Raw genomic sequence first — 225361 nt, 5'->3', positions numbered from 1 at the left:
ACGCGGCCGCGCAGCAGCACGCGGACGTCGCTGCTCTCCCCGTCACCGACCGGGAGTTCGACCTCGATGTCCTGTTCGACGCCCGCCTCGATCAGCTCCTTGCGACTGGTTTCCAGCCAGGAGATGAAGTTCCGCAGCATTTGTTCGACCCGCGAGCGCTCGCGGCGCGAGAACCACGGCGCCCCCGCGTCGACCCGCACCCACGCCTCGTCGAGCGCCGCGCGGATCTGCTCGTCACTGCTCCCGCCCGCGACCGCCTGCGCGAGCCCGTGCACCAAGGTTCCGGTGACGGCGGCCAGTTGCGCCGGATCGCTGCCGCCGTGGCGTTCGATCAGCCACCGCAGCGGGCATTTGACCAGAACCTCCACAGTGGACGGTGAGATCCGGATGAGATCGCCCGGTTTGTGCACGGGTTCGCCGGTGGACGGTTCCAGGAGGCCGTACCAGGTGCCCGGATGCGCTCCGGGCACCCCGGCGGCCGCCAGTTTCGCGAGCTGACGGGCCGCGCGCTGCCGCCTTTCCGGCTCGCACGCCTCATCGCAGACGACTTCACGCAGTTCGCCGACGAGTTCGGCGAGCACCAGCGACCGCTCGGCGGGTTTCATCCGCGAGTCGAGTCCACCGTCGTCCGCGCCGTTCTCCTCCAGGTCGTCGATGAACCGCGAGGGCTGCTCATCCTCGCCCGCGACCGCGCTGACCAGCAATGTCTTCCGAGCCCGGCTCGCGGCGAGATAGAACAGGCGCCGCTCTTCGGCAAGGATCGGCGCGGTGGCGGACACCTTTTCGTCGTCGACGCCGGACATGAGGTCCACCAACCGCTCGACGCCGAGCACGGAACCGCGCAACCGCAGATCCGGCCAGCTGCCCTCCTGCACCCCGGCGACCGACACGACCGTCCATTCGCGACCGGCGGCAGCGTGCGCGGTGAGCAGGGAGACGCCTTCGCTCTTCATGGCCGCGGGCGCCAGCGTGTCACCGGCGATGTTCTGCGCGGACAGGTAATCCGCGAACGAGGCGACACTCGCCCTCGGCAATCTGTCGACATAGCGACCGGCCGCGTCGAAGAGCGCGACGATCGCGTCGAGATCCCGATCCGCCTGCGAGCCCAGTGAACCGCCGCGATCGACGAGCCGCAGGAAACGCTGCTCCAGACCGCTGGCCTGCCACAGCTCCCACAGCACCTGCTCGACGCCGTCGCCCCGCACCACGGCTTGGTGCGCCGCGTGCAGCAGGCCACCGACGCGGCGCATCGGCTGCGCTTCGGCCTCCGCCAGGCCGGTGAGGACGTCGTTGGCGCGCAAGGCTTCCACCAGCAACTCGTCGCTGGATCGCTGCCCACCACCGGCGAGTTCCAGCCTGCGCAGGCCGCGGCGCAGCCGCCGCAGAGCGAGCGGATCGGCGCCGCCCAAGGGGGACGACAGCAGCATCTCGGCGAGGTCGACGTCGAGCAGCTCCGGATCGGCGGCGAGCCGCAGCATCGCCAGCAACGGCCGGACGGCCGGTTGCTTCGCGAGCGGCAGCTCCTCGGTCGCCGAGCCGATGGGCACCCCGGCCGCGCGCAGAGCGCGTTGCAGGACAAGGAAAGTACGGGCGGGCGACCGGACGAGCACCGCCATCTCGGACCACGGCACGCCGTCGACGAGATGCGCGCGGCGCAGCTGATCGGCGATCCAGCTCGCCTCGGCGGCCGGTGTCGGCATCAAGCGGACACGGACGGCGCCACCCTCGGCGTCCGGTGCGTCCACCAGCTTGCGCTGCGGTGCCGAACCGGGCAGCACGGAGCCGAGTTTCGTGATCGCCGTGCGGATCACCGGGGCGTGCCGATGCGCGGTGGTCAGCAGGACCGTGCGCTCGCCGTCTTCGTCCGCGTCGGTGAACAGCCGGGGATCCGCGCCGCGGAAGGAGAACACGGACTGATCCGGATCACCCGCGACGACGAACTCGTCGGCCGCGTGCCCGATGAGCCGGATGAGCTGGGTCTGCAGCGGGTCGAGATGCTGCGCGTCGTCGACGAACAGATGCCGGACCCGGCGTTGCTCACGTTCCCGCAGTTCGGCGTCGTCCTCCAGCGCCAGCAGCGCGGAGGTGACGAGTTCCGCCGCGTCCAGGGCGGGCGCGCTCGCGACACCGAGCGCGTTGCCGCCCGCGCCCTGCAGCAGCGTGACCTCTTCGTACTGGCTCCAGAACCGCCCGGCCGCGACCCACTCGTCGCGGCCGCGCCGCCTGCCGAGTTCGACCAGATCCTCCGGGCCCAGTCCGCGTTCGGCGGCGCGGAGCAGGAGGTCCCGCAGTTCTTCGGCGAAACCGGGCACGTTCAGTGCCGGCCGCAGCTGCTCCGGCCAGTCGAGCGCGCCCTCTTCGAGGTCACCGGCGAGCAGCTCGCGGACGACGACGTCCTGCTCCGCGCCGGCCAGCAGCCGGGGCGGCGGGAGGTCGTCGGCCTGGGCCTCCATCCGCAACAGCGCGTACGCGTACGAGTGCACTGTGCGCACGAGCGGCTCACGGATCGTGCGCGGCAGCGGATCCTCTTCCGGGTCGGTGGTGAGCCGATGGGTGATGTCGGCGCGCAGGACGTCGGCCGCCTTGCGTGAGGTGGTCAGGATGAGCACGCTCTCCGGATCCGCGCCCTCGGCGATGCGCCGTGACGCCGCTGACGCCAGCAACGCCGTCTTGCCCGTGCCGGGACCACCGAGGACCCGGCGGAAGCCGTCGGGGGCGGCCAGCAGGCGGCGGGCGCCGGCATCCCACTGGAAGGACGGCGTGCCGGTGACCGGCGTGCGGACCAGCCGCGCGTCGGTTCCTGCCGCTGTTCGCCGCCCGTTCACGCCCACGATGGAACCACGCCCCGCCGACACAACCGCGCAGCGGCACGGCAAAGTGGTCCCATGGATGACGAACTGCACGAGCGAGTGCGCGAGGTCATCGCGAGCGTGCCCGCCGGCTCGGTCGCGACTTATGGGGATATAGCGTCGGTTTCGGGTGCCCCGTCACCGCGGCTGGTCGGGCGGATCCTCGGCGAGGACGGCCACGACCTGCCTTGGCACCGCATTCTGCGCGCCGACGGGACCCCGGCGCCGCATCTGGTCCACGAGCAGCTGGAACGACTGCGCGAGGAAGGCGTCTTGACCGACGGCCAGCGCGTCGACCTGCGAAAATACCGGTGGCAACGTGATCCCGGCGACGACGGTGGTCCCGACGCTCTGTTTTAGGTTAGCCTCGCCTAATGAGTTTCATCGAGGCGGAGGTGACCGGCGTCCGGCGGCTCACCCCGCATATGAGCAGGGTGACCTTCTCGGCGGCGTCGCTGGTGGACCAGGCGCCCGACCAGTACCTGAAGGTGTTCTTCCCGCAGCCCGGCCAGGCCGAGCCTGTGCTGCCCGCGCCGCTGAACGGCGACGAAGTGCTTTCCTGGTACCGGACCTACCTCGCGATGCCCGACGATGTCCGCCCGTCGATGCGCACCTACACCGTGCGCGCGTGGCGACCGTCGGCGCGGGAGCTCGACATCGACTTCGTGCTGCACGGCGACGAAGGCCCCGCCTCGGCGTGGGCTTCCCGTGCTTCGGAGGGCGACAGGGTCGCGTTCCTGGGGCCGCACGGCCTCTACGACGTGCCCGAGGGCACGAACTGGCAACTGCTGATCGGCGACGAGACCGCGATCCCGGCGATCGGCGCGATCGTCGAGGCGCTGCCCGCCGGGACGCGCGCGCTGGTCTACGTCGAGATCGGCGACCGCGAGGACCGGCAGATCTTCGACACGAAGGGGACCGTCGAGCTGCACTGGGTGGTGCGCGACTCGGGTCCGGTGGGCGAAGCGGTGCTCGAAGCCGTGCGCAAGGCGGACCTGCCGGGCGGGACGTCGTACGCGTGGATTTCGGGCGAGGCGAACATGGTGAAGCTCGCGCGGCGGCATCTCGTGCGGGAGCGCGCGATCGACAAGCGGGCGATCTGCTTCACCGGGTACTGGCGGCAGGGGCTGAGCGAAGAGGCCGCTAGCCGCGAAGCGATGCGGCAGATCGAGAGCGGCGAGGTCCCGGAGGAGGAGGACTGACGGCCCTGGACGGCCTCGCCTGACCTCCTCGCCCCCCGCTGACCTGCGGAAAGAGAGCAAGGGACCTTTGTGCGCCGTGAAGGCCTCCTTCCCTACGCTGAAGGTCAATGCCAGCAACTTAAGCCGCGGCACTAGAGATCCTCGGACTGTCCATAAAGGACGTAGTCCTGGGTAAATGTCCGGTTGGTCCGTATTCTTGAGGTGGCGAAGGCCTCCTTACCTACTCTGAGAGTAGGTAAGGAGGCCTTCATGGCATCCCTTCGGCCGAGCCGACGCTAGATCCGGACCGTTCCCTGAAACGTTCCACGCCAAATCCGGCCGCAGCCTTTCCGAAGACCGCCTGAGCAGGGCGAATACGGCTGAATCGCACCCGTCCTGCTGGCTTAAGTTCCTGGCCTTGCCTACCCTGAAGGTAGTGAAGGAGGCCTTCACGGACCCACCCCAGATCCACAGTCGCCACAGAAGCCTCACGCGCCACAGCACTCGAACCACAACTCAGTGCGGTACCCAGAGCGTCACCCGGGTCCCCCGCCCCGGATGCGAGTCGATCGTCCCCCGTCCGCCGACCTCCGCCAGCCGCGCCATGATCGACTGGCTGATCCCGAAGCCCGGCGGCCGGTCCAGCATGCTGAAGCCGGTCCCCTGATCCCGCGCGATGACCGCGACGCCGCCTTCGCGCTCTTCGACGCGAAGCACGACCTGCTTGGTCCCAGCGTGCTTCACGGTGTTTCGGAGCGCTTCGCGAACGGCGTCGCGGATGGCGGTCCGGCGTGCGTGCGAGAGGCGGTAGTCCTCCTCGGTCTCGGCCGCGACGAGCTGGGTGCGGAGGCCGTCGCGCGCCATTTCGGTGGCGACCTCGGCGAGATCCGCCGCGAGGCCGCGGGCCGACGGCGCTTCCGGGCCGGTGAGTTCGCGCCGCAGTTCGGCGGCCTGCGCCCGCGCCGTCGCGCGCATCTCCGCGAGCCGTCGCACGGCCGCGGAATCGTCGTCGGGCGCCTCCATGCCCATCGCTTCCAACGTCTGCAGCACGGAGTCGTGCATGACCCGCCGAGTCCGCAGCCGCTCGGCGCGCTGCCCGCGGCGCATCCCGATCCCCAGCGCGAACCGGGTCCCGACGCCGAGCAGGATCAGGATCCCCGCCGTGGTCACCATCGCCACGACGAGCGCGACCATGCAGCCCACCGAACGGCTCACCGCGAGCGGGTCGTCGATCGGGAGCCCGCCGATCCAGGTCAGGAACGCCCGGAACGGAAGAGCCGCGATCAGCAGCCCGAAAGCGGCCGGTAACCCGAACGACAACGTCCACAACGCCACCGTCCCGACCAGCCACGTCCACGCGACGTCGACGGCGAACGGCTGGATCTCGGCAGGCGCGGTCGCGGCCACGATCGTCGCGAGCACCACGCCCACCGCGAGGTCGGCGTACATCAGCCGCCCGGACGTCTTGGCCCGGATGCCGCGGCCCCGCACCACCCACCAGACGGCGAAGGCGTTCAGCAGTATCGCCAGGATCGTCGTGCTCAGCACCGGGACGATCCCGGCCGAGCCGTTCGCGACGGCGAAACCGAGGTACACCTTGGGAAACGCGGCGACGCGGTAAAAGATCGGGCCGAGCGCGGAATAGCGGATCGCGCGCATCAGCAGCGAATCCGCGGAATCCTCGCGATAGCGCCAATCGGGCACGGAATCGGGGTCGGGTGCTTCATCGGCCGGGCTGGCGCCCAGCACCGAAGATCCCTTTCGCAACATGGCGCGCACGAAGGTGACCGATTGCGACTCGGACATCCGCCGCCCTCCCGTGCGTCCGGTATGTCGAGCCTGGCAAAGGGGAACATCCCCGTCAAGACGGCCGAACGCGCAGCTCCGCGACGAGAAGTTTCACCAGCGCGCCGAGGCGTTGCCGTTCCGGCTGGACGGTCGATACGCCGGCGGCTTCCAGCGGCGCGGCGGTCACCGGTCCGACGCACGCGCACAACACCGGGCCCCGCAACGCGGCCAGGAGTTCCTCGCGACGCGATCCGGCCAGCGCGAGGAGATTCGTCGCCGCGGGCGCGCTGGTGAACGCCAGTGCGTGCACCCGCCCGGCGAGCACACTTTCGACGAGATCGTGCACCGGTTCGGCGTTCTCCGGCGAAAGCCAGCGATACGGCTGGACCTGGACGACGTCCGCCCCGGACGCCCGCAGCAGCCCGGTGAGTTCGGGCAGCAGGGTGCCGTGCAGTTGAACGGCGACCCGCGCCCCGCGAACCCCGGCGGCACGCAGTCCCTCGAACAGTTCGGCGTTGCTCTCTTCCGGCGCGGAAGATTCCTCACGAAGACCCTCACCGCGCACCGCGCCCGCCGCTTTCGGCCCGCGCACGAAGATCCGCGACGCGCCCAGCCGTTCCAGCAGCGGTTCGCGCAGGCCCCAGCCTTCGGCGGCCGAGAGCCAGCCGCGGAATCCGGCACCGGTGGTGACCGCGGTGAACCCGACCGGCGCGGCCAGCACGGCGTCCGTCGCCGCGCGCAGTTCGGTGTCGTCCGGCAGCGGGACGATGCGGATGGTCGGCGCGTGCAGCACGGTCGCGCCATGCCGTTCGAGGGCGGCGACGAAGTCGTCGGCCCGCCGTTCCGCGGTGATCCCGATCGTGATGCCGTCCAGGTCAGCCATAGCGCGCGCCCATCTTCCCGATCTCCTCCGCCAGCCGCTCGCGCAGCCCCGGCGGTTCGAGCACTTCGAGGTTCCCGCCGAAGCGCAGCAGTTCACCGACGGCCGATTCTCCCGGTTCCACGGGCAGCTCCATCGTCAGCCAACCGTTTTCATCCGGCTCGGCGGCCGCTTCCCGCAGCGCCCGCGCGCCGACCGCGCCCAGATAGAACGGCACCAGTATGCGGGCGAACTCGTTCAGCCGGACGACCGCCACTCGCGAGTACATCCGCTTTTCGAACTGCTCCGACCACTCGTGCCAGTAGCGGGCGAGATCGAAGTCGGACGGCCGTTCGAAGGTCTCGCCGAGATCTTCGAGCTCTTCGATACGCGAGACCCGGTAGGTCCGGTCGTCAGCCTCGCACCGCGCCGCGAGATACCAGTTCCCCGCCTTGAGGATCAGGCCCAGCGGCTCGAGGACGCGCTCGACCTTCCGCTGGCCCCAGCGTTCGTAGGAGACCTTGATCCGCCGCGTCTGCCACACCGCGTCGGCCAGTTCGGACAGTCGCGGCAGGCTCTCGATGCCGCGGTGCCAGCCGGGGACGTCCAGAAAGAACCGTTCGGAGACCTTGCTCGCCCCGGCGCGCAGTTCCGACGGCATGGCGGCGTGCAGTTTGAGCTGCGCCGCGGCGAGGACGGTGCCCAACCCCAGTTCGGCGGCCGCAGCGGGCAGACCGGCGAGCGAAAGCGATTGCGCCTCCTCCTCGGTGAGCCCGGTCAGCCGGGTGCGATAGCCGTCGACCAGCTGATATCCGCCCGTGCGCCCGCGATCGGCGTACACCGGCACGCCCGCCGCGGACAGCGCCTCGACATCGCGGTAGACCGTCCGGACCGACACCTCCAGCTCGGCGGCCAGCTCCTCGGCCGTCATCCGGCCGCGGTTCTGCAGCAGGAGGAGGACCGAAAGGAGTCGGCTCGCGCGCATGAAGCCAGTATTGCCGAAAAACCTGACATGTTCTGACAGGTTTGGCTGTCAGGGTGAGTCCCATGAACACGTTCGCCATGAAGAACTGGGAAGAGAACATCGTCAGCGGCACCGACGGCGGGCCGCGCGTCGCCTACGCGCACGCCACGCTCGCCTACCGCGGACTGATCGAAGGCGAGTCGATCGTCGACTACCTGCTGTACTACGCGGGTGAGGGCTACGACGGCGACGGGACGACCGCGCCGGGCTTCGAACGCGTCGAGGGCAGCGTGGACGGACGCAAGGGCAGCTTCGTGATCAAGCATGACACCGGCTTCGACGCGAAGGGCATCTCGTCGACGTTCACGGTGGTCGAAGGCTCCGGAACGGGTGAACTCGCCGGGATCACCGGCACCGGTACCACCGCGGGCGTCCTCGGTGAGCCGACGATGTCGTACACGTTCGACTACTCGCTTTAAGGAGGACAGGTGCTCGAGGTCGATCGCGAGCAGGTGCTGGCCTACCGGATCGCGGCGCACGGGCTGCACCGCGAGGAGACGGACGCGGCCGCGGCGGCCGTATTCGACCTCGGCCTGCAGGATTCCGTGCGGGACACCGCGTTGCTGGGCCTCACCGCCCGGATCGACGGCGACATCACACCCGCGATCTGGGAAGACGGCCGGTTCGTGCTCGCCTGGACGCACCGCGGCGCACCGCATTTCCATCGGCGCGCCGAACTGGACGCCATCAGAGCCGCGCTCGTGCCGCTCGACGAGAAGGACGCGATGGCCCGGATCCTTTGGCAGCGCAAGCAGGTCGAGGACGCGGGAATGTCCGCGGCGGACGCCCTGTTCACGGCCGCGAGGGCGATCCGGCAAGTCGTCACCGGCCGACAGACCAAGGGCACGGTGAGCGGCGCGGTCACGAAACTGATCCCCGACGGCCTGTCGTACGCCTGCCGCGGTTGCGGGGTCGTCCACATCTACGAGCAGTTGATGCGGGTCGCGTCGCTCCACGCCGGGGTCCGGCTGGAGCCGGGCGCGACCCCGGCGACGCTGGCGCCACTGGAAAAGCGGGGCAGGCTGAGGACTTCGCCGGACGTCGAGGCGGCCACCCGCGTTGTCGGGGGCTACCTGCGGATCAACGGCCCCGCCACTCCCGGCGACGCCGCGGCCTACGTCGGAACGACCCGAACCGGTGTCGGCGCGATGTGGCCGGACAACCTGGTCGAAGTCCGTGTCGACGGCAAGAAGGCGTTCTTGCCGGAAGACAGCGTGCCGTTGCTGGAGAACCCGCCCGAGCCGGACGCGGTCCGCCTGCTGCCGCCGCTGGACCCGTTCGTCCAGGCCCGGGATCGCGCCGTGCTGGTGCCGGACAAGGCCCGGCAGAAGGAAGTCTGGAAGATCCTCGGCAATCCCGGCGCGCTGCTGGCCGACGGCGAGCTCGCCGGGGTCTGGCGGGCCAAGGCGAGCGGGAAGAAGCGGCTCGACTTCACGGTGACCCCGTTCGACGCCGTCCGCCCGGCCGTGCGGAAGGCGGCCGAGGAGGAAGCGGCCCGGGTCGCCGCGGCCCGAGAATTCCCCGACCTCCGCGTCACGTTCTCCTGACCCACGTCCCGCGTTTCGTCCTCTGAATGCGGTAGTTGCGTGCGCAAGTACCGCATTCAGAGGACGAAACGCGGGCGTCACGGGTCGACGGCCAGGCGATACCCCCGTTTCACCACCGTCTGGACGAGCTTCGGTGACCCCAATGAGTTCCGCAGGCGCCCGATGGCGGTCTCGACGGCGTGTTCCTCGCCGCCGTCGGGCAACGCGGAGATCAGTTCCCGCCGGGAGAACACCCGGCCCGGCGACTCCGCCAGCGCCCGCAGCAGCGCCATCGGCGCGGGCGCGATGTCACACCACTGCCCGTCCACCAGTGCCGCCTGCCCGCGCAGTTCGATGCTCCGCCCGCCCGCGGTCAGCCGTGGCGAGCGGGCTTCGAGCGCGTCGGACACCGTCCGCGCCAACGCCCCGATCCGCGACCGCGTCGGCTGGACCGTCGGGATCCCGAGCGCGGCCAACGGCCCGGCGGTGATCGGCCCGACACAGGCCACCACGACCCGCTTTTCCAGCGCCTGAACGATTCCCGAGAGCCGCCCGGTCCGCTTCGCGACCCCCAGCATGGACGCGACGGCCGGCGCGCTGGTGAACGGCAACGCGTCCACCGAGCCGTCGAGCACCGCGTCCAGCAGCCGATCGAGCGGCCCGGGATCGGCCGGCCCGACCCAGCGGTACACCGGCACCTCGATCACCTCGGCACCAGCGTCCCGCAGACTGTCCACAAAGTACGGAAGCGGCTCGCCGTGCAACTGCACCGCGATCCGCTGGCCCCCGACACCGGATTCGAGCAGATGCCGCAGGACCTCGGCGTTGCTCTCCGAACCCGGCGAGTAGTTCTCCGAAAGCCCGGCCGCGCGGATCGCGCCCTTGGCCTTCGGGCCGCGCGCGAGCAGCGCCGACTTCCCGAGCCGGTCCAGCAGCTCATCCCCGAGCCCCCAGCCTTCGGCGGCCTCGATCCAGCCGCGGAAGCCGATCCCGGTCGTCGCGACGACGGCGTCGACCCGGTCCTCCAGCAGCCGCATGGTCGCCGACCGCAGCTCGGTGTCGTCGGAAAGCGGCACGATCCGGATCGCCGGGCCGTACCGCACGGTCGCACCTTTACGCACGAACAGCGCGCCGAGCTCGTCAGCTCGTCGCGCCGCCGTGATACCGATGACGAATCCCGCCAGGGGAAGGACTTCTGTCACGGCGAAGCTTCCACCTCCACGACACCCCCGGCGACCCGGACCCGGTACGCCTCGACCGAGACACCCTCGGCGTCGAGACATTCACCGGTCCGCAGGTCGAACCGTTCCTTGTACACCGGCGAAGCCACGACAGGGACACCCCCGGCGTCGCCGACGATTCCCCGCGAAAGCACCGCGGCGCCGCTGATCGGGTCCAAATTGGACAGTGCGTACCAGCGGTCACCCGGCAGCCGGAAGATCGCCACCTGCACGCCGTCGTCGAGCAGGGCGGCGACGCCGGACGATTCGGGGACCGCGCCCGCCGCGCAGATGGCGGTCCAGGTGCGCTGGATCGAGGTCGTCACTGCTTCACCTCCGGGATGCCCAGCAGCACGGGCACCTTCTGGTCGCGTTCGGTGCGGAAGGAGATCGTCGGGTCCGGCGTGCCCGGCGCGTTGACGAACGAGGTGAACTTCGCCAGCTTCTCCGGGTCCTCCAGCACGCCGCGCCATTCGTCGGCGTAGTCGCCGACGTGTTTGGCCATCGCCGCGTCGAGGTCCTCGCAGATGCCGAGCTTGTCGTCGACGATCACCGCGCGCAGGTGGTCGAGGCCGCCTTCCATCTCCTCGACCCACGGCGCGGTGCGCTGCAGCCGGTCGGCCGTGCGGACGTAGAACATCAGGAACCGGTCGATCGTGCGGATCAGCGTCTCCGTGTCCACTTCGGACACCAGCAGATCCGCGTGCCGCGGGGTCGCGCCGCCGTTCCCGCCGACATAGAGGTTCCAGCCCTTGTCGGTGGCGATGATGCCGAAGTCCTTGCTCCGCGCCTCGGCGCATTCCCGCGCACAGCCCGAAACCGCGGACTTCAGCTTGTGCGGCGAACGCAGGCCGCGGTAGCGCAGTTCCAGCTCGATCGCGAGCCCGACGCTGTCCTGAACGCCGTAGCGGCACCACGTCGAACCGACACAGGATTTGACCGTGCGCAACGACTTCCCATACGCGTGGCCCGACTCGAACCCGGCGTCGACGAGTCGCCGCCAGATCAGCGGAAGCTGGTCGACGGTAGCGCCGAACAGGTCGATCCGCTGTCCGCCGGTGATCTTGGTGTACAGCCCGAAGTCCATCGCCACCTGCGCGATGACCATGAGCTTCTCCGGCGTGATCTCGCCACCGGGGATGCGCGGGACCACCGAGTAGGTGCCGTTGCGCTGCAGGTTCGCCAGGAACTTGTCGTTGGTGTCCTGCAGGGTCGCCTGCTCACCGGCGAGGATGTGCCCGTTGCCCAGCGTGGCCAGGATCGACGCGATCGCCGGTTTGCAGATGGCGCACCCGGTTCCCGTGCCGTACCGGTCGATCATCTCGCTGAACGTGCTGATCCGGGTGGCCCGCAGGATCTGGAACAGCTCCGCGCGCGACTGCGAGAAGTGCTCGCACAGCGCCTTGGACTGCTCGACGCCGCAAGCCGTCAGCAGCTTGCCCAGCAGCGGGACGCAGGAACCGCACGCCGTCCCGGCCCGCGTGCAGCCCTTGATCTTGGCGACCGAATCGCACCCCGCTTCGGTGATCGCGTGGGTGATGGCGCCCTTGGAAACCGCGTTGCAGGAACAGATCTGCGCGGCGTCGGGCAGCGCGTCGACCCCGACCGCCGCCCCGCCACCGGCCGGGGCGAGGATCGCGCCGGGTTCGGCGGGCAGCGGCCTGCCGACCATCGCGCGCAGCGTGTTGAACTCACTCGCGTCGCCGACCAATACCCCGCCGAGCAGCGTCTTCGAGTCGTCCGAGATCACGAGCTTCTTGTAGGTCCCGGCGACCGCGTCGTTGAACGCGACCTCCAGCGCGCCCTCGGTGGCCGCGTGCGCGTCACCGAAGCTGGCGACGTCGACGCCCATGAGCTTGAGCTTCGTCGACATGTCCGGCTCGGGGAACGTGCCTTCGCCACCGGTCAGCCGCGCGGCGACGATCTCCGCCATCGCGTAGCCGGGCGCCACGATGCCGTACACCTTTCCCGCCACGGCGGCGCATTCGCCGATCGCGTACACCGACGGGTCGGAGGTGCGGCAGGATTCGTCCACCAGGATCCCGCCGCGGGCGCCGACCTCCAGGCCGGACGAACGGGCGAGGTCGTCGCGCGGCCGGATCCCGGCGGAGAACACGACCAGGTCGACGTCGAGTTCGGTGCCGTTGCCGAGCCTGGCGATGTACCGCTCGCCGTCCGGTTCGATGGCGTCGGTCGACGTTCCCGTGTGGACGGTCACGTCGAGGTCGGTGATCAGCCGCCGGAGCAGCCCACCGCCGCCCTCGTCGACCTGCAGCGGCATCAGCCGCGGCGCCATCTCGACCACGTGCGGCGAGAGACCCATGTCCCGCAACGCCTTCGCGGCTTCGAGGCCGAGCAGACCACCACCGATGACGACCGCCGAACGACGGCCGCGGCCGGGCCGCTGCGCGGCTTCCCGGATGGCGTCGAGGTCTTCGATCGTCCGGTAGACGAAGCAACCCGGGAGATCGTGACCGGGCACCGGCGGGACGAACGGCCGTGAGCCGGTCGCGAGGACGAGCGCGTCGTACGACTGCTCGTAGCCGGACTCGGTGACGACGACCTTGCGCTCGCGGTCCACCGACACCACCGCGTCACCGAGCCGCAGTTCCACTCGCGGGTCCCCGGCGTAGTCGGCGCCATCCAGCGCGAGCGAAGCCGGGTCCCAAGTGTCCACATAGGACGTCAGGGCGACGCGGTCGTACGCGGGCCTCGCCTCCTCGGCGAGGACCACCACCTGCCATTCACCGGTCTTGTCCTCCGCGCGCACGGCTTCGACGAGCCGGTGCGCGACCATGCCATGTCCCGCGACGACGAGTTTCCGCATCAGACCTCCGCCCCGGCGAGCGCCAGACCTCGGGTGCCCGCCACCTCCGCCTGCTGTTTCCGCAGGTACACCGCCCACGTGACGGCGAAGCACAGTCCGTAGAAGACGAGGAAGGCGATGAACGCCGGTACCCCGCTCTTGGTGTCCGCGAACGACTGCCGGAACGCCAGGTTGATGAACAACCCGCCCAGCGCGCCGATCGCCCCGGCCAAGCCGATCAACGCGCCGGAGAGCTTGCGCGCCTTCAGCAGTTCGAGGGTCTCGTCGGCGCCCTCGCTGATCGCGACCTTCGCCTTGGCGCGGAAGATCGCCGGGATCATCTTGTACGTCGAGCCGTTGCCGACCCCGGTCAGCACGAACAACACGATGAACGCGACGGTGAACAGCGCCAGCGAGTTCGACGTCGAGGCCAGGATCAGCACCACGGTGGCCGCGGCCATCCCGACGAACGTCGCGAAGGTGATCTTGCCGCCGCCGATCCGGTCGGCCAGCCAGCCGCCCGTCGGCCGGGAGAAGGACCCGAGCAGCGGCCCGAGGAACGTCACCGCGGCCGCCTGCAGTGGAGTCCTGCCGAACTGGTTCTGCAGCACCAGGCCGAAGGCGAAGCTGTAACCGATGAACGAACCGAACGTGCCGACGTAGAGCAACGACATCACCCACGTGTGCGGGTCCTTGACGACCTCGCGCATCGCCTTGGTGTCGCCCTTCATCGAGGAGAGGTTGTCCATGAAGAAGTACGCGCAGACCGCCGCCACCACGATCAGCGGGAGATAGATCGCCAGCACCAGCCGCGGCGCGGTCGCGCCGACGGTACCGATGACCAGCAGGCCGATCAGCTGGATCGCCGCCACCCCGAGGTTGCCACCGCCCGCGTTGAGCCCGAGCGCCCAGCCCTTGTGCTTCTCGGGGTAGAACGCGTTGATGTTGGTCATCGACGACGCGAAGTTCCCGCCCCCGACCCCGCCGAGCGCGGCGATCAGGAGGAACGTCCCGAGCGAGGTGCCGGGCTCCATCGCGATCGCGGCCAGGATGGTGGGCGCCAGCAACAGCAGCGCGCTGACGATCGTCCAGTTACGGCCACCGAACCTCGCCACCGCGAAGGTGTAGAGCGGCCGCATGAGCGCGCCGATCAGCGTCGGGGTCGAAACGAGCAAGAACTTGTCGGCGGCCGAGAACCCGTACTGCGGGCCCATGAACAGGACCATGACCGACCACAGTGTCCAGACGGAGAAACCGATGTGCTCGGCCAGCACGGAGAACCAGAGGTTGCGCCGGGCGATCTTCTTTCCGGTCTCCTCCCAGAACTGCTCGTTCTCCGGATCCCAGTGCTCGATCCAGCGCTTGCCGCGGTGAACAGACCCGGCGGTCATGAAGGCCTCCTTGGTGGACGTCTTTCGGATTTCCAGTAGCCGGATCACTGTGCGGCCAGCCAGCTCGCGACCCCGCTGACGGCGTCCTTGCAGCCGCCGCAGCCGGTCGTCGCGCGGGTCGCTCCGGCGAGGGCGGGCACGTCGGTGGCGCCGGCGCGCCAGGCCTCGACGAGCCGTCCCTTGGTCACCGCGTTGCAGCGGCAGATGACCGCCGACGCGGGCAGATCGGCCGGGCTCGACGCCGACGGCGCCCCGGCGGGCAGCGCGCGTCCCAAAAGGACGGCGAGCCGGTCTTCGGGCACCGGGGTGCCCCGGTCGTAGAGCTGCGTGATCGTCGCGGCCGCGTCGGGAAGGCCGAGCAGGATCGCGCCTGCCACGCGGTTTTCGCGGAGGACGAGCTTGCCGTAACGGCAGCCCGCCGGGTCGCTGAAGGTGAGGACTTCGGCGCTCGGATCGTCCGCGCCGGTCATCGTCTCGCCGAGGGCGGTCAGGTCGATGCCGCGTGCCTTGAGCCGGGTCACCGGCTGGGTGCCGCGGTAGCGCGACGCGGATTTCGTCCCGGTGACCAGATCCGCGACGACGGCGGCCTGTTCCCACGCGGGCTGCACGAGACCGCCGAACGCGCCGGGGTGTTTCGCGCAGTCACCGATAGCGTGGATCCGGCCGTCGCTGGTGCGCAGCAGATCGTCGACGACGATGCCGCCCTCGACGGTCAATCCGGCGTCCACGGCGAGTTTTGTCTCCGGCCGGACCCCGGTCGAGACGACGATGAGATCGGCGGGCACGTGCGTGCCGTCGTCGAGTTTGAGCCCGTCGCCACTGACATAGCGCGCGGCACCGACACCGAGCCGGAACCCGACGCCGAGTTCTTCGAGCTTCCTGGTCAGCACCCGCGCGGCTTCCGCGTCGAGCTGCCGTTCCATGATGTGCGGCATCGGATGCACGACGGTGACGAGGTTTCCGCGCCCGGCGAGGCCACGCGCCGCTTCCAGGCCGAGCAGGCCACCGCCGAGGACGGCGACCGGCGCACCCAGTTTGGCGGCGTCGAGAATGCGGGCACAGTCGTCGAGCGTGCGAAACGCGACGACGTCCGGACCCGGTTCTAGTCCTTCGACCGGTGGCATCCACGGATTGGCACCCGTGGCGAGCACGAGCGCGTCGTAATCCACAGTGGACCCGTCGTCGAGGTGCACGCGCCGCGCCTTCCGGTCGATCGACGTCGCGGCGACCCCGCGGCGCAGGTCGGCCCCGGTGCGCGCGGGCCACCCGTCGTCGTGGAGCCGGACGACCTCGGGCCGCATGGTCCCGGCGACCACGGAAGAGAGCAGCACCCGGTTGTAGGCGGTGTGGGTCTCCGCGCCGACGACGGTGAGCCGGACGCGTTCTCCGTCGGGATCGCGGCGGCGGATGTCGTCGGCCAGCCGCGCGCCCGCCATCCCGTATCCGGCGATGACCACCGACCGGGCGCTCACGCGGCCGCCTCGGCCGGGGCGAGCGCGACCGCGCACACCTTGAACTCGGGCATCCGGCTGGTCGGGTCGAGCGCCGGGTTGGTCAGCAGGTTCGCCCGGCCCTCACCGGGGAAGTGGAACGGCAGGAACACCATGTCCGGGCGCAGCGACGCGACGCAGCGGATCCGGGCACGGGTCTCCCCGCGCCGCGACCGCACGACCGCGAGGTCGCCCTCGGCCAGTCCCGCCCGGGCGGCGGTGTCGGGATGAACTTCCACGAAGGCCTCCGCGACGACGTCGTTCAGCTCCTTGACCAGCCGGGTCTGCGCCCCGGACTGGTAGTGCTGCAGGACCCGGCCCGTGGTGGCCTGCAAGGGGAAGTCGGCGTCGGGCACCTCGGCCGGGCCGACGTGGTCCACCGGCACGAACCGCGCGCGGCCGTCCGGGTGGGCGAAGGCGTCGAGGAACATCCGCGGCGTGCCGGGATGCGTTTCCGCCGGAACGGGCCAGTACAGCGCTTCGCCGTCACGAAGCCGGTCGTAGGTGATGCCGGAGTAGTCGGCGACACCGCCCTTGGACGCCTGACGGAGTTCGGTGAAGACGGCCTCGGCGTCGGCAGGAAACCGTCCGTCGGGCTGGCCGAGGCGCTTGGCCAGTTCCGAAAGCACGTAAAGATCGGTCCTCGCCCCGGACGGTGGGTCGATCGCCTTGCGGCGCAGCAGGATCCGGCCTTCGAGGTTGGTCATCGTGCCGTCTTCTTCGGCCCACTGGGTGACCGGGAGGACGACGTCGGCCATCGCCGCGGTCTCCGAGAGCACGAGATCCGAGACGACCAGGAAGTCCAAAGAGGACACCTTGTCCTGGACGCGTCCGGCGCCGGGCGCGGAGACGACGACGTTGCTGCCGAACACCATCAGCGCGCTCGGGCCGTCTTCGGTGCCCAGCGCTTCGAGCAGTTCGACCGCCGAACGGCCCGGCCCCGGCAGTGCTTCCGCGGGCACCCCCCAGACGCCGGCGACGTACTCGCGGGCGGCGGGGTCGTCGATCTTGCGGTACCCGGGCAGCTGGTCGGCCTTCTGGCCGTGTTCGCGGCCGCCCTGGCCGTTACCCTGCCCGGTCAGGCAGCCGAAACCGGAGCCCTCGCGGCCGGGGAGGCCGAGCGCGAGCGCGAGGTTGATCCACGCGTTGACCATCGCCGTGCCGTTGGCGTGCTGTTCGGTGCCACGCGCGGTGAGGATGTAGGCGTTGCGGGCGGCGGCGAGTTTTGCGGCGACCTTGCGCTGGTCGGCGGCCGAGACACCGGTGATCTGCTCGACCCGCTCCGGCCACCAGGCGGCGACGGAACGCCACAGTTCTTCGAAACCGCTCGTGCGCGTATCCACATAGGACTGATTCAGCAGGCCGTCGGCGACCACGGCGTGCAGGATCCCTTGCGCGAGCGCGAGATCGGTACCCGGCGCGGGCGCGAGGTGCAACCCGGCCAATTCGGCGGTCGCGGTCCGGCGCGGGTCGACGACGATCAGATCCGCACCGCGCAGGTGCTGGGTGAACGGCGGCATCGTCTCGGCCGGGTTCGCGCCGATCAGCAGGACGGCGTCGGCGCCGGCGAGGTCGGTGACCGGGAACGGCATCCCGCGGTCGGCGCCGAACGCCTTGATCCCGGCGGCGGCCGCCGACGACATGCAGAACCGGCCGTTGTAGTCGATCTGCGCGGTGCCCAGCGCGATCCGGGCGAACTTTCCCAGCAGGTAGGCCTTTTCGTTGGTGAGCCCGCCGCCGCCGAAGACGGCGACCGAATCGGCTCCCTTGGCCGCGCGGATCTCGGTGAGCCGTCGCGCGACGAGGTCGAGCGCCTGCTCCCAGCTCGCGGGCCGGAGTTCACCCTCGACCCTGATCAGCGGCGTGGTCAGCCGGGAAGGCGAGATGAGCAGCTCTCCCGACGTCCAGCCCTTCTGGCACAGGCCACCGGCGTTGACCGGGAAGTCGCGCGGGGCGACGCGGGCGCCGTCGAGGCTCATCCCGCACTGCAGGGCGCAGTACGGGCAGTGCGTGTCCACCGCGGTCGCGGTGACTTCGGTGGGAGCGGCGAGCGGCACGGGCACCTCCTCAGGCGTCGATTGCGCTTGAAGGTAGGTAGGCCGTGTTACCTGAAAACTCCTGAATGTTTCAGGCGTTTGACATTGCCTGCCGCCGGCGAAGGTCACACCGTGAGGTCACGGCAGCAGGTCCAGGGCTATACACTCGATGTATAGACTCGGCGTATACACACTGCGTATAGTCACGTCATGTCCATCGGGAACACCCTGCTCGGCTTACTGGAAGCCGGCCCCAAGCACGGTTACGACCTCAAACAGCTCTACGACAAACAGTTCCGGCAAGACCGCCAACTGCACTTCGGGCAGGTCTATTCGACGCTGAACCGGCTCCTGAAAAACGGGCTGGTGGAAGAGAACGGCGTCGAAGCGGGCGGCGGACCGGACCGGAAGCGGTACGCGATCACCGACGCCGGGGTCAGCAACGTCGAGGAATGGTTGAAGAGTCCGGAAAACCCCTCCGTCCACCTGCAGAACACGCTCTACACCAAGGTGGTGCTCGCGCTGATGTCCGGCCGCGGCGCCCAGGACCTGCTCGACGTCCAGCGCGGCTCCCACCTCCGCGTGATGCGGGAACTCACCGCGCGCAAGACCACCGGCGACCTCGCCGACCAGCTCATCTGTGATCACGCGCTGTTCCATCTCGAAGCGGATCTGCGGTGGCTGGAACTCACGGCCACCCGTCTCGATGATCTCGCGCGCCAGCTCCAACGCTGAGCCGCACACAATCCGGGGGGCTCTCAGCGGAAACATCGTTGTTACAAGGCCCCTGCCGAGATCGTCACCGTCATGGGACCGTCGGGAGGCGATGAGCGTTCTAATCCTCATCAGCAGTCACGACCCCGCGAATCTACAGAACAGCGCTCACATCGCGGGCCGCGGCGCGGAGCCCGTCGTGCGCCGCTCGCGTCGACCGCGGGTCGAGGGCGTTGGCGGCCAAGCGGAAGAGGATGGCCCGCAGGAGAAGTTGAGACCATTGCGGGAGATGCGCCCAGCGTTCGAGGAGTTCGATGGTGGCGCCACCCCAGGCGAGCGCGTCGACCGCGACGATCGCGGCGCCCCATTCACCGGGCCGGTAGTACGGAACGAAATCGACGATCCCGGGCGCCTTGTCGCCGTCGAACAGCACGCCGGCGAGCAGCTCCCCGTGGACGACCTGGTCCGGCAGCTTGATCGGTCTTCGGGAACCGGCCAAGACCTCGAACCAGCGGCCGCCTTTGGTCTCGTCGAGCGGCATGTCCGCTTCGCCCCAGGCGAGTTTGTCGGCCAATGCCTCGATGTCGGTGCGGCGTCCCAGGAAATCCGGCCGCGGCAACCCCGCCGTCGCGCGATGCAGTTTGACCGCCGCGTGCACGACCTCGTCGTACCGGTGCTCGGCGGTCCCGGACACGAACCGGTTCGCCGACCAGCCGCCGACCACCCATCGGCCGTCGCTGGAGCGGACCGGCTTCGCGACCCGCAGGCCCGGCTCGTCGACCGCTTCCAGCGCCCTGGCCGTCCACAGGGTCCGCGACTTGTCCACGACCGGCTTCAGGACGAGATCGCCGTAGCGCCAGGCGGTGGTGCCGGGCAGCGGCTCCGCGTCACCGTCACGTCCGCCGAACGCCGAACAGACGTGAGCCGGAGGGCTTTCCAGGGTGGCACGCACGGCACGGGACGTTACCTCGTCCTCCGCGCCATGAACGAGAAGACGCGCTGGTCGCTTGAGTAGCGATACTCAAGACAACATCACTCTGACCTGCCATTCTTCGGCCATGGTCCCCCGAACGGCCCAGCGTCGGCTCACCGATGGCCAGCTCGTCGCCCTCCAGCTCGGGTCGCTGTGGCTGCTGGGCACCCTCGGTGCGATCACCGTCGGCTGGCTGGTCGTGCTCGCCGCTTTCCTGCACCTTCCTCGGCTGGCGTTGCCCGTCCCGGTCATGTCGATCGCGACGGCGTATTTGACCGGTTTCGCGGCGCCGAACGTCTCGCCCTTCACGGTGCGGCCGTGGCCGAGGCTGGCGTGGGCGTTCGTGGTCGGGTTCTCCGGTGTTTTCGGCGCGATCTTCGTGGTGGAAGTGGCGGAAGCTTTCGATCCCGTCGAGTGGGTGGCGCTGCCGTTTCTCGGCCTGCCGGCCGCGACCGTCGCGGCCCTGTTCGTGGCTGACCGGCGCGTGCGGACCGGCGCCGCGATCCTCGGCGTGGCACTGGTGACAGGCGGCATCGCCGTCCCCGCCGCGCTCCCCGAAGACACCGCCGCCCGACGGCTGGCCGCGACCGGTGTCCCGCACGAGCGCACCCTCGCGGCCGATCTCGGCGCACAACGTCTTCCCGGCAAGGCGACCGCGGACTCCGGCACACTGATTCTCGAATACGGCCCCCAGCTGTGGGTCTCGCCCGTGTGGACCTTCGTGACCGACGCCGTCGAAAGCTGCGAGACGTCGGTGAAGACGAACTGGCGGCTTGAGAACGCGACGTGCGCTCAGGTCGGCGAAGGCGCGTTCGTGCGCCAGAACGCGGACCGGATCGAGTTCATCCAGCGACGCGGCGCGGTGTCGCTGCACCTCGCGGGCAACCACAACTGGAAGCCGTCGGAACTACAGGGGCTGGCCGCGAAGACGCATCCGCTGACCGACGCCGAGATCATGGCGGCCCTGCCCAAGGCGAGCGGCGGGCACCGGACCGATGTACCCGCTGGATACGCGCGCTTCGTACAGGCGATCTTCCCCACTCGTTTCCCGGTCCACAGGTCGTGATCGGGCACCAGCTTGAGCAACGGAAGATCGAGGACGTTGAGTGTCCCGGATCTTCCGTTGATCAAGGTGCGAGACCGCGCGGCGATGTCACCGCAGGACCCCGGGACAGCAGCAAGGGACCTTTACTCCCGCTTACTTAGCCACGCTAAGCGAGCGATAGCAAAGGTCCCTTGCTTCCTTTTCGCAGGTCAGCAGGGTCGGAGCCTCAGTAGGTCGGCAGGCTCTGGTCGATCTGCCGCGCCCAGGCCAGCACGCCGCCGCCGAGGTGGGTCGCGTCCTTGAACCCGGCCTTGTGCAGTGCCGCCAGCGCCTCCGCCGAGCGCGCACCGGACTTGCAGTGCAGCACGATCGGCTTGTCCTGCGGCAGTTCCGACAGCGCCTCGCCCGAGAGGATCTTGTCCTTCGGGATCAGCGTCGCGCCCTTGATGTTCACGATCTCGTACTCGTGCGGCTCGCGGACGTCGATGAGGGCGAAGTTGTCCCCGTTGTCGAACTTGGCCTTGAGCTCCGCCGGAGTGATCGTGTGTCCCGAAGCGGCCGAAGCTGCTTCGTCGGACACGACACCACAGAACGCTTCGTAATCGATGAGCTCGGTGATCTTCGGGGTCTCCGGATCCTTGCGGATCTTGACCTCGCGGTACTTCATTTCGAGCGCGTCGTAGCTGACGAGCCTGCCCAGCAGCGGCTCACCGATGCCGGTGATCAACTTGATCGCCTCGTTGACCATGATCGAACCGATCGACGCGCACAGCACGCCCAGCACGCCACCCTCGGCGCACGACGGGACCATGCCGGGCGGCGGCGGCTCGGGGTAGAGGTCGCGGTAGTTGAGGCCCTTGCCGTTCGGCGCGTCCTCCCAGAACACGCTCGCCTGGCCCTCGAACCGGTAGATCGAGCCCCACACGTAGGGCTTGCCGGTGAGCACGGCGGCGTCGTTGACCAGGTAACGGGTCGCGAAGTTGTCGGTGCCGTCGAGGATCAGGTCGTATTGCTCGAACAGTTCGAGCGCGTTCGACGACTCGAGCCGGTCGGTGTGCAGGTGCACCTTCACGAAGGGGTTGATCTCGGCGATCGTCTCCTGTGCCGACGCGGCCTTGAGCTTGCCGATGTCGGACTGGCCGTGGATGACCTGGCGGTGCAGATTCGATTCGTCGACCTCGTCGAAGTCGACGATGCCGAGCGTGCCGACACCGGCCGCGGCCAGGTACAGCAGCGCGGGGCTGCCTAGGCCACCGGCGCCGATGACCAGCACCTTGGCGTTCTTCAACCGCTTCTGCCCGGTCACCCCGACGTCCGGGATGATCAGGTGACGGCTGTACCGGGCCACCTCTTCCTTGGTGAGCTCGGCGGCCGGCTCTACGAGCGGCGGCAGCGTGCCTGACATCGGGTCCTCCATCTCGCGTGGATCGCGGGTCGCATCCCAGTATCTACAACACCGGGAAGCGAAAACGACTTCCCTTGTTTCACATCCTGGGAAATTCCAGCAGATGGGAGGGCGGGACCTACGGGGTCGGGTTGGGCCAGGACCCCGGTTTGCAGACCTTGCCGTCGGCGGGCACCTTGCCCCTGTCCCCGCCGGGGAGGTCGTTCAGCTGCGCGACGAAGTTGTTCGAGACGCCGAAGGTCTGCTGCATCATCACCGGCGCGATCCCACCGTCCACCGGGCAACCGACGTGCTTGCCGCCCAGCGCGTGGCCGACCTCGTGGTTGATCGCGTACTGGCGATACCCGGTCATGTCGCCCTGGAACGCCATCGCGCCGCGCACCCACCGGGCGAGGTTGATCACCACGCGTTTGTCGAAGCTCGCCCGGTAGCACGATGTCTCATAGGTGATCTGGAACATGCAGACGTCCGCGCGATGTGTCGTGTTCGGTGTGGTGAGGCTCACGCGGAAGCTGGGGTTCGGGTAACTCGCGTCGACACGCTGGAGCGCCTTCTTCCCGTCCCACGTCCAGCTCTGGGGACTGGACAGGGTGTCGACGACCGCGTTGGCGAAACTGTCGTCGCCCGCGTAACTCGCCGGATCGATGCCGTCCTCGACTTCGACCGTGTAAGTGAAGAGCTGCCCTGTTCCCACCTTGGGCCCGGATCCCGGCACCACGTGATAGGTGCCCTTCCCGGACTCGGTGAAGTTGGCGCCCTTGGGCAGATCCGCGGTCGGGATCTTGAGATCGACCGGTTTGGCCGGATTCTCGGGGAGGACGTCGCCGCCTCCGTCCACACCCGCGCCCGGCTCCCCGCCGTTGCCGGCGGAACCGTCAGCCGCGGCCAGGCTCGTTCCGTCGGAGGCGATGGGCTCGGGCGGGCCGGTGGCGGTGTTGAACACCACCAGCGCGGTGATCACCACCAGGATCGGCAGCGCGTACACCCGCCAGCCGTAGGTCTTGGCGAACTGGCCGATGCCGCCGCTCTTGCCTTTGGCCTTGCGGTCGCCTGCCTTCGCGGCGGGCTCGTGCGGCTTCCAGGACGCGCTGAGCGGCTGGGCACTGGTCCGGCGGGTGCCGGGGCGGTAGCGATCTTCGTCCAGGCGTTGCGACGGTGGCGGTGTCGGCCGGTACTGGCCGGTGCGCGGGACATCGGAGGTCCGGGGCTGGGGGCGCGACGAACGACGGGCGGCTGCGGAGTACTGAGACCGCCGGCCTTCACCCTGTGCGTCTTGCTTCACCCGGTCCACGGCACCAGGGTGCCATAACCGAACTGTGATGTTGTGATCGACCGGCGCATCGCGCGGCGTGTTCCGCCCACCCGAACGGGCTACCAGGTGCCCGATTCGACCGATTCCCACATCCCCAAAACGGCCTTCGCTACGACATTCGGGCGTTCCATCTGCGCCACGTGGCCGGTTCGTGGCAGAACGAGCAACCGGGCGTGCGGAAGTAGCCGAGCGGTGCGCTCGGCGCGCCGGACGGATATCACCCGGTCGTGCTGCCCCCACACGACGAGTGTCGGCGTGGTGACCGTCGGCGCGACGGCCCACAGCGACGCGGGGCCGCGAGCGGACCACGTCCGGAAGATGCCGAACGTGCTGCGGGCCAGCGCGTGCGCCGCCCAGGCGAATTCGGCGCGCGCGCTGTGCTCTTCCTCCAGCTCGTTCAGCCTGCTCTCGGCGAAGCGGGAAGGGTCGGCGAAGCACAGCTTGATGACCTGCATGGCGCGTTCACGCGGGCCGAGCGCGGCCAGCTGACGACGCACCCTCGGACCGACCAGCGGCAGGTACGCGAACGCCATCCGCGGGTCGGACAGCCGTTTCATGCTGGGGCGGAGATCCGGCATCGCGGGCGAGATCAGCGTCAGTGTCTTCACCAGTTCCGGACGACGTGCCGCGACGAGCAGCGCGACCGCGCCGCCCATCGAGTTGCCGAACAGATGCACCGGCCCGGATTCGAGTCCTTCGAGGTGGCCCGCGACGATCTCCGCGTGCGCGTCGAGACTGAAGTCGAAACCGTCAGGCGGCTCCGAATAGCCGAACCCCGGCAAATCGATCGAAGTGCCGCCCGCCTGAGGCGCCAAGAGCGCGGCGAGGTCGGTCCAGTTCGTGGACGAACCGCCGAGTCCGTGGACGTAGACCGCCGTCTCCGGCCCGCCGGGGGTCCGGCGGATGTGCAATTTCACCCCGCCGACACTTATTGTTTCCCCGGGCCAAGGCGACGGTGTGGGGTCCAACGACGGCAATGACCTGCGCGACAGCGGTACGTGGGTCAGTGGCGGGCGATCCCCGGCGGCGCGGGAAACTGAGGAAGACACAGCATCAAGGATGCCCGACCCTTGGCGGTCCGGCTGTACCGGCGAGTAATCTCGAGTTCACTTCACGCGGCGGCGACCCCGCCCGGCGGAGCCCCGCTCGACTGCGCTGAGGCGTTCTCGGCGGAGACGAGTGCCTCGAACTGGAGGAACGATGACAGAAATGGCGCGACTGCAGGCGCGAGGCGTCCGCCTGCCAAGGACGGAACGCCGCGCCCAGCTACTGGCCGCCGCGCAGCGGGTGTTCGCCGCGAACGGCTACCACGCCGCCGCGATGGACGAGATCGCCGAAGAGGCCGGGGTCAGCAAGCCGGTCCTCTACCAGCACTTCCCCGGCAAGCTCGACCTCTACATCGCGCTGCTGGAGAGCCACGTCGACGAACTGGTGCGGCGGGTCAAGGAAGCGCTCGACTCCACGACGGACAACAAGCAGCGTGTCCCGGCGACCGTCGGCGCGTTCTTCGACTTCGTCAACGGTGACGCCGGCGCCTTCCGCATGGTCTTCGAGTCCGACCTGCGCGGCGAGCCCGCCGTGCAGGAGGCGGTGGACCGGGCGACGTCGGCCAGCGTCGACGCGATCACCGAGACGATCACCGCCGACGCCGGCCTCGACGAGGACAAGGCGCGGCTGCTCGCGGTCGGCCTCGTGGGTCTCTCGCAGGTCAGCGCGCGATTCTGGCTGGCGCACCACAAGTCGATGAGCCGCGAAGAGGCCGTCGCCCTCACCGCCAACCTCGCCTGGCGAGGCATCGGCGGTGGCTTCCCGCTGCAGCACTGACCCCCGCGTTCCGTCCTCTACTTGCGTTCCTTGCGCGTGCGACTACCGCAAGTAGAGGACGAAACGCGTGTGCTTACCGGGGCAGGAGCGTCCTTCGCGCTTGAGAGCGCGGCCGTCGACGAACACCCACAAGACGTTCGCGGGCTGGGTGTTGAAGACCAGCTGATTCACCCAGTCCACCTTCGGCGCGAAGTTGACCGACTGGGCGTCGACCAGCTGCAAGTCCGCCTTCTTGCCCGGCGTCAGCGATCCGATCTCCTTGTCCATCCCGAGCGCTTCCGCGCCGCCGAGGGTCGCCATGCGCAGGACGTCCGCCGTCGTCGGGTAAATCGCCGGATCCGTCGTGGTCGCCCGCTGGAGACCGACGGCCGCGCGCATCACGTTGAACATGTCGCTCGTGTCGTTGGTGCCGCCGTCGAGGCCGAGCCCGACCTTCATGTTCCGCTTCTTCATCTCCGGCAGCCGGATCACGCCCGACGCGAGCCGCATGTTCGAAAGCGGGTTGTGCGCCACGCTGACCCCTGCCGCCGCGAGTTCGTCCAGGTCGGCGTCGGTGGTCTGGATGACGTGGTTCGCCACCAGTCCTGGGTGCAGCGCGTCGGCCCGCCGGAGCGCGTCCATCTGGCCCGCGGTCAAGTCGGCCTTCGATTCGAGCAGGTGGACGTTCAGCGAGACACCCAGTTCGCGCGCGAGTCTCTCCGACGCCTCGACACTCGGGAAGTTCCCGGTGGCCGGATGGGTGCCGATCTGCAGCCGGGCCAATGGATTCGGGTCGATGACCTCCCGCTTCACGCGACGGATCTCGTTCTGCAGCGCGGGATCGGTGGTGCCGTTGTAGGAGTAGAGGAACCGCAGCTTCGACTCGCCGAGCGCGCGGAGACCGCCCTTGGCGAAGTCGGTGTTGAACGCGTGCGACCAATCGGTGACCGTGGTGATCCCGGTCGAGACGACGTCGGCGGCCGCGAGTTTGGTGCCCGCGTACGCGTCCGCGTCGGTCACCGCGTCGCTCCCGGCTTCGACGGACTTGCCACCGAGGCCGTTGAGCAGGGCGGCGCCGAGGGCCACGGCGAGGGTGAGGGTGAAGACGGACAGGATGGATCCGCGCTGTTTCCTCGTTCCAACTCCCCAGTCGAAAGCAGCGTTGCGGGATCACGTTACGGACGAGAGCAAGGGACCTTCGCTATCGCTCGCCCCACCGAAAGCGATAGCAAAGGTCCCTTGCTCCCTTTTCAGACCCTCGCGACGCGGCGGACGAGTGCCGCGATGCGGTCCGAGACCTCCTGTGCCCGTTCCTGCGGAAGCATGTGCCCGGCACCCGGGTAGCGCACGAACTCGGCCTCCGGCAGCGCGTCGGCGATGACCTTGGCGTGCCGCGGCGGGCAGAGCCGGTCCCGCTCCCCCGCCAGCACGATCACCGGCGTCCCCGCCAGCGCGGCGAGCGTGACGCGGCAGTCGTGCCGCGAGATCGCGTCTTGGAAGCCGGCGACACTCGCGGGATGCGCGCACAGCAGCTGCTCCGCGACCGAGTCCACGTCCGCCCGGTGCGGCTTTCGCCCGAAGACGAGCAACCGCGCGCCGGGGCGCACCACGGACAGCGGCAACGGCAAGGCGTCCCGGCGGTTTTTCGCGAGCAGCTTCGCGAGCCGCCGTTCGAACCTCGCCGCGCCGCTGCCCGCGATCCCCGGCAAGCCGAGGGTGATCCGGTCCATCTCACCGGACGACGTGGCGACGAACGCGACACCGGCGACGCGCCGGGACACGAGTTCGGGGTGCCGCCGGGAGAGCTCCATGATCGTCATACCGCCCATGGAATGTCCCGCGAGCACGATCGGGCCGTTCGGTACCCGGTCTTCGATCAGTTCGGCGAGATCGTCGGCCAGCGTCGGGATCGTGGCCGTCCCCGGTTTCGCCGGCGCGGAACCGCCGTGTCCGCGCAGGTCGTAGCGCAGGGTCCGGACCGAATCGCCGAGCCGCGAGACCACGCCGTCCCACGTGCGATGGTCCTGCGTCCAGCCGTGTACCAGCACCAGCGTGAGTTCGGAGTCGGCGGGACCGCTCGTCTCGACATGGAGGGCGGTGCCGTCACTGGTCACGAACCGGTGTTCACGCGACGGGTCCCACGAAACGGCGCCGCGCTGCTTGACGCTCCTCATCGTTTCCCCGGCAGCAGGAACGACTTGCGCCAGAAGTACATGCCGGGCTTGCCGACCAGACCGGACTCCTGCAGGAACGGCATGATCTTCTCGCCCGCCCATTGGATGCTTTCGCGCCAGTACGGGTTGTTGAGGGCGGCCTCGACGCCGTCGCGCGGCCGGATACCGACGGCCTTGTAGACGCGCGGGTTGATGAAGGCCCGCGTCACGAAGTACGAGATGAGCGCGATGATGAACTGCTGGTAGACGATTTCCTTCTTCGTCAGCTTCGCCATCCCGCGAGTGACCTCTTCGCGGGCGAAGGTGACGTGCCGGGCTTCCTCGAGTACGTGGATCCGGTTGACCATGCGCACCAGCGGCTGGATCTCCGGGTCGTTCATCTGCTCGCGCTGAAGCCGGTCGAGGACCTCTTCGGCGACCAGGATCGCGCCGTAGCGCGCGGGCCCGTAGCTGATCGACGGCATCAGTTTCGCCAGCCGCCGCAGCCACGGCACCGGCCCGTACGACGGGCAGCCGATCCGCGCCGCCATCCGCGCGAACATCGTCGAGTGACGGCATTCGTCCGCGATCTCGGTCAGCGCGTACTGCGCGTGCGAACTGGTCGGGTCTTCGTCGTAGACCTCCTTGAGCAGCATCTGCATCAGGAGGATTTCGAACCACAGCCCGGTCGTGGCCACGCTCGCGACCTCGTGCTTGCCGAGTTCGATGCGCTGTTCCTCGGAGAGGGAGTCCCACAGCTTCGTGCCGTAGAGCGAGGAACGGTGTGCCGGGATGTAGCGCTTCCCGTCCACGAGCGGAGCGTTCCAGTCGATGTCGACGTCGGGGTCGTAGAACTTGTTTGCGGAGGACTTGAGCAGCCGCTCGGCTGTCTTCTCCCGGTCCGTTTCCTTCAGCGCCCGCGTCATTGCCGACACACACCCCTATCTGTAACTCGTGGTAACAGTTACCTCTGGTAGCATGACTTGGGTGATCGAACGTGTCAAGCGCAACAGCAAGCAGTCGAGCAAGCACCCCACGGCGAATGAAGCCGACACGGGTGACGCCCGCCGCGACCGCTGGCGCAAGCACCGGATCGCGCGCCGCGCCGAGTTCGTCGAGGCCGCCCTCCGGGCACTCGACACGCACGGCCCGGACCTCGGCATGGAGGACGTCGCCGCCGAAGCTGGCGTCACGAAACCCGTGCTGTACAGGCACTTCGACGACAAGGCCGACCTGTATGTGGCACTCGGGCAACGCGGCACGGAGATCCTTTTCCAGCGGTTGATCCCGGCCATCAACGCCGAACTCGCCCCGGTCCCCCGGATCCGGATGGCCCTCGACGCCTTCTTCGGCGTCATCGAGGAGCACCCCAACCTGTACCGCCTGCTCGCGCGCGGCGGCCTGCAGGAGAAGGCGGTCGTCAAATCCGACGTCGTCGCCGAGGACAAGGAACTCATCGCCACCGCGCTGACCGCCCTGCTCGGCGACTACATGCGGATGTTCAACATGGACTCCGGCGCCGCCGAACCGTGGGCGCACGGGATCGTCGGCATGGTGCAGAGCACCGGTGAATGGTGGCTGGACCGGCGCTCGATGGGCCGCGACAGCGTCGTCGAGTACCTGACGCAGATCATCTGGGCCGCGATCGACGGCCTCTCCCGGCAGCAGGGCATCGTCCTCGACCCGAACCTGCCGCTCGAAGAGAACAAGGTCGTCCAGATGCGCAAGAGCCAGGAGAAACAGGTGGAGGGTCAATGAGCGAGCACGACGAAGACGGCTACTCCGGCGAAGCGGTCCTCGTGATCGACGGGACCGAGGTCCCGGCCACGGTCGAACTGCGGGGCTACTTCCAGCCCATCGACGGGTACTACCGCTGGTACGGCCGCGTGGCCACCAACGAGCAGGTGTCCGCGGCCGCCGGCGGCAAGAAGACCGCCGTCGAGATCCGCGCGGGCGAGTACAGCGCGAAGGGCGAACTTTCCGACCCGGACCCGTGGGACCGCTACCGCATCATGGGCACCAGCACGCCGCCGTTCCACGTGCCCACCAGCCTGGAAGAACTCAACGAACTGAACGCCTGAGCCTTTGTAAGTACGTGAAGGCCCCCTTCATTGCGCTAGGCGCAATGAAGGGGGCCTTCACGTACTTAGGGTTCCGGGCGAGGCGGGTCCCGCGTGCCAGGTCAGCCGCGTCGTTGCGCGGGTATCCGCACGACGGCTCCCACGTACTTCGGCCAGCTCGACAGCTTGTTCATCGCCCATTCCAGCGGCCCGCGCCCGACGAACTTCCGCCACAGCACGGCGGCGGTCAGCGCGACCACCGAGAACTCGACGAAGTGCAGCACGCTGAAGATCGAATCGCCGTCACTCGCGTCCCACAGCAGCGCGATGGCCACGAAATGCAGCACGTACGCGCTCAGCACCCGCCCACCCAGATCCGAAAGCGGCCACAGCACGCGTTCGAACTTCGGCATGAGCAGCTGACAGCCGCCGATCACCGCCGCGGCGATCCCGATTGAGATCACCAGGTCGAACGGGGTGTACGAGGTCCCGGTCGGCAACAGTTCCCAGGCCCAGCTGGTGGTCGGGGGCGTGCCGTGGATCCAGGTCTGGTGGAGCCGGAAGAACTCCGAGGGCGTCATCCCCAACTGCGCCGCTGCCGGCTCCAGCGAGCGGTAGACCGCCTGCATTCCGCCGAGCGGCCCGGTCGCGAGCCAGGAGACGAAGTACCCGCCCACCGCGACCGCCGAGCCACCGAAGAACAGGCGGCGGCACACGCTGCGCGAGGTCAGGTCCATCCGCCCGATCGACATCCCGGCGAACACGTACGCCATCAGCGTCAGCGCGGGGAACGTGCCGGTCAGGACGAGCACGGTCGCGGCCTTCAGCAGCCCGGTCGAGGTGATGTCGTCCGCGGTCAGGTCTGGGGCGAAGAACAGCAGGTCACGGGGCAGCAGCTGCGCCCTGATCAGATGCGAGAGCAGCGGGGCGGCGACAGCGACGACGATGGCCGCGATCGCCAGCGTCTTCGCGCCCGCCCTCAGCCACGGGATCGCGAAGAGAAAACAGGCGCCGTAGTAGGCCAGGATCACCATGTAGCCGGTTTCGAGGCTGGTCAGCCATAACCCCAGCACCACCAGCAGCGGCGCGCGCGTCGCCAGTTTGAGCGCGACGCGCGTCCGGGCTCGGCCTTGCTTCGGCCGTCGCCCACCGGACATGAGCGCGATCGAGACACCCGCCAGCACCGCGAACAGCGCCGCCGAATGACCTTCGAAAGGTTTGAACAGCACCCCGACGCCGCCCTTGGCGGGATCGGGGCCGACATGCACCGCGTACATGCCGAGTACGGCCAGGCCGCGGGCGACGTCGATACCGGTCAGCCGCCCCGCGACCCGCTTGCCATGTTCGGGAACCGTGCGCGCGCCGTCCACCAGCGCGCGGTCGATCACAGTGACGCCGTCCACCTCATCTCTCGGCTAGCCCCCTGCCGTCCCCGCATCAGCGTGACGATCAAATCTGAGAGCGAGCTGAGACGCAGTGGTGACGCCGCTGTGACATGCGACTACTACCCGATCGGGTCAGCCACCGACGGCGAAACCGACCTTGCGGACGTCCGACGGCGCGATCTCCACGTAGGCGATCCGGTCGGTGGGCACGATGTACTTGCGGCCCTTTTCGTCGTCGAGGCGGAAGATCCCGTCGCCGGCCCTCAAGGCGTTCGCGACCAGTTCCTCGACCTCGTCGGGCGACTGGCTGCTGGACACCACGAGCTCCCGCGGCGTGTCCTTGATGCCGATCTTGACCTCCACGTGGGACCTCCGCTTGAAAGTTCGAAATCAATGATGGGCCAAGGCTAGCCGAAGAGACCTCAGCCGAGCCCCAGCACCTGCATGCGCTTGGTGTGCCCCTGCTGCAACCGGCGGAAGAGCGCCGCGATTCCCGAAAGATCACCGGAGCCTTCGACGATCAGTTCGGCGAGCCCGTCCCGCTCGGCGACGACGTACTGGGCCTGCGTCAGCGCTTCGCCCAGCAGGCGGCGTCCCCACAACGCGAGTTTGTCCTTCGCCTTGCGGTCGGCCTCGATGCCGGCCGCGACTTCGCGCTCGGCGAAGGCCGAATGCCCGGTGTCGGCGAGCACGGTGAGCACCAGGTCCTTGGTCTCGGGGTCGAGCCAGCTGGCGATCTCGCGATAGAGATCCGCCGCGAGCCCGTCGCCGACGTAGGCCTTCACCAGCGATTCCAGCCACGAACGGGGCTTGGTGGAGGCGTGCCAGGCGTCGATGTGCCCGACGAACGGCCGCATCGCGTCTTCGATCGCGATGCCGTGCCCGGCGAGGTGCTTGGTGAGCAGGTCGTAGTGCCCGATCTCGGCGGCGGCCATGGACGCCAGCGCGGCCCGGCCGGACAGCGTCGGCGCGGTGCGCGCGTCCTCGGCCATGCGGTCGAACGCGGACAATTCCCCGTAGGCGAGTACGCCGAGCAAATCGACTACGCCTTCGCTGATCTGCTTTGCCTCCGTCACGGCGAAGAGGGTATCGCCGAACACACCCCTGAGGTGGGGAAGAGACCGATCCCACCCTCCCCGGCGCGGCGGGGACTATCGCAAAACCGCAGACCAGGTAGACTGGCCGACGAGAAACGACGGATCTTCCGTCCGGACCGGAACGCTGCTGCGGCTGAAGGACAGCCGGTGCGGCCCCGGTCAGCACAAGAATGATGTGCGTGCACGCCATCCTGCGGCATTCCCACGAAGGGCCGCTTCAGCGCCAGTAGCGCGGAGCCGAGCGAAACCTCGTGGTCGAGTGTCGATCCGGTGACCAGGGCAGTGCGCGCTGGTCACGAGAGAGGCGAGCACCCTGACCACGAACAAATCCACCACCGTCGAAAACACCACGACCGAAGTCCCGGAGGCAGTCGCGCTGGAGCACAGCGAGACCGGCCCGGCGGCGCTGGACGTGTCGCACCCGCTGCAGGCGGGCGCCCCGGTGGAACCCGAGTCCCCCTCGTTCGCGTCCTTCGGCGTCAAGCCGGAGATCGTCAAGGCGCTGAGCGAGGCCGGGATCGAGCGTACCTTCGCCATCCAGGCACTGACCCTGCCGCTGGCCATGGCGGGCGACGACCTCATCGGCCAGGCCCGCACCGGTATGGGCAAGACGCTGGGCTTCGGTGTCCCGCTGCTGCACCGCGTCGAGGTCCCCGGCGACGGCACCCCGCAGGTGCTGGTCGTCGTGCCGACCCGTGAGCTGTGCATCCAGGTCGCGAACGACCTCAAGGGCGCCGGCAAGCATCTCGGCATCCGCACCCTGGCCATCTACGGCGGCCGCCCGTACGAGCCGCAGATCGCGGCGCTCCGCAGCGGCGTCGACGTCGTCATCGGCACCCCGGGCCGCCTGCTGGACCTGGCCGAGCAGAAGCACCTGGTGCTGGGCAAGGTCCGCGGTCTGGTACTGGACGAGGCCGACGAGATGCTCGACCTGGGCTTCCTGCCCGACATCGAGCGCATCCTGCGGATGGTCCCGGACAAGCGGCAGACGATGCTGTTCTCGGCGACCATGCCGGGTCCGATCATCACGCTGGCCCGCACGTTCCTCACCCAGCCGACGCATATCCGCGCCGAGGAGAACGACGCGGGCGCGATCCACGAGCGCACCACCCAGTTCGTCTACCGGGCGCACTCGATGGACAAGCCCGAGCTGATCGCCCGCGCGCTGCAGGCCGAGGGTCGCGGCCTGACCATGATCTTCACCCGGACCAAGCGCACCGCGCAGAAGGTCGCCGACGAGCTGGTGGAACGCGGTTTCGCGGCCGCCGCCGTGCACGGTGACCTCGGCCAGGGCGCCCGCGAGCAGGCGCTGCGCGCGTTCCGCGCCGGCAAGGTCGACGTGCTGGTCGCCACCGATGTCGCCGCCCGCGGTATCGACATCGACGACGTCACGCACGTGATCAACTACCAGACGCCGGAGGACGAGAAGACCTACGTCCACCGCATCGGCCGCACCGGCCGCGCCGGGCGCACCGGTGTCGCGATCACCCTCGTCGACTGGGACGAAGAGCCGCGCTGGAAGCTGATCTCCGACACCCTCGGCCTCGACATGCCCGAGCCCGCCGAGACGTACTCGTCGTCCAAGCACCTGTTCGAAGACCTCGGCATCCCCGAGGGCACCACCGGGCGTCTCCCGCTGGGGAAGCGGACCCGCGCGGGCCTTTCGGCCGAGGTCGAAGAGGACCTTGGCGGCAAACGCCGTGGTCCCCGTGGCGCCAAGGGCCGCGGCGCCGACGAGGAAGAGGCACCCCGCAAGCGCGCCCGCACGCCGCGTAAGCGGACCCGCGGCGGAGCCGACGCGGCCGCCGAGATCGAGACGGCGGACGCCGCCGTGGCGGCTTCGCCTTCGGTGGAGAGCGCCGAAGGCGAAGGCTCTTCGGAGGCCCGCACTCGCACACGTCGCCGCAGCCGTGGCGCCGCGAAGCCGAGCCCGGAGGTCAGCGGCCCCGCCGTCGAGAAGGAAGCCGGCGACAGCGCCGAGCGGCCGGCTCGCCGACGCCGCCGTCGCCGTCCGTCGGCGACTTCTGATACACCTGCGTCGACAGACTGAAGCACCTTCAGCGCGGACGTGGGGAGCTAGGGGCACGTGAGCGAACGTCGGGACGCCGCGCCGGACGAAGATCCGGCGCGGCACGTGCCCGCTGAACCCGAACAGACGTCGAACGGCGACGAGCCGGAGACGACGGCCGCGATCGGCACCGAAGACGTGCTGGACGCCGAACCCGTCCCGACGGTGGCCACCGAGCCGCCGCTGGGCGGGAAACGCGCCAGGCGTTCGCCGTGGAACCGCCCGCGCGATCGTGTGTTCGCCGCCGCGATCGTGGTGGCCGTCGCCGTCACCGGCGTCGTCATCGGGGTGAACAGCGACAACGCGGCCACGGTCGCGCAGGTCGCCGCCACCGTGCCGCCCGCTCTCCCACTGGCTCCGGCGGAAGTGCCGGGCTCGTTGACCGAGCTGTGGCGGGCACCGAGTTCGGCGACGCCCGTCCCGATCGGCGAGGCCAACAGCGTCGTCACCGCCGACAAGGGTGAGGTACTCGGCCGGGATCCGTTGACCGGCGCCGTCCGATGGCGCTACGCCCGCGATCTGGAGCTGTGCACCGTCGCGCTCGCCGGGATCAAGGTCGACGCGGTGTACCGCAAGGAAACCGGCTGCAGCGAGGTCACCCAGCTCGACACGGGCACCGGGCGCCGCACCGCGCAGCGCAACGGCGACGCCGAACTCGGCACCCGGCTGGTCGTCGACGGCTCGCATGTCACCACGACCGGCAAGAAGCTGCTCAACACCTGGCGCGACGACCTGGTCAAGAGCATGGAGTACGGCGAGGTCCCGGCCGTCGTCCAGCCGAACAAGCAACCCCGGTCAGGCTGCACCTACGGCACGGTGGCCGCCGCGTCGGGCAAGATCGGCGTGATCGAACGCTGCCCCGGCGACCCGGCCGACCGCTTCACCGTCTACCGCGCGACCAACGACGAGGCCGACGAACCGAAGGTCGACTACAGCACCGTGCTCGCCGGAAAGAACGCGAAAGTCGTCGCGATGTCCGGCGATCTCGCCCTGATCGTGCTGCCGGAACAGAAGCTGCTGGTCATCTACGGCGCCGACGGGGTCCAGAAGTCGGCGTACCCGCTCGACTTGCCCGCCGCGGACATCGCGCAGGACCCGGTGGGCGGGATCATGGCGACCGCGTGGACCGCTCAAGGCGTCTACTGGTTCACCGGCTCGAAGACCATGGCGTTCTCGCGGGACGACCTCACGCCGCGCTGGACGCTGAACAACGCCGTCGGCCCCGGTGTGACCTTCGGGGATCAACTGGTCGTGCCGATCCAGGGTGGCCTCGCCGTCCTCGACGAGATGACCGGCACCACGATCCGCACCGTCGGCGTCGACAGGCGTGGCTACAGCGGCCCCGTGCGGCTCGCTTCGGTCGGGCCGGTGCTGCTGGAGCAGCGCGGCACCACGCTGGCCGCCCTCAAATGACCGGCAGGCGATAGCAAAGGTCCCTTGCTCCCCGCGCCGTCATCCCGGCACCGAGGTCTTGGCGCGGGGTCGGCCGAGTTCTTTCCAGCACCATCGACCGGCCTCGTCAGCGAGCGTGCCCGCGGCGGTGCGGGATCGCCCTTTGACGCTCACCTCGACGACCACCGAGTACTCGGTTTCGGAGACCTTCGCGAGTTCGCCGAGCGTCGCGTTCGCCGCTTCGTCGACCTGATCGATGGCCTGGTCGATGTCCTTGTCCGCGTTCCCGCACTTGAGCGCCCTCAACGCGGTCTTGTCGTGGGCGTTGATACCGGCGACGACCGCCCGCGCGGTCTCTTCCGGGCCGGCAGCTTTGTCGGCCTTGTCGTCACCGAGAAAGAAACCGGGAGCGACGAACCCGGTGATACCCAGCGTGACCAGCATGACGACAGCGACGGCGATGACCACCAGCAGACTCGTCTTGCCGTTCTTCAGTGGCGCGGGCGGCCCGCCGAAGCCCTGTCCGTACTGCTGACTCTGGCCGTAACCGGGGTATTGCTGCTGGGGGTACGCGCCGCTCTGGTCGTGACCGCCCTGCTGATACTGCTGCCCTGGGTGCTGCTGCCCGCCATGGTCGTAGTGGGGCTGGGGTGGGTAAGTCATCAACGGTGCCCTTCGTCCTCACTGCGGCGCCGTGTTCGCCCACGACGTGCTCAGTGAGTCCCAGTTTCACCGTGCCAGGCCTGCTTTTCCGGCCGGTGGCAAGTTCCTGCCGTGCCTGGCGGTCAGTTCCACCAGAACAGGCTCAGCGCGGCCGCCACGCTCACCACGACGCCGAGACCCGCGAAGCCCGCGACGCGGCCATTGCGCGCGTCAGCGGTCCGTTGTGCCAGCACGGCGAGCACTGCCGCGACCGGGTGACCGATCAGCATCAGGAGACCCGGTCCTGGCGCGCCGGTGAAGAGACAGATCGCGGCGATCACCAGGACGCAGCTCGCGAGCACGACCATCCCGGCCGCGAGCGAACCGGTCAGGCCGCGCCAGAAATTTCCGCGCCGGTTCGCCGTGGGCTCATCCGGGCTCGCGGGCAGCGGAGTGGTCGCGAGTTCTTCGGTGTCCGGTGACGACACGTCCTCGCCCGTCCAATCGTCGAGGTCTCAGGAATTCAGGGGCGCCAGCAACTCCCACGGCTGAGCCGCGGGGCCGGCCTCCTGGCCCGCCGCGCAACTGGGCCGGAAGTCGCACCATGCGCAGCGGCGGCCAGGGCGCGCCGGGAACAACACGTCCTCGTCGCCGCCCGCGTTCAGGGTATCCGTCGCCAGCCGCAGATCCCCGGCGGTCTCGTCGGCACGCTGGAGATGCCGTTTGAGGCTCTGCTCGGTGTGTTCGGCGGCCGCGATGGTGCCGGTGGGCACGTGATGCAGCTCGACCTGGTAGCACGGCGTGCGCAACGTCCGGGCGGCCGCGACGGCGTACAGCGCCAAGGCCTGCGAGAAGCGCGCCTCGTACTCGTCCGGCTCACGACGGCCGGTCTTGTAGTCGATGATCACCAGTTCCCGGCCGCGCTGGTCGATACGGTCGGCGCGGCCCTCGATGATGAGACTGGGTCCGCTGCCCGGTTCGAGCGTGACGGGTGCCGAAACCCAGCGCTCCAGCCCGACCGGATCGACGCTGACATCGTTGTGCTCCACGTAATCCGCGACCCAGGCCTTCGCGCGAGCGCGATACCGCGCGGCCTGCTCGGTGTCTTCGAACCCGGCGTCCTTCCAGTGCTCGGCGACGAGCGCCATCGCCCGCTGCGGCACACGTTTGGTCACCGGCAGGTCGAACAACGCCCGCAACGCGTTGTGCACCACCGCGCCGAGCGTGCTGTGCGCCCACGCCCCCGTGCGTGTCGGCGACGGGCGGTCGAGGTACGACATGCGGTAGCGGCGCGGGCAATCTTCGAACGTCGCGAGGCGCGCGGGCGAGACCTTCGTCAGCTTGCGCGGCGCCTCGACGCCGAAGTCGAAACCAATCTGCTCCATCGGATCACCCCGCCCGCAACGCTACGCACCCCCACCGACACTTTTGGGAGGGGATCCCAGGAGGAGAGCAGGGGACCTTTGCTATCGCCGGGTCACGTGCCCGCGATGAAGCCCTTCACCGAGTTCGCCACCAGTTCGACGGCGATCGCGGCCAGCAGCAGACCGGCGATCTTCGCCAGCAGCGTGATCCCGCTCTCCTTGATCAGCCGGATGACCACACCCGAGTACCGCATGCACAGGTACAGCACGAAGTGCACCGTCACGATCGAAAGCGCGAGAGCCACGTACGCGCCGACGTGCCCGTCGGCCTGTCGCACGAAGACGATGGTCGCGGCGATCGCGCCGGGACCGGCGAGCAGCGGCGTCCCGAGCGGCACCAGCGCGACGTTGACGTCGTCGCTCGCCGCTTCGGCCTCGCCGCCGGTCTTGCCGGTCAGCAGCTGCAGCGCGATCAGCAGCAGCAACAGCCCGCCCGCGCCCTGCAGCGCGGGGATGCCGATGCCGAGATACGACAGGATCGCTTGGCCCGCCACGGCGAACAACGAGATCACCAGCAGCGACACCAGCACCGCCTGCCGTGCGGCCTTGGCGCGGAACGCCACGGACTTGCGGCCGGTCAGACTCAGGAACACCGGCACCGTGCCGGGCGGGTCCATGATGACGATCAGCGTGATCGTCGCGCTCATGAACAGGCGCGCGTCGAAGAAGTCCGTGATCGTCACCGGGTCACGACCTCGTACCCGGTCGACCGCGAGACGAGTTCCTCCAGCGCGAGCGGGTCGGTGGTCTCGTCGCCGAGGTCGATGGTCTTGTTCGTGCCGTGATAGTCGCTCGACCCGGTGCGCACGAGTCCCAGCTCCCCCGCCAGCCCGTGCAGCTGGACGCGGGTCTCCTCGTCGTGGTTCGGATGGTCGACCTCGACGCCGGTCAGGCCGCGCCGGGCGAGATCGGTCAGCACGTCGACGGTGATGGTCGCGCCCCGCGAGTAGGCGAAGGGATGCGCGATCACGGTGACACCGCCCGCTTCCGCGATCATGTCGATCGCGTCCTCCACGAGCGTGTCCTGCCGCGCCACGAAATACCCGCTGCCGTTGCCGAGATGGCTTCCGAAGGCTTCGTTCACCGAAGAGACGACGCCGGCGCGCACCAAGGCCTGCGCGAGGTGCGGGCGCCCGGCCGAACCGTCCTCGGGCAGCAGCGACATGACCTCGTCGGGGTCGACCGGCAGGCCGTCGGCAGCCATCCGTTCGGCCATCACGCGCAGCCGCCACCGTCGCTCCGACCGCAGCCGGGTCTGCTCCGCGACGAGCGCGGGCGACTCGGGATCGAAGAGGTACGCGAGCAGATGGACGCTGACGTGCCGCCCGGTCACCGGATCGACGGAGATCGTGGACAGCTCGGCACCGGGCACGAGGGAAAGACCCGGCGGGAGTGCCTCGGCGGCCGGGGCCCAGCCGGCCGTGGTGTCGTGATCGGTGATCGCGACTACGTCGAGGCCCGCCTTCGCGGCGGCGGCGACGAGCCCGGCCGGGCTGTCGGTGCCGTCGGAGGCGGTGGAGTGGGCGTGCAGGTCGATGCGCATCGACTGTATTGTCTATCGCGCTGATCAGGGCCGCGCTGCCAGGGCGAGACTAGGGTGACCTGCGTTGCAGCCGACGACGACGGCGCCCTGCCATCGCGGCCCTCAGGCCTGGCGGCCACAAGGCGCGCGACTCCAAAAGATCAAAAGACCTGGGTCGTTTCAGCCGAGGCCGAGACTCCTTGGTCACCGCTGAGTCGGTCCGGCGGCTAGCCGACCTTCTTCTTGCCGCGGGCGGCGCGCTGGGCCTTGATCATCGAGAAGCGCTCGGCCTGCTTCTGCTTGTCGCCGAACACCAGCTCGGAGATCGTGTCGTAGAACTCTTCCGGCCTCGGCAGGTAGTCGATGCGGTTCAGCGCCTGGATCTGACCGGCCGACTCGACCACCATCGTCCCGTACCCCATCATCCGGCCCCACGCCGAACGTTCGTAGGTGAGGTCGGTGACCTTGGTGATCGGCATCATCAGCACCTTCGTGGTGAAGACGCCGGTGGTCATCACGAACCGCTTGTCGGTGACGACCAGCCGCTCGACCCACCACTCCATCACGATGTACGCGAACCGCAGGACGACCAGCAGCGCGGCGTACCAGAGGATGTTCTGGATCACCCAGGCGGCGGCCGGCAGGAGGTAGGACACCAGGACGCAGATCGCCAGCAGCGCGATCGCCTCGAAGGTGTCCCACAACAGCACAGCCCAGTGACGGCGGATCCTGATGACCCGCCGTTCGGTGTCAAGGAGATACTCGTCTGGATCGCGTGGGGCGAACATACTGGGAGAGTATCCGCTCCTCCGCTAGCTGAAGACGCTGCTGACGAAGGTGATCACTGATTCGGCCGAATCACGCAGGAAGCCGATGATGTTTCCCACGAGGCCCGCGGCCTGACCTGGCTGCGCGATCACGAAGAACAGCACCAACGCGATTCCTGCGAAAGTGAGGAGCTTTTTCGCGTTCACGGCGATCAATCCTGTCTCTTACGGTGACTGACTGCGGATACTGACCATTCATTTTGTACCGCACCTTCCACCGGCGCGGGAGGGAAGTCCCGCGCTTGGGTCAGCCGGCGGTGGGAAGTGTACCGTACGGCTACTCTCCGTGTATAGGACAGTCGTTGTCAGGACGTCCGCGTCTACCATTCGGGAATGAACACCGTTTCGGACAGCACCGTCCGCTGTGTCGGCGGCATCGTCCACGACGAACACGGGCGGATTCTCCTGATCCGGCGAGCGAATGAACCCGGACGTGGACTGTGGTCGGTCCCCGGTGGGCGGGTCGAACCAGGCGAATCGGACGAAGCGGCCGTGATCCGGGAAATGCGAGAAGAGACCGGACTGAACGTGACGCCGGGCACACTCGTCGGCAATGTCCGTCGCGGCCCGTACGACATCCACGACTACGCCTGCTCGGTCACCGGTGGCACTCTCCGTGCCGGCGACGACGCCGACGACGCCCGCTGGATCGATGCCCGCACCTTGATCGAACTCGATGAACACGGCCGGTTGGCCGAACTCCTGTTCGTCACTCTCCGCGACTGGAAGGTGTTGCCGACGGGCAATTTCTCCTCTCCGTGACAAATGCCGTACTCGATTTGGCAAATGACGTGACGATAAAGCAGCGCGAGAGGTGAAAATCAACCTCCCGATGCTTTACCGGCACTTCCGAACAGGCGAAAGGCTAAGCCGGCAGCCAGGTCATCCGCTGTCCGTGCGGCGCCGTCCTGGCGAGCGCGCGCACTTCCGGCGTGTCGCCTTCCCATCGCACGAGCCCGAGGACCGCCGTCCCGCCGTTGGTGTCGGCCAGTTCGGTCCGCCCGGGCAGCAACGGCTCCAAAGCGGCGCCGTAGAACTCCTCGCTGACCCACCACAGCGGCCGGTCCCCCGCCAGCTTCCGCAGCGCGTCGACGAAGTCCGCTCGCCGCTCCCCCAGGTACGCCAGCACGTGGCTGGTCAGCACGACCAGCGGAACATCGGCGGGCAAGGTGGCGGCGGCGGAGGCGAGGTCGTCGACGGCGTCACCTGTGATGAGCTCCGGCCGCTGCTTGCCCTGCGCGGCCGCGGCCGTGCGCAGGAGCCGGATGCGGTCCGGCTGGTCGGCCCAGACGCAGGCTTCGAGCCAGGCCAGTTCGTCTTCGTCGCTCAGGTCCACCGGGGCACGGTCGAGACCGGCGCGGGCGGTGATCGCCAGCTTCTTCGGCATCTTCGGCGTGACGGCTCCTGGGGCGAGGTCGAGCGCGCAGTGCAGGCCGACAGCGGCCTTCGCGGGTCCGGCGGTGAGCTGCTCACCGCCGCACTGGTAGCGATAGGCGTACTTGTCCAGCCCGAGCAGCAGCCCCGCGCTGCAACCGACCTCGAGCAGCGCGATCTTCCCGCCTGCCTCCTTCGCCGCCGTCGTGACGGCGGGGTAGACCAGCGCGGCGCGGCGGACCTCGTTGGTCTGCGTGTAGCGCGAAGAAATGATGGCCCGTGCCTTGTCCGCCCGCTCCAGCAGGAACGAGCGGAACAGCGGCCACGTCTCCGAGTCCACGCCGTCGAAGCCGCCGACGGAGGGGTAGTACCGCGAAAGCGGGTGGATCGGGTCGGCCTGGACGAGCCGGTGCGCGGTCGCCATCAGCAGCGTCCCGCGCGCCTCGCCGCCACGGGCGTCGGTCAGGAGCCCGGCGACGTCGTCGTCATCGGCCGCCTTGGCCGCCAGGTGCTCGTACAGCGGCGAAACCCCGGCCGCCTCGACCGTCGCGAACTTCCGCAGCCTGCGCTTGATCTCATCCAGCCCGATGGGCATCGACTCGCTCCCTCTTCCCGTTCGTGACACCCATTATTCGTGCGGGACGGGGCGGCCGGGCTGTTCACCGCCCCTGGTGTCACCGTAGGACCGCTTCGGCACCATCACCTTGCGACGGAACACACACACGATCGTGCCGTCCTGCTTGTACCCGCGCGTCTCGACGTAGACGACGCCTCGATCGTCCTTCGACTTCGACGGCGTCTTGTCCAGCACCTCGGTCTCGCCGTAGATGGTGTCGCCGTGGAAGGTCGGCTTCACGTGCTTCAGCGACTCGACCTCGAGGTTCGCGATCGCCTTGCCGGACACGTCCGGCACCGACATCCCGAGCAGCAGCGAGTAGATGTAGTTGCCGACCACGACGTTCTTGCCGAACTCGGTGGTCTCCTGCGCGTAGTGCGCGTCGAGGTGCAGCGGGTGGTGGTTCATGGTGATCAGGCAGAACAGGTGGTCGTCGTACTCGGTGACCGTTTTGCCCGGCCAGTGCTTGTAGACCGCGCCGACCTCGAACTCTTCGTAATAGCGACCGAACTGCACCCATTCCTCCTGCACGAGTAACGCGGCGTGAGCCTGGAACGACAGGCCTTCGTGTTGAGGAGTACCCTCGACCATTGGTGTCGGGTCGTCAACGCGACCCACACCACTGCGTAACCGTCCGCCGAGCCGAGGAGGTGAGGAACCCGATGTCCAGTGGCGATAGTCCGCTTCCTAGTAGTCGCAGCGTTCCCACCTTCACGTCTCGCCGGTTCCCCACCTGGCAGGGCTGACGAAACCGGGAACGCTGGCCTAGCCGAGCGGCCCCCCGACCGCTTGGCCCGTCGTCTTCGCGCACAACGCACGACGTCTGCCCAGGAGATCCCATGCCTGCCATTCCCTCGCTCGGCGGCCTTCGCGGCCGGAGCAACGGCCGCGCCAAGAGCGTCCCCGATCGCCCGTTGCCCGTCCCCCTTTCGGCGTACGTCGTCGATTGCGCGGTGTACGTGGAGGGCAAGCGTCTGCCCGGCCGCTGGTCGCACTCCGAGGCGATCAAAGAGGTGCGCAAGCGGCACGCCGGATTCGTCTGGATCGGCCTGCACGAGCCGGACGCCGTCCAGATACAGGGCATCGCGGATACCTTCGGCCTGCACGAACTGGCCGTCGAGGACGCGCTCGAAGCGCACCAGCGACCCAAGCTCGAACGCTACGACGACACGCTGTTCATGGTGCTGAAGACGGTCCGCTACGTCGAACACGAGTCACCCGCGACGGCGAACGAGATCGTCGAGACCGGCGAGCTGATGGCGTTCCTCGGCCGCGACTTCGTGATCACCGTGCGGCACGGGAACCATTCGGGGCTCGCCCGGCTGCGCCGCGAACTCGACCAGGACCCGGAGCGGCTCGACCTCGGCCCGTCCGCGGTGCTGCACGCGATCGCGGACCACGTGGTCGACCACTACCTGGACGTCACCACCGCGATCGAGTCGGACATCGACGAGATGGAGACGCACGTCTTCGCGCCGCGGTCCAAGGTGAGCGCCGAGCAGATCTACTTCATGAAACGCGAGGTGCTGGAGCTGCGGCGCGCGGTCATGCCGCTGGGCACTCCGCTGCAGCGGCTCGCCGAGGGCTACACGCGGCTGATCCCGGACGAGGTCCGCTCGTACTTCCGCGACGTCTCCGACCACTTGACGACCGTGGCGGAGCGGGTCGCGAACTTCGACGAACTGCTGACCACCCTGGTGGACGCGACACTGGCGAAGATCACGCTCCAGCAGAACACCGACATGCGCAAGATCACCGCGTGGGCGGCGATCATCGCGGTCCCCACGGCGCTGGCCGGCATCTACGGAATGAACTTCGACTACATGCCGGAGTTGCATTGGCGCTTCGGCTACCCGGTGGCGATGACGGTCATCTTCGGCGTCTGCATCCTGCTCTACCGAATATTCAGGAAGAACCGCTGGCTCTGAGCACCTTCCCTTCGGTAGTACTGGAGTTCCCCCATGCCAAGGATCCTGACCAACCTCAAGTTCTGGGCTCTCGCCTTCTGCCTCGTATGGCTGGGCATCGTGATCGCGATCATCGCCAAGGACCCCGCGTTCGCGCACGGCACCAAATAGCGCGCCCGGCATTACGCTGGGGCGTATGAAGGCATTGGTCGTCGCGGACGAGGTCGAGGAGCGCTTGTGGACCTCCGCGGTCCTCAACCACCCGGCCGACCTCGTCATCGGCGCCGGCGACCTGCCGTACGACTACCTGGAGTTCCTGTCGAGTGCGCTCGACGTACCGTGCGTGTTCGTCCCGGGCAACCACGATCCCGACCTGTCGGGCTACACCCGTCACGGCGGACTGTCCATGATGGACGGTTTTCCGGCGGAGTGGCCGGGCCCGGCCGGCGGGGTGAACGCGGACGGCCGGGTCGTCGACATCGGCGGGCTCCGGGTCGCCGGGCTCGGCGGTTCGGTCCGCTACAACGAGGGCCCGAACCAATGGACGCAACGCCAGCAGGCGCGGCGTGCGCGGCGGCTCGTGCGCCGTGCGCGGCTGCGTCGTCGGCGGGACGGGCGGGACGTCGACATCCTGCTCACCCACGCGCCGCCGCGGCACTGCGGTGACCGCGAGGATCCACCGCACCGCGGCTTCGACTGTCTCCATCGCACGATCGAGTTGCTGCGGCCGAAATGGTTGCTGCACGGGCACATCCACCCGCACGGCGAACCCGTGCCGGACCGGGTGGTCGGCGAAACCACGGTACGCAACGTGGTCGGGCACCGGATCATGGAGTTCGTATGAAGGACACCGGTTTTCCCCGGGCGGACGCGGAGCACGACTTCCTCCGCGCGCGACGGCGACAGGTCCTGTCACGACTGGCGACCTGGCTACGCCGCGAGCCCGACGACGTCAACATCATGCTGCCGTTCCACGAGGTGGTCGACGCGCTCGGCTATCTCGGCGAGCGGAAGATCGGGCCGCGGGTGATCCGGCTCGATTCGATCGTCGGCAGCGTCGACCGGGGCCGCGATTTCGACCGCCGCTTCCGCCCGACCTCCGGCCGCGTCCGCGAACGCTGGGAACGGCTGGCGCTCGCGTCCAGACGCGGTGAGTCGATCCCGCCGATCGAGGTGTACCGCGTCGGGGAACTGCACTTCATCATCGACGGGCATCACCGCGTTTCGGTGGGACACGCGATGGGACTGTCCACGATAGAGGCGATGGTCACCGAGGTGCGGACCAAAGTGGACCCGAGCGGCATCCGGTACCGCGGCGATCTCATCGTGAAGGACTACCGGCGGCTGTTCCTGGAGCGCGTCCCGCTTTCCGGGCACGCGCGGGCTTCGGTGGTGTTCACCGATCCGTGGGATTACGCGCGGCTCGGTGAGCACGTGGAGGCGTGGGGTTTCCGGCTGATGCAGGACGAAGGTCGCTACTCGGATCGGGCGACGTTGGCGCAACGGTGGTTCGACGAGGAGTACGTGCCGGTAGTGGCGATGCTGCGGCAGGCGGACCTGATCGGCGACCGCACCGATGCCGAGGCGTACCAGTGGGTGGCTTCCGAGCGGTACCGGCTGATCCGGACCCACCGGTGGGACGACGAGGTCATCGAAGCCGTGCGCTCACGATCCCGCTGACGGCCCTGGGTGAGAGCGCGCTTTGACGCACGACGTGAGATGAAAGGCCCCTTCATAGCAAATTTTGCGATGAAGGGGCCTTTCATGTCGTCCCCCTACAGGTGAACCGCGACCGGAGCCTCAGCCCCCTCCGGAGCCTTGGCCGGGGCCCCCGACCGCAGCAGCAGTCCGCAGATCACCGCTCCCGCCACGAAGATCCACCCGCCCCACACGAAAGCGGTCGTGTAACTGTGCACCGCCGCTTCGGCCGCGAGTTGCGGGGAAGGCGTCTTACCGACCAGGAACGACGTCGCCGCGTTTCCGGCGAGTGTGCTCAGCAGCGCGGTCCCGATCGAGCCGCCGACCTGCTGCGCGGTGTTGACCGCGGCCGAGGCGACACCGGCGTCGTGCGTGTCGACACCGAAGGTCGCGACGCTCATCGCGGGCGCCATGGCGAGGCCGATGCCGACGCCCATGATCATCAGCGGGAACAGCACCCCGCTGGCGTACGTGCTGGTGGTGTCGATGGCCGAGAGCCAGAACAGCCCCGCTCCGGCGATCAGCATTCCCAGTGACACCAACGGTTTCGCGCCGAACTTGGGCAGGAGCACGGCGGTCGCCGACGTCGCGCTGGCCATCAGGGTGGCGACCATCGGCAGGAACGCGACCCCGCTCCGCACCGGCGTGAACCCGAGGTTCAGCTGGATGTAGAAGGTGAGGAACAGGAAGATCGAGAACATCCCGATGGCGAGCAGGAACATCGCCAGGTACGAGCCGCCCCGGTCGCGGTCGAGCAGGACGCGCAACGGCAGGAGCGGATGCGCGGCCCGTTGCTGGATCACCACGAACGCGGCGAGCAGCACGACACCGGCGGCGAGGAAACCCCAGACCGAGATCGAGGACCACGAGTCACGTTCGGCGTTCGCGAAGCCGTAGACCAGCGCGAACAGCCCGGCCGACGCGGTGATCGTGCCCGGGATGTCGAGCTTCGGGCGCGGGCCTCCGCTCTCGGCGTTCTTGAGCAGCACGGCCGCACCGGCGAAGGCGATCACCGCGAAGATGATGTTGACGTACATCGACCAGCGCCAGTCGAGGTATTCGGTCAGCACACCGCCGAGCAGCAGGCCGATCGCCGCGCCGCCACCACCGATCGCGCCGAAGACACCGAAGGCCTTACCGCGTTCCTTCGGGTCGGTGAAGGTCGTGGTCAGCAGCGAAAGGGCCGCCGGGGCGAGAAGGGCGCCGAAGACACCCTGCGCGGCGCGCGCGACGAGCAGCATTTCGATACTGGTGGCGGCACCGCCGATCGCCGACACGATGGCGAAGCCGGCGAGGCCGACCAGGAAGGCGCGTTTGCGGCCGAAGAGGTCCGCGAGCCGCCCGCCCAGCAAGAGCAGGCTGCCGAACGCAAGCGCGTAGGCCGTGACGACCCATTGGCGGGCGTCGTTCGAGAAGCCGAGGTCTTGCTGCGCGGACGGGAGCGCGATGTTCACGACGGTGGCGTCGAGCACCACCATCAGCTGGGCGAGACCGATCACCACCAGGATCAGCCATCTCCTGGCGTGGTGCGGGTCGGTGTGCTGCGTGGCCGCGTCCCCCGGCGGCGTGGCGACAGCGGTGGATGACTCAGACATACGGGCGGGTTCCTCACAGATAGTGACGAGAGAAGTTATGTGGAGTAGGTATCTCCCCTTTTCGTCGCCAACGTACCCGAAAAGCGGAGAAGCGTCCTCTACTTTGTTTGTTAAGCTGGACCGATGGCTCGGGACCTCGCTCCCGCCGCACCGGCGCGGCCGTTGCGGCGCGACGCTGAACTCAATCGGCAGCGCATCATCGCGGCGGCACGCGACGTCTTCGGCGAGCGCGGGCTCGAAGCGACGCTCGACGACGTCGCGCATCACGCGGGTGTCGGGGTGGGCACCGTCTATCGGCGTTTCCCGAGTAAGGAACACCTGGTCGAGGCCATGTTCGTCGACCAGTTCGAGACGATCCGCCAGTTCGCCGAAGAAGCGCTTCGCGCCGAAGATCCCTGGGACGGCTTCGTCGGCTTCACCTGGCGCGCGGCCGAACTGCACGCCGGTGACCGCGGGTTACGGCAAGTCATGCTGTCGAACGTCTTCGGCCACGAGCGCGTCGCCGAGGCGAAAGCGCGCATGGTGCCGTTGATCACACAGCTCGTCGAGCGTGCTCAGTCGGCGGGCGCCCTCCGCGCGGACTTCGTGCCGACGGACATCCCCCTGCTGCACCAGATGATCGGCTCGGTCATCGAGTTCACGCACGGTATCCAGCCCGACCTGTGGCGCCGGTGCCTCGCGATGCTGCTGGACGGTCTGCGCGCCGAGCCCGGTCGCGCCACGCCGCTGCCGCATCCGCCGCTGGACGTCGAAGCGCTGGACGAGGCGATGTGCTCCTTCCGGCTGCCCAAGCTCCGCTGACCTCCCCGCGTTTAGTCCTCTGAATGCGGTAGTTGCACGCGCAAGGACCGCATTCAGAGGACTAAATGCGAGCAAGGAGGGGCTATGGGAGCTTCGGGAACACCGCTACGGCGACCTCCCGAGCCGCCGCGCACGTGGCGTCCTCCGGCGCCCCGTCGACACCGACCACCGAGAGCGTCGCCTGTTCGACCCGCTCCGGGGTGCCCGGGATCGGCCGGTGCGTGGTCACCTGGCAGAACGCGCCCGACGTGGTGACCTGGACCTGCCGCCCGCCCAAAGCCTCCGTCGCCCCTGGCGTGGTGTCCGCCCCGACCGACAGCGAGAAGCTGACCTTGCCGCGGATGCAGCTGTGCCCGGACAGCGCCGGAGCGGGTTTGGTCTCCGCGCCGGCGGCCGCGTCGAGTTCGTGCTGGTCGAGCGGCGCGCACGGGGCGACCCGGCCCCACGAGCGCTGGTCGAGGTTCAGCCGGCCGACCCGGCGCGCGCCGATCACCCCGGCCGCGCTGCCGACCGTCGCGTCGGCGATCCGGCAGCGCGCCGCCTGGTCGGCCGGGGCCGTGTTGTCCGAGGTGACGACGATGGACAGCCGGATCCCGTCGGCGAAGGTCAGCAGCCGTGTGCAGGTGGTGTCCTCGTTGAACGTCGACTGCTGGACGCTGACGCCTTCCGGCAGCGACCCGCCATAGTCGTAGGGCTGATTGTTCGGATCCTGCCCGGAAGTGATCGGGCCCGTGGTCACGGTGTAGCGATTGGCGCCTTCGACGAATTCGAGGCGGCAGAACTCGAAAGAGGCCAACGGCGGTTTGACCGCGTTTCCGCCGCCGATCACTTTCCGCTGGTCGACGAGGCTGCAGTAATCGAGCGACGAGTATTCCCCGAGCGCCTCGGAAGCGGTCAGGGCCTCCTCGCCGGCCGTGGTCGACGGCGCCACCGCCGCTGGTTCCGAAGTGGAACAGGCCGCGGCCAGGAACAGGCCGCAGAGTACTGCGCTGAGTCTCTTCGAGGGCACCGGAGCAGTATCGTCAAAAGATCGCGGAACACCAGCCCCTACGGGCGAAGAACACAGGGTCCGCCACGTTTTCCCAGGTGAAGACCTCACCGCGATTTCACGCCCCTAAGGGTGCGTTTCGTCCCGCGGTGGGATGCGGTCCGGCCGTCACGGGACGAGAATGGGTTTCACACAACGTGACGATCGAGAGGGAAGAACCGTGACGAACCCCGTAGCAGCCCGCCTGACCCGACCGCGCCAAGGCCGCATGATCGGCGGCGTCTGCGCCGGTATCGCCAAACGCTTCGGCACCACGCCGGGCAAGGTCCGCCTGCTCGCCGTGCTGTCCTGCCTGCTGCCCGGTCCGCAGTTCATCGTCTATCTCGTGCTCTGGCTCGCCCTTCCCGAGTCCGAGTACTGATCCCGGCCTCAGCCGTTGGGGTCGAACGGGATGCCACTCGGCTTGGCCTTGGCCAGATTGTTCGCGAAGGAACCGTCCTTGATCGCCAGGCTCGCGCTGCCGAAATCGGCGTGGACGAGGGTGTCGCGGATTCCCGGCGGGAACCCGTCCCACGAGACGAGGTCCGGGTACTGCCAGGCGTTGTAGTGGTTCTCCGGCGGTTCGGTCGCGCTCGCGATGCGGAAGCAGTGGGTGCCCGCACCGTCCTTGTGGTAGACGATCTTCGGGTGGGTGCCCGCCCAGGAGACCTTGGAGCGGTCGTAAGTGGAGTAGTTGCCGTGCGCGGAGGTCGAGACGTACCGGGCTTGGCCTTCGCTGACCCAGACGACGACGTGTTCGATGTCGTGCCGGTGCCCGCAGCAGTCGATGCCCGGGACGGCCTGGTCTTTTTCGAAGTAGAGGTCGTAGAGATACGCGCACCAGCCGTGGTCGCACTTCGACCGCGCGTAGGAGTTGGTGTTGTCGAGGTCTGACCGGTCGCGGCACTGACCGTTGAGGGCTCCGGAGTTCTTGAGCCCGGGAGCGAGCGCGCCGGTCGGCGAGATGGCGGGCGTCGGATAGCAGCCGTCGGTGTCGTAATCGAACGCGGGCTGCCAGGTCCGGTCGGCCTCGGTCGCGTTCGACGGCAGTGCCGGTGGGGGTTCGGCCCAGGCGACCGCCGGGGCGAGCGTGGTGAGGAGAACCGCTCCGATGAGACCTCGCAGGAGACGGCGTGGCAGCTTCTTCGTCACGACAAGCGCCTTCCGCTCAAGGTCTCGTGAGTGGTGACGACGGTGAGAACCGTCATCACCACCCACGAGAGGTGAGTTACTCGGTGTAGGTCAGGTTCTTGCCGCTGGCCCCGTCGAAGAGCTTGATCTTGTCCGCGTCGAACCAGAGCTCGATGTTCTGGTTCTCCGCGGCCGAGGACGACGCGGAGAGCCGGGCCACGATCTGCGACTCCGCACCCGGGACGTCCGCGGAGCCGCTGTCGGCGGCGAGATCCGCGAGGTCGGACGACGACGCGACCTCCCCCTCGACCGAGAAGTGCGCGAACTTCTCCGAACCCATCGACTCGAGGACGTCGACGTGGGCGGTGAAGGTCGCCCCGCCCTCCCGGGCGGACTCCTCGATCAGCGCGGCATCCTCGAAATGCTCCGGCCGGATGCCGACGATGACCTCACGCGGCGCGTCGGCGGCCTCGGCCAGCCGTCGCACCCGGTCGGTGAGCGGGATGTCACCCAGCGCGCTGCGCGCGACGCCGTTCTCCAGCGTCGCCGACACGAAGTTCATCGACGGGCTGCCGATGAACCCGGCCACGAACAGGTTCGCCGGGTTGTCGTAGAGGAACTGCGGCGACCCGATCTGCTGGACGTAGCCGGCCCGCAGCACGACGACCCGGTCGCCGAGGGTCATCGCCTCGGTCTGGTCGTGCGTGACGTAGAGCGTCGTCGTGCCCAGCTGCTTCTGGATCTTCGACACCGACGTCCGCATCTGCCCGCGCAGCTTCGCGTCCAGATTGGACAGTGGTTCGTCCATCAGGAACGCCTTGGGGTTACGGACGATCGCGCGTCCCATCGCGACCCGCTGCCGCTGACCACCGGAGAGGTTCGCCGGTTTGCGGTCCAGATGCCCGGTCAGGTCGAGGATCTGTGCGGCTTCTTCGACCTTCGCCCGCACGATCTTGTCGTCGACCTTGGCCAGCCGCAGGGGGAACGCCATGTTCTCCCGCACGCTCATATGCGGATAGAGGGCGTAGGACTGGAACACCATCGCGATGTCACGGTCCTTCGGCGCCCGTTCGTTGACGCGCTCGCCGTCGATCCGCAGCTCGCCGGAGGAGATGTCCTCCAGCCCGGCGACCATGTTCAGCGTGGTCGACTTCCCGCAGCCGGACGGGCCCACCAGGATGATGAACTCACCGTCGGCGATCGTGATGTCCACTTCGGACACCGCGAGGGCGCCGTCCGGGTACTTCTTCGACACCTTCTCGAGAACAATTTCAGCCATGGGTCAGCCCTTCACCGCACCGGACGTCAGCCCCGCCACGATGCGACGCTGGAAGAACAACACGAACAAGATGATCGGGACGGTGATCACCACGGCGGCCGCGGAGATCGTCCCGGTGGGGTCTTCGAACTGCGAGGACCCCGTGAAGAACGACAACGCCGCCGGGACCGTCCGCGAGGACTCGGTCGAGGTCAGCGAGATCGCGAACAGGAAGTCGTTCCAGCAGAAGATGAACACCAGGATCGCGGTGGTGAACACCCCTGGCGCCGCCAAGGGCGCGATCACCTTCCGGAACGCCTGCGCCGGGGTCGCGCCGTCCATCTTCGCCGCCTTCTCCAGCTCCCACGGGATTTCGCGGAAGAACGCGGAAAGCGTGTAGATCGACAGCGGCAGCGCGAACGTGATGTACGGCAGGATCAACCCCGGCCAGGTGTCGAACAGCCCCAGCTCACGTTCGATGTTGAACAACGGCGTCACCAGCGACACCTGCGGGAACATCGCGATCAGCAGCGACATCCCCACCAGCACCTGCTTGCCGGGGAAGTCCAGCCGCGCGATCGCGTACGCCGCCATCGTGCCGAGGACGACCGCGATCACCGTCGCGATGATCGCGATCCCGATCGAGTTCACCAGTGCCCGGATGAACTCCGTGGTCGCGAAGATGTCCGCGTAGTTCTGCCACGTCCATTCCTGCGGGAAGAAATATCCGTCGTCCAAGGTCTCCTTGGTCTTGAACGAAAGCGAGACCACCCAGAGCACCGGGAACAGCGCGAACACCAGGACGACGATGTCGAGGAGGCCCCATTTGACCTTGCGGCCGGGAGTGGCCGCTCCACCGATGGCCATCAGCGTTTACCCCCGTTGTCGCTACCAGGCGCGGCCGTGCCGAACACCTTGATGAAGATGAACGCGATGATCGCCACCGTGAGGAAGATCAGCACCGCCATCGTCGACCCGATCCCGAGGTTCAACCCCTTGACCAGGTTGTTGTAGGTCTGCATCGACACCGACGACGTGTCTTGCGCGCCGTTGGTGAGCACGAAGATGTTGTCGAAGATGCGGAACGCGTCCAGGGTGCGGAACAGCAACGCCACCAGGATCGCCGGCTTCATCACCGGCAGCATCACCTTGGTGAACCGCTGCCACGTCGTCGCGCCGTCCATCGCCGCGGCCTTCAGCAGATCGTCCGGCACCAGCGCCAGCCCCGCCATCAGCAGCAACGCCATGAACGGCGTCGTCTTCCACACCTCGGCCAGCACGATGACCCCCAGCGACGGCCAGTACTGGGTCAACGGCGCGCTGTCGGGGAAGAACAGATTGGCCAGGTAGCCGGTGTCGGGCGTCCAGGCGTAGTACCAGGAGAACGCCGCGGCCACGGTCACGATGCCGTACGGGATCAGGGCGACCGTCCGCACGAGGCCCCGGCCGACCAGCGTCCGATGCATGATCAGCGCGAGGCCCATCCCGAGGACGAGCTCGATCGCGACCGAAACGATGGTCAAGCCCATCGTCGTCCCGAACGCGGTCCACCAGTATTCGTTGGACAGCACCGAGATGTAGTTCTCGAGGCCGACGAACTCCTGCTGCGCCGGGAACCGGAGGTCGTAGCGCTGCAGGGAAAGCCAGATCGAGTAGACGATCGGGTACCCGGTGACGGCGATCATCACGAACGCCGCCGGAGCGCACAGCCAGAGTCCGAGTCTGCGCTCGGCCTTCTTCCCTTCGCTGAGCACGGTTTTGGTCTTCTTGCCCGGCTCGGCTTTGGTCGCCGAACCGGCGGTTTCCTGCACGGTCACGGGATCACTCCCTTCGACTGGAGCGCGTCGGCGAGCTGCTCCCGCAGCTTGTCCGCCGTCTTCTGCGGATCGATTTCAGAAGGCGGGGAAAGCACCTTCGACAACACGGTCGAAGCGTTCTGGTACGCCGGGGTCAGCGGGCGCACCGCGGCGTCCTTGAGCGCGTCCAGGATCGTCTCCCGCATCGGGTACTTCGTGTCCATGCTCGGGTTGTCGTCGCCGACGGCCGCGGTCGGGTCGAGCGGGGCCGTGTCGGTGTAGAGCGATTCGAGCGTCGGCGGGACACCGTCCTTGAGCGCGGAGAACTTCTGGTTCTTCTCGTTGCGCAGGCACAGCGCGACTTCGTAGGCCTCGGCCTTGTGCTTCGAGGCCGAGCTGACCGCCAGGTTGTAGCCACCGATCGTGGTCTTGGCCGGCTTGCCCGCTTCGAACTCCGGATAGGTGGCCCACTTGAAGTGCTGCAGTTCGTTTTTCTTCTCCTTGGCATAGGAGGCGTAGACGAACGGCCAGTTCAGTTCGAAGGCGGCGTTTCCGCGCTGGAACGACTGGCGGACCTCGTCCTCCTTCGAGTTGGTCAGCGACGCGTCGGTGATCCCGGCGGTGGTGATCTTCTTGAGCATCTCCAGCGCCTTGACCGCGCCCGCGTCCATGACGACTGATTTGCCGTCGTCGGAAAGGATCTTGCCGCCCGCCGATTCGACGAGGGTGTTGTAGATGACGACGAGGCCTTCGTACTGCGCGCCGGTGAACACGACGTTCCCCGGTTTGCCCTGTGCCTTGAGCGCCTGGGCCTGCTGGATCATCTCGTCCCAGGTCTTCGGCGGCTTCGGCGTCAGCCTGTCGTCGTACCAAAGCAGCTGAACGTTGGTGTTCTTGGTCGCCGCGTAGAGCTTTCCGTTCCACGTGGCGGTTTCGAGCGGCCCCGGCAGCACACCGGCGGTCGCTTCGGCCTTCGCCTGGCCCGTCCATTCGTCGACCCAGCCCGCCTCGGCGAACTCGGAGACCCAGGTGACGTCCAACCCCAGTACGTCGAGTGAATCATCCCCAGCCGCCAGGCGGCGGACCATCTGCTCCCGCTGGCCGTCGGCCGGCCGCGGCAGCTTGTTGTAGACGACCTCGTAGCGCCCGCCCGAGGCCTTGGTGCAGTCGTCCACAACGGACTGGAAATTGTCTTCGGGCGCGTAATAGACGTTGATCTTGAGCCCGGCTTGCGCCCCGCAGCCCGCCAACAGGCCCGCCGTCAGCGCTGTCGCGCCGAGCAGCGCGCCGGCGCGGCCCGGTGAGCGGCCCCTCCGACTCGCGCTCATCCTCTTCCCCATGAGGGCCTCCCTCACCCGCGCGCACGCCCGGGATGTGGCGGCACTAGGACGCGTTGAAGAAGCCGCGCGCCAGCACCCCGACGTGCTAGTGCTCGGGCGAGCACGCTGGAGTACGTGTCCGCCCGACTGGTGTTGTGCAACCTATTCCGGGCGATCATCGCCCGCAAGCAGTATCGGTAACGATTCAGCGGATCGCACGGCGAACAGCGGAACCCGTACCGCCGAATGTCAGTGGTCCGGTCCTCGCGTCACCCGGTGGACCCCGGCGAACGCAACGCGAGCTGGGCGAGGAGCTCACGGCCCTGTTCGGCCGAACGCGGCTGGCAGAGCACGTCGTAGCGGCCGGCGACCAGCTGGCTCGCCGAGGAGAAGTCGCGGCGGGACATGCCGTAACTGATGGCCGCGAAGACCGTCCACGCCAGAACGCCGAGGACGACCCCGCCGATCATGGGCTGCCAGGCGAAGCCCTGGTTGTCGAACATGCCCAGCAACAGACCGATGATCAGGCCGAACCACGCGCCGGACACCGCGCCCGTGCCGAGCACGCGGCCCCAGCTCAGCTTGCCGAGCACACGCTCGACGAGCATCAGGTCGACCCCGACGATGGTCACGTCGGTGACCCCGAACTCCTTCTCCGCGAGGAAGTCGACGGCGTGCTGCGCTTCGCCGTATGTCGCGTAGGAGCCGATCGGCCAGCCGGAAGGCGGTGTCGGCAGCCTGGGCAATCCACCCGCGGCCCGACCGCCTCCGCCGAAGGGAGCACTCACGTAATCACCTCTCGCCCGTCCCGCTCCATCTTCTCAAGGACGGGCGCGAGGCGCGAACCAGCTGATCGGGCGAGAGAAGACCCCCTCCGGACGGGTGTGACGTCCGAAGGGGGCCGGGCCTTGATACCGGAGCTACTGAGCGGCCTTGACCTCCACGGTCATGGCCTTGGCGTCGTCACCGTCGACGCCCTCGCTGCCTTTCGCTTCGGCCTTGATCCGGTCGGCCGCGAGCCCGCCGGCGGTGAGTTCCTTGGTGACCGCGTCGGCCCGCTGCCGCGACAGCTCGGTCGCCTTGGCGGCGTCGGAGTAGCCCGCGTGCGTGTCGACCGCGACCTTGCCCACGGGCACCGCGGCGGCGGCTTCGGCGACCTTCTTGAGCGTCGCCTTCGCCTCGTCGGTCAGCTCGGCGCTTTGCGGCGCGAACCGCACCGGCGAGGCCTTGAGGACCTCATCGAGTTTGGCCTGCAGTCCCTGCACGGCCGCGTCGGCCGGTTTCCCGTTCTGGCCGTCGCCGTTCTGGCCGTTCTGGCCATCGCCGTTCTTGCCGTCGCCGTTCTGCGCGCCGTCGCCCGGCGTGCCGTTCTGGCCGGACGCCGCGGAACTCACCGCGGACGATGCCGCCGCGGCGCCATTGTCCTTGTTGTCGTCGCCGCATCCGGCGACGGTCAGCATCGCGAAAGCCGCGAGGGCGATTCCACTGATCCTTGTCCGTCGGTTCACTTGCCCTCCTCCGTAAACACGTCCAGCCGGAACGTACGCCGGACGCGAGGACATCGAAAATCGGGAAAGGCGAAGAACAAGACGGCGAAGACCGGGAAATGTCACGCGGGGTATCCCGGTTCGGGGAGATCCCGGTTCAAACCCCACGATCAGTTCGTCACCACGGCGCGAATGACACCGTGGGTGAATGAAAGCGCTCAAGCGTGCTGAACGGACCCCCGGGCATCTTGAATCATTCTTCGCCGGTCCGGGTTACCCCAGGCGTGGCACACCACCTGCGCTCGACTGAAGTACATGAAGGCCCCCTTCCTTGCGCCTGACGCAAGGAAGGGGGCCTTCATGTACTGGGGGATGGGGCTTTCGCGACAGCGACCTAGCTCCGGCTCTTGTACTCCCGCAACAGACCCCGGCTGATAATGGTCTTCTGGATCTCGCTGGTGCCCTCGCCGATGAGCAGGAACGGCGCTTCGCGCATCAGGCGCTCGATCTCGTATTCCTTCGAATAGCCGTAGCCACCGTGGATGCGGAACGAGTCCTGGGTGACCTCGGCGCAGTATTCGCTCGCGATCAGCTTCGCCATGCCCGCTTCGACATCGTTGCGCTCGCCGGAGTCCTTGAGGCGGGCGGCGTTGACCATCATCAAATGCGCGGCTTCGACCTTGGTGGCCATTTCCGCGAGTTTGAACGCCACCGCCTGATGTTCGGCGATCGCCTTGCCGAAGGTCTTGCGCTGCTGGGCGTACTCCACCGCCAGTTCGAACGCGCGGATCGCGATCCCGCAGGCCCGCGCGGCGACGTTGACCCGGCCGACCTCGACACCGTCCATCATGTACGCGAAGCCCTTGCCCGGGGCCTCGCCGAGGACCTTGTCCGCGCCGATCTTGAAGCCGTCGAACACGGCTTCGGTGGTGTCGACGCCCTTGTACCCCATCTTGTCGATCTTGCCGGGGATGGTGAGGCCGGGGGCGACCTCGCCGAAGCCCTCGGGCTTCTCGACCAGGAACGTGGTCAGGTTCTGGTGGGCCTTTTCGGCGCCTTCGTCGGTCTTGACGAGCAGCGCGATCAGGTTGGAGCTGCCGCCGTTGGTCAGCCACATCTTCGAGCCGTCGATGACGTAGCCGTCGTCGGTCTTGCGGGCGCGGGTCTTGATCGCGGCGACGTCGGAACCGAGGTCCGGCTCGGACATCGAGAACGAACCGCGGACCTCACCGGTCGCCATCCGCGGCAGGAAGTGCTGCTTCTGCTCCGGCGTCCCGTGGCGGGAGATCATGTGCGCCACGATGAAGTGCGTGTTGATCACCCCGGAAACGCTCATCCAGCCGCGCGCGATCTCCTCGACCACGAGCGCGTAGGTCAGCAGCGATTCGCCGAGGCCGCCGTATTCCTCCGGGATGGTGAGCCCGAACAGGCCCATCTCCTTCATCCCCTCGACGATGTCGGCGGGATAGGTGTCGGAATGCTCGAGCTCCTGCGCGCGCGGGATGACCTCCTTGTCCACGAACTGGCGGACCGTGGCCAGGATTTCGGACTGCACGTCGGTCAAGCCGGCGGTCTGGGCGAGGCGAGCCATCGCTGCTCCCTAAAATTCGCGCGCACCGGGCTCCCGGCGCTGGGTTACCGGTGAGTATGACGCCTGGCCGGAGACCTCGCTATGAGCGCAGTCACGCGTACGCCATCCGTGACCATGGCACTACCGTGACCGACCGATCACAGTCCGAGGGGGACGAGCGTGGCTCAGCAGCCTTTCGATGGATTCCCACCGCACCAGCAGTACGGCTTCCCGAACCAGCAGAGCCGTGCTTCGGGGATGGCGGCCGCCGCCCTGATCTTCTCCCTGTTCGGGCTGTTCGGACTGGTGTCCGTGATCCCGGGAATCGTCATGGGCCACGTCGCCTTCGCGAAGGCCCGGCGCGGTGAAGCGGGCGGCAAAAGCATGGCGCTGGCCGCGTTCGTCGTCGGCTACCTGATCATCATCCTGTACGCCATCGCGATCCCGGTCTTGCTGAACATCGCCGCGAAACAAGGGGCTTTCCGCTGAACAGGAACCGCCCGCACGCTTTCGTGCGTCTGCTCCCCTGACGGTACGGTCCGGAGCCGACGAGGGGACCCGCATGACGAACCCGCACGACCCGTATGGGCAGCAGCAGCCCTACGGTCTCCAGCCGTATCAGCCTCCGCAGCAGTACTACGCGCAGCCCTACGGCGCTCTGCGGCCGCCGGACCAGGGCATGGCGGTGGCGTCGCTGGTGTGCTCGCTGATCGGGCTGGTCATGTGCTTTCCGGCGATACTGGGGATCGTCTTCGGGCACATCGCGCTGTCCAAGGCCAAGCGCGGCCAAGCGGGCGGCCAGGGCATGGCGCAGGCCGGGTTGGTCGTCGGCTACGTGGTCACCGGGCTGTGGCTGGTCCCGCTCATCCTGTGGTTCGTTTTCGTGGTGCTGGCGATCGGTGCCGCGGGCGTCTCCTGACCCGTTCCCGGATACGGTGGTGTCCCGCACGAACCAGGGGGCAACCGGATGAGCAGTTCCGACTCGCAGGGCACTCCGTCGACGAACGACTCGACGTCGTCCTACACCGACTCGACCACGTTTTCGGACCCGACTTCCGCGTCCGAAACGGTGTCGAACCCGTCGCCCGCGGAACCACAGCAGTTCCAGCCGCCCGCGCCCTTCGAACCGCCTCCGCCGTTCGAGCCGCCCGCACCGTTCGAGGCCAAGCCCGCCGAAGAAGCGCCTCCCGCCGCTTCGGAGGCGTACGCGCAGACCATCGACCCGCTGACCGCCGAACCGGTCCAGCCCGCCTTCGCGGCTCCGGACACTTCGGCGCCGGTGTACGCGCCTGTGCCCCAATACGCGCCGGCGCCTCAGCCGATGGTCTCTTACCCGCCGTACAACCCGTACGCGGCGTCGATGCCACGCCGCTCGCAGGACAACGGGATGGCGATCGCCGGACTGGTGTGCTCGCTCGTCGGGATCTGCTCGTTCGTGACCGTGATCATCGGGCTGATCCTGGGGCACATCGGACTGGCGAAGGCGAACCGCGGCGAAGCGGGCGGGCGCGGCATGGCGCTCGCGGCGGTGATCATCGCCTACGTCGTGATCGCGCTGTACTCGGGCTTCTTCGGCACCTTGATCATCTTGGGCACCAACGGCTACCTGGATTAGCTCGCACCTGCGTGAGGTTCCCCAGGACGAGAGGGCTAAAGGATCGCGCAGCGTCCGTGTCGATGTACGCCGCCAGGTCGAAGATCTGGCGAAGTTCGAAGGGTATGTCGACGTTGATCGTCGAATCGTGGTGCGCGAGCCGGTTCCGGAACTTGCGGACCCGCTCGACCGCGACGGCGACTTGCTTCCGCTTTCCCGACGAGTTCGGGAAAGCGCCATGGAGACAGTCGCGCCAGAGCTCCTCGTACTTGGGACCGAGCAGACCGGACCAGAAACCGAAGCTCAACCTGGCGGTGATCTGGTGCCGGGTTTCCTTCCGCTGGGGGCGTAGCCGTTCCCGCACAGCGGCCACGGCCTCCGCCACATGGTCCCCTCCAGGAGTCGGCATGGCCGACGACCCCGAAAGTGGCGGAAGATGTTCGTGCACTCCACTCGTACAGCCGCAGGGCCGCGACCTTGTCTCCTGACGCCCCCTCCGGATAGGGAGCCATCCGGGGTTCGGACAGCAGGTTCCAGACCATGAACTCTTCGGTCTCGACGGACGGCACCCGAAGATGCGACCGTCAGTGACGAACGCCCCAGTGTCGCCTCTGCATGCAAGCGCCTGGGGCTTCTTCGTGCCTCAGGGACGCGGGGCCGCGTCGTCCGGTTCGCGAGGCGCGGGCGCGACCTGACCATTGGCGTCCGAAGCGTCCGAAGCGTCCGAAGGCGGCGTCTCCCGCTTCGGCGTGTTCGCGTCGAGGAAGCGCAACAGCTCCACCGGGAACGGCAGGACCAGTGTCGAGTTCTTCTCCGCCGAGACCTGCACGACCGTCTCCAGCAGGCGCAACTGCAGCGCCGCCGGGGTGTCGGCCATGGTCGCGGCCGCCTGCGAGAGCTTGTGCGACGCCTGCAGTTCGCCGTCGGCCGAGATGACCCGCGCACGCCGCTCGCGTTCGGCTTCGGCCTGGCGTGACATCGAGCGTTTCATCGACTCCGGCAGCGCGACGTCCTTGATCTCCACCCGGTCGATGTGGATGCCCCAGTCCAGCGCCGGGCTGTCGATCATCAGCTCCAGGCCTTCGTTGAGCCGCTCTCGGTTGGACAGCAGGTCGTCGAGGTCGCTCTTGCCGATGATGGACCGCAGCGACGTCTGCGCGACCTGCCCGACGGCCGAGCGGTAGTCCTGCACGTTCACCGCCGCCAGCACCGGATCGATCACCTTGAAGTACACGACCGCGTCGACCCGCACGGTGACGTTGTCGCGGGTGATGCCGTCCTGCGCGGGGATCGGCATCGTGACTATCTGCATGTTGACCTTCTGCAGTCTGTCCGCGAACGGCACCAGCAGCGCGAGCCCCGGCTGCCGGATGTTCGGGCGCACCCGCCCGAACCGGTACACGAGACCGCGTTCGTACTGTTTCACCACTCGAAGGCTGGCCGCCAGCCACGCACCGCCCGCGACGGCGACCGCACTGAGAATCTCCACCACCATGGCTGCTCCCGGGGTTGTTCTCGCTCTTCACGGTACGCCCGGCAGGTCACGGAGGAAACAGGCTGGACACGCCTGCCAAGGTGAGTCCGTGACCGGTTTCAAGATCCCGCCCAAGTTCCTCGACCGCGCCGCCGATCTCGGCCCCGGAGCCGCCGAATGGCTCGACTCGCTGCCCTTCCTCGCCGAGAAGTACACCCGCAAATGGAGTCTCGACTACGACGGCGAGGCCATGCACGGCTTCGTCGGCGTCGCCCAGCCCGTCCGCCGGGCCGACGGCAGCCCCGCGATCCTCAAACTCGGCTGGCCGCACGAGGAATCCGACGACGAACCGCTCGCACTGTCCACATGGGCCGGTCAGGGCGCAGTGCTGATGTACGACAACGTTCCCGAGGACGGCGTCCTGCTTCTGGAGCGGCTCGACGCCACCCGCTCACTCGAAACCGAGCCGATCCAGGAGTCCGTCGAGACCATCGGCGCGCTCGCGCGGCGGCTGGCCGTCCCGGCCCCCGAAGCACTGCAGCGGTCCCTTCGCGAAGAAGCCGAGGAGCTGGTGACCGAACTCCCGGAGATCTGGACCGGACTCGGCGAGCCGTTCGAACGGAAGTACCTCGACGCGGCGGTCGAGATTTGCGTGCACCTCGGGCCGGACGCCGGTGAGCTGATGGTGAACGAGGATCTGCACTTCGAGAACGTCCTGGCGGGCGAACGCGAGCCGTGGCTGGTGATCGATCCGAAGCCGCTCTCGGGCGACCTCGAATTCGGCGCGATCTCGATCCTCTGGAACCGGGCGAAAGAGTCTACAATGGACGAAAAGTTCCGCTGGTACACCACGGCGGCGGGCCTGGACGCCGAACGCACGCGGGCGTGGACCCTCGTGCGCGCGGTGCAGAACTGGATCTGGCTGCACGAAGATCTCGCCGAGGGCGCGTCGCCCGAGATCCTCGCCGAAGATCCGGCCTACGCCACCGTTCCGGAGATCGCCGCCTGGGCATTGCGGTGATCACACGAATCGTCTCCGGCCCCGGGAGCGGATAACCTTCGGGCATGGCAGCCGTGAACAGGGTATTCGCAGCTCAGTTGGCCGGTTTGCCGGTTTTCGGACCCGATGGCGAATCGATCGGCAAGGTGCGGGACGTGGTGGCGGGCCTGCGCCTCGATCAGCAGCCGCCGCGGATCCTGGGCATCGTGGTCGAGCTGATGACACGGCGCCGCGTGTTCGTGCCGATGTTGCGCGTGACCTCCATCGAGCCCTCCGCCATCACGCTCGCCACCGGGTCGGTCAACATGCGGCGGTTCCATCAGCGGCCCAACGAGGTACTGGTGCTCGGGCAGTTGCTGGACGCGTACGCCACCCTCTCCGGGTCTCAAACCCGGGTCACCGTTGTCGACGCCGCCATGGAGCCGACGCGCACCCGGGACTGGGTGCTCGCGAAACTCGCGATCCGCGAGCGGTCGAGCAGACTCGGCCTCGGCAGGCGGCGCGCGCCGATGCAGGTGCTGCCGTGGGCGGAGGTGTCCGGGCTGGGGCTCACCGATCTGACCGGTCAGACGCAGGGCGCGGCGCAGCTGCTGATGCTGTTCGACACCATGCGCGCGGCGGACGTCGCCGCCACCGTCCGCGATCTGCCGTTGAAGCGGCGGCACGAGGTCGCCGACGCGATGGACGACGAGCACCTCGCCGACGTCATCGAGGAACTCCCCGAGGACGACCAGAAGGAACTGCTGGCCTACCTCGCCGAGGAACGGGCCGCCGACATCCTCGAAGCGATGGACCCGGACGACGCCGCCGATCTGCTGGCCGAACTGGCGCCCGCCGAGCAGAGCCGGTTCCTGGAGCTGATGGAACCCGAGGAGTCCGCGCCGGTGAAACGGCTGCTGGAGTACTCCTCCGACACCGCAGGCGGGCTGATGACGCCTGAGCCGGTGGTGCTGACGCCGGACGCCACGGTCGCGGAGGCGCTCGCGCACATCCGCAACGCGGACCTGCCCGCGGCGCTGGCGAGCATGGTCTTCGTGTGCAGGCCGCCGACGGAGACGCCGACCGGGCGCTTCGTCGGCGTCGTCCACTTCCAGCGGCTGCTGCGCGAACCACCGGCGGAGATGGTGGCGAGCGCCGTCGACATCCAGTTGCCCGCGCTCCGGCCGAAGGCCACGTTGTCCGAGGTCACCCGCTACTTCGCCGCCTACAACCTCACCTGCGGCCCGGTGGTGGACGCCGAGGGGCATCTGCTCGGCGCGGTCACCGTCGACGACGTACTCGACCACCTGCTCCCGGAGGACTGGCGCGAGACCGGCCTGCACGACATCACCGGCGAGACCACCGAAGAGAGCGAGGAGGCCGAACGTGCCTGAACTGACGACCGGGCGACGGCTGGACCAGCCTCGCGGTCAAGGCCGGTTCAGGCTCAACCTGGACCCGGACACCTTCGGCAGGCTCACCGAGCGGGTCGCGCGGTTCCTCGGCACCGGCAAGTACCTGTTCTGGCAGACACTGACCGTCATCGTCTGGATCGTGCTGAACATGGCGGCGGTGTCGCTGCGCTGGGACCCGTACCCGTTCATCCTGCTGAACCTGGCGTTCTCGACACAGGCCGCCTACGCCGCGCCGCTCATCCTGCTGGCACAGAACCGGCAGGACGACCGCGACCGCGTCTCGCTGGAAGAAGACCGGAACCGGGCCGAACAGACCAAGGCGGACACCGAATACCTCGCGCGGGAGCTGGCCTCGCTGCGGATCGCGCTCGGCGAGGTCGCCACCCGCGACTTCCTGCGGGGCGAACTCGACCGCCTCCGGGAGGATCTTGACGCCAAGCCGCGCAAGGCCAAACCCGACCGCACGCCTACCGGTACTTGATCTTTGCGGATCAGCCCCTTCCCGCGATCCCATCGCCAGGGCGCGCGCTGGTCAAACAGGTGACTTCTCGACTCAGGGCGCCCTGCCGCTGTGATCCCGGGGCCTTCGGCCAGGGCGGGTTCGTCCAGCTCCGCCTACCGGTACGTAACATGGACGTGTGACCAGTACGCAGCAACTCCCCAGCGTCGACGACGTCCGCACCGCGCTGAAGGCCGTGTACGACCCGGAGATCAAGAAACCGATCACCGACCTCGGCATGGTCAAGGGCGTGGAGGTGGGCTCGGACGGTGTGGTCACCGTCGGGATCTACCTGACGGTCGCCGGCTGCCCGTTGAAGGCGACACTGACCAAGGACACGACCGACGCCGTCGCGAAGCTCCCCGGCGTCAACGACGTCCGGGTCGAACTCGACGTGATGAACGACGAGCAACGCACGGAACTGCGAAAATCGCTGCGCGGTGACGCCACGGAACCGGTGATCCCGTTCGCGCAGCCGGGTTCGCTGACGCGGGTCTACTGCGTCGCGTCCGGCAAGGGCGGCGTCGGCAAGTCGTCGGTGACGGTGAACCTCGCGGCGGCGATGGCCGAGCGCGGGCTTTCCGTCGGCGTGGTCGACGCGGACATCTACGGCCACTCCGTGCCGCGGATGCTGGGCACGCGGGAGAAGCCGACCAAGGTCGACACCATGATCATGCCGCCGCAGGCGCACGGCGTGAAGGTCATCTCGATCGGCATGTTCACCCCGGGCAACACCCCCGTGGTGTGGCGCGGGCCGATGCTGCACCGCGCGCTGCAGCAGTTTCTCGCCGACGTGTTCTGGGGCGACCTCGACATCCTGCTGCTGGACCTGCCGCCGGGCACCGGCGACATCGCGATCTCGGTGGCGCAGCTGATCCCGAACGCGGAAATCCTGGTCGTCACCACCCCGCAGCAGGCGGCCGCCGAGGTGGCCGAACGCGCGGGCGCGATCGCGTTGCAGACGCGGCAGCGGATCGCGGGCGTCATCGAGAACATGTCGTGGCTCGAGACGCCCGACGGCGGGCGGATGGAGATCTTCGGCTCCGGTGGCGGGCAGTCCGTCGCCGACTCGCTGTCGAAGTCGGTCGGCTCGCCCGTGCCGCTGCTCGGCCAGGTGCCGATGGACCCGCGCGTGGTGACCCATGGCGACGGCGGAACGCCGATCGTGCTGGCGGAGCCGGACGCCCCGGCGTCGCTCGTGCTCAAGGAGACGGCGAAGAAGCTCACTGTCCGGGCACGCGGTCTGGCCGGGATGATGCTGAACGTCACTCCCGCGGGCCGCTGACCCGGCGCCCCTCCGCAGCTGCAATGAAGGGGCCTTTCATAGCAAAATTTGCTATGAAAGGCCCCTTCATTGCGCTTGAGTGAGGGTGAAGAGCCCTCAGGTGGCGTCGGGGTCGACCGGCGGGCGCTCTCCGGGCTTCAGCGGCTCGGGTTGCGCGGCGGTCGCCGGGTAGCCGTTGGGCTTGGCGGCCCCGTTGGCCCCGTTGGCCCCGTTCGCGCCATTGGTGCCGTTGACGTCCTTGAGCCCCAGCGGATCCGGGTCGCCGTCGAACAGGTGCTGGGTGACGACCCGCTTCGGGTCGAAGTTGCGCAGTCCTCGCAGATCCTCCAGCGGCTTGCGCAACTGGTCGAACTCCGGGCCCATCTCCTCGCGCAGTTGCGTCTTGGCCCCGGTCGCGAAATCACGGACCTTGCGGACGCTCTTCGCCAGCCACGCCGCCGCTTCCGGCAGCCGTTCCGGACCGAGGATGAAAAGACCCGCGACGACGATGATGAGGATCTCGCCCCAGCCGACACTCTCGAACACCTGTGTGAACCTCCGCCTCGGCGTCTTCCCCGTTCAGGGTACCCGGCTGGACCGGCTAGTCCGAGGCCAGTTTCACGTCCACCACGAGTGACGACCCATCGCGGACAAGCCGGACAGGGACCACTTCGCCGACATCGCGCGCGCGGACCGCGACGAGCAGTTCCGCCGAGTCGCGGACGAGCCGCCCGCCGACCTCGGTGATGACGTCGCCTTCCTTGATCCCGGCCGCCGCGGCGGGGCCGCCGGGGGCGACGTTGCGGACCTGGGCGCCCATGGTGTTGGACCCCGCGACGGTCGACGAAGCGTTGATGCCGATGTCGGGGTGAACGACCTTTCCGTCCCTGATCAGGGTTTTCGCGATCTTCACCGCGTAGTCGCTGGGGATCGCGAAGCCGATGCCGATGCTGCCGCCCTCGGCACTGGACGAGCGGATCGCCGAGTTGATCCCGACCAGCGCACCGGTCGCGTCGACGAGGGCACCGCCCGAGTTGCCGTGGTTGATCGCGGCGTCGGTCTGGATGGCCTCGTAGATCACCGGCGCGCTGCCGCCGTCGCCACCCGCGGTCACCGGGCGGTTGAGCGCGCTCACGATGCCGGCGGTGACCGAGTTCTGCAGCGCCAGCGGCGAGCCGACGGCGATCACCGAATCGCCGACGGCCAGGTCGGACGACTTCCCGACCTGCAGCGCCGTCAGGTTCTCGACGTTGACCTTGACCACGGCCAGGTCGGTCTTCGGGTCGGCGCCCACGACCTTCGCCTCGACGCGTTTGCCGTCGACGAAGACGGCGGTGATCTTGGTGGCCGAGTCGGCCGTCGCGGCCGAGATGACGTGTTCGTTCGTGAGCACGTAGCCCTGGGTATCGATGACGACGCCGGAGCCCTGCTGACCGGCGTCGGCACCGGGCTTGAACACTTCGAGCGAAACCACTGCGGGCGCCACCCGGTGGGCGATGTCCGCGATCGAGCCCGCGGGACGCTCCTTGGCGGCGTCGGCCTCGGAAATACTGGCCTCACCGGTCAATTCGGTGCCGGTGTCGGCGAACCACCAGCCGATCAGCCCGCCGACGGCGCCGATGACCAGCGCGACGGCCGCGAGCATCGCCAGCGCCTTCATCTGCACACGTCGCCCGAAGAGGACTTCCGGCAGGCTCAGCAGTGCGCCTTGCGGGCGCTTCGCGTCCTTCTCCTCCTCCGAGTCCGCCTGCACGGCGGGACCGGCGAGTACCGCACCCGAGGTGGGGTCACGCCACGGATCCGACGTAGTGGCCCAGAGCGGGTCTTCAGCGCCGTTTCCGGACGCTTCGGAGCCGTTGGTCCCGTGCGGCCGCTCCAGCACGACACCTTCGGCACCCGGTGGGCGACGGAAGGCTTCGGCGAGCGATTCCGGGGTGGGCGGCGCCAGGTTCAGGCCGGGCGTGGCCTGCCCGTTCGTCCCGGGCTGATACAGCTTGTCGAAGGCGCCATCGACGCCGTGCGGCCTGCCGAACGTGGCCGCCTGCACCGGATCGACGGCGGGCCGGGCCAGCGGGCGCGGCGCCAGCCGGTCCCCCGCCGGGTCACCAGGCTGCTGCGGCTTCGCGTTCGGCTGCTCGGTCATCATTCCCCGGGGCTGAGATCTGGTTGGCCGGACGCGAGAGTACGCCAAGCCTCGGCCTTGATTCTGCCGTGACCACGGTGAAGTGCGCGTTGATTCCCCGGATCGGCCAAGAAATGTGACACCTGAGGCAACCGTGTCCCACCTCTGGCAGTCTAACGGGCATGTCGGAGAACCCGGGGGCTCCTTTTCCGCCCCACCACGTCCCTCAACAGGCACAGCAATGGCCGCAGCAGCAGTGGCCACAGCAGCAGGGCTGGCCGCAGCAGCCGCCCAAGAAGAAGGGCCTGTCCACCAAGGTGAAGGTGCTGCTGCTCGTCGCCGCGCTCGTCGTGGTCGGCGGCGGGATCGGCCTGATCTTCGTGATGAAGGCGGCCGCCGGGCCGGAGAAACAGGCCACCAAACTGGAGGCCGGCGACTGCGTCCAGCTGACCGGCGCCGGGAAAGAGGCCGATGCGGTGAAGGCCGCCTGCGACAACCCGCAGACGCCGTACGTCGTGAGCGTGAAGGGCACGGTCAAGGGCGACTGCCCGAAGGGCTTCTACATCCACTCGGTGCCGACCCCGATGCGCGGTGAAGGCGTCGGCCTCTGCCTGGGAATCAATGCCCAGGTCGGACTGTGTTTCAACGACATCGAGACCAAGACCCCGCCGCCGCTGGTGAACTGCTCGGGAGCGCGGCTGAAGATCAGCGAGGTGTTCGACAAGGCGAGCTACGTGACCAGCCCGTGCAAAGAGGGCACCGCAGAGGTGATCTCGTACACGGCATACGGCGCGACACAGAAGTTCAAGAGCGCGACGATCTGCTTCGTCAAACCCTGACGAAGCGGATCAGCGGGCCGACACGGGCACGGGCGCTGTCGAAGTGCTCGGGCTGGGCGCGGGGCTGCGCGGCGGTTCGGATCGGCCGCCGCCCAGCTGCGCGGGCAGCAGACCGGCGTTGACGCCCTGCGGGGGCACGAGTCCGGGACCCGGCTGGTCTTCGGTGCCGTCACCCGACGTCGCGACCAGGGCCAGAGCGCTCAGCACCAAACCCGAAACGACGACGCCGGCGCCCTGCGCGTACTTGCGCCGGGCGAGGCCGAACCGCCCGCCACCGAGGACGTTCGGCGACTGGCCCAGCGGAGCCGTCGAGCCCAACGGCGCGGTGCCTCCCAACACCCCACTGCCGCCCAATACGCCGGTGTCGCGCAGGCCGGCGACCCTGTCGGGCCGCTGGATGGCCACCAGCTGACCGTCCGCGGTCATCGCCAGATTGTCCGGTGCGCTGGGCAGTTCGGTGTTCTGCGGGATGGAGCACAGGCTCGCCAGGAAACCCGCCGACATCGACGGGGCACCCGCCTGTCGCACGGCGGCGACGGCCTGCCGTTGCGCCGCGACCTCGGCCGCACACGACTGACAGCGGGCGATATGCGCCGACGCCCTGTCCTGGGCGCCGAGGGACAGCTCGCCGTCGACGAAGGCGACGATGGCGTCCGGAAGCAGATGCGACTCGGGGAGCCCCCAACCTCGCGGTGCGGTCATACCCCCACCTTCGCAGACTCCGGCGCCGCGGCGCGACGACGCTCCAGAGAAGCGCGCAGCGCCTGGCGGCCACGGTGGATCCGGCTGCGCACGGTGCCGAGCTTGACACCGAGGGTGGCGCCGATCTCCTCGTACGAGAGGCCTTCGACGTCGCACAGCACGACCGCGGCACGGAACTCGGGCGGCAACTCGTCGAGCGCGGCCTGCAGGTCCGGGTCGAGGTGCGTGTCCGAGTAGACCTGCTCGGGGCTCGGGTCGTCACCGACGATGCGGTCGGTGTCCTCGGGGAGGCCTTCCATCCGCACGCGCGAGCGGCGGCGGGCCATGTCGAGGAAGAGGTTCGTGGTGATGCGGTGCAGCCAGCCCTCGAACGTGCCGGGCTTGTAGGACGCGAGGGAGCGGAAGACCCGGATGAAGGTCTCCTGCGTCAGGTCCTCGGCGTCGTGGGCGTTACCGGTCAGGCGGTACGCCAGCCGGTACACGCGGTCGGCGTGTTCACGCACGACCTCGTCCCATGACGGCGGCGTCCATGCGGCCTCGTCCACGGTCACCGGTGTGACCTGGTCCACGTGCTGGTCCTGCATCGTCTCCTGCATCGGGGAAGTAGGCACCTCCATCAGCGTCTCTCCCAACTACTCCACCCAACGCGGGCGATGTGCACGGTGTTCCCGTTGTCGAGGACCAGTCTGTCCGGCCTGCTTATGTTTCTAGTGAGACTGGACTGAGAGGAGGCTGAGAAGTTCGGTAGCAGGGAGTCTTCGCTCTTTTGTCGATAAGCAGCGCTAACCTCCGCGTGTGAATTCCGGGACGCATGCGGGCTCGCCTGCCGAGACCGCCGACGCGGGCCTCATCGTCGACGGGTACCACCCCGACGACGAGGTACTGGCCACCGCGCGGGCGCGGTCGGCCGATCTGGGGTGCGGTCCGCTGAGCGCGGGCGCCGGCGCGACCTTGCGTTTCCTCGCCACGACACTGCGCGCGAAAGCCGTCGTCGAGGTCGGGACCGGGGCAGGGGTGAGCGGGTTGTGCCTGCTCAGGGGCATGGTCGACGACGGGATCCTGACCTCGATCGACATCGAACCGGAGTACCACCGGGCGGCGAGGGCGGCGTTCCGCGAGGCGGGCTACCCGCCGGGGCGGACCCGGCTGATCATGGGCCGCGCGCTCGACGTCCTCCCCCGGCTCACCCCCGGCGGCTACGACCTGGTGTTCGTCGACTCGGCGCCGATCGAGTACCCGAGTTGCTACGAGAAGGCCGTCGCGCTGCTTCGGCCCGGCGGGATATTGGCGTTCCACAACGTCTCGGGGACCAGGGTGACGGATCCCTCACGGCGGGATCCGGACACGCTGGCGCTGCGCGAGGTCGCGCGGGCCTTCCGGGAGGACGAGCGGCTGGTTCCGGCGCTGCTCCCGGTCGGCGGCGGGCTGCTGGTCGCCGCGATCGCGTAGCAAGGGACCTTTGCTATCGCCTCAGGCCCGTTCCGTGAAGGCCTCCTTCCCTACTTTGAGGGTAGGGAAGGAGACCTTCACGGAACGGGGGACCATCACGACCACGGCGGCCACCGCGAGGGCCAGCCAGCAGGCGGTGAGCGCGATCAGCCAGGTCCAGCCCGCGTGCCCGTAGACGCTGGCCCCGGCGGCGCCGCCGACGCTGCTGCCGAGGTAGTACGACAGCGTGTAGAGCCCGCCCACCTGGCCACGGGCGTTCTCGGGCGCCTCCGCGGCGGCCCAGCCGTTGGCGACGGCGTGAGCGGCGAAGAAGGCACCGGTCAGCACGACGAACCCGGCGATGACGAGCGGCAGCGAATCGGGCAACGTCAGCGCCGCTCCGGCGATCGTGAGCAGCAAAGCCCCCGCGAGCGACCCGCGACGTCCGAAGCGGCCGACGAGCTTGCCCGCGGTCGCCGACGAGACCGAGCCCATCGCGTAGGCGAGGAAGACCAGCGACGCGATCGCGGGTGAGAGGTCCAGCGGCTCGCCGGTCATCCGGAAGCCGGCGGCGTTGTAGAGCGCGACGAACGAGCCCATCGCCAGGAGCGCGACGGCGTACTGGACCAGGAGGACCGGCTTCCGGACGGCTGCCCCGAGCCCCGCGAGGACCGCGCGGCCTTGCTCGCGCAGTACCGCTGACCTGCGGCGATCCGCGAAAGTGAGAGCAAAGGTCCCTTGCTCCCCCCGCGGCAGGGCCAGCACCGTGACCACCGTGCAGACCAGCCCGATCACCGCGACGACGATCAGCGCGCCGTGGTAGCCGAAGGGGCCGGCGGTGAACCCCGCCGCGAGCCTGCCGACCATCCCGCCGACGGTGTTCCCGGCGATCATCGCGCCCACCGCCGCCGCGAGCCCGGCCTTGCCGAGCCGTTCCGCGAGGTAGGCCGCGGCGACTCCGGGGAACCCGGCGATGGCGACTCCTTGGAGCGCCCGCAGCACGAGCAGCGCCGGATAGCTGGGCGCCAGCGGCAGCAGAAAACCGAACACGACCGAAGCGACCACCGAGGTGATGATCACCGGACGCCGTCCCACGACCTCCGAAAGCGCCGCGATGGGCAGTACGGCGATCGCGAGCGCGCCGGTCGCGACACTCACCGCGAGCGAAGCGCCACCGGGATCGAGGTGGTACTGCTCGGCCAGCTGCGGCAGCACCGGCTGTGGCGCGTAAAGCAGAGCGAACGAGGAGATCCCAGCCGCGGCGACGGCGATCGTCACGCGGCGTGTGGTTCCGGTTGCGGGCACGGTCTCGAAGCTAAGCCCCGCTAACCAATACGTCTAATACGTTCATCTGCGACAATCGATACCATGCTGAATGAGAGGATGACCGCCCAGCTAGCTCCTCAGCTCGCGCTCCTCACCGCACTCCGCCGTACGACGAACGTCACACGCGCGGCCGAACTCCTCGGCGTCCCGCAGCCCACGGTCAGCCGCCGGATCGCGGCGCTCGGCGACGCGCTCGGCGCCCCGCTGACCGTCCCCGACGGCCGCGGCATCCGGCTCACCCGGGCCGCGGAACTGCTGGCCGACGCCGCCGAACGCGCCCTCGCCGCCGTCGACACCGGAGTCCGCCAAGCCCGCGAAGAGGTCGACCCCGAATCCGGTCACATCGTCCTCGGCTTCCTGCACCTGCTCGGCCGGTCGCTGGTTCCCACGCTGCTCCGCGGCTACCGCGCAGACCACCCCCACGTGCGCTTCACGCTGGTCCAAGGCTCACGACAGGACATGGTCGACAGGCTGACCAGCGGCGAACTCGATCTCGCGCTGCTCGCGCCAGCCCCCGTCGACGACCCGCTCCTCGACACCGCGGTACTCGCCGAGCAGGAGATCTTCCTATCCGTTCCGACGTCGCACCGCCTCGCCGGCCAGCCGAGCGCCGCCATCGAAGACCTCAAGGACGAGGAATTCGTCCTTCTTGAGACCGGCTACGGCCTTCGCACGATCACCGACGACCTGTGCGCCGCGGCCGGCTTCGAACCGAAGATCGCCTTCGAAGGGCAGGAGTCCGACACCGTGCGAGGGCTGGTCGCGGCCGGACTCGGCGTGGCGCTGCTCCCCCGCTTCGAACCCGGCAGCCCGGCGGGCGTCGCGGAAGTCCCGCTGGTGCCACCGGTCGGGCGGACCATCGGGCTGGCGTGGCGCAAGGACGTCGTCCTGCCGCCCGCGGTCGCGCGGTTCCGGGAGCGGGTCCGCGCTCAGCCCCGTTGACGATCGTCAGGGTCGGTCACTGCCGTTCCTCCATCTCGCGGGCGCGATGTTTTCGCTAACTTCGGGTGAATGTACGACGACATCGTGGAGTTGGCGGGTGAGAGCCCGGGCTGGCTCCAGGCGGCGGGAATCGTGTTCACCGAAGCAGGACTGCTCGTCTTCGTGGCGCTTTTCGCCTGGATGTCGTGGAGGGCGCGCACTTCGCCCGTCCGGATCGCCGTGGCGCTGCTGCCGCCCGCCGCGACCGCGATCGCGTACCTGATCAGTGAAGGCGTGAAGAGCGTGCTCCAGGAGGACCGGCCGTGCCGGAACCTCGTCACGCTCGTCCACTGCCCGCCGCTCGACGACTGGTCCTTCCCGAGCAACCACGCCACGATCGCCGCGGCGGCCGCCGTCGGGCTGGCACTCGCCTGGCGGCGACTCGCGGCGTGGGTGCTCCCGGGTGCGGCGTTGATGGGCTTCTCTCGGGTCTTCGTCGGCGCGCACTACCCGCACGACGTTCTCGCCGGACTCGTCCTCGGCGCCGTGACGGCGTGGCTCGTGTTCCGGTACCTGACCGGCCCCGCGACCAGGTTCGCCCGCAGGCTCACCGCCCATGCCGGTGACGCGCCGACCCAGCCCATGCCCAAGGTGGACCTGCGGGGCGACAGCAAAGGTCCCTTGCTCCCGCCCCGCAGGTAACCGCAGGTCAGGCGTAGGAAGCGACCAGTTCGACCAGCGTCCGCGCGGCGAAACCGGTGGCTCCGGGCACGACGTCGGCGTAGGTCTTGTCGGCCCGCGCGGGCCCGGCGATGTCGAGATGCGCCCACGGCACGTCACCGACGAACTCCCGCAGGAACAGCGCCGCGACGATGCCGCCGGGGCCACCCGGCGCCTGCCGGACGTCGCCGAGCGAGCCCTGCACGGTCTCGGCGAGGTCCTCCAGCAGCGGCATCCGCCACCACGCCTCGCCGACCCGCTCGCCCGCCTTCGTGACCCGCTCCGCGAGCGCGTCGTCGGTGGCGAACACGCCGCCGGTGCGGACGCCGAGCGAAACCTTCATCGCCCCGGTCAGCGTCGCCGCGTCGATCACGGCGTCCGGCTTGTGCTTCTCGATGCCGTAGACGAGCGCGTCGGCCAGCACCATGCGGCCCTCGGCGTCGGTGTTGCCCACTTCGGTCGTCTTGCCGCCGTAGTGCCGGACGATGTCGCCCGGCCGGTACGACGAGCCGGACACGTGGTTCTCCGCGGCGGGCACCAGACCGGTCACCTTGACCGGCAGACGCAGCGCGGCGATCGCGCGGACGGCGGCGATGATCGCCGCACCGCCCGCCATGTCGGTACGCATGAGGTGCATGCCGTCGGCCGGTTTGATCGAGAGACCGCCGGTGTCGAAGGTGATGCCCTTGCCGACCAGCAGCAGATGCGTCGTCGCCCCGCGCGGCCGGTATTCCAGCTCGATCAGCCGGGGCGGCGCGGCCGAGCCGCCGCCGACGGCAAGGACGCCGCCGAAGCCCTGCTCCGCCAGCCACTTCTCGTCCCGCACGGAGACGGTCAGGTTCGGAATTCCGCCTGCCACACGGGCGGTGGTGTCGGCGAGCCAGGCAGGCGTCTTGATGTTCGAAGGCGCGTTCGCCAGATCGCGCGCGAAGGAGGCGGCCGCGGCGAGTTCGCGGACCCGCTCCAGCACCTTCTCGTACGCGGGCACGGCGCGCTCGTGGCGAGTGAGCAACCGCACTGTCCGCAGACTCGGCTTCGGCTCCTCGGCCGTCACCGTGAACCGGTAGCCGCCGAGCAGCAGCCCGAACGCCAGCTCCTCGACGTGCTCGGCACCGGCGTCTTCCGGCAATTCGACGGCGAAGGCGCGGAACGCCTTCTCTCCCGCCTTCACGTCTTCGTCCAGCGCCGCCGAGACGGCGCGGACCAGCGCGGCACCGGCCTTGCGGTAGTGGCGCGGTTCGCCGTCGCCGACACCCGCCAGCCAGCGGGTGCCGCCGGTCGGCACGGTCTGCACGTCACCGGCCTTGCCGGTGGGCCGCACGCCCCCGATCTCCTCGAGGCCGGCGTCACCGTCCTCTTCGGACGGCGCCGCGATCAGCGTGGCCAGCGGCGTACCGCGCCGCAGATCGGCCGAGACCTCGAGTTCGAGTAGCTTCCCCGGAACGGGGGGTAGCGGGTTACGCACAGTGAGCGACCTCCGGGCGCAGATGAACCGCGACCCCGGCCTCCGAAGGGAGACCGGGGTGCGGGTGGTTGAACGTAGGTGCGGTCCGGCTCAGCCGGTGACCTCCTGCAAGGCAGCGCCGAGATCCTTCGCTTCTTCCGCGGAGAGTTCGACGACGAGGCGCCCACCACCCTCGAGTGGTACGCGCATCACGAGGCCCCGCCCCTCCTTAGTCACTTCGAGGGGACCATCTCCGGTCCGGGGCTTCATGGCCGCCATAGCGTGCTCCCTCCGTCTCAACCGGCGCGCCCGGGTCGCGCTCGTCAAAGCCAGCCGGGTCTACTGTCCATTGTCCCTCATCAGCGGCCGAGCGCGAACGCGGACCGATCTTTTGCCGCCGTATCGGTGCTGGTATGCGGCTCGCGAGGCTGAAAGACTTCCCCAAGACCGCAGTTTCGCCGACTAGGAGATCCCGTGACCACATCCGACGTTCTGTTGACCGCCGACGCCGATGGCGTGCGCACCTTCACGCTGAACCGGCCGCAGGCGTACAACTCGCTGACCGTCGAACTCAAGGAACTGCTGCTGGCGGGGCTGACCGAAGCCGCGGCCGACGACAGTGTCCGCGCGGTCGTGCTGACCGGTTCGGGGAAGGCGTTCTGCGCCGGGCAGGATCTGAAAGAGCACGTCGGGCTGCTGCAAGCGGGTGACCCGGCGCCGCTACACACGGTCAAGGAGCACTACAACCCGATCGTCAAGACGATCGTGGGGATGCCGAAGCCGGTGATCGCGGCGGTGAACGGCCCCGCCGCGGGCGCGGGCGCGGCCTTCGCCTACGCGAGCGATCTCCGGATCGCGGCGACGTCGGCGAACTTCCTGATGGCGTTCGCGAACGTCGGCCTCGGCCCGGACTCGGGCGCTTCGTGGACGCTGCAGCGGCTGATCGGCCTCGGCCGCGCCGCTGAACTCATGTTGCTGGCGCGCACGGTCGATTCGGCCGAGGCGCTGAAGCTGGGCCTGGTCGGCGAGGTCGTCCCGGACGAGGAACTGGCGGCTCGCGCGCAGAAGGTCGCCGCGAAGCTCGCGGCGGGCCCGACGGTCGCCTACGCGAAGATCAAGAACGTCCTGTCGGTGGCGGCCGAGTCGTCCCTCGAAACCGCGCTGGCCGCCGAGGACGAGGCCCAGACCGCGCTCGGCGCGACGGCCGACCACACCGAGGCCGTCGAGGCGTTCGTGGGCAAGCGCAAGCCGAACTTCCAGGGCAAGTAGCCGGTCCCGACGTGCAATGAAGGACGCTTTCATCGCAAATTTCGCTAGGAAAGCGTCCTTCATAGCGCTCTTGGGACCGGTATCGAGCGCCTAGCATCCTGACGTGATCCCGACGCCGCCCCACCTCCAGGCGAAAGCCGCGGAACACGACCTCGGCGACTGCCTTCGTCGCTACCGCCGTCGACCAGGGGTGATCGGAACCTTCTTCGCCTTCGCGCCACTCGCGGGCGCTCTGGCGCTCGGGATCCGCGAAGGTGACCTGACGGGAGCGCTGGCCATAGTGCTGTTCGTGTGGCCGCCGCTCTTCCTGTGGTGGTGTGTGTCGACGCGGAAGCGTCTCGACGGCGGCCTCTACGTCTTCACCGGCGGTTTCGCGGAGGTCTACGGAACCAAAGTCCCGCACGCGATCACGTGGGCCGAAGTCCGCTCAGTGCGTTACGAAAGCACCGAGTACTGGTTCAACTACGTCGTCCCCTTCGCGTACGCCGCGAAATGCGCCATCGAACTGCGCGACGGTGGCGTGATCGAGTTCGACGGCACCTACCGGACGCTCCAACGGCTGGCCGAAGACCTCCACGCCCGATCCGAGCCGAGCTAACCCTTCGCCCGGAAGCATTCCCTCACGTGGTCGTTGACCATCCCGGTCGCCTGCATCAGCGCGTAACACGTCGTCGGCCCCAGGAAGACGAAGCCGCGCTTCTTGAGTTCCTTCGCCATCGCCTTCGACTCGTCCGTGATCGCCGGGACGTCGGCCATCGTGCGAGGCCGGACAGGCGACTCAGGCGCGAACGACCACAGCAGGTCGTCCAGCGAACCGTCCAGCTGCTCGATCGCGCGCGCGTTGGTGATCGCCGCCAGGATCTTCGCCCGGTTCCGCACGATCGACGCGTCTTCCATGAGCCGGGCGACGTCGTCGTCGGTGAAGGCCGCGACCTTCTTCGGCTTGAACCGCTTGAACGCCTTTCGGAATGACTCCCGCTTCCGCAGGATCGTGATCCACGAGAGCCCGGACTGGAACGACTCCAGGCACAGGCGCTCGTACAACTCCTCGTCACCGTGGAGTTCGACGCCCCATTCGGTGTCGTGGTACTCGACGTAGTCCGGGGCGGAGTTGCCCCACGAACACCGCTTGATCCCGTCCGAACCCAGCAGACCCGCCTCAGCCAACCCGGTACCCCTCCGCGTATTTCGCGAACCTTTGCAGGCTCAGCCGCAATCCCAGCTCGAATCCCGGTTTCGCGACCGGCCAGCCGAGCCGCCCGACGACGCCGAACGGCGGCCGCAGATGCTCCGCCCAGACGAAGGTCGACGAATGCGGCCCCTTCTCGATCACCTGGAACACCCCGGTGCCCTGCACGATCTTGCCGAGGTGCCGCACGACGCAGCGCAGCGGCGGTTCCCAGCTGGTGATCTCCATGGTGTCGGTGAACCCGATCCCCGCGACGCCGGTGAAGGCCGACAGCTTCGAGCCGACACTGCGCCCGTTGCCCTCGACGACCTTGACGTGGGTGCCGAGCATCCACTCGCCCTGGCGTTCCCAATCGGTCAGCGCGAGCCAAGCCGTCCCGGCCGGTACCGCGACGTCGACGGAGACGACGACGTCGGTCACCTGGCGCCCTCGCGTTCGGCCTCCAGCTCCGCCACCCTGGCGCGCAATTCGTCGATCTCGACGCCGAGCCGCCGCATCACCCAGTCCACTTCGGACATCTTGTACCCGCGCAGCACCAGCTGGTAGCGGACAGCGTGGATGTCCTCGGCGGTGATGTCCTCGGCGGGCAGCCTGGTCGGCGAACTGCCGGGCGGCAGCGGGGCCAGTTCCTCACCCCGGCCGAACACCACGGCGGCCAGCAGAAACACCACTGCGGCCACCAGCAGCATGACTAGGAGGTAGATCAGGGCGGTCGTCACGCGACGATCGTGGCACACGAACGCCACGATCGTCTCGCCAGCAAGGCGAGTCGCACGCTGAGCACCACCCAGACGATCATCAGGATCCCGCACGGCACGGACAGGAACAGCCGGGACGCGTCGATGAACCCGGTGGCGAACACCAGCAGTGCCACCGAAAGCAGGTTCAGCCCGACGGCCTCGCCGATCAGCACGCCGGCGGTCCGGACCAGCCGGACGCCGTCCATCCGCCGCGAGAGCCAGCGCATGCAGACGAGCGCGAAAACGCCCAGCACCGGCACGAGGAACACCGAACCGTGGGTGAACTGGGCGATGTACTTGTACCAAGCAGGCGTCGGCGTCGTGAACTGCGACCAGTCACCGAAGGTCCACTTGCGGGCGAAGTCCCAGGCGAGCTGCATCAACGGCACGCCGAGGATCAGTTTCCAGAGCGTGCGGGTGCCGCTGTGCATCCCGAGTTCGGTCTGGTAACCCTGCGCGATCAGGTGCACCGGCCCGAAATCGTCGACGGCGCGCCGCTGCGCTTCCTGTTCGCTCCAGCCGCCCTCGCGGTAGGCGTCGGCGGCGTCGTTGAGCCCGTCGCGCGCTTCGCGCAGCAGATCCCGCTTCGCCGACGCCGGGCCGTCGAGCCGCGCGCGCAGATCACCGAGATAGGCCTCGATCACAGTCATGCCGTAGTTCTCCCGAGACTCCGCGCGGTCAAGCCGCGATCGCCATTTCCGGCCGCCGGTGGCGGCGCGCGGCGACCGTGAGCCGCATGCTGAACAAGATCCACGCCCCCGAAAGGACCGCGCACGGGACGCTGATGATCAGCCGGGCGGGCTCCAGCAGCCCGGTCGCGCCGCTGTACATCGCGAGTGCCAGCAGATTCAGCCCCAAGGCCCCGGCCACGGACAACGAGACCGGCCGCGCCGTCGCCGCACCGTCCGCGCGCCGGGAGAGCAGCCGCGCGATGATCACGCCGCCGATCGCGACCGCCGGGGACAGCGCCGCCAGCGTGTCGGCCGCGCCGATCGCGCGGAGGTACCAGCCGGGCGTCGACCCCGCGTACCGCGACCACTCGTCGGAACTCAGCACCCGCGCGAAGTCCCAGGCGAAGATGAACACCGGGACCCCGACGATCAGCTCCCACAGCACGCGAATGTCGCGACGAAGTCCCAGTTCGGCCTGGTAGGCACGGGCGATCAGGTCGACCGGGCCGAAATCGGCGACGGCCCGTCGTTCGGCTTCCGCCGCTTCGACGCCGCCCTCGCGATACGCCTCGGCAGCGTCGTGCAGACCATCCCTCGCCTCGGTGAGCAGATCGGCCTTGGCCCTCGCCGGCCCGCTCAACCCGCTGGCCAGCTCCGAGAGGTAAGGCTCGATCGCGCTCATGCCGTGCTCCCCCCGAGGACACCACCTATGACCGTGGTGAACTCCTGCCACTCCGCCCGTTCCGCGGCGAGCGCCTTCTGCCCGGGGCGGGTCAGCCTGTACGTACGACGTTTGCGACCGGACACCACGTCCCACTCGCTGGCGAGGAATCCGGCGCGCTCCAACCGGCGGAGCGCCGGATAGACGGTGCCCGTCGGCAGGTCCAGCGCCCCGTCGCTGCGCAGCTGGAGCGCCTCGATGATGGCGTATCCGTGCAGCTTCCGGCCGTCGAGGACGGCGAGGAGCAGCGCGTCGAGGTGCCCGCGCAGACTGTCGGCCTTCATAGATAGACAGTCTACACATTATCGATCATCAGGGTACTGGGGTTCTGCCCGGAAGCGCCTCAGGGAATGTCCCCTAGATCACCCCGATTTCATAGATTTAGTGGCTACATGTAGGCAGCCTACGTATACAGTGCATCGGCATGGACGCACTCCCGATCGCGAGACTCCAGTTCGCGACGACGACCTCGTTCCACTTCCTGTTCGTGCTGCTCACACTGGGGCTCGTGACACTCGTCGCGGTGATGCAGACACGCTCCGCGCTCGGCGGCAAGCCCGAGCTGATGCGGATGACGCGCTTCTGGGGCAGGCTTTACGTGATCAATTACGCGCTGGGAATCGTCACCGGAATCGTGATGGAATTCCAGTTCGGGCTGACCTGGACCGGGTTGTCCACGGTCGCGGGCGACGTCTTCGGCGCGCCGCTGGCCATCGAGACGCTGGTGGCGTTCTTCGCCGAATCGACCTTCCTCGGCCTGTGGATCTTCGGCTGGGGGCGGCTGAACAAATGGGTCCACCTCGCGCTGATCTGGCTGATCACGCTGACCGCCTACGCCTCGGCGTTGTTCATCATGGTGGCCAACTCGTTCCTGCAGAACCCGGTCGGAACCCACGCCGAGAACGGGGTGCTGAAACTCGACGACTTCGGCGCGCTGTTCACCAACCCGGCGCTGGCGATGTCGCTGCCGCATGTGCTGAGCGCGGCGCTGATGACCGGTGGTTTCTTCGTGGTCGGCGTCAGCGCGTACCACTTCATCAAGCACACCAAGGAGATCGAGTTCTTCCGGCGTTCGATGCGGATCGGCGTGCTGACCTCGCTGGCCGGGTCCACGATGGTGATCGGCTTCGGTTTCGCGCAGTTCGCGCCGCTCGGCGAATACCATCCCGACAAGCTCAGGTCACCGGGGCCGCTGGTCGGCGCGCCACTGGGGTTCATGATCCAGATCGGGTTCATCGCCTTCCTCGCCTCGATCCTCGGCACGCTACTGCTGTACCGGAACTGGATCACCAAGGTGCGGCCCCTGCTGTACATGATGGTGCCGGCCATCTCGCTTCCGTTCATCGCCGCCATCTTCGGCTGGCTGGTGCGGGAGATCGGCCGTCAGCCTTGGCTGATTCGCGGACAGCTGACCACCGCCGACGCCGTCGCGGCGATTCCCGCGGGCCAGGTCCTGTTCTCGTTCGTCGCTTTCACGGTGCTGTTCGCGGTACTCGCGATCGCCGACTGGGTGTTGATGTCGCGGGTCGCCAAACGCGGCCCGGAACCCGAAGAAGAGGCGACGGCGCCTCGTGCCGAACTTCCCGTCCTGAGCGGAGTCTGACCCATGGTGATCCTGTGGTGGTGTGTGCTCGGTTTCCTGACCGCGGGCTATTTCGCGCTGGCGGGCTACGACTACGGCGTCGGGATGCTGCTCGGCAGGCTCAGCCGTGACGAGGGCGAACGGCGGCGGGTGCTCGGCGCGTTCGGCCCGTTCTTCCTGGCCAACGAGGTCTGGCTGGTGGCCGCGGTCGGCGTCCTGTTCGGCGCTTTCCCGCAGCTGGAAGGAAAAGTGTTCTCCGGGGCGTACGTTCCGGTCGTCACCCTGCTGCTCGGGCTGGTCACGTTCACCGCGGCGGTGCAGCTGCGCAGCAGGCGGCCGGACGCCGGACGCGGCACGTGGACACTGGCGATCACCGTCGGCGCCTGGGTGACGGCGGTGTCCTGGGGCGTGTTCCTCGGCAACCTCGTTCTCGGGCTCCCGCTCGACGTCGCCGGGCTGCCGACCGGCGGTGTCCTCGCCGCGTTCGAACCGTACGCGCTGCTGTGGGGAGCCGGGTTCGTCGCGCTGTTCGCCTTGCAGGGAGCGGCTTTCCTCGCCGTCCGGGCACCGTCCGAGTTCACCGCCCGCGCGAACCGGACGGCCAAGGCGTTGCTCGCACCCGCGTTCGCGTTCCTGGTCGTGGCGGTCGGCTGGGGCGCCTTCGAGGCCACCGCGTCGTGGACCGTAGTGCCCGCGATCGTGCTGGCGTTCGGCGCGTTGGTGGCCGCGGCCGCGGCACTGCGCGCCGGACGGCACAGGTCGGCACTGGTCGCCACGATGGTCCTGTCGGCGTCGCCAGTGCTGGCCGTCGGGACACTGCGCCTTCCGGACGCCCTGGTGTCCTCTGTGGATGGTGGGTTCTCCTTGAGCTTGACCGAAGCCGCCGCCAGCACCGAAACGCTCGGTCTGCTCTCGTTCGTCCTGCCGCCCGCGCTGGTGGTCATCGCGGCGGTGCAGTGGGTGACCTGGCGGCGGAACGCCGGGCGGGTCGACCAGCGCTCGCTGCTGCACTTCTAGGAGCCTGTGATGCTTCCCCTTCCCGGACTGCGGCGTCATTTCGGCGCGCTGGCCGTCCTCGGCACGCTGACCGCCGCGGCGATCCTCGTCCAGGCGGACGGCCTCGCGACGCTGCTGACCGGCGGCGGGATGACCTGGACGCTCGCGGCCGCCATCGTAGTCCGCGTGCTGCTCGCGGGCGTCCAAGGTGGTCTCGGCGGCCGGTTCGCGGCGACGGTCAAAGCCGGCCTCCGCAAACGGCTTCTCGGTGCGGAAGCGGAAAAGCCCGGTGAGGTCGCGACACTGGTGACGAAGGGGATCGACGCCGGTGACGCGTATCTGACCGGCTATCTGCCGACGCTGGTGCTGTCGGCGCTCGTGCCGGTCGCGGTGCTCGTCCGGCTGTCCGCCGCGGATCTGGCGTCGGCACTGATCATCACCGCGACACTGCCACTGATCCCGGTGTTCGCGATCCTGGTGGGACAGCACACGAAGGCGAAGACGGCCAAGCAGTGGCGGCTGCTTTCCCGGTTGGGCGGGCATTTCCTCGACGTCGTGCGCGGACTCGGCACGCTCAAGGTGTTCGGACGGGCCGAGGCGCAGGCGAAGACGGTGCGGGCGATGGCGGACGCCCATACGGACGCGACGATGCGCACGCTGCGGGTCGCGTTCCTGTCCGCGCTGGTACTGGAACTGGTGGCGACGCTGTCGGTGGCGCTGGTCGCGGTGCCGATCGGCTTCCGGTTGCTGGAGGGCGGAATGGTCGTGCACACGGCGGTACTGGTGTTATTGCTCGCCCCCGAGGCCTACCTGCCGTTGCGGGCGGCCGGGGCGAAATTCCACGCCGGCGCCGAGGGGCTCGCGACCCTGCGTGAGGCACTGACCGTCTCATCGGCGGAGGTCGTCCGTGGTTCGCAGGCCGCCCGCCTCGGCGCGCCGAAGATCGTGCTGGAGAAGGTCAGCGTGACCTACGGCGATCAGGTGGTGCTGTCCGAAGTGGACATGGCGATCGAGGCGGGAGAGCACGTCGCGCTCGTCGGCCCGAGCGGTTCCGGAAAGAGCACGCTGCTGGCGGTGCTGCTGGGGTTCGTCACGCCGACATCCGGTCGGGTCCTCGTCGACGGCGTCGATTTGCGGGAACTGGATCCGGGACCGTGGCGGGCGGGGACGGCGTGGGTACCGCAGCGGCCGACGTTGTTCGCGGGCACCGTCGAGGAGAACATCGCCATGGGCCAGGTGCCGGACGTCCGGGCGGCGGCCCGCGCGGCGGCTTTCGACGAGGTCGTGCGTGGCCTGCCGGACGGTTACCGGACGCGGATCGGGGAGCTGGGCGCGCCGCTTTCGGCGGGCCAGCGGCAACGCCTCGGCCTCGCGCGGGCGCTCGCCCGTACCGAAGCGGGGCTGGTACTGCTCGACGAGCCGACCGCGCGGCTCGACGCGGAGACCGAAACCGCCGTGCTCGGCGCGACCCGTGCACTGCTCGCCGGCCGGACGGCGGTCCTCGTGGCCCACCGGCCCGCGATGGCCGCGCTCGCCGGCCGTGTATTCGAGGTCCGCGGCGGCACCGTGAGAGAACGGGAGCTGGCGTGAACGTGTGGGGAGTGTCCACAAAGGATGTCGTCCGGCTGGTCCGTGCCGGGCTGATCGCCTCCGGCGCCGAACTGGCCGGGCTCGCGTTGATGGCCACCGCCGCGTGGCTGCTGCTGAAGGCGGCCGAGCAGCCGCCGCTGGCTTCGCTGACCGTGGCGATCGTCGCCGTCCGGACGCTCGCGTTGCTGCGCGGCGGCCTGCGGTACGCCGAGCGGCTCGCCGGACACGAAGTCGTCCTGCGTTACCTCGGCGCGTTGCGGACGCGGGTGTACACCTCCTTGCTGCCGCACCGGGTTTCCCGGCACTCCGGCGGCGATCTGGTGACCCGGCTGGTGTCCGATGTGGACGCGGTGCAGGACGCGATCCTGCGCTGCCTCCTGCCCGCCGGGGTCGCCGCGTTCGTCGGCTTGGCCTCGACCACGGTGGCGCTGATCATCAGTCCGGCGGCCGGATTCACCTTGGCGCTCGGCCTCGCCGTCGCGGGCATCGTCCTGCCGTGGCTGTGCGTGCGGATCACCCGCTCAGCGGCGGAAGCGAGCGCTCCGGCGCGGGCCGATCTCGCCGAACGGGCGGTCGAGCTGGTCACCGGACGACGTGAGCTGATCGCGTACGGCGTCCACGAGTCCACTGTGGACGCGGCACACACCGCCGTCGACGCGCTCGCCGCGCGCGACCGGGCGACGGCGAACCGGACCAGCCTGCTGGCCGCGGCCGGGATGCTGGTCCAGCTGCTCACCTGCGTCACGATCGCGCTGGTCGCCGGGGTTTCGACGCCGCTGACGGCGGCACTGGCGCTGGGCGCGCTGACCGTGTTCGAGCTGGTCCTGCCCCTGACCGCGGCGGCCCAACGCTGGGTCGAGGTCCAGACTTCGGCGCAGCGGGTGCGCGCCCTGCTGACCGAACCCGCTCCCGCACGCGGAACCGCGGTGCCCGAACCGGGCCACCTGCGGCTCGAAGGCGTCGGTGTGCGGTTCCCGGGCCGGGCTCCGGCGCTGGAGGGCGTCGACCTCGACCTTCCGCCGGGGAAGCGCGTCGGGATCCTGGGTCCGAGCGGTGCCGGGAAGACGACGGTGCTGAACGTGCTGCTCGGGTTCGTGGCGCCGACGTCCGGGCGGGTCGTCCTGAAGGGAAAGCCGCTCGACGAGTACGACCCCACGTTGCTGCCGTCGGTGGTTTCGGGCGCGCTCGCGGACGCGCACGTCTTCCATACGACGGTCCGTGAGAATCTGCTGCTCGCGAAGCCCGGCGCCACGGACGCCGAGCTGCTCGAAGCCTGCTCCACGGCGGGTTTCGACCTGCCGCTGGACCGCGAGGTCGGCTCGGACGGTGACGCTCTCTCGGGCGGGCAGCGCCAGCGGCTCGTGCTGGCGCGGGCGGTGCTGGCCGCGCCACCGATCCTGGTGCTGGACGAGCCTGTCGAGGGATTGGACCCGGAACACGGCGACGCCGTCCTGGCCGACGTCCTCGCGGCAGCGCGCGGCACCGTCGTTCTTGTGACGCACCGGGAAGCGCACGTCGCGGGCTTCGACGAGGTGTTACGACTCGGCTAAGCCGCGTACATCGCGCATCGGCGGCCGATCGCTGATCGACACCTCGGCGACCTCCGGCAGCCATTCGCCGGATAAGTGCACGAACTGGGTGAGCTGGGCCGGATCGTCGGATTTGATGCCGCAGCGCGCCAGCGCGGTCCCGAGGATTTGCCGCGCCATCACGCCCAGCTGGAGCAGCGAACGGTTGCGATGCTTGCGTACGCCGAGGTTGACCTGTGCGAGCCCTTCGAGGCCGTAGCTCGCTTCGGCGTCGAGGATGAGCCCGATCTCGACGCCGTATCCGGCCGCGAAGGGCACTGATTCGAGGAACTCGCGCGTCGCGGCGTACTCACCGCCGAGAGGCTGGATGAGCCCGGACAGCGACGGGCGCAGCGCCGACAGGACCGGTCGCGCCAGCAACTCGGTGACCCTGCCGCCGCCGCTGCTCTCCAGGCGCAGCGGTCGGCGGTAGAAGCCCTTGACCAGGTGGACGTCGTCCTCGCAGAGCAGCGGGCCGAGCAACGTCGGCACGAACGCCGGATCCGGGTCGACGAGGTCGGAGTCGAGGAACACGACGAGATCCCCGGTCGTCGCGGCCAGCGACCGCCACAGCACCTCGCCCTTGCCCGGCACCGGCGGCAGCTCGGGCAGGACGTCCTCGCGGTGCACCACCCGGGCGCCGGCGCGTTCGGCGAGTTCGGCGGTGGCGTCGGTGGAGCCGGAGTCCATCACGACCAGCTCGTCGACGACCGTGCCCAGCAGAGGCCGGACCGTGCCCACGACCTCGGCGACGGTGTCCTCTTCGTCGAGTGCCGGTAGCACGACCGAAACCGTCCGGTCACCCTTCGCAGCGAGGATGTCGTCGAGCGTCCAATCGGGGTTTTGCCACGTACGCCGCTCGAACCAACTCATGAGTAGTGATCGTGCCATGCTGGAGTCCGACACCCTGTCGATGGAGGAACCTTGCTACCGCTACTCGTCCGATTCGTGCTGGGCCCGCTGGTCAGGGCCCTGTACCGCCCCGACATCCGCGGCGTGGAGAACATCCCCGCCGAGGGCCCGGTGCTGCTGGCACCCAATCACCGGGCGGCGCTGGACACCGGCGTGATCACTTTCACGGCGATGCGGCAGGTCAAGTTCCTCGGCAAGGCGGAGTACTTCACCGGCCGCGGGCTCAAGGGCAAACTGATGGCGGGTTTCCTGGGCGGCCTCGGTTACGTCCCGGTCGAACGCGGCAACGCGCAGGCCGGTCTCGCCGCGCTGGAGGCGGCGCGGAAGGTGCTCGACGCGGGCGGCGCGTTCGCGATCTACCCCGAAGGCACCCGCTCGCTGGACGGACGGCTGCACCGCGGCCACACGGGCGTCGCGGCGCTGGCGCTGGCGACCGGCGCGAAGGTCGTCCCCGTCGCGCTCTCCGGCACCGAGCACCTGCAGCCCGCGGGGAAGCGGATCCCGCGCCGGGCGAAGATCACCGTCACCTACGGCGCGCCTTTGGACTTCTCGCGGTACGAGGGACAGGACTCGTCACCGGCGATCCGGCGCTCGGTGACCGACGAGATCATGTACGCGATCCTGGAGCTTTCGGGGCAGGAGTACGTCGACTCGTACCACAAACGCCCTGATCAGAGCGCTGCTTGACCGGCTCGCGTGTAAGTACATGACCTGCCCGAGGGTGGGTCCGCTGGCGTCGCCGCACCGTCTCACACCTTGAGCTCGTGCCGACCGGCAACCCGCACCAGCGGGTGACCAAATACAAGTCCCCCAAAGAGTCCTTCACGGTCAGGCGGCTACCGGGCTCACCCACCGTAGGTACCTAAAACACCCTTGGCTAGAACGACCTAAGGCACTCACGAGAACTCGGCGCGACCCCAGGCGATAGCAAAGGTCCCTTGCTCCCTTTTGCTCCTGTGCTCGCCTCCGCCGCCGCAATGAAAGGCCCCTTCCTTGCAAATTTTGCAAGGAAGGGGCCTTTCATTGCACGCGCGAGTCGGACTCTGGCGACATTTAGCGCATTCCGGCCACAGCCGCCACCGAAGAGCGCTACTTAGCCCACTTAGGCCGCGGAGGAGGCACGTAGCCCGCGAAGCCGTCCAGAAGGACCGAAGCGTCCGAGTCGATCAGAAGCATGTCCCGGTACCCCGCCGACAAGAAGCCCTCCGACACCATGTGGTCGGCGAACTTCAGCAGCGGCGCGTAGTACCCGCCGACGTCGACCAGGCCGATCGGCTTCTCGTGCAGTCCGAGCTGGGCCCACGTCCACACCTCGAACAGCTCCTCCAATGTCCCGGCCCCACCGGGCAGCGCGAGGAAGCCGTCGGACAGCGCGGCCATCTTCGCCTTCCGCTGGTGCATGTCGGCGACGACGTGGAGTTCGGTCAAGCCGGCGTGCGCGATCTCGACGGTGCCCAGCGCTTCCGGGATCACGCCGATCACCTCGCCGCCCGCGGCCAGGGCGGCGTCGGCGATGACGCCCATGGTGCCGACCGAAGCGCCGCCGTAGACCAGGCCGATCCCCCGTTCGGCCAGCAACGCGCCCAGCGCCCGGGCCTCGGCCGCGTAGCGCGAGTCGAAGCCCATCGACGAGCCGCAGAAGACGCAGACCCTGCGCGGCGCCGCCATCAGTGGGTGTCCTCCCATGCCTGGTACGACTCCTGCACGACGCGCACGGCGTCGTCGATGTCGTCGGTGACATGCAACAGGTCGAGATCCTTCTCGCCGATTTTGCCCTCGGCGAGCAGCGTCTTGGAGATCCAGTCGTACAGACCGCCCCAGTAGTCGCTGCCGAACAGCACGACCGGGAACTTCGTGACCTTCTTCGTCTGCACCAGGGTGAGCGCCTCGAACAGCTCGTCGAGCGTGCCGAAGCCGCCGGGCAGGCAGATGAACGCCTGCGAGTACTTGATGAACATCGTCTTGCGGGCGAAGAAGTACCGGAAGTTGACGCCGAGGTCGACCCACGGGTTCAGGCCCTGCTCGAACGGCAGCTCGATGCCGAGGCCGACGGAGAACCCGCCCGCCTCGTTGGCACCGCGGTTCACCGCCTCCATCGCTCCGGGGCCACCGCCGGTCATCACCGCGAACCCGGCGTTGGCGAGCGCGGCGCCGAGCTCGCGGCCGAGTTCGTACTCCGGGTTGTCCCGTTTGGTGCGCGCCGAACCGAACACCGTCACCGCGCGCGGCACCTCGGCCAGCGCGCCGAAACCCTCGACGAACTCCGCCTGGATCCGCAGTACCCGCCACGGGTCGGTGTGCACCCAGTCGCTCGGCCCCCGTGAGTCCAGCAGGCGCTGGTCGGTGGTGCTGCCCTGGTCACGGCGATCCCGCCGCAGCACGACCGGGCCCTTGTGGCGCTCGATCGGACGTTCCGGGTACTGGCCGTCGGGGAACTCGCTTGTCTCACTCACCTCGCCAAGACTACGACGTCGTCACGGTCCGGAGCGGCAGCATCGCCGCGAACAGGTGTTGTCGGATACGCGAACGCGGGGCCCGCCGGTGAGCGGACCCCGCGATCACGCCTCAGGAACGTCCGGTCAGCGCGAACGCGAGCATGGCCGTCGAGGTGAAGTCGATGGCGGGCTCGTTGCTCGGCCACGAGGCGATGTCATCGGCGTAGCGGACCTCGGGGGTGTCGAAAATTTCGAAGGGCTTCTTGCAGTCCTTCGAACCGGGCGGGAGTTCCATGTGCTCGAAGTTCTCCGCTCCGTTGGGGCCGTTCACGACGGCGCCGTAGAGCAGTTTCCCCTCGCCGGCGAGGTTCGCCGCCTGATGGTGCGGGCACCGCGGATACGTGGTGCCGACACCGACGACCAGCGAGACGCCCCAGGCGTTCGCGCCGAGGGTGAAGTTCCGCTGCTGCGAACCGAACGCGGCGTACCGGCGGTCACCGGTCAGGTCCGCGTACAGCCGCTCGGTCGCGGCGAACCCGAAGCTCTTGCTGGCCGCGTCGAATTCCTTCACCGAGACGGCGGTCCGGAAAGGACTCTGAGCCGCGCTCGCGACACCTTCGTCGAGCTGACGGCGGAGGTCGCCGATCAGCTCCTTCGGACCCAGCGCGGCCCCCGGGACGCCGTGCCGCAGGAGCTTCGCCAGTTCGGCGTGCGCCAGCGCGCTGGTGTCGTACAGGTTGAGCGTGCTCTTCTCCTCGACATCGATGTAGGCCTTCGCCCAGTGCGACGCCTGCCGCGTCCATTCCGCTGCCCGCGGGTCCCGCAAAGCCTTGCCCGCCAGTGCCAGCTGCGTCGCGCCGAGTTCCATGTCGTCCCGCCAGGACGACTCCGGGTAGTACGCGTGCGGGAACGCGGTGACCAGTTCGCCGACGTTCTCGGTCTTGGCCTGTGCGAACACCGAGGCGGCTTCGGCGAGGTACTTCTTCGCCACCGAAGGGTCGCGCCTCGACTCGATCTGCGCGCCGAGCGCGAACGCGGCGGCCACCCGGCCGGCGAGGTTCGGGCTGAGCGCGGAACCGCCCGGGTTCGCCGGGAAGACGGGCCGGTGCTTCACGAAATACTTGGGATCACCCGGTTTCACGTCAAGCGGATCGTCGTCGTGCGGGTTCCGCCAGACGTCGTGGTCGCCGAGGAAGCCGAACTTGTCGCTGCCCGTCCCGATCCCGACCTGGGCGTAGAGCGTCTTGCCCTTCTCGTCCCACATCTTGTCGAGCCAGTCGAGGCCGAGCTTGACCTCCTTGGCCAGCGCGGGATCGTAGCCCTCGCGGAGCACGTAACCCAGCTCCGCCAGCGAGTACGCCGTGTTCGACGTGAACTTGACGAAGTCGCCCGCGTCGACCCAGCCGCCCTCGACGTCGATCGGCCCGCCTGCCGGCTTCAGCGGTTCGGTGATCTCGTCGCCGAATTCACCGCCGAACGCGGGCCATTCGTAAATCGTGGCCTGTTTGTCGGCCAGGTGCGAGGGTTTGCGGTCGAGACGGCCGGGGATGATGTCGTCACCGTCGCGCTGCGCCTGGAAGAACTCGTTGGTGGCACGGACGAGCGGCGTGAAGAGCCGGTCCTTCGTGTCCACCCGGAACGTCGGCGACGTCGCCTTGGTCTCGCCGCTGACCTCGATCCGGTACTTGCCCGGCAGCCAGACCTTCGACAGGTCGAGTTGATACACCGCCGGGTACTTCGCGTTCCACGCGCCGAGCGAGGCGCCGGTCCGTCCACGGTGGACGGTCCGGCCGCGTTCGTCGATCACCGAGAACGACCCCGGCGCGCTGGACAGGAGATAGGCGTGCTTGGTCTCGGTGATGCCGTAGCCGACCTGGTCGACCCGGACCTCACCTGGTACCGCCGCCGCGGCCGAAACCGCCGGAACCGTCAAACCCCCGAGGACCAGTGCCGAAACCGCGGCCACTGCCCGGGACCAGGAACTCATCATCATCGGCGCCCCGCTCACGCTTGATCGTATTTAGTTAAGAAAGTTTCCTTTTTATTGCGCACGACGCTAGCGCGCCGACCACCTCCAGTCAATATGTCCGTTTCACCCGACCGACGCCTTCAGTTGCCCGCCGGAAAACCACAGGATTCGAAGCATGGTTGGCGGGTATCCCACTGGTGACCGAATGGAGCTCCGATGACCCTCACCTGGCACGAGCGCATGTCCGGCTGGCACAAATCGAGCTACACGCACTGGGAAGAGAACGCCTGTGTCGAAGTCGGCACCGAGGGCGCTTTCGTGGGCATCCGCGACACCAAGCAGCACGCACTCCCGCCCGAGGTCAGACCGGTGCTCGTAGTCTCCGCGGCCGGCTTCACCGCGCTTCTCACCCACCTGTCCGGCTGAGCGCGGATGGCCGGTGGGTAATCGTCTACCGTGGACCGATGCCGTCCCTGCGAACCGAGGCCGAATCACTCGGCGCGCGGATCCGGCGGTTGCGCAAGGCCCGCGGGCTGACTCAGCGTGAGCTCGCCGAGCCCCGGTACGACCGTGGTTTCCTCGCGAAAGTCGAGTCCGGCAGCCGGCTGCCCTCGGACGACGTCCTGTCCCATCTCGCGGTGCGGCTCGGCCTGACCGAGGACGAACTCCGCTTCGGCAGGCCACCGGGCGCGGCCGAGGAACTCACCGCCGCGCTCGAGACGGCGTACCGGGAGCTGCAGCAGGGCGGTCTCGATGCCGCGGAGCGGGAGTTCTCCCGGATCGAAGACCGGGCAGCCGCGTACCGCCTGCCGGACGTTCGATGCCACGCGCGTTTCTATCTCGGCGAAGTCCGATGGCAGCGGTACGACATCCCGTCGGCGGCCGAGGGATTCGCCCACGCGATGGAACTCGCCGAAGCCGCGTCGCCCCGGCTGCGCGCGATGATCGTCAACCGAGTCGCCGCCTGTCGCGCACTATCGGGGGATTTGGGCGCGGCGGTCGCCCTCGTCGAAAGCGCGCTCGCCGAACTCCGCGCCACCGGCCCCGTCGACCCCGACGCCGAACTGGCCCTGGTGACCGCGCTCATCCATCCGCTCATCGAGATGGGCGCGCTCCGCCGCGCACGGCGGGCCGCCGAGGAAGGGCGGCGCGCGCTCGCCTCCGCCCACCGCAAGGACATCTCCGCGCGCTACCACCGGCAGGCCGCCCAACTGTGGCAGGCGATCGGGTTGATCGACCGCGCCGAAAAGGATCTTTCGCGGGCACTGCGGCTGTTCACCTCCATCGGTTACGACCGCGACGCCGCCCGGTGCCGCTGGGCCCGCGGTTTTCTGTGGCGGCGACTGGGCAAACTCGACGAGGCGCACGCCGAACTGCTGCTCGCCCGCGACCTCTTGGCCAAAGCCGGCTCCCGGGAAGGCGTGCTCGGCGCGACGATCGAACTCGCCGACGTCCGCCGCCGCCAGGGCGCGCTCGACGAGGCCGCCGAGCTGGCCGAGGGAATCCGCCCGCTTCTGGATCGATCCCCCGACATCGAAGCGAAGGCGGAGGTTCTCCGCTTACTGGGACTCATCGCCCGCGCGCGCGGAGATCTGCCCGAGGCGACCGCGTTACTCGAAAAAGCCGCCAACGCACAGGAGAAGTCGGAATTGCGCGGCGCGCTTGTGGCGACCTCTCTGCATTTGGGCGACACGTTACGCGCCCGCGGCCTGATCGAGGCTGCGTCAGCGGCCTATCGACGCGGTGTTCGCGCGGCCGCTATGTCCGATTCCGGGCCGCTGGACTGAAAACCATACGAAAGTCGCCATATATCGCACCTGGCGGGAAAATCCTTACTACACAGGGATTTTATTCCTCACGAAATGATCTTCGCCGGTTCGGCTAGGCCATCCGGCCCATTGACTCCCCCGGTTACCGGCTCCTTTACTCGGACGTGTCCGACGGGATAACTCCAGTTATCTCGGCGGACACGCTCCCCGTCCCCCGCCGTGCTCCCGCTCCGGTCCCATTCCCCGCCGCGCCACTGGCCGTTCCGGGCACACGGTCCTGCCCATGGAAGGTTCCCCATGACCGTTCAACGAGGGCTCAGAACAGGGTTGGCGGCCATCGCCGGCCTTGCCCTGAGCTTGACGTTCCCGGCGACCCCGGCGAACGCGACCACCGCCACCATCCAACCCGCGAGCCCCGATTCCGTGGCCGCGAACGCGGCCGACCAGGCCGCCGCGGCCGGTGTGGACAGTCTGCGCAAGGGCGCCCAGGAGGGCTTCCGCCGCGTCGGGCTGACCCCAGGTGGCGGAGGGCTCTTCTACGCCGCTTACGAACGAACCTATCGTGGCCTGCCGGTGGTCGGCGGGGACGCGGTCGTGGTCGCCGACAGCGCCGGGCGCGTCCGCGGCACCAGCGCCGCGGAGACCGCGACGATCTCGGTCGACACCAAGGCCAAGATCACCGCGGCGAAGGCGACCGAGGTCGCGCGCGGCCAGTTGTCCACAGTGGACAGCGTCATCGCGCCGAAGCTGGTCGTGCTGGCGGGGAACTCCCCCAAGCTCGCCTACGAGGTGGTCGTCGCCGGCACCAAGGCGTCGGCGCCGAGCAACCTGCACGTCTTCGTGGACGGCGTCACCGGCGGGATCCTCCAGACCCGTGACGACGTCAAACAGTCCAACTTCCCCACGCACGCGCAGGGCACGTCGAACGACGTCAGCACCCTGGGCACCGGGAACAGCTACTACGTCGGCAACGTCACGATCGACACGACGAACTCCGGCGGCACCTACACCATGCGCGACCCGCAGCGCAGCAACATCAGCTGTGCGCGCCAGAACGGCTCGCCCTACAGCGGCCCGGACGACAACTGGGGCAACGGCTCCGGCACCGACCTGGAAACCGCTTGTGTCGACACGCTTTTCGGCGTCCAGACCGAGTGGAAGATGCTGAGCGAATGGCTCGGCCGCAACGGTATCAACGGCAGCGGCGGCGGCTTCCCCGCCTACGTCGGCCTCAACGCGGTCAACGCCTACTGGAACGGCTCGTCGACCACCTTCGGCCACTCGCAGGACAACCAGCGTCAGGCCACCCCGATGGACGTCGTCGCGCACGAGTACGGCCACGCCATCTTCCAGACCACGCCGGGCGGCGCGGGCAGCGGCAACGAGAACGGTGGCCTCAACGAGTCCACCGGTGACATCTTCGGCGCCATCACCGAGCACTACGCCAACAACGCCAAGGACACCCCGGACTACGACGTCGGCGAGGGCGTGAACCTGGTCGGCCAGGGCCCGATCCGCTACATGTACCAGCCGAGCAAGATCTCCGGGAACCCCAACTGCTACTCCTCGTCCATCCCGAACACCGAGGTGCACGCGGCCGCCGGTCCGCAGAACCACTGGTTCTACCTGCTGGCCGAAGGGACCGCGCCGGTGGGCAAGCCCGCCAGCCCGACCTGCAACAACACCTCGATCACCGGTCTCGGCATCCAGAAGGCCGCGAAGATCTTCTACAACGGCCTGCTGAAGAAGACCTCCAGCTGGAACCACAAGGCGGCCCGCAAGGCCACCCTCGAAGCGGCCCTCGCGCTGTACCCGGGTTCCTGCACCGAGTTCAACACCACCAAGGCGGCGTGGGAAGCGATCAGCGTCACCGCGGCGAGCGGTGAGCCGACCTCGTGCACCCCGCAGGGCAACGACTTCTCGGTCGGTGTCAGCCCCACCTCCGGCACCGTCCAGCCCGGACAGTCGGCGACCGTCACGGTGAACACCGCGACCGTCAACGGTGCGGCGCAGTCGGTTTCGCTGAGCGCCAGTGGTCTTCCCGCCGGGGCGACCGCGACGTTCAACCCGGCGTCGGTCCAGTCCGGTGCCTCCTCGACGCTCACCATCGCGACGTCGGCGAGCACTCCCAACGGCACCAGCACGATCACCGTGACCGGCACGGCGGCCAGTGGCACGCACACCGCGCAGTACACGCTGACCGTCGGCACCGGTGGCGGTGAGCGGACCTACACCAACGGCACCGACTACGCGTTGAACGACTACGCCACGGTCAACAGCCCGATCACCTCGACCGCGACGGGCACCGCGACGTCGCCGGTGAAGGTGACGGTCACCGGCACGCACACCTGCTCCGAGGACCTGCGCATCAGTCTGAAGGCCCCCGACGGCAGCACGTATTCGGTCAAGGCCACCGGTTCCCTGCCCTGCACCGATCTGGGCACCCGGAACTACTCGGTCCCGGTGACCAACGAAGCCGCTTCCGGCACGTGGACGCTCGTGCTCTACGACGCCTACGCCCAGGACACCGGCACGCTCGACAGCTGGACCATCACCCTTTAGCTCCTCCGTTCCGTGAAGGCCTCCTTGCCTACCTTGAGGGTAGGGAAGGAGGCCTTCACGGAACGCCAGAGAAAGGAACCCCGGCATGAAGTGGGGAAAGCGACTAGGCGCGGCCGTGGTCGGCATGGCCGCCGTACTGGGTGTCGTGACGGCGCCCGCGCAGGCGGTCACGACCGAGACCATCACCGCGGCACCGGACATCTCGCTCGCCAACGTCAAGGCGCATCTGAGCGCCTTGCAGACGATCGCCAACCAGAACGGCGGCAACCGCGCCTCCGGCCGCCCCGGTTATCCGGCGTCGGTGTCCTATGTGGAGCAGAAGCTGCGCGCCGCCGGGTACAACGTGACCCTGCAGACCTGCACCACCTGCGCGGGGTCGAGCCAGAACGTGATCGCGGAGTGGCCGCAGGGCGACGCCAGCCAGGTCATCATGCTCGGCGCGCACCTCGACAGCGTCAGCGCCGGTCCGGGGATCAACGACAACGGCTCGGGTTCGGCTTCCATCCTCGAAGTCGCGCTGACCTTGGCCCGCGAGAACCCCGCCATGGCCAAACGCGTTCGCTTCGGCTGGTGGGCCGACGAGGAGTCGGGCCTGCGCGGGTCCAAGTTCTACGTCAACAGCCTGCCGCAGACCGAGCGCACGAAGATCAAGACCTACTTGAACTTCGACATGATCGGCTCCGACAACTGGGGCTACTTCGTCTATGACGACGTGGCTTCGGTCAAGGCGGTGTTCGACGAGTACTTCAGGACGATCGGCATCCAGACCGAGGGCGACACCGAGGGTGACGGCCGTTCGGACCACGCGTCGTTCAAGAGCGCGGGCATCCCGGTCGGCGGTCTCGCGACCGGTGCCGGGTACACGAAGAGCGCCGCGCAGCAACAGAAATGGGGTGGCACCGCCGGGAGGGCGTTCGACAGCTGCTACCACCGCGCCTGCGACACGCTCTCCAACATCCCGGACACCCCGGTGGAGAAGAACAGCGACGCGATCGCGTACGCGCTTTGGAAGCTCGCCGTCGGCGCCTCGACGGGCAACGACTTCTCGCTGGCCCTCTCCCCCTCCTCCGGGACCGTCCAAGCGGGACAGTCGGCGACCGTCACCGTCAACACCACGACGACTTCCGGGACGGCACAAGCGGTTTCACTGAGCGCCAGTGGTCTTCCCGCCGGGGCGACCGCGACGTTCAACCCGGCTTCCGTGCAGTCGGGCGGATCCTCGACGCTCACCATCGCGACGTCGGCGAGCACACCCAACGGCACCAGCACGATCACGGTGACCGGTGACGGCGCCTCGGTGGACCGCACGGCGCAGTACACGCTGACCGTCGGCACCGGTGGCGTGCGCACGTTCAGCAACGGCACCGACTACGCGCTCAACGACTACGCCACGGTCAACAGCCCGATCACCTCCACCGCGACGGGTTCGGCGACCTCGCCGGTGAAGGTGACGGTCACCGGCACGCACACCTGCTCCGAGGACCTGCGCATCAGCCTGCAGGCACCCGACGGCAGTTCTTATTCGGTCAAGCCGACCGGTTCCCTGCCGTGCACCGACCTCGGGACGCGGACCTACTCGGTCCCGGTGACCGGTGAAGCGGCTTCCGGCACGTGGACGCTCGTGCTCTACGACGCCTACGCGCAGGACACCGGCACGCTCGACAGCTGGTCGATCACCGTCTGACCACCTGAATCAGGGGGCCATCTCACGAGGACACCCGGCCTCGTGGGATGGCCCTCGTGTTTTCACCGGAATTCCGGACAACTTTCCGGTATCTGGTCTAGACCACCCGATCGTCGGTAGCGGGGCCCGGGCGCCGCGACCTATGTTGAGCCGAACGGCCGCTTCCTGTTCAACCGCATTCCTTTTCGAGATGGGAGCTGGGTATGTTCGGTCGCGTCTCACGGCTGCTCGCAATCACCGGCGCGGCGGTACTCGCCGTCACCACCCTCGTCGTCTTGACGCCGGCGCAGGCCTCGGTGGACGCCGACGTCTGCCCGGTCAAATCGAAGCCCGCGGGCAAGGTCCTGCAGGGCTACTGGGAGAACTGGGACGGCGCTTCGAACGGCGTCCATCCGCCGATGGGCTGGATCCCGATCACCGACGCGCGGATCAAAGCCAACGGGTACAACGTGATCAACGCCGCCTTTCCGGTCATCCTGTCCGACGGAACGGTCAAATGGGAGGACGGGATGGACGCGACTGTGAAGGTCGCGACCCCCGCCGAAATGTGCGCCGCCAAGGACGCGGGCGCGACGATCCTGATGTCGATCGGCGGCGCCGCCGCGGGAATCGACCTGAACTCCACCGCGGTCGCCGACAAGTTCGTCTCGACCATCGTGCCGATCCTGAAGAAGTACAACTTCGACGGGATCGACATCGACATCGAGACCGGTCTCGTGGGCAACGGGAACATCAACTCGCTTTCGCCGTCGCAGAGCAACCTCATCCGGATCATCGACGGCGTACTCGCCCAGATGCCGTCGAACTTCGGGCTCACCATGGCACCGGAAACCGCGTACGTCACCGGTGGCAGCGTCGTCTACGGGTCGATCTGGGGCGCCTACCTGCCGATCGTCAAGAAGTACGCGGACAACGGCAGGCTGTGGTGGCTGAACATGCAGTACTACAACGGAAGCATGTACGGCTGCTCGGGTGATTCGTATCAGGCCGGGACGGTTCAGGGCTTCGTCGCGCAGACGAATTGCCTCGACAAGGGTCTGGTGATCCAGGGCCAGACGATCCGCGTCCCCTACGACAAGCAGGTGCCGGGACTGCCCGCGCAAGCCGGTGCCGGTGGCGGGTACATGTCACCCAGCCTGGTTTCCCAGGCGTGGCGCAGCATTCCGTCGCTCAAGGGGCTGATGACCTGGTCGATCAACTGGGACGGATCACGGAACTGGACGTTCGGGCAGAACGTGAAATCGTTGCAGGGACGCTGAGTCCCGCGTCGTGAGTGGTACTGCGGTGATCCGCGGACGAACGACACCTGTCACTCACGACCACCCCCGTCGTGCCACTGGCCGGAAGCCGCGCCCTTGGCGAGGTACCGCGCCAGAGTGTCCGGGGTCGGGTGTGTCCACATGACACTTGCGGGCAGCTCGACCCCGGTGCTCTGCTGAAGCCTGCCTCGGATCGAGATACTCATGACGGAGTCGAGCCCGATGTCGCTGAACGGGCGATCCGGCTCCACCCGCTCCACGGGTACGCCGGTCACCTCGGCGACCAGGCGGCACACTTCGGTCATCGCCGCGTCGTGGATCTCTTCCTCGGGCAGATCACGCAGCGACGCCTGCGGAGTGCTCGTTCGGCCGTCCCGCATCGGGTCAACCGGATCGACGACGTGTTCGAAGAGCGCGCGACGGCCTCCTTGGGGAGGTCCGACCGGACGCACCACGAGTGCGTAGCCGTCATCGACGGTGTGCAAACAGTCCCATACCTGGAGCGCTTCGGTCGGGGTGATGCCGCCGAACCCCTGAGCTTGCATGCTCTGCAGGCTGTCGGCGTTGAGGCGCCCCATACCGGTGTCTCGCCACGCGGTCCACGCGATCGCGACGGTGTCCGTGCCTCGGCCGCGGCGATGCGCGGCCAGCCCGTCGAGGAAGGTGTTGGCGGCGGCGTAGGCGGTGACACCCGGCAGGGTGACCAACGGTGCGGTGGAGGAGAACAAGACCATTTCGTCGAGCGAGCCCGGCGGGAACAACCGATGCAGCACCAGCGCACCCTTGACCTTGGCATGGAGGGTATCGCGGGCGAGCCCCTCGTCGAACGCGTCGACGAGGCAGCCGCGGACGGTGCCTGCCGCGTGGACGACGCCGCGGATCTCCGGCAGCCCCAGCGCTTCCGGTGTGAGGGCGGCCCGCGCCGGCTCGAAGTCGGTCACGTCCAGGGCGAGCGGGCGCACGGTCGCTCCCGCGCTCTCCAGTTCTTCGATGACCTCGATCGCCCGGCGGACGGTGTCGGCGCGCTGCTCGGACCAGCTCGACCGATCGGGCAGCCCGGTCCTGCTCGTGAGCACCAGGTTGCGCGCGCCACGCGCGTGCAGGTGCCGCGCCGCTTCGAGCCCGAGCGCCCCGAGTCCACCGGTGACGAGGTAGGTGGCGTCCGGATTCAGCCGGGTACGCGGAGTCTGCGCGCGATCGGGCCGGGGAACGACACGGGCGGCCCTGAGCACACCCGCGCCGATCGAGAGCCAGTCCTCATTCGGTGGCCGCCGGAGCACCTCGGCGAGACGATCGAGCGTTTCCGTCTGGTCATCGTCCAGATCGATGACGCCGCACCGCAGTTCCGGGTGCTCCGCGGCGATGATCCGCGTCGCTCCCCACAGCGGGCGCTGGGCCAGCGCGGCCTCGTCCACGCACTCACGTGCTCCGTTGGTGAGCACCCAAAGCCGCGTGGATCCGGCCGACCGGATCGCCGCCTGCGTGCTGTGCACCAGCGAAATCAGGTTCCGCACCACCGATTCGTAGCCGGTGTCGATCTCGCCACCCGCCGTCTTCGCCGGAGCCAGGAACAGGATGTCGTGCCGTTGCCCACCTTCGCCGTTCCGCGCTGTCGCGGTGCCGTCGGCGAGGGCGCACTCGACACCGTTTCGGGTGAGATGCCGGACGAGCCGATCCGCGTCAGGCGTGGGCTCCGGCGTGACCAGGGTGACCGAGACGGGTTCGGCCGTCGAGGGCACGGTCTCTACCGGCTGCCAGCTCATCCCGTGCAAGAACACCGGGGGATCGGCGACCTGCGCGCTCTCGGCGTCGACGACGCCGAACCGCAGACCGGTGAACCGTGCCACCGACGTCCCGTCAAGCCCGCGCAGTCGCACGTCGATGGTGTCGGCACTGCCCTCGCGCAGCCGCGCCTCGATGTGGGCCTCGGCGGGAGAAGGGCCGTACAACTCCACGGATTCCACGGAGGCGGGCATCCGGTACACGCCTTTGTCGGCCAGCGGCAACGAAGCCAGTGTCATGGCCGCGTCGGCGATGACCACCCAGCTCGGCGCGCGACCGGCGAGGGACACGGTGGCCGCGACCGACCGCGTGTCGTGTGCCAGGTGATCGACTTGCCACTCGAAGGCCAGCCCGGAGACTCCCAGCGGCCGGAGCAGGTCGAGCACGTGATCGTTGCCGACCGGTTCGTCGACGCCTCTCGCCGATTCGTCACCGGCGACCGCGTCCGGGCGCCAGGTGACCGGTCCACCGTCTCGCGCGGACGTGTGGGTGATCCAGCCGGAGTCGGCGTGTGCGCCCGGGGCCCGCGAACTCAAGACCGCCACACCGTCCTGCACGACGACCTGCACCGCGCGATCCTGTTCCGCGGGCAACGGCGTGCGCAAGGCCACGTCGCGCAGCCGTCGTGGTTCCCCGTTCTCCGGGGAGATCGCGGCGATCAACGTGCCGAGCAGGACCGCCGCGGGCACGATATCCGCGCCGTGGACCGTATGCGGCTCGTCGTACGGACGATTGCCGGGTGCCAGTCTCGTCTGCCACACGGTCGCGGGCGGAGTGGTGGCCACCGCGGTGCGCGCCCCCAGCAGCAGGTGTGAAGCGGCGTCGTGCTCGCCGCCCTGGTCATTGACCGCGTCCGGCAACCAGAACCGCTGGTGCTGCCACGCGGTGAGCGGCAGGTCGGCGCTCGGCGATTCCGGCCAGGCCTTCCGCCAGTCCACGAGCGCGCCGGCGCAGTGCAGCACACCCAGCTGTCCGGCGATCTCCGCCAGCTCCGGTTTGGCACGCCGCAAGGAATGTGCCGTCGTCACCCCGTCCACGCCGACCTTCTCCGCGGTCTGGTCGATGTTCTGCCGCACGATGGGATGTGAGGAGACTTCGAGGAAATGCCGGTACCCGTCCTCCAGCAGCGCCGTGATCGCGCCGGCGAACCTCACCGGGTTCCGCATGTTCCCTTGCCAGTAAGCCGGGTCTCGCGGAGCGGTCGACCGCGGGTCGGTGAGCGAAGACGAATAGAGCGGGAGAAGGGCGGGCCCGATCTTGAGATCCGCGGCCGCTTCGCCCAGATCGCCGAGCAGAGGATCCATGTGGACACCGTGGAAGGCGACGTCACTGGCGACGCGGCGGACGATGTTGCCTTTCCGCTCCCGCTCGGCGGCGAACGCGGCGACCTCGTGCGCGTCGCCGCACACCACGGACCAGCCTGGCGCGGGCTCCACCGCCGCGTCCAGGCCGGCCTCGCCGACGAGCCGCGCCTCGAGCTCACCGAACGGGATGTCCAGCACCACCATGGCACCGCGACCCGCCACCGATTCCAAGAGCGAAGCCCGGCGGCACGCGAACCGCACCGCGTCTTCCCGGCTCCACACTCCGGCGACCGCCGCCGCGGCGATCTCGCCCATCGAATGCCCGACGACCGCGGCGGGCTCGACACCCTGAGCCCGCCACACCTGGGTCAAGCCGAGCTGCATCGCCACCAGAATCGCTTGAATCCGGTCGGTTCTGGTCAGGTCATCGCTCTCCAACGCGGAGATCAGGGAGAACCCCCTCTCTTCGCGGAAGATCGGATCGAACTCCTCGCAAACCCCCGCGAACTCCGCACTGCGCGCGAGCAGCTCCCGGCCCATGCCGACCCACTGGGAGCCATGTCCGGAGAAGACGAAGACCGGCGCGGTCTGTACGCCACCGGTGCGTAAGCGCACCAGGCCGGCGTCTGCCTCGACCGACCAAGCCCGCAGGCGATCGGCGGCCTGGGTCCGGTTCTCGGCGACCACCGCCATTCGCCACGGGAGGTGCGAACGGCGCACCGCGAGCGTTCCCGCCACCGCGTCGAGGTCGGGTCGCTCCACCTCGAGTGCGGTGGCCAGCCGGTCCGCGGACTCACGCAAGGCCGCCGGCGACGCGGCGGACAGGACCAAGGTCCTCGGCCTGCCGTCGCGATCGTCCGACGGTCCGGCCGACACCGGATCGCCCTCTTCGAGGACGGTGTGCGCGATCGTGCCGCCGTACCCGAAACTCGAGATACCGGCCAGCCTCGGCCGGTCAGGGCGGCGCTTCCACGGGGTCGCCTCCGCGACCACCCTGACCGCTCGCGACGTCAGGACCGCCGGGTTCACGCCCTCGCCGACGCCGACCGTCGGCGGGATGGCCTCGTTCCGCATCGCCAAGACCGCTTTGATGACACCGACGACGCCGGCGCCCGCTTCCAGATGTCCGACGTTGCCTTTGGCCGAACCGATCAGCAGCGGCTTCCCGCCCGATCGGCCGTCCCCGAACACGGTCGCCGCGGCCGAGGCCTCCACCGGGTCCCCGAGGGGTGTACCCGTTCCGTGTGCCTCCAGATAATCGACCGCCGAGGGGCTGATTCCCGCGCGGTCGTAGATGCCCCGCAACATCTCTATCTGTGCTTCGCCATTCGGTGCCATGATGCCGTTCGTCCGGCCGTCCTGCCGGATCCCGGACGCCCGCACCACCGCCAGCACCTCGTTGCCGTCACGCCGGGCGTCCGACATCCGCTTCAGCACGACGACGGCGGCTCCTTCTCCTCGCCCATATCCGTCAGCCGCGGCGGAGAAGGGCTTGCTCCTGCCATCCGCCGCCAGCGCGCCCGAGGCCCCCAGCGACAGTGTCTGGGCTGGAGCCGCGATGAGATTGACACCGCCGGCGATCACGACTTCGCATTCGCCTGCCCGCAGGGCTTGGGCGCCCAGGTGCAGCGACGCCAGCGCCGACGAACAGGCGCTGTCCACGGCGAAACTCGGTCCATGAAGGTCGAGAAAGTAGGACACGCGGTTGGCGACAGCGCAGTAGCTCCCGCCGATACTGCTCCAAGGCTCGATCTGTTCGGGGGTGGCGAGCAGCATCTGCCCGTATTCACCGCCACCGACCCCGATGATCACCCCGGCGTCGCTCCCGGCCAAAGTGGAGGGTGCGATTCCCGCGTGCTCCAGTGCCTCCCACACCACCTCGAGCATCAAACGTTGCTGAGGGTCCATGTAGACCGCCTCACGCGGCGTGACACCGAAGAATTCGGCGTCGAATCCCGCTGCGTTCTCCAGGTAAGCGGCACGACTGACCGCCCCGTTTATCGCCGCCGAGGCAGCCGGGCCGGACGCCCGATACGCGGCCCACCTCCCCTCGGGCAGGTCGCCGACCACTGAACGTCCTTCGACCAGGCATTGCCACAACTCGCCGGGTCCACCGATTCCGCCTGCCAGCCTCAATCCCATGCCGACGATGGCAACGGCGTCACCGTCATACGCGCTCGAAGCAACCATTGTTCGTCCACTCTGAATAGAAGACCGAAGGGGGTTCGCCACAATAAGAAATCAAGATCAGGAATCGGTAGGAACCACCGGAAACAATTACCGGTAACCTCACTGAGCATCCGAACACCTCGCCGCGGCGCGGCACAAGCGCTCACCTCACATCGAGACTTTCGACCAGCGGAAATGCCCGATCACCCATGACCCGGCGGTCCTCGTTCCGGGACTGGTTTCTCGTCGCCGTGGCGGGCGAGGAAGTCGTCTCGGCGTGCTCGGCCGTATCGTTCTCGGACATGAGCGAGGAGGTCGGTGGACGACTGCGACGGCTGCGCGCCGAGCGCGGTCTCACCCAGCGTGAACTCGCCGAGCCGCACTACACCGCCGCGTACGTTTCGTCCGTCGAGACAGGGGCGCGGACCCCGTCCGGTGACGCGCTGCGCCACTTCGCCACCCAGCTCGGGGTCGACACCGGCGAATTGCTCGGCGTGACCTCGCCCCGCGACGACGTCCGGCTCGATCTGGACATCGCGATGGCCGCGGCGGACTTCCTGGCGGGGAAGTGCCCGGCTCTGAAAATGCGGCGGCTGGCCCGGCGAGCGGAGCGGATCGGCCGGGCGCGCCAGGCAGGGCTCGCCTGGCTGTGGCTCGCGCGGTACAGCGAGAGCGACGATCGGCCGCGACTGATCGCCGCCGCCGAAGCCGCCCTCACCGAGGACGTCCCGCCGTACCGCGAACTGGCCATGGCGTTGCGGGCGAACGTCCTGATCGGCTGGGGCGAGCCGCACCACGGGATGCACCTGCTCCGGACCGCGCTCGACGCGAGCCTCGACGGCTATCCGCATCCTCTGCTCCTGCTGACCTTGCGGGGATACCTCGCCGAAGGGCACCTTCGCCTCGGCGAGACCGCCCAGGCCGCGCAGCACGCGAGCGAGGCGCTACGGCTGGCTCGCGGGGACGAGGAGATCCTGGCCGAACTCACCGAGAACCAACGACGACTGGCCGAGGCCTACCTCGACGGAGGGCGAGTGGCCGACGCCGCCACCGCCGTATCGGTGCTGCACGATCTGCTTCACGAGCGTGCCCTGCGGCCGGTGCTGGCCCGGTGCCTGTTCGCGCGTGCCCTGGTCCGTCGTGCCGACGACCTTGAAGGCGCTCTCGCGGACCTTCGCGCGTCAAAGGCGGCCGCGCCCGATCACGCCGTCACCCTGGAACTCGCCGACCTCTGCCGCGAACTCGGTCGCCTCGACGACGCCGCCACGCTGCTCACCGAAGCGGCCGAAGCCATCCCGGCGGACTCTCCGTACTCCGCCTCGCTCATGTTCCAGCGGGGCTCACTGGCGTTGGCCCGTGGCGATCTCGAAGCAGCCGAAGCGGGCTTCGCGCACGCCACCGACGTGGCCGCGCTCCACGACGCTCGCGGTGTCTTGGCCGCTTCGGTCGACAAAGCGGGAGGGCTGCTTCTCGACCAAGGGCGCGTCGAAGAGGCCGCGGACCTGCTGCGGCGCGGCCTGCTCCTGCTGGGCGCCGAAGAGGACTCGCCGGGGCGATAGCAAAGGTCCCTTGCTACCGCGCGGGCGCCGCTGGTGCCGCACTGGGGAATAGGGACCTTTGCGGTACCGATTCGTGGGCTCGTCATCGTCACGGGCCGACATCCCGCAGGTCAGCGCGGACCTAGCCGAGGAACTCGCGCAGCACCGCGGCGACCTGGCGGATCTCACCGGCCCGCACGTGCTCTTGCCGTGTGTGCGCCAGCGTCGGGTCGCCGGGCCCGAAGTTCACCGCCGGGATCCCGAGAGCCGCGAAGCGCGCGACGTCGGTCCAGCCCAGCTTCGCGACCGCCTTGCCCCCGGCCGCCGCGACCAGCTCCGCCGCCGCGGGGACGCTCAAGCCGGGCAAGGCGCCTGGCGACAAGTCGACCACCTTCACGTCGTAGCCCTCGAAGACCTCGCGAAGGTGCGCTTCGGCCTGCTCCGCACTCCGGTCCGGGGCGAAGCGGTGATTGATCGTGAGCACGGCCTCGTCCGGCACGACGTTGCCTGCGACGCCGCCGCCGATCTTGGTGGCCTGCAGGCCCTCGCGGTAGGTCAGGCCGTCGATGTCGACCACGCGCGGCGTGTACTCGGCCAGCCTGCGCAGCGGTTCGGCGAGGCCGTGGATGGCGTTGACGCCCATCCAGCCGCGCGCGGTGTGCGCCCGGACGCCTTCGACGCGGATCTCGATCCGCATCGTGCCCTGGCAGCCGCCCTCGATGCCGCCGTTCGAAGGCTCACCGAGGATCGCGAGGTCGCCGTGCAGCCATCCGGGCAGTTCGCGCTCGATACGGCCGAGGCCGTTCTTCGTCGCTTCGATCTCTTCGCAGTCGTAGAACACGAACGTGACGTCGTGCCGAGGTTCGCGCAGGGCGGCGGCGAGGTGCAGGAAGACGGCGTCGCCGCTCTTCATGTCGACGGTGCCGAGACCGTGCAGGATCTCGTCGTCACCGGTCCCCTCACGGCGCACCGGCAGGTTCTCGTTGACCGGAACGGTGTCCAGATGCCCCGCCAGCACCACCCGCGAAGGACGGCCGAGGTTCGTGCGGGCGAGGACGGCGTCGCCGTTGCGGAGCACCTCGAGGTGGGGCGCCTGCGTCTCCAGCGCGGCCTGCACGGCGTCCGCGATGACCTTCTCCTCTTCCGAGACGCTGAAGATGTCCACCAGCGCGGCGGTGAGGTCGACGGGGTCCGCGTGCAGATCGAGCGAAGGCATGCCCGCACCGTACCGGCGGGGCCGCGGGGCTACCGTGAGGGAGTGCGCATGCGAGCGGTCTTGGTCGTCCTTCTCCTGCTCCTCGGCGGCTGCGGATCGGGCGAGGTCCCGGTGACGGTGAAGCCGACCCGGAGCGCCGGTCCGGACGTGCTGCCGATCAAGCTCAAGGCACTGACGACCGACCGCTGCTACCTGACGCCGGCGGCCGAATCGCCCAAGGGCTGCCAGAAGTACGTCACCGAACTCTCCAGCGCCGCGGGCAGTGTCCGCAAGCGCAGGCCGGAGCTGTCGGCGAGCGCCGACGCCCTCGATCGCCCGATCGCCGCCTTCCGCACCGCGAACTGCCAGGACCAGGCGGCGCCCGGTGGCGCCTGCGGCCAGGCGCTCGTCGACATGTCGGCGGCGTTGACCAGCGTGCAGAGCCTCGTCGGCGGTTGACGCAGGTCACTGGGTTACCGTTCAGGGCGTGAGCGAGCAGACCCCTGATCCCGAAACGACCGGCGCCACCGGCGTCGGACTGGCCACCGTCACGACCGACGGCACGGTGCTGGACACCTGGTTCCCGCTGCCCAAGCTGACCGAGGGCGCCGAGGACAAGCCCGGCACGGTGCGGCTGACCGCGGAAGAGGCCTCCGAGGCCCTCGGCGAGGCGGCCGCCGCGCAGCTCGGTCCGGACACCGACCGCGGTGTCGAGGTCGTCGCGGTCCGCACGACCATCGGCCACCTCGCCGACGCCCCCGGCGACACGCACGACGTCTACCTGCGCCTGCACCTGCTGTCGCACCGGCTGGTCCGGCCGCACGGCGCGAACCTCGACGGCATCTTCGGCCTGCTGGCCAACGTCGTGTGGACCAACCACGGGCCGTGCCCCGTCGAGGGCTTCGAGGCGACCCGGCTGCGGCTGCGGGCACGCGGCAACGTCACCGTCTACGGCGTGGACAAGTTCCCCCGGATGGTGGACTACGTCGTGCCGACCGGCGTCCGCATCGCCGACGCCGACCGCGCCCGTCTCGGCGCGCACCTGGCCAACGGCACCACGGTCATGCACGAGGGCTTCATCAACTTCAACGCCGGCACGCTCGGTGCCTCCATGGTCGAGGGCCGGATCTCCGCGGGTGTCGTGGTCGGCGACGGTTCCGACGTCGGCGGCGGCGCGTCGATCATGGGCACCCTGTCCGGTGGCGGCAAGGAGACCATCTCGATCGGCGAGCGCTGCCTGATCGGCGCGAACGGCGGCATCGGCATCTCGCTCGGCGACGACTCGGTCGTCGAGGCGGGCCTCTACGTCACGGCGGGCACGAAGGTGACCTTCGAGGGCAAGGTCGTGAAGGCGCGGGAGCTGTCCGGCATCTCGGGCGCGATGTTCCGGCGGAACTCCGGGACCGGCGCCGTCGAGGTCGTCGCGCGCACCGGCGTCGGCATCGAGCTGAACGCGGCCCTGCACGCCAACTGACCTGCGAAAAGAGAGCAAGGGACCTTTGCTATCGCCCGGGTCGCCCGCGATGTGGCGAAGTCTCCGGGCGAGCAAGCCTGGGTCACGCGTGCAATGAAAGGCTCCTTCCTTGCGAAATTTGCAAGGAAGGAGCCTTTCATTGCACCGGCAGGGCGGGATCGCACGCGCCAAAGAGAGCAAGGGACCTTTGCTGTCACTCTCCCCCGGAGAGCGTGAGCAAAGGTCCCTTGCTTCTCTCACGGCCTGAACCCCCTCGCCGGTTCACCTAGAATTCATCTTGTGACAGCCGAGGCGCCGCCGCGCAAGAACGTCCCTTCGACCACCCCGGCCGCACTCGGGCTCGGCGAACGGCCCGCGAAAGCCGGGCCGGAGGATCCGGCGGCCGCGCACGTCCGGGTCAAACTCGACGTCGAGCTCCGCGCGCTCCTCGCGCACGAACCCGGCACCAAATCCGGCGCCGACCCCGAGGACCTGCACCAGATGCGGGTCGCGCTGCGTCGCATGCGCAGTGTCCTCAAGCTGTCGGGCCGCCTCGTGGGCCCGGACGCCGAAGCGGTGCGCGCGGAGCTGGGCTGGCTCGGCCAGTCACTCGGCGACGTCCGGGATCACGACGTCCTGATCGGCCATCTGCGGGAGGTCGTCGCGGAGTTCGAGGTGCGCGATCAGCCCGCGGCGCGCCGTCTGATCTCGAAGTTCGTCACCGAACGCGGAGTCGCGAAGCGACGGCTCACCCGCGCGCTCGCCAGTCCGCGCTACGCCGCGATGCTGCAGGACATCGGCCGTCTCGCCCGCCAGCCCGGTACCGAGGAACCCACTTCCGCGGCCGGGTCCACTTCCGCGGATCTCGTCGCCGGTCTCGCCAAGCCGCATCGAAAGCTCGCGAAGGCCGTGAGGGCGCTTCCCTCCAATCCCCCGGACGACGACCTTCACACGCTTCGCATCTACGGCAAGAAACTCCGCTACGCCGCCGAGATGGCCAAGCCCGCCGCGAAGAAGAAGCAGGCGGAGCGGATCCAGCGGCTGATCAAGGCCACGAAGAACCTCCAGACCGCCCTCGGGGAACATCAAGATGCCTGCGTCGCGGCCGAACGCATGCGCACTGTCGTCGCTTCTGTCGACGCCGAGGTCGCCTTCATCGCGGGCCGGGTCGCGGAGAAGGAACTGCTGCGCCGGGCCGAGGTCCGTGCCGTGTGGCGCGATGTCTGGGCCGAGGTCGACGAGGCCGCTCAGTCGGTGATCGCGCGGAGGTAGCCGTCCGGCCGGATCAGCACCTGGCGCCCGTTCTCGGCCTCGTACGCGGCGAAAGCGTGCCCGCCGACGTCTTCGAAGTCCACATCGGACAGAGTGCTGCCCGCGGGCAGGATCCGGCGCGCGCCTTCGGGCGCGGGACCGTCGCCGAACACCAGCGTCGTCGCCTGTGGGCCGCGTAGCAGTTCGAAGAGCCGGACGGGTTTGCCGTTCGCGTCCGCCAGTGGCGCGTCCGGCGCGCGGTCGCCGGGCCGGATCCGGCCGGTCGACTCGGGTGCGAGCGGGCCGCCGCGATATCCGACGTCGAGCTGACGCGTGTTCTCGCCGCGCTCGTGCGCGTCTTCCGAGCCTTCCTTGTACTTCTCGAGGATTTCCGTGCTGATCTTCAGCACCCGCGCCGCGACCCCGCGCCGCTCGGGCTCGTAGCTGTCGAGCAGTTCGGCCGAACCGTCGGCGAGTTTCCAGCCCAGGTTGTACGCGTCCTGCACGCCGGTGTTGAGCCCTTGCCCGCCGGTGGGCGGGTGGACGTGCGCCGCGTCGCCGGCGAGGAACAAGCGACCGTCCCGGAACCGTTCGGCGAGCCGGATGTTCGGCCGCCACACCGTCGACCAGGCGAGATCGTGCAACCGGACCCCGCCGCCGGACAGCTCGTCGAGCCGGAACTGCAACGTCTCCAGCGACGCCTCGACCTCTTCCTCGCCCAGCGGTGCCCCGAACTGGAAGTGCGGCACCCCGGGCAGCGGCGTGAGCACGATCCCCGACATCGGATCCTCGGGCTTGGCGAACCAGTGCCCGTACGCGCGATCGAGCCCCTCCGCCTGCACGTCACCCAGCAGCATGCGGATCGATTCGTCGGTGGTGCCCTCGAACGCGATCCCGAGGGCCTTGCGCACGAAGCTCTTCCCGCCGTCCGCGCCGACGAGGTAGCCGACCCGGATCCGCTCGCCCGGCAGGTCGGCGGTCACGCCGTCGGCGTCCTGCTCGAACCCGATCAGCGGGGTGCCGAGCTCGACCTGGACACCGAATTCCGCGAGCCGGTCGCGCAGGATCGCCTCGGTGCGAGACTGGCCGAGGAACCAGCCGTTCGGATACGGCACGTCCGGCGTCGGCTCGACCGGCTCGGCCATCATCCGCTCGCCGACGATCTCGCCGCCCAGGTGGATCCGCATCGGCACCGGCGCCTGCCCGGCGGCCAGCACGGCGTCCAGCACGCCGAGATCTTCGAAGACCTCCAGCGTGCGCGGCTGGAGGCCGTCACCCCGCGAGCCCTCGAAGAACGTCTCGGCCTTCTCCACGATCCGCACGCCGACACCGCGGCGCGCGAGATCGATGGCCAGCGTGAGCCCGGTCGGCCCGGCTCCCGCGATCAAGACTTCGGTCATCTCTCCTCCAGTGAATTATGATTCAGTGAATCTTAATTCAGCATGGCCGTTGCTAGCCTTCCGTGTCAAGGAGGTGCCGATGACGGCGACGAGCCGCAAGGAGAAGGCGGCGGAGACCGAGGCCGCGCTCAAGGAGGCGGCGAAGCGCGTTTTCGCGGCGAAGGGGTACTTGAACACCAAGATCACCGACATCACGGCGGAAGCCGGTCGCGCGGCGGGATCGTTCTACAACCACTTCGCGAGCAAGGAAGAACTGCTCGAAGCGCTCCTCGCGGATCTCGCGGCGGCGAGCGACGTCAACGCGTCCTCGCCGGAGCACAAAGCCGACTTCACCGACCCGGACGCCGTGCGCTGGCACGTCCGCGAGTACTGGAACTTCCACCGCGACAACGCGGCGACGATGCTCGCGCTGCGCCAGGCCGCGATGGTCAACGACGACTTCGCACGCACCTTCGCCCGCTTCGGCGCCGATCAGGCGGCGGACATCGTCGGGCACCTCGGGTACATCACCGCGGCGGGGATGGAACTGCCCGCGTCGGAACGGCTCACGCTCGCGATGATGGCCGAACTGGTCAACGGCTTCGCGCACACGTGGCTGCTGGATCCGTCCTCGGTCTCCGAAGAAGAAGCCATCGAGGCGCTGACGCGGTTCATCTACCGGGGCTTCACCGGTCGCGACGTGCGATGAAGGACGCTTTCATTGCCGAATTCGCAATGAAAGCGTCCTTCATAGCGCGCTGCACAGGGCGTGAACCGAGTCGAACTCAGGCGGCGAGGCGTTCCGCGGCCGCGTCGATCCGCTCGTCCGTCGCCGTCAGAGCGATCCGGACGTGCTGTCCGCCCGTCGGCCCGTAAAAGGTGCCCGGCGCGGCGAGGATGCCGCGAGCGGCGAGCCACTCGACCGTGTCGAGCGCGGTTTCCCCGCGCGTGGACCAGAGATAGAGTCCCGCCTCGGAGTGCGAGATCTCGAAACCGCTGTCCAGCAACGCTTTACGCAGCACCAGCCGTCGGCGCGCGTAGCGTTCCCGTTGCCCGGCAAGGGCTTCGTCATCCTTCAGCGCGGCGACCATGGCCTCCTGCACCGGACGCGGCACGATCAGCCCGGAGTGCTTGCGGATCTCCAGCAGCCCGGCGACGAGCTTGGGATCGCCGGTGACGAAACCGGCGCGGTAGCTGGCGAGGTTCGCGGACTTCGACAGGGAGTGGACGGCCAGCAGGCCGTCGAGGGAGCCGCCGTGCACCGACGGGTGCAGGATCGACACGGGCTCGCTTTCCCAGCCCAGCGCCAGATAGCACTCGTCCGAGACCACGACGACGCCGCGTTCCCGCGCCCAGTCGACGACCTTGCGCAGATGGTCGACGCCGAGCACTCGCCCGGTCGGGTTGGACGGCGAGTTGAGCCACAGCATCGACGGCCGCTGCGGACCGAGCGCGATCGTGCTGTCCGCGCGCAGCAGGGAAGCACCCGCCAGCAGGACACCGACCTCGTAGGTCGGATACGCCACCTCGGGGATGACGACGAGGTCGCCGGGGCCGAAGCCCAGTTGCCGCGGCAGGGAGGCGACCAGTTCCTTCGAACCGATCGTCGGCAGCACAGCGGCCTCGGGAACTCCCTCGATGCCGTGCCGTCGCGAAAGCGCCTCGATCGCGGCGGCCCTCAGCTCGGGGATCCCGTGCGTGGTCGGGTACCCCGGGATTTCCGACACGGAAGCGAGTGCCGCGCGGACGCTCTCGGGGACCGGGTCCACCGGCGTGCCGATCGACAGGTCGACGATGCCGCCGGGATGTGCCTGGGCCTTCGCCTTGGCTTCGGCCAGGGAGTCCCAGGGGAAATCAGGAAGAGCGACCCGGCTCATTCGCCCTGCGGGGGAAGAGCCTTGATGAAGGCGGGGTCGTGACTGGTCTTGCCGACCTTGGAGGCGCCACCGGGCGAGCCGAGTTCGTCGAAGAAATCGACGTTGGCCTTGGTGTAGTCGTTCCACTCGTCGGGGACGTCGTCCTCGTAGTAGATCGCCTCGACGGGGCAGACCGGCTCGCAGGCACCGCAGTCGACACATTCGTCCGGGTGGATGTACAGCATGCGGTCACCCTCGTAGATGCAGTCCACGGGGCACTCGTCGATACACGCCTTGTCGAGCACGTCGACGCAGGGCTCGGCGATCACGTAGGTCACTGCGCACTCCTGCTTTATCTCTGCTTCACCAGTCTGCAACGGACATTACGCGCCCACGGGCGCGACCGGCCCGCTTAGGCCACCCTTATCCGTACTCCGGGTATGTGCCTTCAGCGGTCCTTCCGGCGAGGCGGTGGAGTGGCCCTGCTGTCCCCAGTGATGACGAATTTCGGCGCGGCGGGCTTCGCCGCCTCCGCGTTCTTCTCGTCGACGGCCTTTTCCGCGCCCAATGCCCGGTTGAAGCCGTCGGAGATCTCGCGGACCAGGTCTTCGTTGTGGCGATCGTCCTTGCGCGCGATGCTCATCGGGTCCCTCCACTACCTTCCTTGACACAATCTAACCGTGAACAGCGCGGAAATGCTCGAGCTCACCTGCAGCCAGGCCTGGCCTCCCCTGCTGGAGAGGCGGATCGGCGACTGGCGGCTGCGCTGGGCGGACGGGTTCACCGCCCGCGCCAACAGCGCCCTGGCGATCGGTGACCCGGGAAAACCGCTGCCAGAGGCCCTGCGGGCGGTCTGTGACTTCGCCCACGATCAGGCCATTCCGCCGGTCGTTCAGGTGATCCAGAACACGTCCACCGAAGAGGCCATCGCCGCCCAGGGTTGGGTCCATCATGTGGAACACCGGCCCGCGCACGAGGTGCGCGTGATGACCGGACCGCTCCCGCGCGGGACCTCGGCGGGAGCGGCGGTCCTCGACGAGCCGACGTCCGGATGGTGGGAGCTGACGACGGGCGGCACCGAGCCCGCGGACGCCCCTCGCCACGTCCTCGGCACCGGCAAGGTCGGGTTCGGGGTCGTGGAACTGGACGGCGTGACGGCCGGGGCGGTGCGCGGCGGGATCGTCGCCGAGTGGCTGCACATCGCCCGGCTGGAGGTCCGCCCCGAGTTCCGGCGACGAGGACTGGCAGGCGGGCTGATGAACGCCATCGGGGCCTGGGGTGCCGCCCACGGCGCCACCGGCATCGTGCTGCAGGTCGCCATGGGCAACTCCGGCGCGCTGAAGCTCTACGAGAGCCTGGGCTGTACGGAGCACCACAGGTACCGCTACTGGGCCCCGGGTCCGGGCGCGTGCGAGGATCGCCTGTCGTGAAGGTCGTCATTGTGGTCGGTGGAGTGGGCGGGGCCCGCTTCCTGCTGGGGGTCAAACAAGCACTGGGTCTGCCCGCGATCGGTTCCGCCCCGGAATCGCCGCACGAGGTGACCGCGCTGGTGAACACCGGGGACGACGTGTGGATGCACGGTCTGCGCATCTGCCCCGACCTGGACACCTGCATGTACACCCTCGGCGGGGGGATCGACTCCGAACGCGGCTGGGGGCACTCGGGCGAGACCTGGACGGTCAAGGAGGAGCTCGCCGAGTACGGCGCCGAGCCGACCTGGTTCGGCTTGGGCGACAAGGACATCGCGACGCATCTGATCCGTTCGCGGATGCTGCGCGCGGGCTATCCGCTCTCGCAGGTCACCGAGGCGCTGTGCGACCGCTGGCAGCCGGGTGTCCGCCTGCTGCCGATGTCGGACGACCGCGTCGAAACGCACGTCGTGATCGACGATCCCGAAGACCCGGAGCAGCGCAAGGCGATCCACTTCCAGGAGTGGTGGGTGCGCTACCGCGCCGAACCGAAGGCGCATTCGATCATCGCGGTCGGCGCCGACGAGGCGAAACCGGCGCCGGGTGTGCTGGACGCGATCGCGGGCGCCGACATCGTGCTGTTCGCGCCGTCCAACCCGGTCGTCTCGGTGGGCACCGTCCTCGGCGTGCCCGGCGTGCGCGACGCGCTGCGGAAGACGCGCGCCAAGGTCGTCGGCATCTCGCCCATCATCGGCGGGAAGGCGTTGCGCGGTATGGCCGACGCCTGCCTGAGCGCGATCGGCGTGGAGACGTCCGCGGAAGCCGTGGGGCGCCATTACGGCTCTCGCGAGAAGTCCCCGGAAGGGGTGCTCGACGGCTGGCTGGTCGCCGAGGGCGAAACCGTCGACGTACCGGGAGTCGCCGTTCGCGACGTGCCCCTGCTGATGTCCGATGTGGACGCCACCGCGGCGATGGCGCGCGCTGCTTTCGACCTGGCGGGAGTCTCCGTTGACTGACCACGCTTCCGCGAAGCTCGAGATCCTGCCGGTCGACGGCCTCCCGGAGTTCCGCCCCGGCGACGATCTCACCGGAGCGATCGTCACGGCGGCCCCGTGGCTGCGATCGGGTGACGTCCTGGTCGTGACGAGCAAGATCGTCTCCAAGGCCGAGGGCATGCTGATCCGGGTCCCGGCCGATCCCGAGGAGCGCGACGCCGCCCGGCGCAGGCTCGTCGAGAAGGAGTCCGTGCGCGTGATCGCGCGGATCAACCGGACGGTGATCACCGAGAACCGACTGGGCATCGTGCAGGCCGCGTCCGGCGTGGACGCGTCGAACGTGGCCTCCGGCGAGGTCGCGCTGCTGCCGTCCGATCCGGACGCCTCCGCGCTCGCGCTGCGGAACGGGCTGCGCGAGCGGCTCGGCGTCGAGATCGCGGTCGTGGTCACCGACACCATGGGCCGCGCGTGGCGCGTCGGGCAGACCGACGCCGCGATCGGCGCGTCCGGCCTGCGGGTGCTGCATTCCTACGCCGGCGAGATCGACAGCCAGGGCAACGAACTCGCGGTGACCGAAGTGGCGATCGCCGACGAACTCGCCGCCGCGGCCGATCTGGTCAAGGGCAAGCTCGGCGGGACACCGGTCGCCGTCGTGCGCGGCTTGCGGCTGACCGACGACGGTTCGACCGCCCGCGACCTGATCCGGCCGATCGAAGAGGACCTGTTCCGGCTCGGCACCAACGAAGCCATCGCGCAAGGCCGCCGGGAGGCCGTGCTCGCGCGGCGGTCGATCCGGTCCTTCACCGACGAGCCGGTCGATCCCGAGGTACTGCGCCGCGCCGTATCGACGGCACTGACGGCCCCCGCGCCGCACCACACCAAACCGGTCCGGTTCGTGTGGCTGCGCGAGGAAGGCTTGCGTCGCAAGCTTCTCGACGCGATGAAGGCGTCGTGGCAGGCCGATCTCGAAGGTGACGGCTTCACCCAGGAGCAAGTCGCGAAGCGGCTCAGCCGAGGCGACATCCTGTACCGGGCACCCGAAGTCGTGGTGCCGTTCCTCGTCGCCGAGGGCGCGCACACCTACCGCGACGACCGCCGGAACGCCTGTGAGCACACGATGTTCACCGTCGCCGGCGGTGCGGCGGTGCAGGGTCTGCTGGTCGCGCTCGCCGCCGAAGACCTCGGCTCGTGCTGGATCGGATCGACCGTCTTCGCCGCCGACATCGTGCGCGAAGTCCTCGGCCTGGACGCGCGCTGGGAGCCGCTCGGCGCGGTCGCGATCGGACATCCCACCGCCCTGCCGCCCGCCCGCGGTGCGAGCGAACCCGGTGAAGGGCTTCTCGAGCTGTGACCCTGCACGAGAACGTCGTAGCCACCCTGTCCGGCTGGCGACCGGTGGACGCCGCTCAGGAATCCTTGCGACAGGCCTATTTGGGCTTCCTCGCCGCCCGTGACGACGTCTGCCGCCGGGAATGCGCGGCGGGACACATCACCGCGTCGGCCGTACTTCTGGACGCCGACGCGGAAAACGTCCTGCTCACCCTGCACCCGCGCGTCGGACGCTGGCTCCAGCTCGGCGGGCACTGCGAGCCGGGTGACGCGACGCTCGCGGACGCGGCGCTGCGCGAGGCACGGGAGGAATCGGGCATTCACGACCTGCTCATCGATCCGGTGCCGGTGCATCTCGACGTCCACCCGATCACCTGCTCACTCGGCGTGCCGACCCGGCATTTCGACGTGCGTTTCGCCGTGCGCGCACCGCGGGGAGCGCAACCGGTACAAAGCGACGAATCGGACGATCTCCGGTGGTGGCCGGTGAATTCCCTGCCGAACGGGTCGGAAGATCTGGCCGAACTGGTGGAAGCCGCCTTGCCCGCGACGCCCGGCCGTTAAGGTGTCGGCTGACGGTTAAGGGGGAATGATGCTGACGACGCTGACGCCATACCTGGATCGGGTCCGGGTACACAGCAGCGGGGACGGCGACGGCGCCGGCTGGGTACTGCTGATCCTGGCGATCATCATTATCATCATCGTGGTCGTGGTGATCATCGTGAAGGTCAACCAGGCGAAGAAGCCGCCGATGACCTTCCCGCAGAACCCGAACTTCGGCGGTGGCGGCCCGGCTCCGGGTTTCCCGCCGCCTCCCCCGCCCGCCGGCGGTCCGGCGCCGCAGGGCAACTGGCCGCAGCAGCCCCCGCCCGGTTTCCCGCCGCCTCAGCCCGGTTACGGCCAGGCACCCGGCTTCCCGCCGCCCCCGGCCCCGGCTCCGGCGGGTTTCCCGCCGCCGCCCGGCCAGGCCTTCGGCGCGCCCCCGCCAGGGATGTCCCAGCCCGGCATGCCTCAACCCGGCATGCCCCAGCCCGGTTTCCCGCCACCGCCTCCGCCCGCGGGGGCGCCGATCGACGGCAGCGCCGACCGCACGCAGGTCGTGTCCCCGCAGCAGCAAGCGGATGCCGGTGCCGACCGCACCCAGGTCGTCTCGCCCGCGAACGCGGATCGCACCCAGGTCGTCTCCCCGGCGGACGGCGACCGGACGCAGGTCGTGTCCGGTGGCGCGGGTGACGCCACCCAGGTGGTCCCACCCCGCCAGTAGCCGCGGATGTCCGTGAAGGCCTCCTTCCCTACCCTCAGGGTGGTGAAGGAGGCCTTCACGGCATTCAGCAGGGAGAACTCGCATGATCAGGGTCGACCCGAACTCCTCGATCCCACCCTTCGAGCAGGTGCGCACCGGCTACGCGGTACAGATCAACGACGGCACCCTGCCTGTCGGGGCGAAACTCCCCACCGTGCGCAAACTGGCCGAAGACCTCGGCATCGCCCCGAACACCGTCGCCAAGGCCTACCGGGAACTCGAGGAAGCGGGCCTGATCGAGACCCGAGGCCGGGCGGGGACGTTCGTCAGCGCCGTCGGCGACGAATCCCGTGAACGGGCCCGACAGGCCGCGGCCGACTACGCGGCACTGACCAGGAAGCTGGGGCTCGACCGCGACGAAGCCAAAGCGATCGTCGACGCCGCGCTGGGCTGAACGCCTCCCGTGGCGGTTAGGCTCTCGGCATGGTCTTACTCCTGGTACTGGTCGTCCTCTTCGTGGTGCTGGCCGCGGTCGGGATCGGCGTCTACTTCCTCGTGAAGTCGAACAACAAGCCGCGACCGCCCGCCCTGCCGCACCACCGGTACCCGCAGCAGCCGCCGCAATACCCGAGCCGGCAGCAGACCTACCCGCCGCAAGGCTGGGGCAACTGAGTCACATCGCGCGGTAGTCGCGGAGTTCGATCTTCGGCCCGAACCTCGGCCGCCGGAATCCGGCCGTCGACAGGTAGCGCACCGCGCGCTGCCGCTGCGGCGAATACGGCGCCAGCACCTCGGACATCCCGGCGTCGTCGAGTTTCGTGCCGACGAGCGCGTGCCCGACCATCGAGGGGATGTTGTAGTCACCGAAGCTCACCGCGTCCGGGTCGCCCCAGGCACGTTGCGCGATCTCCGCGGCGGTCCACACCCCGATACCGGGGACCTTCCGCAGCCAGGCCCGGCCTTCCACGCCCTTCAGTTCGACGGCCTTCTCCAGCCGGGGCGCGACGCGGGCGGCGTTGATCAGCGTCGTCCGCCGCTTCAGGTCGACCCCGGCGCGATGCCATTCCCAGTCCACGATGGACCGGATGGCGACGGGTGTCGGCGGCACCCGCAGCCGCACCGGTCCCGGCCCCGGTGCCTGCTCCCCGAACCAGCGGCACAGTTCGCCCCAAGACCGCAACGCCTCCGTGCTGGTCACCTTCTGTTCCAGTACGGCGAGCACCAGCGCGTCCCACACCCGGCCGGTCGAACCGAGCCGCAGCCCCGGATTGCGGCGCCGCGCCGCCGCGATGACGTCGTGATGCGCCACGAATGCGGAGTCGTCGTCGTGCGCGCCCAGCATCGCCGGGACACCGTCGAGCAGTCTGTCCGCGCCGGGACCCCAGGCCTCCGCCTCGATCTCGCCGTCGGCGCGCCGCAGCAGCGCGAGCGTGCCCGCGCCGTCCGCGGTGTTGGCGGCCAGCCAGGTGACGCCGCCCTCGGTGCGGACGACGTTGGGCGAGCGTGACCCACGGCTCAGCGGACCCAGCACCGCGTCCAGGTCGAGTTCGTAGCCGGGGGTGAAACGCATGGCTAGGCGTCGCTCGAGAAGCGGATGCCGCCCTCGGGCAGCGTCACCCCGGGCCACACGCGGGCGCCGTCGAGCAGCTCACAGCCCGCGCCCACCGTGGCACCGTCTCCGATGACGACGCCGCGGAGCACCGCTCCCGCGCCGACCTTCACCCCGGCACCGAGCACCGAGCGCTCCACGACCGCCCCTTCGCCGACCTCGGCGCCGTCGAAGACGACCGAGCCATCGACGATCGCGCCCTTGCCGATCAGGGCGCCGGCGCCGATCGTCGTCCCGCCGCGCAGCTCGGCGTCGGCGAAGACGCTGGCGCCTTCCAGCACCAGCGCGTCTCCGGTCGGTCCCGGCAGCGCCGACGTCGGCGCCACACCCCGCACGAGGTCGGAACTGCCCCGGACGAACGCTTCCGGCGTGCCGACGTCGAGCCAGTAGGAGGAGTCCACGAAACCGTGCAGGTGCGCGCCGTTCTCGAGCAGGGAGGGAAAGGTCTCGCGCTCGACCGAGACCCGGCGGCCGGCCGGGATCGACTCGATCACCTCGCGGCGGAAGACGTAGCAGCCGGCGTTGATCTGGTCGGTCGGCGGATTCGGCGTCTTCTCCAGGAAGGCCGTGACGCGGCCGTTCTCGTCCGTGGGCACCGAACCGAAGCGGCTGGGATCGGCGACGCGCTGCAGATGAAGGGTCACCTCCGCGCCGGATTCCGTGTGCGTCCGCAACTGTTCTGAAAGGTCGGCGCCGGAGAGGATGTCACCGTTGAAGACGATCACGTTGTCCGCGCGCAACCGGTCGTAGACGTTGCGGATGGCGCCGGCGGTGTCGAGCGGCTCCTCCTCGACGACGTATTCGAGTTCGAGACCGTGCTCCGACCCGTCACCGAAGTACTCCTCGAAAACCTCGGCCCGATACGAAGTTCCCAGTACAACGTGGGTCATCCCGGCCTCGCGGATCCGCGAGAAGAGGTGACTCAGGTACGGCGTGCCCGCCGTCGGGAGCATCGGTTTGGGCGCCGAGAGGGTCAGCGGGCGCAGCCGGGTTCCCTTCCCCCCGACGAGCACCACGGCATCGGCCTTGACCTCAGACGTCACAGAGAACTCCTCCTGTATCACGCGCCGCCGGGCGACAAGCCGCGGGAAACCCTGACGGCGGCCGCCCCGAGGGCCTACCCTAGACAGCACACAGTCGGCCCTGAACCCAGAGGGCCCCAGGTCAGTCGGGAGGCCTAGGGGATGGACCCCCGTGCTCGGGCGGACGCCTTGCTCGCACGTGCCAGCGCACGTGGAGCCTTCGTCGTGACACCGGACAACGCGACGTCACCGATGGACTCCGCGAATACCCAGCAGATCCCCCGATCGGTGGTCGCGGAGATCGACCGTTCATCGGACCCGGACACCACCACGCAGCTCCCGGCCTCCCTGATCGCGGAGAACGATCACCCGCTGGCGGGGACCGAACCGACGACGCGGCTGGACATGCCGCCGGTGCGCGCCGAGGGCGCGACCCGGCCGCAGCCGCATCCCCGTCGGCAGGGCGCGCAGCCAACGCGGCCGCTGCCGCAGGCGACGACACCGCTCGCCCGCAGGCCGCCCGCCGCTCCGGTGCGAAGCCCGCTGATCGAGCGGCCGGAGCAGGAGCAGGAGACCACCGAGAACGAGGTCGGCGGCCTGGTGCCGACGGTCAAGCAGAACCCTTCGGGCCGGTCGAACCTTTCGCGGCGGCTGGACGGCATCTAGCCCCCTCGCGCGTGCTATGAAAGGTCCTTTCCTTGCAAATTTTGCAAGGAAAGGACCTTTCATAGCGTTCGGGGACCCACCTCAAGAAGCGCGGATCACCCGGTCGATCTCCTGGATCGCCGCACCCCCGCCGTAAGTGGCATTGGACAGCATCGCGACGTCCAGCCCCTTGGACGGATAGTGCCGCGCGAGCGAGCAGACGCCGACGTTCCCGCCGTCCTTGTAGTAGTTCCACACCGAGCCGTCGGGCTCCAGGACGAATGCGAGGCCGAAGCCGTACCAAACGCCGCTGCTGTGGCGCACTCGCGGCGTGAGGAACTCCTTCGTGCGCTCCGGCGAGAGAAGCCGTTCCTCCCGGATGGCGCGCAGGAACAGGACGAGGTCGCCGACGGTGCAGTACGCACCCCCATCAGGTGAACCGATCGGCGGGTAACTGAAGATGTTCTGCTTCCAGCCGGTGACGCGCTCGCCGTCGAGGATCGGGTCCCAGCCCTCGGCGACCCTCGGCCGCGGCTCACGCCGGTCGAAGAAGCCCGAAGCGGTCATCCCCGCGCGGTCCAGTACGGCCTCCTGGACGTGGTCGCGATACGGCCTCCCGGTGATCTCCTCGATCACCAGTCCGGCGAGGACGTATCCCGAGTTGCAGTACCGGCAGCCCTCGCCCGGCGCGAAATTCGGTGTCCGGTAAGCGAAATTGGGCAGATGATCACGCGTGTTCACAACTGAGTACACCGGCTTGTCGACCCACAGCGCCTCGTAGCTTTCGCCGGCTTCCTCGTCCGCGTCGTCGGCGATCCCGGACGTATGCGTGAGCAGCTGCCGCGTCGTCGCCCCGAGCGCGATCGCCGTGCCGGTGAGGTCGATGATCTCTCCGATCGGGCGGTCGAGGTCCAGCCGGCCCTCGTCGACCAGCCGCAGCGCGGCGACGGCGGTGACGAGCTTGGTGACCGACGCCGTGTCGTACCGCACGTCCGGCGCGTTCGGCACCGACCAGCGGCGGCTGGCGAGGCCGTAACCGCGCTCGAACAACGTCTCGTCACCGCGCCGGATCAGCACGACGCCGGAGAAACGGTCTTCGCCGGCGCGTTCGGTCAGCCGACTGTCCAGTTCGGCGAGGTCCATGCACCGACGGTAACGACGGCCGGGAGCCGAGTCGCGTGAGTTCCGGTCAATGGAACTGCTACTTCTGGCGCGTCTCCAGCTTGAGCCGCAGGGCGAGCCCGATCTTCACCGCGAGCAGGACCGGCTTCCACCGGAGGCCGCGGTGACGGTCCGCCAGGTAGCGGTAGGCACTGTCGTGGTGAGCGCGCAGCATCTTCTCCGAAGCCTGCGAAGTCGAATGCCCGCCGATGTGCATGACGCTGGACGAAGGCGCGTACACGTTCAGCCAGCCCGCGCGGGACAGCCGGTCACCGAGGTCGACGTCCTCGAAGTACATGAAGTAGCGCGTGTCGAATCCGTCGACCGAGTCGAAGGCCTCGCGGCGAAACAGCTGGCAGGACCCGGAAAGCCAGCCCGCCGTGCGCTCGACCGGCGTGCCGGTCTCCTGGCGGTACTGACGCGTCCACGGGTTGCCCGGCCAGATCTTGCCGAAGACCGCGTGCCCGATCCCGCGACCGAACGACGGCAGCAACCGGGCCGACGGGTAGACGGTGCCGTCGAGATCGTGGATGAGCGGCCCGAACGCGCCACCCCGCGGCCAGCGTTCGGCGACCTCCAGCAGCGCGTCGAGCGAACCGGGCTCCCATTCGAGGTCCGGGTTCACCACGACGACCCAGCCGTAGCTGTCGTCGAGTTCCGCGACACCTCGGTTCGCGGCCGTCCCGTAGCCGACGTTCTCACCGATGCTGAGCAACTTGACGTTGTCCCGGCGGGCGGCCTTCTCCGGCGCGCCGTCCGTGGAGGCGTTGTCGGCGACGACGACCTGGACTTCCCGGTCCGTCGCCTTCTCGAGCGTGTCGAGGAACTTCTCGAGGGTTTCGCCGGGGAAGTACGTCACGGTCACGACGGCGAGCCCGTCGCCGTAGCTGGGGTGCTCAGTCACGCGGCCATTGTCCACCCGTCACGGAACGTGTCTCGCGCCCCCACCCCGAGCGGCGAAGCGATAGCAAAGGTCCCTTGCTCGCCCGGCGACGCTGGTCGGAGTGGCGATTCGGATTAGGGCGAATCCTCTCTCGCGTGAAGTACATGATGGCCCCCTTCTTTGCGCTAGGCACAATGAAGGGGGCCATCATGTACTGGGGAAGGTGTGGAGGTCGAGTTTTCTTGGCTTCGACTACCGGGCTAACCCGCCGTAGGTACCTAAAACGCCCTCGGCTAGAAGCCGAATCGCCACTCACGACCAGCGCAACCTCAGCCCGCCCGCCGCTGCGCATGCCGGTACCAAGCCTTCGCGTACGCCTCCCGGTGCCGCTCCGCGGTCGTCGCCCACGAGAACTCCTTCGCCCGCCGAAGCGCGGCTTCGGCCAGCTCCGCCCGCCGCGAGGGATCGTCGAGCAGTTCCGAGATCGCCGCCGCGACGTCTCCGGCGCCGACCCCGCAATAGGCGACCGCGTCCCCGCCGACCTCGGGCAGCGAGAGCCGCCGGGTAGTGAGCACGGCCGCGCCGCACGCCATCGCCTCCAGCACCGGCAGCCCGAAACCTTCGCCGAGACTCGGATACGCGACCAGTTCGGAACCGCCGAGGAACCCGGCGAGCGTGTCGAACGGCAGGTAGCCCGCCCGGATCACCCGCAGCCGGTGCGGCACGGCGTCCAGGGCGCGTTCGACCTGCGAATCCCAGCCCGGCTGACCTGCCAGCACCAGTGCGGGCGGGTTCGGCCTGGCGGTGACAGCGTGCGCGAAGCCGCGGATCAGCGCCGGAACGTTCTTGCGCGGCTCCAGCGCGCCGAGGAAAGCCACGTACGGCGTCTTCCCGAGTCCGACGGCCTTACGCGCGGCCTCGATCTCGGCGGGCGAAGGCGGATGAAACCGGTCCGGTTCGACTCCGTGGTGGATGATCTCCAGCTCGGCCGTGCGCACCTGGCCGACGCGCTCCAGTTCGGCCGCCGTCGCGAGGCTCGGCACGACACACAGCGTCGCGCGGCGAAGCGCCGTCGCGGTCCAGGCGCGGAAGAAGCGCGCCTTCACCGAGGAGTGCAGGATAGCGTCGGTGAAGAAGGTCGCGTCGTGCAGCGTCACCACCGAAGCGACCGGGCTGGCCAGAGGCATCGTGTAGTGCGGCGAGTGGACGACGTCGGCGGCGAGTCGCCGGACCAGTCTCGGCAGCGTGGCCTGTTCCCAGGTCAGCCGGGCCGTCCTGGTCGAAGTCGACGGCGAGGTGGGCACGATCCGCGCACCGGGCGCGAGCCGGTCGTAGAGCACCGCGTCCCGCGGCTGGCAGACGACGGTGATCCGCGCGCCGTCCGCGTCCAGCGCCGCGACCAGCGAATCCACGTAACGACCGACGCCACCCCGGTCCGCGGGGACGGCGGTCGCGTCGATCAGCACGCGAGGGTCATCGGTCACCCTTGCAGGGTACGGCGGCGCACTAGCCCCGCGGAGAGGAACCGAAAAACTAATCGCGCTGGTGAAGGGCCCAAAGGGCCGTAGCCGCGCGCCTCCAGGTGAACTCACTCGATCGGATGAGGCCGCCATCACGCAGCGCAGCCGCCTGCTCCGGATGGCCTAGTAGCTCCTCAAGGGCGTTGGCAAGCGCTTGCGCGTCACCCACCGGTACGACGACGCCCGCTCCCCCGGCCACTTCGACCAGGGCCGGGACGTCCGAGTGCACCACCGGCACTCCCACCGCCATCGCCTCGATCAGCGGCAGCCCGAAGCCCTCCGCCCGGCTCGGCATCGCGAGCACCGAAGCACCCCGCAACGCGAACGCCAGTTCCGCGTCGCTCACCTTCCCCAGCAGCCGGACGTCTGCGCCGTGCTCCCGCGCCAGCGCCATCGGGTCGATCCCGCCCCAGCCGGGCTGCCCGGCCAGCACCAGCGGCGTCCCGATCCGGCCGGCGGCCTCGATCAGCACGTCGATGCCTTTGCGCGGCTCGATCGTCCCGATCGCGAGCACGTACCGCTCGGGCAGCTCGACCTCGGTGAACGCGGCAGGCGGCCGCACGCCGTGCGGGATCACGCTCACCGGCACCGAAACCGGCACCAGCCCGGCGAGCTCGTCCGCGACCGCTCGTGTGGGCACGGTCAGCGCGGTCGCCCGCCGCGCGGCCCGCGCGATCACCGCCTTGTGCCACGCGACGCCACGCGGAGTGAGCGTCTCGGGATGCGTCCACGGCACGGTGTCGTGCACCGCGACCGACAGCGTCCGCCCCTTCGGCACCCGGGCGGGCGCGAGCGGCGTCGGCGCGTGGACCGCGTCGCCGCCCGGCCACCACGGCAGGCCCAGCTGCCAGGCCGCGATCAGCCCCCGGGGCGGGATCGGCAGCACGCGCGGCCCCTCGACCCCCTCGACGACCGCGGCTTCGACGTCGGCGTGCCGCGCGACCACGCTCGACACCGTCCAGCCCGGTGGCGCGGTCTCGGCGAGCGCCCGCAGCAGCTCACCGGTGTAGCGGCCGGTCCCGCCGGGGACGGGCGCCAGCAGCTGCTCGGCGAGCACGACCAGTTCGGGCATGGTCTCTATTGTCTCTGGCATGACCGACGCCGAACCGAGCACCACCGTCGTCGTGGTCACCTGGCGCGGCGCCGCGCACGTCACCGCCTGCCTCGACGCGCTCGCCGCGCAGTCCCGTCCGCATCGGACCTTGGTCGTCGACAACGCCTCGGACGACGGGACGGCCGCGCTCCTCGCCGCCCACCCGTCGAAGCCCGAGGTGCTCCGCCTGCGGCGCAACACCGGTTACGCGGGCGCCATGGCCGCGGCGCTGGCCAAAGTGGACACTCCGCTGATGGCCTGGCTGAACGACGACGCCGTGCCCGCTCCGGAGTGGCTGGCGACCTGCGAAGACACCCTCGCCGAGGCTCCGCTCGCCGCAGCCGTGAGCGCCCGGCTGACGCTGGCCGACGGAACCGTCCAGTCCACCGGTGTCCGTCTGACCGCCGACGGCCACGGCGCCGACCTGCCCAACGCCGACGGCGAGATCTTCGGCTTCTGCGGGGGCGCCGCCCTGCTGAACGCCGAGGCGCTGCGCTCCGTCGGCGGCATCCCTGCCTCCTACTTCTGCTACTACGAGGACACCGATACCGCGTGGCGGCTGCGGCTGGCGGGCTGGGACGTCGTCCGCGCCGCCGCCGACGTCACCCACCGGCATGGTGCCAGTACGCGGCCGGGTTCGGTCCGGTTCCACCTGTGGAACGAACGCAATCGCCTGCTCACCCTCGTCCGGTGCGCGCCGAGCGAGATGGCGGTCCGCCAGCTGGTGAAGTTCGCCGCGCTCACGCTCGTACTACCCCTTCGAGGGAAACCGGCGGCGCCGAACTTCCGTCTGAGCCTCCGGTGCCGGGTGCTGGCCGCCGTGGTGGTCCGGCTGCCGCGCACGCTGGTCGAGCGGCGGGCCATCGGCCGCCGCGCCGCACTCGGTCGAGGCGCGGTTTGGGAGGCGTGGGCGGGCATTTAAGCTTGCCGCAATCGAGAGCAGGGAGTACGGCTTTGGCGCAGGGGGAAACGCAACCGGTCGTCTCGGTGATCGTGGTGAACTATCGCGGAGCCGCCGACACCGTCGCCTGCCTGCGCGCGCTCGCTGAACACGATTACCCGAACCTCGAGGTCATCTGCGTCGACAACGCTTCCGGCGGCTCCGACGTGGCCGAAATCAAGGCGGCGGCCCCGGGCGTCAAGCTCGTCGAGTCCCCGGTGAACTCCGGCTTCGCGGGCGGCTGCAACCTCGGTGCGGCGCACGCTACCGGCACCGTCCTCGCCTTCCTCAACAACGACGCCCGCCCGGCTCCGGGCTGGGTGCGCGCGGCCGTCGCCGAACTACGCGCGCAACCGACGGTCGCCGCGGTGGCCAGCAAGGTCCTCGACTGGGACGGCACCGGCACCGACTTCGTCGACGCGGGCCTGACCTGGTTCGGCATGGGCTACAAACGGCACGCCGGAAGCCCGCTGGCCGATGTCCCTGCCGCCGACCACGAGATCGCCAAGGACGTCCTGTTCGCCACCGGTTCGGCGATGTTCGTCCGCGCCGGGGTGTTCGCCGGACTCGGCGGTTTCGACGAGCGGTTCTTCATGTTCTACGAGGACGTCGACCTCGGCTGGCGTCTCAACCTGCGCGGCTGGCGCGTCCGGTACGTGCCGGAGTCGCTGACCTACCACAAGCACCATGCCACGATGTCCACAGTGGACGCGCCGGACTCCGGGCGGGAGACGTTCCTGCTGGAGCGCAACGCGTTGGCGGCGCTGTACAAGAACCTCTCCGACGAAACACTCTCGCGTGCCCTGCCCGCCGCGCTGGCGTTGGCCGTCCGCCGGGCGACCGCGCGCGGTGACCTCGACGCGACCCGGTTCGACCTCGCCAAGGGCGTCGGCCCGGCCGAGACCGGTCCGGTGGAGGTACCGCGGACGACGCTGGCCGGGGTGCTGGCGATCGATCAGTTCGTCGAACTACTGCCGTCGCTCGCCGAGTCGCGCGCCGCCGAGCAGGCCGCCCGCGTCTGCACCGACGCCGATCTGCTTCCCTTGCTGCGCAAGGCTTTGGAGCCCGCGTACCCGCTGCCTCGTTACCTCGCCGCGCACGAAATCCTGGTCGAGACCTTCGGCATCGACGCGCTCTTCGGACAGCGCCGCAAGATCCTGGTGATCACCGGGGACGCGATCACCGAGCGGATGGCGGGCCCGGCGATCCGCGCGTGGAACATCTCCGCGACACTGGCCGCCGAACACGACGTCCATCTGGTGACGGTCAACCCGCTCGCCGACCCGCCGCCCGCGCCGTTCCAGGTCAGCGCGGCGACGCGGCGCGAGCTGGAGGCCCCGATCGCGTGGGCCGACATCATCGTCCTGCAAGGTCACGTGCTGGAACTCGCGCCCGCGCTCAAGAAGCAGTACGCGCACAAGATCGTCGTCGCGGATCTCTACGACCCGATGCACCTGGAACTGCTGGAACAGGGCAAGGGTGTCGCCGACGACAAGCGTGCGAAGGACCTCATCGGGGTCACCAAGGTCCTCGACGCGCAACTGGAACGCGGCGACTTCTTCCTGTGCGCCTCGGAGCGGCAGCGTCATTTCTGGCTCGGGCACCTCGCCGCGCTGGGCAGGCTTTCGCCGCGCCTCTACGACGCGGACCCGACCACGCAGTCGCTGCTCTCGGTCGTCCCATTCGGCTTGTCACCGCAGGCGCCGGTGCGCACCGGACCCGGCCTGCGGTCCACTTTGGACGGCATCGGCGAGACCGACCACGTCGTACTGTGGGCGGGCGGGGTCTACAGCTGGTTCGACCCGCTCACGCTGGTCCGCGCGATCGAGAAACTGCGGCAGCGCCGCGGCGACGTCCGGCTGGTGTTCCTCGGGATGAAGCATCCCAACCCCGAGGTCGCCGAAATGGACATCGGCGCGCGCACGATGCTGCTGTCCGACACGCTCGGGCTCACCGGCAAACACGTGTTCTTCAACCAGCACTGGGTGCCGTTCGAGGAGCGCCAGAACTGGCTGCTGGACGCCGACTGCGGCGTCACCACGCACTACGAACACGTCGAGACGACGTTCGCGTTCCGTACCAGGGTGCTGGACTATCTGTGGGCTGGTCTGCCGATCGTCACCACCGACGGCGACTCGTTCGCCGACCTGGTCCGTGAGGAACGGCTCGGCGTCGTCGTCCCGGCCGAGAACGTGGACGCGCTGGCCGACGCGCTGGAAAAGGCGTTGTACGACGAGGAGTTCGCGGCGGGCTGCGTCGAGCGGATGGCCGCCGTCGCCCGGCGTTATGCCTGGCCGGAGGCGCTGAAACCGCTCGTGGAGTTCTGCCGGAACCCGCGCCCAGCGGCCGACCGGCTACCCGGCTCGGAAGACCTCGTGGTCACCGAACCGGTGCGGGGCAAGGAAATGCTGCGTCGCGACGTCGACCTGATCCGCGAATATCTCGCCGACGGCGGCCCGAAGGAACTCGCGCGGCGCGTCGGCGGCCGGGTGGTCAAGGTCGCCAAGCAAAGGCTCGGCCGTGGGTGATCGCCCCTTGCGCGTCCTGCTCGACGGGACCCCGCTTCTCGGTGCCAGGACGGGTATCGGCCGGTACACGGTCGCCCTGTCCGAAGAACTCGCCTCGATGTCCGAAGTGGACACTCGCGCGGTCGCGTTCACCTTGCGCGGCTGGCGACGGCTGCGGCACGTCCTCCCGCACGGCGTCCGGGCCCGCGGAATGCCGGTGGCGGCGCGGTTGCTGCGCAAGGCGTGGCTGCGTTCGCAACTGCCGCCGGTGGAACTGTTCGCCGGACCGACGGACGTCGTGCACGGCACGAACTTCGTCCTGCCCGGCCGGTTCCGCGCGGCCGGTGTGGTGACCATTCACGATCTGGCCTTTCTGGACGCTCCCGAGGAACTCGCGCCGAGCGATCACGAGCTGCCGCGACTGGTCCGCCGGGGCGCCCGGCTCTCCGACGTCATCTGCACGCCGACCAACGCCGTCGCCGACCAGATCGCCGAACGGCTCGACGTGGACCGCCGCAAGATCGTGGTCACCCCGCTCGGGGTGAATCCGGCCTGGTTCACCGCGCGGCCGCCGGACAAGGAACGCCGCAAGGAACTCGGACTCCCGGACAAGTACCTGCTCTTCGCCGGCGCACCCGGGCCGCGTAAGGGTCTGCGCTGGCTCCAGCGGGCCCACGAGGCGGCGCCGGATCTGCCGGATCTCGTGTTCGCCGGACCGGGTTCGTTCTCGGTGGGCTCACGTTCGCGGCATCTCGGCTATCTCTCGGACGTGAACCTGCGGACGGTCGTCGCCGGGGCCAGCGCGCTGGTGCTGCCCTCGCGCGACGAGGGTTTCGGGCTCCCGGTGCTGGAGGCGATGGCCTCGGACGTTCCCGTGGTGTGCACGGACATCCCGGCACTGCGCGAAGTCGCCGGGAACTGCGCGAGCCTGGTCCCGTACGAGGACGTGGACGCGCTCGTGGAGGCGTTGCGGATCGCCGTCAGCGACCCGCACGCCGTCGCCACCTCGGCCGCACGCCGCGCCCACGTCGCGAACTTCACCTGGCGCGCGTGCGCCGAACTCACCGTCGCCGCCTACCGCAAGGCCAGCACCGAACACTGACGCCTCGCGTTTCGTCCTCTGAATGCGGTACTTGCGTGTGCAACTACCGCATTCAGAGGACGAAACGCACGGAGATCAAGACGCGAAGTAGGCCTTGAGTGCCTCGGTCCAGTCCCGAAGCGGCGTGAGACCGGCCTCTCGCCATGAAGCGTTCGACAGCACCCCGTACGCCGGCCGAGTCGCCGGACGCGGGAATTCCGCCGTCGTACAAGGCTTCACCCGCGCCGGGTCGGCGCCGAGTTCCGCGAAGATCGCCCGCGCGAACCCACACCACGTCGTCGACCCGCCACCGGTGCAATGCAGTACCCGCTGCGCCGGCCCTTCCCCGGCCGCCACCCGCCCTGCCAGCTCCAGCAGCCCGGCGGCGAGATCGCGGGACCACGTCGGCGAACCGGTCTGGTCGTCCACAACGGACAGTTCTTCACGCTCCTTTTCCAGGCGCGCCATGGTCTTCACGAAGTTCGAACCGGTCTTGCCGTACACCCAGGAGGTACGGACGATCCAGGAGCGCGCACCGGAGCCGAGGACGGCGTCCTCGCCCGCGGCTTTCGTGCGGCCGTAGGCGTTGAGCGGCCCCAGCCGATCACCGGGCTCGTACGGCGAAGTCGCGTCTCCCGCGAAGACGTAGTCCGTCGAGACGTGGATGAGCGGCACTCCGCGCGACGAGCACGCGGCGGCGAGCACCCTCGGACCGTCGGCGTTCACCGCGAACGCGCGTTCCTCATCGGCTTCCGCCGCGTCCACCGCGGTGTAGGCCGCCGCGTTGATCACCACCGGCGAGGTCCCGGCCGCGCGGGCCCGGGCCGCCAGCGCCGTCACCGCGGCGATGACCTGGCCGGTGTCGCGCACGTTCAGCTCCGCCGACGAGGGCGTCACGGCATCTGGCACCAAGGCGGCGATGTCCTGACCGAGCTGACCGGAACCACCCGGCACGAGCAGGCTCAGCACCGTCATTTCCCCTGTGCCGAACGATTCTTGAGCGGCTCCCACCACGACCGGTTTTCGGCGTACCAGGCGACGGTTTCGGCCAGTCCGTCCTCAAAGGACTTTCGAGGGGCGTAACCGAGCTCCTGCGAGATCTTGGTGATGTCGACCGAGTACCGGCGGTCGTGCCCCTTGCGGTCCTCGACCGGCTCGACCATCTCCCAGTCCGCGCTGACGGCGGCCAGCAGCCGCTCGGTCAGCTCGCGGTTGGTCAGTTCCGTGCCACCGCCGATGTTGTAGACCTCGCCCGGCCTGCCGCCGTCGGCCACGTACTGGATACCGCGACAGTGATCGTCCACGTGCAGCCAGTCACGCACGTTGAGCCCGTCGCCGTACAGCGGGACCTTCCGGCCGTCGAGCAGGTTGGTCACGAAGAGCGGGATGACCTTCTCCGGGAATTGGTACGGACCGTAGTTGTTCGAGCACCGCGTGACACAGACCGGCAGTCCATGCGTACGGAAGAAGGACCGTGCCAACAGATCCGAGGACGCCTTCGAAGCCGAGTACGGCGAATTCGGCTCCAGCGCGTGGTCTTCGCTCCAGGAACCCTGTTCGATGGAGCCGTAGACCTCGTCGGTGGACACGTGCACGAACTTCCCGACCTCGGCTTCGAGCGCGCCCTGCAACAGGGTCTGCGTGCCCAGGACGTTGGTCAGCACGAAGTCGGCCGCCCCCGCGATCGAACGGTCCACATGGGACTCGGCGGCGAAGTGCACGACCAGGTCGACACCCCGCATCAGCTCGCTGACCAGGGCGGCGTCGCAGATGTCGCCCTTTTCGAACCGGTAGCGCGGGTTCTTGCTCACCGGCTCCAGATTCGCTTCGTTACCCGCGTAGGTCAGCTTGTCGAGCACGACGACCTCGGCGTCGGCCAAGCTCGGGTACGCCCCCGTCAGCACCTGCCGGACGTAATGCGAACCGATGAACCCGGCACCCCCAGTGACCAGCACCCGCATCCCGCGACCCTCTCTCCACGACTTCCCGACCGGTCGAGTGTGTCACGGCCGGGGCAACCTTTCACCAGCCTACGGACGTCTAACACGTGGGTCAGTAGAGTTATGTCCGAGGCACACGTGTGCCCTGGGGAGATTCGTGGAGGACCGCACGTGACCGAGTGGCCCGGGCCACCCAATCCGGCGCGCCGTGGCGGCTTCGTGGTGTTCGCCCGTCGCGGGGTGAAGGTCGTCCTCAGCCTGATCTCGATCACCATCCTGGCGCTCACCTGGTGGGGGTGGCAACTCATCGGCGACCAGGCGCAGGGATTCGCCACGACGAACCTCTTCGAGGACAACGGCCACCCGCCGGCGAAACCGCTGGACGGCGCGATCGACATCCTGCTCGTCGGCCAGGACAGCCGCACCGACGCGCAGGGCAACCCGCTGCCGCGCGAGGTCCTCGACATGCTCCACGCCGGCAACTCCGACGGCGAGCGCCAGACCGACACGATGATCCTGGTGCACATCCCCCAGAACGGCGAGAAGGCGATCGCGATCTCCTTCCCCCGCGACTCGTGGGTCGAGATCACCGGCGGCTTCGGCAAGCACAAGCTCAACAGCGCGTACGTGTACGCCTACAACGACACGTCGAAGACGCTGCAGCAGCAGGGCAACTCCGACCTCAAGGACGTCGACGCCAAGGCCAAGGACGCCGGACGCAAGAACCTGATCGCGACGCTGGAAAAGTTCATCGGCAAGCCGAAGATGATCGACCGGTACGCCGAGGTGAACCTGGCGAGCTTCTACGAGATCACCAAGGCGATCGGCGGCGTCGAGGTCTGCCTCAACGGTCCGGTCAAGGAGCGGAAGTCCGGGGTCGACCTGCCCGCCGGACGGCAGACCGTCGAGGGCGTCCAGGCGCTCGCGTTCGTCCGCCAGCGGTACGACCTGCAGAATGGCGACCTCGACCGGATCGCGCGCCAGCAGGCCTTCCTGTCCGGGCTGGCGAACAAGGTCCTCTCGTCCGACGTCCTGACCAACCCGGCGAAGATCTCGAACCTGATCGAAGCGGTGAAGAAATCGGTCGTGCTGTCGGCCGGCTGGGACCTGCCGGAGTTCGCCGCGCAGATGCGCGGCCTGAGCAGCGGCAACGTCGAATTCCACACGATCCCGACCCAGGGTGACGCGATCATCGGCGGCGCCGCCGTGCTCCGCGTGGACCCGGCGCAGGTGCAGGCCGAGATCAACCGGCTGACCTCCGACGGGCAGCCGCCGTCCACCGAGGCCCCGGCCACCCTGCCGGGCGCGGAAGCGGTGACCGTCGAACTGTTCGACGGGTCGGGTTCGCCCTCGCTGGCCTCCGACACCCGGAACCTCTTGCAAGGCAAGGGGTTCAAACTCGCCGCCGACACCAAGCTCAGCACGCGCAACTCCACCGTCATCCGGTACGCGCCAGGCGACGAGAAGGCGCTCGACCTGATCAAGCAGGTCTTCGGCACCACGCTGCTGGCCGAAGCGGATCGCGACGTCGCCCCCGGCAAGGTGCGGGTCCTGCTCGGCAAGGACTTCAAGGGAGCGCCCGCCGGCGCGACCACGGCACCCCCCAAGTCGTCGGCCGCCTCGAAGCCGGCTCAGCCGCCCTCCAGTGCTCCGGCGCCGACCACGACGCCGATCGTCGCGGGCAATGTGCCCTGCGTCAATTAATGCCCGGGTACTCAGCGTGGCCGACCTCCCGGTGACCTAGCCTTCTCCTACGATCGGACCGACGGGCAGCGCGAGGGGTGGTGAACAGCGATGGACAGCGAAGACAAGGACAGCGGCGAACGTCCGGACACTTCGGACACCGACGAGCCGAAGCCGGAAGAGGCCACCGCCTCGGACACCGAGAGTGACGAAGAGCCTCGGTTCGTCCCGACGCCGTACCCCCGGGACCCGCTCCCCCAGCCCTCCACCCCGGCCGAGGACGAAGCGGTCTCGGGCGTACTCGCCGTGCCCGAGCGCTCGCTGCGCCGCGCCGGCCGGTTCACTCGCCGGATCGCGCTCGGCCTCGTGTCGCTGCTCGCCCTCGGCACGACGGGCTACGCGTACGTCACCAAAGACCAGTTGCAGAGCAACGTCCCCACGACGAACGCCCTGAGCAAGGCGGACGATCCCGCCGCGCCGCCCGCCGACGACGGCGCGACCGACATCCTGCTGGTCGGCAGCGACGCGCGCACCGACGCGCAAGGCAACCCGCTGCCGGCGAAGATGCTCAAGCAACTGCGTACCGAGGAAAAGCCCGGCGTCAACACCGACACCATCATCATCCTGCGCATCCCGAAGACGGGCGGGAAGCCGTCCGGCGTCTCGATTCCGCGAGACACCTGGACCGACATCCCCGGCCGCGGCAAGAACAAGATCAATTCCGCGTACGGCGTCGCGAAGGCCAACTACGCGAACGGGCACCGCGGTGAGTCCGATCAGGCGAAACTCGAACGCGATTCCGACCAGGAAGGCCGCAAGGCACTGGTCCAGACCGTCCAGGACCTGACGCAGATCCGCATCGACCACTACGCCGAGGTCAACCTGCTCGGGTTCTACCTGCTGACCGAGGCGCTGGGCGGGGTCAAGGTATGCCTGAACCACGCCACCGAGGACAAGGACTCCGGCGCGAACTTCCGGCGCGGGGAACAGGTCGTCTCCGGCGGCGAGGCGCTGTCCTTCGTGCGCCAGCGGAAGAACCTGCCGCACGGCGACCTCGATCGCATCGTGCGTCAGCAGACCTTCCTGTCCTCGGCGCTCAACCAGGTGCTCTCGGCGGGCACGCTGACCAGCCCGTCGACGATGAGCGGCCTGATGGACGTCGTGCACCGGTCGATCGTCCTGGACGAAGGACTGGACCTGCTGGAGTTCGCTCAGCAGGCGAAGGGCATCGCGTCGGGCGACCTGACGTTCACCACCATTCCGGTGGTGAACGTCAACGGCCGCAGCGAGGACGGCCAGAGCATCGTCGAAATCGACCCCGCCGCCGTGCGCACCTTCGTCTCCGGCCTGGTGGGCCGGGGCGGTGGTGGCGGGGCGCCGGGGGCGGGTCCCCTGCTCGCCGCTTCGAGCGTTCCCTGCGTGAACTAGCGTTGGGGGCGTGAGCCTCACCGATCTCTTGCTGCGGCCCCTGCTCGGGTCGCCCGCGAAGCCGCTGATCACCCACTACGACGACAAGCAGGGCAGCCGGGTCGAGCTGTCCGTGGCGACCACGGTGAACTGGGCGGCCAAAACGGCGAACTGGCTGGTCGACGAGTTCGACGTCGAGCCGGGTGACGAGGTCGCCGTGGTGCTGCCGTCGCATTGGCAGACCGCCGGCGTCCTGCTGGGCGCCTGGTGGTGCGGCGCGAGGGTGGTGACGGACACCGCGGGCGCCCGGGTGGCGTTCATCGCGCCGGACGGCGTTTCCGGCGCGTCCGCGACCGCTGTCGTCTCGCTGCACCCGATGGGCCTGGGCCTGACCGCCGGTTCCGTGCCGGACGGGGCGCTGGACTACCTGACCGAGGCCAGGCTTTCGGGCGACCAGTTCAGCCCGCTGTTCCCCGTGCCCGGCGACACTCCCGCCCTCGGCTCGTCCACTGTGGACGAAGTACTCGCCGAGGCTCGTTCCCGTGCCTCTTCGGCGAGTTTGGCCGCGGACGACCGGGTTCTGTCCACTGTGGAATGGGCTGGCACGGAAGGGATCCTCGCCGGATTCCTGACGCCGCTCGCGGCCGGCGCGCATCTGGTCCAGGTCAGCAACGCCGATCCAACCAAACTCCCTTCCCGGCGCGAAGCTGAGCGGACGACCGCGGATCTCCCCTCCTGAAGTGAGATGAAGGGGCCTTTCATTGCAAATTTGCAATGAAAGGCCCCTTCATCTCACTTGGGTCAGGCGTCCTGAAGCTGCTTCGCCTCCCGTTTGCGCCCGAAGAGCACATGGTCGAGCGAGAGCTTTCCAGCGTTGAAACCGAGCGCGAGCCCGGCGACCGCAAGGACGAGGACCAGCTCGTAACCGCCCTGACCGGTCAGGCCGTTGTCGAGGTGCACCGAGAGCAGAGCACCGACGGAGACCACGACGAAGCCGAGGCCCACCAGCGGCGTCAGGAAACCGACGATGAACAAGATCGCTCCGACGATCTCCACCGCGATCGCGAAGATCGCCGCGAGCGTCGGCAGCGGGATGCCTGTCTGCTCGAAGAACTTCGCGGTGCCGTCGATCCCGTTATCCCACTTCTGCAGGCCGTGGGCGAGGAACACCACACCGACCCCGATCCGGCCCAGCAGGAGGGCGACATCCTTGAAACGAGCGAACATCGGGTATCAGCTTTCTGATCGGTGAATATTCAACTTACTCGGATCACGGTAGGGCCCCGGGCACCTCCGACGACACCTCCGGAGCGTGATCGACAGGTATCCGACAGGAAGCGCACTCGGACGGCGGCATGTCCGCCGCGGAAGGTGGCGCACGTTATGCCCGTCCGGTGGGCAGAATCGTCGACCTGGCGTTCCGCCGCGACGGCTCCGGATGGCTCTACTGGGCGAGCTGGAGCACCGAGTTCGCGGTGTCCCGCTTCACCTGGGCGACGCCAACCCCGGGCGTACTGGCCCTGAAGTTTCATCGCACCCTCGGCGGCACTTGGTCGAACGACGACGGCGTCATACGCCACCACGTCGAGTCCGACGAGAAGGAAGACTCCGTGGTCGAAACCGGCTATGCGATCGCGTCCGGCGAAGCCCCGTACGGCACCCCGGTAACCCTGCTCTCGCTGGCTCACCCGCTGACCGAGTACCTGGCGGGTTCGCGTTTCGCGTGGGTCGAGAAGCCGGAATCGCTCAGCGATCCGGCCGCCGGTGCTCCGCGGCCAGACCCGTCCAGCCCCCGCTGACGGCCAGCACCTCGAGCACTCGTTCGGCATGCTCGGCGAAACCGGCCAGATCCGCGTGCAGCAACGCGATCCGCTCGGCGTCGAGCGGGACCTCGTCGTCGGCCCACAACTCGATCACCGTGCTGACGGTGAACACGAGGAACTGGATGATGCGGATGAACTCCTCGGACGGCTCGGCCACTGCCTTGCGGTAGCCCGTCTCGATCTCGTCGCAGGCCGCGACCAGCTCACGCAACGGCCTCACCACGTCGGCCGCCGTACCGTCCCACGCGGCCGACGGCCACGCACGATCCCCGAGTTCGAGCCACAACCGCCAGCCGGCGATCAGCTCGTCCTCGTCATGCGGTGTCCACGACACCGGAGCGGACCAGAACATCCTTCGAGAGTGACAGGGTCCGTGCTTGAGCGCCGCCCCTCCGTGAACCATCTCACCGACGCCCGATCTCACACCCGCATTTCGTTTTCTAGTTGCGGTAGTTGCACACGCAAGCACCGCATTTAGTCCTCTAAATGCGAAGTCTTCGCCGCCGGAAGTACGTGAAGGCCCCCTTCACTGCGTCTAGCGCAATGAAGGGGACCTTCACGTACTTGGGGGCTTAGCCCTTGAGCAGGGCGCGCGCCATGACCATGCGCTGGATCTGGTTGGTGCCTTCGTAGATCTGGGTGATCTTCGCGTCGCGCATCATGCGCTCCACCGGGAAGTCGCGCGTGTAACCCGCGCCACCGAAGAGCTGCACGGCATCCGTCGTCACCGACATCGCGATGTCCGACGCGTATGCCTTCGCGGCCGCGGCCATGTAGCCACCGCGCTTGTCGCCGCGTTCGGTCGCCGCGGCGGAGGCGTAGACGAGGTTTCGGGCGGCCTCGATCTTGATGCCCATGTCGGCCAGCATGAACTGGACGCCCTGGAACTCCGAGATCGACTTCCCGAACTGCTTGCGCTCCTTGACGTACGCGATCGACGCGTCGAGCGCGCCCTGTGCGATGCCCAGTGCCTGCGCGCCGATGGTCGGGCGGGTGTGGTCGAGGGTGCGCAGCGCCGTCTTCAGGCCGGTGCCGGGCTCGCCGATGATGCGGTCGGCGGGGATGGTGCAGTTCTCGAAGTGGATCTCGCGGGTCGGCGAGCCCTTGATGCCGAGCTTCCGCTCCTTCGAACCGACGGTGAAGCCGGGGTCGTCCTTGTGCACGACGAACGCGGAGATGCCGTTGGCCTTCTTCTCGGCGTTGGGGTCGGTCACCGCCATCACGGTGTACCAGGACGATTCACCCGCGTTGGTGATCCAGCACTTGGTGCCGTTGAGGACCCAGTGGTCACCGTCGAGCTTCGCGCGGGTGCGCATCGACGCGGTGTCCGAGCCGGCTTCGCGCTCCGAAAGCGCGTACGACGCCGAGGTCTCACCGGAGGCGATCGACGGCAGCACCAGCTTCTTGAGGTCTTCCGACGCCGAAAGAATGATCGGCTGCGTACCCAGCTTGTTGACCGCCGGGATCAGCGACGCGGAGGCGTCGACGCGCGCGACCTCTTCGATCACGATGCAGGCGCCGATGGCGTCCGCACCCTGGCCGTCGTAGGCCTCACCGATGTGGACGGCGTTGAAACCCGACTTGACCAGCGCGTTGTACGCCTCGATCGGGTACCGCTCGTTCTCGTCGACCTCGGCCGCGTACGGCTCGATCTCCTTCTCGGCCAGGGCACGGACCGCGGCCCGCAGCTCTTCGTGCTCCTCGGCAAGCTGGTACAGACCCGGGCCGTCAGACACCTTCGTCACCTCTTCATAACGCGAATGGAAGTTCGACCGATGTTAGCGCTCGTTCACATTGTGCGACATCACGCGTGCTTGTGTCTTTGACCGCAAAGTCCGTACGTTCGGGTGATGCAGCTCACTCAGCTTCCCAGGTCGCTCGACTATCCCGAGGTCCCGGTCGGTTCGATTCTGGCCGGCGCCGCTGCTCGCTGGGGCTCCCGCACGGCCTTCGCCCACGGAGACCGGAGCCTCACCTTCGCCGAGACGTACAGCGCGGCCTGCCGGTTCGCGAACGCGCTGCGCGCCGAGGGCATCGGCCGGGGCGACGTCGTCGCGCTCCACCTGCCGAACTGCCTGGCGTACCCGGTCGCCTACTACGGCACGCTGCTCGCGGGCGCCACCTTCAGCCCGGCGAACCCCCTGCTCCCGCCGGACGATCTCGCCGCCCAGCTCGCCGACGCCGGCGCGGTCGCCGCCGTCACCGTCGGCCCTGTGGCGCGAGTGCTCGCTTCGATCCGAGACCGGACGTCGGTACGGCTGAGCATCGTCGTTCACCCGCCCGAAGCAGTCGGCGACGACGAGGTCGAGTTCACGAAGTTCTCCGCCGATCACTCCGACGAGCGACCGGACGTGGAGATCGACATCTATCGCGATCTCGCTCATCTGGCGTACACCGGCGGCACGACCGGGCGTTCGAAAGGTGTCTGTCTGCCGCACCGGAACGTGGTGGTCAACAGCCTGCAGAGTTCCTGCTGGCGGCTGGGCGCGGTCCCCGCGCTCGACGACACCGGCGAGGTGACCGTCGACCAGCTCGGCGAACCGGACGAGTGGCCGTCCCGGATCGGCACCGGGATCGCGCTCAATCTGACGCCGTGGTTCCACGCGATGGGCACCATCGCCGCGCTCAACGTCCCGCTGCTCGACGGCGGCACCGTCGTCCTGCATGACCGGTTCGACCCGGCCGCGTACGTGGCCGACGCCGAGATGCTGCGGGTCACCACCATCGGCGGCGCGCCCGCGCTGTTCGCGGCGCTGCTCGCCTGCCCGGCCTTCCACACGGCCGACCTGTCGTCGGTGCTGACCATCGGCTCCGGGGCGGCGCCGATGAACCACGGGATGATCCGCGCCCTGCAGAACCGGTTCCCCGGCGTGATCATCACCGAGGGCTACGGCCTCACCGAGGTCACCATGGGCGCTGTCATCGCGCCGTCCTACCGCTCTGCCAAGCGGAAGGTCGGCTCGGTCGGACTGCCGTTGCCGGACACCGAAATCAAGATCGTCCCCGCCGAAGGCGGTGAAGACCCCTTGCCCGCCGGCGAACGCGGCGAGGTGTGCGTCCGCGGGCCCCAGGTGATGACCGGCTATCGCAATCGCCCGGAGGAGACCGCTGCCGCGCTCGTCGACAGCTGGCTGCACACCGGCGACATCGGCATCCTCGACGAGGACGGCTATTTGTCCATAGTGGATCGCAAGAAGGACATGCTGCTGTACAAGGGGTACAACGTCTTCCCGCGCGAGCTCGAAGAGCTGCTGATCACCCTGCCCGGCGTCTCGGCGGCCGCCGTCGTCGGCAAACCGGACACCGAGGTCGGCGAACTGCCGGTCGCCTTCGTGGTCCGCTCGGACGAAAACGTCACCGCCGAGCAGCTCATGGCGGCGGTCGGCGAACGTGTCCTGCCGTACAAACGGCTGCGCGCGATCCACTTCGTCGACCAGATCCCGGTCTCGGCCGCCGGGAAGGTGCTCAAACGGGAACTGCGGAAGCAACTCGCCGAATGAGAGATGATCAGTCGCTCACGCTCTACGCAGGTTGGCGATCACGAATTCCGCAGCCTTACGCGCCCCGGCACACGAATCATTTCCCCAATACTGAGAACCATTCGGGCCGTTTACCACGTACTCGACGAGCAGCATTTCCGTATCGGTGATCCCCAGATATTGGTCACAAGCCCCCGGAAGGTACTGCGGCACATACTCGACCACAGGTATTCCGTCGATGGACAACTCGCGCCATCCCGAATATCGCTGGGGGTCGTCGTTCGTGGACTCAAACAGTTCGGCCAGGTTGTTCGGCTTGGCCACGGCTTGATATATCCCAAGAGTCGGCTTACTCGGAGCACTCCACGCACATCCGAGCATACCCTCCCTGCCCCCGCCTCTTGCCACTTTCTCCGGCGGGTCGACAATAAGCGCGGCAACCTGCTCAGTATCCAATATTCCACACGGGAAGCGGGAAAACCGAGCACTTTCCAGGGGTCTTTCAACGGGAGTGATCGGAATCGCAGGCCTGACTTGCGCGACTGTCGGTGGCCCACTCAGGAGCGGCTTCGGCTTCCCGATCCCACAACCCCCGATGAACAGTATCGCAGCGAGGATGCCGGCTTTGCGAGCGGCCCCCCGCCACCTGCCCTCACTCAGGAACAGCATCGGGCTCAATTTTCCACTGCCTCTGATCATCTATCCCCGACTTCGGAGAAATCCCCGGTATCTCGAAGAAATTCGTTGCGATCTGTTGAAATCCGACGGCTGCCCCGAAAAATCTGCCCTTTTGCTCGACTGCGGCCCCAAGCAAACCAAGAAAGTTTTCGACCAACGTGCCGAACGCCTCGACGATAGTGTCGATCACGTCACTCCACGCGATGGCGTTGAGCCCCGGAACGACCGAGGCAGCAGCCGCCAGCAGCATCTTGATGTCGATCGTCGCAAGCCGTCCGGCACAGACACCGAGAAATTCGATCGCCTTCGCGTAAGTATCGACGATGACCTGGGCGACATCCACCAGCAGACCGGACAACGCGCCGATGGCCTCCTGTTCCTTCTCCAGCACACCGGTCACTCTGGACGCATAAGCCGAGAACTGGTCCGCGGCCCGCCCTGACCAAGTACCCGCCAATGACTGGGCAGCACTTTCGAAGTCACCCCGAGCGTCCTGAATCGTCTTGTTGTTCGCGAACTGGAGCGCCATCTCTTGAATCCGAGTGGGATTACCCAAAAGCCGATCCCGGATGTCATCCAGGAGATGCAGAATGTCCGGACGACCGATAAAGGGAAGGGTGGCGAATTCACGAATTTTCGCGTCGGCTTCGTGGGGATACTCCGGCAGGGCGCTGATCGGGCCACCCATGGTCAATTCGCCTCCTTTTCGAGCTCGCGAAGTCGCTTGTAGTACTCGTCGTCCTGGGCGTCGTAGTAGTCCGCGGCCTTGTCCAACGAGCCACCCAGCGCTGTCAAACGATCGAAGTTCTTCCTGCTCTTGTCTTGTATCTCAGCGATCATCGCGGCGAACGCCTGAACCACCTGCACCCGCTCGCCGAGCATTCCGACGTCGCGTGGACCCAGAACGAGTCCCCCCAGATCATGGTCGGCGAAATCGCGGAGCAGACCAGCCGCGTGATAGACGTCCTCTGTTGTCTTGCGGAGCGATTCCGGGTAGACCTCATAGCCTGAACCGTTCGATCCGAGTGGGTCCGGGAAACTCAACTCTCCACCCTCCTGGAAGCTTCGGCGATCATCGCTTCGCGTCTGGCCACTACCGCCTTTTCCGCGTCATTGATCGCCCGCAGGACATGACCAGCGAGACTGGCACCGGTTTGCGTCACTGCCACATCCCGATCGAGGTCCACCGAAATCAACGCCCCGGAGCCGTCAACCGTGACAGTGCCGAGTCCGCCTCCGATCTTCCTGCTCAACGGCATCGCTCGGCTGCTTTCCGCGGCCCGTTCTATGGCGGCGACGTTCGCGTCGATCTCCTTGGCGAGGTTGTAGAGCCGATCGTAAGTGTTCACCGGCGACCATCCGCCTCTTCGTCGGAGAGAAAGTCCAACTCCTCGAAGCTCTCCTCATGATCGGCGTCGTCCACTACTCGCCGCTGCGAAGCCGGTTCCCGCGGTGGCGGTGGCTGCGAACCGAACAGCGCACTCAACTCGGGCACGGACGCCTCGTGCGCCGCACCACGAGCCGCTCGGACCGCCTGCACGATGCTGGGCCCGAGCTTCTGGATATGTGCTCCATCGAGCACCGAATCGGCGATTCGCAGGTCGGTCAGCTCGCCTCGGCCGGTCACGGTGGCCGTCACCGAACGATCGATGGACGCACTGGTGTGCCTGGCGGCGGCCAGCCGAGTATCCAAGTCCGCGGCCTTTTCGCGCAGAGCGCGGAGCCTGTTCGGCGCCGTCATGAGCGCATCACAAAGCAAAGCATTCGTGCTCCCCTCCTCCACCGCCGCCATTCTGACCGGCAGTGCCCGCCTGACACCCTACTGTGACGGGCTACCGGCGCAAGGAGGTTCCACGAAACCCGATGGTTCGCCGTCGAACTACCGCATTCAGAGGACTGAACGCGGTCAGCCTTCGACGCGTTTGCGCAGGGCGGCGTCCTTGTCGAGCACCAGCTGCTCCAGATCGGCCTGGAACCGGGCCATCTTCGCCTGCAGGCCCTCGTCGGAAGCGGCGAGGATCCGCACCGCGAGCAGACCGGCGTTCCGTGCCCCGCCAACGGAAACCGTCGCGACCGGGACCCCGGCCGGCATCTGCACGATCGAGAGCAGGGAGTCCATTCCGTCCAGGTACTTCAGCGGCACCGGCACGCCGATCACCGGCAGCACCGTCGCCGACGCGACCATGCCCGGCAGATGCGCGGCACCGCCGGCACCCGCGATGATCACGCGCACGCCGCGCGAAGCGGCCGACGTCGCGTAGTCGAGCATCCGCTGCGGAGTGCGGTGCGCCGAGTAGACGCCGACCTCGTATTCGACGCCGAACTCGGTCAGCGCCTGTCCGGCCGCTTCCATCGTCGGCCAGTCCGAGTCGCTGCCCATGATCACGCCCACCTGCGGCGCCATGCTCACACTCCTGGTATCTCTTGGTGAACCCGCGGCCGCGATCGACGTCGGCAGGACGCTGCCTGGTCATCCACGTCACGGACATCGCGAAGGCGTCCCGCCACCGCGATAGCGGGGCCTTCGGCCGGGGCGGTTTCACGCCTTATGGTCACATTTCCGGACATATCTCAGCTCCGCCGACCGGCGGCTAGTGAATCTCGTAGCCGTCGAGCCAGACGGCGTGGGAAAGCCAGTGCGCGGAGAGCAGCGCGCGGTCGCGCAACTCCTCCATGCGTTCGCCCACGAAATTGACGTGACCGAGTTTGCGGCCGGGGCGTTCTCCCTTGCCGTACAGGTGAACGCGGACGTCCGGGTACCGCGCGAACAGGTGATGCAGCCGTTCGTCCGGGCCCATCTCGGGTGCCTCGGGGGCGCCGAGGACGTTCGCCATCACGCAGGCGGGAGCGATCAGATCGGTCGCCCCGAGCGGATAGTCGAGCACGGCCCGCAGATGCTGCTCGAACTGCGAGGTCCGCGAGCCGTCCTGCGTCCAGTGTCCCGAGTTGTGCGGGCGCATCGCGAGTTCGTTGACCAGCAGTCCTTCGTCGGTCTCGAACAGCTCGACGGCGAGCAGCCCGGTCACGTTCAGTGTCGCGGCGATTTGCAGCGCGAGGTCCTGCGCCTGCTGCGTGCGCTCGTAGCTCAGCCCCGGCGCGGGCGCGAGTACCTCGGTGTTGATGCCGCCGGACTGCACGGTCTCCACCACCGGCCACGCCGCGCCCTGCCCGAACGGGGACCTGGCCACCAGCGCGGACAGTTCGCGCCGCATGACGACCTTTTCCTCGACCAGCAAAGGGGTTCCGGCGTCGAGGAGTTCCGTGACGGTCTCGCGCGCGTGCTGCGCGGTGTCGAGCATCCAGACGCCGCGACCGTCGTAGCCGCCCTGTGCCGCCTTCAGCACGACTGGCCAAGAATGCTTGTCACCGAAGGAGATCACATCGTCCACAGCGGACACTTCGGCGAAATCGGGGCCGGGGATCTCGAGTCCGGCCATCATCTCGCGCATGACGAGCTTGTTCTGCGCCATCGACAGCGCGGCCGGATCGGGCCGGATGGTGACGCCCTCCATCGCGAGCGTCAGCAGGTGCTCGCCGGGAACGTGCTCGTGATCGAAGGTCAGCACATCGACCCCGGCGGCGAACGAGCGCAGCGCTTCGAGATCCGTGTGGTGCCCTTGCACGACCTCGCCCGCGACGAGGCCGGCGGATTCGTTCTCCCCGGCCGCCAGCACCCGCAGGGACTGGCCGAGGGAGATCGCCGCCTGGTGGGTCATCCTGGCCAGCTGTCCGCCGCCCACCATGCCCACGATCGGAAGACCGGTTCGTTTGTCCACTGGCCGAAGTTCTCTTTTCCGCTGAGGCCACATTCAACACTGCGACGAAGAGATTACTTGGCCGCCACCGCCGCGACCTGGGCGGACCCGCGTCGCAGCTCCCGCACCGCCAGGCCTGTGATGGCCGTCGCAGCCGCGAGGACGTAGACGTTGCCGAGCAGCGACCAGCCCAGCCCCCAGCCGAACTCGGTGTTCCCGCCGTTGGGCACGAACATGATCACGCCGCTCACGAACAGCACCGCGACGCCCGCGGCCGGAACCCACGATCGGCGGATGACGAGCAGGACGAGCAGCGGCACCGTCCACACCCAGTGGTGTGACCAGGACACCGGCGAGAGCAACAGCCCGTAGAACGCCGTCACCAGCAACGCGCCGACCGGATCACCGCCGCGGTGCAAGCGCACGACCAGCCAGACGGCGGGTACGGCCAGGACGGCGGCGATCGCGATGGCCACTGTCAGCGACCACGGCGCGAGTTCCGAAGCGCGGTTCACCAGCCCGTTGAGTGACTGGTTGAAGATCCAGTGCACGGAGCCGACCCGGCCGGGGTCGGTGGCCGCTTCGGTCCAGAACCGGAAGGCGTCGCCGGGGATCACCGCGAACATCACGGCTTCGAGCGCGACGAACGTGCCGAGCGCCCGCAGCGCGTCCTTCCAGCGACCGGTGAACAGCAAATGCGGTACGAAGATCAACGGCGTCAGCTTGATCGCGGCCGAGATCCCGATCAGCACCCCTGCCCAGCGCGAACCGCGTGCCGAAAACACCAGGACGTCGAGGACGATCAACGCCATCAGGACGATATTGATCTGCCCGAGGAAGATCGTCTTCCAGACCGGCTCCAGGGCCAGCGCGCCCGCCGTTGCCAGCGGCAGAACCCACCACCGGGTGATGGGGGCGCCACCGGCGCGGGCGACGACGGAGATCACGACGCTAAGGCAGACCAGGGAGAGCGCGCCGACGACGCCCCAGGTCAACCCCGCCGGGACGATCGCGAGCGGAAGGAACAGCGGTGCCGCGGCCGGGGTGTAGGTGAACGGCAACAGCACCCACGGCGGCAGTGTCGTCAGCGCCTCGCGCGTGTAAAGCGGCTCGCCCTTCAGCAGGGTGAGCGCGCCGGCGCGGTAGACGGCGCTGTCCGCGCCGAGGTGCCATTCGCCGAGCCACGCCACGATGCCGACCACGAGCATCGCCAGGGCGAGCGCACCCGCCAGCGCGGCCCCGACGACCCGGGGCTCAGCCGCCGGTCGCGGTTTCAGCATGCTCGCCGTCGTCCCCCGCCGTGTCACGCCCGGCCGCCGTGAGCCGCTTGCGGCGCAGGTACCACCACCGCCCGGCGAGGGCGAGCGCCAGCACCAGCGGCATCAGGATGTACGCGCTGCCGAGGATGTTCTGCCAGACCTTCCAGTGCAGCTCGACGTTGCGGCCGTTCGGCAGGATCAACAGCACGCAGCTGATGAAGACGAAGAACACCGCGAAGGTCCCGAGCCAGCGTTTCCACGCGGTGGCCGGGGTGGTCTGCGGCAGACGCGAGACCAGCAGGACGACCAGCGGCACGACCCAGACCCAGTGGTGGGTCCAGGAGATCGGCGAGACCAGCAGGATCCAGAACGCCGTCACCAGCATCGCCGCGAGCGCCTGGCCCTTGCGGTGAAACCGCAGCACCAGCCAGATGGCGGGGATCGCGAGCAGCGCGCCGATCCCCATCGCCGCCTTCGACGCCCAGGGCGCGAGTTCGGTGAAGCGGTTCATCAACGCGTTCAGCGACTGGTTCCCCGCCCAGTGCACCGGACCGATGCGGCCGGTGTCGGGCAGGGTGTAGGTCCAGTACCGGGCCGCGTCGTGCGGGATGATCAGGAACATCAAGCCCTGCATCACGACGAACGTGACGAGCCCGCGGACGGCGTCCATCCGGCGACCGGTGATGAACAGATGCCCGAGGAAGACGATCGGGGTGAGTTTCACCGCGGCCGCGACGCCGACGAGCACCCCGCCCCAGCGACTGCCGCGGGCGCCGATGACCAGGATGTCGAGCATCACGAGCGCCATCAGGATCAGGTTGATCTGACCGAGGAAGATCGTGCGCCAGACCGGTTCGAGGCCGAGGAAGACCAGGAAGAACGCGATCGTGGACCGGGCGGGCGAGGCCCACCAGCGAGGGCCGTCGGCAGGCGGCTTCGGCAGCGCGCCGATGGCGATCCGGACGCACAGGGCCATCGCGAGCAGCGAGACGGCGGTCAGCAGACCCCAGGCGACCTGGGTCGGGACCAGCGCGAGCGGGATGAACAGGAGCGCGGCCGTCGGCGGATAGGTGAACGGCAGCAGCGCCCACCAGGGCTCCACCGGAAGGGTGTTGGCGTCGTACAGCGGATCGCCGTTGAGCAACGTCTCGGCGCCGGCGCGGTACACCGCGCTGTCCACGCCCAGCACCCATTCGTGCTGCCAGCCCCAGATGCCGAAACCGATCGCGACCAGCGGGATCACCGAGAGGATCAGGATCGACCTCGGCCGGACGGACAAGCGGGCGAGCGACTTTCGCAACGAGAGGCGATGCTGCGGTCGGCTCGCCGAAACGTCGCCGTTCGGATCGGCGGAAACAGTCCGGGTCACGGAAACAGGAAATCATGAACCGGGTCGTCGCTGGCCGACAGGGTCGCCCGTGACCTGGAGAACGTCTTGCGCTAGCCCTCAGGAACGGGCGAGCGAGGTGAGCAGATCGCAGGCCGCGTCGTACGACGGCGGGAGCCGGACCGCCGAAATCCGCGGACGGCCGGTATCGCGTAGCTGCACGTCCACCGAAAGCCGCTCGTTGAGCGCCCTTCGGAGCGCGACGCCGGACGAAGCGAGCCTCACGTCCTTCGACACCAGCGCACCCGCGACCGACGGCCCGAGCGAGGCGACGCTCTCCCCTCCGTCGAACACCTGCTTCAGCGCCTCCGCCACCAGGATCATCGCGGTCAGCCGCGGCCAGCCCGCGACGGAGCTGAAGTCCATCGCGACCACCAGCAGCGTGTGCGCCTCCGAGACCGGCCGCTCGTCGCGACGGGCCTGGCGGTACAGCTCACTCAACCGCGTCCTCAGGTACGCGGCGGTGGGCAGCCCGGTGAGCGGTTCGGTGACTTCGGTGTTCACGAGCTGATCGGTCGCCACGTCCGCCCACGCCAACGCCGTCACCCGGAGTAACCGGGACGGGGTGGCGTCGACATCCGGTGCGAGGAAACCGTCCACCGCGTCCGGGTCGGCCAGCACCGCGTGCAACGCCGCGAGATCCGCGAGCGTCTCCGCCAGCCCGGCACCCGCCGCGGCGCGTGCCCGGCCCAGTCCCGCGAGCGCGGTCTCCGCCACCTCGGCGGTGACCGCCCGGCCGTTCTTGATCATCGCCGCGCAGACGGCGTCGACCTCCGGGAGGCCCCAGTCACTGGGGAAACGCCAGCCCGAGGCCAGGCTCGCCGTCCGCCAGCGAGCCCGCAGGGCACGGAGAGAGCGATCTCGTTCGAACCGGTTCCAGGCGGCTTGCCCGTCGGGTCCCCCGGACGGCGCACCGGTCGCCGGTACGTCCACTGGCCACCGCCCCTTCCGTCCTGATCTTTTCGATCTTGCGATCGCTTCACGGTGGGGACGCCGGTCCATGGCGGGCGTGACGGCGTTTTCCAAGGATCTTTCCGAACTCTTCGGTAACCCGCCACGGGTGAAGCTGTTGCGCCCTCCGGGTCATCGGCGGGACCGCGAGGTGACGTACGTCGCCCGGTCCGTCACACTGGGCCTGTTCGGGCGTCAAGACGAGTAGAACCCGCCCAACCAGCAGCTGAAGGAGTCCCGTGTCCATCGTTCCCGCCGATCTCTCCGGTAAGAGTGACGCCGAGCTGATCGCCGAGGTGCGTGACGGGAAGATCGCGTCTTACGGAACGCTTTACGAACGTCACGCCGGCGCGGCGCACAATCTCGCCCGCCAGCTCGCCCGGTCGAGTTCGGAAGCCGACGACCTCGTTTCGGAAGCCTTCGCGAAGGTCCTGGACACGCTGCGTGGCGGCAAAGGCCCCGACACGGCGTTCCGCGCGTACCTGCTGACAGCGCTCCGGCACACCGCCTACGACAAGACGCGCAAAGAAAAGCGCGTCGACCTGAACGAGGACATGTCCGACGTCGGCGGCGCGGTGGGCGAAGCGCTGACTGTCCCCTTCTCCGACACCGCCGTCGCCGGGCTCGAGCGCACGCTCGCCGCGAAGGCGTTCACCCGGCTGCCCGAGCGGTGGCAGGCGGTGCTGTGGCACACCGAGATCGAGGGACAGAGCCCCGCCGAGGTCGCGCCGCTGCTGGGGCTGACCGCGAACGGCGTCTCCGCGCTGGCCTACCGGGCCCGCGAAGGCCTCCGCCAGGCGTATCTGCAGGTCCACCTGGCCGAGAACGCCGGTGAACGCTGCCGCGCGAGTGCGGACAAGCTCGGCGCGTGGACCCGCGACGGCCTGTCGAAACGCGAACGGGCGCAGGTGGAGAGCCACCTGGACGAATGCGAGAAATGCCGCGCGCTGGCCGCGGAACTGGCCGACATCAACGGCGGTCTGCGCGGGATCATCGCGCCGATCGTGCTCGGTGGCGCGGCGCTCGGTTACCTGGCCACCGCCGGGGCGGGCAAGGCGGGCGCGGTCACCGCGGCCGCGACGGCCGCCGCCGCGGGTTCGAGTTCGGGCGGGGCGGCGGGCGCCGCCGCGGCCGGACCGCGTCAGTTCGCCGGGGTGGCCGGATCGGGCGCGGCCATCGTCGCCGCCGTCGCGGTGGCCCTCGCCGCCGGTGGCGGTACCCAGGAGATCCCCGCGGCGGCGTCCGTCCCGCCGCCCGCCGCGGCACCCGCTCCCCAGCCACCGCAACCGCCCCCTGCTCAGCAACCGCCGCCCGCCCAGCAACCGCCGCCTGCCCAGCAGCCCCCGCCCGCGCAGCAGCCACCGCCGGTTCAGCAACCTCCTGCTCAGCAGCCTCCGCCCGCCCAGCAACCTCCTGCTCAGCAGCCGCCGCCCGCGCAGCAGCCTCCGCCCGCCGAGCAGCCCGCGCCGCCGTCGCCGGTGATCCCGTCGCCTCCGGTGATGACGGCGGCGACCCCGGCCGGTGGTGTCCAGCTCCAGCCCGGCGAGGAAGCCAACCTGCCGATCACCGTGCGCAACGACGGCGGCTCGAAGTCCGAACCCGTCGCGGTCTCGCTGAACCTGCCGAAGGGCGTGACGGCCGTCCCCGCCGCCGGCGGTGGCGCACCGGCAGTGACCGGCTTCCGGCAGCAGGCGCCCGCTCCGATCGCGGTGAGCTGCCCCGGCGGCACCGGCACGGTGACTTGCCGGACCGGCACCGGACTCGAACCGGGCCAGTCCGCGGTGCTGACGTTCCGGTTGCTCGCCGACGATACGGCCGTCGACGGCAGCATGGTGACCGGTTCGGTGACGGCGGGCGCGCGGATCAAGGTGTCGGTCGCGGTGAAGGTCAAGGTGCCCGCGCCACCGGACGACCTCGTCCTGCGGGCCGAGAGCGACGGTTTGTCGGCGTTCCCGTGGAACCGGAACCCGCTGGTGCTGGTCCGCGTGAAGAACACGGGCAAGACGACGAAGCCGGTGACGATCACCCTCGACCACCGGGTGCTCAACTCCTGGAGCGTGTACGGCATCCCGTGCCGGCCGACCGGCGAAGGCGCGTCGTGCACTTCGCGCGGCTCGCTGACCCCGGGGCGTCAGGTCAGCCTGTGGGTCCGGCTGAAGGGTCGTCCCGCGGACAACCTCCCGGTGACGGTGAACGCCACCCTCGGTGTCGCGAAGGCGAAGCCGGTGGAGGTCTACTTCGGCTGCTGGCACCACTGGTGTGACGACTCCGCGCTGCTTCCGCCGACCACTCCGCCTTCGCTGCCGTCGGTGCCTTCGGTCACGTCGAAGCCTCCGGCCACATCGGAGACGACGAAGTCAGAGCGACCTGGATGGCCTGCCCCGTCGAAGAAGCCATCGCCGTCAGCGACGCCTTCAGAACCGGCGAAGCAGGATCAGGCCCCGCCGGCCACGACCACCAGCGCGCCACCGCGGCCGGGCAAGTCGAAGCCGACCGTGAAGCCCGAAGGAGTCTTCGGCGGTCTCCTTTAGTAGCGTGCCCCCATGCTGGCGAAACACCGGGAACTGCTGCGTTTCGCCATGGTCGGGGGTGCGAGTTTCGTCATCACGATGACGATCACCTACGGGCTGAAGTTCACCGTGCTGACCGACAAACCGGTGACCGCCCTGGTCATCGGCGTCCTGGTGGCGACCGTTTTCTCCTACGTGGCGAATCGCGAATGGTCCTTTCGCACCAGGGGCGGTCGTGAGCGGGCCCACGAGGCCGCGCTCTTCTTCCTGCTCAGCGCGATCGCGCTCGGGCTCAACGCGCTTCCGCAGCTGGTCTCGCGGTATGTGCTCGGGCTGGAGCAGCCGCACGTCGGGTTGCTGACCCAGGAGATCGCGGACTTCGTCAGCGGCGTGCTCGTCGGGACGCTGCTCGGCACGGTGTTCCGGTGGTGGTCGTTCAAGAAGTGGGTGTTCCCGGAAGCCGGCGCGCGGCCGCGGCTGCTGCGGGGCGGCGGGCGCCGCGCTCCGGACGACCTGGACGACCGGGCCGCCTGACCTGGGAAGTGATAGCAAAGGTCCCTTGCTCCCCCGTCGCTCGAAGAATCGCCCAAAGTGTCATATAACGCTCTGGCTATGCCCTACCAGCCCATTCGAGGGCCCGCGCGAATTAGACTGGCCGGGTGACCGTGGTCGAATCCGTCCTTTCCCGGACGCCGGAGCCGTTCCGATCCGTGCTGATCAAGCACCGTGAACTGCTGAAGTTCGGGATCGTCGGCGGCACGACGTTCCTGGTCGACAACGGAGTCTGGTACCTGCTGAAGCTCAGCGTGCTGGAGTCGAAGCCGACCACCGCGAAGGCGATCGCGATCATCGTCGCCACGATCGTGTCCTACATCCTCAACCGCGAATGGTCCTTCCGGACCCGCGGTGGCCGCGAGCGGCACCACGAGGCGGCGCTCTTCTTCGTGATCAGCGGGATCGCCGTGGTGGTCAACCTGATCCCGCTGTACACATCGCGCTACATCTTCGATCTCGAAGTGCCGCACGTGACGCGGTTCGTCCAGGAGTTCGCGGACTTCACCAGCGGGTCGATCATCGGCATGCTCCTGGCCATGTTCTTCCGCTTCTGGGGTTTCAAGAAGTGGGTCTTCCCGGATGAGCTGGGCAAACGCCGCCGGGACAGCGACGAGCCGGACGAAGACGTCATCCCGCTCCGCTAAGTACTTGTCAAAAGACATGTGATTGTCTAGGGTCATCCATGTCAACGTTCCTTCACAGGTGACGCCGACCGGGTTCGTACGGTCGAGCGGGACGAATTCGAGGTGATCGCCAAGCGCGAAGAGGACCGCATCCGGCTCGGATGACGGTTGAGCCTTTTCCCGTCTTGGCGGGGATGCCGGGGCTGCGTTCGAAGCAGCGTTCCGGGTCCCTCGCGTTCCCTCGTTTCTTCCAGTGAATGGATCTCTTTTCTTGAGCACCGCTCTCGGCGCGCCTCCGCGCGTCCATCACACCCTTGCCCTCGTCGGGCTCTTCGCCGCCGTGTTCCTGGCGATGCTCGACTCCCAGGTCGTCGCCACGGCCCTCCCGCGCATGGTCGGCGAACTCGGCGGCGCCGCGTCGTTCACCTGGGTCACCACCGCCTACCTGCTGGCCGGCAGCGTCAGCGCGCCCGTCTACGGGAAGCTGGGCGACCTCTTCGGCCGCAAACGCGTCGTTCTCGCCGCGATCGCGCTGTTCGTCCTCGGCTCCCTCGCCTGCGCGCTCGCGCCGACGATGCCGCTGCTGATCGCCGCCCGCGTCCTGCAGGGCATCGGCTCCGGCGGCCTGTTCGTCGCGGTCGCCGCGATCATCGGCGAACTGTTCCCCGGTCGCGAAGGCGCCCGCTACTTCGCCTGGTTCTCCCTCTGTTTCGCCGGATCCTCGCTGGCGGGGCCGGTCGTCGGCGGGGTACTGACCGACCTCGCGGGCTGGCGGTCGATCTTCCTGGTCAACGTGCCGGTCGGGCTGGTGGCCCTCGGCGCCGTCGCGCGCTTTCTCCGGCTCGAACGACGACGGACGACCGCACCGTTCGACTTCGCCGGGATCGTCGCCCTGTCCGGCGCGATCGTCGGCCTGACCTTGGCGACACCGCTGTCCGCGTCGATCGGCGCCGTGTTGCTCGTCGTCTTCCTGGTCATCGAGCGCCGGGCGGCCGAGCCGATCATCCCGCTCCGGCTGTTCCGCGTCAGGATGTTCGGCCTGAGCGTGCTCGCCAGTGCCGCGGCCGGGTTCGTCTTCCTCGGTTCGGTCAACTACCTGGCGCTCTTCCTGCAGACCGCGGGTGGCGCCGGACCTTCCGAAGCCGGGCTCCTGCTGCTGCCGATGACGCTCGCGGTCGCCGCGTCGTCGATGGTCGCGGGCCGGATCATCGCCAAGACCGGCGCCTATCGCTGGGCCCCGATCCTCAGCATGACGCTCGGCCTCGCCGCCGCCCTCGCCATGTCCACAATGGACGAAGCGACCCCGTTGCCGCTCGTCGTCGCCTATCTCGTCGTGTTCGGCGCGGCGGCCGGGCTCAACATGCAGGTGCTCTCCATGGCGGCCCAGCAGGGTGTCCCCCGGACCGACCTCGGCGCCGTTTCGGCGACCGTCGGTTTCCTGCGCTCCCTCGGCACCACGGCCGGGCTGACCGTTTTCGGCGCGGTGTTCACCAGCGCGTTCGGCACCGACAGTCCCGCCGGCTACGCCTCCGCGCTCAACGGCGTGTTCTGGGTGATGGTCCCCGCTCTCGTGATCGGCCTCACCGCCTCCCTCTCCCTGCCGCGCGTCCAGCTGCGGCGCCACCATTAAGGAGTTTTTTCGATGATCCTCGTTCTCGGTTCCACCGGCAAAATCAGCCGCGAACTCGTCCCCATGCTGCTGGACAAGGGCGCTCGCGTACGCGCGCTGACCCGTGATCCCGCCCGTGCCCGCCTCGATCCGCGTGCCGAAGTCGCCGCCGGTGATCTCGACGCCTTCGACCCGGCGCTGCTCGACGGCGTCGATCGCGTCTTCATCCTCACTTCCGGGCACGGCGCGGACGGGCTCACCCAGGAACGCGCGGTGGTCAAGGCGGCGACCGGCGTCGACCGGCTCGTCAAGCTCTCCACCACCGGCGTCCATTTCGGACAGACGGATCCGATCTCCTCGGTGCACGCCGCCGCCGAAGAGGCCGTGCGCGAGGCCGGGCCGGACTGGACGATCCTGCGGCCCGGCACGTTCATGGACAACCGGTTCGCCTGGCTGCCCGCCGTACGCGGCGACGGCGTCATCCGGGTCCCGGAAGGCGATCCGGCGTCCGCGCTGGTGCACGTCCGTGACATCGCCGAAGTCGCCGCGACCGTGCTGACCACCGACGGGCACGCGGGCAAGACATATCCGATCACCGGCGGCGAGGCTCTCACGACGCGGCGCCAGGTCGAGATCCTGGGCGATGTCCTCGGACGACCACTCACCTACGTCGAGGAACCCGAAGCCGATGCCCGCGCCAAGATGCTCGGGTACGGCTGGCCCGCTTCCACGATCGAGGGGCTCTTCGAACTCAAACGGCAGTCCGCCGGAAACGAGGAGATCGTGTTCGACACCGTCCGCGAACTCCTCGGCCGGGCGCCGTTGACGTTCGCCGACTGGGCTCGCGAGCACGCTGCGGCCTTCGCCTGACCTGCGGAAAGAGAGCAAGGGACCTTTGCTCCCGTTAGTTAGTGTACTAACGAACGCTAGCAAAGGTCCCTTGCTCCCCCGCCTGGGCCGAAAGGGTTAATGTCTTGGGCGGAACCCCGCGATACGCGACACTCATCGGGCGTTTAATTCTCGCCGGTCCGCTGTCCGGACCACGCGTTGTCCGCGACCGGCCCTCTCGTTAGCGTGCCGCGTCGGGGAGACAGGGGGGAAACCGGATGAACGAACGCCTTCGCGTGCTCGTGGTCGACGACCATCCATTGTTCCGATTCGGGGTGTGCACACTACTGACCAACGAACCACAGATCGACGTGGTCGGTGAGGCCGCGAGCGGGGCACACGCGATCAGCGCGGCGAGTGCCCTCGGACCGGACGTCGTGGTCATGGACCTGCATTTACCCGATCTCAGCGGCGCCGAAGCGACCCGGCACATCGTCGCCGAACGGCCCGACGTCGGCGTGCTCATCCTCACCATGGCGGACGAAAGCGAATCCGTTTTCTCCGCGATGCGGGCGGGAGCCCGCGGATATCTGCTGAAAGACGCCGAACCCGACGAAATCATTCGCGCCGTTCACGCCGTCGCAAGGCGCGAAGCGATCTTCGGGCCCGATATCGCGACGCGAGTCCTCGGCTTCTTCAATCACTCGCAACCGGCCGCGGACACGGTGTTCCCGGAACTGACCGTCCGCGAACGAGAAGTCCTCTCGCTCATCGCGGGCGGCCACAGCAACACCGCCATCGCCAGCACCCTGTGTCTCAGCCCGAAAACCGTGCGGAACCACATTTCCAACGTGTTCAGCAAGCTCCACGTCACGGACCGCGCCGAAGCCATCGTGCGCGCCCGCGAAGCCGGGCTGGGTCGCTGAATCGCTGAGCCGCGCTTCATTGCGAAGTAAGCATTTGGGTACCTACGCCTGACCTGCACGAGGGTGGTTCCGCGGGCATCGCCGCCCGGTTGCACACCTTGATCGACGGAAGAGCCGGGACACTCAACGTCCCCAATCCTCCGTTGCTCAAGCTCGTGCCGATCACGAGCTGTGAACCGGCGGTTAAACAAATTCGAGTTCCTCAAGGAACCTTCACGGACTTCGCGAGCCGGAGACCTCACTGGACAACCCCGATAAGGGCGGCTTTTCGGGCAAGGTCGGGACCGGAGTCCCATGCGCCCGGGACACCTCACCCGGCAGGGTGAGTAATGCGAGGGGTGGGGCCCTCGCACCGCTCGAGGGGAATGGGAATCACATGTTCGAACCGAACAGGACACCGGTGGTCGTCCGCGCCACCGATCCGATCCTGCACAACGGCGTCTGCATGACGCTGCGCTCCCGTGACGACGTCTGGCTGGTGGACGGGGAGACCGCCGACCCGAGCATGGTGGCCCTCCTGGTCACCGACCGCCTTGACGAGGCGATGACGCACCTGCTGTCCGCGCTGCACCATCAGGGGTTCACCCGCATCGTGCTCATCGCGGGTGAAGTCGACGACAACGAGATCCTCGGTGCCATCGAGCACGGTGTCTGCGCGGTCGCCCGCCGCTCGGAGGCCGGCGCCGACATGCTGGTCCGGCTGATCAAGGCGGCCGCCGCCGGGGAAGGCGCGCTCCCGCCCGACCTGCTCGGCAGGCTCCTGCACCGGGTTTCGCGGCTGCAACGGCAGGTCCTGCAACCGCGCGGCCTGCACTTCGGCGGCATGAGCAACCGGGAGACCGAAGTGCTCAAACTGGTCGCGTCGGGGTTCTCGACGCAGGAGATCGCGGACCAGCTCTGCTATTCGCAGCGCACGGTGAAGAGCATCCTGCACGACGTGACCAACCGGTTCCAGCTCCGGAACCGCTCGCACGCGGTGGCTTACGCCCTGCGTGAGGGACTGATCTGACGCCGTGATCACCCAGGTCGACGAGGCCTTGTGCCTCCTCATCGCACCTCATCTGCCGGAGGGGACGGTGGTCCGGCTGGATCCGCCGAAACCCGCCTGGCAGACCGAAACGGAGGTATCGAGCGTCGACCTGTTCCTCTTCGCCTTGCACGGCGCCGGTCCGGGAAACGGCGCCGTGCGGGCGAAGCGGTGTGAACTGTCGTATCTGGTCACCGCGCGGGCGGGCAAGGTCCGCGACGAACACCACCTGCTCGACCGGTCGTTGCGGGTCTTGCTCGGCACCGAGTTCCTCCTGGTCGACGCGCAGCCGGCGCGGCTGGCCCTCGGGGAAACCGACCCCACCGGACTGTGGGTGAGCCTCGGCCTGCCCGCGCGGGCTGGGTTCGTCGTCACGGTCACGGCGGAGTACCGGGACTGAGCACGGAAGCGCGCCGCAGGACCACTCCGCCGATGGAAGCCAGCTGGGCGCCGAAGAATTCGCACCATTCGGCGGCGGTCGCGGGCGGGCCGCACTCGCCTGCCCGGCGCGCCCAGCCCGCCTGGACTTCGAGGCGGTAGCCGAGCATCCCGGTCAAGGTCAGCCCGTTGCGGCTGGCGCCGACCCCGCAGGTGCCGCGGTAGACCCAGCGGTCGGTGGGCTGGAACACGGCCGTTTCCTGGACGAACCGGTGTCCCGCCGTTCCGGTGACGGTCGCGAGCTGGGTGTCGATCCCGCTGACGAACAGCCCCTTCGACAGCAGGTCGAGGGCTTCGGCCTCCACCCGCTCCACCACACCAGGCGGACGGCGGCACGCGTACAGGTCACCGTCGAAGGACAACCGCACGGAAACCGCCACCTTGCCGATCTCCACCGTCGCCGCGGCCACCGGATTCACCGGTGGGCGGTAACGGAACGCCGTCGCATGCACTCCCTGACGTTAAGTCGGCGCGCCTCCACGGCATTGCCCGATCGGGAGATCCTTCGGGTGGTCTTAACGAGGGACCCGCTCAGCGGGCCAACGCACTTCGGCCACATCGCCGGGACGAGGGACCTTCAGGAAGAGGCTGAACACCACGGGCTGTTTGCTCGACAACTCCAGCCGTCCGCCGTCGGCCTCGACGAGCGCACGGGCGAGGGCGAGCCCGACCCCGGTCGAGCCACCGCCGGAGAACCCGCGTTCGAAGATGTGCGGAGCCAGTTCGTCGGGCACCCCCGATCCGGTGTCGGCGACCTCGATGACCACGGTGCCGTCCGTGTCACCGCGACGGGCGGCGAGCGTGACCGTTCCCGCCCCGTGGCGCAGAGCGTTGTCGAGCAGGACGCCGACGACCTCACGCAACCGGCCGGGGGTCGCCCTGGCCCTCAGCCCGTCGGTGACGCGGAGTCGCAGATGCCTGCCTTCGGCGCGAAGCAGCTGTCGCCATTCCTCGGAAACCTCGGGCAGCACTTCCGGCAGATTCACCGGTTCCGCGCCGACCTCACTGGCGGCACGCGCCGCCGCCAGCAGTTCGTCGAGTGCCTCGGCCAGCCGGTCGGCCTGTTCTTGCGCCGCCTTCGCCTCGTCGACCACGTCCTGATCGGGATGGACGGTGAGCGGTTCGAGCCGCAGCTGCAACGCGGTCAACCGGCTCCGCAGCTGGTGGGAGACGTCGCCGACCAGCTGGCGTTCTCGCTGGACGAGCTGCGCCAGCGCCGAACCGGACGCGTCGAGTGCTTCCGCGACCATGTCGAGTTCGCCGACGCCGTAGCGTTTCGGATCCGGCCGGAAATCGCCGCCACCGAGTTTGACCGCGCGATCGGCGACATGCCTCAGCGGTTTCGCGAGCCTTCGCGCCGTCACGGTCGCGACCACCGTGCCGGTGCCCACCGACAGGACGACCAACAGCACCACGAGCAGGGTCGCCTGTGTCTGCCGGGTGCGCGTCGGCCCGGCGGGCACGGACAGCTCGACCTCGCCGTGCAGCGCGATCGGCACCTTTTCGGAAACCACGTCGACCCCGGGATCGGAGCCGTAGCGCTTTTCGATCTGCCCTTCCGCGCGGACGGTCAGCAGCCCGCCCTGCGGGACGGCCACCCGGACCTGGTCGAGGTCGATCGGCTGGCCGCTGGCGATCTCGTTGTCGAGGGTGGCCGCGATCCCGCGCGCCGCGGACGCGAGGTTCTCCCGGTTGAGGTTCTCGACCAGCTGCCAGGCGGTGATCCCGAGCGGGATGCCCAGCACCGCCGCGGTCACCGCGACGGCGAGCAGGATCGCCAGGAGAATGCGGCGGCGCATGCTATTCCGCGTTGAAGCGGAAGCCGACGCCGCGGACCGTGGCGATCCGCCGTTCGCCGTCGCCGTTCCCGCCGGGCTTGCCCGTCCGGCCCGCCGCCTCGTCCGCGGCGATCGCGAGTTTCCGCCGCAGCCACGACATGTGCATGTCGAGCGTCTTCGACGTCTTCGATTCGAGGTCGTTCCACACCTCGGCGAGGATCTCGTCGCGGCTGACGACCTGACCGGCCCGGCTCATCAGCACCCGGAGCAACTCGAACTCCTTGTTCGCCAGCTGCACCTCGTGCAGGTCCACGGTGACCATCCGGGCACCGAGGTCCATCCGCACTCCCCCGGCTTCGAGCACCTCGGGCGCCCGGCGCCGGAGCAGCGCCCGGATGCGGGCCAGCAGTTCGGCCAGACGGAACGGCTTCGCGACGTAGTCGTCGGCGCCGGCGTCGAGCCCGACCACGAAGTCGACCTCGTCCGTGCGAGCGGTGAGCATCAGCACCGGCACCTCCGTCCCGCTGGCACGCAGGCGGCGGCACACCTCGAGACCGTCCATCCCGGGCAGGCCGAGATCGAGCACCAGAAGATCGACCCGGTCGCTCTCGGTCGCGTCGAGGGCGGCGGGCCCGTCACCGACGACACGCACGTCGTATCCCTCCCGCTGGAGAGCGCGCGAAAGCGGATCGGCGATGGCCGGGTCGTCCTCGGCGAGTAACACCATGCTCACCTGGTCAACTCTACGGCTGCCGGGCGTGAAAGCATCGTGACCGTGCCCGGCTACGAGAATGATCTGGAACTCGCCATCCGGCTGGCCGACGCCGCCGACGCCATCACCACCGACCGGTTCCGCGCGCTGGACCTGGCCGTGGAACGCAAACCCGACCGCACACCGGTCACCGACGCGGACACGGCCGTCGAAGACGCCATCCGCGCGATCCTCGCCACAGAACGCCCGGACGACACCGTGCTCGGTGAAGAACGCGGCGGTTCGGCCGCGACCGGCCGGGCGTGGGTGCTCGATCCGATCGACGGGACCAAGAACTTCCTGCGCGGGGTTCCGGTCTGGGCGACGCTGATCGCGCTGGTCGAAGACGGCACGCCGGTGGTGGGCCTGATCAGCGCGCCGTTGCTCGGCCGCCGCTGGTGGGCCGCCACCGGGGACGGCGCCTGGATGCGCGACTCCGGCGGCGAACGGCGTCTGTCGGTGTCGAAGGTGGCCTCGCTCGAAGACGCCTATCTGTCCACAACGGACTTGAACTCATGGGTCGAGTACCACTCCCGGGAGAAGTACCTCGACCTCGTCAACGCGTGCTGGGAAAGCCGCGCTTTCGGCGATTTCTGGCACCACTGCCTGGTCGCCGAGGGCGCGCTCGACGTCACCGCGGAATGCATCGTGAACCCGTGGGACGTCGCCGCCGCCCAGGTGCTGATCACCGAGGCCGGTGGGCGGTTCACCGACCTTTCCGGCGAGGCGCGCTACGACAACGGCTCGGCCCTCTCGACGAACGGCCTGCTGCACGACGAAGTACTCGCCATCCTGAAGCGCTGACGTCGCGGTCAGTGCGCGCCGGGCAGCAGGCCGACCGCGCCGCGCGCGACCTGCGACCAGGCCAGGCGGCCGAAAAGGTAGTGACAGGCGACCTGTTCGGTGGTGAAACGCGCCCAGTCGTACCGGTTGCCTTGCTCGCGCCAGAAGACTTCCCAGGCGGGCTCGGCGCCCTCTTCCTCGACATGCATGAGACACCAGGCGTTGTCCGTCTCCGCATTGACCGAGACCACTTCGGGCGGCACGCCCAACGCGGCCAGCCACCGCAGGATCGTCCCCGTGTTCACCGAACCTCCCCCGTGACATCCGCCAGGAAGCCCAGCGTGACAAGTTCATCCGCGCCCAGCACGGCGCGAAAACGCACCCCGCCGCCCGGCTGGCCGAACCATTCGGCGTTCACCGACCGCCAGACCGGCAACGGCCGGACAACGCGGTAACGCCGATAGGCGGCGACCCGGTCGGGCGGCAACGAGCGCATCGAATACAAGGTCGCGTCTTCGGCGAACACCCGGCCGTGCTGATCCCCGAACCGGTCGATATGGGTGCCGACGTCGAGCATCACCGGAGTCGGCTGGTCGATACCGCCCTCTGGGAAGAGTTCGCCGGGAGGCCACGAGTACCCGGTTTCGTCGGTGAACCGGCGCGCCCATTCCTCCGGGGACTCGCCGCCCCACGGGTCGTGGCCCCTCATCAACGCCGGTGGCGGTACGGCGGCGGGAGTCGTCGGCGAACGCCGGAACCCACCGCTGACATGCGTCAACGCGTCCAGGTCGTCCAGCACGTGTGCCTCCGGATGATCCAGCGGACCGGACCCTCCCTCGGGCAGCGGCAGCTGGCGCGCGGGTTTGGCCATCGCGACCGGAAGATGCCCGATGGGGAACATGTGCACCAGGAACAGCGCGATCACGCTCTCCCGTTCGGTCCGCAAGGCACCCATCGGCGGCGGAGCGGCGGGCAGCGGCGGAGCGGGCGGCGGGAACGGCACCCGCAACGGCGCGACGGCGGGCGGCCACGGCGAAGGCGTGTACGGAGCCCGTAACCCCTGCGGCGGCGTCGGTGCGTCGGCGCCTTCGTACGACACAGGCAACCGGATCGGGCCTGTTCCGGCCTCGCTCGGATCCGTCACCGCACCTCCCCCCAAGGAATCGATCCCACCGGTGAAGGGGGAGGCAGCGGACAGGACGCGTCAAGACCTTATCGCCGACCGGCGTTCTCGTCGGCGGATACCCGAAGGCGCGCCGAGGTCGGCTTCCGGTCTCATCCCGCGAGCGCGTTGACCACCCGGGACGGGCTCGGCCTGCCCAGCTGCCCGGCCATCCACTTGCTCGTCGACACCAGCGCGTCGAGGTCGACCCCGGTTTCGACGCCGAGACCGTCGAGCATCCACACCAGATCCTCGGTCGCGAGGTTCCCGGTCGCCGATTCGGCGTACGGGCAGCCACCCAGCCCACCGGCGGACGAGTCCACAGTGGATACCCCGCAGCGGAGGGCGGCCAACGTGTTCGCGAGCGCCTGCCCGTAGGTGTCGTGGAAGTGCACGGCGAGGGCGGAGACGTCGGCGAACTGCCCGATCAGCGCCTCGACCTGACCCGCGGTGGCGACGCCGATGGTGTCCCCGAGCGAAAGCTGCGAACACCCGAGGTCCAGCAGGCGTTTGCCCACTCCGGCGACCTGGGTGGCCGGGACGGCGCCCTCCCACGGGTCGCCGAAGCACATCGACACGTAGCCGCGAACGTCGAGACCTTCGGCCCGCGCCCGGGTGACGACCGGCTCGAACATCGCGAACTGGTCGTCCACCGTCGAGTTGAGGTTCTTCTTGGCGAAGGTCTCCGTGGCGCTGGCGAAGATCGCGATGTGCGAAACACCGGCCTCCAGCGCCCGGTCCAGTCCGCGCTCGTTCGGGACCAGCACCGGATAACGGATGCCTTCGCGGCGGTCGAGCCCGGCCAGGAGCTGCTCGGCGTCGGCCAGCTGCGGCACCCATTTCGGGCTCACGAAACTGGTCGCTTCGAGCGTGGTCAACCCGGCGTCGGCGAGCCGGTCCAGGAACTCGATCTTCACTTCGACCGGAACGATCGACTTCTCGTTCTGCAGGCCGTCGCGCGGGCCGACCTCCCAGATCGTCACCCGATCCGGCAACGCCGCGGCCGACGGGACGCGATCGGGCAGCCCCAGCTCTCGCGTGCCCATCAACGCCTCCGGTTTCCGCGCGGCGGACGCCCCTGCGGTGGCAAGGGTTCGGTCTGTTGCGGCGTGCCCGGCGCGTAGTCGTCGTACGGGTTGTCGTTGACTTCGCGGTAGATCACCGTGTGCACCCGCTCGACCTTGGGGATGTCGTCGAACTTCAGCGGTTCGTCCGACGCGGACTCGATCACCAGCGTGCCGCAGCCGAACACGCGGTCCAGCAGCCCGTGCTCGAACTGGACGCTGTTGATCCGCGACAGCGGGATGTCGATCCCGGTCCGCTTGAGCACGCCCTCGCGGGCGATCAGCCGGTCCGTGGTCACGATGAAGTGCGTCGTGCGCCAGCGGACGAACGGCGCCAGGAACAGCCACACGACGAGACCGAGCCCGACGACGCCGACGGCGATCAGCGAGATCAGGTCCCAGGGAGCCGTCGCGTCCTTCGCCAGGATGCCCAGCCAGATACCCACGCCGAGCGTGACGATCAGCGCGAGGAAGGGGAAGATCAGCATCTTGAAATGCGGGTGACTGTGCACCACGACGTGCTCGTTTTCGCTGAGCAAATCGTCCGGATAGGCCACGACGGACGCTCCCAAAGTGTGTTCGGCGCTGGTGAGCTCACCGTACCGGCGAACGGTCGCGGCGGAAGAGGAGGCGCCGCAAATCGCAACGCGCCGCCACCCGCCGGTCAGGCCCCGGCAGGCCGCACGTGGACCACGTCTCCGGCGAACACCGTGTACCGCTCACCACCGGGAACGTCGACCTGGAGCTGGCCGGCGGGGTCGATGTCGGCGGCCCGGCCGGTCAGCGCCGAACCGTCGGGCAGCTGGACCTCGACGTCCTGGCCCAGCGTGGCGCAGTGCCGCCGGTAGTCGGTGAGCAGGCCTGCCTCGGCCAGCGACCCGCCGGCGAGCCGCCAGCGATGTTCGAGTTCGTCGAATCGGGTGAGCAGCCGAGTGGCGATCTCGCCACGATCGGTCTCGTTCGCCCCCTGCTCGGCCAGCGACGTCGCCGGGAGACCACCGGGCCCGGCCGGGACGTGCTCGCCCAGCGGCAGCACGTTCAGGCCGATGCCCAGGACCACGGTGGTCTCGCCACCGGAGACGGCCTCGGCCAGGATGCCCGCGCATTTGGCGCGCTCCGGCCCGGCCAGGACGTCGTTCGGCCACTTGAGGACGGCGTCGACGCCCAGGCTCGCGGCGACCTCCCGCACCGCGAGCCCCGCGACCACGGAAAGTGAACCCAGATTGGCGAACGGAACCTCGCGCGGACGCAGCAGGACACTGACGTAGAGGCCGGATCCCTTCGGCGAAGACCAGTGCCGGGCGCGGCGGCCGACCCCGGCCGTCTGCTCTTCGGCGATCAGCACGGTGCGGTCCTCGACCCCCTTCGCGGCGGCTTCCCGCAGGTCGGCGTTGGTGGACCCGGTGCTCGCCACGACCTGGATCGCGGCGTACCGGCCGGACAGCGCGGCACTCAGACGCTCGGCGTCGAGCGCTCCCGTCTCACTCATTTGTCCAGAATATGAGAGTCCCCCTAACGTGCAAGGCGTTCGCTCGTTACGCAGAGGTGGTCTCCAATAGCCTGGACAGTGTGACTGAGCCCGAGCCCGCCGCGAGCGCGCCCGAAACCAGCCCGAAGAACAAGTCGTGGGCGCATGGTGTGGCGATGCGCAGCCTGGTCGCCCTTCCCTTGGTCGCGGGGCTCGCGACGGCGGGCTGGCTGCTCGCGGGCGGCAACGACCCGGCACCCGTCGACGGGACCCAGCCGGTCCCCGTCCCGGCGGCCAACCAGGATCCCGCCACCGTCGGCGGCGGCGCGGGTCCTTCCGTGCTCGAAGTGAGCGCACCGGTCAAGGCCCAGGAGACGCCGAAGGGCGCCCGGCCGCTCGAAGAGTGGGCCACCAAGCTCGCCGGACCGCTCGACATCCCGGCGAAGTCGCTGATGGGGTACGCGAACGGCGAGCTGGCGCTGCGCGCCGAGCAGCCGAACTGTCACCTTTCCTGGGTCACCCTGGCGGGGGTCGGCGCGGCGAGTTCGAACCACGGGCGCGGCGCCGACAACCCCATGGGCCTGTCGGCACAGCAGTGGAAGAAGCACGGGACCTCGATCCCCGGAATCGCGAAACCCGCGCTCGGCGACCCCGACTCCGCGTCGGTCGCCGCCGGTCGCGCGCTGTGCGCTTCCGGAGCCGACCTCGGCGGCGGCAGCGGCTGGTGGAAGGCGATCGCCGGCTACCAGGGTGGCAAAGGCACCGAGACCGAGCTGTTCCGCCAGCGTGTCCTGGGCAACGCCCAGCTGTACGCGACCCTTTCGCTCGACCCGGCGCGAGCCGCCAGCCCCGCGGTGAAGGCGACCCGGTTCGCCCTCGGCCAGCTGGGCCTCCCGTACGTGTGGGGCGGCAACGGGCCGGAAGCGGGCGCGGCGGGCTTCGACTGCTCGGGGCTGACGAAGGCGTCCTACGACGAAGCCGGTGTCGGGCTGCCGCGGACCGCGGACAGTCAGTTCCGGGCGCTGCCGCAGGTGCCCGCCGGTCAGGAGCCGAAACTCGGCGATCTCGTGTTCTACGGGAACCCGGCGACGCGGATCCATCACGTCGGGCTCTACCTCGGGAACGGCCTGATGATCAACGCGCCCACCGAGGGCCAGGCGATCCAGATCCACACGTATCACTCGAAGGGCGACGACTACACCGGTGCCGGACGCCCGGCGGCTTAAGGCTTCGTGGGGCGGGGTCGTGAGTGGCGATTCGGGTTCTAACCCGAATCGCCACTCACGACCACCTGTACCGACCCAGTACCGGACATGCTCCGCTTGCTGCGCGCGAGGTCCCGAAGGCCGTACAACGCGAACAAGGGTTTGAGCGGCCATGCCTCCCCGAGCCGGTAATCGGCGGCGCGAACCAGACGTTCGGCGAGATCGGGACGTAGCTGACGCAGGTAGAGGCGTGCCTTCTGCCCGTGCAGCGGATTCGACACGATCTTGATCCGGTCCACGTGTTCGAGCAACGGGATCACGTTCTCGACGTTCTGCCAGGTGCTTCGCGACCGGTCCTCCAACCGCACCCGCCCGGTGAAGCCACATTCCGCCACCGCGTAATCCGCCAGCAGAGCCGCTTCGGACGCCGAAGCCGCGCCGCTCCCGCCGGAGCAGACCAGCGTCGAGCCGTCCATCGCGGGATCGATGGACCGCAGCGCCGCCCGGACCCGCCAGCGGTTCAGCGCGTTGGCGCGGTCGCCGCGGGTGTTCCGATACCCGAGTACGACGACCGCTTCGGTACGCGCAGGCAGGTGCTGGTGTGCCAAAGCCCGACTGGCCCTCCAGTGCACGAACTCACCCCACGCGGTCAACGAGAAAAGGCCGAGAGCCAGCAGCGTCTTCCGTTTCATGGCACGCGATCCTCCCACGTCGGCGTGATGTCGCCGCGCCGCCAACGCAGTCGGTAGACGGCGGGCATCGGCATCTCCCGGGAGAACCGCCAGTCGATTCCCGGCGTGAGTCCGGCGAGCAGGCGGGACACGAAAGTGCCGTGGCTACCCACCAGTACGACGCCACCGTCGTGCTGCTCGGCGAGTCGCGCGACGGCGGCGGTCGCTCTCGCCGTCAGTTGCCGGAGACTCTCGCCACCCGGACGGGCGAAATCCACATTCGCCCAGCTGCGCGCGTAGTGCACCGCGTAGTCCGGTGTCGGCTCCAGTCCCGAGTCCCACTCGCGCAACTCCCAACGCGTGGTGACTTCGAGCCCGGCCCGGCTGGCGGCTGGGGCGACCGTTTCGACCGCTCGCCGGTACGGACTCGACACCACCGCCGTCGGATTCATCGCGGCGAGTTCTCGCGCGAGCGGTTCCGAGGCCGCCGCGCCCGCCGCTGTCAGGGGACGATCCGGGTTGTCGGGCTTTCCCGGCACGGGCGGAACGGACTCGGCGTGCCGCACCAGAACGATGTCGCACGTCACCGGTGCCCGGCCAACCATTCGAGCGCGCCCTCCCCGTGCCGGAGTACCGAGACGTGCCCCTCCTCGGGAAACCGGCGCAACTCGGCCGTCGGGCATTGCCGCGCGAGCCACTCCCCGTGCGCGAGCGGGGCGATCCGGTCCGCGCCACCGTGCAGGAGCAGAACCGGTGCTTCGACGTCGGACGGCTGGAATCCCCATGGCGCGACGTACGCGAGGTCGTCGTCGATCAACCCACCCGGGCCGCCCTCGACAGCGGGACCGACGACTTCGAGGATCCAGGCCCAGTCGTCCTTCAAGGCCGCGTGGTCCGACGCGGTGAACATCTCGGCGTCGTACTCGGCCGACGCCTCGTAGTCGGCTTTCTCCGCTCGTCCGGCCAAGGCGGCCGTCAACGATTCGACTCCCGCCGCGCCCATCCCCGCGAACCAGTCCAGCCCCTCGACGTCGTACGGCGCCATACTCGCGACACCGACCACTGCCGAGACCCGTTCGGGCAGCAGCGCCGCGCACGCGAGCGCGTGCGGACCGCCACCGGAGTGCCCGAAGACCGCGAAGTTCTCGATCTCCAGAGCGTCGGCGATCTTCGCGACATCCGACGCCGCTGACGCGATGGTTCGACCGGGCCGAGGCGTCGAGCCGCCGTAGCCGGGCCGGTCGTGGGAGACCCACCTCAGCCCGAGTCGCTCGGCGGCCGCGAGCAGCGGCGCGGGTGGCGCACCGATGTTGGGGGTTCCGTGGTGCCAGAAGACCACCGAGCCTGTCCCGCCCGTGTCGTACGCGTGCAGGGTGGCCCCGTCCCCCAGGTCCACGTCGAACTCTTTCACCATGTGCCGACCGTACTGACGCGAACGGCGTCCCACTGGTACGCCGGACCGCACTCGGGCACCCTTGAGCTTGCCCACCTCTCCGAGCAGCAGGAGCCGTATGTCCCGCTTTCACGAGATCAAGCACCGGGTGGCCACGACCTTCCAGCGGCAGGTCGGCAACCCGCTTCTCCGCCGGTTGCCGAACCAGCCGGTCCTCGAGACGACGGGCCGTAAATCCGGGGTGCCCCGGCAGACACCGGTCGGCGGGCGCCGGGTGGGCCGCGAGTTCTGGATCGTCTCGGAGTTCGGCGAGAAGTCGCAGTACGTCCGCAACATCCAAGCCGATCCGCGCGTCCGGCTCCGGCTCGAAGGCCAGTGGCACACCGGGACGGCACACCTGCTCCCGGACGACGACCCGCGCGCCCGGCTCAAGGCCCTGCCCAGGCTCAACAGCGCCGCCGTGCGGGCGATCGGCACCCAGCTCCTCACCATCCGGGTCGATCTCGACGACTGACCGGTCGACCCGACCCGGATTTCGTCTTTGCCTTGACGCCAAGGGCAAGGTTTACGCTCGGAACCATGCGGATCGGCGAACTCGCCGCGCGTACCGGAACCACCACCCGCGCGCTGCGTTTCTATGAGTCACAGGGGCTTCTCGACGCACGGCGCGCGTCGAACGGCTACCGGGAGTACGACGAAGACGACTACCGCCTGGTCAACGAGATCCTGACCCTGCAAGCGGTCGGGCTCAGCCTCGAAGACACCAGGCCGTTCGTCGAGTGTCTGCGCGCCGGTCACGAGACCGGCGACTCGTGCGCCGATTCGATCGAGGTCTACCAACGCAAACTCGCCGAGGTGGACGCCTGCCTGGCCAGGCTCAACGACGTGCGGGCCGGCCTGCTGGCCAAATTGGCCGGCGCGTTGAAAACACCGCCGGGCCCGTGCGTCGTCATGCCGGAGAACAAGGAGTCCTGAGATGCCATCCCTTTCCGTCGTCACCGACGAAACCTTCCAAGAACTCGTCCTGGACCAGGACAAGCCCGTCCTGGTGGACTTCTGGGCGCAGTGGTGCCCGCCTTGCCACATGATCGCGCCGGTGCTCGCCGAGATCGCCGACGAGCGCGCCGACGCGCTGCTCATCCGCAAGCTCAACTCCGACGAAAACCCTCTGACGGCACGGAATTACCAGGTGATGTCCCTGCCGACGCTGATTCTCTTCCGCGACGGCGGTCCGGTGTGGACGACCGTCGGCGCGCGGCCGAAGGCCCGGCTGCTGAGCGACCTGGACGCCGTTCTGCAGAGCGCCTACATCGGCCGGTAGTGACTCCCGGTCCGTAATCGTGTTGCGCGCGGGCCCTCCGGTTCGCATCCTTCAGCACATGACTTCGACCATCGCCTTCCTGTCCTCGCCCTCCGTCGTCCGACGGGTGCGGGTGCAGCAGCAGGCCGGCCCCGGTCGGAGGCCGACACCAGTCCGACCGTGAGCGCCGCGCTCGTCGCGGGCCTGCTCGCCGGTTATGGCATCGCCATTCCGGTGGGCGCGGTCGGGACCTATCTGGTGGTGCTGACGGCTCGGACAGGACTCAAGATCGGCGCGTACGCCGCGCTCGGGGTCGCCACGGCCGACGGCCTCTACGCCTTCATCGCGGTACTCGGCGGCAGCCGGCTCGTCCCGGTCATCCAGCCGATCGCCGTGCCGTTGCGCTGGGCTTCGGTGGTGGTGTTGCTCGGGCTGGCCGTCCACATCGGAATCACCGGGATCCGGAATTTCCGCGCCTCCGCGAAAGCCGAGGTGACCCAGCCGATGGCGATCGGACCGCTGAAGGCCTTCGTGAGCCTGCTCGGGATCACGCTGCTGAATCCGGCCACGGTGGTCTATTTCGCGGCGCTCGTACTCGGCAGTGGGGACATGGCCGCGGCGACCGGCGCGGAGCACGTGGTCTTCGTGCTCGCGGCGTTCGTGGCCTCGGCCAGCTGGCAACTGTTCCTCGCGGGCGGCGGCGCGGTGCTCGGCAAGGCGTTGACCGGACGTCGCGGACGGCTGGTCACCGCGCTCGCTTCCAGTGCGCTGATCACCGCACTCGGCCTTCGCCTGCTGTGGTGAAAACGCCGGGAATCGAGGACCGTGGGTGTCCGCATCGGTTGCCAGGCTGTGCCCATGACCGAAACCACCGAACGCACCGCCGCTCTCCACTCCTACCTCGCTTACCGCGACGCCCCGAAGGCGCTTCGGTGGCTCGAAAGCGCCTTCGGTTTCGAGACCGTCGCGGAGTACGCCGACGACAAGGGCCTGATCCAGCATGCCGAACTGCGACTCGGCGGCGTCGGCATCATCGTGTTCAGCGCGGAGGAGGACTACGACCGCCCGGCACGCAAGGGCGAGACCGTCGGCCACGGGCTCTACCTCAGCCTTCCGACTCAAGAAGCCGTGAACGCCGTCTTCGCCTCCGCCATCGAAGCCGGCGCGACCACCGTCTGGGAGCCGACGAATACCGAATGGGGGAATTACCGCTTCCGCGTCGACGATCTCGAAGGGTACGAGTGGACGTTCGGCACGTACGTTCCCGGGCTGCCGCAGGCCGACTGGAGCTAAAGCAGGCGGCTGAACCACTCACGTGTGCGGCGGAGCAGATCCAGCTGATGCTCCCGCCCACCGATGCGGTGTCCTTCGCCAGGATAAACGACAAGGTCGTGTTCGACGCCGAAGTGGCGTAGGGCGCGGTGGAAGAATTCCGCTTGGGACAACGGGACGTTCGTGTCGTCCGCGCCGTGCACGATCAGCACGGGGGTCTCGATCTTCGACGCGTAGGAGATCGGGCTGAGCTGGTCGTGCCGGTGCGGGCCTTTCCCTTCCCAGCCGAAACTTCCGCCGAGCGCCGCCTCCAAGGGGCCGAGTTCGCCGGTGGCGGCGAGCATCCCCCAATCGCAGATCCCGGCACCCATCAAGGCGGCCTTGAACCGGTGGGTCTGCCCGACGGCCCACGCCGCCACGAAGCCGCCGTGGCTCCAGCCCGCGATCCCCAGTCGCTCGGGGTCGGCCACTCCCTCATCGACGAGGAGGTCGATCCCGGTCTGGAGATCGCTCCATTCCTCCATGCCGACCCGTCCGGCGACGGAAGCGGCGAATTCGTGCCCGTGACCTTGTCCGCCGCGGGGGTTCGGCAGGAAGACGGCGTGCCCGGCCGCGGCCAGCCATTGCGCGGACGGGTACCAGTTGAGCATGAACCGATCCGCGTTCCGGTCGTAAGGCCCGCCGTGCGGCAGGACGACCAGCGAGAAAGGCCCGTCGCCTCGGCTCTTTCCCGGCGGGAGGACCAGCAGTCCGTCCAGCAACAGTCCGTCAGACGCCTTGTAGGACAAGCGTTCCTGTGTTCCCCACGAGAAGGCGGCGAACTCCGGCGCGGTATCGCTCACTCGCGTCAACGGCCCGCCCACCGGTCCACAATGGACATCCTTCGGCCGGTACGCGGTGCTCAGCACGGTGGCCACGATCTCGCCGTTCGAGGTCAGCGCGTCCGCTTGCCCGCGCCAGAACGACACTTCGCCGGACCCGAGCCGGTGGAGCGCCGTATCGAGACCGTCGGCGACGAGCACCAGCGGAGCACCGGAATCGACCTGCGCGAGCCTGATCGGACAGGCCGATTCCGGGGTCAGGTTGCGGTGTTCCCCGGTTTCCACCGGAACATCGAAGACCGCCCAGCCACCCACCATCTCGGGCGTCGCGAGATAGGTGACGTGCCAGCCGTCGTGATCCCGCCACCAAACGGGGTTGGTGGCTTCGACCGCGGTCTGGCCGAGGTCACGCCTGGCACCCGTTTCCGGATCCAGCAAGGAGAGCCGGGGTTCGAGCCCGCCGGGGTCGAGTTCGGGGGTCGGCCAGGTGAGGATGGCGAGCGCACCGTCGTCGGGGCGGCGGGCGATGTCGACGACGTGGTCATCGGTGAGCGTCCCGACCTCGCCGGTCCGCAGCTCGTGACTCCGCAGCCGGGCCGGGCGGCGAAGGCTTTCGCTCCAGACCCACGGGTCCAGGACCGGCGCCTCGTCTTCGGCGATGAACACGATCCGTTCGCGCATCGGAAGAAACGCCGTGATCGCGCTTCCCCAAGTGATCAGCGGCTCCGGCACGCCCTCGGCGTAAAGACGGCCGTCTCGAAGGAAATAGAGCGTCGCGGAGTCCGGTGACCATTTCGGCGAGGAGCCTTCGGCCAGCTTGCGAGGCTTTTCGCCACCGTCCACGGCGGCGAGCCAGATTTCCGGGATGCCCGCCGTGACGGTCGTGACCTGGTACGCGATCCGGCGGCCGTCCGGAGAAAGCGCGGGTTCGGCCGGGACATGGCTGTCGACGATCAACTCAGCGGTCAGCATGTCCCCATACTGTCGGAAAAACTAAACCGGCAGCGCCTTGCCCAGCGCGTCGAGCCAGTCGCCCGTGCCCTGCTCCCGCCAGCTCGGCTCTTCATGCCCGTCGAGGAAGGTGCCCTGTTCGATCAGCGTCAGCCGGGTGCCCTCGTGCTCGGCTTCGAACAGGATCGTCGTGACGGACACCGTCGCCAGGACGTCGTTCGCGGAGAGCGTCCCCGAGTAGACGATCCGTTCGTTCTCGGCGATGTCCTCGTAGCGCGCGTCGAAGACCATCCGTTTCCCGTCGCCGGGAGGGCCGGTGGTGACTTCGCGGCCACCGACGCGGAAGTCCAGTGAGTGCCCGCCTCCGGGCACGGTGAACCAACCCGCTTTCGCGGCGGGATCGGCCCAGGCCGCGAAGACGCGTTCCGGCGGCACGGGGTAGACGCGTTCGAGGGTGAAAGTGGCGTGCTTGACGGTCATGATCGCTTCCCTTCATCGGAATCCAGAAAGTCACCAAGGTGATCGAGCCGGTGTTCCCAGCCGGTGCGTTGCCTGCCGAGCCAGTCCTCGGCCATCCGCAATCCGCCCGGTTCGAGGTGGCAGGTGCGGACCCGCCCCGCCTTTTCCGACCGGACCAGCCCGCCGGCTTCGAGCACCTGGAGGTGCTGCATCACCGCGGGCAGCGACATCGACAACGGCTGCGCGAGCTCCCCCACCGAGGCGGGTCCCCGGGTGAGGCGCTCGATCATTTCGCGGCGCGTCCCGTCGGACAGCGCCTTGAACACCTGGTCCATCCGTTGGTTAGGCACATGCTTAACCATGCGCTCCTGGCGAGCAATAGTCAAGTAAGTACTTAACTTTCTAGTCTGCCGCGGTCATGCCTTCGACAAGCAGCCACTGGGAGGCGAGGTACGACGTCAGCACGAACGTTTCGAGATCGGCCCGCACGCGCTCGCTGGTGACGAAGTTGCGGCGGATGAGGATCGCCAGGTCCGACGCGGAGAACAGCAGCGCGCCGGCGGCGATCCAGGTCCGGCGATCACCCGAAGGGACCACCATCCCACCCGAAACCTTGGCCTTCGGCGCCAAGACAGGGTCGGCAGCGAGGGTCGACGTGGTGCTCAGCAGCCCTCCGTAGACCGAAAGCACCGAAGACACCGGAGACGGCTTCGGCAGCGCCATCGACATCGCGGCCGTCACCCACGCGGCGAGCCGGGGCGGCGTGGTCGCGGCGCGCGGCCGGGCACCGCGGCGCCACAGCAGCGTGGAGTACAGCATCTGCATCACGCCGAACGACGTCGCGCCCTTGATCAGTTGGCCGTCTTCGTCCGACCTGCCCATGAAGTGGTCACCGGCACCGGCCGCGACCAAGGCGGCGACGAGCAGGCCCTTCTCCCCTCGCCCGAGCCCTCGCGAGCGCGCGACCCTGGCGGCGAGCACGGGTACCGCGGCGGGCTTGGTCACCAGTCGCATCCGCCGGTTGCCGGTCCTGGCGGAGTACACGGTGCCGATCGCGGCGGCGCCGAACAGCACCCGCTCGGCGAACTTGAGGGCCTTCGCTGTCGTCACTGACCACCTCCGGAACTTATTTCCGGGTAAGTTACCAGCCGGTCAGTGCCATAGGCGTCTCTTAGACCGCTTCGCGGAAGGTGTTCCGGTACGCGCTCGGCGAGACCCCCAGCGCCGCCTGCAGACGCTGGCGCAGGGACGCGGCGGTGCCGAACCCCGCCTCGGCGGCGATCCGGTCCACCGGCAGGTCGGTCTCTTCGAGCAGCTGGCGGGCCCGTTCGACCCGCTGCTGGGTCAGCCACTGCACCGCCGAAATCCCGACCTCCTCCCGAAAGCGCCGCGTGAACGTCCGCGTGCTCATCGACTCCTTCGCCGCGAGTTCGCGCAGCGTCAGCGGCCGGTCGAGGTTTTCCAGCGCCCAGGCCCGCGCCGCCGAGGTCGACGAGGACTGCGGTTCCGGCACCGGGCGGCGGATGAACTGCGCCTGCCCGCCTTCCCGATGGGGCGAGACGACCGTTCCGCGGGCGACCTCGTTCGCGACCGCGGCACCGTGATCGCAGCGGATCATGTGCAGGCAGAGATCGATGCCGGACGCGACGCCCGCCGCCGTCAGCACGTTGCCGTCGTCGGTGTAGAGCACGCCGGGGTCGAGGTCGACCTTCGGGAACTTCGCCTGGAAGTCCAGCGCCGAGCGCCAGTGCGTGGTCGCCCTCCGGCCGTCGAGGAGACCGGCGGCGGCGAGCACGAAGGCGCCCGTGCAGATCGACGCGATCCTGGCGTCCGGCCGGATCAGCGCCAAGGCCCGCGCGAGCGGTTCGGTGAGGTCGTGTCCCGACGGCTCGTATTCGGTGGACGACGCCGGGATGACGACGGTGTCGGCCTCGGCCAGCACTTCCGGCCCGCGCGGGACCGAGACGGTGACGTCGGCGTCGGTCCGGATCTCCCCGGGCTCCGGCGTGCACGTGACGACCTCGTACAGGAGCTCGCCGTCGGCCGATTTGGCCGTGCCGAACAGCCGGACGACGATGCCCAGCTCCATCACCAGCATGCCGTGCCGGACCAGCACGGCGACCCGATGGCGACCCGGACGCGTGAAGAAGCCCATGGCTCGATTCTTGCACATATTGGCCATCGGGCCACTCGATTCCGCGGGCCTGGCGAGAGACCTTGAAGACATGAACGTGCTGTGGATCTTCGCCCACCCGGAACCCCGTTCCCTCGGCGGCTCGCTGCGCGACGAAGGCGTGCGCGCGCTCCGCGAACAGGGTGCGAACGTCCGGGAATCCGACCTGTACGCGATGAAATGGAAGCCCGTCGTCGACACCGACGACTTCGGTTCGGCGGCGGGGAGCGACCGGTTGATCGTCGGCGCGACCTCGAAGGACGCCTTCACCTCGGGCGAACTGAGCGAGGACATCCGGGCGGAGCACGAGAAACTGGCCTGGGCGGACGCCGTGATCATCCAGTTCCCGCTGTGGTGGTACGGAATGCCCGCGATCCTCAAGGGCTGGTTCGACCGCGTCTTCGTCAAGGGTTTCGCCTACGGTGTCCAGCGTCCCGACGGCAAAACGGCGCGCTACGGCGAAGGGAAGCTGGCCGGAAAACGCGCCATGGTCCTGCTGACCGCAGGTGCCCCGGAAGCCACGATCGGACCGCGGGGCGTGAACGGCGAGATCAACGACCTGCTGTTCCCATTGCAGCACGGAACCCTGTGGTACGCGGGAATGTCCGTGCTCCCGCCGCTCACGATCCACGGTGCCGACCGCGTTTCCCCCGGGCAGTACGACGTCGCCGTCGAAGCGCTGCGCGACCGGTTGCGGACACTGGCCACAAGCGACCCGATCCCGTTCCGTTCCCAGAACGGCGGTGACTACGACGAGGACCTCGTCCTGCGCGACCACCTCGCGCCGGGCCGGAGCGGGATCGGCGTCCACACGTCCTGAACCTCAGGCGCGCACGAGATCCGCCCCCGCGAAGAAGGTCACGGCCGCCTTGAGCGCATCCTCGTCCAGCAAGACGTCCCCAGGACGGCTCCCGTTGCCGAGCAACTGCCCACCCCAGTGCATCCCGAGATATCCGGCGGTTTTGCGCAGGGTGCCGATCAGCGGTTCCGCCTGCTCCGGCCGCTCGGCGAGCGCGCTCACTCCCCACAGGGTCTTACCGCGCATCCGCTCCTTGAAGCGGAGTTCCGGCTGGTCCAGCCAGGCCGCCCAGTGGTCGAAGTACAGCTTCACCGACGCCGACACGCTGTACCAATAGACCGGTGACGCGATCACCAGATCCGTGGCCGCCATGGTCGCGTCGAACAGCGCGCGCTCGTTTCCGGCGGGCGGAACGAAGTCGTCGCCGTCGTGCTTCCGGTCGACGAACGGCGCCAGCGGCAGCTCGGACGTCCGGATCCACCGCTGCTTGACACTCCGGGGCAACTCCTTCGCCGCCCGCCTCGCCAGCATCTCCGTGTTCCCGCCGGCACGGGCGCTCCCCAGCAGGAACAGGAAGCTTCGGTCCTCGGTCATCGCGATCCCCTCCGAAGTGGTTTCGAAGTACATGTATGTGCAAACAGATGCTGTCACTGCATGTAAACTGTTGTCAAGCGAAGCGAGGGAGGTCGCCATGACCACCGATGAACTGGCGTGGGATCGCGTCCTCAGGCTGCACGGGCGCATCGAACACGAACTCGGGAAGGCACTCCAACGACGGCATGGACTCGGCCTGTCCGAGTTCCGCGCGCTCGGCAAGCTGACCGCCACCCAGGACGGCGTCCTGCGCATGCAGGACCTCGCCGAGGCGATCGGGCTCAACCAGAGTTCCGTGAGCCGGATGGTCGTCCGCCTCGAAGACGCCGGGCTGACCGACCGCGACCCGTGCGAGGACGATCGTCGCGGGGTCTACACCTGCATCACCGAAACAGGAAGGAAGCGGTACGCCGAAACCGAGTCGACCTACCGGGAGGTCTTGGCGACGGCTCTCGACAAGGCCCACGCCGACCCCGAACTGAAGAACGTGGTGGCCGCCCTACGCGGCAGTTGACGCAGTATTCCTTCACGGTTATATTCCTTTGGCGGCACATAAGGAGGTAACCGTGACCGGTCGCGCCAGCTTGGAAGCCGTCGGAGATCGTCCAGCGCTCCGCCTCGAACGACGGCTCGCGCACAGTCCCGAGCGCGTCTGGCGGGCGGTCACCGAACCGGCGGAACTCGCGCGATGGTTCCCCGCGGCGGTCACCGTCGATCTGCGGCCGGGTGGGGCCATCGAGTTCACCTTCGAGGGCGAAGAAACCCCGGCGGTGGGCGAGGTCCTCGAAGCGGACGCACCCCGCGTGTTCGCGTTCAGCTGGAACGACGACGTCCTCCGCTGGGAGATCAGCCCGGAGGAGGACGGCTGCCGTCTGCTGTTCACGCATACGTTCGGCCGCGGCGAACCCGCCATCGCGCGGATCGCGGCCGGTCGCACGGCCGCCGGCTGGGACAGCTGCCTCGTCGCGCTTTCGGCGTCGCTCGACGGCGAAGAGTACGAGCGGCCCAAGGACTGGGTCGGCCCGATCGAGGCCTACGTCGAGGAGTTCGGGCTCGCCGACGGTGAAGTCCTCGAAACCGGCGACGGCAAGGTGATCCGCTTCCGCCGCGACCTGATCTGGAAACCGCTCGACGAGGCTTGGGCACTGCTCGCCCCCGAAATGGCGGCGGGCACGATCCTCCGCGAGGAACCACCGCGGCTACTGGAGCTTTCCCTGCCGCGAGGTGGCGTCGTCCGCTGGGAGTTCACCCACTCCGCACTCGACGGCACCATGGTCGAAGTGACCCAGACCGTCCCCGCCGGGCAGGAGGACGTCGTACCCGAGGTGCTGCGAAGCCGGCGCGAGAAGCTGAAGGAGTTCTTCGCCGCGGCGCACGGAAGCTGATCTCCACCCTGGGGATGACCCCCACCGGACGGACGCGCCCGCGCCACCCGTCCGGCTAAGTTCGCCGTATGAAACAGCCGTCGCCGCTCCCCAATCGAGTGGCGCACACGATCGACGCGCTTCTCGCAGTGGTGCTCGTGGTGGCCGTCGGTGGGAACCTCGCGGCGAAGACGTGGACGTTCACCGTCGAGATCCCCGTCTGGCTTGCCTGGGTCGCGGTCGGCGCCTGCGCGATCGCGATCGTGCTGCGGCGCCATCATCCGGTGACGGCCTACTTCTTCGCGCTGGGCACCATGATCCCCGCTTCGCTCGCCGGCGGCGGTCTCGGTCCGGCGTCCGCGCTGGCGACCGCGGCCGCCCTGTACACGGTGGCGCTGGAACATCCGCGTCCCCGCTCGCTGGCCGCGATGGGCGCGGGCCTGGTCGTCGTGGTGTTCCTCGAATTCCTGCACCTCGGCCCGAGCACCCTCGCTTCGACGGCCTTCGCGGGTGGCGGACTGGCGGGCTCGTGGGCACTCGGCTGGACGGCGCGGCAACGGCAAGCGAACCTCGCGCAGCTCGCCGCCGCCCAGGCACACCAGGCGGTTTCCGACGAACGGCTGCGCATCGCGCGCGAAATGCACGACGTCGTCGCGCACAGCATGAGCCTGATCGCGGTGAAGGCGGCCGTGGGCAACCACGTCGCGAAGGAACAGCCCGAAGAAGCGCGCGAAGCGTTGCGGGTCATCGAACTCACCAGCCGCGAAACCCTCGTCGAACTCCGGCGGATGCTCGGCGTCCTCCGTTCCGGCGACGGCACGCACGAGGCCGCGCTCGGCCCCGCGCCGAAACTCGCCGATCTCCGGACCCTGGCCGAACGCGCCGGGCAAGCCGGAGTGCGCGTCGAACTGTCCGGCGAGGTGGTGGACGAACTGCCCGAAGGCGTCGCGCTTTCGATCTACCGCATCACGCAGGAGGCGGTGACCAACGTCGTGAAGCACGCGGGGCCGTCGGCCTGCCGGGTGACGGTCACCGAAGGCCCCGGAGAGGTCTGCGTCGAGATCGTCGACGACGGGCGCGGCGACGGCTCGCCATCGGCCGTCGGCGGACACGGCTTGATCGGCATGCGCGAACGCGTCGCCGTCTACGGTGGTGACTTCGAAGCGGGACCACTGGCCGCTGGGGGATTCCGGGTGTTCGCACGGTTGCCGTACGCCGTGAAGGAAGTGGGGACGCGATGATCCGCGTACTGATCGCCGACGACCAGGCGCTGCTGCGCGGCAGTTTCCGCGTGCTCGTCGACAGCGCGCCCGATTTCGAAGTCGTCGGGGAGGCGGGTAATGGTGTGGAGGCGGCGGAACTGGCGGAGAAGGAACGCCCCGACGTCGTGCTGATGGACGTCCGGATGCCGGAGCTGGACGGCATCGAAGCGACCCGGCGAATCTGCGCGTCGGCCGCCTGCGAAGGCGTCCACGTGCTGATGCTGACGACTTTCGACCTCGACGCCTACGTCTATTCGGCACTGCGCGCGGGAGCGAGCGGGTTCCTGCTGAAGGACACCCCGCCCGCCGAGCTGCTGAGCGCGATCCGGGTCGTCGCGGCGGGCGAAGGACTGCTCGCGCCTTCGATCACGCGCAGGCTCATCGCCGAGTTCGCGCGGCTGCCCGAACCGGGACGGCGCGTCTCGGCCTCGCTCGACAACATCACCACGCGCGAACGCGAGGTCCTGAGCCTGATCGCGCGCGGCCTGTCGAACGACGAGATCGCTCGGACACTGCACCTCGGGCTGGCGACGGTGAAGACCCATATCGGCCACCTTCTGCACAAACTCGCCGCACGGGACCGGGCGCAGCTGGTGATCGCGGCCTACGAGTCGGGCCTGGTGCGCGCTTCCCTCTAGCGACGGACGTTGCCTACGCCACACGCGAAGTGACCGTCGAGTAGCTAGGCTGCGGTTTCATGAGCAGTGCGACGGAGCCGCTCGGGACGCCGCCCGAGGACGAACCGGACATCCACACCACGGCCGGGAAGCTGGCCGACCTGTACCGCCGGTATGACGAGGCGGTGCACGCGGGTTCCGCGAGGGCGGTGGAGAAACAGCACGCCAAGGGCAAGAAGACCGCTCGCGAGCGGATCGATCTGCTGCTGGACGAAGGATCGTTCGTCGAACTCGACGAGCTGGCGAAGCATCGCTCGACGGCCTTCGGCCAGGAGAAGAACCGGCCCTACGGCGACGGCGTCGTCACCGGCTACGGCACCGTCGACGGCCGTCCGGTGTGCGTGTTCAGCCAGGACGTCACCGTCTTCGGTGGTTCGCTCGGCGAGGTGTACGGCGAAAAGATCGTCAAGGTGATGGACCTGGCGATCAAGACCGGCCGTCCGATCATCGGCATCAACGAAGGCGGCGGCGCGCGGATCCAGGAAGGCGTCGTCTCGCTCGGGCTGTACGGCGAGATCTTCAATCGCAACGTCAAGGCGTCCGGCGTCATCCCGCAGATCTCGCTGATCATGGGCGCCAACGCGGGCGGGCACGTCTACTCCCCCGCGCTGACCGACTTCGTGGTGATGGTCGACAAGACCTCCCACATGTTCATCACCGGCCCCGACGTCGTGAAGACCGTGACGGGTGAAGAGGTCTCGTTCGAGGAGCTCGGCGGCGGGCGCACGCACAACACCCGGTCGGGTAACGCGCACTACCTCGGTTCCGACGACGAGGACGCCATCGCGTACGTGAAGGAACTGCTCTCCTATCTCCCGGCGAACAACCTCTCCGAAGCGCCGCATTCGGAGACGGACGCTCCGAAGCCCGGGTTCTTCGAGAACGTCACCGAGTCCGACCGCGAACTCGACACCCTCATCCCGGACTCGCCGAACCAGCCGTACGACATGCACGAGGTCATCACCCGCGTCGTCGACGACGGTGACTTCCTCGAAGTGCACGAGCTGTTCGCGCCGAACATCCTGGTCGGTTTCGGCCGGGTCGACGGGCGCAGCGTCGGCATCGTGGCGAACCAGCCGACCCAGTTCGCCGGCTGCCTCGACATCGACGCCTCCGAGAAGGCCGCGCGCTTCGTGCGCACCTGCGACGCGTTCAACATCCCGGTCCTGACCTTCGTCGACGTCCCCGGTTTCCTGCCCGGCACCGACCAGGAATGGAACGGCATCATCCGGCGCGGCGCGAAGCTGATCTACGCCTACGCCGAAGCGACCGTCCCGCTCGTCACCGTCATCACCCGCAAGGCTTACGGGGGCGCGTACGACGTCATGGGGTCGAAGCACCTCGGCGCCGACGTCAACCTCGCCTGGCCGACCGCGCAGGTCGCGGTCATGGGCGCGCAGGGCGCGGCGAACATCGTCCACCGCAAGACCCTCGCCGCGGCCGCCGCCGAAGGCAAGGACGTCGACGCGTTGCGGGCCGAACTCATCCAGGAGTACGAAGACACCCTCCTGAACCCGTACGCGGCGGCCGAGCGCGGTTACGTCGATTCGGTGATCGTGCCCGCGCACACCCGCGGCCACATCGCGAAGGCGCTTTCGCTGCTCCAGGGCAAACGAGAGACGCTGCCGCCCAAGAAGCACGGGAACATCCCGCTGTGAGCACGCCCGAAACCCCGCTGCTTCGGGTCGTCCGCGGCAATCCGAGCGACGCCGAACTCGCCGCGCTGACCGCCGTCGTCGTGGCGGTGGCCGGCGCGCGAGCACCGGAACCGGCACCGAAACGGCAGTCGTGGTGGGCGGACAAGGCTTCGCTCGTGCGCGCCCCGCTCGCCCCCGGCGAGGGGGCCTGGAAGGCTTCGGCGCTTCCTCGCTGACGCGCGCCTCGGAGGAGCACGGATCCGGTCACCGCGGACTAGAGTGACAGTTCTTGTCGACCGGATCCGCCTCAGAAGGCCGTGCGTGACGAACCAGGACCACCTCTCCACCGAGTTGCGCCGCCTGCGCAAAGCCGCCGGTTTGTCCGGCACCGAGGCGGCGAGGCTCACCGGCCTCAGCCAGTCCAAGGTCTCCCGGGTCGAAACCGGCGCGTTCATGCCGACCGAGGACCAGGTCGTCGCGCTGTGCCACGCCTATCGCGCCTCGGCGAGCGTCCGGCGGGCACTGGTCGCGATCACCCGCGACCTGCGCGAGGAGGCGTCGTCCGCCCGCGTCGTGCTGCAACGGGGCGCCTGGCGGATGCAGCAGCGCATCGGCAAGATCGAGACCGCGTCCGCCCGGATCCGGAGTTTCCAGCCGACCATCGTGTTCGGCCTGCTCCAGACCCGCGACTACATCACCGCGCTGTTCGGCGATTCGCTGCCGGACGACGAGCGCGACCAGACGATCGAAGCCCGGCTGGAGCGTCAGCGGATCCTCGAATCGAACCGTGAGTTCCACTTCGTGCTGACCGAAGGGGCCCTGCGCTGGAACATGGGCGGGGCGAAGACGATGGCGGCCCAGCTCGACCACCTCATCGACCTGTCCTGCCACGGGCGCGTGCGGCTCGGCGTGATCCCGTGGACGACGCCGGTGTCGGTCGCCGTGCTCCACGGTTTCGACATCTACGACTCGCGCGCGGTGCTCCTCGGTACGCAGACGGCCACGGCGCTCGTCACGGACGAACGGGAAGTCGCCGACTACGAGAAGAACTTCGCCGAAGTCGAGCGCTACGCCACCTACGACGACGTCGCGTGCTCGCATCTGGCGCGGATCGCGGCCGACTACCGGGCTCTCGCCTCCTGAACCGCTCCAGTGACCAAGGACTCTTGGTTTTATGCACCCCGAGAGTGCATCGTATGTAAAGCGGCTGTCGCTGAAGGCCCCTTTTCCTGCGCTGAGCGCGATTTCGGGGCTCTTCACGGACCGTTCACCGAACCACGGCGGTAGATCACCCGAAATTGACAACTTTGCCTCCGCGCAACCCGTCTACTTGCCGAAACAGTCACTGGGGAAAGGCACTCCGATGACCAACTGGCACGAACGCATGACCGGCTGGCACAAGTCGACCTACACGCACTGGGAGGAGAACGCCTGCGTCGAAGTCGGCGCACTGCCCGGTCTGGTCGGCATCCGGGACACCAAGCAAGGGGCCCTGCCGGACGAGATCCGGCCGATCCTGGTGGTCCCGGCCGAGTCCTTCGCCGCGCTCATCGAGCACTTGGACCGATGAACGACATCGCCGAGCCGTACATGGTCCACGATCCGCGGGAGATGGCGGGTCAGCTGATCAACGGCAACTGGATCGTCGCGCGATGGGAGCATCTCGGTGAAGACGAGGATCTGGACCACTGGACCGCCGTGCTTCGCGAGAACTGCGAAGAACTCGGCGTCGATCCGTACGTCATCAACATCCCGCGCAAGAGCCTGACGATCGTCTTCAACGGTGCGCTGCCCGCGCCCACGTTCGAACAGCTGGAGAACTCGATAGCGGCCATCGAGTACCACCGCTTCCTCGAGCGCGAGATCGGGCCGAGACGCCTGAACTAGGCGATCTTGGGGGCGGCGCGCATCCCGATGTAGACGCACTCCGTGCCGGTCGGAAGCCGGGAGAACACCACGGGTATCCAGTCTTCGCTGAACGACGGGCCTGCCCCTGACGCCATGCCGTCGACGATCTCGTACGTCAGTTTCCGGTTTTGGGTCACCGTGATGACCACACCTTCCCGCCGGTAGCCGTCCGCGAACGCGCCAGGTCCACGGACGGCGGTTCGGCGGGCGGCGCGAAGGCGTCGGTCACCAGAGCGACGGCCACCCCTGCCGAAGGCCATCCGCGCTGACCGCCCTCTCCGTTGTGCGTGCTTTGTTCGCCTCTTGCGCACGCTGTACCCACCTGCGATCAGCGAGCAAGGGTGGGTACTTGAGCTCCTACACAGCCATGCCATATAGTCCACGCGGAATAATCGATACGGAATCTTCCGGGAGGATCAGTCATGGCCGCGAAGCTCACCCCGCTCGCCATCGCGGTGCTGGAACTCCTCCACGAGCGGCCCATGCACCCGTACGAAATGGCGCAGCTGATGCGGGAGCGCTACGTCAGCAAGCGGGTCAAGGTGAAGGCCGGATCGCTCTATCACACCGTGGATCGCTTGGTGCGAAACGGTTTCGTCGAGGTCGTCGAAACGCAGCGCGACGGGAATCGGCCCGAGCGGACCGTTTACGCCATGACGGAAGCCGGCCTCGACGAGTTCGTCGACCGGGCAAAGGGCATGCTCAGCACCCCGGCCGAGGAGTACCCGGAGTTCCTCAGCGGGCTGGCCGTCATCGACGAACTCGGCCCGGAGATCACGGTGGCCCAGCTCAAACACCGCGTGCTTCAACTGCAGGCGGCCGCCGCGTCGGACCAGGTCGTACTCGACAGCCTGGTCAACGAGCAGCACCTTCCGGAGGTCTACTGGCTCGACTGGTCCTACGCGACCGCGCACCGCGCCTTCGAGCTCGAGTGGACCCAGAAGCTCATCGAAGACCTGGAATCCGGCCGCATCCGGTTCCAGGGCCACTGCACACCACGGCTGAACCTGGTCACCGAGGACGAACCCGATGAACGCAAGACAAGCTAATCCCTGGGCGGCACTTTCCGCGCTGTGCCTGGGTTTCTTCATGATCCTGCTGGACACCACGATCGTTTCGACCGCGATTCCCGCGATGCTGCGCGAACTCGACGCCGGATTGAACGCCATCGTGTGGGTGATCAGCGTTTACCTGCTGGCCTACGCGGTACCGATGCTGTTCGCCAGCCGTCTCGGCGACCGGTTCGGCCCGAAGCGGGTCTACGCGGCGGGCCTCGTGGTGTTCACGCTCGCCTCGGTGTGGTGCGGTCTCTCCGGTTCGGTCGAGATGCTCATCGCCGCCCGCGCGGTGCAGGGACTCGGGGCCGCCTTGATGACCCCGCAGACCCTGGCGTTCATCAGCCACCTGTTCCCGCCGTCGAAACGCGGACCGGCCATGGGATTGTGGAGCGGCGTCGCCGGGATCGCGGCGATCGCCGGACCGCTCCTCGGCGGCGTGCTCGTCGACCACCTCGGCTGGGAATGGATCTTCTTCGTCAACCTGCCGGTAGGCGTGGTCGCGCTCACGCTGGCGCTGCTCAAGGTGCCGGACTGGCAGCCGAAGCACTCGCATTCCTTCGACGTGCCGGGAATCCTGCTCTCCGGTGCCGGCCTGTTCTGCGTGGTGTACGGCGTCCAAAATGGACAGCAGTACGACTGGGGACGGGTGTTCGGACCGATCACCGTGTTCGAAATCATCGGGGCCGGTATCGCCCTGCTGATCGCTTTCGTGGTGTGGCAACGCGTCAATCGTGACGAACCGCTGCTGCCGCTGGCCGTCTTCGCCAACCGTAATTTCTCGGCTGGCACCCTGACGTCGGTCACCGTCGGCTTCGCGATGACCGGCATGTTCCTGCCGCTGGTGATCTACCTTCAGGCCGTGCTCGGCGAATCCCCGACGATGACCGGTCTGCTGTTCGCGCCGATGTCGTTGCTGGCGGGGATGATCGGTCCGTTCGTGGGCAAGGCGTCGGACAAGGTCAACGGCAAGGTCCTGCTCGTCATCGGCCTGGGGGCGCTCGCCGCGGGATTGGTTCTCGTCTCCCTGCTCGCCCACGCCGACGCGAACGCGTGGGGGCTCACCCCGGCGCTGCTGGTGACGGGTGTCGGGATCGGATTCATCTTCGCCCCCATGGGCAATCTGGCGATGAGTTCGGTGGAACCGCGGCTCACCGGGACCGCGTCGGGCATCTTCAACACCGCCCGCCAGGTCGGCGGCGTGCTCGGCAGTGCCGCCGTCGGCGTGCTGCTGCAGGCGCGGATCAGCGTGTCGATCGCCGACGAGGCGGCTTCGGCCGCGACAGCGTTGCCGGAGCAGTACCGCACGCCGTTCGCGGAAGGCATCGCGAAGGCCGCGGAATCGACCGGGGAGTTCGGTTCTTCCGGGCAGGCGGCCATTCCGGGGCTTCCCGCCGACTTGGCGGAGCAGGCTCAGCGGCTCGCTCTCGACGCCGTCCACAATGGACTAACGGACGCGGCTCGGGTGACCTTGCTGCTGCCGGCGGCCGTTCTGCTGCTGGGCGTGCTGGCCGCGCTCACGATGCGTCGTCCGGCCCCGCGACCCCCTCACCCGGCCGTCGCCCCCGAACCCTCCGCCGCGACCGCCGCCTGACCACGGCTCCCGCATTTAGAGGACGAAACGCGTTCCACCCCGCACCCCGGCTCCGGCATTTAGTCCTCTAAATGCGGCGTGGGTGGCCCTGGGGAGCGCAATGAAGGGGCCTTTCATCGCAAAATTCGCCATGAAAGGCCCCTTCATCTCATCCGCGGGAGGGCGGACGTCTCTAGCGCCGGTACCGCAGACCGAAGCCGTACGGGTACAGCGCCTTCTTGCCGTCACCGACGTTCACCGGCTCCTGGGTCGCGCTGGCCGGCCAGCTGAACGTCAGTTTCCCGGTCGGGTTGTAGTCGCCGTAAAGGACATCGGCGACACCGGCGCCTTCGCTACCCGGGAGCCAGGCGGCGACGAGCCCGTCGAACTGCGGCAGCTGAGCGGCGATATCGAGTGGCCGCCCTGACACGGTCACCACGACGACCGGGACACCGGAACTCTTCAGCTTGGCGATCGTGGCGAGGTCTTCCGCGTCGAGTCCGAAGCCGTTCGGACGGTCTCCCTGCCCTTCGGCGTACGGCGTTTCGCCCACCACTGCGACGGCGACCTGGTAGCTGCCGTCGATTCCGTCACCCGCGCGGTCATAGGTCACCGTGGTGCCCTTCCCCGCCCCCGACTTGAGCCCGTCGAGGATGGTCGTACCCGGGATGACCGGGCCGCTCTGCCCTTGCCAGGTGAGCGTCCAGCCGCCGGCCTGGTTGCCGATGTCGTTCGCGTTCTTGCCCGCGACGAAGATCTTGTTGTTCTTCTTCGCCAGCGGCAGCACACCGTCGTTCTTCAGCAGTACCTGCGATTCACGGACGGCCTGCCGGGCCAGCTCGCGATGTTCCTTGCTGCCGAACGTCTTCTGGAGTGAACGGTCGGTGTACGGGTGCTCGAACAGGCCGAGCTTGAACTTCTCCGCCAGGATGCGGCGGTTCGCGTCGTCGATCCGGGCCGTCGGGACGCGCCCCGCCTCGACCTCGGCCTTGAGGTAGGCGATGAACTGCGGCGCGTCCCAGGGGACCATGAACATGTCGATGCCCGCGTTGACCGAAAGCCGCACTTCTTCGGGCGTGAAGCCTTCTTGCCCGTCGATCTGGTTGATCGCGTTGTAGTCCGAGATCACCAGGCCGGAGAACCGCAGTTCCTTCTTGAGCACGTCGGTGATGAGGTACTTCTGGGCGTGCATGCGCACCCCTTGGAAGCTCGAGAACGAGATCATCACCGAGCCGACGCCCCGGTCGATCGCCTCGCGGAACGGCGGCAGGTGGATCTGGCGCAGTTCGCGTTCGCTGATCTCGGTGTTGCCCTGGTCGACGCCGTTCGTGGTGCCGCCGTCGCCGACGTAGTGCTTCGCGGTCGCGAGCACCGAGCCCGGCTTCTCCCCGAGCCCGTGCCCCTGAAGACCAGTGATGGCCGAAGCGTTGGCGACGGCGTCGCGCGGCGATTCGCCGAAGGATTCGTAAGTCCGGCCCCAGCGATCGTCACGGGCGACGCACAGGCACGGCGAGAAGTCCCACTGCGGCCCGGTTCCGGCGACTTCCAACGCGGTCGCCCGGCCGATTTTCTCGACCAGGCGCGGATTGTTCGCGGCGCCGAGGCCGATGTTGTGCGGGAAGATCGTCGCGCCGTAGACGTTGTTGTGGCCGTGCACGGCGTCGACGCCGTAGATCGTGGGGATGCCGAGCGGCGTCGAAACCGCCGCCTTCTGATACGAGTCGACCATGTCGGCCCAGCCGTTCGGCGTGTTACCGGCCGGCACGGAGCCGCCGCCGGACAACAGCGACCCCAGCTTGAGCGCGGCGGCCTGATCGGGTGTGACCGCGCCCCGTTCGGCCTGCGTCATCTGGCCGACCTTGTCGTCGAGACTCATCCGTTTCAGCAGGTCGTCGACCCGCGAGGACACCGAAGCGTGCGGATTCCGGTACAGCGGCCCCGGGGTGGCCGACGCCATCGGCGTCAAGGCCGGACCAGCCAAAAGCAGGCCTGCGAGCACTGTGGTTTGCGTCGTGCGAAGCGATCTTCTGACGCGGAGGCGGGACGGCATTATTTCCTCCGTAGCTCGAACAATCCATATGTTGCGCGCCACAACAAACTAACTCCACGATCGGGTGTCCCAGGTCACAATTAGGCAACGCAGGGTCGTCGAGTACCTTCCGGAGGTGCGTTTCGTCCTCGCGTCCCAGTCCCCCGCCCGCCTCGCCGTCCTGCGTTCCGCCGGCTTCGATCCGAGCGTCGTCGTCTCCGGCGTCGACGAGGACGCGGTGGCCGCGTCCCTGACCGACCCCGCGCCGGAGGAGCTGGTCAGGGCGCTCGCCGCCGCCAAGGCCGAGGCGGTTTTCAAGACGCTCGCCGGGTCGCACGAGGGCAGCGCCGACCTGGTCATCGTCGGCTGCGATTCGATGCTGTCGATCGGCGGCGCCATGGTCGGCAAGCCGATCACGCCGGAGGTCGCGCGCGAACGCTGGGCGTCGATGGCGGGCAAAACCGGTGCACTCCTCACCGGCCACGCGATCATCCGCGTCGAGAACGGCGAGAGGACGAAGGAAACGTCAGGAACCGAAGGGACCACTGTTCGCTTCGGCACGCCCTCGCCGGAAGAAATCGACGCCTACATCGCGTCCGGCGAGCCGCTCCAGGTAGCGGGCGGCTTCACCCTGGACGGACTCGGCGGCTGGTTCGTCGACGGGATCGACGGCGACCCGTCGAGCGTCATCGGAATCAGCCTGCCGCTGACCCGGCGCCTCCTGAGCGAGGTCGGCGTGAGCGTCGTCGATCTCTGGTCACCTCCCGCATCCTGAGACAGCTCCCACACGATCGGGTGATCCGGAAGAGTCCTGCCTCGCCGAACGTTCTTCACGTTCGGCCAATCAGGAAACCTTCACGCACCGGAGTCGCCCCGTGTCTTTCATTCGGACCTACACCAGGCCAAGGGTCTTCGCGGCGGCTGTCCTCGGCTCGCTCGTCGTGGGTGCCCTGCTCGGCATCCTCGCCAGGACGAGCGAGGCGAGCTGGCTGACCGAACTGCTCGACCAGATCGGCACGATCTTCACGACACTGCTGCAGATCGCGGTGATCCCGCTGGTCTTCACGGCGATCGTGGTCGGCATCAACAGCCTGCGCGGCCTCGGCGGCGGCAGGAAGGCCGCCCGGCTGGGCGGCAAGACCGTCCTGTGGTTCGCGATCACGTCGTTCATCGCGTCACTGATCGGCATCGCCGTCGCGAAGCTGTTCAACCCGGGCAGCGGCGGCCTCGGCGAGGGTGTCGCCGCGACCGCGAAGAACGCGGACAAGGCGACCAAGAGCGTCGACCACTGGGGCTCCTGGAGCGCCTTCATCGACGGACTGCTGCCGAAGAACTTCTTCACCGCCTTCACCGAGGGTGAGACGCTTCAGGTGCTGTTCCTCGCCGTGCTGATCGGCGCCGCCGCCTACAGCCTCGGCGACAAGGCCAAGCCGTTCGTCGACTTCACCACCAGCGTCTTCGAGATCATCCAGCGCTACCTCGGCTGGATCGTCCGGCTGGCCCCGATCGGCATCGTCGGCCTGATCGGCGCGGCCGTGTCGAACTACGGTGACGCGCTGTTCCGGCCGCTGCTCAGCACCACACTCGCGGTGTACGTCGGCTGCCTCCTGGTGCTGTTCGTGGTCTACCCGATTCTTCTGCAGTTCGTGGCGAAGGTCAGCCCGCTGAAGTTCTTCGCCAAGGCGGGCACGGCGATCCAGTTCGCGTTCGCTTCGCAGTCTTCGGCCGCGACGCTGCCCCTGACCCGGCAGTCCGCCGTCAACCTGGGCGTCCAGCCCGCGTACGCCGCCTTCGCGACTCCGCTGGGCAGCGCGACCAAGATGGACGGCTGCGCCGCGGTGTTCCCGGCGATCGGCGCGATCTTCATCGCGAACCTGTCCGGCGTTTCGCTGAACATCTGGCAGTACGTCGGCATCGTCGTGGTCGCCGTGCTGGGCGCGCTGGCCACCGCGGGTACCACCGGCTGGCTGACCGCGCTGACGCTGACCACCGCGTTCATCGGACTCGACGCGCAGCAGGTGGCGCTCGGGATCGCGCTGATCTACTCGGTCAACCCGATCATGGACATGATGCGGACCGCGACCAACGTCGCGGGTCAGATCGTCGTGCCGGTCGTCGTCGCTCGTGGCGAAGGCCTGCTGGACGACGACGTGCTCAACTCGCCGACAGACCCTTCGCCTTCCGCAGACGGCGAAGCCGCTACGCAGGAGAAGAAGCCTGTCGCTGCGGGCGCGACCTCCTGACCCCTTGATGTGCCCAAAGCGCGTTTAGCCCGCTAAACGCGCTTTGGGCGCCGGGCGACAGCAAAGGTCCCTTGCTCTCCCTCAGGGGCAGGCGCGCAGGTCAGCGCGGGTGAGCCGGACCTCCGGCCAGCCCTTCAGCTCCGAAGGCGCGGTGTACCGGCGCGTACAGCCCACCGAACCGCGGGCGACGTCGTAGACCTCCGCGAGCACCGGCGCGGCCTGACAGCGCGCCGATCCGGTCTGCGCACCGGGGCACTCGTGCCGCACGACGATGACGTCCGCGATCCCGTCGGCGGTCACGTCGTTCAGCGCGATCGTCCCGGCGTCGGAGAAGTACGGCTTCCCGGTGTCCCGCCAGATCCCGCCGCGCGCGACGAACAACTCGCCCGCCGAACCGCCGCCGGTGTCCCCGCGGACCAGGCAGACCTGCGTCGCGCCGTCGACGCAGCGCAGCGAATCGCCCTTGAGGGTGACCCCCATGTCGTTGACCATCAGCGGGAACACCGTGTCCGAGCCGATCCGGACCACGCCCTGTTTCCCCGTTTCGTCGGCCAGGAGCACGACGGGCATCCCGCCGACGGTCATCGCGCCGATCTCCCGGCAGACCGACTGACCACAATTGACGGCGGGCAAGGCGGAACCACTGTCCGGCACCGAAAGCCCGCCGGGCGCGTCCGCGGGCACCGGAGCGTCCGGGCGGAGCAGGAACACGGCCACGATGACCCCGGCCGTCACCACCACCGCCAGCAGCGCGGTGAACAGCACGGATCGCGGCGTCCGCGCTTCCTGAGTCCGCATATCCGAGAGCGTAAGTGATCTAGCGCAGAGTGCACGTCTATGTTGTTCCCGTGACGAATCCCGGATTGCCCAACGCCCTGTTCCTGCCCACGGCGAAAAAACCGAAGGACTTCACGCGTGCGGAGATCGAGCTCCGCAAGACCAGCGACGGCCGGATGGCGCTGATCGCTTTCAGCACGGTCCAGCGGCTGGTCGAGTGCCGCGGCCCGCATCAGCCGTGGGCACTGGTCAAGGCCGAGCACCTCGGCCGGGTCCACCAGGCACAGCCGTACGACCTGATCGTGCTCGATTCCGACCTTCCGGAAGAACTGCGCCACCGGGAGGCGCTGGTGTAAGGCCTGATGGAAGAACCGGAGAAGGACTTCTCACTGATATAAACAGAAGGTCTCCGGGTGGCCTTGCTCTCACTAATCGGGGCGGGAATTTCTTCTAAACTGCTGCGGAGCCGCCTCGGGGCGGCCCGACGTGCGAACGCAGGAGGTACGGCGTGACCGAGCAGGCCGGCACAGGTGGTCCGGTGACCAAGATCCTGATCGCGAACCGCGGGGAAATCGCGGTACGGGTGATCAGGGCGGCGAAGGACGCCGGGCTGACCAGCGTGGCCGTCTACGCCGATCCGGATCGTGACGCACCCCATGTCCGTCTCGCCGACGAGGCCTTCGCCCTCGGCGGCACGACCGCGGCGGAGAGCTACCTCGTCTTCGACAAGCTGCTCGACGCCGCCAAGCGGTCGGGCGCGGACTCGGTCCACCCCGGCTACGGGTTCCTTTCCGAGAACGCGGACTTCGCGCAGGCGGTGATCGACGCCGGGCTGACCTGGATCGGACCGAGCCCGCAGGCCATCCGCGACCTCGGCGACAAGGTCACCGCGCGCCACATCGCGCTGCGGGCGGGAGCCCCGCTCGTGCCCGGTACGAAGGACCCCGTCGCGAACGCCGACGAGATCATCGCCTTCGCCGATGAGCACGGCCTGCCGGTCGCGATCAAGGCGGCGTTCGGCGGCGGTGGCCGCGGACTCAAGGTCGCCCGCACCCGCGAGGAGATCCCGGAGCTGTTCGAATCGGCGACGCGGGAGGCGATCTCCGCCTTCGGCCGCGGCGAGTGCTTCGTCGAGCGCTACCTGGACAAGCCGCGTCACGTCGAGGCCCAGGTCCTCGCGGACCAGCACGGCAACGCCATCGTCGTCGGCACCCGCGACTGCTCACTGCAGCGCCGCCACCAGAAGCTGGTCGAGGAGGCGCCCGCGCCGTACCTGACCGACGAGCAGCGCAAGCGCATCCACGAATCCGCGAAGGCGATCTGCAAGGAAGCCGGCTACTACGGCGCCGGGACCGTGGAGTACCTCGTCGCCGTCGACGGCACGATCTCATTCCTCGAGGTCAACACACGGCTCCAGGTCGAGCACCCGGTGTCCGAGGAGACCACGGGTCTCGACCTCGTGCGCGAGATGTTCCGCATCGCGCGCGGCGAGAAGCTGCGCATCACCGAGGACCCGGTGCCGCGCGGTCACTCGATCGAATTCCGCATCAACGGTGAAGACGCCGGCCGCGGCTTCCTCCCCGCGCCCGGCACCGTGACGAAGTTCGTCGCGCCGAGCGGGCCGGGCGTCCGGGTGGACTCGGGTGTCGAGTCCGGCAGTGTCATCGGCGGTCAGTTCGACTCGATGCTCGCGAAACTGATCGTCACCGGTTCGGACCGGCAGAACGCGCTCGAACGCAGCCGCCGGGCGCTGGCCGAGATGGTCGCCGACGGGATGGCGACGGTGCTGCCGTTCCACCGCGTGGTCGTGAACGACCCGGCCTTCATCGGTGACGAGAACGGGTTCAGCGTGCACACCCGCTGGATCGAGACCGAATTCGAGAACACCATCGAACCGTTCGTCGCTCCCGAAGCCGCCGAGGCCGAGGAGGAGCAGCCGCGCCAGAACGTCGTCGTCGAGGTCGGTGGCCGTCGTCTCGAAGTGTCGCTTCCCGGCGGGTTCTCCCTGGACGCCGGTGGTGGCGGTGGCACGGCCGGCAAGGCCAAGCCGCGCAAGCGTGCGGGCGGCACCAAGGCCGCGGTGAGCGGCGACGCGGTCACCGCGCCGATGCAGGGCACCATCGTCAAGGTCGCCGTCGAAGAAGGCCAGCGGGTCGAAGCGGGCGAACTGGTCGTCGTGCTCGAAGCGATGAAGATGGAGAACCCCGTCACCGCGCACAAAGCGGGCACCGTGACCGGACTTTCGGTCGAGGTCGGCGCGGCGGTCACCCAGGGAACCCAGCTGTTCGAGCTGAAAGACTGACGAATGTCGTGGTCGACGGCGCCTCGCTCGGCCTACCATCGAAAGGGTGAACGAGGCGTCGTCACCGCAATTGCGGATCAGTGATCAGGATCGTGAGTCCGCGCTGGCCGCGCTCGGCGACCACCTGACGGTCGGCCGGATCGACATCGACGAATTCGGTGAACGATCGGCGAAGGTCACCGCGGCCAAGACGCGTGGCGAGTTGTCCGAGGTCTTCCTCGACCTGCCCGAACCGCATCCGGTCTTCGACAAACCCCAGGCGGCGGTGAGCGAACCGGAAAAACCGATGACGCCGTGGGCGGGTATCTCGCCGATGCAACGCGTCATGGGCGCGCTGCTGCCGATCCTCTTCATCGCCACCATCGCGCTCATCGTCACCACCGACCTGACCTGGTGGTTCATCCTCGTCCCGATCGGGATCAGCGCCGTCGGCGAGGGCATCTGGGGCAAGGGCTGGGACAACGCCCACAAGAAGCTCGCGAAGCAACACCGCCGCGAACTGCGGCACGGGCGTCACGGGGAACTCGAGAGCTGAACCGGCCGTAGACTCGGGACGTGAGTGCCGAGAGACCGGACATGCGGCTGAGCGACGCCGAACGCCAAGACGCGCTCGACGCGTTGGAAGAACATGTCCGCACCGGCCGACTCGACCTCGACGAGTTCGGCTCGCGGTCGGCGAAGGTCAGCGCCGCGCGGCTGGTGAGCGACCTCGAACCGCTGTTCACGGACCTGCCCTCGCCGAGACCCAGTGCGCTGCTCCCGTTGGCCCCGATGCCCGGCGTCGCGCAGGCGTCCGCGAAGAACGAGGTCCAGCCGTCGAAATGGCTGACGGCCAGTGCCGTGCCGATCGCCGCGGCGGTCGCGATCGCCCTGTTCTTCTTCACCCGCGGGACGTTCCTGGTGTTCCTGCTCCCGCTGGCCGTCGCGCTGATCATGAGCCGCCGACGCTGAAGCGGCGCCGTCGTTCCGGTTACCCTCGAAGGGTGGAACCGGTGGAGATCAACGCGGGCGAGTACTACCTGCGGCAGCTGCGGGCGGACAAGGCCATCGACGATCGTCCGGCGCTGGTCGCCGCCTTCGCCGACCCGACACACCGCAAGTACGTCCTGAATTACCGCTTGCGCGACCTCGACGAGGCGACCGAATACGTCGCGCTGCGGGTGGCGCAGTGGGCCGGTGACGAACGCTGCTCCTGGGCGGTCGCCGAGCCGACGACCGGGGAGCTGCTGGGCGAGGTCGGCCTGCGGGACCTCGACCTCGACCTCGGCTACGCGGAGGCGTCGGTCTGGGTGCGCGCCGCGTCGCGGGGCAAGGGTGTCGCGAGTACCGCGCTCAACGCGGCCCTGCGGTTCGGTTTCGGCGGACTCGGCCTCCGCGAGGTCAGCTACCGCTACGAAGAGACGAACGAGGTTTCGGCCTCGGTCGCCCGCAAATGCGGGTTCACCCTGGTCGGCCCCGAACCCGCCCCGGCCCCGACCGGGGAACGCCTCATCCGCTGGCACCGCACCGCGTGACCCACCCCTCCCTCCCCCGCATTTCGTCCTCTAAATGCGGTAGTACGTAGTGCCAACTAGCGCGTTTAGAGGACGAAATGCGGGGGGTCAGAAGGGGTAGGTCGGGGGTGGGTTGCGGACGGTGACCCAGCGCGTCTCGGTGAAGGCCTCGATATTCGCCGCCGCCCCACCGAAACGGCTTCCGGTGCCCGAAGCGGCGACACCACCGAACGGGCTGTTCGCCTCATCGCTGACGGTCTGGTCGTTGATGTGCACGATCCCGGTCGGGACGCGGTCGGCCAGCTCCAGTCCTTTGAGGACATCGCGGGTGACGATTCCCAGCGAAAGCCCGTATTCGCTCGCCGTGGCGAGCCGGACGGCCTCCTCCGCGTCGGAAAACCGCACGACCGGCGCGACCGGGCCGAAGATCTCCTCGGCGACCGCGGGCGCCGTCGGCGGCACGTCGGCGAGCACCGTCGCCGCGTAGAAGAGCCGGTCGTACTCGCCACCGGTGGCGATCCGCGCGCCCGCCGAGACGCTGGCGGTGACCAGATCGTGGATCTTGTCCCGCTGCCCGGCGTCGATGATCGGCCCGAGCGCGACCTCGTCCCGCGCCGGGTCGCCGACCCGCAACGCGGCCGCCTTCGCCGCGAGCCGCTCGACGAAGTCGTCGTACAGCCGCTCGTGCACGAGGTGCCGTCCGGTGGTCATGCAGATCTGGCCCTGATGGAAGAAGGAGCCGAACGCGGCGACTCCGGCGGCTTCGTCCACATCCGCGTCATCGAGCACGATGAGCGCGGAGTTCCCGCCCAGCTCCAGATGTGCCCGCTTCAGCTGCTTCCCGGCGAGTTCGCCGACCTTGCGCCCGGCACCGGTCGATCCGGTGAACGAGATGACCCGGACCGCCGGATGCGTCACCAGCGTTTCGCCGACGTCCGCGCCGCCCGGCAGCATCTGCAGCACTCCCGGCGGCAGGCCCGCTTCCTCGAAGATCCGCGCGAGGACGACGCCACCGGTGACGGCGGTGCGCGGGTCCGGCTTCAGGATGACGGCGTTGCCCAGCGCGAGCGCCGGGGCGACCGAGCGGATGCCGAGGATGATCGGCATGTTGAACGGCGAGATCACCGCGACGACACCGGCCGGGACGCGGCGCGCCATCGAAAGCCGCGGCTCTTCGCTCGGCAGGAGTTCGCCGTACGGACGGCCGGGCAGCGCCGCCGCTTCGTAGCACTCCTGCTCCGCGACGTGCAGCGAAAAGCCCGCGACTCCCGGCACGGCGCCGACCTCGCGGACGTTCCACCAGCGGATCTCGTCGGCGTACTCGGACCACAGCCGGGCGGCCTTACGCAGGACGGCGGCCCGCTGGACGTGCGGCGCCGCCGCCCAAGCCCGCTGCGCCTCGGCCGCGGTCTCCGCCGCTTTCGCGGCGTCCTCGGCCGAGGCGATCCCGACGCTTCCGAGCACCGCACCGGTCGCGGGCTCCGTGACGTCACGGGTGCCACCGGAGCCGGGCACCCAGGAACCTCCGGCGAAGATCCGGTCCGTCCACGTCGACGAGTCGAGAAACACCACAGGGCCGCCTTCCGTATCGGGGGACGGCCGACGCTATGGCAGATTCACCGGATCAGGCAATGATCCCTGCGCGCTCGGCACAGCACTCGGCAGGAAGAATCAACTCACCGGTTCGATGATCCCCGAGCGCGCTTCCGGCGCGGCCGAACGCAACGCGTCCGCGGCTTCGTCGCTCGGCTGCGACTGGGACTCCCGTTCCGCGTCGACCCGTGCCTTGTAGACCTCGACCTCGCGCTTCTCCTGGTCCTTCGACCAGCCGAGCACCTCGCCCACCAGGGTGGCGACCTGCGCGGCGCAGTCGACGCCGCGGTGGGCGTACTCGATCGAGATCCGCGTCCGGCGCGCCAGGACGTCTTCCAGGTGAAGCGCGCCCTCGTGGCTGGCCGCGTAGACGACCTCGACACCGAGATAGTCCGGCGCGTGCTCCAACGGCTTCAGCAGTTCCGGCCGCCCTTCGCCGAGCGCGAGGACTTCATGCACCATCGAGCCGTACCGGTCGAGGAGGTGCCGGACGCGGTACGGGTGCAGCCCGTGCTCGCTCGCCAGATGGTCGGCCTGGTTCACCAGCGCGTGGTACCCGTCGGCGCCCAGCAGCGGCACCTTGTCCGTGATGGACGGCTGCGGCCTGCCGGGAAGGTCGACGGCCGCGGCGTCGACGGCGTCGGCCGCCATCACCCGGTAGGTGGTGTACTTCCCGCCGGCGATCGCGACCAGTCCCGGTGCGACCCGGGCGACCGCGTGCTCACGCGAAAGCTTCGACGTCTCTTCGCTTTCCCCGGCCAGCAATGGACGGAGTCCCGCGTAGACGCCCTCGATGTCGTCGTGCGTCAACGGGGTCGCGAGCACCGTGTTGACGTGTTCGAGGAGGTAGTCGATGTCGTGTTTCGTCGCGGCCGGATGCGCGAGGTCGAGGTTCCAGTCGGTGTCGGTGGTACCCACGATCCAGTGATTGCGCCACGGGATGACGAACAGGACGGACTTCTCGGTGCGCAGGATCATGCCCGATTCCGAGACGATCCGGTCGCGCGGGACGACGATGTGCACGCCCTTGCTCGCCCGGACGCGGAACCGGCCGCGGCCGCCGGAAAGCCGCTGCAGTTCGTCGGTCCAGACGCCTGTGCAGTTGACCACCGCGGAAGCGTGGATCTCGGTCTCGCGGCCGTCCTCGACGTCGCGGACGCGGACCCCGGAAATACGGTCGGCCTCGCGGAGGAAACCGACCACCTGGGTGGAGGTGCGCACGACCGCGCCGTAGTGCGCGGCGGTGCGGGCGACGGTCATCGTGTGCCGCGCGTCGTCGGATTGCGCGTCGTAGTAACGGATCCCGCCGATCAACGCGGACCGCTTCAGCGCGGGCACCATCCGCAGCGCACCCGCGCGGCTCAGGTGCTTCTGGCCGGGGACCGACCGCGCGCCGCCCATCGTGTCGTACATCAGCAGGCCGGCCGCGGTGTACGGACGCTCCCAGATCCGGTGGGTCAGCGGGTACAGGAAGCTGACCGGCTTCACCAGGTGCGGGGCGATCGTCGTCAGCATCAGCTCGCGTTCACGCAGAGCTTCCCGGACCAGACCGAATTCCAGCTGTTCGAGATACCGGAGCCCGCCGTGGAAAAGCTTGCTGGACCGGCTCGACGTGCCCGACGCGAGGTCGCGCGCTTCGACGAGGGCGACCCGCAGGCCGCGAGTGGCGGCGTCGAGCGCCGTACCGGCCCCGACCACTCCGCCGCCGATCACGACGAGATCGAACTTGTCCTCGCCCAGTCGCTGCCAAGACTCTTCCCGCTTGAGCGGTCCCAGCCTGGCGGGGCTGTTTTCGGCTTCGCGCTGAGAGCTTGCCACGTGACATTCCTCCTTGTGCCGCTGTGACTCCAGCATCGCACGATCGGCCGCGACCGGTCCGTTGTGCGGGTGACACGTGTGGCGTAACCCTCGTCGATCTTGGAAGGATTGGTGCCCACGACGCCTGGAAGGAACAAATACGCGACGGTAACGTGCCACGGACGTGGGTCGGCAAGGGCGCCGTAGCACACCGTGTTCGACCCTGCGCGGAATGTCCAAAGTGGAGGTCAAGCGGTGAGTGTGGGAGCCATATTCGTCTGGGAGCTGCTGGGAACGGCGGTCCTGATCCTGTTGGGTAACGGCGTGGTCGCCAACCACGTCTTGCGCAAGAACAACGGCCACAACGGTGGCGTCGTGATGATCACCCTCGGCTGGGCGTTCGCGGTCTTCACCGGCGCCAGCATCGCCGCGCCGAGCGGCGCGCACCTCAACCCCGCGGTGACACTGGGGCTCGCCATCGCGGACAAGACGAAATGGGCGGACGTCCCGATCTATTTCGCCGGCCAGCTGGTCGGCGCGATCCTCGGCGCCGTGCTCTGCTGGGCGACCTACAAACTGCAGTTCGACGACCACCCGCAGCGCGACGAGACCCTGGGGATCTTCTCGACCGCGCCGCAGATCCCGAACAGGGCCTGGAACCTCGTCACCGAGATCATCGGCACCTTCGTGCTGGTGGCGTGGATTCTGCTCAGCCCGGTTTACGCCAACGCCACGGGGGAGAACGGAACGCCGAGTTTCGGCAACTCCGCGCTCGGTTACGCGGGTGTAGCGTTCGTCGTGCTGGTCATCGGCCAGTCCCTCGGTGGCCCGACCGGTTACGCCATCAACCCGGCCCGGGACCTCGGCCCTCGCATCGCGTACGCGTTCCTGCTGCCCATCAAGAACAAGGCCAACCCGAACTGGGGTTACTCCTGGATCCCGGTCGTCGGCCCGCTGGTCGGCGGCGCCCTGGCCGCCCTGCTGTTCCTCGCCGTCCACAACCTGACCTGAGACTGGAGCTTCGATGACTTCGTACGTAGCCGCGATCGACCAGGGCACCACGTCGACCCGCTGCATGATCTTCGACCACTCCGGCCGGGTGGTGGCCGTCGACCAGCGGGAGCACGAGCAGATCTTCCCGAAGGCGGGCTGGGTCGAGCACAACGCCGAAGAGATCTGGGAGAACACCCGCGCGGTCGCGGCGGGCGCGCTCGCCAAGGGAGACCTGGTCGCCGGCGACATCGTCGCGGTCGGTATCACCAACCAGCGCGAGACCACCCTGGTCTGGGACCGCACCACCGGCAAGCCGGTGTACAACGCGATCGTGTGGCAGGACACCCGCACCGACAAGATCGTCAACGACCTCGGCGCGCTCGGTGGCGGGCAGGAGCGTTACCGCGAGAAGGTGGGCCTGCCGCTGGCGACCTACTTCTCCGGACCGAAGATCAAGTGGATCCTCGACAACGTTGACGGTGCCCGCGAGAAGGCCGAAGCGGGTGACCTGGTCTTCGGCAACATGGACACCTGGGTGCTGTGGAACATGACCGGCGGGGTCGACGGCGGTGTGCACGTCACCGATCCGACGAACGCCTCGCGGACCATGCTGATGGACCTCGACACCCTGACCTGGGACGCCGGGATCGCCGAGGAGATGACGATCCCGCTGTCGATGCTCCCGGAGATCCGGTCGTCTTCGGAGACCTACGGCAAGGTCCGCGAGAAGGGCGCGCTGGCCGGTGTCCCGATCGCGGGCATCCTGGGCGACCAGCAGGCCGCGACGTTCGGGCAGGCGTGCCTTTCGCCTGGTGAAGCGAAGAACACCTACGGCACGGGCAACTTCATGCTGCTCAACACCGGCACCGAGAAGGTCATGTCGAACAACGGGCTGCTCACCACGGTCTGTTACAAGATCGGCTCGAACGACACGGTGTACGCGCTCGAAGGGTCGATCGCGGTCACCGGTTCGCTCGTGCAGTGGCTGCGGGACAACCTCGGCCTGATCGGCTCCGCGGCCGAGGTCGAGGAGCACGCCCGCACCGTCGAGGACAACGGTGGCGCGTACTTCGTCCCGGCGTTCTCGGGCCTCTTCGCGCCGTACTGGCGCTCCGACGCGCGCGGCGCGATCGTCGGGTTGACCCGGTACGTCAACAAGGGCCACATCTCGCGGGCGGTCCTGGAGGCGACGGCGTTCCAGTCGCGCGAGGTCATCGACGCGATGAACGCCGACTCCGGTGTCCCGCTGAAGTCACTGAAGGTCGACGGCGGCATGGTCGTCAACGAACTGCTCATGCAGTTCCAGGCCGACATCCTCGGTGTGCCCGTGATCCGCCCGGTGGTCAACGAGACCACCGCGCTCGGCGCGGCCTACGCGGCCGGTCTCGCGGTCGGCTTCTGGAAGAGCGAAGACGACATCCGCAACAACTGGGCGCAGGACAAGCAGTGGGACCCGTCGATGGACGAGGCCCGCCGCGAAGCCGAGTACCGCAACTGGAAGAAGGCCGTCACCAAGACCTTCGACTGGGTCGAAGGCGAAGACTGATTCCGAGTACATGAAGGCCCCCTTGCTTGCGCCTGGCGCAAGCAAGGGGGCCTTCATGTACTTCAGTCGAGCGCGCCGCCGCCGGTCTGCGGAGCGCCCTTCGGCGTGACCTTCACCTGCGGCTGCTTGCCCGGCGAGGACGGCGGTGTCCCGCACGACTTCGTCAACGCCGCCGGGACGACAGCATGCGAACTGGAGGGCGGTGCGCTGCTGGGCGGCTCACTCGAACTCGACGGCGGCTTGCTGCTCGACGGCGGTGCCGTGCGCGACGGCGTCGTGGGCAGGCAGGCGACCTCGAACTCGACGGTCGCCGTCCCGCTGGCCGCCGGGAGGTTCGGTCCGCCGTCGCAGTGGAAGCTCGCCTGGAATTTGCCGATCTTCGCGCCCGCCTTGCCGTGCCCGAGGTATGGCGCCTGATTCCCCGAACCAGGTTGGACTTCGAGCGTGACCGGACCCGCCAGTCCCGGCGACGTCACCGCGGTGCGGGTGCCGTGACAACTCGCCGTGAAGTCGAGTGCCTGCCCCGGCGCGACCTTCCCCGAGCTGACCCAGAGTTTCGGCGGCGGCGCTGTCGCGGCCGCCTGCGGCGCGATGAGCACCCCCGCCGTCATCGCGAGCAGACCCGCGCCCGCGACGATCGTCTTCATTCCCATGAACTTTCTCCCTCAGTGCGTGCCCTCGCATCAGGAACACGATCGGGAAGGGGAATCGGTTGCCTTGACGGGGAAAGGAATCGTGAGGGATCGGCCGGTAGTGAAGGCCAGCGCGATGCCCCGCACGCCACGTTTGCCTTACCCCTATAACTGTCAATAGGCACCCAAAAGTGGCGCGTCCGTGAAGGCCTCCTTCCCTACCTTGAGAGTAGGGAAGGAGGCCTTCACGGACTTCCTGGCCTGAGGCTTCCGACGAGGGCAGCGATGTCCCACGACATAGGCGCCGGCCTCACTCACGAGTCAGTGAGTCGTGCCCCCGCCACCGGTTTGCGGAGCCCCCACCGGAATCTTCGAGACCTGCCGCCCCGAGGCCGGTTTCACCGCAGGGCCCGGTTTCTCAGGAGCCGGCCCCGGACCCAGAGTCGGTTTCGGCGGCTTGTTCGACGAAGCCGGCTTCGCCACGATTTGGAGATTCGCCGTCATCGTGGTCGTCTTGCAGGTCGCCGTGATCGCGTAGAAGCCCGGCCTCGCTTTGTCACTGAGCTGCGCGACGGCGCCGTGGATCACCGGATCGGGATTCGTGACCTCGAATTTCCCGATGTGGTCGAACACCATCGATTTCACCTCGCCCAGTTCGCCGACCGGGCAGCCGACCGAGACCAGGATGTCCTCCCCCGCCATCGCCTGCCGCGGTGAGAGGCCGAGGAACGGGTACGGATCCGCCTTCGGGCTCGCGGTCGTGGTGGGCGACGGGCTCGGCTGGACGTCGTCCTGCGCGTATGCGGCGGCCGGGACGGCCAGCGCCACTCCGCACGCCACCGCCAGGGCGGACCGGTACCTGATCATGGCACTCACCTCGCGTTCAGCCGAGCGAAAACGATGATGTTGTCGAGATAGTTGTGCGACGCCTTGTCGAAGAACCCGCCGCAGGTGATCAGCCGCAGTTCCGGCGCGGTGGTGTCGCCGTAGACCGCGTCGGTGGGGAACTTGTCCTTCGCCACCCGCTCGACCTTCGTGACCGTGAACTCGGCCGTCGTGCCGTCCTTGCGCGCGATCGAGACCTTGTCACCGGGCGCGAGCTCCTTCAGCCGGAAGAAGATGCCCTTCTGTTTGTTCCCGTCGACGTGCCCGAGGATCACCGAAGGCCCGACCTCCCCCGGGGTCGGGCCGTTCAGGTACCAGCCCGCCTGCATCGGCTGGGTCACCGGCGGCACCTCGACGGTGTTGTCCGGGTTGAGCCCGAGCGGGATCAGGCTGGACTTCGCCTCGATCTTCGGCACGTCGATCGACACCGGGTCGGCCTTCGGCATGCCTTCGACGGCGGCCCCGCCCTCGGCCTCCGTGCCCGGCGCGCGGGGCACGGAGCTCGGCACCGCCGCCGACGTCTCCCCCGCGACCTGCGGCGCGGCGGCCTGCCCGGTCTCCCCCGGACCGGACAGGACGAAGGCCAGCGTCGCCAAGATCGCCAGCAGGACGACGGCGAGCGCCAGCGGCGCCCGCCATCCCCGTAACCAAGTCGACTTCATCTTCACCCCTGTCGTGAATCCGTGGCGGGGTGACGCGAGCCGATCCCGCCCCCAGGCCGGGACCGGCTCGTGGTCGGCCCCACCCCTGCCTGACGCCGTACGCGCCCGCGTGGTTGCCCGCTTTCATCACGAAAAGGTCGCGAATGCCCTGGCCGGAAACGAGGGGCCTCAGGAGGCCATACTGCCGTCGCCCGCGCGAGCACCGCCGGAAGGCACCGCGCTCACCTGCCGGGGAGGAACGGAAAACGTTGCCGTATAAGGCTTTCCGTTGCAGTTGACGGTCAGCGGGTAGGTGCCGGGTGCCGTGCCCACCTTGAGTTCGACCTCGGCGCTGACGTTCGCCGGGACCCCGATGAGCGGGCCGTAGTCGTACTTCCCGACGGTGAGGACAGGCGAAGAGAACGTCGTCGACTTCGGCGCCTTCAGCCCATCGCCGGGGCACTGCGCCAGCGCGACGTTGGAGTCACCGTGGACGTACTTGTTGACGAGTCCGAGTTGATAGGCCGTGTCGTCGTTGAGCTGCACCGTGACACCGGAGCCGGGCCGGGGGTCGGGCTGAGGCTGCCGCGCGAGGCCGGTCGCCGGACCCGCCAGCACCGCCGCACCGATCGCCATCACTCCGAAAAGCACCCTGCGAACCACGAAAACCCCTAGCTGTCACCGAAACTCTGACACGCGCTAGACGCGGACACCCCCGCCGCGGTTGCTCCTCCGGCGAAGATCAGTCCAAGTCGTCGTGGCGCATGAGCTGGCGGCCTGCCTCGGTGATCGACCCCGAGAGCGACGGGTACACCGAAAATGTCAGTGCCAGGTGTTCCACTGTGAGCTGGTTCTGGACGGCGAGCGCGATGGGAAGGATGAGTTCGCTGGCCGTCGGCGCCACGACCACCCCACCGACGACCACGCCGGTGGCGGGGCGGCAGAACAGCTTCACGAAACCGCGTCGCAGGCCTTCCATCTTCGCGCGGGCGTTCGTCGCGAGCGGGAGCATGATGGTGCGGGCGGGCACCTCACCCGAGTCGATCGCCTGCTGGCTGATGCCGACGGTCGCGATCTCGGGGTGGGTGAACACGTTGGCGGCGACGGTCTTGAGCTTGATCGGCGCGACACCTTCGCCGAGCGCGTGCCACATCGCGATGCGGCCCTGCATGCTGGCCACCGAGGCGAGCATCAGCACACCGGTGCAGTCGCCGGCGGCGTAGATGCCGGGCGCGCTGGTGCGGGAGACCCGGTCGACCCCGATGAAGCCGCCGGGGCCCGGCTCGATGCCGACCTTCTCCAGGCCGATGTCGGCGGTGTTGGGCACGGAGCCGACGGTCATCAGCGCGTGGCTGGCTTCGATCACGCGGCCGTCGGAGAGGTGGATCTCGACGCCCTTTTCGGTGCGCTCGACCTTGTCGGCGCGCGCGTGCTTGACGACCGTGGTGCCACGCTGCGAGAAGACCTCTTCGAGGACGGCGGCGGCGTCGGCGTCCTCGTGCGGGAGCACACGGTCGCGGCTGGAGACGACGGTGACCTTGACACCCATCTCGGTGTAGGCCGAGGCGAATTCGGCTCCGGTGACACCCGAGCCGATGACGGCCAGGTGCTCGGGCAGCTCGCGCAGGTCGTAGAGCTGACGCCAGTCGAGGACGCGCTCGCCGTCCGGCACCGCGCCGGGCAGCACCCGCGGGGTGGCGCCGGTCGAGATGAGGACGACGTCGGCGTCGAGCACCTCGACGGAGCCGTCGGAGGCGGTGACGGCGACCTTGTGGGTGGCGAGGCCGGTCTCTTCGTCGTCGAAGCGGCCCTGGCCGATGACGACGCGGACACCCTCACGCTGCACCCGCGCGCGGATGTCGGCGGACTGCGCGAGCGCGAGGCCCCTGACCCGGCCGTGGACGGTCGGGAGGTCGACACTGGTGTCGGCCATGTCGGTGTTGATGCCGAGTTCGCGAAGGTCGTGCATGTTCGCGAGAGCGCCGGAGGAGGCGATGAAGGTCTTCGACGGGACACAGTCGTAGAGCACGCACGCGCCGCCCAGACCGTCGCGTTCGACGATCGTGACGTCGGCTCCGTGCTGGGCCGCGACCAGTGCCGCTTCGTAACCGGCGGGGCCTCCGCCCATGATCACGATCTTGGTCACTGGTCTCCTCCTCTTAGCCGTGTCTGTGACTGCGTTTACCGTACGCGGGCGACCGCTGGGCATATTGAGTGGCCGGACACGGCATGTGCGTCCAGCCGGGTGACCGACGGGTCGCTAGGCTGTGGCCGTGCCGTTGTATGCCGCGTATGGATCCAATATGGAGCCCGCCCAGATGTTGGAGCGCGCTCCCCACTCGCCCATGGCCGGCACCGGCTGGCTGGAGGGCTGGAGACTGACCTTCGGCGGCGAGGACATCGGCTGGGAAGGCGCGCTGGCGACCATCGTCGAAGACCCCGGTTCCCGGGTCTTCGTGGTGCTGTACGACGTCACCCCGCTGGACGAGGACGGCCTCGACCGCTGGGAAGGCGGCGAGCTCGGCGTGCACACCAAGATCCGGCTGCGGGTGCAGACCATGGACGGGTCCGTCCTGCCGTGGCTGTACGTCCTGGACGCCTATGAAGGCGGCCTTCCGTCGGCCCGCTACCTCGGCGTTCTCGCCGACGCCGCCGAGGCCGCGGGCGCACCCGCGGACTACGTCGAAGCGCTCCGCACCCGCCCTTGCCGGGGTATCACCGGCTGATTTCACCCCTGTGGATACTTCGGCCGCGAAAGCCGTCCACGGCATTCACCCGACCTGATGAAAAGTCGGGCTTTCGCCTGCTCTTGCCCCGAATTCAGCACACACCACAGGCCCCCGGAAAAGCCTTCCGGGAGCCTGTGGACAACTCTGAAAACTGTGGATAACCCGGTTCAGGCCAGGGTGGCCAACGCGGTGTGGACCAGCGTGCGGACCCCGCACAGAAGCGCGCGCTCGTCCAGGGTGAAGGTCGGGCGGTGGATGTCGGCCATCGGGCCTTCACCGGGCCACACGCCGAGCCGCGCGAAGGCGCCCTGGACGTGCTCCAGGTACCACCCGAAGTCCTCGCCACCGGACGACTGCTCCGTCTCGGCCACGGCGCTCTCGCCCAGCGCGGCTTCGACACCGGCGCGCATCAGCGCGGTCGATTCCGCGTCGGAGACGACCGGCGGGACGCCGCGGCGGTAGTCGAGCGAGAAGCCGACCCCGCTCGGCGCGAGCAGCGACTCCACCGAAGCCGCGACGAGCGGCTCCAGCATCGTCCAGACCTCGTGGTCCGCCGTCCGGAGCGTGCCGCGGAGCACCCCGTCCTGCGGGACGGCGTTCGCGGCCTGCCCGGCGTGCACCGCGCCCCAGACCAGCACGGTCCCGGAGCGCGGGTCGACGCGCCGCGACAGCACCGCGGGCAGCGACGTGATCACCGTGCCGAGCGCGTGCACCAGGTCGGCGGTCAGATGCGGCCGCGAGGTGTGGCCGCCCGGCGAGGTGAGCCGCAATTCGATGATGTCCGCGGCGGACGTCATGGCGCCTTCGCGCAGACCGACCTTGCCGACCTCGAGCCGCGGGTCGACGTGCAGCCCGTAGATCCGCTCGACGCCTTCCATCGCGCCCGCGGCGATCATGTCCAGCGCACCGCCGGGCATGACCTCCTCGGCGGGCTGGAAGATCAGCCGGATCCGGCCGGGCAGCTCCGGCGCCCCCGCCAGCGCCCGCGCCGCGCCCAGCAGGATCGCGGTGTGGGCGTCGTGGCCGCACATATGCGCGGCGCCGTCGGTCTTGGAGGCGTACGGGAGCCCGGTGGCCTCGGTCAGCGGCAGGGCGTCCATGTCGGCGCGCAGCGCGACACAACGGCCACCACCGGCGTCGTCGCTCCCGATGTCACAGACGACACCGGTGCCGCCGGGCAGTACCCAGGGCTTGAGCCCGACCGAGCGGAGCAGGGACGTGACCATTTCGGTCGTGGCGAACTCGTGGCGGGAGAGCTCCGGGTGCGCGTGGATGTGCCGGCGCCACGCGAGGACGTCGGTGGCGTTCGCGCTGAGCCAGTCGTCGAGCCAAAAGGGGCCACGTCCGGCACCCAGATCATGCACAGGTGCCATGCTGACGCCGGCCTCGGAAATCAGCGCGGTGGGCGCCTCTATAGGGGCAACGACGCGACCCTCGGGGTCGCCTGGAATGTCCGGACGTGAATCGAGCACCGTCACGCCGCACCTCCTCCCGCAACACAGTTGCCTTCGTCTACCACCGTACGAGTGGTCGCTGAAGACACGCTGGGTGCCGTTCGATCTGTGATACGCATTTGCGCTAGATCGTGCACCATGCAGATGACAAGCCGCTCGTCGAGTGATCGAGCCCTAGACGGCCGGTAGTGGATCTGCGTTGAACGGCTACGAGGAGTTCAGCCCGGACTAAGCGGAGAGCTCTACTACTTACCGGTAGCGGTTCAGGACTTTTTCTTCTTGGCGCGGGTGCGGCGACCGAGGATCACGAGCCCGAGCAGCACCGCCGCGACGATACCGGCGATGATCTTGTTCTTGGTCTCCTGGCTGTTGGCCTTGTCGGTCTCGGCGGGGTCGAGCACCGGTCCCGGCTGCGCCTGCGAAGGCACCGCGTGCACCGCCGCCGCCCGCGTGATCCCCGCCGACGCGGCCGGGATCTCCGAAAACGGCGCGGCCTGCGCGACCGGAGCGCAGACGAGAGCCCCGGCGGCGATCAGCCCGGCCAGCTGTCCGAGGCGAGACCTTTTCGGCATGACTCCCTTTCGTCGGCAGAGTGCGAATCCGATTCTGCACTCTGCCGCGTTCCCGCGTCAGCCGCCACGCGGAGGACCGGAAAACGCCGCCAAGATCCGCTGGGCGGCCAGTGTCGGGGTCAGTTCCCCGTCCCGGACCGCCCGTTCGACGTCCGGAACGACCGCTCGCACGTCCGGATGCGCGGCGAGGTTTCCGAGAAGCTGTTCCCGGACCATGGCCCAGGTCCACTCGACCTGTTGCCGCCGTCGCCGTTCGTCCAGTGCGCCGGACGCGAGCAGAACGTCGCGGTGACGGCCGATCTCGGCCCACACCTCGTCCAGCCCGACGTCGGTGAGCGCGCTGCACGTCAGCACCGGCGGGGTCCATTCGGCCTCGCGTCCGTAGATCATCCGCAGGGCCCCGGAGAGTTCGCGGGCCGCGCGCTTCGCTTCTCGTTCGTGGTCGCCGTCGGCCTTGTTGACCGCGATGACGTCGGCGAGTTCGAGGACGCCCTTCTTGATCCCCTGCAACTGGTCGCCGGTCCTGGCCAGCGTCAGGAAGAGGAAGCAGTCGACCATGTTCGCCACGGTCACCTCGGACTGCCCGACGCCGACGGTCTCGACCAGCACGATGTCGTATCCGGCCGCTTCCATCAGGACGATCGTTTCGCGGGTCGCCCGCGCGACACCGCCGAGAGTCCCCGAAGTCGGCGAAGGACGGATGAACGCCTTCGGGTCCACCGCTAGCCGCGCCATCCGGGTCTTGTCGCCGAGGATCGAGCCGCCGGTCCGCGTCGACGACGGGTCGACGGCCAGCACGGCCACCTGGTGCCCGGCCTCGGTCAGATCCGTGCCGAGCTGGTCGATGAAAGTCGACTTGCCGACACCGGGCACCCCCGTGATGCCGACGCGCCGCGCGCCGCCCGCGTGCGGGAGCAGCTCGACCAGCAGTTCCTGCGCCTGCGCCCGGTGGTCCTCCCGGTTGGACTCGACGAGCGTGATCGCCCGGGAAAGCAGGCCGCGGTCACCCGCGAGGACCCCCTTGGCCAGCGCCTCGACGTCGATCTTGCGCGGCAAGGTTCAGGACTCCTGCGCGGTCAGCTGTCCGATGAGGTCGATCGCCGCTTCGGCGATCACCGTGCCGGGGCCGAAGATCGCCGCCGCGCCCGCCGCGCGCAGTTCCTCGTAGTCCTGCGGCGGGATGACGCCGCCGACCACGACGATGATGTCCTCGCGGCCCTGTTCGGCGAGTTCGGCGCGCAGCGCGGGGACCAGCGAAAGGTGCCCCGCCGCCAGCGACGAAACGCCGATCACGTGCACGTCGGCCTCGATCGCCTGCCGCGCGACCTCGCCGGGGGTGGAGAACAGGGGACCGACGTCGACGTCGAACCCGATGTCGGCGAAGCCGGTCGCGATCACCTTCTGGCCGCGGTCGTGGCCGTCCTGGCCCATCTTCGCGACCAGGATCCGGGGACGGCGGCCTTCTTCCTCAGCGAAACTCTCGACCAGTTCACGAGCCCGTTCGACGTTCTCGGCCTTGCCGACCTCCTCGCGGTACACACCGGAGATGGTACGAATCTGACCGGAGTGGCGCCCCCAGATCTTCTCCAGCGCGTCGGAGATCTCCCCGACCGTGGCCTTCGCCCTGGCGGCGTCGATGGCCAGCGCGAGCAGATTGCCGTCGGCCTGCGCGCCCGCGGTGAGCCGCCGCAGCGCGTCCTGCGTCGCGTTCTCGTCGCGCTCCTCACGCAGGCGCCGCAGTTTCTCCAGCTGCTGCGCGCGCACGCCGGCGTTGTCGACCTTGAGCACGTCGATCTGCTCGTCGTCGGTCACCTGGTACTTGTTGACGCCGATCACCGGCTGACGACCGGAGTCGATCCGCGCCTGGGTGCGCGCGGCGGCCTCCTCGATGCGCAGCTTCGGGATGCCCGCGTCGATCGCCTTGGCCATCCCGCCCGCCTGCTCGACCTCGGTGATGTGGCCCCACGCCTTGCGCGCGAGGTCATAGGTCAGCTTCTCGACGAAAGCGCTGCCACCCCACGGGTCGATGACGCGGGTGGTGCCGGATTCCTGCTGCAGCAACAACTGCGTGTTCCGTGCGATGCGGGCGGAGAAGTCCGTCGGCAGCGCGAGGGCCTCGTCGAGGGCGTTGGTGTGCAACGACTGCGTGTGTCCCTGGGTCGCCGCCATCGCCTCGACACAGGTGCGGACGACGTTGTTGTAGACGTCCTGCGCGGTCAGCGACCAGCCCGAGGTCTGCGAGTGGGTCCGCAGGCTCAACGACTTCGTGCTCTTGGGTTCGAAGCCCTTCACGAGCTTCGCCCACAGCAGCCGCGCGGCACGGAGCTTCGCGACCTCCATGAAGAAGTTCATGCCGATCGCCCAGAAGAAGGACAAGCGCGGCGCGAACTTGTCGACGTCGAGACCGGCCTCGACACCGGCGCGGATGTACTCGACGCCGTCCGCGAGCGTGTACGCCAGCTCCAGATCGGCGGTCGCCCCGGCTTCCTGCATGTGGTAGCCGGAGATGGAGATCGAGTTGTACTTCGGCATGTTCCGCGAGGTGAACGAGAAGATGTCCGAAATGATCCGCATCGACGGCTGCGGCGGATAAATGTAGGTGTTGCGGACCATGAACTCCTTGAGGATGTCGTTCTGGATGGTCCCGGCCAGCTTGTCCGGCGTGACACCCTGTTCCTCGGCCGCGACGACGTAGAGCGCGAGCACCGGCAGGACGGCGCCGTTCATGGTCATCGAAACGCTCATCTTGTCGAGCGGGATGCCGTCGAAGAGCTGGCGCATGTCGTAGATCGAGTCGATCGCGACGCCCGCCATGCCGACGTCACCGGCGACGCGCGGGTGGTCGGAGTCGTAGCCGCGGTGCGTCGCGAGGTCGAAGGCGACCGAAAGGCCCTTCTGCCCGGCGGCGAGGTTGCGACGGTAGAAGGCGTTCGATTCCTCGGCGGTGGAGAACCCCGCGTACTGGCGGATGGTCCACGGCTGGTTGACGTACATCGTCGGATACGGGCCGCGCAGATACGGCGCGATACCGGGGTAGGTTCCGAGGAAGTCCACTCCGGACAGATCGTCGGCGGTGTAGACCGGTTTGACGCCGATGCCTTCCGGCGTCTCCCAGGCGAGCGCGTCGGGGCCCTTGCCGGTGGCGGCATGAAGGGCTTCGGTCCACTGAGGACGGTCGGCGGGGCCGGGGGTGCCCAGGTCGACACCGGCGAAGTTCGGGATGGTCATCACTGCACTCCGAGCTCGTTCAACGTGCCGGTCAGGACTTCGAGGGCGTCACAACCCGTGAAGAGGTAGTCCGTGATGTCCGGGTAGTCGCCGGGTTTTCCGGCGAGCAGCACCGACGTGGCGCCTGCTTCCTTCAACGCCTTCGCGACGCTGGCGGCTTCTTCCGCGTAGGAGGTGTCACTCCCGCAGAGACAGGCGATTTTCGTTCCACTGGCCCGGAATTCCGCGACGATATCCTCGGTCGCGCCGGGGTTGACGGCTTCGATCCCGCCCGCTTGGAAGAGGTTCGCCGCGAAACTCGCCCGCGCGGTGTGCGCCGCGACCGGGCCGAGGGTGGCGAGGAAGACGCGGGGACGGCTGGGCTGCGCGTCCGCCCGGTCCCGCAGGGCTTCGAACGCCTCGGCGTACCGGTGCCGCGGCAGACCACCGCCGGGCAGGTCGCCGACCGGGTCGCGAACGACCCCTTTTTCCGTCAGGTTGGGGAATTCGCTCACCCCGGTGATCGGGTCGCGCCGGGTCGCGATCCGCTTCGACCGCTTCTCCCAGGTCTCAGCGAGACGTCCGGCGAGTGCGCCGGAGGCCAGTTCGGCCTCGATCCCGCCCGCGGCTTCGATGGCGGTGAACTCGTGCCAGGCGGCCTTGGCCAGTTCGCCGGTGAGGTTCTCGACGTACCAGGAGCCGCCTGCCGGGTCGATGACACCGGCCAGTTTGGACTCCTCCAGCAGGACGGCGTGCGTATTGCGCGCGATCCGCGCGGAGAAGGCGTCCGGCTGCCCGATCGCGGCGTCGAACGGGAGCACGGTGATCGCGTCCGCGCCACCGACCCCGGCGCCGAAACAGGCGACCGTCGTGCGCAGCATGTTCACCCACGGATCGCGCTGGGTCAGCATCGCGGGCGAGGTGACCGCGTGCTGCCGCATACCGGAAGCCTTGCCGCCGGAAACCTCGGTGACCCGGGCCCACAGGCGCCGCGCGGCGCGGAACTTGGCGATCGTGAGGAACTGGTCGGCCGTGGCGGCGAGCCGGAATTCGAGCTGTCCGGCCGCGGTGTCGACGGCCAGGCCCGCTTCGGTGAGCGCGCGCAGGTAGGCGACGCCCGCCGCGATGGCCGCGCCGAGTTCCTGCGCGTCCGAGCCGCCCGCCTCGTGGAACGGCAGGCCGTCGGCGACGATCGTCCGCACCTTCGGATGGCTCTTCGCGACGCGGGACGCCAGCTGAGCGGCGGGCGCGAGGGGGTGCGCCGTGCCGGTGCGCGCGGTCAGGCCGATCGGGTCGGCGCCGAGGGTCGCGGTGACCGCGCTCGCCGGGATCTCGCGTTCGGCGAAGATCTCGAACAACGCGGTGGCCGCGGCTTCGTACTCTTCGCCCGCGTCGAGGGTGACAGGCGCGAGGTCGACGTAGACCTCGTTCAGCGCGTCGGCCAGCTCGGCCACGGGCACCCCGCCCGCGCCCGCGCGCAACCAGACAGAGCTGACGCCGCCTTCGAGGTCGGCGAGGATCGCGGTGTTCGTGACCTTGGCGTCACGGCGCGCGTATCGGGCGCGGACGTCCCACCCCGTCGTCACCGAACCTTCTGGACGAGCGCTTCTCACAAACGGCGGAAGACCGGGGAAGCCGGTCTCCCCGACCGTGTCCTCGGCGGTGTACAGCGGCTGGATCTCCAGGCCGTCATACGTCCTCGTGACCAACTTGCTTTCGGGCAGTCCGTCGAACGCCTCGTCGATCGCGCCGCTTTTGCGCAACACCCCGGCGACGAGCTCTCGCCACTGCTCCCGGCTCGCTTCCGGGAACTCCGCCGCGAGCTTGAGCACCTCGGGCGCGTCGGGCTCGTCAGGGGTCCGCACTGACTCCGTCTCGGCCACTTCCGTCATAACCAACGATGCTAACGGCCCTCAACTACCCCTACCTGTGACGCTAGTCGCGCTGAGGGGTGGCTCGGCCGTTCACTCCGACAGGGCACGGCGCATCAGCCCGCCACAGGGGCATACGACACAATTGGGGCCGTGCCGTCCGACCCCACCGAGTCCAGCGAGAGCCCCGGCGAAGAGACGCGTGTCGTCGCCGGGCGATACCGGTTGCGCTCGGTCATCGGATCAGGGTCGATGGGCACGGTCTGGTCGGCCTACGACGAGTTCCTGCACCGTCCGGTCGCGGTCAAGGAAGTGCGGCTCCCGCCCGGCGTCCCGGCTTCGCAGGCCGACGAACTGCGGGAACGGACTCTGCGCGAAGCCCGCGCGATCGCCGTCCTGAGCCACCCCAACGTGATCATCCTGCACGACGTCGCACGCGAGAACGACGAACCGTTCGTGGTCATGGAGCTGCTGCCGTCACGCAGTCTCGCGCACATCCTGCGCGACCACGGGCCGCTGACGGTCGAGCAGGCGGCGGCGGTCGGCATCGCGGTGGCGTCCGCGCTCGAAGCCGCGCACGCCGCCGGGATCACCCACCGTGACGTCAAACCGGGAAACGTCCTGGTCGCCGGCGACGGCCGCATCAAGCTCACCGACTTCGGAATCGCCCGCAACGTCTCCGAAGCCACCATGACCCGCACCGGGATGATGCTGGGCTCCCCCGCCTACATCGCGCCCGAAGTCGCCTCCGGCGGCGCGGTCGTCCCCGCCGCCGACCTGTGGGGTCTCGGCGCGACGCTGTTCGCCGCCGTCGAGGGCTCACCGCCCTACGACGCCGACGGTGACCCGCTCGAAACCGTCGGGAAGGTCGTCAACGGCAAGGTGCCGAAGCCCGGCCCCGGCCCGCTGTCCGACGTCATCGGCGCGCTCATGAAGAAGGAGCCGTCGAAGCGGATCACGCTGCGCGAGGTGCGGCGCCGCCTGTACCCGTTGCAGGCCAAGACGCTGATCGACCTCTTCCCCGCCGAGCTGTTCCACACGCCCGACGGCAAGAAGACCACCGCGCATCTGGACGCGACCGACACCCAGGTGATCAAGACGGTCGCCCCCGAGAAGCCGTCGGATGGTACGAGTTCCCAACTCGCCGCCGACCCCGGGCCGCTGCCCTTCCTGCGCCCGTCCGAGCCCGCCGCGGAACCCCGCTCTCCGGAACCCCGGTCTTCGCAAGACCTCGCCGAACTCGCGCCGATGCCGACGGTCACGCCGACGGCGCCGCGCCCGCCGGGCCGGTCGACGGCGGCCACGGTGGTACTGGCGATCGCGTCGATCGTCGTGTTCCTTTTGGCCGCCGGGGGCGGATTCGTCCTGGCCAGGGCCGTCGGCGGAGAGGACCTGCGGCCGCCGGCCGCGCTGGAACAGGGCGACACGATCATGCCCCAGCCGCCGCCGAAGCTGATCACTCAGCAGGGTGACGCCAGCATCGTGAACGGCGTCAAAGGCGGCCGGTTCAGCATCGGCGTGCCGGAAGGCTGGAAGAAGTTCGTCGCACCGCACGTCACCAAGGGTCTGGCGAGCACGGTGGTCCAGTACGTCTCACCCGACGGCCGTCAGGTCATCCGGGTCGAGCGGCTCGGCGGTTTCCTGTCCGACGCCCCGCCACCCGCCTACTTCAGCTGGCTGAAGTCGCAGCATCCGGAACTCTCGCTCGTCGGCGAACCCGGCACCGTGCCCGGCCGGGGAACGGAGAGCATGCGGTACGTCTACCGGACGATCGAACGCTCCGCCGGCGCGACCAGGGACGCCACGAACGACACCATCAGGCGCACGACGTTCATGGACCTGTTCGGCGTGGGCACGGACCTGTGGATCGTGTCGGTGACCGCGCCGATCGAGCAGGAGTCGTCGGCGAAGACGGCGATCTTCGAGCCGGTGGCGCAGTCACTCACCGTCGACGGCTAGCTCCGTTGATCGAGCTCATGCCGATCACGACCCGCGGACCGGCAACCCGCACAAGCTCCACACCAGTGGTCGAACAAAGACGAGTCCCCAAGGGGCCTCACGGACCTCAGCCGCCAGAACCCGGCTCGTCGTCGACGGCCAGCCGGGCGAAGTGCTCCTTCGAGGCACGCTGCTGCGCCAGCCTCCGCAGTACCGAAAGCAGCCTGTCGCCGAGCACGGTCTCCACGACGGCGATCTCGATGATGCGCTCCAGCGACTCGACTCCGGCGATGCCCTGAAGGTCGAGGTCGGCCGTCCGGTCGGCGACCTCGGCGTACTCGTCGAGTTTGTCGAGGTACCAGCCGTGCCCCACGTCCCGGATCGCGCACAGGACGCCGACCAGGGCCTGGATGATCAGATCGTCGTCGTCCTTGCAGGGCCAGCCGCGGCGCTCGGCGAGGTCGCGGACGGTGGCGAGTGCCCATTGCCGGCTTTCGTCGTCGACGACCTGGCGGGCGCTCGTGAGGCCGTCCTGCGCGATGCCGAGGATGCGGTGGGGGCTGACCTTCCCCTCGTCGACGGCGGCCAGCACCTCGCCGACGGTCGCGAGCGAGAGGCCGCCGATGTCCATCAGCGCCCTGATCAGCTTGATCCGCTGGACATGCCCGTCTCCGTACTGGGCCTGGTTGGGGCTCGTCCGCTCCCCCGGCGGGACCAGCCCCTCCCGCAGGTAGTACTTGATCGTGGCGACCGGGACCCCGGCCTTTTCGCTCAGTTCCGCCATCCGCACGCGTTGTCACTCCGATCTCAGGGACGGTTCAGGGTCAACCCTGAAGACGTCTCAGGATGGATAGTTTAACTTCCCATAACGGAGAGCTTGACTATCCATTCTGGGAGGGACCCATGACCATCTTGACCGATCTTCGCGAGAGAACCCGCACCTGGCACCGGGGTTCGTATCGCTTGGCCCAGGCCTTCGCGGTGATCACCGTGCTGTGCGTACTGGCCATGCTGATCGACCAGCGAACCCTGAACGGCGCGCCGCTCTGGGCGAAACCGTTCAAATTCGCCGTTTCCGCCGCGCTGTACTTCTTCACCTGGAGCTGGCTCGTCTCGCTGTTGCCGAAGTTCCGGCGGACCGCGAACTGGCTGGCGAACACCCTCGTCGTGATCTTCGCGGCCGAGTACGTGCTGGTGGTGTTCCAGACCGTCCGCGTCCGGGCGAGCCACTTCAACGCCGAAACCTCGTTGGACAACACGATCTTCCAGGTCATGGGCGGGATGATCGCCATGCTGTGGGTGATCAACCTCGTACTGACGATCGCCATCCTCTTCACCCGGCTCCCGGACCGCGCGACGACGTGGGCGGCCCGGATCGGCGCCGTCCTCGGCATGGTCGGGATCTCGCTGGCGGTCCTGATGAACGGGCCCACCCCCGAACAGCAGGCCGCGCTCGACGCGACGGGGACTTCCACGATGATCGGCGCGCATACGGTCGGCCTCCCCGACGGCGGCCCCGGCCTGCCGATCCTCGGCTGGAGCACGGTCGGCGGCGATCTGCGGATCCCGCATTTCCTCGGTTTGCACGCCCTCCAGGCACTTCCGCTGCTCGCGCTCGCCCTCGGCGTCCTGGCCGCGCGCTACCCGCGACTCCGCGACGGCCTCGTCCGGACGCGCCTGGTGCTGGTCGCCGGTGCCGGATACGCGGGCCTGCTCGCCCTGCTCACCTGGCAGGCCTTGCGCGGCCAGTCGATCGTCGCTCCCGACGGTCAGACGCTGACGGCCTTCGCCCTGCTCCTGGCCGGTGTGGCCGTCAGCGGGCTGATCGCGATCGGGCGGCCGTCGACGGATCGGGAGCTGGAGGCCTCACCGCGATGAGCGTCGGGACCTTGTTCACCTGGACCTTCCCGATCGCCACGCCCTTCTGGCTGCTGATGATCTTACTGCCGGGCTGGTCGTGGACCCGCCGGATCCTGTCCTCGCCGTGGGTGCCGCTGCTGCCGCTCGTGCCGTACTTCGCCCTCGCCATCGCGCACTTCGGCGAACTGTGGACGGCGGTGAGCAGGCCGGATCTGGACGTGCTCAGCGCGTTCACCGGATCGCCGTACGGGGCGGCGACGATCTGGGCCCACCTGATCGCCTTCGACCTGTTCATCGCGCGGTGGATGTACTTCGAGGCCCGCGAGCACCGGATCCATCCGCTGGTGGCCGGCCCGATCCTGGCGCTCACGATCTTCTTGTCCCCGTTCGGGCTGGTGGCGTTCCTGCTCGTGCGAACCGTCCGGATACGCTCGTCGGCATGAGTGAGAACGAGGTCGCGGCGGCCGCCGCCATCGCCGAACGCACCGGCGTCGAGAAGCACGACATCGCCGTCGTGCTCGGTTCGGGCTGGCGCCCGGCGGCGGACGTCATCGGGGAGCCCGAGGCGGAGATCCCGCTGGGCGAACTGCCCGGCTTCGTCGCGCCGGGCGCGGTCGGACACGGGGGAACCGTCCGATCGGTCCGGGTCGGCGAGAAGCGCGCACTGATCCTGCTGGGCCGCACGCATTTCTACGAGGGCAAGGGGATCGACCCGGTCGTGCACAACGTGCGCACCGCCGCGGCGGCGGGCGCGCGGACGGTGCTGCTGACCAACGCGGCGGGCGGGCTGCGCGAAGGGTTCCGCGTCGGCCAGCCGGTGCTCATTTCCGACCACCTGAACCTGACCGCGCGGTCGCCGATCGTCGGCGCGAACTTCGTCGACCTGACGGATCTCTACTCGAAGCGGCTGCGCGACATCGCCCGGACCATCGATCCGTCGCTGGAAGAGGGCGTGTACGCGGGGCTGACCGGACCGCATTTCGAGACTCCGGCGGAGATCCGGATGCTGCGGACGCTCGGCGCCGACCTCGTCGGCATGTCCACGGTGCTGGAGGCCATCGCCGCCCGCGCCGCCGGGGTCGAGGTCTTCGGGCTTTCGCTGGTGACCAACCTGGCGGCCGGGATGACCGGGGAACCCCTGAACCACCAAGAGGTCCTCGAAGCGGGCCGTCAGTCGGCCACCCGCATGGGCACCCTCCTCAAGGAACTCGTCGCCCGCGCGTGACCTCTTCGCGCGTGCAGGCCCCTTCCCTCGGCTGAGCAAGGGAAGGGGCCTGCACGCGCTTGTGCGGTTTCAGCCCGCGAACTCGGGCAGCCGCGCGGCGACCTCCGCCGGTGACGGCATCGCGGCGACCTCGTCGGCCAGTTTCCGCGCGGCAGCACGGACGCCGTCGTCGGCGAGCAGCTTTCGCGACTGCTCGAAAATGGCGTCCTCGGTGCCTTCCGCGCCGATGAGCTGACCGCCGACCCCCGCCGCGACCACGGCTTCGGCGTTCGTGAACTGGTCCGCGCCCTGCGGGAGCACCAGTTGTGGCAGAGCGGCGCCGAAGGCCCCCAGCGTCGTCCCGCTGCCACCGTGGTGGACCACGAGGTCGACGTGCGGCAGGAGTTCGGTCTGCGGTACCCACGCCTCGACGCGTACGTTCGCCGGGACTTCGCCCAGTTGTGCCGGCTCCACCGTGGGACCCGCGGCGACCACGACGTCCGCCTCCAGCCGCGCGAGACCGGCGATGGCCCGCTTCAGCACGCCCTCGTCGCCGAAAGCGGTGCCGAGCGTCAGGTAGATCAGCGGACGGCTCTTGTCGCGCCCCACCACACCGGCCGGGAGGTCACCCGGCTCGGCCCAGCCGACGGGACGCAGCGGAATCCTGTTCGTCTCGGCCAGGAAATCGGGCGACTGCACCGATTCCGGGCAGATGTCGATGACGGGATCCCCGAAGGAAGTCAGCTTGACGCCATCGACCCCGATCTCGTTCGCGTAGTCCTCGATGTGGCCGTTGATGATGTCCATGACCTCGCCCGGCGAAACCCGGCCGAAACCGTGCCCGATCGCGGGAATCCCGGCGAGCCGGGCGGCGATGGCGCCACCCGCGTTGCCGCTTTCGTACACGACCAGATCCGGCCGGTGCCGCTCCAACAGCGGCGTCAGATCGGCGACGAACCGCCGTGGCAGCACATTTCCGAACACTTGCCCGATAACGGGATAAAACGACTCCGGCGGGGCGGTCGGATCACGGGGCGGAGCGTCGGGACCGAAGAACGAAGCGAACGCCTCGCGCATCCCGAATCCGGCGCTTTCCCAGGCCAGACCCGCCTTTTCGACGACCGGCCGCATGTCCTCACCGGTGGCGAAGAGTACGTCGTGCCCGGCGTCGCGCGCGGCGACGGCGAGCGGTAGTAGGGGATAGAGATGACCATGACTCACCAGAGAAGTGAAGATCAATCGCACCTTTTCCAAGGTACCCGTAGGCTGGCTCGGTGACGACTTCCTTGACCCCGGCTCTCCGGGATCGGGCTTTCCGCTGGATCGCCGACGATCCGGACGACGGTTCCCGCGTCGAACTGCAGAACATCCTCGCCCGCGCGATGGGCGGCGAAGCCGACGCGGCGGACGAACTCGCGGACCGGATGGCCGGTCCGCTCGAGTTCGGCACGGCCGGGTTGCGCGGTCCCGTGCGCGCGGGTCCCAACGGAATGAACGTCGCGGTCGTGACGCGCACGACGGCCGGGGTCGCGGCCTGGCTGAGCGCGCGAGGACATTCGGGCGGCGTCGTGGTGGTCGGCCGCGACGCGCGGCACGGTTCGGAAGCCTTCGCCTCGGCCGCCGCCGAAGTGCTGACGGCCGCCGGATTCGCGGTGAAGGTGCTTCCGAGGCCGCTGCCCACTCCGGTGCTCGCGTTCGCCGTGCTGGAACTCGGCGCGGTCGCCGGCATCCAGCTCACCGCATCGCACAATCCGCCCGCCGACAACGGTTACAAGCTTTACGACGCGACCGGCGGCCAGATCGTCCCGCCGTCGGACGGTCAGATCGAGCAGGCCATCGAAGCCGCTTCCCCCGCGATCGGCGTACCGCGCGCGCCCGGCGCCGAGGTACTGGGCGACGAACTCCTGGACGCCTACCTCGACAAGGTCGCGCTCCTCCCCCGCGGCACGGAACGGGAGATCAAGGTCGCCGCGACGGCGCTGCACGGCGTCGGCGCGGAGACCCTGCGCGCGGCGTTCGACCGCGCCGGGTTCACCGATCTGCATCAGGTGACCGAGCAGGCGACACCGGATCCGGACTTCCCGACGGTCTCCTTCCCGAACCCGGAAGAACCGGGCGCGACGGACCTCTTGCTGGCGCTGGCGTCCGAAGTGGACGCCGATCTGGCTGTCGCGCTCGACCCCGACGCCGACCGATGCGCGCTGGGCGTACGCGAGCGGGACGGTTCGTGGCGGATGCTGCGGGGCGACGAAACCGGCGTCCTGCTCGGCTGGCATATTCTGTCCACTGTGGACACCGAAGACCCGTTGGTGGCCACGACGATCGTGTCGTCGTCGATGCTCGGTGAGATCGCGACGGACTTCGGGGCGCGCTACGCGGAGACCTTGACCGGGTTCAAGTGGCTGGTCCGCGCGGGCGAGAGGCTCGTGTTCGCCTACGAAGAAGCGCTCGGCCTCTGCGTGAACCCCCATTTCGTGCGGGACAAGGACGGCATCTCCGCCGCCGTGTTCGCCGCCGGGCTGGCCGCCTCCCTGCGCGCGGCGGGCCGCGGGCCGCTGGACGTCCTCGACGAACTGGCCGTGCGGCACGGGGTACACGTGACGGATCAGGTCTCGCTGCGGGTCACCGACCTGTCGGTGCGGGAGAAGCTGATGGCCGGCCTGCGCGCCGCTCCCCCGGCGGCGGTGGCGGGCACCGACGTCACGATGGAGGATCTCCGGCCCGGCGCCGACGTCCTCCGCCTGACCGGTGAAGGTCTGCGCGTCGTGATCAGACCGTCGGGAACCGAGCCGAAGCTGAAGGCGTATCTCCAGGTGAAGCAGCCGGTTTCCGGCGACCTCGCCGAAGCACGCGCCACCGCGGAGACCCGGCTGGCCGCCCTCCGGGCCGACATCGAGGCCCGGCTGGCCTGACAATCGGTCCATGGCGAAGCTGCTGATCGTCCACCACACGCCGTCGCCCTCGACGCAGGCGATGTTCGAGGCCGTGCTCTCCGGCGCGAAGCATCCGGACATCGAGGGCGTCGACGTCGTGCGCCGTCCGGCGCTGGCCGCGACGGTGCCCGACGTCCTCGAAGCCGACGGATACCTGCTCGGCACTCCGGCGAACCTCGGTTACATGTCGGGGGCGCTGAAGCACTTCTTCGACACCGTCTATTACCCGTGCCTGGACGCCACGCGGGGACGCCCGTTCGGGTTCTTCGTGCACGGCAACAACGACACCGCGGGAACCGTGCGCGGGATCGAGAGCATCACCACCGGCCTCGGCTGGGAACTCGCCGCCGCCCCGGTGCTCGTCACCGGCGAACCGGGCAAAGCGGAGCTGGAGGCTTGTTTCGAACTCGGCGGCACCCTCGCCGCGCGTTTAGTCCTCTGAATGCGAAAGACCCCGGAAAAGTAAGGGGCCTGTCACCGGAAGCCCTGGGGGTCGACCTCCGGCAACAGGCCTAAGCCAAGGGTTCGCCGTAATGGCGATCGACCTTGACTACCGCAGCGTACTACACCCGGCACGATCTTGTGCACCCACCTGGAAAAACGCCTCTCACTCCGTAGTCCGTGCACCCCCAGGGCACAGATTCCGGAGAGAGAGGCCTGGGCACGGTCCGAAACCGCTTGACAACTGTAAACCACTGCATACAGGCGCTGTCAACAGCTGCGGACAGGGCGGATCGCGTTACACTCCCACTACGGAACGGGACGATGAAAAACGAACGGGGGGTCATGTCGCCGCACCAGACCTTCGCCGAGAAACTCAGCGCGCTGATCGATTCGGTGCGCGCCGACGAGGGTGCCCCGCACAGTTATCGCGAACTGTCCGCGGCGATCGACCGCGCGGGCGGCCCCGCGATGTCGCCCGCGTATCTCCAGCAGCTCGCCACCGGCAAGCGGATCAATCCGAAGATCCACTACGTCGAGGCTCTCGCGAGGCTCTTCGGCGTCCCGGTCACCTACTTCTTCGACGACCAGGAACCGCAACCCGTCGGAGAGGCGAAGCTCATGGCCATGCGCGCGCAGGAGCTTTCCCCGCAGGGCCGACGCCAGGTCATGGACCTGCTGGAACTCGTCGAACGGTACGAACGTGCCGCCGAACGTGACCGGCCTGGCGAAAGCCGATGAAGGAACGCGAGCTCCGCAAACGCTGCCGGAAGATGCTGAACAAGCTCGACATCGAACCGCCGCTCGACGTCGGCGTGCTGTGCGAGCGGCTCGGCGATCAGCGGGGCAGGCCGATCCGGCTGATGCCGTATCCGCTGGAGGTGCCCGGCCCGTTCGGTTGCTGGATCGCCACCTCGACGGCGGACTACATCTTCTTCCAGCAGGAGACCACGAAGTCCCATCAGGATCACATCATCCTGCACGAACTCGGGCACATGCTCGCCGATCACCACCCCGGCGGCGACGCCGAACCCGCCGACTTCCTGCGCGGCCCGGCACCGGACCTCGACGGCGACGCCGTCCATCGCGCGTTACGCCGCACTTCCTACGATGAGGCGCACGAATGGGAAGCCGAGACCGTGGCGACCATCATCCTCGAATGGGCGTCGGTCTTGAACTACACGATCCCCCGTCGCGCCGACGACGATGACGTCCGCCGCGTCCAAGGCGCGCTGGGCGACCATCAAGGGTGGCTGTGAACGCGCTGTTCTCTCCCGTCAACATCGTGGCGATGGCGCTGTTCGCGACCGCGCTCGCCTGGCGGATCTACCAGACGTACCGGGCGCCGCGGGTGCTCCCGAACTGGGCGATCACCGTCACGATCGTCTGTGTCGCCGGTTCGTTCCTCGCCCAGCAGAAGGTCATCTCCGGCTGGCTCGACGGGCTGGCAGGCAAGGGCACCGGACGTCTGGTCAACAACGTTCTGCTCGCCTTCGGGGTCTGCGCGCTGTTGCTCGTCTTCCTCGGCTCCGCGCTGGGTCCGCGCAGGCCACGACGGGTCCTCTTCGAACTGGTCCCGCTGTCCGGCGCGATCGCGCTGATGCTGGTCGCCATGGCCATCACCCCGCCGGAGAAACGCGGGCTCGCGCTGAGCCCGAAACTCGTGCACGAGCCCGGTGTCGCGCTGTTCTACCTCGGGGCGGGGCTGTACCTGATCTACGGCCTCGCCGCCTGTGCCTGGTGGATCTTCCGGTACATCCGTACCGCGGACCGGCATCTGCGGACCGGGTTGAAACTCGGCGCCGCCGGACTGATCTGCCTGTCGGCGGGCAGCGTCTTCCGCGCGCTCTACATCGTCATCGCCTGGGCGTTCGGGCCGTCGGTCCCGATTCTGCTCACCGTCGCCGTCCCGCTGGTGATCCTCGGCATCGTGCTCTTCCTCGCGGGCATCACCTATCCCGGCGCCCGCGCCCGGTTCGCCGCGCTGCGCCGCCGTCGCCAGCATCGGCTCCACCACGAGCGGCTCACCCCCCTCTGGACCGTGCTGGCCGAGATCTATCCGAACATCGTGCTCCGGAGCACGCCTCAGGGGCCGTGGGAGCGCTGGCGCCCGCGCACGGTCCATCGCCATTACTACCGCCGGGTGATCGAGATCCGGGACGGACTCGTGCAGCTGAGCCCATATCTCGAAACCGACCTCACCGCGCTCGCCGTCGACGACCCCTTGGCGGCGGCGGAGGCACTGAAGACGGCGATCGCCAGGCAAGCCGCCGGTGAAGAGACCGACGGGCGGGCGAAACTCGTGCTTCCCGGCGGTGGCGCGGACATCGAATCCGACGTGCGGCCGTTGCTCGCGCTTTCGGCCGCGATCTCCCGGAACGAGGCATGACCTTGCAGCTTTTGCTGACAGCGAGCCGGATCCTGCCGCGGCCGAGCACGCCCGTGGAAGACGGCGCCGTTCTCGTCGACGGCGACCGGATCCTCGCGGCCGGCCCGCGCGCGGAGGTCGCCGCACAGGCGTCACCGGACGCCGAAAAGCTCGACTTCCCCGGCGCGACACTGCTGCCGGGCCTGTTCAACGCCCACGTACACCTGGCTTTCGACGCCACCCGCGAGATGCTTCCGAACTTCCTGGCGAGCGACGACGCCGCCTTGCGCGCGGGCGCGCGGGAACGCCTGGCTCAGCTGTTGCGCGGCGGGGTCACGACGGTGCGGGACCTCGGCGATCGGAACGCCCTCGGCGCGCGGGTCCGGGCGGAACTCGAAACCGAAGGCGTGACGGCCCCGCGTCTGCTGACCGCGGGCGCCCCGCTGACCGTCCCAGGTGGACACTGCCATTTCTTCGGCGGCGAGGTCGACGACGACGACGCCATCCGCGGGTTGATCGACGCGAACGCGGCCGCGGGCGCCGACGTCGTCAAGGTGATGGCCGGCGGTGGCCAGATCACCGAAGGCGGCGCGGACATGTGGGAATCCCAGTTCGACGTTCGCGCGCTCCGTCTGATCGTCGACCACGCGGCACGCCACGGGCTTCCGGTCGCCGCGCACGCCCATGGCGCCGACGCGATCGAGGCGTCGGTCGAAGCCGGGGTCCGCACGATCGAGCACTGCACCTGGATGACCGGGCCGCAGCGGCAGGACAGACGCGAAGGCGTCGCCAAGCGGATGGCCGCCGAAGGTATCGCGGCGTGTTCGACCAGCAGCCGCAACTGGCGGATGCTGGCCGAGCGCATGGGCGAGGAGCTGGCGAAGAACGTCTACGGACGGCTGTCCTGGCTGGAGGAGCTGGGCGTCCCGCTGCTAGCCGGGACGGACGCCGGACTGCCCGGTTCGGTCTTCGACGATCCCGTCGGCGCGCTCGAACTCTACGAATGGCTGGGCTTCGGCCGTCGCCGGATCCTGGAGATCGCGACCGAGGACAGCGCCGCCGGGCTCGGGCTCGGCGACGTCACCGGACGGCTCGCTCCCGGTCTGAGCGCCGACGTCCTGGTCGTCGACGGCGATCCGCTCGCCGACCTGTCCGCCCTGCGGCACGTCCGTCTGGTCCTCGCACGCGGTTCCCGAGCCTGATTCCCGAAAGTGGGACACCCACTTTGATGACATCGTTTTAAAACAGTGTTATCTTTGCCTTCGTCTCCACCCCACGAAGGGAAGAACCATGGAAGGCCCGATCAGACTGTTCACGGCGATCGCGCTCGTTTCGCTGCCGACGGTGATGTACGGCGGCTACGCGCTGATGGGCGTCCTGCGCGAGAAGAAACTGACCGAGCACCAGCGCGGGATGTTCCGCGCCGGCCATGCCCACGCCGGTGTCCTGCTGGTACTGGCGCTGGTCGCGCTGCAGATCCTCGGACAGACCGGGCTCTCGGTCACCGCGCGGTGGATCGTCTGCTTCCTGCTGCTGTTCGGCGTCCTCGCCCAGTCCGGCGGCTTCTTCCTGCACCTGGCGCCGGGCAAGGGCGAACTCGGCGGACGGGTCACCGGTGCCGGAGCGGTCCTGCTCGGAGCGGCGATCCTGACCACCGCGTACGGCGTGGCCTTCCCCTGACAAAACCGCCGGAGGCGGCTCGTTAAGCTTGCTGACGTGCCTGAATACCTGCCGACAGCCCCGGTCAAGGGGACCCGCGACTTCCTGCCCGCCGAGATGTCCGTCCGGACGCAGGTGTTCGGCCATCTCTACGACGTGCTCGAACTCCGCGGCTTCCTCCGCTACGACGGGCCGATCCTCGAACCCGCCGAGATCTACGAACGGAAGTCCGGGCAGGAGATCGCGGACCAGCAGCTGTACACGCTGACCACCAAGGGCGGCGAGCGGCTCGCGCTGCGTCCGGAGATGACGCCGTCGGTCGCCAGGATGATCGCGGGCAACGCGAAGTCGCTGCAGTTCCCGGTGCGCTGGTACAGCCACCCGAACTGCCACCGCTACGAACGGCCGCAGCGTGGCCGGGTCCGCGAGCACTGGCAGATCAACGCGGACATCTTCGGTTCGGACAGCGCGAACTCCGAGATCGAGATCTTCGAGCTCATCCACGACATGATGGGCGCGCTCGGGGCCACCCCGGAGATGTTCCAGGTGCGGGCCAACGACCGGAACCTGCTGTCGTCGGCGCTCACCGACATCGTCGGGGTGACGCCCGAGCAGTTGCCGCAGGTGTTCACCCTGGTGGACCGCTGGGAGAAGGCGGACCGCACGAAGCTGAGCGACAGCGCGGCCGAAGCTGGCCTGACCGACAAGCAGTTCGAGAAACTGACCGAGATCCTGTCGTCCGGCACGGCTTTGCTCGACGAGCTTCCGGAGCAGGTCAAGGAGAACTCGAACCTGGTGAAGGTGCTCGCCGGCGGCGCCGCGGACCTGATCGAATTCGATCCGATGATCGTGCGCGGGCTCGCGTACTACACGTCGACCGTGTTCGAGGTCTTCGACACCTCACCGGAGAACCGCCGGGCCCTCTTCGGCGGCGGCCGGTACAGCGACCTGGCGTCGATGTTCACGTCGCAGCAGATCCCCGGGATCGGCTTCGGCATGGGCGACGTCACGCTGATCGACTTCCTCGACACCCACGAACTGACGCCGAAACCGCGCAGCGAAGCCGATGTCGTGGTGATCCCGGTGGTCGAAGAGCTCACCGACGCCGCGCGCGACGTCGCCGGGCGGCTGCGCAAGGCCGGTCTGCGGACGTCCACGCCCATCGAGCTCCGCAAGCTGGGCAAGGAACTCACCCGGGCCGACAAGTCCGGGGCGCGGGCCGTGGTCATCGTCGGCCAGGAGGACTGGGACGCCGGGAACGTGACGGTCCGCAGCCTCGCCACCCGCGAGCAGCGGACCGTGACCGTCGACGAAGCGGTTTCGACGGTCACTTCCCTGCTCTGAACCTGAGTTCCGTGAAGGCCTCCTTCCCTACCCTCAAGGTAGGGAAGGAGGCCTTCACGGAACTCGCCGAACCCCTCAGCGCGACAGCAGCTTCATGCCCTCGTCGGGATAGCGCTGCCCGGCCACCGCGTCGGCCGGTACCGCTTCTTCGATCTCGGCCATGTCTTCAACCGTCAGCTTCAAGCCGACAGCCGCGACGTTCTCTTCGAGGTACTTGCGCCGCTTCGTACCCGGGATCGGCACGACGTCCTCGCCTTGCGCCTGCACCCACGCCAGCGCCAGCTGCCCCGCGGTGACCCCCTTTCGCTCGGCGAGGGCCCGCAGCGCCTCGACGATCGCCAGGTTCCGCTCGAGGTTCCCGTCGGCGAAGCGCGGTTGCGCCGCCTGCCGGAAGTCACCCTCGGCGAAGTCCTCTTTGGACTTGAAACGGCCGGTGAGGAACCCGCGCCCGAGCGGCGAATACGGCACCAGGCCGATGCCCAGCTCGCGGCAGACTCCGGCGACCTCGTCCTCGATGTCGCGTGACCACAGCGACCATTCCGTCTGCACCGCCGTCACCGGATGCACGGCGTGCGCCCGCCGGATCGTCTCCGGACCGGCTTCGGACAAGCCGATGTGCCGGATCTTCCCCTGCTCGACCAGGGAGGACAGCGCCCCCGCGGTCTCCTCGATCGGCACGTTCGGGTCGACCCGGTGCTGGTAGTACAGATCGATGTGGTCGACGTTCAGCCTGCGCAGCGAGGCCTCGACCTGTTGCCGCACATAGAACTCGTCGCCCCGGATCCCGCGCTTGCCGGGGTCGGCCTCGTCGCGCACGATGCCGAATTTGGTGGCGAGCACGACCTTGTCCCGCTTGCCAGCCAGCGCGCGGCCGACCAGTTCCTCGTTGCGGCCGAAGCCGTACATGTCCGCCGTGTCGATCAGGGTCACGCCCAGCTCGATCGCGCGATGGATCGTCGCGATCGATTCGGCTTCGTCACCTTGGCCGTAGAACTCGCTCATGCCCATGCAGCCGAGCCCCTGCGCACCGACTTCCAGTGTGCCGAGCCTGCGAATGGGCAGCATCGAACCCGTCATGTTCTCTCTCGCAATTCTTGATGAAGTTACTTACCCGCGGCTCGGGCGAGCCGCTCCGGGTAACGTTCGCCGGCGATCGCTTCGACCGGCGCGGCCTTCTCGATGGCCTCGATGTCCACTTCGGACAGTTCCAGTCCGGCGGCCGCCACGTTCTCTTCGAGGTACTTGCGCCGCTTGGTGCCCGGGATCGGCACGAC

At 68.7% G+C, this 225361-nt stretch carries 230 protein-coding genes (2 of these 230 only partly in view); 110 read left to right on the top strand and 120 right to left on the bottom strand.

The genetic code is table 11. From position 1 onward, the window contains the following. A protein-coding gene (locus AVL48_RS30205) for an ATP-dependent helicase (protein ID WP_177242384.1) crosses the window boundary here: on the bottom strand, window positions 1–2831 show its 5' portion. Its footprint begins 394 nt before the window's first position; the window shows 2831 of its 3225 coding nt (coding positions 1–2831); the start codon lies at window positions 2829–2831; the stop codon falls past the left edge of the window. Between the two features lie 54 nt (window positions 2832–2885). Here AVL48_RS30205 and AVL48_RS30200 point away from each other — a divergent pair, with 54 nt between their 5' ends. Both AVL48_RS30200 and AVL48_RS30195 read left to right on the top strand, forming a co-directional pair. Continuing rightward, window positions 2886–3209 (top strand): MGMT family protein, encoded by a 324-nt coding sequence (locus tag AVL48_RS30200; protein WP_061990175.1) that lies wholly within the window; start codon window positions 2886–2888, stop codon window positions 3207–3209. Window positions 3210–3223: 14 nt separating this feature from the next. Continuing rightward, window positions 3224–4051, top strand: a complete 828-nt coding sequence (locus tag AVL48_RS30195) for a siderophore-interacting protein (protein ID WP_061990173.1) — start codon at window positions 3224–3226, stop codon at window positions 4049–4051. A 495-nt stretch (window positions 4052–4546) separates the two neighbouring features. On the opposite strand, the gene AVL48_RS30190 is transcribed toward AVL48_RS30195, so the two are convergent. Genes AVL48_RS30190 through AVL48_RS30180 form a run of 3 tightly spaced genes read right to left on the bottom strand, consistent with a single transcriptional unit; the run spans window position 4547 to window position 7662 of the window. Continuing rightward, window positions 4547–5836 carry a sensor histidine kinase gene (locus AVL48_RS30190; protein WP_061988279.1) on the bottom strand — a complete coding sequence of 430 codons (1290 nt, stop codon included), beginning with the start codon at window positions 5834–5836 and terminating at the stop codon, window positions 4547–4549. Between the two features lie 55 nt (window positions 5837–5891). Further along, the gene (locus tag AVL48_RS30185) at window positions 5892–6701 is read right to left on the bottom strand and encodes a uroporphyrinogen-III synthase (RefSeq protein WP_061988282.1); all 810 of its coding nucleotides are present in this window, start codon (window positions 6699–6701) and stop codon (window positions 5892–5894) included. Beyond that, on the bottom strand, window positions 6694–7662 hold the full coding sequence (locus tag AVL48_RS30180) for a helix-turn-helix transcriptional regulator (RefSeq protein ID WP_061988283.1): 969 nt from the start codon (window positions 7660–7662) through the stop codon (window positions 6694–6696). Before AVL48_RS30180 ends, AVL48_RS30185 begins: the two co-directional genes overlap by 8 nt. A 62-nt stretch (window positions 7663–7724) precedes the next feature. On the opposite strand from AVL48_RS30180, the gene AVL48_RS30175 reads away from it, so the two are divergent. Together AVL48_RS30175 and AVL48_RS30170 are read left to right on the top strand one after the other, a co-directional pair. Further along, window positions 7725–8120, top strand: a complete 396-nt coding sequence (locus AVL48_RS30175) for a DUF3224 domain-containing protein (protein WP_061988285.1) — start codon at window positions 7725–7727, stop codon at window positions 8118–8120. 9 nt (window positions 8121–8129) lie between these two features. Further along, window positions 8130–9248 carry a DNA glycosylase AlkZ-like family protein gene (locus tag AVL48_RS30170; protein ID WP_061988287.1) on the top strand — a complete coding sequence of 373 codons (1119 nt, stop codon included), beginning with the start codon at window positions 8130–8132 and terminating at the stop codon, window positions 9246–9248. Window positions 9249–9325: 77 nt separating this feature from the next. Here AVL48_RS30170 and AVL48_RS30165 read toward each other — a convergent pair whose 3' ends face one another. The 6 genes from AVL48_RS30165 to AVL48_RS30140 are packed head-to-tail and all read right to left on the bottom strand — an operon-like array spanning window position 9326 to window position 18191. Further along, window positions 9326–10429, bottom strand: coding sequence for a uroporphyrinogen-III synthase (locus AVL48_RS30165; RefSeq protein WP_061988288.1), 1104 nt, complete (start codon window positions 10427–10429; stop codon window positions 9326–9328). Next, the gene (gene nirD / locus AVL48_RS30160; protein WP_061988290.1) at window positions 10426–10773 is read right to left on the bottom strand and encodes a nitrite reductase small subunit NirD; all 348 of its coding nucleotides are present in this window, start codon (window positions 10771–10773) and stop codon (window positions 10426–10428) included. The genes AVL48_RS30165 and nirD overlap by 4 nt, the downstream gene beginning before the upstream one ends. After that, window positions 10770–13274: a nitrite reductase large subunit NirB gene (nirB, locus tag AVL48_RS30155; RefSeq protein ID WP_061988292.1), complete on the bottom strand. Its 2505-nt coding sequence runs from the start codon at window positions 13272–13274 to the stop codon at window positions 10770–10772. Before nirB ends, nirD begins: the two co-directional genes overlap by 4 nt. Beyond that, complete coding sequence (locus AVL48_RS30150; protein WP_061988439.1) at window positions 13274–14644, bottom strand: nitrate/nitrite transporter; 1371 nt, start codon at window positions 14642–14644, stop codon at window positions 13274–13276. Before AVL48_RS30150 ends, nirB begins: the two co-directional genes overlap by 1 nt. Window positions 14645–14688: 44 nt before the next feature. Beyond that, window positions 14689–16116: an FAD-dependent oxidoreductase gene (locus tag AVL48_RS30145; protein WP_061988444.1), complete on the bottom strand. Its 1428-nt coding sequence runs from the start codon at window positions 16114–16116 to the stop codon at window positions 14689–14691. Continuing rightward, window positions 16113–18191, bottom strand: a complete 2079-nt coding sequence (locus tag AVL48_RS30140) for a molybdopterin oxidoreductase family protein (RefSeq protein ID WP_167386338.1) — start codon at window positions 18189–18191, stop codon at window positions 16113–16115. Before AVL48_RS30140 ends, AVL48_RS30145 begins: the two co-directional genes overlap by 4 nt. Window positions 18192–18380: 189 nt before the next feature. Here AVL48_RS30140 and AVL48_RS30135 point away from each other — a divergent pair, with 189 nt between their 5' ends. Beyond that, window positions 18381–18905 (top strand): PadR family transcriptional regulator, encoded by a 525-nt coding sequence (locus tag AVL48_RS30135; protein WP_061988294.1) that lies wholly within the window; start codon window positions 18381–18383, stop codon window positions 18903–18905. Window positions 18906–19038: 133 nt separating this feature from the next. On the opposite strand, the gene AVL48_RS30130 is transcribed toward AVL48_RS30135, so the two are convergent. After that, window positions 19039–19836: a TIGR02569 family protein gene (locus AVL48_RS30130; protein WP_061988296.1), complete on the bottom strand. Its 798-nt coding sequence runs from the start codon at window positions 19834–19836 to the stop codon at window positions 19039–19041. A 106-nt stretch (window positions 19837–19942) separates the two neighbouring features. Here AVL48_RS30130 and AVL48_RS30125 point away from each other — a divergent pair, with 106 nt between their 5' ends. Then, complete coding sequence (locus AVL48_RS30125) at window positions 19943–20923, top strand: hypothetical protein (RefSeq protein ID WP_061988298.1); 981 nt, start codon at window positions 19943–19945, stop codon at window positions 20921–20923. Between the two features lie 205 nt (window positions 20924–21128). On the opposite strand, the gene moeZ is transcribed toward AVL48_RS30125, so the two are convergent. The 3 genes from moeZ to AVL48_RS30110 form a co-directional block, all read right to left on the bottom strand. Then, entirely contained in the window at window positions 21129–22307 is a 1179-nt protein-coding gene (gene moeZ / locus AVL48_RS30120; RefSeq protein WP_061988300.1) for an adenylyltransferase/sulfurtransferase MoeZ, read from the bottom strand. A gap of 118 nt (window positions 22308–22425) precedes the next feature. Continuing rightward, complete coding sequence (locus AVL48_RS30115) at window positions 22426–23598, bottom strand: DUF3152 domain-containing protein (protein WP_061988302.1); 1173 nt, start codon at window positions 23596–23598, stop codon at window positions 22426–22428. Window positions 23599–23678: 80 nt separating this feature from the next. After that, window positions 23679–24536 (bottom strand): alpha/beta fold hydrolase, encoded by an 858-nt coding sequence (locus AVL48_RS30110; RefSeq protein WP_061988304.1) that lies wholly within the window; start codon window positions 24534–24536, stop codon window positions 23679–23681. Window positions 24537–24819: 283 nt separating this feature from the next. On the opposite strand from AVL48_RS30110, the gene AVL48_RS30105 reads away from it, so the two are divergent. Continuing rightward, window positions 24820–25443 carry a TetR/AcrR family transcriptional regulator gene (locus AVL48_RS30105; RefSeq protein WP_037316399.1) on the top strand — a complete coding sequence of 208 codons (624 nt, stop codon included), beginning with the start codon at window positions 24820–24822 and terminating at the stop codon, window positions 25441–25443. 42 nt (window positions 25444–25485) lie between these two features. On the opposite strand, the gene AVL48_RS30100 is transcribed toward AVL48_RS30105, so the two are convergent. The 3 genes from AVL48_RS30100 to AVL48_RS30090 all read right to left on the bottom strand — a co-directional run bounded on the left by AVL48_RS30100 (window position 25486) and on the right by AVL48_RS30090 (window position 28501). After that, window positions 25486–26508, bottom strand: a complete 1023-nt coding sequence (locus tag AVL48_RS30100) for an amidohydrolase family protein (protein WP_244162319.1) — start codon at window positions 26506–26508, stop codon at window positions 25486–25488. A 164-nt stretch (window positions 26509–26672) separates the two neighbouring features. Further along, window positions 26673–27596 (bottom strand): alpha/beta fold hydrolase, encoded by a 924-nt coding sequence (locus tag AVL48_RS30095; RefSeq protein ID WP_061988308.1) that lies wholly within the window; start codon window positions 27594–27596, stop codon window positions 26673–26675. Beyond that, window positions 27593–28501, bottom strand: a complete 909-nt coding sequence (locus tag AVL48_RS30090) for an AurF N-oxygenase family protein (RefSeq protein WP_061988310.1) — start codon at window positions 28499–28501, stop codon at window positions 27593–27595. The genes AVL48_RS30095 and AVL48_RS30090 overlap by 4 nt, the downstream gene beginning before the upstream one ends. A gap of 52 nt (window positions 28502–28553) precedes the next feature. On the opposite strand from AVL48_RS30090, the gene AVL48_RS30085 reads away from it, so the two are divergent. Together AVL48_RS30085 and AVL48_RS30080 are read left to right on the top strand one after the other, a co-directional pair. After that, window positions 28554–29333: a TetR/AcrR family transcriptional regulator gene (locus AVL48_RS30085; protein WP_061988312.1), complete on the top strand. Its 780-nt coding sequence runs from the start codon at window positions 28554–28556 to the stop codon at window positions 29331–29333. Next, window positions 29330–29656: a DUF4873 domain-containing protein gene (locus tag AVL48_RS30080; RefSeq protein WP_061988315.1), complete on the top strand. Its 327-nt coding sequence runs from the start codon at window positions 29330–29332 to the stop codon at window positions 29654–29656. The genes AVL48_RS30085 and AVL48_RS30080 overlap by 4 nt, the downstream gene beginning before the upstream one ends. 101 nt (window positions 29657–29757) lie before the next feature. On the opposite strand, the gene AVL48_RS30075 is transcribed toward AVL48_RS30080, so the two are convergent. The 3 genes from AVL48_RS30075 to AVL48_RS30065 form a co-directional block, all read right to left on the bottom strand. After that, a complete protein-coding gene (locus AVL48_RS30075; RefSeq protein WP_061988317.1) occupies window positions 29758–31038 on the bottom strand; it encodes an acyltransferase family protein in 1281 nt (426 codons plus the stop codon). 114 nt (window positions 31039–31152) lie between these two features. Continuing rightward, entirely contained in the window at window positions 31153–31383 is a 231-nt protein-coding gene (locus AVL48_RS30070; RefSeq protein ID WP_005167610.1) for a DUF3107 domain-containing protein, read from the bottom strand. A gap of 59 nt (window positions 31384–31442) precedes the next feature. After that, window positions 31443–32096: a ferritin-like fold-containing protein gene (locus tag AVL48_RS30065; protein ID WP_061988445.1), complete on the bottom strand. Its 654-nt coding sequence runs from the start codon at window positions 32094–32096 to the stop codon at window positions 31443–31445. A gap of 463 nt (window positions 32097–32559) precedes the next feature. On the opposite strand from AVL48_RS30065, the gene AVL48_RS30060 reads away from it, so the two are divergent. Continuing rightward, window positions 32560–34167 (top strand): DEAD/DEAH box helicase, encoded by a 1608-nt coding sequence (locus AVL48_RS30060; protein WP_061988447.1) that lies wholly within the window; start codon window positions 32560–32562, stop codon window positions 34165–34167. A gap of 36 nt (window positions 34168–34203) precedes the next feature. After that, window positions 34204–35598 carry an Rv3212 family protein gene (locus tag AVL48_RS30055; protein ID WP_061988319.1) on the top strand — a complete coding sequence of 465 codons (1395 nt, stop codon included), beginning with the start codon at window positions 34204–34206 and terminating at the stop codon, window positions 35596–35598. Between the two features lie 39 nt (window positions 35599–35637). On the opposite strand, the gene AVL48_RS30050 is transcribed toward AVL48_RS30055, so the two are convergent. The 7 genes from AVL48_RS30050 to AVL48_RS39260 form a co-directional block, all read right to left on the bottom strand. Next, on the bottom strand, window positions 35638–36240 hold the full coding sequence (locus tag AVL48_RS30050; protein WP_061988321.1) for a hypothetical protein: 603 nt from the start codon (window positions 36238–36240) through the stop codon (window positions 35638–35640). A 122-nt stretch (window positions 36241–36362) separates the two neighbouring features. Then, window positions 36363–36707, bottom strand: coding sequence for a hypothetical protein (locus AVL48_RS30045; protein ID WP_061988323.1), 345 nt, complete (start codon window positions 36705–36707; stop codon window positions 36363–36365). Between the two features lie 27 nt (window positions 36708–36734). Beyond that, complete coding sequence (locus AVL48_RS30040; RefSeq protein WP_061988325.1) at window positions 36735–37604, bottom strand: RecB family exonuclease; 870 nt, start codon at window positions 37602–37604, stop codon at window positions 36735–36737. Window positions 37605–37696: 92 nt separating this feature from the next. Beyond that, window positions 37697–38326: a MarC family protein gene (locus AVL48_RS30035; protein ID WP_061988327.1), complete on the bottom strand. Its 630-nt coding sequence runs from the start codon at window positions 38324–38326 to the stop codon at window positions 37697–37699. Continuing rightward, window positions 38323–39186, bottom strand: coding sequence for a PHP domain-containing protein (locus AVL48_RS30030; RefSeq protein ID WP_061988328.1), 864 nt, complete (start codon window positions 39184–39186; stop codon window positions 38323–38325). Before AVL48_RS30030 ends, AVL48_RS30035 begins: the two co-directional genes overlap by 4 nt. A 206-nt stretch (window positions 39187–39392) precedes the next feature. Next, window positions 39393–39953 carry a PH domain-containing protein gene (locus AVL48_RS30025; RefSeq protein ID WP_061988330.1) on the bottom strand — a complete coding sequence of 187 codons (561 nt, stop codon included), beginning with the start codon at window positions 39951–39953 and terminating at the stop codon, window positions 39393–39395. A gap of 24 nt (window positions 39954–39977) precedes the next feature. Next, window positions 39978–40139, bottom strand: a complete 162-nt coding sequence (locus AVL48_RS39260; protein ID WP_169812906.1) for a hypothetical protein — start codon at window positions 40137–40139, stop codon at window positions 39978–39980. A 186-nt stretch (window positions 40140–40325) separates the two neighbouring features. Between AVL48_RS39260 and AVL48_RS30020 the strand changes: the two genes are divergently transcribed. Next, window positions 40326–40754, top strand: coding sequence for an NUDIX hydrolase (locus tag AVL48_RS30020; protein WP_061988332.1), 429 nt, complete (start codon window positions 40326–40328; stop codon window positions 40752–40754). Between the two features lie 103 nt (window positions 40755–40857). Here the strand turns inward: AVL48_RS30020 and AVL48_RS30015 are convergent, their stop codons facing one another. Then, window positions 40858–41961 carry a DUF2332 domain-containing protein gene (locus tag AVL48_RS30015; RefSeq protein WP_061988334.1) on the bottom strand — a complete coding sequence of 368 codons (1104 nt, stop codon included), beginning with the start codon at window positions 41959–41961 and terminating at the stop codon, window positions 40858–40860. Window positions 41962–41994: 33 nt separating this feature from the next. After that, window positions 41995–42573, bottom strand: coding sequence for a MaoC family dehydratase (locus AVL48_RS30010; protein ID WP_341865660.1), 579 nt, complete (start codon window positions 42571–42573; stop codon window positions 41995–41997). 248 nt (window positions 42574–42821) lie between these two features. On the opposite strand from AVL48_RS30010, the gene corA reads away from it, so the two are divergent. The 3 genes from corA to AVL48_RS29995 all read left to right on the top strand — a co-directional run bounded on the left by corA (window position 42822) and on the right by AVL48_RS29995 (window position 45569). Further along, window positions 42822–43910: a magnesium/cobalt transporter CorA gene (gene corA, locus AVL48_RS30005; protein WP_061988336.1), complete on the top strand. Its 1089-nt coding sequence runs from the start codon at window positions 42822–42824 to the stop codon at window positions 43908–43910. A 175-nt stretch (window positions 43911–44085) separates the two neighbouring features. After that, a complete protein-coding gene (locus AVL48_RS30000) occupies window positions 44086–44733 on the top strand; it encodes a metallophosphoesterase family protein (protein ID WP_061988338.1) in 648 nt (215 codons plus the stop codon). Next, on the top strand, window positions 44730–45569 hold the full coding sequence (locus AVL48_RS29995; protein ID WP_061988340.1) for a ParB N-terminal domain-containing protein: 840 nt from the start codon (window positions 44730–44732) through the stop codon (window positions 45567–45569). The genes AVL48_RS30000 and AVL48_RS29995 overlap by 4 nt, the downstream gene beginning before the upstream one ends. Before the next feature lie 95 nt (window positions 45570–45664). On the opposite strand, the gene AVL48_RS29990 is transcribed toward AVL48_RS29995, so the two are convergent. After that, window positions 45665–47182, bottom strand: a complete 1518-nt coding sequence (locus AVL48_RS29990; RefSeq protein WP_061988342.1) for an MFS transporter — start codon at window positions 47180–47182, stop codon at window positions 45665–45667. Between the two features lie 123 nt (window positions 47183–47305). Here AVL48_RS29990 and AVL48_RS29985 point away from each other — a divergent pair, with 123 nt between their 5' ends. After that, the gene (locus tag AVL48_RS29985) at window positions 47306–47983 is read left to right on the top strand and encodes a TetR/AcrR family transcriptional regulator (protein ID WP_061988344.1); all 678 of its coding nucleotides are present in this window, start codon (window positions 47306–47308) and stop codon (window positions 47981–47983) included. An 82-nt stretch (window positions 47984–48065) separates the two neighbouring features. Here AVL48_RS29985 and AVL48_RS29980 read toward each other — a convergent pair whose 3' ends face one another. Then, complete coding sequence (locus AVL48_RS29980) at window positions 48066–48992, bottom strand: hypothetical protein (protein ID WP_061988346.1); 927 nt, start codon at window positions 48990–48992, stop codon at window positions 48066–48068. Window positions 48993–49191: 199 nt separating this feature from the next. Here AVL48_RS29980 and AVL48_RS38685 point away from each other — a divergent pair, with 199 nt between their 5' ends. Beyond that, window positions 49192–49392, top strand: coding sequence for a PspC domain-containing protein (locus AVL48_RS38685; RefSeq protein WP_063774594.1), 201 nt, complete (start codon window positions 49192–49194; stop codon window positions 49390–49392). Between the two features lie 8 nt (window positions 49393–49400). On the opposite strand, the gene AVL48_RS29975 is transcribed toward AVL48_RS38685, so the two are convergent. The 8 genes from AVL48_RS29975 to AVL48_RS29940 all read right to left on the bottom strand — a co-directional run bounded on the left by AVL48_RS29975 (window position 49401) and on the right by AVL48_RS29940 (window position 57592). Continuing rightward, window positions 49401–50162 (bottom strand): NPP1 family protein, encoded by a 762-nt coding sequence (locus AVL48_RS29975; RefSeq protein WP_061988348.1) that lies wholly within the window; start codon window positions 50160–50162, stop codon window positions 49401–49403. A gap of 76 nt (window positions 50163–50238) precedes the next feature. Further along, window positions 50239–51420 (bottom strand): ABC transporter ATP-binding protein, encoded by a 1182-nt coding sequence (locus tag AVL48_RS29970; RefSeq protein WP_061988350.1) that lies wholly within the window; start codon window positions 51418–51420, stop codon window positions 50239–50241. A gap of 3 nt (window positions 51421–51423) precedes the next feature. Further along, window positions 51424–52266, bottom strand: a complete 843-nt coding sequence (locus AVL48_RS29965; protein WP_061988351.1) for a carbohydrate ABC transporter permease — start codon at window positions 52264–52266, stop codon at window positions 51424–51426. Then, entirely contained in the window at window positions 52266–53216 is a 951-nt protein-coding gene (locus AVL48_RS29960; protein WP_061988353.1) for a carbohydrate ABC transporter permease, read from the bottom strand. Before AVL48_RS29960 ends, AVL48_RS29965 begins: the two co-directional genes overlap by 1 nt. Beyond that, a complete protein-coding gene (locus AVL48_RS29955) occupies window positions 53213–54535 on the bottom strand; it encodes an ABC transporter substrate-binding protein (RefSeq protein WP_061988355.1) in 1323 nt (440 codons plus the stop codon). Before AVL48_RS29955 ends, AVL48_RS29960 begins: the two co-directional genes overlap by 4 nt. Window positions 54536–54783: 248 nt before the next feature. Further along, window positions 54784–55302: a YflT domain-containing protein gene (locus AVL48_RS29950; RefSeq protein ID WP_061988357.1), complete on the bottom strand. Its 519-nt coding sequence runs from the start codon at window positions 55300–55302 to the stop codon at window positions 54784–54786. Between the two features lie 132 nt (window positions 55303–55434). After that, window positions 55435–56022, bottom strand: a complete 588-nt coding sequence (locus tag AVL48_RS29945) for an OmpA family protein (protein ID WP_061988359.1) — start codon at window positions 56020–56022, stop codon at window positions 55435–55437. Between the two features lie 373 nt (window positions 56023–56395). Next, entirely contained in the window at window positions 56396–57592 is a 1197-nt protein-coding gene (locus AVL48_RS29940) for an acyl-CoA dehydrogenase family protein (RefSeq protein ID WP_061988361.1), read from the bottom strand. A 159-nt stretch (window positions 57593–57751) separates the two neighbouring features. Between AVL48_RS29940 and AVL48_RS29935 the strand changes: the two genes are divergently transcribed. The 3 genes from AVL48_RS29935 to AVL48_RS29925 all read left to right on the top strand — a co-directional run bounded on the left by AVL48_RS29935 (window position 57752) and on the right by AVL48_RS29925 (window position 59186). Next, window positions 57752–58060 carry a DUF4190 domain-containing protein gene (locus AVL48_RS29935; RefSeq protein ID WP_061988363.1) on the top strand — a complete coding sequence of 103 codons (309 nt, stop codon included), beginning with the start codon at window positions 57752–57754 and terminating at the stop codon, window positions 58058–58060. Between the two features lie 73 nt (window positions 58061–58133). Then, window positions 58134–58490, top strand: a complete 357-nt coding sequence (locus AVL48_RS29930) for a DUF4190 domain-containing protein (RefSeq protein WP_061988364.1) — start codon at window positions 58134–58136, stop codon at window positions 58488–58490. A gap of 48 nt (window positions 58491–58538) precedes the next feature. Continuing rightward, a complete protein-coding gene (locus tag AVL48_RS29925; protein ID WP_061988366.1) occupies window positions 58539–59186 on the top strand; it encodes a DUF4190 domain-containing protein in 648 nt (215 codons plus the stop codon). A gap of 622 nt (window positions 59187–59808) precedes the next feature. Here the strand turns inward: AVL48_RS29925 and AVL48_RS29915 are convergent. Further along, window positions 59809–60660 carry a slipin family protein gene (locus AVL48_RS29915; RefSeq protein ID WP_061988368.1) on the bottom strand — a complete coding sequence of 284 codons (852 nt, stop codon included), beginning with the start codon at window positions 60658–60660 and terminating at the stop codon, window positions 59809–59811. An 88-nt stretch (window positions 60661–60748) separates the two neighbouring features. Between AVL48_RS29915 and AVL48_RS29910 the strand changes: the two genes are divergently transcribed. The 4 genes from AVL48_RS29910 (at window position 60749) to AVL48_RS29895 (ending at window position 64817) form a co-directional block, all read left to right on the top strand. After that, window positions 60749–61660 carry an aminoglycoside phosphotransferase family protein gene (locus tag AVL48_RS29910; protein WP_061988370.1) on the top strand — a complete coding sequence of 304 codons (912 nt, stop codon included), beginning with the start codon at window positions 60749–60751 and terminating at the stop codon, window positions 61658–61660. A 44-nt stretch (window positions 61661–61704) separates the two neighbouring features. Beyond that, on the top strand, window positions 61705–63012 hold the full coding sequence (locus AVL48_RS29905; RefSeq protein ID WP_061988372.1) for a magnesium transporter MgtE N-terminal domain-containing protein: 1308 nt from the start codon (window positions 61705–61707) through the stop codon (window positions 63010–63012). Then, entirely contained in the window at window positions 63005–63514 is a 510-nt protein-coding gene (locus AVL48_RS29900) for a DUF1003 domain-containing protein (protein WP_061988374.1), read from the top strand. The genes AVL48_RS29905 and AVL48_RS29900 overlap by 8 nt, the downstream gene beginning before the upstream one ends. Window positions 63515–63671: 157 nt before the next feature. Further along, window positions 63672–64817, top strand: a complete 1146-nt coding sequence (locus AVL48_RS29895; protein ID WP_061988376.1) for an Mrp/NBP35 family ATP-binding protein — start codon at window positions 63672–63674, stop codon at window positions 64815–64817. Between the two features lie 96 nt (window positions 64818–64913). On the opposite strand, the gene tatB is transcribed toward AVL48_RS29895, so the two are convergent. Both tatB and AVL48_RS29885 read right to left on the bottom strand, forming a co-directional pair. Further along, complete coding sequence (gene tatB, locus AVL48_RS29890) at window positions 64914–65342, bottom strand: Sec-independent protein translocase protein TatB (RefSeq protein ID WP_061988378.1); 429 nt, start codon at window positions 65340–65342, stop codon at window positions 64914–64916. 55 nt (window positions 65343–65397) lie between these two features. After that, entirely contained in the window at window positions 65398–66939 is a 1542-nt protein-coding gene (locus tag AVL48_RS29885) for a S1C family serine protease (RefSeq protein ID WP_061988380.1), read from the bottom strand. Window positions 66940–67100: 161 nt separating this feature from the next. On the opposite strand from AVL48_RS29885, the gene AVL48_RS29880 reads away from it, so the two are divergent. Further along, entirely contained in the window at window positions 67101–67757 is a 657-nt protein-coding gene (locus AVL48_RS29880) for an LppU/SCO3897 family protein (RefSeq protein WP_061988382.1), read from the top strand. A 9-nt stretch (window positions 67758–67766) separates the two neighbouring features. Here the strand turns inward: AVL48_RS29880 and AVL48_RS29875 are convergent, their stop codons facing one another. Together AVL48_RS29875 and sigE are read right to left on the bottom strand one after the other, a co-directional pair. Then, a complete protein-coding gene (locus AVL48_RS29875) occupies window positions 67767–68459 on the bottom strand; it encodes a zf-HC2 domain-containing protein (RefSeq protein WP_061988384.1) in 693 nt (230 codons plus the stop codon). Further along, window positions 68456–69076: an RNA polymerase sigma factor SigE gene (gene sigE, locus AVL48_RS29870; RefSeq protein ID WP_061988386.1), complete on the bottom strand. Its 621-nt coding sequence runs from the start codon at window positions 69074–69076 to the stop codon at window positions 68456–68458. The genes AVL48_RS29875 and sigE overlap by 4 nt, the downstream gene beginning before the upstream one ends. A gap of 178 nt (window positions 69077–69254) precedes the next feature. On the opposite strand from sigE, the gene AVL48_RS29865 reads away from it, so the two are divergent. Further along, window positions 69255–69908, top strand: a complete 654-nt coding sequence (locus tag AVL48_RS29865; protein WP_061988388.1) for an O-methyltransferase — start codon at window positions 69255–69257, stop codon at window positions 69906–69908. Between the two features lie 21 nt (window positions 69909–69929). Here the strand turns inward: AVL48_RS29865 and AVL48_RS29860 are convergent, their stop codons facing one another. Beyond that, window positions 69930–71165 (bottom strand): MFS transporter, encoded by a 1236-nt coding sequence (locus tag AVL48_RS29860; RefSeq protein WP_177242265.1) that lies wholly within the window; start codon window positions 71163–71165, stop codon window positions 69930–69932. Between the two features lie 105 nt (window positions 71166–71270). On the opposite strand from AVL48_RS29860, the gene AVL48_RS29855 reads away from it, so the two are divergent. Together AVL48_RS29855 and AVL48_RS29850 are read left to right on the top strand one after the other, a co-directional pair. Beyond that, window positions 71271–72155 carry a LysR family transcriptional regulator gene (locus AVL48_RS29855; RefSeq protein WP_425266082.1) on the top strand — a complete coding sequence of 295 codons (885 nt, stop codon included), beginning with the start codon at window positions 71271–71273 and terminating at the stop codon, window positions 72153–72155. Between the two features lie 69 nt (window positions 72156–72224). After that, complete coding sequence (locus AVL48_RS29850; protein WP_061988394.1) at window positions 72225–72836, top strand: phosphatase PAP2 family protein; 612 nt, start codon at window positions 72225–72227, stop codon at window positions 72834–72836. A gap of 7 nt (window positions 72837–72843) precedes the next feature. On the opposite strand, the gene AVL48_RS29845 is transcribed toward AVL48_RS29850, so the two are convergent. Further along, the gene (locus AVL48_RS29845; protein WP_061988396.1) at window positions 72844–74319 is read right to left on the bottom strand and encodes a leucyl aminopeptidase family protein; all 1476 of its coding nucleotides are present in this window, start codon (window positions 74317–74319) and stop codon (window positions 72844–72846) included. 90 nt (window positions 74320–74409) lie between these two features. Then, window positions 74410–74577: a DUF3117 domain-containing protein gene (locus AVL48_RS38680; RefSeq protein ID WP_005155393.1), complete on the bottom strand. Its 168-nt coding sequence runs from the start codon at window positions 74575–74577 to the stop codon at window positions 74410–74412. A gap of 195 nt (window positions 74578–74772) precedes the next feature. Here AVL48_RS38680 and AVL48_RS29840 point away from each other — a divergent pair, with 195 nt between their 5' ends. Both AVL48_RS29840 and AVL48_RS29835 read left to right on the top strand, forming a co-directional pair. Then, on the top strand, window positions 74773–75567 hold the full coding sequence (locus AVL48_RS29840; protein ID WP_061988398.1) for an enoyl-CoA hydratase/isomerase family protein: 795 nt from the start codon (window positions 74773–74775) through the stop codon (window positions 75565–75567). Between the two features lie 103 nt (window positions 75568–75670). After that, on the top strand, window positions 75671–76165 hold the full coding sequence (locus AVL48_RS29835; protein ID WP_143104652.1) for a hypothetical protein: 495 nt from the start codon (window positions 75671–75673) through the stop codon (window positions 76163–76165). Here AVL48_RS29835 and AVL48_RS29830 read toward each other — a convergent pair. From AVL48_RS29830 to AVL48_RS29805, 6 genes are read right to left on the bottom strand one after another with little or no spacing between them, the layout of a single operon-like run. Further along, window positions 76162–76734, bottom strand: a complete 573-nt coding sequence (locus AVL48_RS29830) for a DNA-3-methyladenine glycosylase I (RefSeq protein WP_061988402.1) — start codon at window positions 76732–76734, stop codon at window positions 76162–76164. The two genes, AVL48_RS29835 and AVL48_RS29830, sit on opposite strands and share 4 nt — an antisense overlap. Further along, the gene (locus tag AVL48_RS29825; protein ID WP_061988404.1) at window positions 76727–77176 is read right to left on the bottom strand and encodes an SRPBCC family protein; all 450 of its coding nucleotides are present in this window, start codon (window positions 77174–77176) and stop codon (window positions 76727–76729) included. The genes AVL48_RS29830 and AVL48_RS29825 overlap by 8 nt, the downstream gene beginning before the upstream one ends. Beyond that, a complete protein-coding gene (locus AVL48_RS29820) occupies window positions 77173–77475 on the bottom strand; it encodes a DivIVA domain-containing protein (protein ID WP_061988406.1) in 303 nt (100 codons plus the stop codon). Before AVL48_RS29820 ends, AVL48_RS29825 begins: the two co-directional genes overlap by 4 nt. Then, the gene (locus tag AVL48_RS29815) at window positions 77472–78146 is read right to left on the bottom strand and encodes a permease prefix domain 1-containing protein (protein WP_082857794.1); all 675 of its coding nucleotides are present in this window, start codon (window positions 78144–78146) and stop codon (window positions 77472–77474) included. The genes AVL48_RS29820 and AVL48_RS29815 overlap by 4 nt, the downstream gene beginning before the upstream one ends. 28 nt (window positions 78147–78174) lie before the next feature. After that, window positions 78175–78849 (bottom strand): permease prefix domain 1-containing protein, encoded by a 675-nt coding sequence (locus AVL48_RS29810; RefSeq protein WP_061988408.1) that lies wholly within the window; start codon window positions 78847–78849, stop codon window positions 78175–78177. Next, window positions 78846–79172, bottom strand: a complete 327-nt coding sequence (locus AVL48_RS29805) for a helix-turn-helix transcriptional regulator (RefSeq protein ID WP_061988410.1) — start codon at window positions 79170–79172, stop codon at window positions 78846–78848. Before AVL48_RS29805 ends, AVL48_RS29810 begins: the two co-directional genes overlap by 4 nt. Window positions 79173–79312: 140 nt before the next feature. Between AVL48_RS29805 and AVL48_RS29800 the strand changes: the two genes are divergently transcribed. Genes AVL48_RS29800 through cydC form a run of 4 tightly spaced genes read left to right on the top strand, consistent with a single transcriptional unit; the run spans window position 79313 to window position 84606 of the window. Next, window positions 79313–80491 (top strand): cytochrome ubiquinol oxidase subunit I, encoded by a 1179-nt coding sequence (locus tag AVL48_RS29800; RefSeq protein ID WP_061988412.1) that lies wholly within the window; start codon window positions 79313–79315, stop codon window positions 80489–80491. 3 nt (window positions 80492–80494) lie between these two features. Next, window positions 80495–81487: a cytochrome d ubiquinol oxidase subunit II gene (locus AVL48_RS29795; RefSeq protein WP_061988414.1), complete on the top strand. Its 993-nt coding sequence runs from the start codon at window positions 80495–80497 to the stop codon at window positions 81485–81487. 9 nt (window positions 81488–81496) lie between these two features. After that, on the top strand, window positions 81497–83056 hold the full coding sequence (gene cydD, locus AVL48_RS29790) for a thiol reductant ABC exporter subunit CydD (RefSeq protein WP_061988416.1): 1560 nt from the start codon (window positions 81497–81499) through the stop codon (window positions 83054–83056). After that, the gene (cydC, locus tag AVL48_RS29785) at window positions 83053–84606 is read left to right on the top strand and encodes a thiol reductant ABC exporter subunit CydC (protein ID WP_061988418.1); all 1554 of its coding nucleotides are present in this window, start codon (window positions 83053–83055) and stop codon (window positions 84604–84606) included. The genes cydD and cydC overlap by 4 nt, the downstream gene beginning before the upstream one ends. On the opposite strand, the gene AVL48_RS29780 is transcribed toward cydC, so the two are convergent. Further along, window positions 84592–85497, bottom strand: coding sequence for a glucosyl-3-phosphoglycerate synthase (locus AVL48_RS29780; protein ID WP_061988419.1), 906 nt, complete (start codon window positions 85495–85497; stop codon window positions 84592–84594). The two genes, cydC and AVL48_RS29780, sit on opposite strands and share 15 nt — an antisense overlap. 51 nt (window positions 85498–85548) lie before the next feature. Here AVL48_RS29780 and AVL48_RS29775 point away from each other — a divergent pair, with 51 nt between their 5' ends. Continuing rightward, window positions 85549–86223 (top strand): lysophospholipid acyltransferase family protein, encoded by a 675-nt coding sequence (locus AVL48_RS29775; protein ID WP_061988421.1) that lies wholly within the window; start codon window positions 85549–85551, stop codon window positions 86221–86223. Window positions 86224–86625: 402 nt separating this feature from the next. Here AVL48_RS29775 and AVL48_RS29770 read toward each other — a convergent pair whose 3' ends face one another. The 3 genes from AVL48_RS29770 to AVL48_RS29760 form a co-directional block, all read right to left on the bottom strand. Then, window positions 86626–87204 (bottom strand): LOG family protein, encoded by a 579-nt coding sequence (locus AVL48_RS29770; RefSeq protein ID WP_061988423.1) that lies wholly within the window; start codon window positions 87202–87204, stop codon window positions 86626–86628. Continuing rightward, on the bottom strand, window positions 87204–87989 hold the full coding sequence (locus tag AVL48_RS29765) for an LOG family protein (protein ID WP_061988425.1): 786 nt from the start codon (window positions 87987–87989) through the stop codon (window positions 87204–87206). The genes AVL48_RS29770 and AVL48_RS29765 overlap by 1 nt, the downstream gene beginning before the upstream one ends. 112 nt (window positions 87990–88101) lie before the next feature. Next, window positions 88102–89964: a glycoside hydrolase family 9 protein gene (locus AVL48_RS29760; RefSeq protein ID WP_061988453.1), complete on the bottom strand. Its 1863-nt coding sequence runs from the start codon at window positions 89962–89964 to the stop codon at window positions 88102–88104. A gap of 192 nt (window positions 89965–90156) precedes the next feature. Between AVL48_RS29760 and AVL48_RS29755 the strand changes: the two genes are divergently transcribed. From AVL48_RS29755 to AVL48_RS29735, 5 genes are all read left to right on the top strand, one after another. Further along, window positions 90157–90366: a DUF397 domain-containing protein gene (locus AVL48_RS29755; RefSeq protein ID WP_061988455.1), complete on the top strand. Its 210-nt coding sequence runs from the start codon at window positions 90157–90159 to the stop codon at window positions 90364–90366. A gap of 38 nt (window positions 90367–90404) precedes the next feature. Further along, window positions 90405–91727 (top strand): helix-turn-helix domain-containing protein, encoded by a 1323-nt coding sequence (locus AVL48_RS29750; RefSeq protein WP_082857793.1) that lies wholly within the window; start codon window positions 90405–90407, stop codon window positions 91725–91727. Between the two features lie 279 nt (window positions 91728–92006). Further along, the gene (locus tag AVL48_RS29745; protein ID WP_143104651.1) at window positions 92007–94271 is read left to right on the top strand and encodes a M4 family metallopeptidase; all 2265 of its coding nucleotides are present in this window, start codon (window positions 92007–92009) and stop codon (window positions 94269–94271) included. Window positions 94272–94356: 85 nt separating this feature from the next. After that, window positions 94357–95955, top strand: coding sequence for a M28 family peptidase (locus AVL48_RS29740; protein WP_061988427.1), 1599 nt, complete (start codon window positions 94357–94359; stop codon window positions 95953–95955). A gap of 203 nt (window positions 95956–96158) precedes the next feature. Continuing rightward, complete coding sequence (locus tag AVL48_RS29735; RefSeq protein WP_061988429.1) at window positions 96159–97214, top strand: chitinase; 1056 nt, start codon at window positions 96159–96161, stop codon at window positions 97212–97214. A 50-nt stretch (window positions 97215–97264) separates the two neighbouring features. On the opposite strand, the gene AVL48_RS29730 is transcribed toward AVL48_RS29735, so the two are convergent. Continuing rightward, complete coding sequence (locus AVL48_RS29730) at window positions 97265–102490, bottom strand: type I polyketide synthase (RefSeq protein WP_063816589.1); 5226 nt, start codon at window positions 102488–102490, stop codon at window positions 97265–97267. A gap of 281 nt (window positions 102491–102771) precedes the next feature. On the opposite strand from AVL48_RS29730, the gene AVL48_RS29725 reads away from it, so the two are divergent. Continuing rightward, window positions 102772–104028, top strand: a complete 1257-nt coding sequence (locus AVL48_RS29725) for a helix-turn-helix domain-containing protein (RefSeq protein ID WP_061988461.1) — start codon at window positions 102772–102774, stop codon at window positions 104026–104028. 121 nt (window positions 104029–104149) lie between these two features. Here the strand turns inward: AVL48_RS29725 and dapE are convergent, their stop codons facing one another. Continuing rightward, window positions 104150–105223: a succinyl-diaminopimelate desuccinylase gene (gene dapE / locus AVL48_RS29720; protein ID WP_061988434.1), complete on the bottom strand. Its 1074-nt coding sequence runs from the start codon at window positions 105221–105223 to the stop codon at window positions 104150–104152. Between the two features lie 48 nt (window positions 105224–105271). Between dapE and AVL48_RS29715 the strand changes: the two genes are divergently transcribed. From AVL48_RS29715 to AVL48_RS29705, 3 genes are all read left to right on the top strand, one after another. Beyond that, window positions 105272–105661, top strand: coding sequence for a hypothetical protein (locus AVL48_RS29715; RefSeq protein ID WP_244162321.1), 390 nt, complete (start codon window positions 105272–105274; stop codon window positions 105659–105661). A gap of 28 nt (window positions 105662–105689) precedes the next feature. Continuing rightward, entirely contained in the window at window positions 105690–106676 is a 987-nt protein-coding gene (gene dapD / locus AVL48_RS29710) for a 2,3,4,5-tetrahydropyridine-2,6-dicarboxylate N-succinyltransferase (protein ID WP_061988437.1), read from the top strand. A 279-nt stretch (window positions 106677–106955) separates the two neighbouring features. Further along, the gene (locus tag AVL48_RS29705) at window positions 106956–107927 is read left to right on the top strand and encodes a CHAD domain-containing protein (RefSeq protein WP_061990460.1); all 972 of its coding nucleotides are present in this window, start codon (window positions 106956–106958) and stop codon (window positions 107925–107927) included. Here the strand turns inward: AVL48_RS29705 and AVL48_RS29700 are convergent. Then, window positions 107903–109306 (bottom strand): FAD-dependent monooxygenase, encoded by a 1404-nt coding sequence (locus AVL48_RS29700; RefSeq protein WP_063054153.1) that lies wholly within the window; start codon window positions 109304–109306, stop codon window positions 107903–107905. The two genes, AVL48_RS29705 and AVL48_RS29700, sit on opposite strands and share 25 nt — an antisense overlap. A gap of 79 nt (window positions 109307–109385) precedes the next feature. Here AVL48_RS29700 and AVL48_RS29695 point away from each other — a divergent pair, with 79 nt between their 5' ends. After that, window positions 109386–109994 carry a TetR/AcrR family transcriptional regulator gene (locus AVL48_RS29695; protein ID WP_061990464.1) on the top strand — a complete coding sequence of 203 codons (609 nt, stop codon included), beginning with the start codon at window positions 109386–109388 and terminating at the stop codon, window positions 109992–109994. 76 nt (window positions 109995–110070) lie between these two features. Here AVL48_RS29695 and dapC read toward each other — a convergent pair whose 3' ends face one another. The 3 genes from dapC to AVL48_RS29680 form a co-directional block, all read right to left on the bottom strand. Continuing rightward, a complete protein-coding gene (gene dapC / locus AVL48_RS29690) occupies window positions 110071–111162 on the bottom strand; it encodes a succinyldiaminopimelate transaminase (protein WP_063054152.1) in 1092 nt (363 codons plus the stop codon). After that, the gene (fdxA, locus tag AVL48_RS29685; protein WP_016331413.1) at window positions 111159–111479 is read right to left on the bottom strand and encodes a ferredoxin; all 321 of its coding nucleotides are present in this window, start codon (window positions 111477–111479) and stop codon (window positions 111159–111161) included. The genes dapC and fdxA overlap by 4 nt, the downstream gene beginning before the upstream one ends. 110 nt (window positions 111480–111589) lie before the next feature. Further along, window positions 111590–111784, bottom strand: a complete 195-nt coding sequence (locus AVL48_RS29680; RefSeq protein WP_061990412.1) for a hypothetical protein — start codon at window positions 111782–111784, stop codon at window positions 111590–111592. Between the two features lie 52 nt (window positions 111785–111836). Between AVL48_RS29680 and AVL48_RS29675 the strand changes: the two genes are divergently transcribed. From AVL48_RS29675 to AVL48_RS29645, 7 genes are all read left to right on the top strand, one after another. Beyond that, complete coding sequence (locus AVL48_RS29675) at window positions 111837–112571, top strand: GNAT family N-acetyltransferase (RefSeq protein ID WP_061990411.1); 735 nt, start codon at window positions 111837–111839, stop codon at window positions 112569–112571. Further along, complete coding sequence (gene cofD, locus AVL48_RS29670; protein WP_061990409.1) at window positions 112568–113566, top strand: 2-phospho-L-lactate transferase; 999 nt, start codon at window positions 112568–112570, stop codon at window positions 113564–113566. Before AVL48_RS29675 ends, cofD begins: the two co-directional genes overlap by 4 nt. Continuing rightward, window positions 113502–114896 (top strand): coenzyme F420-0:L-glutamate ligase, encoded by a 1395-nt coding sequence (locus AVL48_RS29665; protein WP_143104650.1) that lies wholly within the window; start codon window positions 113502–113504, stop codon window positions 114894–114896. Before cofD ends, AVL48_RS29665 begins: the two co-directional genes overlap by 65 nt. After that, on the top strand, window positions 114893–115438 hold the full coding sequence (locus AVL48_RS29660; RefSeq protein ID WP_061990405.1) for an NUDIX hydrolase: 546 nt from the start codon (window positions 114893–114895) through the stop codon (window positions 115436–115438). The genes AVL48_RS29665 and AVL48_RS29660 overlap by 4 nt, the downstream gene beginning before the upstream one ends. A gap of 28 nt (window positions 115439–115466) precedes the next feature. After that, window positions 115467–116138 (top strand): hypothetical protein, encoded by a 672-nt coding sequence (locus tag AVL48_RS29655; RefSeq protein ID WP_244162322.1) that lies wholly within the window; start codon window positions 115467–115469, stop codon window positions 116136–116138. Between the two features lie 82 nt (window positions 116139–116220). Then, complete coding sequence (locus AVL48_RS29650; protein WP_061990461.1) at window positions 116221–116571, top strand: GntR family transcriptional regulator; 351 nt, start codon at window positions 116221–116223, stop codon at window positions 116569–116571. Window positions 116572–116600: 29 nt separating this feature from the next. Then, window positions 116601–116789, top strand: a complete 189-nt coding sequence (locus tag AVL48_RS29645; protein ID WP_061990462.1) for a hypothetical protein — start codon at window positions 116601–116603, stop codon at window positions 116787–116789. Window position 116790: 1 nt separating this feature from the next. Here AVL48_RS29645 and AVL48_RS29640 read toward each other — a convergent pair whose 3' ends face one another. Next, window positions 116791–117687, bottom strand: coding sequence for a DNA-3-methyladenine glycosylase family protein (locus AVL48_RS29640; protein ID WP_061990463.1), 897 nt, complete (start codon window positions 117685–117687; stop codon window positions 116791–116793). Window positions 117688–117689: 2 nt separating this feature from the next. Beyond that, on the bottom strand, window positions 117690–118769 hold the full coding sequence (gene manB, locus AVL48_RS29635) for a mannose-1-phosphate guanylyltransferase (protein ID WP_061990466.1): 1080 nt from the start codon (window positions 118767–118769) through the stop codon (window positions 117690–117692). 204 nt (window positions 118770–118973) lie between these two features. Between manB and AVL48_RS29630 the strand changes: the two genes are divergently transcribed. Continuing rightward, window positions 118974–119414, top strand: a complete 441-nt coding sequence (locus tag AVL48_RS29630) for a hypothetical protein (RefSeq protein ID WP_082857792.1) — start codon at window positions 118974–118976, stop codon at window positions 119412–119414. A gap of 81 nt (window positions 119415–119495) precedes the next feature. Here AVL48_RS29630 and AVL48_RS29625 read toward each other — a convergent pair whose 3' ends face one another. The 4 genes from AVL48_RS29625 to AVL48_RS29610 form a co-directional block, all read right to left on the bottom strand. Beyond that, window positions 119496–120536 (bottom strand): serine hydrolase domain-containing protein, encoded by a 1041-nt coding sequence (locus tag AVL48_RS29625; RefSeq protein ID WP_061990448.1) that lies wholly within the window; start codon window positions 120534–120536, stop codon window positions 119496–119498. A gap of 58 nt (window positions 120537–120594) precedes the next feature. Beyond that, the gene (locus tag AVL48_RS29620; RefSeq protein ID WP_177242258.1) at window positions 120595–121458 is read right to left on the bottom strand and encodes a glycosyltransferase family 2 protein; all 864 of its coding nucleotides are present in this window, start codon (window positions 121456–121458) and stop codon (window positions 120595–120597) included. 308 nt (window positions 121459–121766) lie between these two features. Further along, window positions 121767–122903 carry a glycosyltransferase family 4 protein gene (locus tag AVL48_RS29615; protein ID WP_061990422.1) on the bottom strand — a complete coding sequence of 379 codons (1137 nt, stop codon included), beginning with the start codon at window positions 122901–122903 and terminating at the stop codon, window positions 121767–121769. A gap of 67 nt (window positions 122904–122970) precedes the next feature. Then, complete coding sequence (locus AVL48_RS29610; protein ID WP_061990424.1) at window positions 122971–124029, bottom strand: glycosyltransferase family 4 protein; 1059 nt, start codon at window positions 124027–124029, stop codon at window positions 122971–122973. A gap of 19 nt (window positions 124030–124048) precedes the next feature. On the opposite strand from AVL48_RS29610, the gene AVL48_RS29605 reads away from it, so the two are divergent. Genes AVL48_RS29605 through AVL48_RS29595 form a run of 3 tightly spaced genes read left to right on the top strand, consistent with a single transcriptional unit; the run spans window position 124049 to window position 128599 of the window. Then, window positions 124049–124972, top strand: coding sequence for a glycosyltransferase family 2 protein (locus tag AVL48_RS29605; RefSeq protein WP_061990420.1), 924 nt, complete (start codon window positions 124049–124051; stop codon window positions 124970–124972). A gap of 32 nt (window positions 124973–125004) precedes the next feature. After that, window positions 125005–127518: a glycosyltransferase gene (locus AVL48_RS29600; RefSeq protein ID WP_063054151.1), complete on the top strand. Its 2514-nt coding sequence runs from the start codon at window positions 125005–125007 to the stop codon at window positions 127516–127518. Next, window positions 127511–128599, top strand: a complete 1089-nt coding sequence (locus AVL48_RS29595) for a glycosyltransferase family 4 protein (RefSeq protein WP_063054150.1) — start codon at window positions 127511–127513, stop codon at window positions 128597–128599. Before AVL48_RS29600 ends, AVL48_RS29595 begins: the two co-directional genes overlap by 8 nt. A gap of 75 nt (window positions 128600–128674) precedes the next feature. On the opposite strand, the gene rfbD is transcribed toward AVL48_RS29595, so the two are convergent. Continuing rightward, complete coding sequence (rfbD, locus tag AVL48_RS29590; RefSeq protein ID WP_061990375.1) at window positions 128675–129553, bottom strand: dTDP-4-dehydrorhamnose reductase; 879 nt, start codon at window positions 129551–129553, stop codon at window positions 128675–128677. Further along, window positions 129550–130539 (bottom strand): dTDP-glucose 4,6-dehydratase, encoded by a 990-nt coding sequence (rfbB, locus tag AVL48_RS29585; protein ID WP_061990373.1) that lies wholly within the window; start codon window positions 130537–130539, stop codon window positions 129550–129552. The genes rfbD and rfbB overlap by 4 nt, the downstream gene beginning before the upstream one ends. Before the next feature lie 150 nt (window positions 130540–130689). Here rfbB and AVL48_RS29580 point away from each other — a divergent pair, with 150 nt between their 5' ends. The 3 genes from AVL48_RS29580 to AVL48_RS29570 all read left to right on the top strand — a co-directional run bounded on the left by AVL48_RS29580 (window position 130690) and on the right by AVL48_RS29570 (window position 134347). Beyond that, a complete protein-coding gene (locus AVL48_RS29580) occupies window positions 130690–132222 on the top strand; it encodes an LCP family protein (RefSeq protein WP_061990370.1) in 1533 nt (510 codons plus the stop codon). Window positions 132223–132312: 90 nt separating this feature from the next. Beyond that, window positions 132313–133629, top strand: a complete 1317-nt coding sequence (locus AVL48_RS29575; protein ID WP_061990368.1) for an LCP family protein — start codon at window positions 132313–132315, stop codon at window positions 133627–133629. 10 nt (window positions 133630–133639) lie between these two features. After that, window positions 133640–134347, top strand: a complete 708-nt coding sequence (locus tag AVL48_RS29570) for a TIGR03089 family protein (protein ID WP_061990366.1) — start codon at window positions 133640–133642, stop codon at window positions 134345–134347. A 62-nt stretch (window positions 134348–134409) separates the two neighbouring features. Here AVL48_RS29570 and AVL48_RS29565 read toward each other — a convergent pair whose 3' ends face one another. Further along, window positions 134410–134835: a DoxX family protein gene (locus AVL48_RS29565; RefSeq protein ID WP_037316109.1), complete on the bottom strand. Its 426-nt coding sequence runs from the start codon at window positions 134833–134835 to the stop codon at window positions 134410–134412. Window positions 134836–135002: 167 nt separating this feature from the next. Between AVL48_RS29565 and AVL48_RS29560 the strand changes: the two genes are divergently transcribed. Further along, entirely contained in the window at window positions 135003–135407 is a 405-nt protein-coding gene (locus AVL48_RS29560) for a hypothetical protein (RefSeq protein WP_244162323.1), read from the top strand. Here the strand turns inward: AVL48_RS29560 and AVL48_RS29555 are convergent. Next, the gene (locus AVL48_RS29555; protein WP_061990323.1) at window positions 135355–135783 is read right to left on the bottom strand and encodes a hypothetical protein; all 429 of its coding nucleotides are present in this window, start codon (window positions 135781–135783) and stop codon (window positions 135355–135357) included. The genes AVL48_RS29560 and AVL48_RS29555 overlap by 53 nt on opposite strands. A gap of 220 nt (window positions 135784–136003) precedes the next feature. Further along, window positions 136004–137176, bottom strand: a complete 1173-nt coding sequence (locus tag AVL48_RS29550; RefSeq protein ID WP_007031887.1) for an acyl-CoA dehydrogenase family protein — start codon at window positions 137174–137176, stop codon at window positions 136004–136006. 105 nt (window positions 137177–137281) lie between these two features. On the opposite strand from AVL48_RS29550, the gene AVL48_RS29545 reads away from it, so the two are divergent. Then, entirely contained in the window at window positions 137282–138931 is a 1650-nt protein-coding gene (locus tag AVL48_RS29545) for a class I adenylate-forming enzyme family protein (protein ID WP_061990325.1), read from the top strand. A 15-nt stretch (window positions 138932–138946) separates the two neighbouring features. Here the strand turns inward: AVL48_RS29545 and AVL48_RS38675 are convergent, their stop codons facing one another. The 10 genes from AVL48_RS38675 to AVL48_RS29500 form a co-directional block, all read right to left on the bottom strand. Further along, the gene (locus AVL48_RS38675; protein WP_074038101.1) at window positions 138947–139579 is read right to left on the bottom strand and encodes a DUF3558 domain-containing protein; all 633 of its coding nucleotides are present in this window, start codon (window positions 139577–139579) and stop codon (window positions 138947–138949) included. Beyond that, on the bottom strand, window positions 139563–140276 hold the full coding sequence (locus AVL48_RS29540) for a WXG100 family type VII secretion target (protein ID WP_061990329.1): 714 nt from the start codon (window positions 140274–140276) through the stop codon (window positions 139563–139565). The genes AVL48_RS38675 and AVL48_RS29540 overlap by 17 nt, the downstream gene beginning before the upstream one ends. A 2-nt stretch (window positions 140277–140278) precedes the next feature. Then, entirely contained in the window at window positions 140279–140632 is a 354-nt protein-coding gene (locus AVL48_RS29535; protein WP_061990331.1) for a hypothetical protein, read from the bottom strand. Further along, entirely contained in the window at window positions 140629–140937 is a 309-nt protein-coding gene (locus tag AVL48_RS29530; protein ID WP_061990333.1) for a YbaB/EbfC family nucleoid-associated protein, read from the bottom strand. The genes AVL48_RS29535 and AVL48_RS29530 overlap by 4 nt, the downstream gene beginning before the upstream one ends. Continuing rightward, window positions 140934–141329: a YbaB/EbfC family nucleoid-associated protein gene (locus AVL48_RS29525; protein WP_061990335.1), complete on the bottom strand. Its 396-nt coding sequence runs from the start codon at window positions 141327–141329 to the stop codon at window positions 140934–140936. Before AVL48_RS29525 ends, AVL48_RS29530 begins: the two co-directional genes overlap by 4 nt. A gap of 165 nt (window positions 141330–141494) precedes the next feature. After that, the gene (gene purE, locus AVL48_RS29520; RefSeq protein WP_061990336.1) at window positions 141495–141992 is read right to left on the bottom strand and encodes a 5-(carboxyamino)imidazole ribonucleotide mutase; all 498 of its coding nucleotides are present in this window, start codon (window positions 141990–141992) and stop codon (window positions 141495–141497) included. Between the two features lie 187 nt (window positions 141993–142179). After that, complete coding sequence (locus AVL48_RS29515) at window positions 142180–143364, bottom strand: 5-(carboxyamino)imidazole ribonucleotide synthase (protein WP_061990337.1); 1185 nt, start codon at window positions 143362–143364, stop codon at window positions 142180–142182. A gap of 53 nt (window positions 143365–143417) precedes the next feature. Further along, window positions 143418–144623, bottom strand: coding sequence for a glycosyltransferase 87 family protein (locus AVL48_RS29510; protein WP_061990338.1), 1206 nt, complete (start codon window positions 144621–144623; stop codon window positions 143418–143420). Further along, the gene (locus tag AVL48_RS29505) at window positions 144598–145971 is read right to left on the bottom strand and encodes a glycosyltransferase 87 family protein (protein ID WP_061990339.1); all 1374 of its coding nucleotides are present in this window, start codon (window positions 145969–145971) and stop codon (window positions 144598–144600) included. The genes AVL48_RS29510 and AVL48_RS29505 overlap by 26 nt, the downstream gene beginning before the upstream one ends. Before the next feature lie 78 nt (window positions 145972–146049). Continuing rightward, on the bottom strand, window positions 146050–146922 hold the full coding sequence (locus AVL48_RS29500) for a hypothetical protein (protein WP_061990344.1): 873 nt from the start codon (window positions 146920–146922) through the stop codon (window positions 146050–146052). Between the two features lie 257 nt (window positions 146923–147179). Here AVL48_RS29500 and AVL48_RS29495 point away from each other — a divergent pair, with 257 nt between their 5' ends. From AVL48_RS29495 to AVL48_RS29460, 8 genes are all read left to right on the top strand, one after another. Next, a complete protein-coding gene (locus AVL48_RS29495) occupies window positions 147180–149471 on the top strand; it encodes a sigma-70 family RNA polymerase sigma factor (RefSeq protein WP_063054149.1) in 2292 nt (763 codons plus the stop codon). 12 nt (window positions 149472–149483) lie between these two features. After that, on the top strand, window positions 149484–149984 hold the full coding sequence (locus AVL48_RS29490; RefSeq protein WP_061983559.1) for a GtrA family protein: 501 nt from the start codon (window positions 149484–149486) through the stop codon (window positions 149982–149984). A 125-nt stretch (window positions 149985–150109) separates the two neighbouring features. Then, complete coding sequence (locus AVL48_RS29485) at window positions 150110–150649, top strand: GtrA family protein (RefSeq protein ID WP_037316076.1); 540 nt, start codon at window positions 150110–150112, stop codon at window positions 150647–150649. A gap of 250 nt (window positions 150650–150899) precedes the next feature. Next, window positions 150900–152258 (top strand): MDR family MFS transporter, encoded by a 1359-nt coding sequence (locus tag AVL48_RS29480; RefSeq protein ID WP_061983558.1) that lies wholly within the window; start codon window positions 150900–150902, stop codon window positions 152256–152258. A gap of 12 nt (window positions 152259–152270) precedes the next feature. Then, entirely contained in the window at window positions 152271–153107 is an 837-nt protein-coding gene (locus AVL48_RS29475) for an NAD(P)H-binding protein (RefSeq protein WP_061983557.1), read from the top strand. A gap of 236 nt (window positions 153108–153343) precedes the next feature. Further along, window positions 153344–153991: a response regulator gene (locus AVL48_RS29470; protein ID WP_061983556.1), complete on the top strand. Its 648-nt coding sequence runs from the start codon at window positions 153344–153346 to the stop codon at window positions 153989–153991. Between the two features lie 376 nt (window positions 153992–154367). After that, window positions 154368–155000 (top strand): helix-turn-helix transcriptional regulator, encoded by a 633-nt coding sequence (locus tag AVL48_RS29465; protein WP_061983555.1) that lies wholly within the window; start codon window positions 154368–154370, stop codon window positions 154998–155000. A 4-nt stretch (window positions 155001–155004) separates the two neighbouring features. Further along, the gene (locus AVL48_RS29460) at window positions 155005–155418 is read left to right on the top strand and encodes a Pvc16 family protein (protein WP_061983554.1); all 414 of its coding nucleotides are present in this window, start codon (window positions 155005–155007) and stop codon (window positions 155416–155418) included. Here AVL48_RS29460 and AVL48_RS29455 read toward each other — a convergent pair. From AVL48_RS29455 to AVL48_RS29445, 3 genes are all read right to left on the bottom strand, one after another. Then, a complete protein-coding gene (locus AVL48_RS29455) occupies window positions 155396–155908 on the bottom strand; it encodes a hypothetical protein (RefSeq protein WP_244162494.1) in 513 nt (170 codons plus the stop codon). The genes AVL48_RS29460 and AVL48_RS29455 overlap by 23 nt on opposite strands. A gap of 63 nt (window positions 155909–155971) precedes the next feature. Further along, window positions 155972–157255: an ATP-binding protein gene (locus AVL48_RS29450; RefSeq protein WP_061983553.1), complete on the bottom strand. Its 1284-nt coding sequence runs from the start codon at window positions 157253–157255 to the stop codon at window positions 155972–155974. 1 nt (window position 157256) lies between these two features. Further along, entirely contained in the window at window positions 157257–157961 is a 705-nt protein-coding gene (locus AVL48_RS29445) for a response regulator transcription factor (protein ID WP_061983552.1), read from the bottom strand. A gap of 42 nt (window positions 157962–158003) precedes the next feature. Here AVL48_RS29445 and hisN point away from each other — a divergent pair, with 42 nt between their 5' ends. Further along, window positions 158004–158789 (top strand): histidinol-phosphatase, encoded by a 786-nt coding sequence (gene hisN / locus AVL48_RS29440; RefSeq protein ID WP_061983551.1) that lies wholly within the window; start codon window positions 158004–158006, stop codon window positions 158787–158789. An 8-nt stretch (window positions 158790–158797) separates the two neighbouring features. On the opposite strand, the gene AVL48_RS29435 is transcribed toward hisN, so the two are convergent. The 5 genes from AVL48_RS29435 to AVL48_RS29415 all read right to left on the bottom strand — a co-directional run bounded on the left by AVL48_RS29435 (window position 158798) and on the right by AVL48_RS29415 (window position 162483). Then, the gene (locus AVL48_RS29435) at window positions 158798–159073 is read right to left on the bottom strand and encodes a hypothetical protein (protein ID WP_061983550.1); all 276 of its coding nucleotides are present in this window, start codon (window positions 159071–159073) and stop codon (window positions 158798–158800) included. After that, window positions 159070–159912: a TNT domain-containing protein gene (locus tag AVL48_RS29430; protein WP_061983549.1), complete on the bottom strand. Its 843-nt coding sequence runs from the start codon at window positions 159910–159912 to the stop codon at window positions 159070–159072. Before AVL48_RS29430 ends, AVL48_RS29435 begins: the two co-directional genes overlap by 4 nt. Before the next feature lie 131 nt (window positions 159913–160043). Then, a complete protein-coding gene (locus AVL48_RS29425; protein WP_061983548.1) occupies window positions 160044–160976 on the bottom strand; it encodes a hydroxymethylglutaryl-CoA lyase in 933 nt (310 codons plus the stop codon). After that, window positions 160976–161551, bottom strand: coding sequence for a PH domain-containing protein (locus AVL48_RS29420; RefSeq protein ID WP_061983547.1), 576 nt, complete (start codon window positions 161549–161551; stop codon window positions 160976–160978). The genes AVL48_RS29425 and AVL48_RS29420 overlap by 1 nt, the downstream gene beginning before the upstream one ends. 107 nt (window positions 161552–161658) lie before the next feature. Further along, a complete protein-coding gene (locus AVL48_RS29415; RefSeq protein ID WP_061983546.1) occupies window positions 161659–162483 on the bottom strand; it encodes a biotin--[acetyl-CoA-carboxylase] ligase in 825 nt (274 codons plus the stop codon). Window positions 162484–162563: 80 nt separating this feature from the next. On the opposite strand from AVL48_RS29415, the gene AVL48_RS29410 reads away from it, so the two are divergent. Next, the gene (locus tag AVL48_RS29410; protein ID WP_177242257.1) at window positions 162564–163688 is read left to right on the top strand and encodes a C40 family peptidase; all 1125 of its coding nucleotides are present in this window, start codon (window positions 162564–162566) and stop codon (window positions 163686–163688) included. Between the two features lie 38 nt (window positions 163689–163726). On the opposite strand, the gene AVL48_RS29405 is transcribed toward AVL48_RS29410, so the two are convergent. Genes AVL48_RS29405 through AVL48_RS29395 form a run of 3 tightly spaced genes read right to left on the bottom strand, consistent with a single transcriptional unit; the run spans window position 163727 to window position 165752 of the window. Further along, window positions 163727–164359, bottom strand: coding sequence for a YdcF family protein (locus AVL48_RS29405; RefSeq protein ID WP_061983545.1), 633 nt, complete (start codon window positions 164357–164359; stop codon window positions 163727–163729). Further along, window positions 164356–164925, bottom strand: coding sequence for a histidine phosphatase family protein (locus AVL48_RS29400; protein WP_061983544.1), 570 nt, complete (start codon window positions 164923–164925; stop codon window positions 164356–164358). Before AVL48_RS29400 ends, AVL48_RS29405 begins: the two co-directional genes overlap by 4 nt. Beyond that, window positions 164922–165752, bottom strand: coding sequence for an alpha/beta fold hydrolase (locus tag AVL48_RS29395; RefSeq protein WP_061983543.1), 831 nt, complete (start codon window positions 165750–165752; stop codon window positions 164922–164924). The genes AVL48_RS29400 and AVL48_RS29395 overlap by 4 nt, the downstream gene beginning before the upstream one ends. Before the next feature lie 97 nt (window positions 165753–165849). Between AVL48_RS29395 and AVL48_RS29390 the strand changes: the two genes are divergently transcribed. The 5 genes from AVL48_RS29390 to AVL48_RS29370 all read left to right on the top strand — a co-directional run bounded on the left by AVL48_RS29390 (window position 165850) and on the right by AVL48_RS29370 (window position 168324). After that, entirely contained in the window at window positions 165850–166245 is a 396-nt protein-coding gene (locus AVL48_RS29390) for a nitroreductase/quinone reductase family protein (protein ID WP_061983542.1), read from the top strand. A gap of 65 nt (window positions 166246–166310) precedes the next feature. Beyond that, window positions 166311–166706 carry a MerR family transcriptional regulator gene (locus tag AVL48_RS29385; protein ID WP_061983541.1) on the top strand — a complete coding sequence of 132 codons (396 nt, stop codon included), beginning with the start codon at window positions 166311–166313 and terminating at the stop codon, window positions 166704–166706. Window position 166707: 1 nt separating this feature from the next. Then, the gene (trxA, locus tag AVL48_RS29380) at window positions 166708–167052 is read left to right on the top strand and encodes a thioredoxin (RefSeq protein WP_061983540.1); all 345 of its coding nucleotides are present in this window, start codon (window positions 166708–166710) and stop codon (window positions 167050–167052) included. A gap of 159 nt (window positions 167053–167211) precedes the next feature. After that, entirely contained in the window at window positions 167212–167835 is a 624-nt protein-coding gene (locus AVL48_RS29375) for a LysE/ArgO family amino acid transporter (RefSeq protein ID WP_061983539.1), read from the top strand. A 54-nt stretch (window positions 167836–167889) separates the two neighbouring features. Then, window positions 167890–168324 (top strand): VOC family protein, encoded by a 435-nt coding sequence (locus AVL48_RS29370; RefSeq protein WP_061983538.1) that lies wholly within the window; start codon window positions 167890–167892, stop codon window positions 168322–168324. Here AVL48_RS29370 and AVL48_RS29365 read toward each other — a convergent pair. The 5 genes from AVL48_RS29365 to AVL48_RS29345 form a co-directional block, all read right to left on the bottom strand. Next, on the bottom strand, window positions 168321–170096 hold the full coding sequence (locus AVL48_RS29365) for a S9 family peptidase (RefSeq protein WP_061983537.1): 1776 nt from the start codon (window positions 170094–170096) through the stop codon (window positions 168321–168323). The two genes, AVL48_RS29370 and AVL48_RS29365, sit on opposite strands and share 4 nt — an antisense overlap. 21 nt (window positions 170097–170117) lie before the next feature. After that, a complete protein-coding gene (locus tag AVL48_RS29360; RefSeq protein WP_061983536.1) occupies window positions 170118–170555 on the bottom strand; it encodes an SRPBCC domain-containing protein in 438 nt (145 codons plus the stop codon). Further along, window positions 170552–170869 (bottom strand): ArsR/SmtB family transcription factor, encoded by a 318-nt coding sequence (locus AVL48_RS29355; protein WP_061983535.1) that lies wholly within the window; start codon window positions 170867–170869, stop codon window positions 170552–170554. The genes AVL48_RS29360 and AVL48_RS29355 overlap by 4 nt, the downstream gene beginning before the upstream one ends. 67 nt (window positions 170870–170936) lie before the next feature. Then, the gene (locus AVL48_RS29350) at window positions 170937–171644 is read right to left on the bottom strand and encodes a lysoplasmalogenase family protein (RefSeq protein ID WP_061983534.1); all 708 of its coding nucleotides are present in this window, start codon (window positions 171642–171644) and stop codon (window positions 170937–170939) included. A gap of 61 nt (window positions 171645–171705) precedes the next feature. Beyond that, window positions 171706–172716: a GlxA family transcriptional regulator gene (locus tag AVL48_RS29345; RefSeq protein ID WP_061983533.1), complete on the bottom strand. Its 1011-nt coding sequence runs from the start codon at window positions 172714–172716 to the stop codon at window positions 171706–171708. 43 nt (window positions 172717–172759) lie between these two features. Here AVL48_RS29345 and AVL48_RS29340 point away from each other — a divergent pair, with 43 nt between their 5' ends. Then, the gene (locus tag AVL48_RS29340; RefSeq protein WP_061983532.1) at window positions 172760–173527 is read left to right on the top strand and encodes an NAD(P)H-dependent oxidoreductase; all 768 of its coding nucleotides are present in this window, start codon (window positions 172760–172762) and stop codon (window positions 173525–173527) included. Between the two features lie 3 nt (window positions 173528–173530). Here the strand turns inward: AVL48_RS29340 and AVL48_RS29335 are convergent, their stop codons facing one another. Next, window positions 173531–174100: a flavodoxin family protein gene (locus AVL48_RS29335; RefSeq protein ID WP_061983582.1), complete on the bottom strand. Its 570-nt coding sequence runs from the start codon at window positions 174098–174100 to the stop codon at window positions 173531–173533. A 97-nt stretch (window positions 174101–174197) separates the two neighbouring features. Here AVL48_RS29335 and AVL48_RS29330 point away from each other — a divergent pair, with 97 nt between their 5' ends. The 9 genes from AVL48_RS29330 (at window position 174198) to AVL48_RS29290 (ending at window position 180927) form a co-directional block, all read left to right on the top strand. Next, window positions 174198–174614 carry a MarR family winged helix-turn-helix transcriptional regulator gene (locus AVL48_RS29330; protein WP_061983531.1) on the top strand — a complete coding sequence of 139 codons (417 nt, stop codon included), beginning with the start codon at window positions 174198–174200 and terminating at the stop codon, window positions 174612–174614. A 52-nt stretch (window positions 174615–174666) separates the two neighbouring features. After that, window positions 174667–175485, top strand: a complete 819-nt coding sequence (locus AVL48_RS29325; protein WP_061983530.1) for an SRPBCC family protein — start codon at window positions 174667–174669, stop codon at window positions 175483–175485. Between the two features lie 68 nt (window positions 175486–175553). Beyond that, window positions 175554–176705: a sensor histidine kinase gene (locus tag AVL48_RS29320; protein ID WP_061983529.1), complete on the top strand. Its 1152-nt coding sequence runs from the start codon at window positions 175554–175556 to the stop codon at window positions 176703–176705. Continuing rightward, window positions 176702–177364 (top strand): response regulator, encoded by a 663-nt coding sequence (locus AVL48_RS29315; protein ID WP_061983528.1) that lies wholly within the window; start codon window positions 176702–176704, stop codon window positions 177362–177364. Before AVL48_RS29320 ends, AVL48_RS29315 begins: the two co-directional genes overlap by 4 nt. Window positions 177365–177423: 59 nt before the next feature. Further along, window positions 177424–179061 carry an acyl-CoA carboxylase subunit beta gene (locus AVL48_RS29310; RefSeq protein ID WP_061983527.1) on the top strand — a complete coding sequence of 546 codons (1638 nt, stop codon included), beginning with the start codon at window positions 177424–177426 and terminating at the stop codon, window positions 179059–179061. Then, entirely contained in the window at window positions 179058–179276 is a 219-nt protein-coding gene (locus AVL48_RS29305) for an acyl-CoA carboxylase subunit epsilon (RefSeq protein WP_061983526.1), read from the top strand. The genes AVL48_RS29310 and AVL48_RS29305 overlap by 4 nt, the downstream gene beginning before the upstream one ends. Before the next feature lie 85 nt (window positions 179277–179361). Next, window positions 179362–180183 (top strand): helix-turn-helix domain-containing protein, encoded by an 822-nt coding sequence (locus AVL48_RS29300; protein WP_061983525.1) that lies wholly within the window; start codon window positions 179362–179364, stop codon window positions 180181–180183. A 220-nt stretch (window positions 180184–180403) separates the two neighbouring features. Next, window positions 180404–180610 carry a DUF397 domain-containing protein gene (locus AVL48_RS29295; protein WP_061983524.1) on the top strand — a complete coding sequence of 69 codons (207 nt, stop codon included), beginning with the start codon at window positions 180404–180406 and terminating at the stop codon, window positions 180608–180610. Then, window positions 180607–180927, top strand: a complete 321-nt coding sequence (locus AVL48_RS29290) for a hypothetical protein (RefSeq protein ID WP_061983523.1) — start codon at window positions 180607–180609, stop codon at window positions 180925–180927. The genes AVL48_RS29295 and AVL48_RS29290 overlap by 4 nt, the downstream gene beginning before the upstream one ends. Here the strand turns inward: AVL48_RS29290 and AVL48_RS38670 are convergent. Then, window positions 180924–181085, bottom strand: coding sequence for a hypothetical protein (locus AVL48_RS38670; RefSeq protein ID WP_244162495.1), 162 nt, complete (start codon window positions 181083–181085; stop codon window positions 180924–180926). The genes AVL48_RS29290 and AVL48_RS38670 overlap by 4 nt on opposite strands. 285 nt (window positions 181086–181370) lie before the next feature. On the opposite strand from AVL48_RS38670, the gene AVL48_RS29285 reads away from it, so the two are divergent. Both AVL48_RS29285 and AVL48_RS29280 read left to right on the top strand, forming a co-directional pair. After that, window positions 181371–181997, top strand: a complete 627-nt coding sequence (locus AVL48_RS29285) for a PadR family transcriptional regulator (RefSeq protein WP_061983521.1) — start codon at window positions 181371–181373, stop codon at window positions 181995–181997. Beyond that, window positions 181978–183597, top strand: coding sequence for a DHA2 family efflux MFS transporter permease subunit (locus AVL48_RS29280; RefSeq protein ID WP_074038203.1), 1620 nt, complete (start codon window positions 181978–181980; stop codon window positions 183595–183597). The genes AVL48_RS29285 and AVL48_RS29280 overlap by 20 nt, the downstream gene beginning before the upstream one ends. Window positions 183598–183769: 172 nt before the next feature. Here AVL48_RS29280 and AVL48_RS29275 read toward each other — a convergent pair whose 3' ends face one another. After that, entirely contained in the window at window positions 183770–185575 is a 1806-nt protein-coding gene (locus AVL48_RS29275; RefSeq protein WP_061983519.1) for a glycoside hydrolase family 3 protein, read from the bottom strand. 166 nt (window positions 185576–185741) lie between these two features. Here AVL48_RS29275 and AVL48_RS29270 point away from each other — a divergent pair, with 166 nt between their 5' ends. Beyond that, window positions 185742–186380 carry a Maf family protein gene (locus tag AVL48_RS29270; RefSeq protein WP_061983518.1) on the top strand — a complete coding sequence of 213 codons (639 nt, stop codon included), beginning with the start codon at window positions 185742–185744 and terminating at the stop codon, window positions 186378–186380. 100 nt (window positions 186381–186480) lie between these two features. Further along, a complete protein-coding gene (locus AVL48_RS29265) occupies window positions 186481–187848 on the top strand; it encodes a dicarboxylate/amino acid:cation symporter (protein ID WP_061983517.1) in 1368 nt (455 codons plus the stop codon). An 81-nt stretch (window positions 187849–187929) separates the two neighbouring features. On the opposite strand, the gene AVL48_RS29260 is transcribed toward AVL48_RS29265, so the two are convergent. After that, window positions 187930–188613 carry a hypothetical protein gene (locus AVL48_RS29260; RefSeq protein WP_082857789.1) on the bottom strand — a complete coding sequence of 228 codons (684 nt, stop codon included), beginning with the start codon at window positions 188611–188613 and terminating at the stop codon, window positions 187930–187932. An 83-nt stretch (window positions 188614–188696) separates the two neighbouring features. Between AVL48_RS29260 and AVL48_RS29255 the strand changes: the two genes are divergently transcribed. The 5 genes from AVL48_RS29255 to AVL48_RS29235 all read left to right on the top strand — a co-directional run bounded on the left by AVL48_RS29255 (window position 188697) and on the right by AVL48_RS29235 (window position 192441). Further along, window positions 188697–188981, top strand: coding sequence for an SAV_915 family protein (locus tag AVL48_RS29255; RefSeq protein WP_061983581.1), 285 nt, complete (start codon window positions 188697–188699; stop codon window positions 188979–188981). 152 nt (window positions 188982–189133) lie between these two features. Continuing rightward, complete coding sequence (locus AVL48_RS29250) at window positions 189134–190927, top strand: acetyl/propionyl/methylcrotonyl-CoA carboxylase subunit alpha (RefSeq protein ID WP_061983515.1); 1794 nt, start codon at window positions 189134–189136, stop codon at window positions 190925–190927. Window positions 190928–190973: 46 nt separating this feature from the next. Continuing rightward, window positions 190974–191462, top strand: a complete 489-nt coding sequence (locus AVL48_RS29245) for a DUF1707 SHOCT-like domain-containing protein (RefSeq protein WP_061983514.1) — start codon at window positions 190974–190976, stop codon at window positions 191460–191462. 41 nt (window positions 191463–191503) lie between these two features. Then, window positions 191504–191878 (top strand): DUF1707 SHOCT-like domain-containing protein, encoded by a 375-nt coding sequence (locus tag AVL48_RS29240; protein WP_061983513.1) that lies wholly within the window; start codon window positions 191504–191506, stop codon window positions 191876–191878. 32 nt (window positions 191879–191910) lie between these two features. Further along, window positions 191911–192441: a GNAT family N-acetyltransferase gene (locus tag AVL48_RS29235; protein WP_143104647.1), complete on the top strand. Its 531-nt coding sequence runs from the start codon at window positions 191911–191913 to the stop codon at window positions 192439–192441. A gap of 87 nt (window positions 192442–192528) precedes the next feature. Here the strand turns inward: AVL48_RS29235 and AVL48_RS29230 are convergent, their stop codons facing one another. Further along, window positions 192529–193992 carry a benzaldehyde dehydrogenase gene (locus AVL48_RS29230; RefSeq protein WP_061983512.1) on the bottom strand — a complete coding sequence of 488 codons (1464 nt, stop codon included), beginning with the start codon at window positions 193990–193992 and terminating at the stop codon, window positions 192529–192531. 99 nt (window positions 193993–194091) lie between these two features. Further along, complete coding sequence (locus AVL48_RS29225; RefSeq protein WP_061983511.1) at window positions 194092–195831, bottom strand: glycerol-3-phosphate dehydrogenase/oxidase; 1740 nt, start codon at window positions 195829–195831, stop codon at window positions 194092–194094. 234 nt (window positions 195832–196065) lie between these two features. Here AVL48_RS29225 and AVL48_RS29220 point away from each other — a divergent pair, with 234 nt between their 5' ends. Both AVL48_RS29220 and glpK read left to right on the top strand, forming a co-directional pair. Next, window positions 196066–196821, top strand: a complete 756-nt coding sequence (locus tag AVL48_RS29220) for an MIP/aquaporin family protein (protein ID WP_177242256.1) — start codon at window positions 196066–196068, stop codon at window positions 196819–196821. Window positions 196822–196834: 13 nt separating this feature from the next. After that, entirely contained in the window at window positions 196835–198349 is a 1515-nt protein-coding gene (gene glpK / locus AVL48_RS29215) for a glycerol kinase GlpK (RefSeq protein ID WP_061983510.1), read from the top strand. A gap of 62 nt (window positions 198350–198411) precedes the next feature. Here glpK and AVL48_RS39255 read toward each other — a convergent pair whose 3' ends face one another. From AVL48_RS39255 to AVL48_RS29190, 5 genes are all read right to left on the bottom strand, one after another. Next, window positions 198412–199002, bottom strand: a complete 591-nt coding sequence (locus AVL48_RS39255; RefSeq protein ID WP_063816547.1) for a hypothetical protein — start codon at window positions 199000–199002, stop codon at window positions 198412–198414. 300 nt (window positions 199003–199302) lie between these two features. Further along, the gene (locus tag AVL48_RS29205) at window positions 199303–199848 is read right to left on the bottom strand and encodes a hypothetical protein (protein WP_061983508.1); all 546 of its coding nucleotides are present in this window, start codon (window positions 199846–199848) and stop codon (window positions 199303–199305) included. Between the two features lie 5 nt (window positions 199849–199853). After that, window positions 199854–200528, bottom strand: coding sequence for a class F sortase (locus AVL48_RS29200; protein WP_061983578.1), 675 nt, complete (start codon window positions 200526–200528; stop codon window positions 199854–199856). Between the two features lie 168 nt (window positions 200529–200696). Further along, the gene (locus AVL48_RS29195) at window positions 200697–201143 is read right to left on the bottom strand and encodes a hypothetical protein (RefSeq protein ID WP_061983507.1); all 447 of its coding nucleotides are present in this window, start codon (window positions 201141–201143) and stop codon (window positions 200697–200699) included. A gap of 106 nt (window positions 201144–201249) precedes the next feature. Continuing rightward, entirely contained in the window at window positions 201250–202653 is a 1404-nt protein-coding gene (locus AVL48_RS29190) for an NAD(P)H-quinone dehydrogenase (protein ID WP_061983506.1), read from the bottom strand. Window positions 202654–202780: 127 nt separating this feature from the next. On the opposite strand from AVL48_RS29190, the gene AVL48_RS29185 reads away from it, so the two are divergent. Then, on the top strand, window positions 202781–203233 hold the full coding sequence (locus AVL48_RS29185; protein ID WP_208616241.1) for a gamma-glutamylcyclotransferase: 453 nt from the start codon (window positions 202781–202783) through the stop codon (window positions 203231–203233). A 170-nt stretch (window positions 203234–203403) separates the two neighbouring features. Here the strand turns inward: AVL48_RS29185 and AVL48_RS29180 are convergent, their stop codons facing one another. The 5 genes from AVL48_RS29180 to AVL48_RS29160 form a co-directional block, all read right to left on the bottom strand. Next, a complete protein-coding gene (locus AVL48_RS29180; RefSeq protein ID WP_082857787.1) occupies window positions 203404–204714 on the bottom strand; it encodes an amidohydrolase in 1311 nt (436 codons plus the stop codon). A 239-nt stretch (window positions 204715–204953) separates the two neighbouring features. Next, window positions 204954–205262, bottom strand: a complete 309-nt coding sequence (locus AVL48_RS29175; protein ID WP_061983504.1) for a hypothetical protein — start codon at window positions 205260–205262, stop codon at window positions 204954–204956. 57 nt (window positions 205263–205319) lie between these two features. Beyond that, a complete protein-coding gene (gene meaB / locus AVL48_RS29170) occupies window positions 205320–206318 on the bottom strand; it encodes a methylmalonyl Co-A mutase-associated GTPase MeaB (RefSeq protein ID WP_061983503.1) in 999 nt (332 codons plus the stop codon). A 3-nt stretch (window positions 206319–206321) separates the two neighbouring features. Continuing rightward, entirely contained in the window at window positions 206322–208490 is a 2169-nt protein-coding gene (gene scpA, locus AVL48_RS29165; protein ID WP_061983502.1) for a methylmalonyl-CoA mutase, read from the bottom strand. Continuing rightward, window positions 208490–210361 carry a methylmalonyl-CoA mutase family protein gene (locus AVL48_RS29160; protein WP_061983501.1) on the bottom strand — a complete coding sequence of 624 codons (1872 nt, stop codon included), beginning with the start codon at window positions 210359–210361 and terminating at the stop codon, window positions 208490–208492. Before AVL48_RS29160 ends, scpA begins: the two co-directional genes overlap by 1 nt. A 132-nt stretch (window positions 210362–210493) precedes the next feature. Here AVL48_RS29160 and AVL48_RS29155 point away from each other — a divergent pair, with 132 nt between their 5' ends. Continuing rightward, window positions 210494–212299: a serine/threonine-protein kinase gene (locus AVL48_RS29155; protein ID WP_061983500.1), complete on the top strand. Its 1806-nt coding sequence runs from the start codon at window positions 210494–210496 to the stop codon at window positions 212297–212299. 106 nt (window positions 212300–212405) lie between these two features. Here the strand turns inward: AVL48_RS29155 and AVL48_RS29150 are convergent, their stop codons facing one another. Further along, complete coding sequence (locus AVL48_RS29150; protein WP_063816546.1) at window positions 212406–213062, bottom strand: MerR family transcriptional regulator; 657 nt, start codon at window positions 213060–213062, stop codon at window positions 212406–212408. A gap of 119 nt (window positions 213063–213181) precedes the next feature. Here AVL48_RS29150 and AVL48_RS29145 point away from each other — a divergent pair, with 119 nt between their 5' ends. Genes AVL48_RS29145 through AVL48_RS29135 form a run of 3 tightly spaced genes read left to right on the top strand, consistent with a single transcriptional unit; the run spans window position 213182 to window position 215363 of the window. Next, window positions 213182–214156 (top strand): hypothetical protein, encoded by a 975-nt coding sequence (locus AVL48_RS29145; protein ID WP_061983498.1) that lies wholly within the window; start codon window positions 213182–213184, stop codon window positions 214154–214156. After that, complete coding sequence (locus AVL48_RS29140; RefSeq protein WP_061983497.1) at window positions 214153–214581, top strand: ABA4-like family protein; 429 nt, start codon at window positions 214153–214155, stop codon at window positions 214579–214581. Before AVL48_RS29145 ends, AVL48_RS29140 begins: the two co-directional genes overlap by 4 nt. Then, the gene (locus AVL48_RS29135) at window positions 214578–215363 is read left to right on the top strand and encodes a purine-nucleoside phosphorylase (RefSeq protein WP_061983496.1); all 786 of its coding nucleotides are present in this window, start codon (window positions 214578–214580) and stop codon (window positions 215361–215363) included. Before AVL48_RS29140 ends, AVL48_RS29135 begins: the two co-directional genes overlap by 4 nt. A 69-nt stretch (window positions 215364–215432) precedes the next feature. On the opposite strand, the gene AVL48_RS29130 is transcribed toward AVL48_RS29135, so the two are convergent. After that, a complete protein-coding gene (locus tag AVL48_RS29130; RefSeq protein WP_061983576.1) occupies window positions 215433–216587 on the bottom strand; it encodes a glycosyltransferase in 1155 nt (384 codons plus the stop codon). A gap of 29 nt (window positions 216588–216616) precedes the next feature. On the opposite strand from AVL48_RS29130, the gene AVL48_RS29125 reads away from it, so the two are divergent. The 8 genes from AVL48_RS29125 (at window position 216617) to hisS (ending at window position 224087) form a co-directional block, all read left to right on the top strand. After that, complete coding sequence (locus AVL48_RS29125) at window positions 216617–218254, top strand: phospho-sugar mutase (protein WP_061983495.1); 1638 nt, start codon at window positions 216617–216619, stop codon at window positions 218252–218254. Between the two features lie 10 nt (window positions 218255–218264). Continuing rightward, the gene (locus tag AVL48_RS29120; RefSeq protein WP_061983494.1) at window positions 218265–218717 is read left to right on the top strand and encodes a flavodoxin family protein; all 453 of its coding nucleotides are present in this window, start codon (window positions 218265–218267) and stop codon (window positions 218715–218717) included. A gap of 344 nt (window positions 218718–219061) precedes the next feature. Further along, a complete protein-coding gene (locus tag AVL48_RS29115) occupies window positions 219062–219457 on the top strand; it encodes a helix-turn-helix domain-containing protein (protein WP_061983575.1) in 396 nt (131 codons plus the stop codon). Beyond that, on the top strand, window positions 219454–219975 hold the full coding sequence (locus AVL48_RS29110; protein ID WP_061983493.1) for a hypothetical protein: 522 nt from the start codon (window positions 219454–219456) through the stop codon (window positions 219973–219975). The genes AVL48_RS29115 and AVL48_RS29110 overlap by 4 nt, the downstream gene beginning before the upstream one ends. Then, window positions 219972–221105, top strand: a complete 1134-nt coding sequence (locus tag AVL48_RS29105) for an MAB_1171c family putative transporter (protein WP_061983492.1) — start codon at window positions 219972–219974, stop codon at window positions 221103–221105. Before AVL48_RS29110 ends, AVL48_RS29105 begins: the two co-directional genes overlap by 4 nt. Beyond that, on the top strand, window positions 221102–222286 hold the full coding sequence (locus AVL48_RS29100; RefSeq protein WP_061983491.1) for an amidohydrolase family protein: 1185 nt from the start codon (window positions 221102–221104) through the stop codon (window positions 222284–222286). Before AVL48_RS29105 ends, AVL48_RS29100 begins: the two co-directional genes overlap by 4 nt. 88 nt (window positions 222287–222374) lie before the next feature. Beyond that, on the top strand, window positions 222375–222764 hold the full coding sequence (locus tag AVL48_RS29095; protein WP_061983490.1) for a hypothetical protein: 390 nt from the start codon (window positions 222375–222377) through the stop codon (window positions 222762–222764). 36 nt (window positions 222765–222800) lie between these two features. Beyond that, a complete protein-coding gene (gene hisS, locus AVL48_RS29090) occupies window positions 222801–224087 on the top strand; it encodes a histidine--tRNA ligase (protein WP_061983489.1) in 1287 nt (428 codons plus the stop codon). Between the two features lie 75 nt (window positions 224088–224162). Here hisS and AVL48_RS29085 read toward each other — a convergent pair whose 3' ends face one another. Together AVL48_RS29085 and AVL48_RS29080 are read right to left on the bottom strand one after the other, a co-directional pair. After that, window positions 224163–225164, bottom strand: a complete 1002-nt coding sequence (locus AVL48_RS29085; protein WP_082857786.1) for an aldo/keto reductase — start codon at window positions 225162–225164, stop codon at window positions 224163–224165. Window positions 225165–225190: 26 nt separating this feature from the next. Next, window positions 225191–225361 carry the final stretch of an aldo/keto reductase gene (locus AVL48_RS29080; protein ID WP_061983488.1) on the bottom strand. Its footprint extends 813 nt past the window's final position, so 171 of the gene's 984 nt are visible here — the last part of the coding sequence; its start codon lies beyond the right edge, outside the window; it ends in the stop codon at window positions 225191–225193.

This window comes from Amycolatopsis regifaucium, assembly GCF_001613935.1.
In the GTDB taxonomy this organism is placed as follows: Bacteria; Actinomycetota; Actinomycetes; order Mycobacteriales; family Pseudonocardiaceae; genus Amycolatopsis; species Amycolatopsis regifaucium.
The sequence above is the reverse complement of the archived record's forward strand: the minus strand, read 5'-3'. Positions and strand labels throughout refer to the sequence as shown.

Excerpts from the sequence above, each read along its gene's own strand:
- AVL48_RS29315 (WP_061983528.1), top strand. The coding sequence starts at position 176,702 with ATGATCCGCGTACTGATCGCCGACGACCAGGCGCTGCTGCGCGGCAGT.
- AVL48_RS29120 (WP_061983494.1), top strand. The coding sequence starts at position 218,265 with ATGGCGAAGCTGCTGATCGTCCACCACACGCCGTCGCCCTCGACGCAG.
- AVL48_RS30180 (WP_061988283.1), bottom strand. The coding sequence starts at position 7,662 with ATGCGCGCGAGCCGACTCCTTTCGGTCCTCCTCCTGCTGCAGAACCGC.
- AVL48_RS38680 (WP_005155393.1), bottom strand. The coding sequence starts at position 74,577 with ATGGCGGCCATGAAGCCCCGGACCGGAGATGGTCCCCTCGAAGTGACT.
- AVL48_RS29655 (WP_244162322.1), top strand. The coding sequence starts at position 115,467 with ATGCTGACGACGCTGACGCCATACCTGGATCGGGTCCGGGTACACAGC.
- AVL48_RS29815 (WP_082857794.1), bottom strand. The coding sequence starts at position 78,146 with ATGACTGTGATCGAGGCCTATCTCGGTGATCTGCGCGCGCGGCTCGAC.
- cydD (WP_061988416.1), top strand. The coding sequence starts at position 81,497 with ATGCTTCCCCTTCCCGGACTGCGGCGTCATTTCGGCGCGCTGGCCGTC.
- dapE (WP_061988434.1), bottom strand. The coding sequence starts at position 105,223 with ATGCCTTCGCTCGATCTGCACGCGGACCCCGTCGACCTCACCGCCGCG.
- AVL48_RS29320 (WP_061983529.1), top strand. The coding sequence starts at position 175,554 with ATGAAACAGCCGTCGCCGCTCCCCAATCGAGTGGCGCACACGATCGAC.
- AVL48_RS29335 (WP_061983582.1), bottom strand. The coding sequence starts at position 174,100 with ATGACCGAGGACCGAAGCTTCCTGTTCCTGCTGGGGAGCGCCCGTGCC.
- AVL48_RS29295 (WP_061983524.1), top strand. The coding sequence starts at position 180,404 with ATGACCAACTGGCACGAACGCATGACCGGCTGGCACAAGTCGACCTAC.
- AVL48_RS29160 (WP_061983501.1), bottom strand. The coding sequence starts at position 210,361 with ATGACGGAAGTGGCCGAGACGGAGTCAGTGCGGACCCCTGACGAGCCC.
- AVL48_RS30135 (WP_061988294.1), top strand. The coding sequence starts at position 18,381 with ATGTCCATCGGGAACACCCTGCTCGGCTTACTGGAAGCCGGCCCCAAG.
- AVL48_RS30080 (WP_061988315.1), top strand. The coding sequence starts at position 29,330 with ATGAGCGAGCACGACGAAGACGGCTACTCCGGCGAAGCGGTCCTCGTG.
- AVL48_RS29115 (WP_061983575.1), top strand. The coding sequence starts at position 219,062 with ATGTCGCCGCACCAGACCTTCGCCGAGAAACTCAGCGCGCTGATCGAT.
- AVL48_RS29280 (WP_074038203.1), top strand. The coding sequence starts at position 181,978 with ATGAACGCAAGACAAGCTAATCCCTGGGCGGCACTTTCCGCGCTGTGC.
- AVL48_RS30105 (WP_037316399.1), top strand. The coding sequence starts at position 24,820 with ATGACAGAAATGGCGCGACTGCAGGCGCGAGGCGTCCGCCTGCCAAGG.
- AVL48_RS29360 (WP_061983536.1), bottom strand. The coding sequence starts at position 170,555 with ATGACCGTCAAGCACGCCACTTTCACCCTCGAACGCGTCTACCCCGTG.
- AVL48_RS29195 (WP_061983507.1), bottom strand. The coding sequence starts at position 201,143 with ATGGCGATCGGTGCGGCGGTGCTGGCGGGTCCGGCGACCGGCCTCGCG.
- AVL48_RS29285 (WP_061983521.1), top strand. The coding sequence starts at position 181,371 with ATGGCCGCGAAGCTCACCCCGCTCGCCATCGCGGTGCTGGAACTCCTC.
- AVL48_RS29965 (WP_061988351.1), bottom strand. The coding sequence starts at position 52,266 with ATGGCCATCGGTGGAGCGGCCACTCCCGGCCGCAAGGTCAAATGGGGC.
- AVL48_RS29100 (WP_061983491.1), top strand. The coding sequence starts at position 221,102 with ATGACCTTGCAGCTTTTGCTGACAGCGAGCCGGATCCTGCCGCGGCCG.
- AVL48_RS29540 (WP_061990329.1), bottom strand. The coding sequence starts at position 140,276 with ATGGGTGGCCCGATCAGCGCCCTGCCGGAGTATCCCCACGAAGCCGAC.
- AVL48_RS29970 (WP_061988350.1), bottom strand. The coding sequence starts at position 51,420 with ATGGCTGAAATTGTTCTCGAGAAGGTGTCGAAGAAGTACCCGGACGGC.
- AVL48_RS29740 (WP_061988427.1), top strand. The coding sequence starts at position 94,357 with ATGAAGTGGGGAAAGCGACTAGGCGCGGCCGTGGTCGGCATGGCCGCC.
- AVL48_RS29095 (WP_061983490.1), top strand. The coding sequence starts at position 222,375 with ATGGAAGGCCCGATCAGACTGTTCACGGCGATCGCGCTCGTTTCGCTG.
- AVL48_RS29525 (WP_061990335.1), bottom strand. The coding sequence starts at position 141,329 with ATGACGGCGCCGAACAGGCTCCGCGCTCTGCGCGAAAAGGCCGCGGAC.
- glpK (WP_061983510.1), top strand. The coding sequence starts at position 196,835 with ATGACTTCGTACGTAGCCGCGATCGACCAGGGCACCACGTCGACCCGC.
- AVL48_RS30190 (WP_061988279.1), bottom strand. The coding sequence starts at position 5,836 with ATGTCCGAGTCGCAATCGGTCACCTTCGTGCGCGCCATGTTGCGAAAG.
- AVL48_RS29445 (WP_061983552.1), bottom strand. The coding sequence starts at position 157,961 with ATGGTGTTACTCGCCGAGGACGACCCGGCCATCGCCGATCCGCTTTCG.
- AVL48_RS29545 (WP_061990325.1), top strand. The coding sequence starts at position 137,282 with ATGCAGCTCACTCAGCTTCCCAGGTCGCTCGACTATCCCGAGGTCCCG.
- AVL48_RS29955 (WP_061988355.1), bottom strand. The coding sequence starts at position 54,535 with ATGGGGAAGAGGATGAGCGCGAGTCGGAGGGGCCGCTCACCGGGCCGC.
- AVL48_RS29715 (WP_244162321.1), top strand. The coding sequence starts at position 105,272 with ATGCGAGCGGTCTTGGTCGTCCTTCTCCTGCTCCTCGGCGGCTGCGGA.
- AVL48_RS29810 (WP_061988408.1), bottom strand. The coding sequence starts at position 78,849 with ATGAGCGCGATCGAGCCTTACCTCTCGGAGCTGGCCAGCGGGTTGAGC.
- AVL48_RS29805 (WP_061988410.1), bottom strand. The coding sequence starts at position 79,172 with ATGAAGGCCGACAGTCTGCGCGGGCACCTCGACGCGCTGCTCCTCGCC.
- AVL48_RS29555 (WP_061990323.1), bottom strand. The coding sequence starts at position 135,783 with ATGTTCTGGTCCGCTCCGGTGTCGTGGACACCGCATGACGAGGACGAG.
- AVL48_RS29880 (WP_061988382.1), top strand. The coding sequence starts at position 67,101 with ATGTCGGAGAACCCGGGGGCTCCTTTTCCGCCCCACCACGTCCCTCAA.
- AVL48_RS29745 (WP_143104651.1), top strand. The coding sequence starts at position 92,007 with ATGACCGTTCAACGAGGGCTCAGAACAGGGTTGGCGGCCATCGCCGGC.
- AVL48_RS29795 (WP_061988414.1), top strand. The coding sequence starts at position 80,495 with ATGGTGATCCTGTGGTGGTGTGTGCTCGGTTTCCTGACCGCGGGCTAT.
- AVL48_RS29725 (WP_061988461.1), top strand. The coding sequence starts at position 102,772 with ATGAGCGAGGAGGTCGGTGGACGACTGCGACGGCTGCGCGCCGAGCGC.
- AVL48_RS29990 (WP_061988342.1), bottom strand. The coding sequence starts at position 47,182 with ATGTCTGAGTCATCCACCGCTGTCGCCACGCCGCCGGGGGACGCGGCC.
- AVL48_RS29695 (WP_061990464.1), top strand. The coding sequence starts at position 109,386 with ATGACGGCGACGAGCCGCAAGGAGAAGGCGGCGGAGACCGAGGCCGCG.
- AVL48_RS30030 (WP_061988328.1), bottom strand. The coding sequence starts at position 39,186 with ATGCGCATCGACCTGCACGCCCACTCCACCGCCTCCGACGGCACCGAC.
- AVL48_RS29680 (WP_061990412.1), bottom strand. The coding sequence starts at position 111,784 with ATGAGCATCGCGCGCAAGGACGATCGCCACAACGAAGACCTGGTCCGC.
- trxA (WP_061983540.1), top strand. The coding sequence starts at position 166,708 with ATGCCATCCCTTTCCGTCGTCACCGACGAAACCTTCCAAGAACTCGTC.
- AVL48_RS29905 (WP_061988372.1), top strand. The coding sequence starts at position 61,705 with ATGGCAGCCGTGAACAGGGTATTCGCAGCTCAGTTGGCCGGTTTGCCG.
- AVL48_RS29290 (WP_061983523.1), top strand. The coding sequence starts at position 180,607 with ATGAACGACATCGCCGAGCCGTACATGGTCCACGATCCGCGGGAGATG.
- AVL48_RS30025 (WP_061988330.1), bottom strand. The coding sequence starts at position 39,953 with ATGTTCGCCCCACGCGATCCAGACGAGTATCTCCTTGACACCGAACGG.
- AVL48_RS29940 (WP_061988361.1), bottom strand. The coding sequence starts at position 57,592 with ATGGCTCGCCTCGCCCAGACCGCCGGCTTGACCGACGTGCAGTCCGAA.
- AVL48_RS30040 (WP_061988325.1), bottom strand. The coding sequence starts at position 37,604 with ATGGAGCAGATTGGTTTCGACTTCGGCGTCGAGGCGCCGCGCAAGCTG.
- AVL48_RS29475 (WP_061983557.1), top strand. The coding sequence starts at position 152,271 with ATGATCCTCGTTCTCGGTTCCACCGGCAAAATCAGCCGCGAACTCGTC.
- AVL48_RS39255 (WP_063816547.1), bottom strand. The coding sequence starts at position 199,002 with ATGGGAATGAAGACGATCGTCGCGGGCGCGGGTCTGCTCGCGATGACG.
- sigE (WP_061988386.1), bottom strand. The coding sequence starts at position 69,076 with ATGGAGGTGCCTACTTCCCCGATGCAGGAGACGATGCAGGACCAGCAC.
- AVL48_RS29675 (WP_061990411.1), top strand. The coding sequence starts at position 111,837 with ATGCTCGAGCTCACCTGCAGCCAGGCCTGGCCTCCCCTGCTGGAGAGG.
- AVL48_RS29465 (WP_061983555.1), top strand. The coding sequence starts at position 154,368 with ATGTTCGAACCGAACAGGACACCGGTGGTCGTCCGCGCCACCGATCCG.
- AVL48_RS29470 (WP_061983556.1), top strand. The coding sequence starts at position 153,344 with ATGAACGAACGCCTTCGCGTGCTCGTGGTCGACGACCATCCATTGTTC.
- AVL48_RS30085 (WP_061988312.1), top strand. The coding sequence starts at position 28,554 with ATGACTTGGGTGATCGAACGTGTCAAGCGCAACAGCAAGCAGTCGAGC.
- AVL48_RS29640 (WP_061990463.1), bottom strand. The coding sequence starts at position 117,687 with ATGCGTTTCACCCCCGGCTACGAACTCGACCTGGACGCGGTGCTGGGT.
- AVL48_RS29915 (WP_061988368.1), bottom strand. The coding sequence starts at position 60,660 with ATGGTGGTGGAGATTCTCAGTGCGGTCGCCGTCGCGGGCGGTGCGTGG.
- purE (WP_061990336.1), bottom strand. The coding sequence starts at position 141,992 with ATGGCGCCGCAGGTGGGCGTGATCATGGGCAGCGACTCGGACTGGCCG.
- AVL48_RS29370 (WP_061983538.1), top strand. The coding sequence starts at position 167,890 with ATGACCGAAACCACCGAACGCACCGCCGCTCTCCACTCCTACCTCGCT.
- AVL48_RS29240 (WP_061983513.1), top strand. The coding sequence starts at position 191,504 with ATGCGGCTGAGCGACGCCGAACGCCAAGACGCGCTCGACGCGTTGGAA.
- AVL48_RS29650 (WP_061990461.1), top strand. The coding sequence starts at position 116,221 with ATGATCAGGGTCGACCCGAACTCCTCGATCCCACCCTTCGAGCAGGTG.
- AVL48_RS29205 (WP_061983508.1), bottom strand. The coding sequence starts at position 199,848 with ATGATCAGGTACCGGTCCGCCCTGGCGGTGGCGTGCGGAGTGGCGCTG.
- moeZ (WP_061988300.1), bottom strand. The coding sequence starts at position 22,307 with ATGTCAGGCACGCTGCCGCCGCTCGTAGAGCCGGCCGCCGAGCTCACC.
- AVL48_RS29645 (WP_061990462.1), top strand. The coding sequence starts at position 116,601 with ATGGTCTTACTCCTGGTACTGGTCGTCCTCTTCGTGGTGCTGGCCGCG.
- AVL48_RS29885 (WP_061988380.1), bottom strand. The coding sequence starts at position 66,939 with ATGACCGAGCAGCCGAACGCGAAGCCGCAGCAGCCTGGTGACCCGGCG.
- AVL48_RS29565 (WP_037316109.1), bottom strand. The coding sequence starts at position 134,835 with ATGTTCGCTCGTTTCAAGGATGTCGCCCTCCTGCTGGGCCGGATCGGG.
- AVL48_RS29425 (WP_061983548.1), bottom strand. The coding sequence starts at position 160,976 with ATGGGCACGCGAGAGCTGGGGCTGCCCGATCGCGTCCCGTCGGCCGCG.
- AVL48_RS30010 (WP_341865660.1), bottom strand. The coding sequence starts at position 42,573 with ATGGTCGAGGGTACTCCTCAACACGAAGGCCTGTCGTTCCAGGCTCAC.
- AVL48_RS30200 (WP_061990175.1), top strand. The coding sequence starts at position 2,886 with ATGGATGACGAACTGCACGAGCGAGTGCGCGAGGTCATCGCGAGCGTG.
- AVL48_RS30050 (WP_061988321.1), bottom strand. The coding sequence starts at position 36,240 with ATGACTTACCCACCCCAGCCCCACTACGACCATGGCGGGCAGCAGCAC.
- AVL48_RS29995 (WP_061988340.1), top strand. The coding sequence starts at position 44,730 with ATGAAGGACACCGGTTTTCCCCGGGCGGACGCGGAGCACGACTTCCTC.
- AVL48_RS29780 (WP_061988419.1), bottom strand. The coding sequence starts at position 85,497 with ATGAGTTGGTTCGAGCGGCGTACGTGGCAAAACCCCGATTGGACGCTC.
- AVL48_RS29415 (WP_061983546.1), bottom strand. The coding sequence starts at position 162,483 with ATGAGTGAGACGGGAGCGCTCGACGCCGAGCGTCTGAGTGCCGCGCTG.
- AVL48_RS29330 (WP_061983531.1), top strand. The coding sequence starts at position 174,198 with ATGACCACCGATGAACTGGCGTGGGATCGCGTCCTCAGGCTGCACGGG.
- AVL48_RS30195 (WP_061990173.1), top strand. The coding sequence starts at position 3,224 with ATGAGTTTCATCGAGGCGGAGGTGACCGGCGTCCGGCGGCTCACCCCG.
- AVL48_RS29510 (WP_061990338.1), bottom strand. The coding sequence starts at position 144,623 with ATGCTGAAACCGCGACCGGCGGCTGAGCCCCGGGTCGTCGGGGCCGCG.
- nirB (WP_061988292.1), bottom strand. The coding sequence starts at position 13,274 with ATGCGGAAACTCGTCGTCGCGGGACATGGCATGGTCGCGCACCGGCTC.
- AVL48_RS29750 (WP_082857793.1), top strand. The coding sequence starts at position 90,405 with ATGCCGTCCCTGCGAACCGAGGCCGAATCACTCGGCGCGCGGATCCGG.
- AVL48_RS30000 (WP_061988338.1), top strand. The coding sequence starts at position 44,086 with ATGAAGGCATTGGTCGTCGCGGACGAGGTCGAGGAGCGCTTGTGGACC.
- AVL48_RS29150 (WP_063816546.1), bottom strand. The coding sequence starts at position 213,062 with ATGGCGGAACTGAGCGAAAAGGCCGGGGTCCCGGTCGCCACGATCAAG.
- AVL48_RS29145 (WP_061983498.1), top strand. The coding sequence starts at position 213,182 with ATGACCATCTTGACCGATCTTCGCGAGAGAACCCGCACCTGGCACCGG.
- AVL48_RS29340 (WP_061983532.1), top strand. The coding sequence starts at position 172,760 with ATGAACGTGCTGTGGATCTTCGCCCACCCGGAACCCCGTTCCCTCGGC.
- AVL48_RS30090 (WP_061988310.1), bottom strand. The coding sequence starts at position 28,501 with ATGACGCGGGCGCTGAAGGAAACGGACCGGGAGAAGACAGCCGAGCGG.
- AVL48_RS29610 (WP_061990424.1), bottom strand. The coding sequence starts at position 124,029 with ATGCCCGAACTGGTCGTGCTCGCCGAGCAGCTGCTGGCGCCCGTCCCC.
- AVL48_RS30015 (WP_061988334.1), bottom strand. The coding sequence starts at position 41,961 with ATGCCCATCGGGCTGGATGAGATCAAGCGCAGGCTGCGGAAGTTCGCG.
- AVL48_RS30095 (WP_061988308.1), bottom strand. The coding sequence starts at position 27,596 with ATGAGGAGCGTCAAGCAGCGCGGCGCCGTTTCGTGGGACCCGTCGCGT.
- AVL48_RS29735 (WP_061988429.1), top strand. The coding sequence starts at position 96,159 with ATGTTCGGTCGCGTCTCACGGCTGCTCGCAATCACCGGCGCGGCGGTA.
- AVL48_RS29625 (WP_061990448.1), bottom strand. The coding sequence starts at position 120,536 with ATGGACCTCGCCGAACTGGACAGTCGGCTGACCGAACGCGCCGGCGAA.
- AVL48_RS30150 (WP_061988439.1), bottom strand. The coding sequence starts at position 14,644 with ATGACCGCCGGGTCTGTTCACCGCGGCAAGCGCTGGATCGAGCACTGG.
- AVL48_RS29200 (WP_061983578.1), bottom strand. The coding sequence starts at position 200,528 with ATGAAGTCGACTTGGTTACGGGGATGGCGGGCGCCGCTGGCGCTCGCC.
- AVL48_RS30185 (WP_061988282.1), bottom strand. The coding sequence starts at position 6,701 with ATGGCTGACCTGGACGGCATCACGATCGGGATCACCGCGGAACGGCGG.
- AVL48_RS29140 (WP_061983497.1), top strand. The coding sequence starts at position 214,153 with ATGAGCGTCGGGACCTTGTTCACCTGGACCTTCCCGATCGCCACGCCC.
- AVL48_RS29800 (WP_061988412.1), top strand. The coding sequence starts at position 79,313 with ATGGACGCACTCCCGATCGCGAGACTCCAGTTCGCGACGACGACCTCG.
- AVL48_RS29355 (WP_061983535.1), bottom strand. The coding sequence starts at position 170,869 with ATGGACCAGGTGTTCAAGGCGCTGTCCGACGGGACGCGCCGCGAAATG.
- AVL48_RS29925 (WP_061988366.1), top strand. The coding sequence starts at position 58,539 with ATGAGCAGTTCCGACTCGCAGGGCACTCCGTCGACGAACGACTCGACG.
- AVL48_RS29310 (WP_061983527.1), top strand. The coding sequence starts at position 177,424 with ATGAGCAGTGCGACGGAGCCGCTCGGGACGCCGCCCGAGGACGAACCG.
- AVL48_RS29850 (WP_061988394.1), top strand. The coding sequence starts at position 72,225 with ATGTACGACGACATCGTGGAGTTGGCGGGTGAGAGCCCGGGCTGGCTC.
- AVL48_RS29405 (WP_061983545.1), bottom strand. The coding sequence starts at position 164,359 with ATGAAACGGAAGACGCTGCTGGCTCTCGGCCTTTTCTCGTTGACCGCG.
- AVL48_RS29985 (WP_061988344.1), top strand. The coding sequence starts at position 47,306 with ATGGCTCGGGACCTCGCTCCCGCCGCACCGGCGCGGCCGTTGCGGCGC.
- AVL48_RS30020 (WP_061988332.1), top strand. The coding sequence starts at position 40,326 with ATGAACACCGTTTCGGACAGCACCGTCCGCTGTGTCGGCGGCATCGTC.
- AVL48_RS29450 (WP_061983553.1), bottom strand. The coding sequence starts at position 157,255 with ATGCGCCGCCGCATTCTCCTGGCGATCCTGCTCGCCGTCGCGGTGACC.
- AVL48_RS29395 (WP_061983543.1), bottom strand. The coding sequence starts at position 165,752 with ATGGTGAAAGAGTTCGACGTGGACCTGGGGGACGGGGCCACCCTGCAC.
- corA (WP_061988336.1), top strand. The coding sequence starts at position 42,822 with ATGCCTGCCATTCCCTCGCTCGGCGGCCTTCGCGGCCGGAGCAACGGC.
- AVL48_RS29665 (WP_143104650.1), top strand. The coding sequence starts at position 113,502 with ATGTGGACGCCACCGCGGCGATGGCGCGCGCTGCTTTCGACCTGGCGG.
- AVL48_RS29345 (WP_061983533.1), bottom strand. The coding sequence starts at position 172,716 with ATGGCCAATATGTGCAAGAATCGAGCCATGGGCTTCTTCACGCGTCCG.
- AVL48_RS29605 (WP_061990420.1), top strand. The coding sequence starts at position 124,049 with ATGACCGACGCCGAACCGAGCACCACCGTCGTCGTGGTCACCTGGCGC.
- AVL48_RS29875 (WP_061988384.1), bottom strand. The coding sequence starts at position 68,459 with ATGACCGCACCGCGAGGTTGGGGGCTCCCCGAGTCGCATCTGCTTCCG.
- AVL48_RS30175 (WP_061988285.1), top strand. The coding sequence starts at position 7,725 with ATGAACACGTTCGCCATGAAGAACTGGGAAGAGAACATCGTCAGCGGC.
- AVL48_RS29390 (WP_061983542.1), top strand. The coding sequence starts at position 165,850 with ATGTCCCGCTTTCACGAGATCAAGCACCGGGTGGCCACGACCTTCCAG.
- AVL48_RS29755 (WP_061988455.1), top strand. The coding sequence starts at position 90,157 with ATGACCCTCACCTGGCACGAGCGCATGTCCGGCTGGCACAAATCGAGC.
- AVL48_RS29730 (WP_063816589.1), bottom strand. The coding sequence starts at position 102,490 with ATGGTTGCTTCGAGCGCGTATGACGGTGACGCCGTTGCCATCGTCGGC.
- rfbB (WP_061990373.1), bottom strand. The coding sequence starts at position 130,539 with ATGCGGGTGCTGGTCACTGGGGGTGCCGGGTTCATCGGTTCGCATTAC.
- AVL48_RS29110 (WP_061983493.1), top strand. The coding sequence starts at position 219,454 with ATGAAGGAACGCGAGCTCCGCAAACGCTGCCGGAAGATGCTGAACAAG.
- AVL48_RS29175 (WP_061983504.1), bottom strand. The coding sequence starts at position 205,262 with ATGCCGAAAAGGTCTCGCCTCGGACAGCTGGCCGGGCTGATCGCCGCC.
- AVL48_RS29760 (WP_061988453.1), bottom strand. The coding sequence starts at position 89,964 with ATGATGATGAGTTCCTGGTCCCGGGCAGTGGCCGCGGTTTCGGCACTG.
- AVL48_RS29490 (WP_061983559.1), top strand. The coding sequence starts at position 149,484 with ATGCTGGCGAAACACCGGGAACTGCTGCGTTTCGCCATGGTCGGGGGT.
- AVL48_RS30125 (WP_061988298.1), top strand. The coding sequence starts at position 19,943 with ATGGTCCCCCGAACGGCCCAGCGTCGGCTCACCGATGGCCAGCTCGTC.
- dapC (WP_063054152.1), bottom strand. The coding sequence starts at position 111,162 with ATGAGCCGGGTCGCTCTTCCTGATTTCCCCTGGGACTCCCTGGCCGAA.
- rfbD (WP_061990375.1), bottom strand. The coding sequence starts at position 129,553 with ATGACGGTGCTGAGCCTGCTCGTGCCGGGTGGTTCCGGTCAGCTCGGT.
- AVL48_RS38675 (WP_074038101.1), bottom strand. The coding sequence starts at position 139,579 with ATGCTGTTCCTGAGTGAGGGCAGGTGGCGGGGGGCCGCTCGCAAAGCC.
- AVL48_RS29135 (WP_061983496.1), top strand. The coding sequence starts at position 214,578 with ATGAGTGAGAACGAGGTCGCGGCGGCCGCCGCCATCGCCGAACGCACC.
- scpA (WP_061983502.1), bottom strand. The coding sequence starts at position 208,490 with ATGACCATCCCGAACTTCGCCGGTGTCGACCTGGGCACCCCCGGCCCC.
- AVL48_RS29385 (WP_061983541.1), top strand. The coding sequence starts at position 166,311 with ATGCGGATCGGCGAACTCGCCGCGCGTACCGGAACCACCACCCGCGCG.
- AVL48_RS29085 (WP_082857786.1), bottom strand. The coding sequence starts at position 225,164 with ATGACGGGTTCGATGCTGCCCATTCGCAGGCTCGGCACACTGGAAGTC.
- AVL48_RS29855 (WP_425266082.1), top strand. The coding sequence starts at position 71,271 with ATGACCGCCCAGCTAGCTCCTCAGCTCGCGCTCCTCACCGCACTCCGC.
- AVL48_RS29700 (WP_063054153.1), bottom strand. The coding sequence starts at position 109,306 with ATGACCGAAGTCTTGATCGCGGGAGCCGGGCCGACCGGGCTCACGCTG.
- AVL48_RS29365 (WP_061983537.1), bottom strand. The coding sequence starts at position 170,096 with ATGCTGACCGCTGAGTTGATCGTCGACAGCCATGTCCCGGCCGAACCC.
- AVL48_RS29770 (WP_061988423.1), bottom strand. The coding sequence starts at position 87,204 with ATGGCGGCGCCGCGCAGGGTCTGCGTCTTCTGCGGCTCGTCGATGGGC.
- AVL48_RS29575 (WP_061990368.1), top strand. The coding sequence starts at position 132,313 with ATGGACAGCGAAGACAAGGACAGCGGCGAACGTCCGGACACTTCGGAC.
- AVL48_RS29930 (WP_061988364.1), top strand. The coding sequence starts at position 58,134 with ATGACGAACCCGCACGACCCGTATGGGCAGCAGCAGCCCTACGGTCTC.